Annotated in this window: 190 protein-coding genes (2 of these 190 cut by a window edge); 99 read left to right on the forward strand and 91 right to left on the reverse strand. The window is 73.4% G+C overall.

The genetic code is table 11. The annotated features are described in order from the left end of the window. From MICAU_RS18180 to MICAU_RS18200, 5 genes are all read left to right on the forward strand, one after another. Nucleotides 1-838: the 3' portion of a heme/hemin ABC transporter substrate-binding protein gene (locus MICAU_RS18180; protein ID WP_244879618.1), read on the forward strand. Its footprint begins 197 nt before the window's first position; 838 of the gene's 1035 nt are visible here — the last part of the coding sequence; the start codon falls outside the window, past its left edge; it ends in the stop codon at nucleotides 836-838. Continuing rightward, nucleotides 835-1938, forward strand: a complete 1104-nt coding sequence (locus MICAU_RS18185; protein ID WP_013286806.1) for a FecCD family ABC transporter permease — start codon at nucleotides 835-837, stop codon at nucleotides 1936-1938. Before MICAU_RS18180 ends, MICAU_RS18185 begins: the two co-directional genes overlap by 4 nt. Then, on the forward strand, nucleotides 1935-3473 hold the full coding sequence (locus tag MICAU_RS18190; RefSeq protein WP_013286807.1) for a heme ABC transporter ATP-binding protein: 1539 nt from the start codon (nucleotides 1935-1937) through the stop codon (nucleotides 3471-3473). Before MICAU_RS18185 ends, MICAU_RS18190 begins: the two co-directional genes overlap by 4 nt. After that, nucleotides 3470-3775, forward strand: coding sequence for a DUF2470 domain-containing protein (locus MICAU_RS18195; protein ID WP_013286808.1), 306 nt, complete (start codon nucleotides 3470-3472; stop codon nucleotides 3773-3775). Before MICAU_RS18190 ends, MICAU_RS18195 begins: the two co-directional genes overlap by 4 nt. Nucleotides 3776-3843: 68 nt before the next feature. Next, on the forward strand, nucleotides 3844-5046 hold the full coding sequence (locus tag MICAU_RS18200) for a sugar efflux transporter (RefSeq protein WP_221488058.1): 1203 nt from the start codon (nucleotides 3844-3846) through the stop codon (nucleotides 5044-5046). A 12-nt stretch (nucleotides 5047-5058) separates the two neighbouring features. Here MICAU_RS18200 and MICAU_RS18205 read toward each other — a convergent pair whose 3' ends face one another. Then, nucleotides 5059-5709 (reverse strand): class I SAM-dependent methyltransferase, encoded by a 651-nt coding sequence (locus MICAU_RS18205; protein ID WP_013286810.1) that lies wholly within the window; start codon nucleotides 5707-5709, stop codon nucleotides 5059-5061. 195 nt (nucleotides 5710-5904) lie between these two features. Between MICAU_RS18205 and MICAU_RS18210 the strand changes: the two genes are divergently transcribed. The 6 genes from MICAU_RS18210 (at nucleotide 5905) to MICAU_RS18235 (ending at nucleotide 14626) form a co-directional block, all read left to right on the forward strand. After that, nucleotides 5905-6219 (forward strand): rhodanese-like domain-containing protein, encoded by a 315-nt coding sequence (locus MICAU_RS18210; RefSeq protein ID WP_013286811.1) that lies wholly within the window; start codon nucleotides 5905-5907, stop codon nucleotides 6217-6219. Between the two features lie 50 nt (nucleotides 6220-6269). Continuing rightward, entirely contained in the window at nucleotides 6270-6611 is a 342-nt protein-coding gene (locus MICAU_RS18215; RefSeq protein WP_085985960.1) for a rhodanese-like domain-containing protein, read from the forward strand. Between the two features lie 39 nt (nucleotides 6612-6650). Then, nucleotides 6651-8030 carry an MBL fold metallo-hydrolase gene (locus MICAU_RS18220; RefSeq protein WP_013286813.1) on the forward strand — a complete coding sequence of 460 codons (1380 nt, stop codon included), beginning with the start codon at nucleotides 6651-6653 and terminating at the stop codon, nucleotides 8028-8030. 132 nt (nucleotides 8031-8162) lie between these two features. Beyond that, complete coding sequence (locus tag MICAU_RS18225) at nucleotides 8163-8393, forward strand: DUF2188 domain-containing protein (protein ID WP_013286814.1); 231 nt, start codon at nucleotides 8163-8165, stop codon at nucleotides 8391-8393. Nucleotides 8394-8628: 235 nt separating this feature from the next. Next, complete coding sequence (locus MICAU_RS18230; protein WP_013286815.1) at nucleotides 8629-14094, forward strand: ATP-binding protein; 5466 nt, start codon at nucleotides 8629-8631, stop codon at nucleotides 14092-14094. Between the two features lie 139 nt (nucleotides 14095-14233). Next, the gene (locus tag MICAU_RS18235; protein ID WP_013286816.1) at nucleotides 14234-14626 is read left to right on the forward strand and encodes an SCO5389 family protein; all 393 of its coding nucleotides are present in this window, start codon (nucleotides 14234-14236) and stop codon (nucleotides 14624-14626) included. A gap of 38 nt (nucleotides 14627-14664) precedes the next feature. Here MICAU_RS18235 and MICAU_RS18240 read toward each other — a convergent pair whose 3' ends face one another. Then, nucleotides 14665-15069, reverse strand: a complete 405-nt coding sequence (locus MICAU_RS18240; protein ID WP_013286817.1) for a Fur family transcriptional regulator — start codon at nucleotides 15067-15069, stop codon at nucleotides 14665-14667. 229 nt (nucleotides 15070-15298) lie between these two features. Between MICAU_RS18240 and MICAU_RS18245 the strand changes: the two genes are divergently transcribed. The 3 genes from MICAU_RS18245 to MICAU_RS18255 are packed head-to-tail and all read left to right on the forward strand — an operon-like array spanning nucleotide 15299 to nucleotide 17678. After that, on the forward strand, nucleotides 15299-15856 hold the full coding sequence (locus MICAU_RS18245) for a copper chaperone PCu(A)C (protein WP_013286818.1): 558 nt from the start codon (nucleotides 15299-15301) through the stop codon (nucleotides 15854-15856). Beyond that, a complete protein-coding gene (locus tag MICAU_RS18250; RefSeq protein WP_041799041.1) occupies nucleotides 15853-17070 on the forward strand; it encodes a Dyp-type peroxidase in 1218 nt (405 codons plus the stop codon). Before MICAU_RS18245 ends, MICAU_RS18250 begins: the two co-directional genes overlap by 4 nt. Before the next feature lie 20 nt (nucleotides 17071-17090). Continuing rightward, on the forward strand, nucleotides 17091-17678 hold the full coding sequence (locus MICAU_RS18255; RefSeq protein WP_013286820.1) for a copper resistance CopC family protein: 588 nt from the start codon (nucleotides 17091-17093) through the stop codon (nucleotides 17676-17678). Between the two features lie 51 nt (nucleotides 17679-17729). Here the strand turns inward: MICAU_RS18255 and MICAU_RS18260 are convergent, their stop codons facing one another. The 9 genes from MICAU_RS18260 to araB all read right to left on the reverse strand — a co-directional run bounded on the left by MICAU_RS18260 (nucleotide 17730) and on the right by araB (nucleotide 30003). Continuing rightward, the gene (locus MICAU_RS18260; protein WP_030268480.1) at nucleotides 17730-18719 is read right to left on the reverse strand and encodes a LacI family DNA-binding transcriptional regulator; all 990 of its coding nucleotides are present in this window, start codon (nucleotides 18717-18719) and stop codon (nucleotides 17730-17732) included. Nucleotides 18720-19036: 317 nt separating this feature from the next. Beyond that, complete coding sequence (locus MICAU_RS18265) at nucleotides 19037-21112, reverse strand: RICIN domain-containing protein (RefSeq protein WP_013286822.1); 2076 nt, start codon at nucleotides 21110-21112, stop codon at nucleotides 19037-19039. A gap of 248 nt (nucleotides 21113-21360) precedes the next feature. After that, complete coding sequence (gene araA, locus MICAU_RS18270; protein WP_013286823.1) at nucleotides 21361-22863, reverse strand: L-arabinose isomerase; 1503 nt, start codon at nucleotides 22861-22863, stop codon at nucleotides 21361-21363. Nucleotides 22864-22889: 26 nt separating this feature from the next. Beyond that, a complete protein-coding gene (yjfF, locus tag MICAU_RS18275; RefSeq protein WP_013286824.1) occupies nucleotides 22890-23882 on the reverse strand; it encodes a galactofuranose ABC transporter, permease protein YjfF in 993 nt (330 codons plus the stop codon). Continuing rightward, on the reverse strand, nucleotides 23879-24949 hold the full coding sequence (locus tag MICAU_RS18280) for an ABC transporter permease (protein ID WP_013286825.1): 1071 nt from the start codon (nucleotides 24947-24949) through the stop codon (nucleotides 23879-23881). The genes yjfF and MICAU_RS18280 overlap by 4 nt, the downstream gene beginning before the upstream one ends. Beyond that, nucleotides 24946-26487 (reverse strand): sugar ABC transporter ATP-binding protein, encoded by a 1542-nt coding sequence (locus MICAU_RS18285; protein ID WP_013286826.1) that lies wholly within the window; start codon nucleotides 26485-26487, stop codon nucleotides 24946-24948. Before MICAU_RS18285 ends, MICAU_RS18280 begins: the two co-directional genes overlap by 4 nt. A gap of 72 nt (nucleotides 26488-26559) precedes the next feature. Further along, nucleotides 26560-27555: an ABC transporter substrate-binding protein gene (locus MICAU_RS18290; RefSeq protein ID WP_013286827.1), complete on the reverse strand. Its 996-nt coding sequence runs from the start codon at nucleotides 27553-27555 to the stop codon at nucleotides 26560-26562. Between the two features lie 97 nt (nucleotides 27556-27652). Continuing rightward, nucleotides 27653-28324 (reverse strand): L-ribulose-5-phosphate 4-epimerase, encoded by a 672-nt coding sequence (locus tag MICAU_RS18295; RefSeq protein WP_013286828.1) that lies wholly within the window; start codon nucleotides 28322-28324, stop codon nucleotides 27653-27655. Next, nucleotides 28321-30003: a ribulokinase gene (gene araB, locus MICAU_RS18300; RefSeq protein WP_013286829.1), complete on the reverse strand. Its 1683-nt coding sequence runs from the start codon at nucleotides 30001-30003 to the stop codon at nucleotides 28321-28323. The genes MICAU_RS18295 and araB overlap by 4 nt, the downstream gene beginning before the upstream one ends. A 653-nt stretch (nucleotides 30004-30656) precedes the next feature. On the opposite strand from araB, the gene MICAU_RS18305 reads away from it, so the two are divergent. Next, entirely contained in the window at nucleotides 30657-32312 is a 1656-nt protein-coding gene (locus MICAU_RS18305; RefSeq protein ID WP_013286830.1) for a glycoside hydrolase family 27 protein, read from the forward strand. Between the two features lie 59 nt (nucleotides 32313-32371). Here MICAU_RS18305 and mmsB read toward each other — a convergent pair whose 3' ends face one another. The 7 genes from mmsB to rph form a co-directional block, all read right to left on the reverse strand. Next, nucleotides 32372-33622, reverse strand: a complete 1251-nt coding sequence (gene mmsB, locus MICAU_RS18310) for a multiple monosaccharide ABC transporter permease (RefSeq protein WP_013286831.1) — start codon at nucleotides 33620-33622, stop codon at nucleotides 32372-32374. After that, complete coding sequence (gene mmsA / locus MICAU_RS18315) at nucleotides 33619-35157, reverse strand: multiple monosaccharide ABC transporter ATP-binding protein (protein ID WP_013286832.1); 1539 nt, start codon at nucleotides 35155-35157, stop codon at nucleotides 33619-33621. Before mmsA ends, mmsB begins: the two co-directional genes overlap by 4 nt. Nucleotides 35158-35246: 89 nt before the next feature. Continuing rightward, nucleotides 35247-36386, reverse strand: coding sequence for a multiple monosaccharide ABC transporter substrate-binding protein (gene chvE, locus MICAU_RS18320; RefSeq protein ID WP_013286833.1), 1140 nt, complete (start codon nucleotides 36384-36386; stop codon nucleotides 35247-35249). 201 nt (nucleotides 36387-36587) lie between these two features. Beyond that, a complete protein-coding gene (locus MICAU_RS18325; RefSeq protein ID WP_013286834.1) occupies nucleotides 36588-37940 on the reverse strand; it encodes a glycoside hydrolase family 10 protein in 1353 nt (450 codons plus the stop codon). A 186-nt stretch (nucleotides 37941-38126) separates the two neighbouring features. Then, nucleotides 38127-39221, reverse strand: a complete 1095-nt coding sequence (locus tag MICAU_RS18330) for an oxidoreductase (RefSeq protein WP_013286835.1) — start codon at nucleotides 39219-39221, stop codon at nucleotides 38127-38129. 42 nt (nucleotides 39222-39263) lie between these two features. Then, the gene (locus MICAU_RS18335) at nucleotides 39264-39632 is read right to left on the reverse strand and encodes a MerR family transcriptional regulator (RefSeq protein ID WP_013286836.1); all 369 of its coding nucleotides are present in this window, start codon (nucleotides 39630-39632) and stop codon (nucleotides 39264-39266) included. Nucleotides 39633-39680: 48 nt separating this feature from the next. After that, nucleotides 39681-42272 (reverse strand): rifamycin-inactivating phosphotransferase, encoded by a 2592-nt coding sequence (rph, locus tag MICAU_RS18340; RefSeq protein ID WP_041799042.1) that lies wholly within the window; start codon nucleotides 42270-42272, stop codon nucleotides 39681-39683. Nucleotides 42273-42565: 293 nt separating this feature from the next. On the opposite strand from rph, the gene MICAU_RS18345 reads away from it, so the two are divergent. Then, nucleotides 42566-46714 (forward strand): SpoIIE family protein phosphatase, encoded by a 4149-nt coding sequence (locus tag MICAU_RS18345; protein ID WP_013286838.1) that lies wholly within the window; start codon nucleotides 42566-42568, stop codon nucleotides 46712-46714. After that, entirely contained in the window at nucleotides 46711-47010 is a 300-nt protein-coding gene (locus MICAU_RS18350) for an STAS domain-containing protein (protein ID WP_013286839.1), read from the forward strand. Before MICAU_RS18345 ends, MICAU_RS18350 begins: the two co-directional genes overlap by 4 nt. 48 nt (nucleotides 47011-47058) lie before the next feature. On the opposite strand, the gene MICAU_RS18355 is transcribed toward MICAU_RS18350, so the two are convergent. Continuing rightward, nucleotides 47059-47940, reverse strand: coding sequence for a universal stress protein (locus MICAU_RS18355; RefSeq protein ID WP_013286840.1), 882 nt, complete (start codon nucleotides 47938-47940; stop codon nucleotides 47059-47061). Nucleotides 47941-47973: 33 nt separating this feature from the next. Continuing rightward, nucleotides 47974-50634, reverse strand: a complete 2661-nt coding sequence (locus MICAU_RS18360; protein WP_013286841.1) for a cation-translocating P-type ATPase — start codon at nucleotides 50632-50634, stop codon at nucleotides 47974-47976. Nucleotides 50635-50744: 110 nt separating this feature from the next. On the opposite strand from MICAU_RS18360, the gene MICAU_RS18365 reads away from it, so the two are divergent. From MICAU_RS18365 to MICAU_RS18380, 4 genes are all read left to right on the forward strand, one after another. Continuing rightward, nucleotides 50745-51557, forward strand: coding sequence for a hypothetical protein (locus MICAU_RS18365; RefSeq protein ID WP_244879619.1), 813 nt, complete (start codon nucleotides 50745-50747; stop codon nucleotides 51555-51557). Between the two features lie 41 nt (nucleotides 51558-51598). Further along, nucleotides 51599-51787 carry a hypothetical protein gene (locus MICAU_RS18370; protein ID WP_013286843.1) on the forward strand — a complete coding sequence of 63 codons (189 nt, stop codon included), beginning with the start codon at nucleotides 51599-51601 and terminating at the stop codon, nucleotides 51785-51787. A 33-nt stretch (nucleotides 51788-51820) separates the two neighbouring features. Next, entirely contained in the window at nucleotides 51821-52294 is a 474-nt protein-coding gene (locus tag MICAU_RS18375) for a hypothetical protein (protein ID WP_013286844.1), read from the forward strand. 79 nt (nucleotides 52295-52373) lie between these two features. Beyond that, complete coding sequence (locus tag MICAU_RS18380; RefSeq protein ID WP_013286845.1) at nucleotides 52374-53594, forward strand: MFS transporter; 1221 nt, start codon at nucleotides 52374-52376, stop codon at nucleotides 53592-53594. Here MICAU_RS18380 and MICAU_RS18385 read toward each other — a convergent pair. Together MICAU_RS18385 and MICAU_RS18390 are read right to left on the reverse strand one after the other, a co-directional pair. Further along, nucleotides 53522-54916 (reverse strand): LuxR family transcriptional regulator, encoded by a 1395-nt coding sequence (locus tag MICAU_RS18385; RefSeq protein ID WP_013286846.1) that lies wholly within the window; start codon nucleotides 54914-54916, stop codon nucleotides 53522-53524. The genes MICAU_RS18380 and MICAU_RS18385 overlap by 73 nt on opposite strands. After that, complete coding sequence (locus tag MICAU_RS18390; protein ID WP_013286847.1) at nucleotides 54885-56294, reverse strand: AAA family ATPase; 1410 nt, start codon at nucleotides 56292-56294, stop codon at nucleotides 54885-54887. Before MICAU_RS18390 ends, MICAU_RS18385 begins: the two co-directional genes overlap by 32 nt. 194 nt (nucleotides 56295-56488) lie before the next feature. On the opposite strand from MICAU_RS18390, the gene MICAU_RS18395 reads away from it, so the two are divergent. Next, nucleotides 56489-57010 carry an RICIN domain-containing protein gene (locus MICAU_RS18395; RefSeq protein WP_013286848.1) on the forward strand — a complete coding sequence of 174 codons (522 nt, stop codon included), beginning with the start codon at nucleotides 56489-56491 and terminating at the stop codon, nucleotides 57008-57010. A 53-nt stretch (nucleotides 57011-57063) separates the two neighbouring features. Here the strand turns inward: MICAU_RS18395 and MICAU_RS18400 are convergent, their stop codons facing one another. From MICAU_RS18400 to MICAU_RS18415, 4 genes are all read right to left on the reverse strand, one after another. Next, on the reverse strand, nucleotides 57064-59268 hold the full coding sequence (locus MICAU_RS18400) for a carbohydrate-binding module family 20 domain-containing protein (RefSeq protein WP_013286849.1): 2205 nt from the start codon (nucleotides 59266-59268) through the stop codon (nucleotides 57064-57066). A gap of 368 nt (nucleotides 59269-59636) precedes the next feature. Continuing rightward, nucleotides 59637-61913 (reverse strand): catalase/peroxidase HPI, encoded by a 2277-nt coding sequence (gene katG, locus MICAU_RS18405; RefSeq protein WP_013286850.1) that lies wholly within the window; start codon nucleotides 61911-61913, stop codon nucleotides 59637-59639. A gap of 23 nt (nucleotides 61914-61936) precedes the next feature. Then, nucleotides 61937-62365: a Fur family transcriptional regulator gene (locus MICAU_RS18410; protein WP_013286851.1), complete on the reverse strand. Its 429-nt coding sequence runs from the start codon at nucleotides 62363-62365 to the stop codon at nucleotides 61937-61939. 140 nt (nucleotides 62366-62505) lie between these two features. Beyond that, nucleotides 62506-63507 carry a glycoside hydrolase family 11 protein gene (locus MICAU_RS18415; protein ID WP_013286852.1) on the reverse strand — a complete coding sequence of 334 codons (1002 nt, stop codon included), beginning with the start codon at nucleotides 63505-63507 and terminating at the stop codon, nucleotides 62506-62508. A 525-nt stretch (nucleotides 63508-64032) separates the two neighbouring features. Here MICAU_RS18415 and MICAU_RS18420 point away from each other — a divergent pair. Continuing rightward, entirely contained in the window at nucleotides 64033-65616 is a 1584-nt protein-coding gene (locus MICAU_RS18420) for a ricin-type beta-trefoil lectin domain protein (protein WP_013286853.1), read from the forward strand. Nucleotides 65617-65647: 31 nt separating this feature from the next. On the opposite strand, the gene MICAU_RS18425 is transcribed toward MICAU_RS18420, so the two are convergent. The 5 genes from MICAU_RS18425 to MICAU_RS18445 form a co-directional block, all read right to left on the reverse strand. Next, the gene (locus MICAU_RS18425) at nucleotides 65648-66127 is read right to left on the reverse strand and encodes a hypothetical protein (protein ID WP_013286854.1); all 480 of its coding nucleotides are present in this window, start codon (nucleotides 66125-66127) and stop codon (nucleotides 65648-65650) included. A gap of 44 nt (nucleotides 66128-66171) precedes the next feature. Then, nucleotides 66172-67824, reverse strand: coding sequence for a class I adenylate-forming enzyme family protein (locus MICAU_RS18430; protein WP_013286855.1), 1653 nt, complete (start codon nucleotides 67822-67824; stop codon nucleotides 66172-66174). A gap of 116 nt (nucleotides 67825-67940) precedes the next feature. Continuing rightward, the gene (locus MICAU_RS18435) at nucleotides 67941-68705 is read right to left on the reverse strand and encodes an ABC transporter permease (protein WP_013286856.1); all 765 of its coding nucleotides are present in this window, start codon (nucleotides 68703-68705) and stop codon (nucleotides 67941-67943) included. A 23-nt stretch (nucleotides 68706-68728) separates the two neighbouring features. Continuing rightward, a complete protein-coding gene (locus tag MICAU_RS18440) occupies nucleotides 68729-69706 on the reverse strand; it encodes a daunorubicin resistance protein DrrA family ABC transporter ATP-binding protein (RefSeq protein WP_013286857.1) in 978 nt (325 codons plus the stop codon). An 85-nt stretch (nucleotides 69707-69791) separates the two neighbouring features. Then, entirely contained in the window at nucleotides 69792-70952 is a 1161-nt protein-coding gene (locus MICAU_RS18445; protein ID WP_013286858.1) for a glycosyltransferase, read from the reverse strand. A 71-nt stretch (nucleotides 70953-71023) separates the two neighbouring features. Here MICAU_RS18445 and MICAU_RS18450 point away from each other — a divergent pair, with 71 nt between their 5' ends. Together MICAU_RS18450 and MICAU_RS18455 are read left to right on the forward strand one after the other, a co-directional pair. Next, complete coding sequence (locus tag MICAU_RS18450; RefSeq protein ID WP_013286859.1) at nucleotides 71024-71962, forward strand: 3-oxoacyl-[acyl-carrier-protein] synthase III C-terminal domain-containing protein; 939 nt, start codon at nucleotides 71024-71026, stop codon at nucleotides 71960-71962. A gap of 5 nt (nucleotides 71963-71967) precedes the next feature. Continuing rightward, a complete protein-coding gene (locus MICAU_RS18455) occupies nucleotides 71968-72936 on the forward strand; it encodes a 2-hydroxy-acid oxidase (RefSeq protein WP_244879620.1) in 969 nt (322 codons plus the stop codon). On the opposite strand, the gene MICAU_RS18460 is transcribed toward MICAU_RS18455, so the two are convergent. The 6 genes from MICAU_RS18460 to MICAU_RS18485 all read right to left on the reverse strand — a co-directional run bounded on the left by MICAU_RS18460 (nucleotide 72841) and on the right by MICAU_RS18485 (nucleotide 80161). Beyond that, a complete protein-coding gene (locus MICAU_RS18460) occupies nucleotides 72841-73866 on the reverse strand; it encodes an aminotransferase class I/II-fold pyridoxal phosphate-dependent enzyme (protein ID WP_244879621.1) in 1026 nt (341 codons plus the stop codon). The genes MICAU_RS18455 and MICAU_RS18460 overlap by 96 nt on opposite strands. Continuing rightward, on the reverse strand, nucleotides 73866-75140 hold the full coding sequence (locus tag MICAU_RS18465; protein WP_013286862.1) for an FAD-dependent oxidoreductase: 1275 nt from the start codon (nucleotides 75138-75140) through the stop codon (nucleotides 73866-73868). Before MICAU_RS18465 ends, MICAU_RS18460 begins: the two co-directional genes overlap by 1 nt. Next, nucleotides 75137-76837, reverse strand: coding sequence for a prenyltransferase/squalene oxidase repeat-containing protein (locus MICAU_RS18470; protein ID WP_013286863.1), 1701 nt, complete (start codon nucleotides 76835-76837; stop codon nucleotides 75137-75139). The genes MICAU_RS18465 and MICAU_RS18470 overlap by 4 nt, the downstream gene beginning before the upstream one ends. Then, on the reverse strand, nucleotides 76834-77868 hold the full coding sequence (locus MICAU_RS18475; protein ID WP_013286864.1) for a UbiA family prenyltransferase: 1035 nt from the start codon (nucleotides 77866-77868) through the stop codon (nucleotides 76834-76836). The genes MICAU_RS18470 and MICAU_RS18475 overlap by 4 nt, the downstream gene beginning before the upstream one ends. Then, nucleotides 77865-78884: a polyprenyl synthetase family protein gene (locus tag MICAU_RS18480; protein WP_013286865.1), complete on the reverse strand. Its 1020-nt coding sequence runs from the start codon at nucleotides 78882-78884 to the stop codon at nucleotides 77865-77867. The genes MICAU_RS18475 and MICAU_RS18480 overlap by 4 nt, the downstream gene beginning before the upstream one ends. Nucleotides 78885-79135: 251 nt before the next feature. Then, nucleotides 79136-80161, reverse strand: a complete 1026-nt coding sequence (locus tag MICAU_RS18485) for a methyltransferase (RefSeq protein ID WP_013286866.1) — start codon at nucleotides 80159-80161, stop codon at nucleotides 79136-79138. A 161-nt stretch (nucleotides 80162-80322) separates the two neighbouring features. Here MICAU_RS18485 and MICAU_RS18490 point away from each other — a divergent pair, with 161 nt between their 5' ends. Beyond that, nucleotides 80323-81186 (forward strand): TauD/TfdA dioxygenase family protein, encoded by an 864-nt coding sequence (locus MICAU_RS18490; RefSeq protein WP_013286867.1) that lies wholly within the window; start codon nucleotides 80323-80325, stop codon nucleotides 81184-81186. A 7-nt stretch (nucleotides 81187-81193) separates the two neighbouring features. Here the strand turns inward: MICAU_RS18490 and MICAU_RS18495 are convergent, their stop codons facing one another. Further along, nucleotides 81194-82405, reverse strand: coding sequence for a cytochrome P450 (locus tag MICAU_RS18495; RefSeq protein WP_013286868.1), 1212 nt, complete (start codon nucleotides 82403-82405; stop codon nucleotides 81194-81196). 157 nt (nucleotides 82406-82562) lie between these two features. Here MICAU_RS18495 and MICAU_RS18500 point away from each other — a divergent pair, with 157 nt between their 5' ends. After that, nucleotides 82563-83726 carry a nucleotide disphospho-sugar-binding domain-containing protein gene (locus MICAU_RS18500; protein WP_013286869.1) on the forward strand — a complete coding sequence of 388 codons (1164 nt, stop codon included), beginning with the start codon at nucleotides 82563-82565 and terminating at the stop codon, nucleotides 83724-83726. Nucleotides 83727-83736: 10 nt separating this feature from the next. Further along, entirely contained in the window at nucleotides 83737-84939 is a 1203-nt protein-coding gene (locus tag MICAU_RS18505) for a cytochrome P450 (RefSeq protein WP_013286870.1), read from the forward strand. A 4-nt stretch (nucleotides 84940-84943) separates the two neighbouring features. Here the strand turns inward: MICAU_RS18505 and MICAU_RS18510 are convergent, their stop codons facing one another. Then, nucleotides 84944-86353: a condensation domain-containing protein gene (locus MICAU_RS18510; protein WP_041799043.1), complete on the reverse strand. Its 1410-nt coding sequence runs from the start codon at nucleotides 86351-86353 to the stop codon at nucleotides 84944-84946. 65 nt (nucleotides 86354-86418) lie between these two features. Here MICAU_RS18510 and MICAU_RS18515 point away from each other — a divergent pair, with 65 nt between their 5' ends. The 3 genes from MICAU_RS18515 to MICAU_RS18525 all read left to right on the forward strand — a co-directional run bounded on the left by MICAU_RS18515 (nucleotide 86419) and on the right by MICAU_RS18525 (nucleotide 88793). Then, a complete protein-coding gene (locus MICAU_RS18515; RefSeq protein WP_013286872.1) occupies nucleotides 86419-87099 on the forward strand; it encodes a 4'-phosphopantetheinyl transferase family protein in 681 nt (226 codons plus the stop codon). Between the two features lie 74 nt (nucleotides 87100-87173). After that, the gene (locus MICAU_RS18520; RefSeq protein WP_244879622.1) at nucleotides 87174-87467 is read left to right on the forward strand and encodes a phosphopantetheine-binding protein; all 294 of its coding nucleotides are present in this window, start codon (nucleotides 87174-87176) and stop codon (nucleotides 87465-87467) included. Nucleotides 87468-87479: 12 nt separating this feature from the next. Continuing rightward, nucleotides 87480-88793 carry a glycosyltransferase family 2 protein gene (locus tag MICAU_RS18525; protein ID WP_013286874.1) on the forward strand — a complete coding sequence of 438 codons (1314 nt, stop codon included), beginning with the start codon at nucleotides 87480-87482 and terminating at the stop codon, nucleotides 88791-88793. Between the two features lie 30 nt (nucleotides 88794-88823). On the opposite strand, the gene MICAU_RS18530 is transcribed toward MICAU_RS18525, so the two are convergent. From MICAU_RS18530 to MICAU_RS18545, 4 genes are all read right to left on the reverse strand, one after another. After that, nucleotides 88824-90062, reverse strand: a complete 1239-nt coding sequence (locus tag MICAU_RS18530) for a beta-ketoacyl-[acyl-carrier-protein] synthase family protein (RefSeq protein WP_013286875.1) — start codon at nucleotides 90060-90062, stop codon at nucleotides 88824-88826. A gap of 65 nt (nucleotides 90063-90127) precedes the next feature. Further along, the gene (locus MICAU_RS18535; protein WP_013286876.1) at nucleotides 90128-90388 is read right to left on the reverse strand and encodes an acyl carrier protein; all 261 of its coding nucleotides are present in this window, start codon (nucleotides 90386-90388) and stop codon (nucleotides 90128-90130) included. Nucleotides 90389-90484: 96 nt separating this feature from the next. Then, nucleotides 90485-91738, reverse strand: a complete 1254-nt coding sequence (locus tag MICAU_RS18540; RefSeq protein WP_013286877.1) for a cytochrome P450 — start codon at nucleotides 91736-91738, stop codon at nucleotides 90485-90487. Further along, nucleotides 91729-92691 carry a PaaX family transcriptional regulator gene (locus tag MICAU_RS18545; protein WP_013286878.1) on the reverse strand — a complete coding sequence of 321 codons (963 nt, stop codon included), beginning with the start codon at nucleotides 92689-92691 and terminating at the stop codon, nucleotides 91729-91731. The genes MICAU_RS18540 and MICAU_RS18545 overlap by 10 nt, the downstream gene beginning before the upstream one ends. Before the next feature lie 237 nt (nucleotides 92692-92928). Between MICAU_RS18545 and MICAU_RS18550 the strand changes: the two genes are divergently transcribed. From MICAU_RS18550 to MICAU_RS18670, 25 genes are all read left to right on the forward strand, one after another. Further along, complete coding sequence (locus tag MICAU_RS18550) at nucleotides 92929-94275, forward strand: extracellular catalytic domain type 1 short-chain-length polyhydroxyalkanoate depolymerase (protein WP_013286879.1); 1347 nt, start codon at nucleotides 92929-92931, stop codon at nucleotides 94273-94275. A gap of 144 nt (nucleotides 94276-94419) precedes the next feature. Further along, nucleotides 94420-94800, forward strand: a complete 381-nt coding sequence (locus tag MICAU_RS18555; RefSeq protein ID WP_174361719.1) for an ArsR/SmtB family transcription factor — start codon at nucleotides 94420-94422, stop codon at nucleotides 94798-94800. Next, nucleotides 94754-95221: an SRPBCC family protein gene (locus MICAU_RS18560; protein ID WP_013286881.1), complete on the forward strand. Its 468-nt coding sequence runs from the start codon at nucleotides 94754-94756 to the stop codon at nucleotides 95219-95221. Before MICAU_RS18555 ends, MICAU_RS18560 begins: the two co-directional genes overlap by 47 nt. Then, a complete protein-coding gene (locus MICAU_RS18565) occupies nucleotides 95214-95639 on the forward strand; it encodes a DUF6069 family protein (protein ID WP_013286882.1) in 426 nt (141 codons plus the stop codon). Before MICAU_RS18560 ends, MICAU_RS18565 begins: the two co-directional genes overlap by 8 nt. 144 nt (nucleotides 95640-95783) lie before the next feature. Beyond that, complete coding sequence (locus MICAU_RS18570; RefSeq protein ID WP_013286883.1) at nucleotides 95784-96914, forward strand: ABC transporter permease; 1131 nt, start codon at nucleotides 95784-95786, stop codon at nucleotides 96912-96914. After that, nucleotides 96911-97636 (forward strand): ABC transporter ATP-binding protein, encoded by a 726-nt coding sequence (locus tag MICAU_RS18575; RefSeq protein ID WP_013286884.1) that lies wholly within the window; start codon nucleotides 96911-96913, stop codon nucleotides 97634-97636. Before MICAU_RS18570 ends, MICAU_RS18575 begins: the two co-directional genes overlap by 4 nt. A 62-nt stretch (nucleotides 97637-97698) precedes the next feature. Beyond that, on the forward strand, nucleotides 97699-98283 hold the full coding sequence (locus MICAU_RS18580; RefSeq protein WP_013286885.1) for a TetR/AcrR family transcriptional regulator: 585 nt from the start codon (nucleotides 97699-97701) through the stop codon (nucleotides 98281-98283). Between the two features lie 488 nt (nucleotides 98284-98771). Continuing rightward, entirely contained in the window at nucleotides 98772-100799 is a 2028-nt protein-coding gene (locus MICAU_RS18585) for an oxidoreductase (protein ID WP_013286886.1), read from the forward strand. A gap of 64 nt (nucleotides 100800-100863) precedes the next feature. After that, a complete protein-coding gene (locus MICAU_RS18590) occupies nucleotides 100864-101940 on the forward strand; it encodes a class I SAM-dependent methyltransferase (RefSeq protein WP_013286887.1) in 1077 nt (358 codons plus the stop codon). Beyond that, entirely contained in the window at nucleotides 101940-102251 is a 312-nt protein-coding gene (locus MICAU_RS18595; protein ID WP_013286888.1) for a hypothetical protein, read from the forward strand. The genes MICAU_RS18590 and MICAU_RS18595 overlap by 1 nt, the downstream gene beginning before the upstream one ends. Further along, the gene (locus MICAU_RS18600; protein WP_013286889.1) at nucleotides 102251-102637 is read left to right on the forward strand and encodes a nuclear transport factor 2 family protein; all 387 of its coding nucleotides are present in this window, start codon (nucleotides 102251-102253) and stop codon (nucleotides 102635-102637) included. Before MICAU_RS18595 ends, MICAU_RS18600 begins: the two co-directional genes overlap by 1 nt. A 99-nt stretch (nucleotides 102638-102736) precedes the next feature. Continuing rightward, complete coding sequence (locus MICAU_RS18605) at nucleotides 102737-103849, forward strand: ABC transporter substrate-binding protein (protein ID WP_013286890.1); 1113 nt, start codon at nucleotides 102737-102739, stop codon at nucleotides 103847-103849. 25 nt (nucleotides 103850-103874) lie between these two features. Continuing rightward, nucleotides 103875-104705, forward strand: coding sequence for an ABC transporter ATP-binding protein (locus tag MICAU_RS18610; RefSeq protein ID WP_013286891.1), 831 nt, complete (start codon nucleotides 103875-103877; stop codon nucleotides 104703-104705). Between the two features lie 12 nt (nucleotides 104706-104717). Beyond that, a complete protein-coding gene (locus MICAU_RS18615) occupies nucleotides 104718-105578 on the forward strand; it encodes an ABC transporter permease (protein ID WP_013286892.1) in 861 nt (286 codons plus the stop codon). A 100-nt stretch (nucleotides 105579-105678) separates the two neighbouring features. After that, nucleotides 105679-106425 carry an SDR family NAD(P)-dependent oxidoreductase gene (locus tag MICAU_RS18620; RefSeq protein ID WP_013286893.1) on the forward strand — a complete coding sequence of 249 codons (747 nt, stop codon included), beginning with the start codon at nucleotides 105679-105681 and terminating at the stop codon, nucleotides 106423-106425. Between the two features lie 36 nt (nucleotides 106426-106461). Next, nucleotides 106462-107826, forward strand: a complete 1365-nt coding sequence (locus MICAU_RS18625) for a M20/M25/M40 family metallo-hydrolase (protein ID WP_013286894.1) — start codon at nucleotides 106462-106464, stop codon at nucleotides 107824-107826. Next, nucleotides 107823-108650, forward strand: a complete 828-nt coding sequence (locus MICAU_RS18630) for an alpha/beta fold hydrolase (RefSeq protein ID WP_013286895.1) — start codon at nucleotides 107823-107825, stop codon at nucleotides 108648-108650. The genes MICAU_RS18625 and MICAU_RS18630 overlap by 4 nt, the downstream gene beginning before the upstream one ends. Beyond that, nucleotides 108647-109111, forward strand: a complete 465-nt coding sequence (locus MICAU_RS18635) for an Ohr family peroxiredoxin (RefSeq protein WP_013286896.1) — start codon at nucleotides 108647-108649, stop codon at nucleotides 109109-109111. Before MICAU_RS18630 ends, MICAU_RS18635 begins: the two co-directional genes overlap by 4 nt. After that, on the forward strand, nucleotides 109098-110087 hold the full coding sequence (locus tag MICAU_RS18640; protein WP_013286897.1) for an EamA family transporter: 990 nt from the start codon (nucleotides 109098-109100) through the stop codon (nucleotides 110085-110087). The genes MICAU_RS18635 and MICAU_RS18640 overlap by 14 nt, the downstream gene beginning before the upstream one ends. Nucleotides 110088-110132: 45 nt before the next feature. Beyond that, nucleotides 110133-110990 (forward strand): IclR family transcriptional regulator, encoded by an 858-nt coding sequence (locus MICAU_RS18645; RefSeq protein WP_013286898.1) that lies wholly within the window; start codon nucleotides 110133-110135, stop codon nucleotides 110988-110990. After that, the gene (locus tag MICAU_RS18650; RefSeq protein ID WP_013286899.1) at nucleotides 110983-112182 is read left to right on the forward strand and encodes a CaiB/BaiF CoA transferase family protein; all 1200 of its coding nucleotides are present in this window, start codon (nucleotides 110983-110985) and stop codon (nucleotides 112180-112182) included. The genes MICAU_RS18645 and MICAU_RS18650 overlap by 8 nt, the downstream gene beginning before the upstream one ends. A gap of 31 nt (nucleotides 112183-112213) precedes the next feature. Beyond that, entirely contained in the window at nucleotides 112214-113053 is an 840-nt protein-coding gene (locus MICAU_RS18655; RefSeq protein ID WP_013286900.1) for a cyclase family protein, read from the forward strand. Continuing rightward, on the forward strand, nucleotides 113046-114452 hold the full coding sequence (locus tag MICAU_RS18660; protein ID WP_013286901.1) for an MmgE/PrpD family protein: 1407 nt from the start codon (nucleotides 113046-113048) through the stop codon (nucleotides 114450-114452). The genes MICAU_RS18655 and MICAU_RS18660 overlap by 8 nt, the downstream gene beginning before the upstream one ends. Nucleotides 114453-114474: 22 nt before the next feature. After that, the gene (locus MICAU_RS18665) at nucleotides 114475-115938 is read left to right on the forward strand and encodes a dihydroorotase (protein WP_013286902.1); all 1464 of its coding nucleotides are present in this window, start codon (nucleotides 114475-114477) and stop codon (nucleotides 115936-115938) included. Between the two features lie 12 nt (nucleotides 115939-115950). Beyond that, nucleotides 115951-116811: an HpcH/HpaI aldolase/citrate lyase family protein gene (locus tag MICAU_RS18670; RefSeq protein ID WP_013286903.1), complete on the forward strand. Its 861-nt coding sequence runs from the start codon at nucleotides 115951-115953 to the stop codon at nucleotides 116809-116811. A gap of 58 nt (nucleotides 116812-116869) precedes the next feature. On the opposite strand, the gene MICAU_RS18675 is transcribed toward MICAU_RS18670, so the two are convergent. From MICAU_RS18675 to MICAU_RS18730, 12 genes are all read right to left on the reverse strand, one after another. After that, nucleotides 116870-117505, reverse strand: a complete 636-nt coding sequence (locus MICAU_RS18675; protein ID WP_013286904.1) for a GntR family transcriptional regulator — start codon at nucleotides 117503-117505, stop codon at nucleotides 116870-116872. A 29-nt stretch (nucleotides 117506-117534) separates the two neighbouring features. Further along, entirely contained in the window at nucleotides 117535-118284 is a 750-nt protein-coding gene (locus MICAU_RS18680; RefSeq protein ID WP_013286905.1) for an SDR family NAD(P)-dependent oxidoreductase, read from the reverse strand. Continuing rightward, on the reverse strand, nucleotides 118281-119435 hold the full coding sequence (locus tag MICAU_RS18685; protein ID WP_013286906.1) for a CaiB/BaiF CoA transferase family protein: 1155 nt from the start codon (nucleotides 119433-119435) through the stop codon (nucleotides 118281-118283). The genes MICAU_RS18680 and MICAU_RS18685 overlap by 4 nt, the downstream gene beginning before the upstream one ends. Further along, a complete protein-coding gene (locus MICAU_RS18690; RefSeq protein WP_013286907.1) occupies nucleotides 119432-120316 on the reverse strand; it encodes a hydroxymethylglutaryl-CoA lyase in 885 nt (294 codons plus the stop codon). Before MICAU_RS18690 ends, MICAU_RS18685 begins: the two co-directional genes overlap by 4 nt. After that, nucleotides 120313-120744, reverse strand: a complete 432-nt coding sequence (locus MICAU_RS18695; protein ID WP_013286908.1) for a GlcG/HbpS family heme-binding protein — start codon at nucleotides 120742-120744, stop codon at nucleotides 120313-120315. The genes MICAU_RS18690 and MICAU_RS18695 overlap by 4 nt, the downstream gene beginning before the upstream one ends. 10 nt (nucleotides 120745-120754) lie before the next feature. After that, nucleotides 120755-121963, reverse strand: coding sequence for a CaiB/BaiF CoA transferase family protein (locus MICAU_RS18700; RefSeq protein WP_013286909.1), 1209 nt, complete (start codon nucleotides 121961-121963; stop codon nucleotides 120755-120757). Further along, nucleotides 121960-122259: a NifU family protein gene (locus MICAU_RS18705; RefSeq protein WP_013286910.1), complete on the reverse strand. Its 300-nt coding sequence runs from the start codon at nucleotides 122257-122259 to the stop codon at nucleotides 121960-121962. Before MICAU_RS18705 ends, MICAU_RS18700 begins: the two co-directional genes overlap by 4 nt. After that, entirely contained in the window at nucleotides 122249-123289 is a 1041-nt protein-coding gene (locus tag MICAU_RS18710; RefSeq protein ID WP_013286911.1) for an amidohydrolase family protein, read from the reverse strand. The genes MICAU_RS18705 and MICAU_RS18710 overlap by 11 nt, the downstream gene beginning before the upstream one ends. Beyond that, entirely contained in the window at nucleotides 123286-124383 is a 1098-nt protein-coding gene (locus MICAU_RS18715) for an ABC transporter permease (protein ID WP_013286912.1), read from the reverse strand. The genes MICAU_RS18710 and MICAU_RS18715 overlap by 4 nt, the downstream gene beginning before the upstream one ends. Beyond that, nucleotides 124380-125156, reverse strand: coding sequence for an ATP-binding cassette domain-containing protein (locus MICAU_RS18720; RefSeq protein WP_013286913.1), 777 nt, complete (start codon nucleotides 125154-125156; stop codon nucleotides 124380-124382). The genes MICAU_RS18715 and MICAU_RS18720 overlap by 4 nt, the downstream gene beginning before the upstream one ends. Beyond that, nucleotides 125153-126361 (reverse strand): substrate-binding domain-containing protein, encoded by a 1209-nt coding sequence (locus MICAU_RS18725; protein ID WP_013286914.1) that lies wholly within the window; start codon nucleotides 126359-126361, stop codon nucleotides 125153-125155. Before MICAU_RS18725 ends, MICAU_RS18720 begins: the two co-directional genes overlap by 4 nt. Before the next feature lie 175 nt (nucleotides 126362-126536). Continuing rightward, the gene (locus MICAU_RS18730) at nucleotides 126537-126965 is read right to left on the reverse strand and encodes an amidohydrolase family protein (RefSeq protein ID WP_041799045.1); all 429 of its coding nucleotides are present in this window, start codon (nucleotides 126963-126965) and stop codon (nucleotides 126537-126539) included. A 583-nt stretch (nucleotides 126966-127548) separates the two neighbouring features. Between MICAU_RS18730 and MICAU_RS33490 the strand changes: the two genes are divergently transcribed. The 4 genes from MICAU_RS33490 to MICAU_RS18745 all read left to right on the forward strand — a co-directional run bounded on the left by MICAU_RS33490 (nucleotide 127549) and on the right by MICAU_RS18745 (nucleotide 130197). After that, nucleotides 127549-127671, forward strand: a complete 123-nt coding sequence (locus tag MICAU_RS33490) for a hypothetical protein (RefSeq protein ID WP_013286915.1) — start codon at nucleotides 127549-127551, stop codon at nucleotides 127669-127671. Between the two features lie 456 nt (nucleotides 127672-128127). Continuing rightward, nucleotides 128128-128490 carry a hypothetical protein gene (locus MICAU_RS18735; RefSeq protein ID WP_143025307.1) on the forward strand — a complete coding sequence of 121 codons (363 nt, stop codon included), beginning with the start codon at nucleotides 128128-128130 and terminating at the stop codon, nucleotides 128488-128490. 46 nt (nucleotides 128491-128536) lie between these two features. Continuing rightward, the gene (locus MICAU_RS18740; protein WP_013286916.1) at nucleotides 128537-129742 is read left to right on the forward strand and encodes a CaiB/BaiF CoA transferase family protein; all 1206 of its coding nucleotides are present in this window, start codon (nucleotides 128537-128539) and stop codon (nucleotides 129740-129742) included. Nucleotides 129743-129777: 35 nt separating this feature from the next. Then, entirely contained in the window at nucleotides 129778-130197 is a 420-nt protein-coding gene (locus MICAU_RS18745) for a GlcG/HbpS family heme-binding protein (RefSeq protein ID WP_013286917.1), read from the forward strand. Nucleotides 130198-130316: 119 nt separating this feature from the next. Here MICAU_RS18745 and MICAU_RS31530 read toward each other — a convergent pair whose 3' ends face one another. Next, nucleotides 130317-130946 (reverse strand): enoyl-CoA hydratase-related protein, encoded by a 630-nt coding sequence (locus MICAU_RS31530; protein WP_013286918.1) that lies wholly within the window; start codon nucleotides 130944-130946, stop codon nucleotides 130317-130319. A gap of 9 nt (nucleotides 130947-130955) precedes the next feature. Beyond that, nucleotides 130956-131723 carry an enoyl-CoA hydratase-related protein gene (locus MICAU_RS18755; protein ID WP_013286919.1) on the reverse strand — a complete coding sequence of 256 codons (768 nt, stop codon included), beginning with the start codon at nucleotides 131721-131723 and terminating at the stop codon, nucleotides 130956-130958. Nucleotides 131724-131938: 215 nt separating this feature from the next. Here MICAU_RS18755 and MICAU_RS18760 point away from each other — a divergent pair, with 215 nt between their 5' ends. The 11 genes from MICAU_RS18760 to MICAU_RS18810 are packed head-to-tail and all read left to right on the forward strand — an operon-like array spanning nucleotide 131939 to nucleotide 143655. Continuing rightward, on the forward strand, nucleotides 131939-133093 hold the full coding sequence (locus MICAU_RS18760; protein ID WP_013286920.1) for an acyl-CoA dehydrogenase family protein: 1155 nt from the start codon (nucleotides 131939-131941) through the stop codon (nucleotides 133091-133093). Further along, nucleotides 133090-133923: a cyclase family protein gene (locus MICAU_RS18765; protein WP_013286921.1), complete on the forward strand. Its 834-nt coding sequence runs from the start codon at nucleotides 133090-133092 to the stop codon at nucleotides 133921-133923. The genes MICAU_RS18760 and MICAU_RS18765 overlap by 4 nt, the downstream gene beginning before the upstream one ends. Beyond that, nucleotides 133920-134558, forward strand: a complete 639-nt coding sequence (locus tag MICAU_RS18770) for a TetR/AcrR family transcriptional regulator (RefSeq protein ID WP_013286922.1) — start codon at nucleotides 133920-133922, stop codon at nucleotides 134556-134558. Before MICAU_RS18765 ends, MICAU_RS18770 begins: the two co-directional genes overlap by 4 nt. Further along, nucleotides 134555-135889 carry a phenylacetate--CoA ligase family protein gene (locus tag MICAU_RS18775; RefSeq protein WP_013286923.1) on the forward strand — a complete coding sequence of 445 codons (1335 nt, stop codon included), beginning with the start codon at nucleotides 134555-134557 and terminating at the stop codon, nucleotides 135887-135889. Before MICAU_RS18770 ends, MICAU_RS18775 begins: the two co-directional genes overlap by 4 nt. Next, nucleotides 135889-137055 carry a thiolase family protein gene (locus MICAU_RS18780; protein ID WP_013286924.1) on the forward strand — a complete coding sequence of 389 codons (1167 nt, stop codon included), beginning with the start codon at nucleotides 135889-135891 and terminating at the stop codon, nucleotides 137053-137055. Before MICAU_RS18775 ends, MICAU_RS18780 begins: the two co-directional genes overlap by 1 nt. Next, on the forward strand, nucleotides 137052-138455 hold the full coding sequence (locus MICAU_RS18785; protein ID WP_013286925.1) for a 3-hydroxyacyl-CoA dehydrogenase NAD-binding domain-containing protein: 1404 nt from the start codon (nucleotides 137052-137054) through the stop codon (nucleotides 138453-138455). The genes MICAU_RS18780 and MICAU_RS18785 overlap by 4 nt, the downstream gene beginning before the upstream one ends. Further along, complete coding sequence (locus tag MICAU_RS18790) at nucleotides 138452-139282, forward strand: SDR family NAD(P)-dependent oxidoreductase (RefSeq protein ID WP_013286926.1); 831 nt, start codon at nucleotides 138452-138454, stop codon at nucleotides 139280-139282. The genes MICAU_RS18785 and MICAU_RS18790 overlap by 4 nt, the downstream gene beginning before the upstream one ends. Next, nucleotides 139279-140073 carry a CoA transferase subunit A gene (locus MICAU_RS18795; RefSeq protein WP_013286927.1) on the forward strand — a complete coding sequence of 265 codons (795 nt, stop codon included), beginning with the start codon at nucleotides 139279-139281 and terminating at the stop codon, nucleotides 140071-140073. Before MICAU_RS18790 ends, MICAU_RS18795 begins: the two co-directional genes overlap by 4 nt. Next, nucleotides 140070-140798, forward strand: coding sequence for a co-chaperone HscB (locus MICAU_RS18800; RefSeq protein ID WP_013286928.1), 729 nt, complete (start codon nucleotides 140070-140072; stop codon nucleotides 140796-140798). Before MICAU_RS18795 ends, MICAU_RS18800 begins: the two co-directional genes overlap by 4 nt. Next, nucleotides 140795-142909 carry an acyl-CoA dehydrogenase family protein gene (locus tag MICAU_RS18805; RefSeq protein ID WP_013286929.1) on the forward strand — a complete coding sequence of 705 codons (2115 nt, stop codon included), beginning with the start codon at nucleotides 140795-140797 and terminating at the stop codon, nucleotides 142907-142909. Before MICAU_RS18800 ends, MICAU_RS18805 begins: the two co-directional genes overlap by 4 nt. Continuing rightward, nucleotides 142906-143655, forward strand: a complete 750-nt coding sequence (locus tag MICAU_RS18810) for an enoyl-CoA hydratase (protein WP_013286930.1) — start codon at nucleotides 142906-142908, stop codon at nucleotides 143653-143655. Before MICAU_RS18805 ends, MICAU_RS18810 begins: the two co-directional genes overlap by 4 nt. A 70-nt stretch (nucleotides 143656-143725) precedes the next feature. On the opposite strand, the gene MICAU_RS18815 is transcribed toward MICAU_RS18810, so the two are convergent. From MICAU_RS18815 to MICAU_RS18845, 7 genes are all read right to left on the reverse strand, one after another. Next, nucleotides 143726-144625, reverse strand: a complete 900-nt coding sequence (locus MICAU_RS18815; protein ID WP_013286931.1) for an ROK family protein — start codon at nucleotides 144623-144625, stop codon at nucleotides 143726-143728. 95 nt (nucleotides 144626-144720) lie between these two features. After that, nucleotides 144721-146175 carry an argininosuccinate lyase gene (locus MICAU_RS18820; protein WP_013286932.1) on the reverse strand — a complete coding sequence of 485 codons (1455 nt, stop codon included), beginning with the start codon at nucleotides 146173-146175 and terminating at the stop codon, nucleotides 144721-144723. 41 nt (nucleotides 146176-146216) lie between these two features. Next, the gene (locus MICAU_RS18825; RefSeq protein ID WP_013286933.1) at nucleotides 146217-147038 is read right to left on the reverse strand and encodes a creatininase family protein; all 822 of its coding nucleotides are present in this window, start codon (nucleotides 147036-147038) and stop codon (nucleotides 146217-146219) included. Beyond that, nucleotides 147026-148774: an ABC transporter permease gene (locus MICAU_RS18830; RefSeq protein WP_013286934.1), complete on the reverse strand. Its 1749-nt coding sequence runs from the start codon at nucleotides 148772-148774 to the stop codon at nucleotides 147026-147028. Before MICAU_RS18830 ends, MICAU_RS18825 begins: the two co-directional genes overlap by 13 nt. Beyond that, a complete protein-coding gene (locus MICAU_RS18835) occupies nucleotides 148771-149844 on the reverse strand; it encodes an ABC transporter ATP-binding protein (RefSeq protein WP_013286935.1) in 1074 nt (357 codons plus the stop codon). Before MICAU_RS18835 ends, MICAU_RS18830 begins: the two co-directional genes overlap by 4 nt. 61 nt (nucleotides 149845-149905) lie before the next feature. Next, nucleotides 149906-150958, reverse strand: a complete 1053-nt coding sequence (locus MICAU_RS18840; protein ID WP_013286936.1) for an extracellular solute-binding protein — start codon at nucleotides 150956-150958, stop codon at nucleotides 149906-149908. 251 nt (nucleotides 150959-151209) lie between these two features. Further along, nucleotides 151210-152358, reverse strand: a complete 1149-nt coding sequence (locus MICAU_RS18845) for an ROK family transcriptional regulator (RefSeq protein WP_013286937.1) — start codon at nucleotides 152356-152358, stop codon at nucleotides 151210-151212. A gap of 524 nt (nucleotides 152359-152882) precedes the next feature. Between MICAU_RS18845 and MICAU_RS18850 the strand changes: the two genes are divergently transcribed. After that, on the forward strand, nucleotides 152883-155603 hold the full coding sequence (locus MICAU_RS18850; RefSeq protein WP_013286938.1) for a sugar-binding protein: 2721 nt from the start codon (nucleotides 152883-152885) through the stop codon (nucleotides 155601-155603). 74 nt (nucleotides 155604-155677) lie between these two features. Here MICAU_RS18850 and MICAU_RS18855 read toward each other — a convergent pair whose 3' ends face one another. Continuing rightward, on the reverse strand, nucleotides 155678-156277 hold the full coding sequence (locus tag MICAU_RS18855; protein ID WP_013286939.1) for a VanZ family protein: 600 nt from the start codon (nucleotides 156275-156277) through the stop codon (nucleotides 155678-155680). Between the two features lie 596 nt (nucleotides 156278-156873). Between MICAU_RS18855 and MICAU_RS18860 the strand changes: the two genes are divergently transcribed. The 7 genes from MICAU_RS18860 to MICAU_RS18890 all read left to right on the forward strand — a co-directional run bounded on the left by MICAU_RS18860 (nucleotide 156874) and on the right by MICAU_RS18890 (nucleotide 161488). Next, nucleotides 156874-157170 (forward strand): DUF1540 domain-containing protein, encoded by a 297-nt coding sequence (locus tag MICAU_RS18860; protein ID WP_013286940.1) that lies wholly within the window; start codon nucleotides 156874-156876, stop codon nucleotides 157168-157170. Between the two features lie 153 nt (nucleotides 157171-157323). Then, nucleotides 157324-158115 carry a DUF2470 domain-containing protein gene (locus MICAU_RS18865; protein ID WP_013286941.1) on the forward strand — a complete coding sequence of 264 codons (792 nt, stop codon included), beginning with the start codon at nucleotides 157324-157326 and terminating at the stop codon, nucleotides 158113-158115. A gap of 164 nt (nucleotides 158116-158279) precedes the next feature. Continuing rightward, on the forward strand, nucleotides 158280-158663 hold the full coding sequence (locus MICAU_RS18870; protein ID WP_013286942.1) for an ArsR/SmtB family transcription factor: 384 nt from the start codon (nucleotides 158280-158282) through the stop codon (nucleotides 158661-158663). 93 nt (nucleotides 158664-158756) lie between these two features. Then, nucleotides 158757-159443, forward strand: coding sequence for an arsenate reductase/protein-tyrosine-phosphatase family protein (locus MICAU_RS18875; protein WP_013286943.1), 687 nt, complete (start codon nucleotides 158757-158759; stop codon nucleotides 159441-159443). 70 nt (nucleotides 159444-159513) lie between these two features. Next, nucleotides 159514-160599 (forward strand): ACR3 family arsenite efflux transporter, encoded by a 1086-nt coding sequence (gene arsB / locus MICAU_RS18880; protein ID WP_013286944.1) that lies wholly within the window; start codon nucleotides 159514-159516, stop codon nucleotides 160597-160599. A 58-nt stretch (nucleotides 160600-160657) separates the two neighbouring features. Further along, complete coding sequence (locus MICAU_RS18885) at nucleotides 160658-161065, forward strand: arsenate reductase ArsC (protein WP_013286945.1); 408 nt, start codon at nucleotides 160658-160660, stop codon at nucleotides 161063-161065. Nucleotides 161066-161125: 60 nt separating this feature from the next. Beyond that, nucleotides 161126-161488: an ArsR/SmtB family transcription factor gene (locus MICAU_RS18890; protein ID WP_013286946.1), complete on the forward strand. Its 363-nt coding sequence runs from the start codon at nucleotides 161126-161128 to the stop codon at nucleotides 161486-161488. 61 nt (nucleotides 161489-161549) lie between these two features. Here the strand turns inward: MICAU_RS18890 and MICAU_RS18895 are convergent, their stop codons facing one another. Further along, nucleotides 161550-162857, reverse strand: coding sequence for an FAD-binding oxidoreductase (locus MICAU_RS18895; protein WP_244879623.1), 1308 nt, complete (start codon nucleotides 162855-162857; stop codon nucleotides 161550-161552). Nucleotides 162858-162903: 46 nt separating this feature from the next. On the opposite strand from MICAU_RS18895, the gene pdxR reads away from it, so the two are divergent. After that, complete coding sequence (gene pdxR, locus MICAU_RS18900) at nucleotides 162904-164376, forward strand: MocR-like pyridoxine biosynthesis transcription factor PdxR (RefSeq protein WP_013286948.1); 1473 nt, start codon at nucleotides 162904-162906, stop codon at nucleotides 164374-164376. A gap of 29 nt (nucleotides 164377-164405) precedes the next feature. Continuing rightward, nucleotides 164406-165080 carry a pyridoxamine 5'-phosphate oxidase family protein gene (locus tag MICAU_RS18905; RefSeq protein ID WP_013286949.1) on the forward strand — a complete coding sequence of 225 codons (675 nt, stop codon included), beginning with the start codon at nucleotides 164406-164408 and terminating at the stop codon, nucleotides 165078-165080. 23 nt (nucleotides 165081-165103) lie between these two features. Here the strand turns inward: MICAU_RS18905 and MICAU_RS18910 are convergent, their stop codons facing one another. Beyond that, on the reverse strand, nucleotides 165104-166012 hold the full coding sequence (locus tag MICAU_RS18910) for a helix-turn-helix domain-containing protein (protein ID WP_221488056.1): 909 nt from the start codon (nucleotides 166010-166012) through the stop codon (nucleotides 165104-165106). 315 nt (nucleotides 166013-166327) lie between these two features. Here MICAU_RS18910 and MICAU_RS18915 point away from each other — a divergent pair, with 315 nt between their 5' ends. The 6 genes from MICAU_RS18915 to MICAU_RS18940 are packed head-to-tail and all read left to right on the forward strand — an operon-like array spanning nucleotide 166328 to nucleotide 171437. Next, on the forward strand, nucleotides 166328-166708 hold the full coding sequence (locus tag MICAU_RS18915; RefSeq protein WP_013286951.1) for a cupin domain-containing protein: 381 nt from the start codon (nucleotides 166328-166330) through the stop codon (nucleotides 166706-166708). Further along, on the forward strand, nucleotides 166701-168068 hold the full coding sequence (locus MICAU_RS18920) for a class I tRNA ligase family protein (RefSeq protein ID WP_013286952.1): 1368 nt from the start codon (nucleotides 166701-166703) through the stop codon (nucleotides 168066-168068). Before MICAU_RS18915 ends, MICAU_RS18920 begins: the two co-directional genes overlap by 8 nt. Continuing rightward, nucleotides 168061-169107, forward strand: a complete 1047-nt coding sequence (locus MICAU_RS18925) for an NAD(P)/FAD-dependent oxidoreductase (RefSeq protein WP_013286953.1) — start codon at nucleotides 168061-168063, stop codon at nucleotides 169105-169107. The genes MICAU_RS18920 and MICAU_RS18925 overlap by 8 nt, the downstream gene beginning before the upstream one ends. After that, nucleotides 169104-170363 carry a lysine N(6)-hydroxylase/L-ornithine N(5)-oxygenase family protein gene (locus MICAU_RS18930; RefSeq protein WP_013286954.1) on the forward strand — a complete coding sequence of 420 codons (1260 nt, stop codon included), beginning with the start codon at nucleotides 169104-169106 and terminating at the stop codon, nucleotides 170361-170363. The genes MICAU_RS18925 and MICAU_RS18930 overlap by 4 nt, the downstream gene beginning before the upstream one ends. Then, the gene (locus tag MICAU_RS18935; protein WP_013286955.1) at nucleotides 170354-170743 is read left to right on the forward strand and encodes an avidin-fold protein; all 390 of its coding nucleotides are present in this window, start codon (nucleotides 170354-170356) and stop codon (nucleotides 170741-170743) included. Before MICAU_RS18930 ends, MICAU_RS18935 begins: the two co-directional genes overlap by 10 nt. After that, nucleotides 170736-171437, forward strand: a complete 702-nt coding sequence (locus tag MICAU_RS18940) for a LysE family translocator (protein WP_013286956.1) — start codon at nucleotides 170736-170738, stop codon at nucleotides 171435-171437. The genes MICAU_RS18935 and MICAU_RS18940 overlap by 8 nt, the downstream gene beginning before the upstream one ends. Before the next feature lie 59 nt (nucleotides 171438-171496). On the opposite strand, the gene MICAU_RS18945 is transcribed toward MICAU_RS18940, so the two are convergent. The 3 genes from MICAU_RS18945 to MICAU_RS18955 are packed head-to-tail and all read right to left on the reverse strand — an operon-like array spanning nucleotide 171497 to nucleotide 176569. Continuing rightward, nucleotides 171497-173020 (reverse strand): class I SAM-dependent methyltransferase, encoded by a 1524-nt coding sequence (locus MICAU_RS18945; protein WP_013286957.1) that lies wholly within the window; start codon nucleotides 173018-173020, stop codon nucleotides 171497-171499. A gap of 34 nt (nucleotides 173021-173054) precedes the next feature. Continuing rightward, entirely contained in the window at nucleotides 173055-174851 is a 1797-nt protein-coding gene (locus MICAU_RS18950) for an ABC transporter ATP-binding protein (RefSeq protein ID WP_013286958.1), read from the reverse strand. Then, nucleotides 174848-176569, reverse strand: coding sequence for an ABC transporter transmembrane domain-containing protein (locus tag MICAU_RS18955; protein ID WP_013286959.1), 1722 nt, complete (start codon nucleotides 176567-176569; stop codon nucleotides 174848-174850). The genes MICAU_RS18950 and MICAU_RS18955 overlap by 4 nt, the downstream gene beginning before the upstream one ends. Nucleotides 176570-176736: 167 nt before the next feature. Here MICAU_RS18955 and MICAU_RS18960 point away from each other — a divergent pair, with 167 nt between their 5' ends. The 3 genes from MICAU_RS18960 to MICAU_RS33680 all read left to right on the forward strand — a co-directional run bounded on the left by MICAU_RS18960 (nucleotide 176737) and on the right by MICAU_RS33680 (nucleotide 181290). Further along, nucleotides 176737-178728, forward strand: a complete 1992-nt coding sequence (locus tag MICAU_RS18960) for an acyl-CoA dehydrogenase family protein (protein ID WP_013286960.1) — start codon at nucleotides 176737-176739, stop codon at nucleotides 178726-178728. 219 nt (nucleotides 178729-178947) lie between these two features. After that, on the forward strand, nucleotides 178948-180198 hold the full coding sequence (locus tag MICAU_RS18965) for a cellulose-binding domain-containing protein (RefSeq protein ID WP_013286961.1): 1251 nt from the start codon (nucleotides 178948-178950) through the stop codon (nucleotides 180196-180198). Between the two features lie 12 nt (nucleotides 180199-180210). Further along, the gene (locus tag MICAU_RS33680; RefSeq protein WP_013286962.1) at nucleotides 180211-181290 is read left to right on the forward strand and encodes a cellulose-binding domain-containing protein; all 1080 of its coding nucleotides are present in this window, start codon (nucleotides 180211-180213) and stop codon (nucleotides 181288-181290) included. Here MICAU_RS33680 and MICAU_RS18975 read toward each other — a convergent pair. Beyond that, entirely contained in the window at nucleotides 181232-182332 is a 1101-nt protein-coding gene (locus MICAU_RS18975) for a LacI family DNA-binding transcriptional regulator (protein ID WP_013286963.1), read from the reverse strand. The genes MICAU_RS33680 and MICAU_RS18975 overlap by 59 nt on opposite strands. Nucleotides 182333-182837: 505 nt before the next feature. Between MICAU_RS18975 and MICAU_RS18980 the strand changes: the two genes are divergently transcribed. The 3 genes from MICAU_RS18980 to MICAU_RS18990 are packed head-to-tail and all read left to right on the forward strand — an operon-like array spanning nucleotide 182838 to nucleotide 188819. After that, entirely contained in the window at nucleotides 182838-186182 is a 3345-nt protein-coding gene (locus MICAU_RS18980) for an MGH1-like glycoside hydrolase domain-containing protein (protein WP_013286964.1), read from the forward strand. Between the two features lie 56 nt (nucleotides 186183-186238). Beyond that, nucleotides 186239-187762, forward strand: a complete 1524-nt coding sequence (locus MICAU_RS18985; RefSeq protein ID WP_013286965.1) for a family 43 glycosylhydrolase — start codon at nucleotides 186239-186241, stop codon at nucleotides 187760-187762. Between the two features lie 16 nt (nucleotides 187763-187778). Beyond that, nucleotides 187779-188819 (forward strand): LacI family DNA-binding transcriptional regulator, encoded by a 1041-nt coding sequence (locus MICAU_RS18990; RefSeq protein ID WP_013286966.1) that lies wholly within the window; start codon nucleotides 187779-187781, stop codon nucleotides 188817-188819. Between the two features lies 1 nt (nucleotide 188820). Here the strand turns inward: MICAU_RS18990 and MICAU_RS18995 are convergent, their stop codons facing one another. From MICAU_RS18995 to MICAU_RS19020, 6 genes are all read right to left on the reverse strand, one after another. Next, nucleotides 188821-190743: a glycoside hydrolase family 127 protein gene (locus tag MICAU_RS18995; RefSeq protein WP_244879625.1), complete on the reverse strand. Its 1923-nt coding sequence runs from the start codon at nucleotides 190741-190743 to the stop codon at nucleotides 188821-188823. Next, complete coding sequence (locus tag MICAU_RS19000; protein ID WP_013286968.1) at nucleotides 190740-191657, reverse strand: carbohydrate ABC transporter permease; 918 nt, start codon at nucleotides 191655-191657, stop codon at nucleotides 190740-190742. Before MICAU_RS19000 ends, MICAU_RS18995 begins: the two co-directional genes overlap by 4 nt. A 3-nt stretch (nucleotides 191658-191660) precedes the next feature. Next, on the reverse strand, nucleotides 191661-192578 hold the full coding sequence (locus tag MICAU_RS19005) for a carbohydrate ABC transporter permease (RefSeq protein WP_013286969.1): 918 nt from the start codon (nucleotides 192576-192578) through the stop codon (nucleotides 191661-191663). Between the two features lie 27 nt (nucleotides 192579-192605). Then, entirely contained in the window at nucleotides 192606-193901 is a 1296-nt protein-coding gene (locus MICAU_RS19010; protein WP_013286970.1) for an ABC transporter substrate-binding protein, read from the reverse strand. A gap of 319 nt (nucleotides 193902-194220) precedes the next feature. Beyond that, nucleotides 194221-194862: a DUF1700 domain-containing protein gene (locus MICAU_RS19015; RefSeq protein WP_013286971.1), complete on the reverse strand. Its 642-nt coding sequence runs from the start codon at nucleotides 194860-194862 to the stop codon at nucleotides 194221-194223. A 64-nt stretch (nucleotides 194863-194926) separates the two neighbouring features. Next, nucleotides 194927-195271, reverse strand: a complete 345-nt coding sequence (locus MICAU_RS19020; RefSeq protein ID WP_013286972.1) for a hypothetical protein — start codon at nucleotides 195269-195271, stop codon at nucleotides 194927-194929. Nucleotides 195272-195566: 295 nt separating this feature from the next. Between MICAU_RS19020 and MICAU_RS19025 the strand changes: the two genes are divergently transcribed. From MICAU_RS19025 to MICAU_RS19035, 3 genes are all read left to right on the forward strand, one after another. After that, a complete protein-coding gene (locus MICAU_RS19025) occupies nucleotides 195567-196781 on the forward strand; it encodes a cellulose binding domain-containing protein (RefSeq protein WP_013286973.1) in 1215 nt (404 codons plus the stop codon). Nucleotides 196782-197070: 289 nt separating this feature from the next. Next, a complete protein-coding gene (locus MICAU_RS19030; RefSeq protein WP_013286974.1) occupies nucleotides 197071-199263 on the forward strand; it encodes an ATP-binding protein in 2193 nt (730 codons plus the stop codon). Further along, nucleotides 199260-201311, forward strand: coding sequence for an ATP-binding protein (locus tag MICAU_RS19035; protein WP_013286975.1), 2052 nt, complete (start codon nucleotides 199260-199262; stop codon nucleotides 201309-201311). Before MICAU_RS19030 ends, MICAU_RS19035 begins: the two co-directional genes overlap by 4 nt. 28 nt (nucleotides 201312-201339) lie before the next feature. Here MICAU_RS19035 and MICAU_RS19040 read toward each other — a convergent pair whose 3' ends face one another. The 14 genes from MICAU_RS19040 to MICAU_RS19105 form a co-directional block, all read right to left on the reverse strand. Then, entirely contained in the window at nucleotides 201340-203820 is a 2481-nt protein-coding gene (locus tag MICAU_RS19040) for a hypothetical protein (protein WP_013286976.1), read from the reverse strand. Nucleotide 203821: 1 nt separating this feature from the next. Further along, nucleotides 203822-204457 (reverse strand): helix-turn-helix transcriptional regulator, encoded by a 636-nt coding sequence (locus tag MICAU_RS19045; protein ID WP_174361720.1) that lies wholly within the window; start codon nucleotides 204455-204457, stop codon nucleotides 203822-203824. 119 nt (nucleotides 204458-204576) lie between these two features. Continuing rightward, a complete protein-coding gene (locus MICAU_RS19050) occupies nucleotides 204577-204876 on the reverse strand; it encodes a YbaB/EbfC family nucleoid-associated protein (protein ID WP_369752305.1) in 300 nt (99 codons plus the stop codon). A gap of 50 nt (nucleotides 204877-204926) precedes the next feature. Next, the gene (locus tag MICAU_RS19055; RefSeq protein WP_041799046.1) at nucleotides 204927-208214 is read right to left on the reverse strand and encodes a right-handed parallel beta-helix repeat-containing protein; all 3288 of its coding nucleotides are present in this window, start codon (nucleotides 208212-208214) and stop codon (nucleotides 204927-204929) included. Between the two features lie 4 nt (nucleotides 208215-208218). Continuing rightward, nucleotides 208219-211254, reverse strand: a complete 3036-nt coding sequence (locus tag MICAU_RS19060) for a hypothetical protein (protein WP_013286980.1) — start codon at nucleotides 211252-211254, stop codon at nucleotides 208219-208221. A gap of 7 nt (nucleotides 211255-211261) precedes the next feature. Beyond that, nucleotides 211262-212617, reverse strand: a complete 1356-nt coding sequence (gene eccB, locus MICAU_RS19065) for a type VII secretion protein EccB (protein WP_013286981.1) — start codon at nucleotides 212615-212617, stop codon at nucleotides 211262-211264. 6 nt (nucleotides 212618-212623) lie between these two features. Further along, entirely contained in the window at nucleotides 212624-214033 is a 1410-nt protein-coding gene (gene eccD, locus MICAU_RS19070) for a type VII secretion integral membrane protein EccD (protein ID WP_013286982.1), read from the reverse strand. Between the two features lie 13 nt (nucleotides 214034-214046). After that, nucleotides 214047-218006 carry a type VII secretion protein EccCa gene (eccCa, locus tag MICAU_RS19075; RefSeq protein WP_013286983.1) on the reverse strand — a complete coding sequence of 1320 codons (3960 nt, stop codon included), beginning with the start codon at nucleotides 218004-218006 and terminating at the stop codon, nucleotides 214047-214049. Next, nucleotides 218003-218401 carry a hypothetical protein gene (locus tag MICAU_RS19080; RefSeq protein ID WP_013286984.1) on the reverse strand — a complete coding sequence of 133 codons (399 nt, stop codon included), beginning with the start codon at nucleotides 218399-218401 and terminating at the stop codon, nucleotides 218003-218005. The genes eccCa and MICAU_RS19080 overlap by 4 nt, the downstream gene beginning before the upstream one ends. 2 nt (nucleotides 218402-218403) lie before the next feature. Then, nucleotides 218404-218790, reverse strand: coding sequence for a hypothetical protein (locus MICAU_RS19085; RefSeq protein WP_013286985.1), 387 nt, complete (start codon nucleotides 218788-218790; stop codon nucleotides 218404-218406). Beyond that, on the reverse strand, nucleotides 218777-221671 hold the full coding sequence (locus MICAU_RS19090; RefSeq protein ID WP_013286986.1) for a hypothetical protein: 2895 nt from the start codon (nucleotides 221669-221671) through the stop codon (nucleotides 218777-218779). The genes MICAU_RS19085 and MICAU_RS19090 overlap by 14 nt, the downstream gene beginning before the upstream one ends. Nucleotides 221672-221713: 42 nt before the next feature. Then, entirely contained in the window at nucleotides 221714-222553 is an 840-nt protein-coding gene (locus MICAU_RS19095) for a hypothetical protein (RefSeq protein WP_013286987.1), read from the reverse strand. Nucleotides 222554-222685: 132 nt separating this feature from the next. Next, on the reverse strand, nucleotides 222686-222988 hold the full coding sequence (locus MICAU_RS19100) for a WXG100 family type VII secretion target (protein WP_013286988.1): 303 nt from the start codon (nucleotides 222986-222988) through the stop codon (nucleotides 222686-222688). A gap of 37 nt (nucleotides 222989-223025) precedes the next feature. After that, nucleotides 223026-223346 (reverse strand): WXG100 family type VII secretion target, encoded by a 321-nt coding sequence (locus MICAU_RS19105; RefSeq protein ID WP_013286989.1) that lies wholly within the window; start codon nucleotides 223344-223346, stop codon nucleotides 223026-223028. A 252-nt stretch (nucleotides 223347-223598) separates the two neighbouring features. On the opposite strand from MICAU_RS19105, the gene MICAU_RS19110 reads away from it, so the two are divergent. The 3 genes in view from MICAU_RS19110 to MICAU_RS19120 are tightly spaced (at most 25 nt apart) and all read left to right on the forward strand, a layout consistent with a single transcriptional unit that may run on beyond the window. After that, the gene (locus MICAU_RS19110) at nucleotides 223599-224009 is read left to right on the forward strand and encodes a YbaB/EbfC family nucleoid-associated protein (protein ID WP_013286990.1); all 411 of its coding nucleotides are present in this window, start codon (nucleotides 223599-223601) and stop codon (nucleotides 224007-224009) included. After that, nucleotides 224006-224899: a WXG100 family type VII secretion target gene (locus MICAU_RS19115; RefSeq protein WP_013286991.1), complete on the forward strand. Its 894-nt coding sequence runs from the start codon at nucleotides 224006-224008 to the stop codon at nucleotides 224897-224899. The genes MICAU_RS19110 and MICAU_RS19115 overlap by 4 nt, the downstream gene beginning before the upstream one ends. 25 nt (nucleotides 224900-224924) lie before the next feature. Beyond that, nucleotides 224925-230686: the 5' end (the start) of a DUF6531 domain-containing protein gene (locus MICAU_RS19120; protein WP_013286992.1), read on the forward strand. The gene runs 14245 nt beyond the window's last position; the window shows 5762 of its 20007 coding nt (coding positions 1-5762); the start codon lies at nucleotides 224925-224927; its stop codon lies off the right edge, out of view.

The raw sequence follows: 230686 nt of genomic DNA on the forward strand, positions 1-230686 counted from the left end.
CGTACGCTCCGGCGACGGCACGACGGTGACTGTGGACGACGTCAGCCGCATCCTCCCGGTGAACCTGCACGGCTCGATCGCCGAGATCGTCTTCGGCCTCGGCCTGGGCGGCAACGTCATCGGGCGGGACACCTCGACCACGTTCCCCGCCGCCGCGCACCTGCCGGTGGTCACCCCGGGCGGGCACGACCTCTCCGCCGAGGCGGTGCTCGACCTCGACCCGAGCGTCGTGCTCGTCGACGACGGCGTCGGACCGCCCGAGGTGCTGCGCCAGCTCCGCGCCGCCGGTATCCCGGTCGTCCAGGTACGCGCCGAGCCGACCCTCGAGGGCGTCCCGGCCCACATCCGCGCGGTCGCGGCGGCGCTCGGCGTACCCGGGGCCGGGGAGCGGCTGGTGACCCGCGTGCAGAGCGAGACCGCCGAGGCCCGGCGTACCGCCCCGGCGGGCCGGGCGCCACGGATCGCGTTCCTCTACCTGCGCGGCACCGCCGGGGTGTACCTGATCGGCGGCCGGGGCGCCGGGTCCGACGCGATGATCGAGGCGATCGGCGGCGTCGACGCCGGCAGCGCCGCCGGGCTGTCCAGGTTCCGTCCGCTGACCAGCGAGGGCCTCATCAACGCCGCGCCAGACGTGATCCTGGTGATGAGCGCCGGGCTCGCCTCCGTCGGCGGCGTCGACGGCCTGGTGAAGCTGCCCGGCGTGGCGCAGACGCCGGCCGGGGCAAACCGGCGCGTCGTCGACATGGCCGACGGCACGCTGCTCACCTTCGGCGTCCGCTCCGGCCGGGTCGTCCAGGCGCTGGCCCGCGCCGTCTACTCCTGCGAGGACCCGTCGTGACCACGCTACGGAAGCGGCCCGCGCCCGCCGCCGCCCCGGCGACGGTCACCGGCGCGCCCCGGTCCCCCGGCCGGCGGGGCACCGTGCTGGTGGCCGGGCTCGGCGTCGCCCTCGTGCTCGTCGCCCTGCTGGCCGCCGGGCGCGGCCAGGTGGCGATCTCCCCCGCCGAGGTGCTCGGCTCCGTGCTGCACCGCCTCGGGCTGGACCTCGGTCCGCTGCCGTCGGCGGCGCAGGGCGAGAACGCGCTCTGGATCGTCCGCTTCCCCCGGGTGCTGCTGGCGGCCGTCGTCGGCGCCGCCCTCGGCTGCGCGGGCGCGGTCATGCAGGGCGTCTTCGGCAACCCGCTCGCCGAGCCCGGCGTCATCGGGGTGTCGGCCGGCGCGGCCGTCGGCGCCGCCCTGGCCATCGTCACCGGCGTCACCGTCCTGGGCGGATGGACCGTGCCGCTCGCCGCCTTCGCCGGCGGCCTCGCCACCACCTACCTGGTGTACGTGCTGGCTCGCTCCGGGGGCCGGACCGAGGTGGTGACGCTGGTCCTGACCGGCGTCGCCGTCAACGCGGTCGCCGGCTCGGTGATCGGGCTGCTCATGTTCGTCACCGACCAGTCCGGCGTGCAGGCCATCGCGTTCTGGAACCTCGGCAGCCTCGCCCAGGCCGGCTGGACGGCCGTCGGTCTCGCCGCGCCGTGCCTGCTCGCCGGGCTCGCCGTCGCCTGCGCCGACGCGCGCCGCCTCGACCTGCTCGCCCTCGGCGAACCCGCCGCCCGGCACCTCGGCGTGAACGTCGAACGCCTGCGGCTGCGGCTGATCGTCGTCACCGCGCTTCTCGGCGCCGCCGCTGTCGCGTTCACCGGCATCATCAGCTTCGTCGGACTGGTCGTGCCGCACCTGATCCGGATGGTCGCCGGACCGGGTCACCGGGTGCTGCTGATCGCCAGCGCGCTCGGCGGGGCCGTCGTGGTGATCGGCGCCGACCTCGCGGCGCGTACCCTCGTCGAGCACCAGGAGCTGCCCCTCGGCGTGCTCACCGCGGTCATCGGCGGCCCGGCGTTCTTCTGGCTGCTGCGCCGCACCCGCGACCGGGCCGGAGGCTGGGGATGAGCCTCCCACGTACGCCGCGCCGGTTCGCCGCCGCCCGGCCGCCGCGCCCGGCGCCCGCCGGGCACCTCCGGATCCGGGTGGCCGGGCTGCGCGTCGAGCGCGCCGGCCGGACCGTGCTCGACGGGATCGACCTTCAGGTACGCGCCGGCGAGGTGCACGCCCTGGTCGGGCCGAACGGCGCCGGGAAGTCGACGCTGCTCGGCGCGATCAGCGGTGACGTGCCGGCCGCCGCCGGCCGGATCGAGGTCGACGGGCTGCCCCGCGAGTCGTGGAGCCCGGTGGAGCTGGCCTGGCGCCGCGCCGTGCTCACCCAGCGCAACACGCTGAGCTTCCCGTTCACGGTCGGGGAGGTGGTGCGGATGGGCCGGGCGCCGTGGGCGGGGCGGCCGGAGCGGGAACAGGACGACGCCGTCGTCGCCGACGTGCTCGAACGCTGCGACGTCGCCCGTTTCGCGGCCCGGCCGTACCCCGCGCTGTCCGGCGGCGAGCAGGCCCGCGCCGCGCTGGCCCGGGTCCTGGCGCAGCGGGCCACCACGCTGCTGCTCGACGAGCCGACCGCCGCGCTCGACCTGCGGCACCAGGAACTGGTCATGCGCATCGCCCGGGAGCGGGCCCGCGCCGGGGACGCCGTGGTCGTGGTGCTGCACGACCTGACGCTGACCGGTGCGTACGCGGACACCGTGACCCTGCTCGGCGACGGACGCGTCCGCGCCGCCGGGACACCCCGCGAGGTGCTCACCGCCCCGCTGCTCAGCGAGGTCTACCGGTACGACATCGACGTCGTCCCCCACCCCCGTGACGAGCTGCCGCTGATCGTGCCCCGACGCGGCCGGCCCGCAGGACCATCAGCCGACGAGGAGAGACAGCAGATGGATACACAGACGTTCGCGGCCCGGCTGCGCGCCGAGACACGCGACGCGCACCGGAGCGCCGAGTCCCAGCGGTACGTCTCCGCGCTCACCGCCGGTGAACTCGACGTCGCCGGCTACACCGCGCTCGTCGTCGCGCACCACGGCATCTACGCGGCGCTGGAGGGCGTGGCGGACACGATGCGCGACGACCCGCTGGCCGGCCCGTTCGTCGACGACGCGCTGACCCGGCTGCCCGCGCTCGCCGCCGACCTGCGGTTCCTGCTCGGCCCGCGCTGGCGCGAGGTGATGGAGCCTGTTCCGGCCGCTGTCGCGTACGCCGCGCGGATCACCTCGGCCTGCGCCGGATCGCCCGAGCGGTTCATCGCGCACCACTACATCCGCTATCTCGGCGACCTGTCCGGCGGGCGGCACATCGGGCGCTGCGTGGCCCGGTACTACGGGGTGACCGAGGAGGCCGGGGCGTCGTTCTACACGTTCCCGGGGATCAGCGACCCGAAGTCGTACAAGGACGCCTACCGGGCGAGGCTGGACGCGCTCGCGCTGGACGAGGCCGGCCGGCCCGCGCTGCGCGACGAGGTGCTGGTGGCGTACGAGCACAACATCGCGGTCTTCACCGACCTGGGTCGCCTGGTGGCGGCGAGCGGCCGGCAGGGCGCCGCGTGAGCGCCGGTTTCCCGCCGGAGGTGGTCGCCGCCGTCAGCCGGCACATGAACGACGACCACGCCGGGGACGCGCTGCTGATCTGCCGTACGCTCGGCGGCCGGCCGGACGCCACCGCGGCCCGCACCACCGGCCTGGACGCCGACGGCATCGACTTCGCCGTCACAGTCGGCGGCACGGAGGTCCCGGTGCGCGTCCCGTTCGCCCACCGGCTCACCGAACGGGCGCAGATCCGCCGGGAGGTGGTGCGCATGTACCGGGAGGCCTGCGACCGGGCCGGCGTACCGCCCCGGCCGGCCGGCTGAGCACCGGGACCGTCCGGGCTGCGGAAACCCGGTCGGCTGCCGCACCGCCGCGGCGTACAGTCCGCCGCATGGCTGTGGACACGAGGCCGGCGGTGCGCGCCGGCCGATTCCGGCTGCTCCCGCTGGGCGTGGTCTTCCTGACCGTCGGTCTGTCCACCGCCGTGGTACTGCCGTTCCTGTCGCTGTTCCTCGACCGCGAGGTCCACGCCAGTCCGTTACGGGTGACCGTGTTCCTGGTCGTCGCCCCGCTGTCCGGGGTGGTCGCCTCCGCGCTGATCGGCCGGCTGTCGGACCGCCTGCCGATCCGGCGCGCGCTTCTCGTCGGCGCCGCGCTGGCCGGTGTGGTGGGCGCGGGGACGACCGCGTACGTCCGGGACTACTGGATCCTGCTGGGGCTGACCGCGACAGCCACCGCGCTGGCGAACTCGCTGTTCCCGCAGTCGTTCGCGTACACCCGGGCGCTGTTCGACAGGGACGATCCGGGGCGGGCCGCGTTCGGCGTCAGCCTCATGCGTACCGTGTTCTCGCTGGCCTGGGTGGCCGGGCCGGCGCTGGCCGCGGTGCTGCTCGACGTCGGCGGCTTCCGCCTGGTCTACGGCATGGCCGCCGTCATGTACGCGCTGGCCGCGCTGGTGGCCGCGTTCCGGCTGGAGGAGCTGCCGCTGCCGGCGCGGCCGGTCCCCGGCGATCCGGACGGCGCGGTGCCCGCCCCGCCCGGCGCGTCCCGGCTGCGGCTGGCGCTGACGGCGCTCGCGTTCGTCCTGCTCCAGTGCCCGCTGACGCTCGCCGTGCAGGCGCTGCCGCTGTTCATCGACGCCGAACTGAACGACGACCCCTCCCGCGCCGGGCTGGTGCTGGGCCTGTGCGCGGCGCTGGAGATCCCGCTGATGCTCGGGCTGGGCGCACTGACCGCGCGGGTCCGGCTGCGGCCGCTGATCCTGGTCGGCGGCGCCTGCGGGGTCGCCTACTACGCGACCGCCGCGACGGCGCCGGGCGTGGCGGTCCTGTTGCTCGCGCAGCCGGTGAACGCGCTGTTCATCGCCGCGGTGTCCGGCGTCGGCATCGCCTACGTGCAGGATCTGCTGCCGGGCGAGCCGGGCCGGGCCACCACGCTGTTCACCAACACGTTCCCGATCGGCGCCATGCTCGCCGGGCCGCTGCTCGGGCTCTCCGCGCAGGTCGGCTACCGGTGGGCGTACGGAATGAGCACCGCGCTGTGCGCGGCCGGGCTGCTGGTGCTGCTGCTGACCCGGCCGCACGCGCGGGCCTGACCGGCCCGGCGGTCAGCGGCGCCGCACCAGCACCACGTGGTCGATCAGCTCGCCGGTCCGGCCGTCCGGGCCGGTGGCGGTACGGCGCGCCGCGCCCAGCCGCTCGGTGTCCCAGCCGTCCGGGTCGAGGTTCATCGCGGCCAGGATCTCCTCCGGGCTGGCGAACCGGTGGTGGCCGGTGTCGGGCCCGGCCCAGGGCGGCGGCGCGCCGTGCTCGACGACGAGCAGCCGGCCGCCGGGCGCGACCGCCTCGGCCGCCGGGGGCAGCACCTTCTCCCGGGGCAGGACCAGCGGCGACTGGAAGAACTGCGCGGACACCAGGTCGTACCGGCCGGGCGGGAAGCCCTGGGTCAGGTCGTGCCGGACGGTGGTGATCCGGTCCGCCACCCCGGCCCGCTCGGCCTCGACGGTGAGCCGGTCCAGCGCGACGGACGAGATGTCCACGGCGGCGACCCGCCATCCCTTCGACGCGAGCCACACCGCGTCGCCGCCCTCACCGGAGCCCAGGTCGAGCACGGTGCCGGGCGGCAGCGCGCCGGCGACCTCGGCGAGGACCGGGTTCACCCGGCCGCTCCAGATCCGGTCCCGCTGGCCGTACCGCTCGTCCCAGAACCGGGCCGGGTCGGTGTCCGCCGCCGGCTGCTCGTGGTGGTGCCCCGTCATGTCTGCCTCCTCGCCGCCGGCCGTCTCCCGTCCGGTCACGCCATCGTGCGCCGCCGCCGACCGGACAGCAAGGAACCTTGCCGTTCCGGCAAAACGAGCACACCGGACGAGCGGGGGGTGGCGGGCGGCCGGACGCTGCGCTACCGTCGAGAGCAGATACCCCCGGGGGTATATGGATCCGGAAGGAGAACGCCCATGCACGAGGTCGACGTGACCACGTTCGCCACCGCCCACGCCGACGGGGCGACTGTCATCGACGTCCGGGAGACCGCCGAGTACCTCGGCGGACACGTCCCGGGTGCCCGTTGTGTGCCGCTGGGCCACCTGGCCACCCAGATGGCGCAGGTGCCGCGCACCGGCCCCGTCTACGTGATCTGCGAGGCCGGCGGGCGGAGCCGGGTCGGCGCCGAGCTGCTGGAACGCGCCGGCATCACCGCCCTGTCGGTGGCCGGCGGCACCTCCGCCTGGGTGCGCTCGGGCCGCCCGGTCACCGCTGGCAGCCGGCCATGACCGGCCGGCCGGAGACGGCAGCCGCTCCGCGCACCGGCTTCCTCCGCCGCCTGCTCGGCCCTCGCGTCGCCCGGGTCACCCCGGCGGAGGCGGCGGCGCTGTCCGGCGCGGGCGCGCTGCTGCTCGACGTCCGCGAGCCGGCCGAGTGGCGGGCCGGACACGCCCCCGGCGCCCGGCACATCCCGCTCGGCCAGCTCGCGGGCCGGCTGTCCGAGGTGCCGGCGGACCGGCCCGTGACCGTCTGCCGCTCCGGCGCGCGGTCGCGACGGGCAGCCAAGCTGCTCGCCGCGGCAGGCCACGAGGTGCACGACCTGACCGGCGGCATGCGGGCGTGGACGAACGCCGGGCTGGCGGTACGAGCCAAGGGCGGCAGGCCGGGCCACGTGGCCTGAGCAGACGCCCGTCCATCACCAGGAGAAGGAGCACGGCCGATGTTGTTCACCCAGTACTACCTCGACTGCCTGTCCCAGGCCTCGTACCTGATCGCCGACGACCGCACCGGCCGGGCCGTGCTCGTCGACCCGCGCCGGGACATCGACGAATACCTCACCGACGCCAAGGCGCACGGCCTGACGATCGAGGGGGTCGTCAACACCCACTTCCACGCCGACTTCCTCGCCGGGCACCTGGAGGTGGCCGCCGCGACCGGCGCGTGGATCGGCTACGGGAGCCGGGCCGAGACCGAGTACCCGAGCCGCAAGCTCGCCGACGGCGAACGGATCAGCCTCGGCGACGTGACGCTGGAGATCATGGAGACCCCGGGCCACACGCCCGAGTCGATCAGCATCCTGGTCTACGAGCGCGCCGACGACCCGGTCCCGTACGGCGTGCTGACCGGCGACGCGCTGTTCATCGGCGACGTGGGCCGGCCCGACCTGCTCGCCTCGTTCGGCGTGACCGCCGAGGAACTCGGCCGCATGCTCTACGACAGCGTGCAGCACAAGCTGATGGGCCTGCCCGACGAGGTGCGCGTCTTCCCCGCCCACGGCGCCGGCTCGGCCTGCGGCAAGAACCTGTCCACCGAGCGGCAGTCCACCATCGGCGAGCAGCGCCGCACCAACTACGCCTGCGCGCCGATGAGCGAGGAGCGCTTCCTCGCCCTGGTCACCGGCGGGCAGCCGGCCGCGCCGGGTTACTTCGCCTTCGACGCGGTGCTCAACCGCAAGGCGCGTGAGCTGTTCGACCACGCCCGGCCGGCCCGCCCACTCACCCCGGCCGAGTTCCTGGCCGCCCGGGCCGACGGCGCCGTCGTGGTCGACGCCCGCGACCCGCAGGAGTACGCGACCGGGCACCTGCGCGGCGCGCTCAACGTCCCGGCCGACGGCCGGTTCGCCGAGACCGCCGGCAGTGTCGTGGCGCCCGACCGGCCGGTGCTCGTGGTGGCCCCGCAGGACCGGGAGGAGGAGATCGTCGTCCGCCTCGCCCGGATCGGCTTCGACCGGGTGATCGGCTACCTGCGCGAACCCGAGGGCGCCTTCCTGGAGATGGTCGCCGAGATGACCCGGGCCAGCCGGGTCACCGCCACCGAGCTGCGCGCGGCCCTCGACGGTCCGGACGCGCCGGTGGTGCTGGACGTCCGCAACGCCGGCGAGCGGGAGCAGGGAGCGGTGGACGGCTCCCGGCACATCCCGCTGGCCGAGCTGACCCACCGCCTCGGCGAGGTGCCCACCGACCGCCCCGTCGTCGTGCACTGCGCCGGCGGCTACCGCTCCTCGGTGGCCGCCAGCCTGCTGCGCAACGCCGGTCACGCCGACGTGTCCGACCTGCTCGGCGGCTACGGCGCCTGGCAGGGCCTGCACGCCGCCGCGTGACCCACCGGTCCGGCCCGGGTTGGGGCCCCTCCCCCGCCCGGCCCGGACCGTCCGATCGCGCCGCCAGGATTAGCACTCCCCTCGCATGGGCAGACATTTGTCATCGGACACGCGAACGAGGGAGCTGACGGCATGGCGAAGGGCGACATCGACACCTACCAGCAGGACGGGCAGTGGAAGAACCGCCCGGAGGGCAACGAGCGCGCGACCAGCCGCCACGACACCAAGGCGGAGGCCGAGGCGGCCGGCCGGGAGATGGCGGCCGAGCGCGGCGCCGAGCACGTGATCAAGAAGCAGGACGGCACGATCGGCGAGAAGAACACGTACCCCCGCAGCCGCGACCCCCGGGAGATCCCGGGCTGAGCACGCAGCGCAGGCGATGTACGGCGCCGGACCCGAGCGGGTCCGGCGCCGTATCGCGTACCGGCGGGTAGTGAGTGGCTGGCTAAAAACTTTTGTTCGGTTCCTACAACGGTCCCCGCTCAGGCTTCGGCCGTTACGACATGGCGCCGCCCGCGCATAGGCGGAAAGGTGAGGCGAGCCGGGGGCATCGCCGCGCCCGGCGCGCCACCGTGGGTCAACCGAAGGGGACGGTCACGTGTTCACCCGTGTCGCCATCGTCAACCGTGGTGAGGCCGCGATGCGGCTCATCCACGCGGTCCGGGAACTGGCCGCGGAGACCGGCAGCCGGATCGAGACCGTCGCGCTGTACACCGACGTCGACCGTACCGCCACCTTCGTCCGCGAGGCGGACGTCGCCTACGACCTGGGCCCCGCGTCGGCCCGCCCGTACCTCGACCTCAAGGCCCTGGAGCGCGCGCTGGTCGAGACCGGCGCGGACGCCGCGTGGGTGGGCTGGGGTTTCGTGGCCGAGGACCCGGCGTTCGCCGAACTGTGCGAGAAGATCGGCGTGACGTTCGTCGGACCGAGCCCGGACGCCATGCGCAAGCTCGGCGACAAGATCGGCGCGAAGCTGATCGCCGAGGAGGTCGGCGTGCCGGTCGCGCCGTGGAGCCGCGGCGCGGTGGAGAGCCTGGACGACGCGCTGCGCGCGGCGGCCTCGATCGGCTACCCGCTGATGCTCAAGGCGACCGCCGGTGGCGGCGGGCGCGGCATCCGGGTGATCCGCAGCGACGCCGAGCTGGCCGACGCCTACGAGCGCACCAGCCAGGAGGCGGCTCGCGCGTTCGGCAGCGGCGTGGTGTTCCTGGAGCGCCTGGTCACCGGCGCCCGGCACGTCGAGGTCCAGGTGATCGCCGACGGCCAGGGCACCGCGTGGGCGCTCGGCGTACGGGACTGCTCGGTGCAGCGGCGCAACCAGAAGGTGATCGAGGAGTCCGCGTCGCCGGTGCTGAGCCCGGAGCAGACCGCGGAGCTGAAGGCGTCGGCGGAGCGGCTGGCGGTCGCCGTCGGCTACCGGGGCGCGGCCACAGTCGAGTTCCTCTACCACCCCGGCGACCGGCTGTTCGCGTTCCTGGAGGTCAACACGCGCCTGCAGGTCGAGCACCCGATCACCGAGTCCACCACCGGGTTCGACCTGGTCAAGGCGCAGCTGCACGTGGCCGGCGGCGGCCGGCTCACCGGCGAGCCGCCGGTCGAGCGCGGCCACGCGATCGAGGCCCGGCTCAACGCCGAGGACCCGGACCGCGACTTCGCGCCCTCCCCCGGCCGGATCACCCGGCTCGACCTGCCCGCCGGGCCGGGAATCCGGGTCGACACCGGGGTCAGCGAGGGCGACACCATCCCGGCCGACTTCGACTCCATGATCGCGAAGATCATCGCGTACGGCCGGGACCGGGACGAGGCGCTGGGCCGCCTGCGCCGGGCGATGGCGAACACCATTGTGGTCATCGCCGGCGGCGCGACGAACAAGAGCTTCGTGCTCGACCTGCTCGACCAGCCCGAGGTGATCGACGCCAGCGCGGACACCGGCTGGATCGACCGGGTGCGCGGCGAGGGCCGCCTGGTCGCGCACCGGCACTCCGCCGTCGCGCTGGCGGCAGCCGCGATCGAGGCGTACGAGGAGGACGAGACCGCCGAACGGCAGCGGCTGCTGTCCACCGCGGCCGGTGGACGCCCGCAGGTGCAGCACCGCAGCGGCCGGCCGCTGGACCTGAAGCTGCGCGGCGTGACCTACCGGATGCGGGTGGCCCGGGTCGGCGCGCACCGGTTCCGGGTCGGTGTCGAGGCCGGTGGCGACGTGCGCACCGCCGACGTCGAGCTGGACCGCTTCGACCGGCACACCGGTCAGATCGCCGTCAACGGCGCCCGGTTCCGCCTGCTCACCGACACCCACGGCCCGGTGCACCTGGTCGAGGTGGACGGCGTGACGCACCGGGTCAGCCGCGACGAGGGCGGCGTGCTGCGCTCCCCCATGCCGGCGCTGGTGGTCGCCACGCCGCTTCAGGTCGGCGCGGAGGTCGAGGCCGGCGCGCCGGTGCTGGTGCTGGAGGCGATGAAGATGGAGACGGTGCTGCGGGCGCCGTTCCGGGCCCGCCTCAAGGAGTCGTCGGTCGCGGTGGGCACCCAGGTGGAGGCCGGGGCGCCGCTGCTGCGCCTGGAGCCGGTCGCGGAGGACGACGCCGAGGTGGCCGCCGGGCCGGCCGGACCGGCTGTCGAGCTGGACCTGCCCACCGCGCCCGCCGACGTGCCCGCGCGGTCCCGCGCCGAACGCGGCCAGGAGGACCTCTGCTCGCTGCTGCTCGGCTACGACGTGGACCCGCACGACGAGCGCCGGGTGCTCGACGACTACCTGGACGCGCGGCGGGCGGCCACCGAGGCCGGGCACCGGCCGCTGGCCGAGGAACTGGAACTGGTGAACGTCTTCGCCGACCTGGCCGAGCTGAGCCGTAACCGGCCCGGCGGCGACGACGGGCCGGGCGGGCACGTGCACAGCGCCCGCGAGTACTTCCACACCTACCTGCAGAGCCTCGACGTCGAGCGGGCCGGTTCCCCGGAGTCGTTCCGGGCCCGCCTGGCCAAGGCGCTCGCCCACTACGGCGTCACCGAGCTGGACCGCTCGCCCGAGCTGGAGGCCGCGGTCTTCCGGATCTTCCTGGCCCAGCAGCGGGCCGCCGCGGACGCCGCGGTGATCGCCGCGCTGCTGCGCTCCTGGCTGCGCGAGCCGCCGCCGGACGAGGCGCTGCGCGAGCCGGCCGGTCTCACGCTGGAACGCCTCGTCGCGGCCACCCAGGTCCGCTTCCCGGTGGTCGCCGACCTGGCCCGGGGCGTGGTGTTCGCCTGGTTCGCCCAGCCGCTGCTGCGCCGCAACCGGGCCCGGGTCTACGCCCAGGTCCGCACCCACCTGCGGCACCTCGACGCGCAGCCGGACGCGCCGGACCGCGCCGGGCGGATCGCCGAGATGGTGCGCAGCACCGAGCCGCTGGTCCGGCTGCTCGGTCAGCGCCTGGTCCGCAACGACCTGGACAACGCGGCCATGCTGGAGGTGCTTACCCGCCGGTACTACGGCAACAAGGCGCTCACCGAGGTCCGCACCCGCACCGCCGGTGGCTGCACGTTCGTGGTGGCCGGGCGGGACGGGTCGAGTGTCGTCTCGGCCGCCGTCCGCTTCGACGCGCTCGGCGACGCGCTGCGCGGCCTGGCCGAGGTGGCCCGGGACTGCGAGGCCGTCGACGCGGACGTCTACCTGGCCTGGGAGAACCAGCCCGAGGACCTGGACGCCGCCGCCGCCGCGCTGCTGGACGTGGTGAACGCACACCCGCTGCCGCAGCAGGTACGCCGACTCACCACCACCGTCGCCGGGCGCGGCGGCGCGGTGATGCACCACCACGTCACGTTCCGTCCGGCCGAGGGCGGCGGGATGGCCGAGGAGCGGCTGATCCGCGGCCTGCACCCGTACATCGCGCAGCGGATGCAACTGGAACGGCTGCGCGAGTTCGACCTGACCCGGCTGCCCTCGCTGGACGAGGAGGTCTACCTGTTCCAGGCGGTCGCCCGGCAGAACCCGTCCGACCAGCGGCTGGTCGCGTTCGCGCAGGTACGTGACCTGACCGAGCTGCGGGATCAGGACGGCCGCCTGGTGGCGCTGCCGACCACCGAGGACACGGTGGCGGCCTGCATCGACTCGATCCGCCGGGCGCAGTCGCGGCGGCCGTCGAAGTCGCGGTTCCCGACCAACCGGATCGTCGTCTACGTGTGGCCGCCCAGCGAGCTGACCCGCGAGGAGATGGAGCTGATCGCCGGGCGGGTACGCCCGACCACCGTGGGCGCCGAGCTGGAGGAGATCCTGTTCATCGCCCGTCAGCGCGACCGCCGTACCGGCGAGCTGACGAAGGTCGGCGTGCGGATCACGTTCGACGCCACAGGGCACGCGCAGCTGACGGTGGGCGAGCCGCCGGCCGAGCCGGTCGAGCCGCTTGACGACTACCGGTTGAAGGTGCTGCGGGCGGCCGGCCGCAACACGGTGTACCCGTACGAGCTGACCGGCCTGCTGGGCGACTTCGTCGAGCACGACCTGGACGCCGGCCACGCGCTGGTGCCGGTGGACCGGCCGAAGGGCCGCAACACCGCGGCGATCGTGGCCGGTGTGGTGACCACGCCGACACCGCGGCATCCGCAGGGCGTGACCCGGGTGGTGCTGCTCGGCGACCCGACCAAGTCCCTCGGCGCGCTGTCCGAGCCGGAGTGCCGGCGGGTGATCGCCGCGCTGGACCTCGCGCAGCGGATGGGCGTGCCGCTGGAGTGGTACGCGTTGAGCGCCGGCGCCCGCATCTCGATGACCTCCGGCACCGAGAACATGGACTGGGTGGCCGCGGCGCTCAAGCGCATCGTCGAGTTCACCCAGGACGGCGGTGAGATCAACATCGTGGTGGCGGGCATCAACGTCGGCGCCCAGCCGTACTGGAACGCCGAGGCGACGATGCTCATGCACACCAAGGGCGTGCTGGTCATGACGCCGGACTCGGCGATGGTGCTCACCGGCAAGCAGTCGCTCGACTTCTCCGGCGGTGTCTCGGCCGAGGACAACTTCGGCATCGGCGGCTACGACCGGGTGATGGGCCCGAACGGGCAGGCGCAGTACTGGGCGCCGAGCCTGCCGGCCGCGCGGGACGTGCTGATGGCGCACTACGACCACACGTACGTCGCGCCGGGCGAGGACGCGCCGCGCCGGGCCGTCACGATGGACCCGGTGGACCGGGACATCTGCGGCTACCCGCACGCGGTGGCCGGCAGCGACTTCGCCACGGTGGGCGAGATCTTCTCCGCCACCGCGAACCCGGACCGGAAGAAGCCGTTCGACATCCGTACCGTGATGCGGGCGCTCGCCGACCAGGACCACCCGGTGCTGGAACGGTGGGCCGGCATGGCCGACGCGGAGACGGCTGTGGTGCAGGACGTGCACCTCGGCGGCATCCCGGTGTGCCTGCTCGGCATCGAGTCCCGCTCGGTGCCCCGGCACGGCTTCCCGCCCACCGACGGCCCGGACACGTACACCGCGGGCACGCTGTTCCCGCGCTCGTCGAAGAAGGCCGCGCGGGCGATCAACGCGGCCAGCGGCAACCGGCCGCTGGTCGTGCTCGCCAACCTCTCCGGCTTCGACGGTTCGCCCGAGTCGATGCGCAAGCTGCAACTGGAGTACGGCGCGGAGATCGGCCGGGCGATCGTCAACTTCCGCGGCCCGATCGTGTTCTGCGTGATCTCGCGCTACCACGGCGGCGCGTTCGTGGTGTTCTCCAAGGCACTCAACCCGGACATGACGGTGCTGGCGATCGAGGGGTCGTTCGCCTCGGTGCTCGGTGGCGCGCCCGCCGCCGCCGTGGTGTTCGCCGGCGAGGTCGCCGCCCGTACGGCCGCCGATCCCCGGGTACGCGACCTGGAGGCGAAGGTCACCGCCGCGGCCGGCACCGAGCGGGCGGCGCTCACCGCCGAGCTGGACGAGCTGCGCTCGTCGGTGCGGGCGGAGAAGCTCGGCGAGGTGGCCGCCGAGTTCGACCGGGTGCACAGCATCCAGCGGGCGGTCGAGGTCGGTTCGGTCGACGCGGTGATCCGCGCCGCCGAGCTGCGTCCCCGCGTCATCGAGGAGATCGAGGCGCGCCTGCGCTGACACGTTGCACCGCCGGGCGGCGGGCGGGCCTTCGGGTCCGCCCGCCGTTTCGCGTGCGCCGGTCCTTGACGGGCCTGCCGTCGCATGATGTGCTCAATCGGTAATGGAAACCGTGTTCGTTAGCGATGACGGAGGACCCATGTCGCTCACCGTTCCGCCCGCCCTGCTGCACGCCGCCGAGACCGGTCCCGTGGACGAGGAGGCGTTCGTCGCCTGCGTCCGCGACTCCCTGCCGTACGCCTGGGAGACGGTCAGCCGGGTGGCCGCCGACCTGGCCGCGTCCGACGCCGAGTTCGCCGACAACGTGGTGCCGCCGCCGGGCGACGCCGAGCGCGGGCAACTGCTGCGCGCGATGGCCAGCGACGCGATCCGCGCCGGCCTGGAACGGCACTTCGGGGTGACGCTGGCGTTCCAGAACTGCCACCGGGTGGCGGCGTTCCGCCCCGGCGCGGCCGGCTCCGAGGCGTACCGCCGGTTCACCTCCAGCCGCGGCCAGTTGCTGAACCAGTCACCGGCACTGCGCAACTGCTGACGGCGACGCGCCGCGGGCGGGTCACCGCCCGCGGCGGCTCAGGCGGCGCAGCGGTCGCAGGTGCCGAAGATCTCCAGGGTGTGCCCGACGTCGGTGAAGCCGTGCTGCGCGGCGACCTGGTCGGCCCACCGCTCCACGGCCGGGCCGGCCACCTCCACGGCCCGGCCGCAGCGGCGGCAGACCAGGTGGTGGTGATGGCGGCTCTGGCTGCACCGCCGGTAGAGGTGCTCGCCGCCGGGCAGCCGGGCCGAGTCGATCTCGCCGTTGTCGACGAGCATCTGGAGCGTCCGGTACACCGTGGTGAGGCCGACCTTCGCCTGCCGCTGGACGAGCATCTGGTGCAGCTGCTGCGCGCTGTGGAAGCCGTCCAACTCCCGCAGCAGCGCCAGCACCTCGGCGCGCTGACGGGTGTTGCGGGTCGCCCCGGTCGTCGCCTGGGTCACCGTCGCCTCCCTCGTCCGGGCGCCCGCCCGGCACCCTCGTCCGGCCGCGGCCGCGCCCGGCGCGCCACGTGACACCCGGAACCATTATGCCTTCCGGGCGCACCGCCGATCCCGGGTCCGTGACGGCCCGCCGCCCGGGATGTGACGTGCCCGACCGCCCCGGCCGGAACTATCCGGCGTACCGCGCCGACAAACGGTACGAACACCGGATCTTCGAGGGGACGACGTCATGCCCAGCACCACCAGCCGCCGGTTCCTGCGCGCGGCGGCCCTGATCGGCGCCGCCGTGCTCGCCGCGTCGGTCACCGCCTGCGGATCCTCCGGCACGCCGTCCGCCGCCACGTCGGCGTCCGCCTCGGCGTCGGCGAGCGCGGCGGCGGGCGTGCTCACCGTCCGCGACCCGTGGGTGAAGGCCGCCGACAAGGGCATGACCGCCGCGTTCGCCACGCTCGCCAACGACGGTGACACCGACGTCACGATCACCGGCGTGACCACCGACGTGTCCCGGGCCGAGATCCACGAGATGGCCATGACCGACGGGAAGATGGCGATGCGGCAGAAGCAGGGCGGCGTCGTGGTCGCCGCCCGCTCCCAGGCCGCCCTGGAACCCGGCGGCGACCACCTGATGCTGATGGACCTGACCCGCCCGGTGCGCCCCGGCGACCAGCTCGACATCACGCTCACCTTCGCCGACGGCCGGACCCAGACGTTCACCGCCGTGGCGAAGCCGTTCACCGGCGCCCAGGAGAGCTACGCGCCCGGCCACGGCCCGAGCCCGGCGTCATGACCGGCAGGCGGGTGAGCCGGCGCGGCCTGCTCACCGGAGGCGCGATGGCCGCCGGGGGCGCGCTGGCCGGCGCCGGCGCCCTCACCGCCGTCCGTTCCGGCCCTCCCGGGGTACGCCCCGGCGACGCCGTCCCGGTGGCCCAGGTCGGCAGCGCGGCCGAGCCGTTCCACGGCGCCCGGCAGTCCGGGGTCACCACCGACCCGCAGGCGCACGCGGCGTTCGTCGCGTTCACGCTGCGCCCCGGCACCGACCGGGCGGCGCTCGGGCGGATGCTGCGGCTGCTCTCCGACGACGCGGCCCGGCTCACCCAGGGCCGCCCGGCGCTGGCCGACACCGAGCCGGAACTGAGCGTCCTGCCGGCCCGGCTGACCGTCACGTTCGGCTTCGGTCCCGGGCTCTACGCCGCCGCCGGGCTCGACGGCCGGCGGCCCGCCTCGGTGGCCGACCTGCCCGCGTTCGGCATCGACCGGCTGCAACCCCGCTGGTCCGGCGGGGACCTGCTGCTCCAGATCTGCGCCGACGACCCGCTCACCGTCGCCCACACCCAGCGGGTCCTGGTCAAGGACAGCCGTCCGTTCGCCGTCGTCCGCTGGGTGCAGCAGGGCTTCCGCCGGGCGGCCGGCGCCGAGCCGGGGCGTACCCAGCGCAACCTGTTCGGGCAGCTCGACGGCACCGCCAACCCCAAGCCCGGCACGCCCGCGGACACCGCGGTGTGGGTGACCGACGGACCGGACTGGTTGCGGGACTCGACCACGCTCGTGGTGCGGCGGATCAGCATGAACCTGGAGACCTGGGACCTGCTGGGCCGCGCCGACCGGGAACTCGCCGTGGGGCGGCGCCTCGACACCGGCGCGCCGCTGACCGGCCGGGCCGAACACGACGAGCCGGACTTCGCCGCGCTCGGCCCGGACGGGCTCACCGTGATCCCCGACTTCTCGCACCTGACCCGCGCCCGCGTCACCGACGACCGGCAGAAGATCCTGCGCCGGCCGTACAACTACGACGGCGTGCCGACCCCGGAGGGGACCGCGGACAGCGGACTCGTCTTCGCCTCGTACCAGGCCGACATCGCCCGGCAGTTCCTGCCCATCCAGCGCCGGCTCGCCGAGCGCGACCTGCTCAACGAGTGGACCACCCCGATCGGCTCCGCCGTGTTCGCCGTACCGCCCGGCTGCCCCGAGGGCGGCTGGATCGGCTCGCAACTGCTCGGCTGACCACCACAGGAAGGCGCGTCATGCGTACCCGTTCCGTCACCGCGCTGCTCGCCGCGGCCCTCACCGCGCTGCTGCTGGTCCCGGCCACGCCCGCGGCGGCCCACAACTCGCTCCAGGAGGCCACCCCGGCGCGCGACGCCCGGCTCACCGCCGCGCCCACGCAGGTCACGCTGCGGTTCCTGCAGGGGCTGAACCCCTCCTTCACCACCATCACGGTCAGCGACGCGGCCCAGCGCACGGTGCCCACCTCCGCACCGGCTGTGGACGGCGCCACCGGCACGGTGACGATCGACGAGCCGCTGGGCAACGGCACCTACACCGTCGCGTACCGCGTGGTCTCCCGCGACGGCCACCCGGTCCAGGGTTCGTACCGCTTCACAGTGGCCGACCCGGCGGCGCCCGCACCGTCGGCTCCCACGCCGACGGCGGTTGCCGCGTCGGCCGGCGTGGACGGCGCGGACGAGCCGGATGCCTCGGGCGCGCCGTCCGGCGACGACGGCCCGCCGGTCGCGCTGCTGGCGGGTGGGGCGGTCGCCGGGCTGCTCGTGATCACCGGAATCGTGCTGCTGGTCGCACGCCGGGCGCGCGCTCGCCGAACGGACCACTGACGACCGGGCCGCACGGCGGGGTCAGCCACGGGCAGGCGGGCCGCTACCGCCTCAGCGGGCGGGCGGCGGGCCGACGCTGCGGCGCGGCACCAGCGTCGGCGCGATCGTCTGCCGCAGCGGCCCGACGGTCTGCGACTCGATCTGGGCCAGGAGCAGGTCCAGACTCGCCGCGGCGACAGCGCCGAAGTCCGGCCGGACGGTGGTCAGCGGCGGGATGAAGTACGCCGCCTCGGGCACGTCGTCGAACCCGACCACGCTGATGTCGTCGGGAACCCGGCGGCCGTGCTCGTGCAGCGCCCGCAGCACGCCCAGCGCCAGATGGTCGTTGGCGGTGAAGACGGCGGTGACCTCCGGCATCCGGGCCAGCATCTGCCCACACCGGTAGCCCGCCGCCGCCGACCAGTCGGCCGGGACCAGCGGCGGGATCTCGGCTCCCGCCTGCCGCAGCGCCTCGCGCCACCCCTCGATCCGGCCGGCGCTGTCGAACCAGTCCGACGGGCCGGACACGTGCCACACCGTGCGATGCCCGGCGGCGAGGAGGTGCTCGGTGGCGGCCCGGGCGCCGGCGACCTGGTCGACTGTGACCAGCGGGATCGGTCGCCGCGGGTCGCCGTCGACAGTCACCAGCGGTACGTCCTGGGGCAGCCGTTCCAGCGCCTCCCCGGCGGACTCGACCGGCGCGATCACCACGATGCCGGCGACCCGGTGTGCCAGGTGCCGTTCCACGGCGGCCGAGATGGAGCGGTGGTCGAGGTCGCGGACGCTGCCGACGCTCACCGCGAAGCCGGCCTCGGCGGCGGTCTGCTCCAGCGCCGCGAGCAGCGACGCCGGGCCGTAGAGCGTGGTGTTCTGCGCGACCACGCCGATCACCTGGGACCGGCCGGTCACCAGCGCGCGGGCCGCGCGGTTGGGCCGGTAGCCGAGTTCGGTGATGGCGGCCTGCACCCGTAACCGGGTCTGCTCACGCACGTTGGGATGCCCGTTGAGAACCCGGGAGACCGTCTGGTGCGACACCCCGGCGAGGCGGGCCACGTCCGTCATCGCAGGACCGCGCACGGCCACCTCACTTTCGCCACTGCCCGCGGCCACACCCGGTCGATCTCGACCGGACCGTCCCGGGTGGCGACAGTCTACGCCAGCGGTCCCATCGGTATCGGCACCGTTGATCGCCCGTTCCCGCCGTGGCGCGACGATATCGGGGAATCGACAGGCGGCTCATTCCCTTCCGTTACGCAGTGGCACGAACAGGCAGCTCGGAGCGGGTGGAATTGCGCCCGGGGTGCGGCATTTCCGGCGATTGCCGGAGCCGCACCCCGGGTTGTCGAAGATGTGTCAACGGCCGCGAATGGTGACCGTTGTCACGGTGTCGTCAGGGAGAACTGCCGCACCGTCACCGCGCCGCCGAGGGATTGGGTGGCGTAGTTGAAGAAGCCGAACCGGTAGCCCATGAAGAACTGCCACGCGTTGTTGAGCGTCAGCGCGTTACCGAGCGACACGAAGTTCACCCCGTCGGTGCTGTAGGAGAACCGCGCCTGCCGGCCCGAGCCGGGCCGGATGTCGGCGTTCGCCCGCAGCCAGATCCGCCCGCCGGACACCGCCGCACCGGCGATCTCCGTCCCGGTGCTCGTGGTGTTCCAGTTCGAGCCCATGGTCAGGCCGTTCGTCATCACCACGCGGGTCGCGCCGTTGTCCCGCCGTACGCCGATCCAGGCCGAGCTGTCCCGCAGCATCGCCAGGCCGGCCCGGTCACCGTCGCGCATGGTCGAGTAGTCCAGCTCGATCGTGCCGGTCGAGGTCGGACCCTGGATGCGGTGGGTGAGCGTGTTGCGGGCCCGGTACAGGTCGTTCGTGACGGTGGCGGTCTGCAACCGCAGGCCGTTGTTCACCGACCATCTGCTGTTGTCCGGGTTGTGGTTCCACTCGTACTGCACGCCGAGCGTGGTGCCGGAGAACGTGTCGGTGCCGGTGAGCGGCTTGACCGGGCGGGTCGGCAGCGGGTTCGGGTAGCTCGCGCCCCAGGCGCCGTTGACGGTCTGCACCTGCGGCCAGCCGTCGGAGGTCCAGGTGATCGGCGCCAGCGTCGGCATCCGGCCGCCCGGGTACGCGTCGGTGAACGCCATGTAGTACCAGGCGCCCGTCTGCGTCTGCACCAGCCCGCCCTGGTGCGGCACGCCGCCACCGGAGATCGGGCCGGGCAGGTTGAGCAGCACCTGCCGCTGCTCGTACGGGCCGAACGGGCCGTTCGTGGACTTCAGCACGTACTGGCCGTTGGCCGGCCGGGTCAGCCAGATGTAGTACGCGCCGTTGCGCTTGTAGAAGCGCGCGCCCTCCAGCGTGCCGATGCTCGACGGCGTCTGGTAGACCTGCTGGGCCCGGACCTGGCTGCGCCCGTCGGCGGAGAGCTGGGCCACGCTGATCGTGCCGTTGCCGTACGCGACGTACATGGTGTCGTTGTCGTCGATCAGCATGCCGGCGTCGTAGTAGCAGTTGGGGATGGTGGTCAGGCGGTTCCACGCGCCGTCCACGGCGGTGGCGGTGTAGATGTGGGTCTGCGCGAAGTCGATGCACCCGGCCCAGTAGAACGTGCGGTTGCTCGGCCGGTAGTTCAGCGTCGACGCCCAGATGCCGTCCACGTACGCCTGCTCGCTGGCGCTCAGGTCGTACTTGGTGCCGAACTCCAGCCGTGGCACCGAGTGCCCGGCGAACTCCCAGTTCACCAGGTCCCAGGAACGCAGCACCGGCGCGCCGGGCGAGTAGTGCATGGTGGAGGCGGACATGTAGTAGACGTCGCCCACCCGGATGATGTCGACGTCGGCGAAGTCCTGCCAGACGGCCGGGTTGGTGAAGCTGCCGCCCGGGTTGCCCGGGTTGCCGGGGTTGTCGCCGACGCGGACGAGCTGCCACTGCTGGTTCGCGCCGTTCCAGTCGTCGTACTGGACGATGTTGCCGCCGTCGGCGGTGGAGGCGTTCTGCACCTCCATCACCTTGTTCGAGTTCCGGTTGATCAGCCGGACGTACCCGCTGTCGGAGTCGGCCAGCCGGAACTGCTGGTTGGTGCCGCCGTGGTCCGTCCACTGCACCACCGCCGCGCCGTTGGCTGTGGACGCGCCGGTCACGTCCAGCACCTTGCCGGAGTGCCGGGACCGCAGCCGGTAGTAGCCACCGCCGGAGTCCACGAACTGCCACTGCTGCCAGGCGCCGTCGTTGCGCGTCCACTGGGTGATCCGCGCCCCGTCGTTCGTCGCCTGGTTGTACAGGTCCAGCGCCTTGCCGCTGTTGCGGTTCACCAGCACGTAGTAGGCGCTGGTGTCCACTGTGGCAGCCGATACCGGCGCGGGCACGGCGCCCACCACCACGCCGCCGACAAGCAGTGCCACCACCCCGGCCAGCAACCGGGACAGGCGTCCACGTCCACGGGACAGTCGAGCCGTCACCACGATCCTCCTTCGTCGACCGGAGCCCGGGCACGGCAGTACGCGCCGACGACGGCAGCGTTATCGCTAACAGCGATGCCCACCCAGGCGGGAGTCGGATCCCTGGCAACTGCGGCGCAGATCGCGCCCGGAACGGCCCGCGAGCGGTGCCGGTGACCCTATCCATCGACTGTGAGCGATAACATGCCGTTCGTCAAGGCGTAACACGGACCCCGCCGCACGGGCGGCCCGAGGCGGCCCGAGGCGGCTCAGAAACCCCGGGCGAGCCGGTAGTACGCCTGGTTCCAGCGCAGCTCGTCCGCGAAGCGGTGGGGGCGCGTCTCGGCGTCGATGACCACCAGCTCGGTCCGGGCCATCGCGGCCAGGTCGCGCAGCTCCTCCATGCCGACGGCCTGGGAGAGGACGGTGTGGTGCGGCCCGCCCGCGGTGATCCATGCCTCCGCCGAGCCGGCCAGGTCGGGCTGCGGACGCCACACCGCGCGCGCCACCGGCAGCCGGCGCAGCGGGTGCGGCGGCGGCACCACGTCCACCGCGTTGGCGACCAGCCGGAACCGCTCCCCCATGTCCACCATGCCCAGCACGACCGCCGGGCCGGGCGCGGCGTCGAAGACCAGGCGTACCGGGTCCTCCCGCCCGCCGATGCTCAGCGGGTGCACCTCCGCGCTCGGCACGTCGGCGGCGATGCTCGGGCACACCTCCAGCATGTGCGCGCCCAGGATCAGCTCCTGACCGAACGTCAGGTCGTAGGTGTAGTCCTCCATGAACGAGGTGCCGCCCGGCACGCCGACGGCCATCGCCTTGAGCGTGTGCACCAGCACCGAGGTCTTCCAGTCCCCCTCGCCGCCGAAGCCGTAGCCGTCGGCCATCAGGCGCTGCACCGCGATCCCGGGGAGCTGGCGCAGTCCGCCGAGGTCCTCGAAGTTCGTGGTGAACGCCCGGAAACCGCCGGCGTCGAGGAAAGCACGCAGGCCCAGCTCCTGGCGCGCCGCGTACCGCAGCGAGTCGTGCCGGTCCCCGCCGGGCCGCAGCTCGGACGCGACGCGGAAGGTGTCGTCGTACTCCTTGACCAGGTCGTCGACCTGCGCGTCGGGCACCTGGTCGACGGCGGCGACCAGGTCGTTGACGCCGTAGGTGTTGACCGAGACGCCGAAGCGCAGCTCCGCCTCGACCTTGTCCCCCTCGGTGACCGCGACGTCGCGCATGTTGTCGCCGAAGCGGGCCAGCCGCAGCGTCCGCACCGCCGACCAGCCGATCGCGGCGCGGGCCCAGGCCGCGACCCGCCCGACGACCCGGGGGTCGGTGACGTGCCCGGCGACGGTCTTGCGCGCCACCCCGAGCCGGGTCTGGATGAACCCGAACTCCCGGTCGCCGTGCGCGGCCTGGTTGAGGTTCATGAAGTCCATGTCGATGTCGTCCCACGGCAGCGCCACGTTGGCCTGCGTGTGCAGGTGCAGCAGCGGCGTGCGCAGCGCGTCCAGCCCGGAGATCCACATCTTGGCCGGGGAGAACGTGTGCATCCAGGCGATCACCCCGACCGCGCCCTGCGCGGCCGCGTCCCGGCAGGCGGCGAGGATGTCCGCACTGGAGGTGAGGACCGGCTTCCAGACCACGCGTACGGGGATGTCCGGCGACTCGTCCAGGCGCGCGGCGATCTGCCGGGACTGCTCGGCGACCTGCCGCAGGGTGTCCTCGCCGTAGAGGCCCTGGCTGCCGGTGAGGAACCAGACCTCGGGCTGGGGGTGAGTTGCCATGTTGTTGCCTTCCGCGCTAGGAACCGTCACTTGAACCGGATGCCGATGAGGCGCTGGAGGAGGATGAACGCGAACAGCAGGCCACCGATCACGATCTTGGTCCACCAGGAGTTGAGGCTGCCGTCGAACGTGATCAGCGTCTGGATCACGCCCAGCACCAGCACGCCGAGCACGGTGCCGAAGACGTACCCGGAACCGCCGGTGAGCACGGTGCCGCCGATCACCACGGCGGCGATCACGTCCAGCTCCATCCCGACGGCGATCAGCGGCGCGCCGGACAGCGTGTAGAACGACAGCAGGATGCCGCCGATCGCCGAGCAGAGCCCGCTGATCGTGTAGACGGCGATCCGGGTCCGCGCCACCGGCAGGCCCATCAGCAGCGCCGACTGCGCGTTGCCGCCGACCGCGTACACGTTGCGGCCGAACCGGGTGTACGCCAGCACGTACGCCGCGATCAGCACCACCGCGAACGCGATCAGCACGCTGATCGACACGAAGTTTCCGGCCGGGTCGCCGATGCGCTGCTGCGACATCGAGGTCCAGAAACCGTCGGTGATGGAGATGGAGGCGTCGCTGATGAACGTGCACATGCCCCGGGCGAAGAACATCCCGGCGAGTGTCACGATGAACGGCTGGATCTCGAAGAAGTGGATCGCGCAGCCCATCAGGAAACCGAGCGTCGGGCCGATCAGCAGCGCGATCACCAGCACCAGGGCCGCGGGCAGGCCGTCGCGCAGCAGCGCGGCCGACACCATCGCGGTCATCGCCACCACCGAGCCGACGGACAGGTCGATGCCGCCGGTGAGGATCACGAACGTCATGCCGACCGCGACGACGAGCAGGAAGCCGTTGTCGATGAAGACGTTGAAGACGACCTGGACGTTGGAGAAGGCGCGGTACTGGGACACGCCGATGCCGTACATGACCAGCAGCAGGGCGAGCGTGGCCAGCACCGGGACGTGCCGGCGGGGCAGGCTGGGCCGCCAGGACCGGCCGGTGGTCAACGACGTGCTGCTCATGCCGGCACCTGCTCCTTCTCCCGCTGCGGTGCCGCCGGGCCGGGTTCGGTCCCGCGCCGTCGCCGGCGCAGCCGGGCCCGGAACGCCGGGGCCTGGACGAGGCAGACGGCGATGACGACGACCGCCTTGAACAGCAGCGACGTCTGCGGCGAGATGTTCATGGCGTACACGGTGGTGGTCAGGGTCTGGATGATCAGCGCGCCGAGGACGGTGCCGCCGAGGGAGAACCGGCCGCCGGCCAGTGAGGTGCCGCCGATGACGACCGCCAGGATCGCGTCGAGTTCGATCCACAGGCCGGCGGCGTTGCCGTCGGCGCTGGAGACGTTCGCGGTGACCATGAAACCGGCGAGCGCGGCGCAGACGGCGCTGATCACGTAGACGAGGAAGACGATGCGCCGCGACCGGATGCCGGCGAGCCGGCTGGCCTCGGCGTTGCCGCCGACCGACTCGACGATCAGCCCGAGCGCCGTGCGGCGGGTGAACGCGGCCACGAGCAGCGCGGCGGCGAGCGCGATCAGGATGGCCAGCGGCAGCGTCAGGAAGTGCCCGAGCCCGATCGCCCGGTACGGACCGGAGTTGATCGTGATGATCTGGCCCTCGGTGACCAGCTGGGCGATGCCCCGCCCGGCCACCATGAGGATCAGCGTGGCGATGATCGGCTGGATGCCGATGACCGCCACGAGTATCCCGTTCCAGGCGCCGAGCACGAGCGCGGCGCCGAAGGCCAGGGCCAGCGCGGTGGCCACCGTGGCCGGGCTGTTCTGGTCGGCCGCCCCGCTGATGTGCAGGCAGGCGATCGCGCCGCTGATCGCGCAGAGCGAACCGACCGACAGGTCGATGCCGCCGGTGGCGATGACGAGCGTCATCCCGAGCGCGACCAGGATCAGCGGCGCGCTCAGCCGGAGGATGTCGATCGGCGTGCCGTACAGGTGGCCGTTCTTGACCTCGACGGCGAGGAAGCCGGGACGGTAGACGGTGTTCGCGGCGATCATGACCACGAGCACGAGCGCCGGCCAGAACAGGCGGTGGCCGGTCAGCGGGCGGAGGCGGTCGGCGACGGCGGTCATGGGGTCACCTCCTCCCGGGGCGTTCCACTGGCGATGGTGCGCATGACGCGGTCGGCGTCGAGCGTGTCGTCGTTGTCGAGCTGGGCGACCATCTCCCGGTCGCGCATGACCGCGACCCGGTGGCTCAGGCGCAGCACCTCCTCCAGCTCGGCGGAGATGAACAGCACCGCCATGCCGCCGTCGGAGAGCTGCACCACCAGCTTCTGGATCTCGGCCTTGGCACCGACGTCGATGCCGCGGGTCGGCTCGTCCAGGATCAGCAGGCGCGGCTCGGTGATCAGCCAGCGGGCCAGCAGCACCTTCTGCTGGTTGCCGCCGGACAGGTTGCGAACCGGCAGTTCCGGGTTGGCCGGGCGGATGCTCAGCGCCTCCACGTACCTGCGGACCAGTTCGTCCTGACGGCGGCGCGGGATCGGACGCAGCCAGCCGCGCGCGGCCTGCATCGCCAGGATCATGTTCTCCCGTACCGTCAGCTCCGGGACGATGCCCTCGGCCCGGCGGTTCTCCGAGCAGAACCCGACGCCTTGGCCGATGGCCTGCATCGGGTTGCGCACGGGCGCCCGGCCGCCGTCGAGCCGTACCTGGCCGTGGTCGGCCCGGTCGGCGCCGAAGATCAGCCGCGCCACCTCGGTCCGGCCGGAGCCGAGCAGGCCGGCCAGGCCGACCACCTCACCGGCGTGGATGCGGAGGCTGAACGGGGCGACAGCGCCACGCCGGCCCAGTTCGGCGGCGTCCACGAGCGGGGCCTCGCCACCGGCGTCGACTGTGGCGCGCTTCTGCTGCTCGTCGAGCCGCTCCAGCACGTCCAGCTCCTGGCCGATCATCTTCTCGACCAGGCTGAACTGCGGCAGCTCCTCGGTGCGGTACTCCCCCACGAGCGTGCCGTTGCGCAGCACCGTGATCCGGTCGGCGATGCCGTAGACCTGGTCGAGGAAGTGGGTGACGAACAGGATCGCGATCCCCTCGTCACGCAGCTGCCGCATGATCCGGAACAGCTGCGCCACCTCGCCGGCGTCCAGACTGGAGGTCGGCTCGTCCAGGATCAGCACCCGGGCCTGCACGTCGATCGCGCGGGCGATGGCGACCATCTGCTGCACCGCGAGCGAGTACGAGCCGAGCGGCGCGGAGACGTCGAGGTCGAGATCGAGCCGGGCCAGCAGGTCGCGGGCCCGGCGGCGCATCTCGCCCCAGCGCACCGCGCCGAGCCGGCGGGGCTCCCGGCCGATGAAGACGTTCTCCGCCACCGACAGGTTGGTGCAGAGGTTGACCTCCTGGTAGACGGTGCTGACACCGGCCGCTGCGGCCTGCATCGGACCGGTGAACGAGACCTGCTCGCCGTCGAGCGTGACGACGCCCGCGTCGGTCCCGTAGACGCCGGTCAACACCTTGATCAGGGTGGACTTGCCGGCGCCGTTCTCGCCCATCAGGGCGTGGACCTCGCCCGGGAACAGCCGGAAGTCGACGTCGTGCAGCGCGCGGACCCCGGGGAAGGTCTTGCTGATGCCGGTCATGGTCAGGACCGGACGGTTACCCGTCATCCCATCGGACCTCTTCTTCGACGGTGGTGGTACGGGGGCCGCCGTCGGTTGCGACGGCGACCCCCGGGTGACTCAGTACTTGCGGTTGGGCAGTGCCTCCTTGGCCTGCTCCTGGGTGAACGTGGTCTCCTCGGTCTCGATCCGGGCGGGCACCTCCTCGCCGGCCTTGACCTTCTTGACCAGGTCCATCAGCTGCGGGCCGAGCAGCGGGCTGCACTCGGCGATGAAGTTGAACTTGCCGTCCGCGAGGGCCTGCATGCCGTCCTTCACCGCGTCGACGGTGATGATGGTGATGTCCTTGCCGGGCTCCTTGCCCGCCGCGGTGATCGCCTCGAGCGCGCCCAGGCCCATGTCGTCGTTGTGCGCGAAGAGCACGTCGATCTTCGGGTTGGCCTTGAGGAACTGCTCCATCACCTGCTTGCCGCCGGCGCGGGTGAAGTCACCGGTCTGCGAGGCGACGATCTTCAGGTTCGGGTTGGCGGCGATCGCCTCGGCGAAGCCCTTCTTCCGGTCGTTGGCCGGCGCCGAGCCGGTCGTGCCCTGCAGCTCGACGATGTTGACCGGGCCGGACGCCGCCTTCTTCTGCTCCACCAGCCACTCGCCCGCGAGGCGGCCCTCCTTGACGAAGTCCGAGCCGAGGAACGTCTTGTAGAGCGACTTGTCGGCCGAGTCGACGGCGCGGTCGGTCAGGATCACCGGGATCTTGGCGTCCTTGGCCTCCTTGAGCACGGTGTCCCAGCCGGACTCCACCACCGGCGAGAAGGCGATCACGTCGACCTTCTGCTGGATGAAGTTGCGGATCGCCTTGATCTGGTTCTCCTGCTTCTGCTGGGCGTCGTCGAACTTCAGCTCGATGCCCGCCTCGGCCGCCGCCTCCTTGATCGAGGTGGTGTTGGCGGTGCGCCAGCCACTCTCGGCGCCCACCTGGGAGAAGCCCAGGACGATCTTGTCGTTGCCGTCGCCGGAACCGCCGCCGGTGTCGCTGTTGCCGCACGCGGCCATGCTGGCGGCGAGCAGCACGCCGGCGAACGCCGCGATGACAGTGCGTGCCGTGCTCCTGCTTCTCATCGATTCTCCTCCGGGGGTTGGATGTTCCGGGCGCGCGACCGGCGGAAACCGGAGCGGCCCGGATGTGGTGGTGGGGGGTGCGCGGCGCGGTCCGGGGTCAGTGCGCCGACGGGCGTTGGCCGTACACGTTCTGGTAGCGGTCGTAGAGCGAGTCGATGTCGGCCGGCGCGATCGGCACCGGCCGGCCGAGCGCGCGGGCCAGGTGTGCGGTGCGGGCCACGTCCTCGCACATCACCGCGGCCTTGACCGCCGCCCGGGCGTCGCGGCCGATGGTGAAGACGCCGTGGTTGCGCATGAGCACCGCGGGTGAGCGGTGCCCGGACAGCGTGCTGACGATGCCCTTGCCGATGTCGTCGCCGCCGATCAGCGCGAACGGCCCGATCGGGATCTCCCCGCCGAACTCGTCGGCCTGCGCGGTCAGCCAGCACGGGATCGCCTCGCCGCGGGCCGCCCAGGCGGTGGCGTACCCGCTGTGCGTGTGCACGACGCCGCCGACCTCGGGCATCGCGCGGTAGACGTAGGCGTGCGCGGCGGTGTCGCTGGACGGGGCGCCGTCGCCGTCGACCACGGCGCCGTTGAGGTCGCAGACCACCATGGCCGCCGCGGTCAGGTCGTCGTAGTCGACGCCGCTGGGCTTGATGACCATCAGGTCCTGACCGGGTACGCGGGCCGACACGTTCCCGGCGGTCCAGGCCACCAGGTCGTAGCGGGTCAGTTCGCGGTGCAGGCGCGCCACCGTCTCGCGTAGCGCGTCGACCTGGCTGTTCATCCGACCACCCCCAGGGTCGCGGCGGCGCGGTCCGCGGCGGCGTCGACCGCCGCGTTGCGGATCGCCCGCAGGCGGAGCATGACGTCGTTCGCGCCGCGGCCGAAGTGGTCGTGCAACGCGCGGTACTCGGCGTAGAGGGCGTCGTAGGCCCGCACGTTCTCCGGTACGGGCCGGTAGACGGCCTCGTCGATGCGCCCCATCGCGGCGGACGCCTCGTGGATCGTCGGGTACGCCCCGGCGGCGACAGCCGCGTGGATGGCCGAGCCGAGCGCCGGGCCCTGGGCGGAGCCGATGATGCTCAGTGGCCGGTTCGTGACGTCGGCGTAGATCTGCATGAGCAGCCGGTTGGAGGTGAGACCACCGGCCACCACCAGGTCGTCGACCGGCACCCCGGCCTGCCCGAACGCCTCGACGATCATCCGGGTGCCGTACGCGGTCGCCTCCAGCAGCGCCCGGTAGACGTCCGGCGGCCGGGTGGCCAGCGTCAGCCCGATGATCATCCCGCTGAGGTCGTGGTTGACCAGCAGGGACCGGTTGCCGTTCCACCAGTCCAGCGCCACCAGCCCGTGCGCGCCGACCGGCTGGGCGGCGGCGGCCTCGGTGAGCCGCTCGTGCGAGTCGAACCCCGCCGGGGCGGCGTGGCGGACGAACCAGCCGAAGATGTCCCCCACCCCGCTCTGCCCGGCCTCGAAACCCCAGGCGCCGGGGCTGATCCCGCCGTCGACCACGCCGCACATGCCCGGCACCTCGGCCGGGTGGGTGCCGTTGAGGACGTGGCAGGTGGAGGTGCCCATGATGGCGACCAGCCGGCCGGGCCGCAGCGCCTGGGCCGACGCGGCGGTGACGTGGGCGTCGACGTTGCCCGCCGCGACCGCGATGCCCTCGGGCAGTCCGGTCCAGGCCGCGGCGCGGGCGCTGAGCGTGCCGGCCCGCGCGCCCAGCGGCAGCAGCGGACCGTCCAGCTTGGTCACGAAGTCGGCGAATCCGGGGTCGAGCGCGGCCAGGTAGTCCGGCGACGGGTAGCGGCCGTCCTGCCGGATGCCCTTGTAGCCGGCCGTGCAGACGTTGCGGGTCTCGGCGCCGCACAGCTGCCAGACGATCCAGTCGGCGGCCTCGACGAAGCGCTCGGCGCGCCGGTAGACCTCCGGGTCCTCCTCCAGGATCTGCAGGCCCTTGGCGAACTGCCACTCCGCGGAGATCTTGCCGCCGTAGCGGCCGAGCCACGGTTCGCCGCGTTCTTCCGCCAGCGCGTTGATCCGGTCGGCGTGCGGCTGCGCGGCGTGGTGCTTCCAGAGCTTCACCCAGGCGTGCGGGCGGTCGCGCAGTTGCGGGATCTCGCACAGCGGTGTGCCGTCGGCGAGCGTCGGGAGCACGGTGCAGGCGGTGAAGTCGGTGCCGATGCCCACCACCCGGGACGGGTCCACGCCGGCTTCGGCGAGCGCGGCCGGCACCGCGTGGCGCAGCACGTCGCGGTAGTCGTCCGGATCCTGGAGGGCCCAGTCCGGGGGCAGCGCCGGGCCGCCGTCGGGAAGCGCGGTCTCGATGACCCCGCGCCGGTACTCGTGCACCGCCGTACCGAGTTCGGCGCCGTCCCGGACGCGGACCACGAGCGCCCGCCCGGACAGCGTGCCGAAGTCGACACCGATCACGTACCGGTCGGACGCGTCCACTTCGCTCATTTGCACCTCCGCCGTGTCACGGAGTTAGTGTTAGCGCTCACATATACATCCGTCAAGACACCTCCGGGCAACAGCTACGTAACGAGGAACCGCCCTCGCCGGACCACCGCGGCCGGGCGGCACGGACCGGCGGGGCCGCACCCGGAGGAGATCCACACGGACGCGCTTCCGGTCCGGCCGCCGAGTCCCGGCGAGCGCCTTGTTAGCGACAACAATCAATGCCTTCGTGGATCGTCGAACCGCCGCGATCGGCGCTGCGGGCTCCGGCCCGCGGAGAGGGCCTCTCGAGGTCACAGAGCGCCCCTCAGCGGCACTTTTCCCGGCCCCGACACCCGCGCGAACGGTCGCCGACGTGGGCCGGGCGGACCGTCTCGCTATTTACAGGGTTTGATGTCAGCGATAACATTCTCGCCATCCCTGCTTCGTGGCGCCGCCGTCCGGGAAACCCCGGCGCCGCAGCCGGGCGGCGACGCGGACGGCGACCCCGTCGACCGCCGGACCCACCACCCACGAGCGCCCGCCGGTGACCGGCCGGCCCCTCTCCACTGCCGTGCCGCGTACGTCCCCGCGCACCCCGGGCGACGCCGCGCGATCGGCGGGCCGCTCCCAACCGGACGCCGGCACGGCCGGCGCCCGGCGACCGAGGAGGATCAGTGCGCAGATGGACCCGACGGACGCTCGCCGTCCTGGGCGTCGCGGCGGTGGCGCTCGCCGCGACAGTCACCGACCAGGCCGTGGCCCCGCGTCCCGCCCGGGCGCTGGACAACGGCGTCGCCCGCACCCCGCCGATGGGGTGGAACACCTGGAACACCTTCGGCTGCAACATCAACGAGACCCTCATCCGCCAGACCGCCGACGCGATCGTCAGCAACGGCCTGCGCGACCTCGGGTACAAGTACGTCGTCGTGGACGACTGCTGGTTCGACCCGAACCGGGACTCGCAGGGCAACCTCCAGGCCCACCCGCAGCGGTTCCCCAGCGGGATGAAGTCGCTCGGTGACTACCTGCACGCCCGGGGCCTGCTGTTCGGCATCTACCAGGTGCCGCTGGACAAGACCTGCGCCCAGGTCGGCGGCGCGTTCCCCGGCGCCACCGGCAGCCTCAACCACGAGTACCAGGACGCGCGGCAGTTCGCCGCCTGGGGCGTGGACTACCTGAAGTACGACTGGTGCTCGTCCACCGGCACCATCAACGACCAGGTGGCGCGGTTCGGCATCATGCGCGACGCGCTGGCCTCCACCGGCCGGCCGATCGTCTACAGCATCAACCCCAACAGCTACCACGCCAAGACCGGGCCGCAGCGCAACTGGAGCGACGTGGCGAACCTCTGGCGGACCACCGAGGACATCACCAACGCGTGGAACACCGGCCAGACCAACGGCTACCCGATGGGCATCCAGAACATCGTCGACGTCACGGTGCCCCTGGCCGGGTACGCCGCGCCCGGCGGGTTCAACGACCCGGACATGCTCGAGGTCGGCCGAGGGGGCATGAACGACACCGAGATGCGCAGCCACTTCGCGCTCTGGGCGGTCCTCGCCGCGCCGCTGATGATGGGCAACGACGTACGGTCGGCGAACGCGGCCACGCTGGCGATCCTGCGCAACGCGAACCTGGTCGCGATCAACCAGGACACGCTCGGCCGTCAGGCGGCCCAGGTCTCCTTCGACGGCACCCGGCGGGTGCTGGCCAAGCCGCTGGCCAACGGCGACGTGGCGGTCGCCCTGTTCAACCAGGGCGGCTCGACCACCACCGTCTCCACCACCGCGGCGGCGGTGGGCAAGAGCGGCAACTCCTTCACGCTGCGCGACGCATGGACCGACGCCACCTCCACCAGCACCGGCACGATCTCCGCCAGCGTGCCCGCGCACGGCACCGTCGTCTACCGGGTCAGCGGAGGCGGCACCACCACGCCGCCGCCGGTCCCGACCACGTTCCGGCTGCGCAGCGAGTCGTCCGGCCGGTGCCTCGACGTGGACAACGCCGGCACCGCGAACGGCACCGGGACGCTGATCTGGGACTGCCACAACAACGCCAACCAGCAGTTCACCGCCAACGGCCAGGCGTTGCAGGTGCTCGGCAAGTGCCTGGACGTGCCGACGAACGCGACGGCCGGCACCCGGGTGCAGATCTGGGACTGCAACGGCGGCACCAACCAGCAGTGGACCATCAACGGCAACGGCACGGTGAGCAACGGGCGCTTCCCGTCGCTGTGCCTGGACGTCGACAACGCGGGCACCGCCAACGGCACCCGGGTGATCGTCTGGACCTGCCACGGCAACGCCAACCAACGGTGGAGCCGGGCGTGAGCGGCTACGGCCGGTGAACGGCGGTCGGCCGGACGAAGGGGCGAGCGTCCGGCCGGCCGTCACCGGGCGCCGGCGGCCCGGCGCTTGTTCCAGATGTCGAACGCCACCGCGACGAGCAGCACCAGGCCCTTGACCACCGACTGGACGGACTGGTCGACGCCCATGAGCTGCATCCCGTTGCTCATCACCGCCATGATCAGGCCACCCACCATGGCGCCGACCACCGTGCCGACGCCGCCGGTGACGGCCGCGCCGCCGATGAACGCCGCCGCGATCGCGTCCAGCTCGAACATGTTGCCCGCCGCCGGCTGGGCCCCGTTGGACCGGGACGAGTAGATCACGCCCGCCACGGCGGACAGGAAGCCCATGTTGACGAAGATCCAGAAGTTGACCCGCTTCACCCGTACGCCGGACAGCATCGCCGCGGGCAGGTTGCCGCCGATGGCGTACACCTGGCGGCCGAACACCGTACGGCGGGTGAGCAGGCCGTAGACGAGCACGAGCACGGCGAGCACGATCAGCACGATCGGCAGGCCCCGGGCGTGGGCGAGCTGCCAGGCGAACCACATGACCACGGCGCCGACCACCACGATCCGCAGCACGAACAGCGGGAACGACTCCACCGGCTGCTCGTGGCGCACCCGGGCGACCCGGGTCCGGAACACGCTCACCGCATACCCGACCACGGCGAAGGCGCCGATGAACAGCGTGAAGGCGTCGTAGCCCTGGCCGCCCAGCAGACCGTTGAGGAACCCGGCGGCGACCCGCTGGTACTCCTCCGGGAACGGCGACAGCGAGATGTTGTCCAGCACGCGCAGCGTCAGACCCCGGAACAACAGCATGCCGGCCAGGGTGACGATGAACGCCGGGATGCCGGCGTACGCGACCCAGAGCCCGTGCCACGCACCGACCGCGACGCCCACCGCGAGCGCGGCCAGGACGCCGGCCCACCAGGGCATGCCCTCGCGGATGACGAGCACCGCAGAGACCGCTCCGGTGAGCGCCACCACCGATCCCACGGACAGGTCGATGTGGCCGCCGATGATCACGATGACCATGCCGATCGCGAGCACCAGGATGTAGGAGTACTGGAGGACGATGTTCGTCAGGTTGCCGGGGCTCAGCGAGACGCCGTCGGTGAGGACCGCGAACAGCGCCACGATCACCACCAGGGCGATGTAGATGCCGCTCTGCCGCAGGTTGCCCAGGATCAGCGCGCGCGGATCGCTGGTGCCGGTGTGCAGGGTCGCCGCCGCGCCGGTGTCCGGCGCGGCGATCTTCGTGGCGGGGGGAGGCTTCGTGCTGGTCATCGGACGAGATCCCTGTCCTTGGTCATGAGTTCCATCAGGTTCTCCTGGGTGGCCTCGGCCACCGGCATCTCCCCGGTGATGCGGCCGGCCGCCAGGGTGTAGATGCGGTCGCACATGCCGAGCAGCTCGGGCAGTTCGGAGGAGATGAGCACGACGGCCTTGCCGTCGGCCACCAGCCGGTTGACGATCGTGTAGATCTCGAACTTCGCGCCGACGTCGATGCCCCGGGTCGGTTCGTCGAGGATCAGCACGTCCGGGTCGGTGAACAGCCACTTCGCCAGCACGACCTTCTGCTGGTTGCCGCCGGAGAGCTTGCCCACCACCGACATCACGGTCGGCGCCTTGATGTTCATGTCGCGCCGGCCCCGCTCGGCGACCTGGATCTCGCGGTTGCCGTCGATCCAGCCGTGCCGGGCCAGCTTGTCGAGCGCGGCGGCCGAGACGTTGCCCCGCACGTCGTCGATCAGGTTGAGGCCGTAGTGCTTGCGGTCCTCGGTGGCGTAAGCGATGCCGTTGGCGATGGCCTCGGCGACAGTGCGCGCCCGTACCTCGCGGTCCTTGACGAACAGCCGGCCCCTGATGTCCCGGCCGTACGCCCGGCCGAACACGCTCATCGCCAGCTCGGTGCGCCCGGCGCCCATCAGGCCGGCGATGCCGACGACCTCCCCGGCCCGCACGTGCAGCGAGGCCCGGTCGACGACCAGGCGGTCCTGCGTCGGGTGGCGCACCGACCAGTCCTCGATGCGCAGCACCTCGTCGCCGGGGGTCACGCTGCGGGTCGGGTAGAAGGCGGCCAGGTCGCGGCCGACCATGCCGCGGATGATCCGGTCCTGGGTGACGGCGCCGTCGGACATGTCCAGCGTCTCGACGGTACGGCCGTCGCGGATGACTGTGGTCGAGTCGGCGACGGCGGTGATCTCGCCGAGCTTGTGCGAGATCATGATGCAGGTGATCCCCTGGTCGCGCAGCCGGCGCATCAGGTCCAGCAGGTGCGCGGAGTCGACGTCGTTGAGTGCCGCTGTGGGCTCGTCGAGGATCAGCAGCCGTACCTTCTTGGACAGCGCCTTGGCGATCTCCACGAGCTGCTGCTTGCCGACGCCGAGCTGGATGACCGGGGTGACCGGGTTCTCGTGCAGCCCGACCGACCGCAGCAGCGCCGCGGCCTCCGCGTTGGTCCGGTGCCAGTCGATGAGCCCGCCGCGGCCGCGGCGCTCGTTGCCGAGGAAGATGTTCTCGGCGATCGACAGGTAGGGCACCAGCGCGAGTTCCTGGTGGATGATGACGATGCCGCGGGCCTCGCTGTCCTGGATCCCCCGGAACCCGACCGGCTCGCCGTCGAAGACGATCTGGCCGTCGTAGCTGCCCGCCGGGTAGACGCCGGACAGCACCTTCATCAGGGTCGACTTCCCGGCGCCGTTCTCACCGCAGATCGCGTGGATCTCGCCACGCCGTACGGCGAGCGAGACGTCCTGGAGCGCGGTCACGCCCGGGAAGGTCTTCGTGATGCCACGCATCTCGAGGATGTGATCGCTCATGGATATCCGTCCTGCTCGTGGTCGTGGTGTCCGGAGCGGACGGGCCCGGTGGCGCGGGCGGCCGCGGCCGCCGGGCCCGTCGCCGCGGGTCAGCCGGCCCGGCCCGCGGCGACCTCCTGCTCGGTCAGGTAGCCGGAGTCGATCAGGACGGACTTGATGTCCTCCTTGTAGACGGTCTGCACCGGCAGCAGGAACGCCGGCACGACCTTGACGCCGTTGTCGTACGCCTTGGTCTCGTTGGCCTTCGGCTCCTCCTTGCGCAGGAACGCCTCGGCGGCGATCACCGCCTGCTCGGCCAGCAGCCGGGTGTCCTTGAAGACGGTCGAGCTCTGCACGCCGTCGTTGATCAGCTTGACCGAGGCGACCTCGGCGTCCTGGCCGGTCACCACCGGCATCTTCTTGGCGCCGCCGCGGTAGCCGGCGTTCTGGAGCGCGGTGATGATGCCGCGGGACAGGCCGTCGAACGGCGACAGCACGCCGTCGACCTTGCTGCCGTCGTTGTAGCTGGAGGTGAGCAGGTCCTCCATCCGCTTCTGCGCGGTCTCCTGCTGCCAGCGCAGGATGGCGGCCTGCTCGATCTTGGTCTGCCCGGACTTGACCTTCAGCGTCCCGGCGTCGAAGTACGGCTTCAGCGTGTCCATCGCGCCGTTGAAGAAGAACCCGGCGTTGTTGTCGTCGAGCGAGCCGGCGAACAGCTCCACGTTGAACGGGCCGGTGGCGGTGCCCTTGGCGCCGTCCTTGGTGAGCAGGCCGAGCCCGACCAGGAGCGCGTTGGCCTGCGCCACGCCGACCTTGTAGTTGTCGAAGCTGACGTAGAAGCTGACGTTCGGGCTGTTGCGGATGAGCCGGTCGTAGGAGATGACCGGGATCTTCGCCGCCGCGGCGGCCTGGAGCTGGCCGCTGAGCGCGGTGCCGTCGATCGGGGCGATGACCAGCACGTCCGCGCCCTGCGTGATCATCTGGTCGATCTGCTGCGACTGGGTCGGGATGTCGTCCCCGGCGTACTGGAGGTCGACCTTGTAGCCCTTGGCCTGGAGCTTCTCCTTCACCGAGTTGCCGTCGGCGATCCACCGTTCCGAGGTCTGCGTCGGCATCGAGACGCCGATCGTCAGGTCGCCGGGCTTGGCCGAGCTGGTGTCTCCGCCGCCTCCCGCGCCCTCGCCGCTGCAGGCGGCCAGGCTGATCGCGAGCGCGGCACCGCTGAGTGCGGCCAGAAGTCGTCTGCGCACGAGCGTCCTCCCTGTCGTGGCGGTCCCTGTGACACAGGTAACCCTCACGGGGAGTGTTAACGCTCACAAGTTGCCCCGTCAACCAATCGCGCGAAATGCGCATGTCTCTTTCTCGTAACAGAGACGACAGTCCAGGTCGGACGGGACGACGTAGCGGAACACCGCGGAGGCGACGGCGCGCCGCCCCCGCGGTGGCCCGGCTCAGGTCGCGGAGCAGGTGGGCGTCATGCCCGATCCGCTGCCGTTGCCCTGGAACCCGAACTCGGTGCTCTGACCGGCGCCGAGCTGGCCGTTGTAGCTCACGTTCGCGAACCGCACCGTGCCGCTGCTCCCGCTCGCGGTGGCGCTCCAGGTGTTGGTGATGCTCGCGCCGCCCGGCAACGTCATGGTGACGGTCCATCCCCGGGTGCCCGACGAGCCCGCGGTCACCTTCACCGTCGCCACGAACCCACCGGTCCAGGAGTTCAGCGACACCGAGGCCGAACACCCGCCCTGACCCGGCGGCGGGGTGGTCGGGTTGTTCGGCGGCGGGGTCGTGGTCGGCGGCGGGTTGTTGCCGCCGGCGTTCAGCGCGTCGAGCACCGCGTTGTACGCCGCCTTCTTGTTGCCCGCGCAGTCGAACAGCAGCGCGTTGTCCGAGCCGCGCCACGAGTCGCAGTCCCGCACGCCCCAGACCGTGATGCCGGTGCAGCGCGACACCGCCAGGCAGGCGCGGGTCACGGCGGCGTAGATGTTCGCCTGGTTGCCGCCGGTCATCACGTCCAGCTCGGTGATCTGCACCTCGACGCCCAGGTCGGCGAAGCGCTGGAGGTTGGCCTGGTAGTCGCCGGGGATCGTGGTGCCCAGGTGCGACTGGAAGCCGACGCAGTCGATCGGCACGCCGCGCGACTTGAAGTCGCGGACCATGTTGTAGATGCCCGTCGACTTCGCGTTGATGCCGTCGGTGTTGTAGTCGTTGTAGCAGAGCTTCGCGCCCGGATCCGCGGCGCGGGCCGCCCGGAACGCCGCCTCGATCCAGTCGTTGCCGGTGCGCTGCAGGTTCGAGTCGCGGCGCCCGCCGCTGCCGCCGTCGGCGAACGCCTCGTTCACCACGTCCCAGGCGTAGATCTGCCCCCGGAAGTGGGTGGCCACCTGGGTGACGTGGTTGATCGCGGCGTTGCGCAGCGCGCTGCCGGACAGGCCCTGTGCCCACGACGGCTGCTGGGCGTGCCAGAGCAGCGTGTGCCCGCGTACCGACATGCCGTTCGCGCGGGCGTGGCTGACCAACCGGTCGCCGCCGGTGTAGCTGAACCGCCCCTGCTGCGGCTCGGTGGCGTCCCACTTCATCTCGTTCTCGGCCACCACGGAGTTGAACTCGCGGTTCAGCACCGTGGCGTACGTGTTGTCGGACAGCTTGCCGGTGGCGACGGCGGCGCCGAAGTAGCGGCCCTTCTCGGCCGCCGCCGCGCGCAGCGTGGTGCCGGCGCTCGCGGCCGGCGCCAGGGCCACCGCCATCCCGGCGGCGAGCGCGCCGGCCAGGATGCCGGTGGTCAGCAAGGCTCTCTTTCGTCTCATGCGGATTCCTCTTCCGGGGGGTTGCGCGATGGTGGTGGTGCGACTCCCCGACCCCGCGTCCGGTGGCGGATGGTGTCGAGGTACGACCAGCGCGGCTCGCCCGGTGAGCCTTGCGGCGCTCATGCCCTGCCATCGACTGTGAGCGATAACATCCCCCGGCGTCAACCCCTTCGGCTCATCCCGGTCCTACGGGTACACGTCCTCGTGTGCCTTGCGGTAGTCGACGATCTCGCCCAGCCGTCCGGCGGCGGCGTGCGTCACCCAGGCCGGGTTGCCCAGCAGCGCGCGGCCCAGCGCGACCAGGTCGAACTCCCCGTCCGCCAGCCGCGCGGCCAGGCCCGCCACCGACTCCGGGCCGTCCGGGCGCAGGAAGTCCCGCCGCAGCCCGACCGAGCCGACGGTGATCGACGGCAGGCCGGTGAGACGCTTCGCCCAGCCGGCCAGGTTCAGCGGCGAGCCGGGGAACGCCGGCTGCCAGAAGCGGCGCTGCGAGGCGTGCAGCACGTCCGCGCCGGCCTCGGCGAACGCGCCGAGGATCTGCGCCAGCTCGGCCGGGGTCTCGGCGATCCGCGCGTCGAACGCCCGCTCCTTGAACTGGGAGAACCGCACGATCACCGGGTGACGCGCCGGGACCTGCGCGCGGACCGCGCGCACCACCGCCGCCGGGAACGCCGCCCGCCGCTCCGGCGAGCCGCCGAACGCGTCGGTCCGGCGGTTCGTGTACGGCCACAGGAACTCGTCGAGCAGGTAACCGTGCGCCGCGTGGATCTCGATCGCGTCGAACCCGGCCCGCACCGCGACCCCTGCTGCATTCGCGTACGCCGCGAGCAGGGTGTCCACGTCGGCCGCGGTCATCGCGTACGGCGCGGGACGGCCCGGCTCGCGTACCCCCGAGGGGGTCCACGCCGGACGGCCGTCGACCGGTTCGCGCAGGCTGCCCAGGTGCCACAGCTGCGCGGCGATCCGGCCGCCGGCGGCGTGCACGGCCTCGACCACTCCCCGCCAGCCGGCCTCGGCCGCGCCGGCGGTCATCCGGGGCACGGTGTCCTCGTGCCCCGCGCTGGGATGGTCGACCAGCACACCCTCGGTGACGATCAGGCCGATGCCGGCCGCGGCGCGGCGCCGGTAGTAGTCGGCCATCTCCGGCGTCGGCACGCCGCCCGGCGCGCGGTTACGGGTCATCGGCGCCATCACGAAGCGGGACGGCAACGGCAGCCCGGCGACGGTGACGGGTTCCAGCAGCGGCGTCACCGGCGATCCGGTGTCCAGGGTCGCGTTCATGACCCGACGCTAGGAGTTGACACCGGTGTCAAGGGCAAGCGCTCAGGCGGCCGGATCCCGGGTGTCCTCGGTCACTGTCATGTCGGACACCACGTCGTCGAGCACCGCGACGGCGTGCGCGAGCCGTGCCATCTCGGCTGTCATCCGGGTCCGCTCCTCGCGCAGCCGGTCGGTGAGCCACGAGGTGCGGACCTCCGGATCGGTCACGCAGGGCAGCAGCTCGGCCATCCGGCGGCTGCTCAGCCCGGCGTCGAACAGCCGCTGGATGAGCCGGACCCGGTCCACGGCCGACTCGGCGAAGACCCGCTGCCCGCTCGCGGTGCGCACGGCGGCGAGCAGCCCCTGCTGCTCGTAGTACCGGATGGACCGGGCGCTCACCCCGGTCCGCGCCGACAGCTCCCCGATCCGCATCGCGCCTCCCCGCTCGCCGGACCTCCATCATCGAGCATGCCGCGCCGGTCAGGACAGCAGCTCGACGTACCCGTCGGTGCCGTGCACGCGGATCCGCCCACCGTCCGGGATCAGCCGGGTCGCGTCCGGCACCGCCACCACTGCGGGCAGGCCGTACTCACGGGCGATCACCGCGCCGTGCGTCATCAGCCCGCCGACCTCCGTCACCAGGCCCGCGACGGCCACGAACAGCGGCGTCCAGCTCGGGTCGGTGTGTGCGGTGACGAGGATGTCGCCCGGCTCCAGGTCGGCGCCGGCCAGGTCCGCCACGACCCGCGCCCGCCCCTCGACGACGCCGGCCGAGACCGCCAGCCCGGCCAGGGCGCCCGGTGGCACGTCGTCGCGCCGGTACGAGCCGTTCAGCGCCTCGCCGTCGGAGGTGAGCACCCGGGGCGGGGTGAGCGCCCGGTGCGCCCGGAACTCCTCCCGGCGGCTGCGGATCAGCGCGGCGTCCACAGAGCCGGTGGCCGCGACCTCGCGGAACTCGTCGAAGGTGAGGTAGAAGACGTCCTCCGGACCGGCGAGCACACCGGCGCGCACCAGCCGGCGGGCCTCGCCCATCAGCGCCTGCTTGTAGACGGCGTAACGGCTCACGATGTCGTACTTCGGGTACTCCCGGTAGCCGGCGAACGTCCGTACCCGCTCGATCACGGCCTGCGTCTCGGCGGCCCTGCGCTCGCCGTCGGGGAGCGCGCGCAGGCGGTCCAGCACCTCCCGGGCCTTCGCCTCGGCCCGCTCCCGGCCCTGGGCGAAGCGGCGCGCAGCGGCGCCCGGGGCGAAGGTGCGGACGTTGTCCAGGATCAGCGGGACGAGCGTGGCCGGGTGCTCGCTCCACCGTGGCCGGGTGATGTCGATCTCGCCGACGCAGCGCATGCCGTACCGGTCGAGGTAGCCGGCGATGGCGTCGCGCGCCTCGACGCCGCCGGGCAGCTTCGGCAGCTCGTCCAGGAACCCGTCGCCGGCGGCGTCCCGCAGGAACGCCACCACCTCTGGGTACGCGCGGACCACGTCCGCCACGTCGAGCAGCGCCAGGCCCATCTCGGCGGTGACGTTGCCGGGCGCGGAGAGCGTGAGCGTGTCGGCGGCGTCGCGTTCGCCGAGCCACTCCCCCAGCTTGTCGTTGAGCCACCAGGTGGCCTGCATTCCCGCCATGATCACCTGGGCGCTCACCGGATCGGTGAGCACCCGCTTGTGCTCGGCGAACGCCTCGACCAGGAAGTCGAACAGCTCGGGTCCGGAGCGGCCGCGGACGTCGCGGCGCAGGGCGGCGAGAGACTCCCGGCTGCGTTCGACGAGCGTGGTGACGATCGCCGGGTCGGTGTCGATCGAGGGCGGCGGGCCGCCCACGGGCGGGCCGGCCGGGGCCGGGTCCGGCGCGGCCGGTACGACGTCCCGGGCGAGGACCGTGTCCAGCGCGTCCCGGGTGAGCGGGTCGGCCCGGCCGATCATGCCCAGGAACGCGGTACGACCCGCCGGGGTGGACAGGTGCGGCGTGGCGTCGACGAACAGCCGCCCACCCGCCTCGTGCATCGGCGCCATGGCGGTCAGCCGCCACATCGACAGGCCCAGCGGCTTCATCGCGTCGGTCATCATCTGTTGGTGGCCGACCGACAGGTAGACGTGGAACCGCCCGTCGGCGGCCGCCGGCACCGGGAACAGCGTGGTGATCGGCCGGCTCTGGAGGATGTGGATGTCGTCGCCGGTCAGGGCCCACTCGATGTCCTGCGGGCACCCGAAGCGCGCCTCGATCCGCCGTCCCAGCGCGGCGAGGCGTACCGCCTGCGCGTCGGTCAGCGCGGGCTGGGCCTGCCGCGCCGGGTCGACTGGCGTCTCCCGGGTGCCGCCGCCGGGCACCGCGTGCACCGCCCGCGCCTTCGCGCCGATCGTCCGGCCGGCCACCGCGCCGTCGCGCACCGTGAAGACGTCCGGGTTCACCAGGCCGGAGACCAGGGCCTCACCGAGACCGAAGCCGGCCTCCACCGAGACCACCGTCCGGTTCCCGGTCACCGGGTCGGCGGTGAACATGATCCCGGCCGCGTCCGGGACGACCATCAGCTGCACCACCACGGCCATGTCCACGGCACGGTCGTCGATGCCGTGGCGCCGCCGGTAGGTCACCCCCCGGTCGGTGAACAGCGAGGCCCAGCAGCGGCTCACGTGCCGCAGCACCTCGGCCGTGCCGACCACGTTCAGGTAGGTGTCCTGCTGGCCCGCGAACGAGGCGGTCGGCAGGTCCTCGGCGGTCGCGCTCGACCGCACGGCGTACGCGGCGTCCGCGCCGAGCCCGGCCAGCGCGGCGGTGACCGCCGCCGCGACGTCGCCCGGTAGCGCGGTCCGCTCGACGACGCGACGCACCTCGGCTGCGGCCGTCCGGAGCGCCGCCGGGTCGTCCGCGTCCGCGCGGGCGAGCCGGTCCAGCGGGCCGGCCAGCGACGGCGTCCGCGCCACCAGCCGGAAGGCGTCGGTGGTGACGCAGAAACCCGGGGGTACGCGCACCCCGTCGATCCGCGTCAACGCCCCCAGGTGCGCGCCCTTGCCGCCGACCGCGGCGATCCGCGTCTCGTCGACCTCGTGCAGTTGCCACACGTACCGTCCGGTCATGCCGTGCCCCCGTTTTCGCAGCTCGACCCGCATCGGCCGCTGATTCTGCGGCATCACCGGGGCCTTGCGGCAAGACCCGGGGTGCGATATACGTTGATAGTGGCGAGGAGAGGTGTCTCCTTGCCTTTCGTTTTGCCGCACCACGAACCCCTTCCCTGACCCGCTGCCGTCACGTGAGTCAGATCTCCCCGCCCCGGGTGGAGTGCCGGGGGCGCGACGGGGCAAGAAGCGACCACGAGGCCGCGACGCGGCCCGGACGAGCGGGACCGGACGGGGTGGGGGAGACTCGGGCGATGAGCGGCGCTGACACCGACCCGCGTACGCGTGCCGACGTCTTCGCCGTGGACGCGGAGATCGGGCCGGACCTGGCGCGGATCGACTGGTCGGCGCACCCCCTGGGCCCGCCGGACACCTGGCCGCAGAGCCTGCGGACCGCGGTGCGGATCCTGCTGTCCTCCCGGTTCCCGATGTGGATGGCCTGGGGGCCGCAGCTCAGTTTCTTCTGTAACGCCGCCTACCGGCGGGACACGCTCGGCCGCAAGTACCCGTGGGCGCTGGGGCTGCCGGCGAACGAGGTATGGGCGGAGATCTGGGACGACATCGGCCCTCGTGTCGACACCGTGCTGCGCACCGGCGAGGCGACCTGGGACGAGGGCCTGCTGCTGTTCCTGGAGCGCGCCGGCTACCGGGAGGAGACGTACCACACGTTCTCCTACAGCCCGCTGCGCGCCGACGACGGCAGCCTGGTCGGGATGCTCTGTGTGGTCAGCGAGGACACCGAGCGGGTCATCGGCGAACGGCGGATGGCCACGCTGCGCGACCTCGGCTCGGACCCGAGCGTCATCCGCACCGAACAGGAGACGCTCGCGTTCGTCAGCCGCCAGCTGGCCCGCAACCCGCAGGACCTGCCGTTCACGCTCACCTACCTGTACGACGACGACGGCGGCGCCCGGCTGGTGGAGGCGACCGGGCTGGCGGCGGGCCATCCGGCGGCCCCCGCCACGCTGTCCCCCGGCGACCCGGCCGCGCCGTGGCCGGCCGGCGCCCTCACCGAGGGCGAGTCGGTGCGGGTCGCGCTCGACGGCCCCGCCTTCACGGACCTGCCCGCCGGTGTCTGGCCCGCCGCGCCGGCCGAGGCGCTCCTGGTGCCGCTGCGCCAGCAGGGCGGAGCGCCGTACGGGTTCCTGGTCGCCGGGCTGAACCGCTACCGGGCGCTGGACGACGGGTACCGCGGCTTCGTCGAGCTGACCGCCGGGCATCTGGCCACCGGGATCGCCAGCGCCCGCAGCTACCAGGCGCAGCAGCGGCGCGCCGAGGAACTCGCCGAGCTGGACCGCGCGAAGACCGCGTTCTTCTCCAACATCAGTCACGAGTTCCGCACCCCGCTCACCTTGATCATGGGACCGCTGGACGAGTTGCGCGGCCGGTTGCAGGGCGCCGACGAGCAGGTCCGCACCGAGCTGGACGTCATCCGCCGCAACGGGCTGCGCCTGGGCAAGCTGGTCAACAGCCTGCTCGACTTCTCCCGCATCGAGGCCGGGCGGATGCAGGCCCGCTACGAGCCGGTGGACCTGGCCGCGGTGACCGCCGACCTGGCGAGCGTCTTCCGGTCGGCTATCGAACGGGCCGGTTTGTCCTTCGAGGTCGACTGCCCGCCCCTGCCCGAGCCGGTGCACCTGGACCGCGGCATGTGGGAGAAGGTGGTGCTGAACCTGCTCAGCAACGCGCTGAAGTTCACCTTCGACGGCACGATCCGGGTGGAGCTGCGCGCCGATGGCGACGCGGCGGTGCTGCGGATCTCCGACACCGGCATCGGCGTACCCGCCGACGAGATGCCGCGCCTGTTCGAGCGGTTCCACCGCATCGAGAACGCCCGCTCCCGTTCCGACGAGGGCAGCGGCATCGGCCTGGCCCTGGTCCAGGAGCTGGTCACGCTGCACGGCGGCGACATCGACGCGTCCAGCGCGGTGGGCCGGGGCACCACCTTCACGATCCGGCTGCCGTTCGGCACCGCCCACCTGCCCGCCGACGCGCTCGCCCCGGCGGGCACCGGCCGGGCGCCGGTGTCGGCCGAGCCGTTCGTGCAGGAGGCGCTGCGCTGGCTGCCCGCCGACCCGGGCGCCGCCGTCGGCGAGGGCGACCCGGCCGAGGGGCCGGTCCAGCCGCTGCCCGGTGGGGCGCCGGCCCGGGTCCTGGTGGCCGACGACAACGCCGACATGCGGGAGTACCTCACCCGGCTGCTGCGCTCGGCCGGACACGAGGTGCGGGCCGTCGCCGACGGGCGGGCCGCGCTGGACGCCGCCCGCGCGCACACCCCCGACCTGGTGGTCAGCGACGTGATGATGCCCCGGCTCGACGGCCTGCAACTGGTGGCCGCGCTGCGCGCCGACCAGCGTACGGCCGGCACTCCGGTGCTGCTGCTGTCCGCCCGCGCCGGTCAGGAGGCCTCGATCGAGGGGTTGGAGGCCGGCGCCGACGACTACCTGGTCAAGCCGTTCCCGGCCGCCGAGCTGCTGGCCCGGGTACGCGCGAACGTGGAGCTGGCCCGGCTGCGCAACCACCACGCCCGCTGGCGTACCGCGCTCGTCGACTCGTTGCAGGAGGCGTTCTTCGTCTGCGACGAGGACGGCGCGGTGGTCGAGATCAACGCGGCGTTCACCGGCATCCTCGGGTACGGAACCGAGGACCTGCCCTACCCCGCGGTGCACCCGTGGTGGCCGGACCGGGAGGCCGAGCCCGAGGCGCACCGCCAGGTGGCAGAGGCGTTCTCGAGACTCGTGGGGCAGACCCGTGGCACGTACACCGTGCCGGTGACCCACCGCGACGGGCACCGGATCTGGATCTCGGCCGCGTTCAACCAGGTCGACGACCCGGACAGCGGCCGCCGGATGATCGTCGGCACGTTCCGCGACGTCACCGCCGAGCACTACGCCGTGCAGCGGGAGACCGCCCTGGCCGGGCTCAGCATGCGGCTGTCGCAGGCCGACGACCTCACCGACGCGCTGCACGGGGTGCTGGACGAGCTGCGCAAGCTGTGGCGGGCGGCCGGCGTGCTCACCGCCGTCTTCCGCGACCTGCCCGCCCCCGAGGTGACCGCCACCGATCCGGCGGCCCGGTGGGAGACGTTACCGCAGGAGCGCCGGCAGGCGTTGCTCGCGCTGCGGGACACCCCGCTGCTGACCCCGGTGGCGACGCGTACGCACGGCGCCGGCATCGCCGTCGAGCATCCGCACGGCACCATGGCGCTCTGGATCGACCTGGGCGAGAAGCGGCCCTTCACCGAGCAGGACCAGACGCTGCTGGCGCTGCTGGCCGGCCACATCGGGCAGGGGCTGCACCGGGTGCACCAGATCGACCAGCAGCGGGAGACCGCGCTGGCCCTGCAACGGGCGATCCTCGGCCCGGCGCAGCTCCCCGCCGGTTTCGCGGTGCGGTACTCCCCCGCCGCGATGCCGCTCAAGGTCGGCGGCGACTGGTACGACACCGTCGAGCTGCCGGACGGGCGCATCGGCATCGTGGTCGGCGACTGCGTGGGACACGGCCTTCAGGCCGCGACGGTGATGGGTCAGCTGCGCAGCGCCTGCCGTGCCCTGCTGTTGCAGGACCCGAGCCCGGCCCGGACGCTCGTGGCGCTGGACCGGTTCGCCGCGCTGCTGCCGGGGGCGTCCTGCGCCACCGTCTTCTGTGGCGTCCTCGACCCGGCCACCGGCCTGATGCGCTACTCCAGCGCCGGTCACCCACCGGCCATCGTGGTCCGCGCCGACGGCACTCCCGAACTGCTGCAGCACGGCCGGTCCCGGCCGCTGGCCGTACGCCCCGGGCAGGAACGTCCCGAGGCGGAGGCGACGGTCCCGCCGCGCGCCACCCTGATGCTCTACACCGACGGCCTGGTGGAACGCCGCCGCCAGCCGATCACCGCCGGCATCGCCCGCGCCACCGACGCCATCCAGCAGGGCCACCACGCGCCGGTCGAGGTGCTGGCGACCGAGATCATGGACCGGCTCACCCCGGACGGCGGCTACCACGACGACGTGGCCCTGCTGCTCTACCGTCACCCCGGGCCGCTGGAACTGGAGTTCCCGGCCGAGTCGACGCGCCTGGCCGAGGTCCGCACCGCGCTGCGGGGATGGCTGGACCGCTGCGGGCTGGCCCCGGCCCACGCGTACAACATCCTGGTGGCGGCCGGGGAGGCGTGCGCCAACGCGATCGAGCACGGGCACCGCGACAACCCGGGCGGCCGGATCCGGCTGCGCGCCGCCGCCACCGCCGGCGCCCTGCGCCTGAGCGTCACCGACAGCGGACACTGGCGCGACCGGGACCAGCCTCCCGACCCGCACCGCGGCCGGGGACTCGTGCTCATGCGCGCGCTGATGGACAACATCAGCGTCACTCCGGGGGCCACCGGCACCACCGTCGACATGCAGGCGAGGATCACGCCATGAGCACGTCCCTGACCCTGACCACGAGCGACAGCCCCGACGGCGTCCGCGTGCTGGCCGCCGTCGGTGAGATCGACATGAGCAACGCGTCCGCCTTCGCCGACGCGCTGGCCGAGGCCGTACGCCCCGACGGCGAACCCCTGGTCGTGGACCTCACCAAGGTGGAGTACCTGGACAGCGCCGGGCTGGCCGCGCTGTTCCCGCACGCCGACCGGATCGCGCTGATCGCCGGCCCGCTGCTGGAGCCGTTGCTGACCATCTCCGGGCTGGCCGACCTCACCACGGTCCGCAGCGCCTGACGCCGTCGGGGCGTCAGGCGCTGTCGCGGGTCGGGCGCGGTCGCGGGGTCAGGTTCCGTTGCGCACGATCACCAGCGGCGAGTGGGCGTGGTGCAGCACCGCGTGGCTGACCGAGCCGAGCAGCAGCCCGCCCAGCGCGCCACGTCCGTGCGCGCCGACCACCACGAGCTGGGCGTCCTTCGACTCCTCCACAAGCACCCGGGCCGGGGCGCCGCGCAGCGACCGCTGCCGTACCGGCACGTCGGGGTAACGCTCGGCCCAGCCCGCGATCGACTCGGCGAGGACGCGCCGGGACTCCTCGGCGAGCGCCTCCGGGTCGTACACCAGGGGCAGGATGTCGCCGGGGCCGATCGGGGTGGGGTACAGCCAGGCGTGCACCACGATCAGCGACGCGCCCCGGCGGTCGGCCTCCTCGTACGCGTACCCGACCGCCGCGGTGGACAGCTCGGAGCCGTCCACGCCGACCACGACCGGGCCGTCGGCGCGCGCCTCGCCGCGCGTCACCAGCACCGGGCAGTGCGCGCGGGCCGACACCTGGAGCGTGACCGAGCCGATCAGCAGGCCGGCGAACCCGCCCAGACCGCGGTGGCCGAGCACGATCAGCGCCGCCTCGCGGGACTCGGCGACCAGCACCGCCGCCGGCGCGCCGTCGACCACCACGCCGGTGACAGGCACGTCCGGGGCGACCTTGCCGGCCTCGGCGACCGCCTCGGCGACGACCCGTTCGGCCTGGTTGCGCAGGCCGGCGCCGGCGGGCGCGCCCGGGGCCGGGGTGAGCGGCGCGCGGGTCAGCGGCCAGATGAAGGCGTGCACCACCTGCAGCGGCCGGTTCCGGTCGGCGGCCTCGCGGGCGGCCACCCGGACCGCGTCCAGCGAGGCGGCGGAGCCGTCCACGCCCACCACGACGGGGGCCTGCGAGTGGATCGTCATGTCGTCCTCCTTCACTCGTCCTCAGCCTGCCGGTCAGGCGGCCGGCCCGGCAGGGCCGGCGGGCCCGGCGTGGGGGCCGTTGGTCCCGCGGAAGCGGCGGGTCAGCCGCAGCACCAGCCCGGGCAGCACGCCGATCGCGGCGCAGGCGAGCAGGTCGAGCGCGCTGAGCGGCGAGGTGCCGAGCAGCTCGCGCAGGGGCGGCAGCAGCACGCCCGCCACCTGGAGCACAGCGGAGATCGCTACCGCCACCGGCAGCGCGAGGTTGCGCTCGCGCGAACCCGGGGTACGGATCGCGCGGACCGCCAGCGCCACGCCGAGCTGGGCGAGGCCGAGGACCACGAACACCACCGACTGCCACGGCCGGTCGGCCGCCGCGGCCCACACCCCGGCGCCGAGCGTCGCCGCGGCGATCAGCCCGCCGGTGACCAGCACGTCCCGGCCCAGGCCGGCGCCGAGCACCGACTCCTGCGGCGAGCGGGGCGGCCGGCGCAGCGTGCCCGGCTCGGCCGGTTCCGCGCCGAGCGCCACCCCGGGTACGCCGTGGGTGAGCAGGTTGATCCAGAGGATCTGCGCCGGCAGCAGCGGCACCGGCAGGCCGAACAGCGGGCCGAGCAGCATCACCGCGATCTCGGCGACGCCACCGGCGAGCGCGTAGCGCAGGAACCGGCGGATGTTGTCGTAGATCCGGCGGCCCTCGCCGATGGCGGTCGCCACGGTGGTCAGGTCGTCGTCGACGAGCACCAGGTCGGAGGCCTGCCGGGCCACCTCGGTGCCGCCGCCCATGGCCACGCCGATGTCCGCGCGGCGCAGCGCCGGGGCGTCGTTGACGCCGTCGCCGGTCATCGCCACCACGTGCCCCCGGTTCTGGAGGCCGGCGATGATGTCGAGCTTCTGTTCCGGCTGGGTCCGCGCGTACACCCGGGTCTCGGGGTGGGCGCGGCCCGGGTCGCCGTCGTCGCCGTTGGCGAGCGGGTCGCCGTCGCGCCAGAGCCCGAGCCGTCCGCCGATGGCGGCGGCGGTCGCGGGGTGGTCGCCGGTGATGAGGACAAGCCGGATGCCGGCCTCCTCGAAGCCCGCGGCGATGCCGGGGGCCGCGGCGCGCAGCGGGTCGCCGACCGCGACCAGGCCCAGGGGGCGCAGGCCGGTCGGCCGGGCCGGGTCGGGCAGGGTGTCGACCACCGCGGAGGCCACCGCCAGCACGCGCAGCCCTTCGGTGGCGAGCCGGTGCGCGGCGCCGGTCAGCTCGGCCAGTTCCGCGGCGTCGGCGTCCACCAGCGGTGCGGCCAGCAGATTCTCCGGCGCGCCCTTGCAGACCACCAGGTAGCGCCCGTCGCAGCGGCGGTGCACCGTGGTCATCCGGCGCAGGTCCTGGTCGAACGGGGCCTCCGCCACGCGGGGCCAGGCGTCGCGGGTGGTGTCCGGGTCCAGGCCGCAGCGGGCGCCGAACGTGACGAGCGCCGCCTCCAGCGGGTCACCGATCGCCGTCCACTCGGGCCGCTCGTCGGTCGGCGGCGTCACTGTGGCGTCGTTGCAGAGCAGCCCGGCGCGGGCGAGAGCGCGCAGCTCGTCGGGGGCGCTCACCGGCTCGCCCCGGTGGTGCACCTCGCCGTCGGGCGCGTAGCCGGTGCCGGTGACGGCGTAGCGGTCGCGGCCGGGGACGACCGCGTACTGCACGGCCATCCGGCCCTCGGTGAGCGTGCCGGTCTTGTCGGAGGCGATCACGGTGACCGAGCCGAGGGTCTCCACCGCGTGCAGCCGACGGGGGATGGCGCGGCTGCCGGCCATCCGGCGCGCACCCAGGGCGAGCGCCAGCGTGACGACGGCGGGCAGCGACTCCGGTACGGCCGCCACCACGAGGCTGACGGCGGTGACGGCCATCTGCGTGACCGGCCGCCCGTCGAGCACGCCGATCGCGAAGACCAGCCCGGAGAGCACCACGGCGGTCAGGCCGAGCACCCGGCCGAGCGAGGACAGGCGTCGTTGCAGCGGGGTGGGCGCCGGCCGGGTCGCCGCGACCAGGGCGCTGATCCGGCCCAGCGCGCTCGCCGCGCCGGTGCGCACCACGGTTCCGGTGGCGCGGCCGGTGGTGACCACGGTGCCGGCGCTGGCCTCCTCCCCCGCGACCCGGGCCACCGGCACCGACTCGCCGGTCAGCGCCGACTCGTCCAGGCTGAGGCGTACCGCGTCGGTGAGTTCCAGGTCGGCGGGTACCACGTCGCCGGCCTCCAGCCGGACCAGGTCGCCGCGGACCAGGTCGGCGGCGGGCAGCACGAGGTCACGGCCGTCGCGGACCACACGCGCGGTCGGTGCGGCGAGCCGGTCCAGCGCGGCGACGGCCCGGTCGGCGCGTACCTCCTGCACCACGCCGATCGCGGTGTTGATCAGGACGACCAGCACGATCACCGCGGTGTCCGGGTAGTCGCGCAGCAGCGTGGTCACCACGGCGGCGGCCAGCAGCAGCGCCACCAGCGGGTCGGTGAGCTGGCGGAACACCCGGCCGGCCAGCCCGCGCTTGCGCGGGGCGGCCACGGTGTTCGGGCCGTCGGCGCGCAGCCGGGCGGCCGCCTCGGCCGAGCCGAGCCCGGTCGCGGGGGCCGGAGAGATCTCGGTGGGCGTCGTCGCTGTCGCCGGCCCGCCGTTGATCACCACATCGTCCTCCATGTCGTCGCCGCCCGCGCCGGGCAATCCCAGCATGCGGCGCGAACCTACGTGGCTCGCAGGGCCGAGGGCCTGTCGGACCCGGGACCAACGGCCCCCCGCGTACGGGGCAGCGCGGCCCCCGGCGCGCCGGTAACGTCGGCGCGGTGAGCCGGACACGCAGCGCCACCGAGCCGACACCTCTGTCCCGTCACCGATGGGTCCGGTGGACGCTCGCGGTGCTCCTCCTCGCGTCGGCGGGGTGCGGGAGGGGGTTCGGGGAGGAGAGCGGCGACGCGCTGGCGCGTGACACCGCGGCGGCGGAGGCGAAGCAGCTCAACACGGAGCTGGGTCACCGCAACCGGGCGCGGGACGCCGGGTCGATCGCAGCGGCCGAGATCGTCCAGGAGCCGACGGACGCCGCGTCCGGCGGCGGTGCGACAGTCCGGCGGGAGGCGCTGGCCTGGTCCGGGCGCACCGCCGGGAACGAGCGGGCCACCGTCGACGTGCGGTTCGTGGTGACGGTGCCGGAGCAGCCGCCGGTGTCGATCGGTGGCGCGAGCAACAGCGCCGGTGAGGCCGCGCGCTGCTACCGCTACGAGTTCGAGCTCTACCGCTACACGACGTACCACGAGATCGACTGTCCGAGCGGCCCCGCTCCGTCGCCGCCCACCGCCGCGCCGGTGCCGAGGGTGCCCGAGGACGGGCGGCAGCGGCTCACCGCCGTGCTGCGCACCGCCACCCCGGACACGCTTGCGGGCGCCGTGCGGGCGGCCTTCCCACAGGACTGGATCAGCGTCGACACGACAGTGCACGAGGGCGCGCTCGTCGCCGCCGTCGGCGTACCCGCCGAGCGGGACTGTCTCCTGCTCGTCCGCACGCCGGCCGGGAAGATCGAGAGTCCCGGGTACGACCGGATCTGGCTGGAGCCGGGCGAGACCGGCTGCCGGACCGCCCTCTACGTGGCGCCGCCGCGCTGACGTACCGGTTTGCCGCGGGGCCGCCGGGGCACCTGACGGTCATGACTGATCCGGAGCAGTTCCAGCGGCAGCAGGAGGGCGCGCTCGAGCGCGGGCAGGTGTTCCAGGACGCCGAGGGGCGGCGTACCCGGGATCCGGGCGCCGGGGCGGAGAACGCGGAGAGTGAGGCCGACCGCAACGCCGAGCGCCTGGCGCGCGGCGAGGTGGGCCCGGGCGTCCCGGAGGACTGACGCGCCGGGCCGATGTCAATGTAGCGTTGACGGGTGACCCTGGACCGCCTGTCCGAGATCGCCGCGGCCGGGGTCCGGCTGGACGACCGCGAGCTGGACCTGATCGACCGGGCCCGGCACGACGGCGCCACCTGGGCCGACGTCGCGCGGGCGCTGGGCCTGGGCAGCCGGCAGGCCGCCGAGCAACGCCGGCAACGCCTCGTGGCGGCCCGGCGGACCCGCCTGGCCCGGCTCGACCCGGGCGGCTCCCCCGAACTGCCCGTGCTGCGGGCGGCAGTCACCGACCTGCACCGCTGGATCGAGACGGACCGCGCGTGGGACGGGCGCTTCGCCCGCGCGGCGTTGACGCGCCGCACCTGCGCGCTCGCGCTGGACGCCCCCGCCGGGCCGCTGTACGCGCTGGCCGCGCACCTCGCCGACGACCTGGCCGGGGCGGGGCGGCGGCTGCCCGCTCCGGCACGCGACGCCGCCCGGCGCATCGCCGCCGCGCTGTCAACATCATATTGACGTACGCCCAAGGCATTGCCCCGGGACGGCTCAACTCCGGAGGATGTGAGTCCACCAGACTCAACCTCTCGGGGGATCCATGCGCCGCAACGCCGTCCTGTTCGTGGCCGTCTCGCTGCTGTCCGGCCTCGGCGGCAGCGCCATGGCCCTGGTCTCCGGCATCTGGATCCTCGATCTCACCGGTTCCACCGGGCTCGCCGCGCTGGCCGGGCTCTGCGTCTACGCCCCGACGCTGGCCGGACCGTGGCTCGGCGGCCTGCTCGACCGGGTGCCCCGGCGTCCCCTGGTGATCGGTGTCGACCTCGCGCTCGCCGCCGCGCTGCTGAGCCTGCTGGCGGTGCGAGGGCCCGGCGAGGCGTGGCTGATCTACGCCGTCTCGCTCGCCTACGGCATCGGCTACGTGCTCGTCGACGCCGGCGAGACCGCGTTGCTGCCCGCCGCGCTCCCCCCGGCCCGGCTGGCCGACGTCAACGGCTGGCGGTCGAGCGCACAGGAGGGCATGAAGCTGGTGGCGCCGCTGGCCGGGGCGGGCCTGTACGCGTGGCGGGGCGGGCACGTCGTCGCGGTGCTCGCCGCCGCCGTACCGGTGCTCGCGGCCGCCCTGTACGGCGCGTTGCGCCTGACGCGGACCGCCCCCGCTCCCCCGGCCGCACGCCCGGCGCGGGTGCGGGACGGCCTCGCCGCGCTGCTGGCCCGGCGGGCGGTACGCGTACCCGTGGCGCTCGCGGCGGTGTCCATCGCGATGTCCGGGTTCACCACCGCAGCGCTGTACGACGTGGTGGTGACGGACCTGGCGCTGCCGTCGACGTTCCTCGGTGTGCTGGCGAGCGCGCAGGGCGGCGGGTCACTGCTCGCCGGGCTCGTCGTCGGCCGGCTCGTCCGTCGCCACGGCGAGATCACGGTCGGTGCCGCGGGCGCGGTCCTGTTCGCCGCCGGCTGTCTGGGGCGCTGCCTGCCCTGGTGGCCGGGCACTGTGGCCGCCTCGGTCGTCGTCGGTGTGGGTCTGCCGTGGACGCTCGTCGCGGCGGTCACCGCCGTGCAGACGTACACGCCGCAGGCGATGCTCGGGCGGGTCGCCGGGACCGCGAACACCGCGATGTTCGGCCCGATCACGCTGGCCATCCCGCTCGGGTCGGCGGCGGTCGCGGTCGGCGGCCGGCCGCCGCTGGTGCTCGCCGCGGTGGCGTGCCTGGCCGCGGCACTGGCGGCGGCCGTCCGGCCGCGTCGTCAACCGGCGGCCGGCGGGCCGGACAGGTGGCGGATCAGCTCCGGCCGGGAACGCAGCCGCAGCTTCCGGTAGACGTTGCCGAGGTGGTACTCGACGGTCTTCGGTGACAGGAAGACCCGGGCCGCGATCTCCCGGTTCGTCAGACCCTCCGCCACGTGCAGGGCGATCAGGCGTTCCTGGCCGGTCAGCCGGTCGACGGTCCGGTCGCCGGGCTCGGGCGGCCGCCGGCCGGTGGCGTCGATCTCGGTGCGGCACCGCCGCGCCCAGCCCTGTGCGCCGAGCGCCTCGAACAACCGCAGCGCGGCGTGCAACTGGACCCGCGCGTCCCGGCGACGGCGGGCCCGGCGCAGCCGCTGCCCGTAGCTCAGCAGCGTCCGGGCCCGTTCCAGCGGGACGACGGCGGGATCACACCGGGCCAGCGCCGCCGCGAAGACCTCGTCCAGGTCCGGTTCGCCGGCGAGCAGGCCCTCGACGCGCGCGGAGGCGGCGCGGGCGGCGGCACCACCCGTACCGGCCAGGTCGCGCAACCGCCGTGCCGACCGCTGCGGGTCGGACAGGTGCGCGTACGCCTCGGCCAGCTCGGCCGCGACGGGCAGCCACCCCGGTTCGGCGATGCCGCCGTCGCGCTGGGCCCGGCGGACCCGTTCCAGCTCGGTCACGGCGTCGTGCCAGCGCGCGCCCACCACCGCCGCGATCCCGGTGGCGTAGCGGAGCCGGACCTCGATCTCCCGGAACTCGCCCGGCAGGAGACGACGGGCGTCCTCGACGTGCGCGAGCGCCTCCGGCTCCTCGCCGAGCAGCGCCTCCACCAGGGCCAGCACGGCCAGCGCCTCCGCCCGCAGCACCGGAAGCGCCACCTGCTCGGCGATCCGGACCGCCTCGGCGGCGGCCTGGTACGCCGCGTGCAGCCGGCCGGTGCGCCACTCCAGCCCGGCGAGCCGGGGCAGGGCGTACGCCAGCAGGAACACGTCGTCGGTGGCGCGGGCCCGGTCGATCTCCGGTTCCAGCAGCGCACGCGCGGTGTCGTGTTCCCCGATCCAGCAGAACACCTCGGCCAGCTCCGCCGCCGAGCCGTCGGCGTGGCCGGCGCAGGCGGTGACCAGGGCACGGGCCGACGCGACCCCCTCGGGCAGCCCGGCCAGCACCTGCGCCGCGGCCAGCCGGATCGGCCCCTTCGGCCAGGTCGCGCCCGCGTCCGCGGCGGCCAGCTCGGCCACCCGCGCGCACAGCGGCACCATGCCGGTGACGTCCAGCCGCGCCCAGAACTGGTTGACGCGGGCGCTCATCAGCCGGGCCGCGCCGAGCGGATCCGCTTGCGCGTACGCCTGCGCGTCGGCCAGGTACGCCTCGGCGCCCGCCGTGTCACAGTGCTGCTGCGCCAGGTGGGCGAGCAACGGCTTGACCCGGCAACGCAGGTCGGCGCGCCGGGTCAGCCCGATCGCCTCCTCCCCCAGCGTGATCGCGTGCCGGCTCGCGCCCGCGTTGGCCCAGGCGCGGGACGCGGCGGCGAGCCGGGACGCGCGTACGTCCGGGTCCGGTGTGAGACGGGCGGACCGCTCGTACGCGCGCCTCGGCCACCACGCCGCCCCGGCGTTGCGCCCGCTCGGCGGAGTCGGCCAGCAACGCGGCGACGCCCTCGTCGGGCACTGTGGTGGCGGCCGCGAGATGCCAGGCCCGGCGGTCGGCGGTGTCGTCACCGGTGAGCGCCGCGGCCACCGCCAGGTGGGCGGCCCGCCGCCGGCCGGGGCCGGCGACCGAGTGCACAGCGGCGCGGGTCAGCGGGTGGCGGAACGTCACCTCGCGATCGGTCACCCGGATCAGCCCGGCGTCGACCGCCGGGTCCAGCACGCCCAGGCGCAGCCCGTCCGCCGCCAGGATCCGCTCCAGCAGCGCCGGGGTGGTGGCCTCGGTGACCGCGCAGGCGACGAGCGCGCGCCAGGTGTTGTCGGGGAGCCCACGGGCGTGCGCCAGGACGGTCATCTCGATGCGTTCGACGAGCACGAGAGGCTCCCGCAGCGGCAGCCACCCGTTGCGGTGCTCCTCGGACAGCGTCGCCGGCAGTTCGGTCAGCGCGAGCGGGTTGCCGGCGGTGGCCGCCGCCAGGTCGGCGGCGACCCGTGGGTCCAGGCCGGCGCGCATGGCGAGCCGGATCGCGTCGTTCCGCGGCAGACCGGTCAGCGGCAGCTCCGGCAGGCCGGGCGCGGGGAACGCGGGGGCGTCGCGGGCCGCGAAGACGACGGCGACCCGGTCCGCGAGCAGCCGCCGGGCGGTGAACAGCAGCGCCTCCGCCGAGGCCGGGTCGATCCAGTGCGCGTCGTCGACCAGGCAGAGCACCGGCGTGTCCTCGGCCGCCGTCGTGAGCAGGCTCAGCGTCGCCACGTACGCGGCGAGCCGGTTGACCGGACGGGAGCCGCCGCCGATGGCGAAGACGGTACGCAGCGCGTCGGCCTGCTGCGCGGGCAGATCGCCGAGCCGGTGCAGCAGCGGGCGCGCCAGTTGGTGCAGCGCGGAGAACGGCAGTTCCGCCTCGAACGGGGCGCCGGTGGCGCGCAGCACCCGCATCCCGGTGGACCGGGCGGCGCAGTGCTCCAGCAGCGCCGTCTTGCCGACGCCCGCCGCGCCGCGCACCACCAGGGCGCCGCCGTGACCGTCGACCGCGTCGGCCAGCAGCGCACCGAGCCGCCGGCACTCGTCGGCGCGCCCGAGCAGGGCGTCCCCGCCGGTGTCCGTGGCCGTGCCGACGGCACCGGCCGGCGCCGGACCACTGCCCATGACCGCACGCTAGCCGCCGGCGTCGTCAGGGCGGGCGGGCGCGACGCGAACCCGACAGGGGGCTCGCGCGGCCTCGTCGACTAGGAGGAACCCGGAGCCGGTGGCCGTCGCGGATCCCTAGCGTCGTCCCCAGTCGTCCGGCCGGTGACCACCGGCGCATCCGGGACGGCGACACGACTCCGAGGGGAGACACCATGATCGGGAAGAGAGCCGCCGGGGTGCTGGCGGCGGGACTGCTCGCCACCGGGCTCGGGGTGGCGTCCGGCCCGCCGGCGCAGGCCGCGACCGGCCACTACGCCATCGTCAACTACGGCAGCGGCAAGTGCCTGGAGGTGGACCGGTCCGGCGCCCCGTCGTCGCTCGGCGGCCGGGTCGTGCAGCGCACCTGCGACGGCCAGGCCGTGCAGCGCTGGTCGCCGGTGGGCAGGGACACCTACACGTTCGTCAACCAGTTCAGCGGCATGTGCGTGGACGTCCGCAACGGGGTGAACGCCGACGGCACGCCGTTGCAGCAGTGGGCCTGCACCGGCACGTCGAGCATGAAGTGGACGGTCGACCCGAACTCCTTCGCGGGGGTGCACCAGATCAAGTCGCAGATCGGCGGCCGGTGCATGGACGTGCGGGGCGGATCGGACGCCGACGGCGCGACCGTCCAGATCTACCGCTGCACCGGCTTCGGCAACCCGGCCCAGGTCTGGTCGTTCGCGGCCGTCTGACCGGCGCGGATGCGGCCCGTCCCCAGGGGTGAGGGGGACGGGCCGCACGATCGTCAGCGCCAGGTGTCGCTGACGGCCCGGGTGCCGCCGGCCGGCGTGGTGAACGTCCGGTTCGCGCCGGACTCCCAGATCACCGTGCCGTCCGGGTTCTTCTTGACGTACTTGTACTCGACAGCGGTGTTCGCGGGCAGGTCGACCGTGGCCCGCCAGACCGGATAGGCGGCGGGCGAGAGGGCGACGGCGGCGGACGGGTTCCAGCCGCCGAGCGCCGGGACGTTGCCGACCACGAACACGTTCTGTCCGTAGACGGTGGTCGCGGTGACGGAGAACGTGGTGGCCACAGCCGTGCTGACGGTGTCGCCGCGGAACGTCTCGGTCACCGCGTACGTGCCGGTGGCCGGCGTGGTGAGCGTCCGGTTCGCGCCGGACTCCCAGGTGACCGCACCGGCGGTGGTCAGCTTGACGAACTTGAACTCCACGCCGGTGGACCGGGGCAGGCTGACGGTGGCGCGGTAGGTGCCGCCGCCCTGCGCGGCGAGCTTGACGCCGTTCGCGGGCGTCCACGAGCCCAGCTCGGGGATGCTGCCGACGACGTAGACGTCCTGCCCGGCGGCCAGGTTCGCGGCGACGGTGAACGTGGTGGCGATCCGGTCACCCGGGCTGACCGTGGGGGACGCGGTCGGGGAGGCCGTCGGCGACACGGTCGGGGAGGCGGTCGGGGACGGGCTGGCACCCGGCCGGGCGTTCACGTGGATCGCGACCGCGTCGTTGGCCGGGAGGGTCACCGTGGCCCGGCCGCCGGACACGGTCACCGTGGAGCCGGTGCAGCCGCTGCCGGTGGCGACGCCGGAGATGACGTCGCAGTACCGGCCGTCGGCGAGCCCGGTGACGAAGGTGGCGGTGGTGGCCGAGCCGGAGTCGTTGACGCCGATCCAGGCCCGGTCGCCCCGGTGGAAGCCGATCACGTTGCTGTTCACTGTGGTGAAGTCCGAGACGGTCTTCACCGGCCGGGCGGCGTTGGCCCAGCCGACCATGCCCTTGACGCCGGTGGTGCGGCTCAGGCAGTTCCAGGCGGCGCCGCAGGTCGTGTCGGTGACCCGTCCGGTGCCGTCGTGCGGCGGGGACTGGTTGCGGTTGGACCAGGTGAAGCTGTCGTAGACCGACGGCTTGCCGTGCGGGTAGGCCAGCGCGAAGTAGTTCGCCAGCACGTAGTCGGTGCCGTTCTTGTACGACAGCACCACACCGTCGCGCTCCAGGTCGTGGTTGGTGACCATGGCGAAGACGTTGGCGCTCGGCGCGTCGAGGTTCCAGTTCGGCACGTTCGCCAGCGCCGAGATCGAGCCCTGGAACGCCGAGCGGATGCCCTTGGCGTACGCGAAGTCGAGCACGTCGCCGTTGCCGATGTACGCCCGGGCCTGCAACGCGGGATTACTGGCGCCGTCGAAGATCTCCTGTGCGACGTACGGACGCCGGCCCTCGGCGACGGTGTTGTTCAGCTTGCCCAGGATGGCCGCGAAGTCGTCCTTGCGGATGTGCTTGACCGCGTCGACCCGGAAGCCGTCTACGCCGAGCCCGATCAGGTCGTTGAGGTAGCCCGCGATCTTGTTGCGGACCGCCTCCTTCTCGGTGTAGAGGTCGGACAGCGACAGCAGCTCGCAGCTGGTCACCTGGGCCTCGTTGTTCCAGTCGCTGATCGCGCCGCCGGTCGGGCAGTTGTCGCCGGGGCGGTGGAAGTCGCCGGCGCCGTACGGCACGGCCGGGTAGCTGTAGCCGGAGAACTCGGTGCCGGCGTAGCCGCGCGTGCCGGCCGGGTTGTTGGTGCCGGCCATGTGGTTGACGACCGCGTCGACGTAGACGCGCACACCGGCGTTGTGGCACGCGGTGACCATGGCGGCGAACTGCTGGCGGTTGCCGAACCGGCTGTCCAGCTTGTACGACACCGGCTGGTACACCTCGTACCAGGGGTAGGCGCCGTCGGCGCTGGCGGGCAGCTTCACCGACTCCTGCGGCGGCGCCACCTGCACCGCGCCGTAGCCGGCCGGTCCGAGGTGGTCGGTGCAGGCGGCGGCGACCGAGTTCCAGTTCCATTCCCAGAGGTTGGCGGTCACCTCGCTGTCGTTCAGGACGACGGCGGCGCGGGCGGGGGTGGGGGTGGTGGTGGCAGCGGCGACGGCGACCGTGCCGCCGGCCGCGACGAGCGCGGCGGCGAGCAGCAGGCGACCGGCGCGGCCACGGGGGTGTGGCCTGGCGGATTGCATGGTCGGGGGACCTCTTCCGTGGGTTCGAAAGGGTGAGCGGGGGTGGGGCGGCCGTCCCGGGTAGCGAACACCATGCGCCATCCATGAAAGTCTTTGCAAGAGCTTGCGGCAAAGTTTTCGAAACCAGCAGGCAACACGAGTGGGCTCGGATTCCCGGCCACCAGCGGCGATCCACGCTGGACCGGACGATCGGGCGCCGGAGGCGATTCCCGCTGCTCGGGACGGGACGACCCGCTTCGCGGGACGATCGCAACTTCCGAGCAGATTTTCCAGCGTTTGCGGGCCGGGTGCGCCCGGCACCCGCCGGACACGGACGAGCCCCGGTCCGTCGCGTCGCGACGGACCGGGGCTCGCTCAGATGTGACGGATCAGGCCAGGTCGAAGCGGTCCAGCTCCATGACCTTCGTCCAGGCGGCGACGAAGTCGCGGACGAACTTCTCCCGCGCGTCGTCGCTGGCGTAGACCTCGGCGAGCGCCCGCAGCTGCGAGTTGGAGCCGAAGATGAGGTCGACCGCGGTGGCGGTCCACTTCACCTGGTCGGTCGCCAGGTCGCGGATCTCGTACACGTGCTCCTCGGACTCCGCCGCCTTCCACCGGGTGCCCGGGGAGAGGAGGTTGACGAAGAAGTCGTTGGTGAGCACGCCGGGCCGGTCGGTGAGCACGCCGTGCGCGGCGCCGCCGACGTTGTTGCCGAGCGCGCGCAGGCCGCCGACCAGGACGGTCATCTCCGGCGCGGTCAGGTTCAGCATGTACGCGCGGTCGACGAGCAGCACCTCCGGCTGGGTCTTCTCGCCCGGCCGCAGGTAGTTGCGGAACCCGTCGGCGCGCGGCTCCATCACCCGGAACGACTCGACGTCGGTCTGCTCCTGAGTGGCGTCGGTACGACCCGGGTGGAACGGCACAGTCACCTCGACGCCGGCGTCGCGCGCCGCCTGCTCGACAGCGGCCGAGCCGGCCAGCACGATCAGGTCAGCGAGCGAGATCTGGGCGCCGCCAGCGGCGTTGAACTCCTGCTGGATGCCCTCCAGGGTGGCCAGCACGGTGGCGAGCTGCTCGGGCTGGTTGACCTCCCAGTTGCGCTGCGGCTCCAGCCGGATCCGCGCGCCGTTGGCGCCACCACGCTTGTCGGTGGAGCGGTAGCTCGCGGCCGAGGCCCAGGCGGTGGAGACGAGCTGGGCGGTGGTGAGGCCGGACTCCAGCACCTTCGCCTTGAGCGCGGCGACGTCGGCGTCGTTCACCAGGTCGTGCGCGGCGGCCGGCACCGGGTCCTGCCAGAGCTGGGCCTCGGGCACCCACGGGCCGAGGAAGCGGCTGACCGGGCCCATGTCACGGTGCAGCAGCTTGTACCAGGCCTTGGCGAACGCCAGCGCGAACTCGTCCGGGTTCTCCAGGAAGCGGCGGGAGATCTTCTCGTACGCCGGGTCCACGCGCAGCGACAGGTCGGTCGTGAGCATGGTCGGCTTGTGCTTCTTCGACGGGTCGTGGGCGTCCGGGATGATCGCCTCGGCGTCCTTGGCCACCCACTGCTTGGCGCCACCGGGGCTGGTGGTCAGCTCCCACTCGTAGCCGAAGAGGATCTCGAAGAAGCGGTTGCTCCACTGGGTCGGCTTGTCGGTCCAGGTGACCTCGAGGCCGCTGGTGATCGTGTCGCCGCCCTTGCCCTCGCCGTACGTGCTCAGCCAGCCCAGGCCCTGCGCCTCCAGCGGCGCGGCCTCCGGCTCGGGGCCGACGTGCCGGTCGGCGGGGCCGGCGCCGTGGGTCTTGCCGAACGTGTGGCCGCCGGCGATCAGCGCGACGGTCTCCTCGTCGTTCATCGCCATCCGGCGGAACGTCTCGCGGATGAAGTGCGCCGCGGCGAGCGGGTCGGCGTTGCCGCGCGGGCCCTCCGGGTTGACGTAGATCAGACCCATCTCGGTCGCGCCGACGCCGGCCACCATGTCCTTCTCGGAGGCGTAGCGCTCGTCGCCCAGCCAGGTGTCCTCGGGGCCCCAGAAGATCTCCTCCGGCTCCCAGACGTCCTCACGGCCGAAGCCGAAGCCGAAGGTCTTGAAGCCCATCGACTCCAGGGACACGTTGCCGGCGAGCACCAGCAGGTCGGCCCAGGAGATCTTCTGGCCGTACTTCTGCTTGACCGGCCAGAGCAGCCGGCGGGCCTTGTCCAGGTTGGCGTTGTCCGGCCAGCTGTTCAGCGGGGCGAAGCGCTGCCCGCCGTCGCCGGCGCCACCGCGGCCGTCCTCGATGCGGTAGGTGCCCGCGGCGTGCCAGCTCATCCGGATCATCAGGCCGCCGTAGTGGCCGAAGTCGGCCGGCCACCAGTCCTGCGAGGTGGTGAGGACCTCGGTGATGTCCCGCTTGAGCGCCTCGACGTCGAGCTTGGCGAACTCCTTGGCGTAGCTGAACTCCGGGCCCAGCGGGTTGCCCTTGGACGAGTGGGCGTGCAGCACCGACAGGTCGAGCTGGTTGGGCCACCAGTCGCGGTTGCTGCGCGGACGACCGCCGGTCTTCGGGGTCGGCGAGTCGATCGCCGGGTTCTCGCTCTCGCTGCCGTGCGCGGTCACGGAGTCGTGCGCGACCGGGCAGCCGGCCGCCTCCTTGGCGTCCACGCCCTGCGGGCTGACGGGCCGGTTGTCCTGGGTGTCGCTCATCTGCTTCCTTCCGAACTGGCGGATCACTGGGCGGTGCGGTCGGCCGCGCAGCCGGGGCAGGTGCCCCAGTAGACGACCTCCGCCTCGTCCACCACGAAGCCGTGGTCGTCGGAGGCGGTGAGACAGGGGGCGCGGCCGACGGCGCACTCGACGTCGGCGATGGCGCCGCAGGAACGGCACACGACGTGGTGGTGGTTGTCTCCCACCCGCGACTCGTAGCGGGCCGTGGCGCCGGCCGGCTGGATGCGCCGGATCAGCCCGGCGTCGGTGAGTGCCCGGAGCACATCGTAGACCGCCTGGTGGGACACGGTGGGCTGCTCGGCGCGGACCAGGGCGATCACCGTGTCGGTGTCGACGTGCGGGTGGTCACGCAGCGCGGCCAGCACCGCCACGCGGGGCCGGGTCACCCGCAACGAGACCGCCCGGAGCTGCGTCTCGAAGTCGGCCGTCATGCGACGACCTTAGTCCGGTCTTTTGGAATGAATCAAGTTTTTGCCCAGGTGTGTCGGCCGTCACACCAGCAGGGTCCGGGCGCACGAAAACGGGGGTGCCGCGCGCCTCGCGACGCGGCACCCCCTCCCCGGAGAAGGGCTCAGGCGGCGGAACAGCTCGCCGTCGGTGTGTTGCTGTTGCCGTTCTTGTAGAGCGTGATGCCGAAGTTGTTGCCGTTGCCGTTCGGGCGCGCGGTGAGCGTGCCGCTGGTGCCGCTGATCGAGGCGTTCCAGCTGTTCTGCAGGCTCTGCCCGCCCTGGGTCTGGATGTTGACCACCCAGTTGCTGGTGCCGCTGACCGAGAAGGTCACGTTGAACCGGTCGCCCCACTCCTCGGCCCGGCTCACGCTGACCGTGCAGCCACCGTTGTTCGGCGGCGGGGTGGTCGGGTTGCCACCGCCGGTCCCGCCGATCGTGATGTTGGAGTTGCCGCTGCTCTGGTAGCCCTCGGTGGCCAGGATCTGGTAGTCGTGCGATCCGAGGTTCATGCCGTAGCGCGACCAGGCGTCGAAGTGGTTGCCGGAGGTGATGGTGCCGCCCACGCGCTTCGACTGGCGGACGCTCCAGTACTGGTAGAACGTCCGGGTGCCCTCGATCGAGGGGGCGTTGACCCGCTGGGTGCGGTAGATGTCGTACGTGCCGCCGTCGGAGGACACCGAGCCCATGTAGCCGCTGCCCGGCGGGCGCCAGCTGCCCCAGCTGTCCACGATGTAGTACTCGACGAGCGGGTTGCGCGTCCAGCCGTAGAGCGTCAGGTACGCGTTGCCGGACGGGTTGAAGCTGCCGGAGTAGCTGACCGTGCGGCGGCCGCCCGGGTTCCAGCCCTTGCCGGCGACGAAGTTGTTGATGTTGCTCCACTGGGTGCTGTACTGACCACCGTTGCCCATGGTCATGGAGACGTTGCCACTGTCCTTCCAGAAGGAATAGAAGTAGCCGTTGTTGGTGCCGGTGGAGTTCGACGTGACGGTGGTGTCGGCGTAGGCCGGACCTGACGCGACGGCCGTCGCCCCGGCGGCGATCAGCGCCACGGCGCAGGCGCCGCCGAGGACCATCCTGAGGCGTCCGCGCCTGCGGATGCCCGTACGGACGGGGGCGTCTTTCATGGACGGGTTTCCTCCCTGTGACGGCTGGCGGGCGGCCAGCTTCCGGTGGCGCGAGCCGCGGGTGCTCGCCCGCCCGCGGACGGCGGGACCGGGGCGACAGCCGCGCCACGGGTGGTGGTCGGACATCGACGTCAATCGAGATACGCCGATGGCCACAGTATTGGAGGCCCGGTTCATCCTGTCAACGAGTTCCGGAAATGTTGTGGTAACCGCCGTCCGGCCCTGAACGGCCGTTACGGCTGCCGGAAAGGGCCTCGGATCAGCATCGACATGTCGACTAAGGGCGCCCGACCGCCATTGAAGGCGACTTGATTCCGAAACTTTTCGGCCCTGTTCCGGATCAACACTGCCCCGGCTGCTCGGCGCGCGCGAGCGGTCGGGGCCGGGCCGGACAGTCCACATTTGACGGCTCGTCGGTCGGTCGGTTCAATGACGGCCGGACCGGAGTCGGACCCGATTCCGGCCGGGTGAACCGAGGACGTCGCGCACCCGTCCGGCGTACGTCATCACCGGAAGGACCGCCCTGTGACACCCGATGCCCCCGGCGCGCGCCCGCGGCCGCGCCGGATCCCGCGCGGCGTGGTCGCCGCCGGCGCCGCCGGGCTGGCGGCGCTGAGCCTGGTGGTCGCCGCCCTCAGCGGGAGCGTCGCCGCCGCCCGCGACGACGAGCCGGCCGCCCGGACCGTCTCCGCCGAGCACCTGACCGCGATCCGCACCGCGGCCCGGTCCTGCCCCGCGCTGACCCCGGCGCGGCTGGCCGGGCAGCTGATGGCCGAGTCGGGTCTGGACGCGCGGGCCGAGCGGACCGCGTCCGGCGGCCGGGGCCTGGCCGGGCTGGACGACGAGCGGTGGCGGACCTGGGCGCCGTGGCCGGACGCGCAGCGCACCGACAGCGCCGCCAACATCCTCGCGCTCGCCCACCACATGTGCGACCTGGCCGGGCAGGTTCGCGCGGCTGCCGTCCCCGGCGACCCGTGGCGGCTGTCGCTCGCCGCGTTCCACACCGGGTTCGAGGAGGTACGCGCCTCCGAGGGGGTGCCCTCGACGGCGGTCCCGTACGTCGACGAGGCAAGCCGGTACGCCGCCTACTACGGCCGGCAGGACGGTTTCGCCGAGACCGGCCCGGCGAACCGCGAGAGCGAACGCCGGCAGCCCAAGGCGGTCCCCGCCGCGTACGTCCGCCTCGTGGTGCGGGCCGGCTCGGTGTGCCCGCAGGTGCCGCCGGCCGCTGTCGCCGCGCAGCTGATGGCCTCCTCCGGGTTCGACCCGAACCTGCTCGGCGACGGCGGCCGCAAGGGCATCGCCCAGTTCCGGCCCGAGCTGTGGCGTGCGTACGGCCCGTCCGGCGCCTCGCCGTGGGATCCGCAGGCAGCGGTACCGGCGGCCGGCGCCACGCTCTGCGCGCTGCGGCGCGAACTGGCCGCGCTCGACGGCGACCCGGACCTGCTGGCGCTGGCGGCGCACCGCGACGGGACCGACGCCGTGCGCCACACCGGCGGCGACTTCGACGCCAGGACGCAGGAGTTCCTGCGCACGGTCCGGGAGTTCACCGACTTCTACGCCCTCGACGGCCGGCTGCGGGGCACGCCGGCGACTTCCGGCACGCCGTCGCCCGGCACCCGGACGCCGAAGCCGCCGGCCTCGTCGGCCGCGCGCCCGTCCACGTCGTCGCCGGCAGCGGGCACGTCGAACGAGCCGGAGAAGCCGGCCGCACCGGTCCGCCCGGCCGGCGCGAAGCAACTCGTCGGCAAGGAGACCGGCCTGTGCGCCAGCGGCGGCAGCGGTGACGGCGTACGCGTCGTGCTGCGGGCCTGCCGGGAGGAGCGCTCCCAGTGGTGGACGTTCGCGTCCGACGGCAGCGTCCGGGTCGAGGGCGGCCTCTGCCTGGACGTGGCCTGGGGCGAGAAGCGCGACGGCGTACCGGTGCAGACGGCGTGGTGCAGCGGCAACCCGGCGCAGAAGTGGGAGTGGATCGAGAGCCAGGGCCGGCGGTCGCTGTTCAACCGGGCCACCGACCGCTGCCTGGACGTCGACGGGCACGCCGCGGGCGCACCGCTGAACGCCTGGACCTGCGTGTTCAACGTGAAGCAGACCTGGTCGCTTCGCTAGCCGCGCGACCGGGCCCGCTGGCCGGACCGGATCAGGGATTCGAGCCCACGGCCAGCCCGAGCACCCCGCAGCAGGCCACGCCGACGACGGCCAGCAGGACCAGCATGACGCTGTAGTTGGACCACATGCCGAACCGGGTGACGTCGGTGCCGTAGCCGTCGTACACCCGGTTGCGCCACCCGCCGAAGCGGAACGCGAGGTGGTGCGCGGCCCCCGGCTGCACCGCGAGCGTCGTGGTGACGATCGGGACACCCATGAAGTCGGTGTACCGGATGTCGTGCGCGCCGGCCGGCACCGCGACGTGCCATGTCCCCTCACCGGGGATGGCGACCACCTGGCGGTCGATCTTGAAGCGGCTGGTCGCCGGCACGGGGATCAGGTACGGCCCGCGGTTCACCGAGACGACGAGCACGCCGCAGCCGGGCGGCGGGGTGATCGGGTGCGGGTAGGCGATCAGCGGGCTGACGCCGCCGGGCATCGGCGGGTACGGCTGCGAGGGGAGGTAGGACACGGCTGGATTCTGGCACGGCCGTGCCAACCGTCGATCCCCGCCGGTCAGCCCGCTCCGGGCGCTCCGGCGTCGGCCAGCAGCCGCTGTCGCATCAGGAACTTGCGCACCTTCCCGGTCGGCCCCATGACCACGTCGTCGTCGGGGACCGTCACCACCCGGCGCAACGTCGCGGCCACCGCCGGCCCCAGCGCGGCCCGGACCCGGCCGGTACGGTCGGCTGCCGGATCGGCGTCGGCGGTGAGCAGGAGCAGCACGTCGGTCACAGTCGTGCCGTCCTCCCCCGCCGCCGCGAGGACGGTGCAGTCGCGGACGTCCGGGCAGTGCCGGAGGATGCGCTCCTCGGACAGCGCGGTGTACAGCCAGGTGCCGCCGCCCAGGTCGACCGCGTCGCTGGCCCGGTCGACGTGGTGGTAGTCGCCGGCCGCGTCGCGGTACATCAGGTCACCGGTCAGGTAGTAGCCGCCCAGCCGCGTCCGGTACGTGGTGACCGAGTCGTTCCAGTAGCCGAGCGCCAGCGTCGGCGACTTCAGGCCGACGTGCCCCACCTGCCCCGGCGGGACCTCCTCGCCGGTGTCCACGTCGAGCAGCGCGATCTCGGCGAACGGGTACGGCCTGCCGACGCAGCGGTCGTAGCGGTCGCTGCCCAGCCGGTGGGTGATCCGGAACGCGCCGTGCCCCATCTCGGTGGAGCCGAGCATGTCGACGAACTTGGAGCCGGGGACGTCGACCATGCCGTCGCGGGTGTACGCGGGGTGGCTGCCGACGGCGACCAGCCGGCGGACGTGCGCCTCGTGCGCGCAGTCACCGGTGTTGAACCAGTTGCGCACCGAGCTGAGGTCGCGGGTGGTCAGGTCGACCCGGGCCAGTTCCGACCAGGTCACCGCGAAGCCGAAGACGCCGGTGGGACGCCACCGCTCGATCGCGTCCAGGATCGTCTCCGCGCTGCGCTCGAACGGGCCGCCCTGCGCGGACAGGCACAGCAGCTGGTAGCCGTTGCAGAGCGCCTGGTTGAGCGTGATGATGCCGGCGGCGTGCGCGGCCGGCAGCGCGGACATCTCCCGCACCTCGCCGTACGGCCGGGACTCGGTGAGCCGGACCGCGCGGATCGCGGCGAACAGGCCGTGGTGCGAGTGGACGATCGCCGCAGGTACCCGGGTGGTGCCCGAGGAGTGGGTGATGACCACCGGTTCCTCGGGGTGGTGCCGGTGGTGCGGCGGCGCCTGCGCCGGGTCGCCGGTGCCGGTCTGCGCCGCGTCGCCGAGGATCTCCACGCCGAGGTCGTGCCCGGCCAGCGCGGCGTGGTCGGCGTCGACCACCACGCCGGCCCCGCGCAGCCGCCTGACGAACTCGGCCGCCAGCGGGACCGGCATGTTGCCGTTCATCAGCGCCGGGATCGCGCCGAGCCAGGTCAGCGCCAGGAAGTTGAGGAACACGTCGGGCGCGGAGGTCACGTACACCGCGATCGGGTCGGCCCGGCGAACGCCGCGCGCCCGGAACCAGGCGGCCCGGGCCGCGACCCGGTCGGTGAGCGTGGCCAGCGACAGCGGCGTCCAAGCGGGGATGCCGTCGACGTCGGCGTCGAACGTCACCCGCGGCATGTCCATGTCGGCGCCGTGCTCGGCCAGCCGGAGCAGCACGTTGCCCGCGCCCAGCTCCATGTCGGCCGCCAGCGTCGCCCGGAAGTTGTCGGCACCCAACGAGTGGCCTCCTCAGCTGACACGCGTCACGGCCGCGCCCCGTACCGGCCGCCGAGCGGGGACACGATCAGGCTAGAGCGCCCGCCACGCTGAGACAATGGTCGATGTACGGCCGGTCAGGAGACCTCGCGGTTGAACAGGTGCGACGACCAGAACAGACTGGCGGCGGCCAGCCCGGACATGATCAGCGCGCCCTGCCACACCACGGTCTGGGTGATCTGGCCGGCGAACAGCGCTCGCATGCCGTCGGTGGCCCAGGCGAACGGGTTCCACACCGCGACCCGCTGGATCCAGATCGGCGCCAGCACGAGCGGGATGAGCACGCCGGCGAGCAGCGACACCGGCTGCCCGACGGTGTTCACCAGCACGCCGAGGCTGTTCTCGTTGCGTACCAGCAACGCGATGTCGTACGAGATCGAGGTGCTGAGCAGCACCATCACCGACAGCAGCGCGTACGACACCAGCAGGTTCGCCAGGTGCACCCGCAGGCCGAACGGCAGCGCCACCAGCGTGACCACGACGGCCTGCACCACGTTGAGGCACACGTGCATGAGCGCCCGGCCCAGCAGCAGGCCGGTCCGGCTCACCGGCGTCACCCGGCACCTGTCGATGATGCCCGCGCGCAGCGCGCTGAGCAGCCCGTAACCGGCGAACAGGCCACCGAACAGGCCCATCGCCACGAACAGGCCGGGCACGTAGATCCGGTACGCGTCGGCGTAGGACGCGGCGCCCCGGTCGACCATCACCACCTTGAGGAACGGCGCGAAGAGGATCAGGTAGGTGATCGGCTGGGCCAGGCTGAACGCGACCATCACCGGGTTGCGCACCATCAGGCCGGCCTCCTGCTGGAAGATCAGCCAGGTGTCGCGGACGAGTTTCACGCCGTACTCCTCTCGGCGTCCGGTCACTCGGCGAGCGACCGGCCGGTCTTGGCCAGGAACACGTCGTCGAGGCTGGGCCGGCGGGCCTCGATCGCGCCGGGCTCGATGCCCCTGTCGTAGAGCGCCCGCATGATCTGCGGGATGGCGGTGGCGGCGCTGTCCACGTAGAGCCGCAGCGTGCCGTCGACCGGCTCGGCCGCGTGCACGTACGGCGCCTCGGCCAGCAGCTTCGTCGCTGCCGGCAGGTCGCCGCCGGTCTCGCCCGCGACGTCGGCGGCGGCGAAGTCGATCGCGACCACGTCACCGGAGATCTCGCGTTTGAGCGCCGACGGGGTGCCCTCGGCCACGATCCGCCCGGCGTCGATGATCGAGACCCGGTCGCAGAGGCTGTCGGCCTCGTCCAGGTAGTGCGTGGTGAGGAAGATGGTCATGCCCTCCTCGCGCAGCCGCCGTACCTCCTGCCACATCCGGACCCGGCTGGGCGGGTCGAGCCCGGCGGTGGGCTCGTCCAGGAACATGACCTGCGGCGAGTGGATAACACCCAGTGCCACGTCGAGACGGCGGCGCTGCCCGCCCGAGTACGTCTTGATCTTGCGGTCGGCGAAGTCGTCGAGCTGGAACGCGCGGATCGCCCCGGCTGCCAGTTCCTGCGCCACCGACTTGGACAGGCCGTGCATCCGGGCCTGGAGCACCAGGTCCCGGCGGGCGGTGGAGTCGTCGTAGGTGCCGCTGGCCTGCGCCACGAAGCCGATCCGCCGCCGGACCTGCGCGGGCGCGCGCAGCAGATCGACACCGGCGATGGTGGCCGCTCCCCCGCTGGGCCGGATCAGCGTCGCGAGCATCCGCAGCGTGGTGGACTTACCGGCGCCGTTCGGGCCGAGGAACCCGACGATCTCGCCTCGGCGTACCGCGAAGTCGACGCCGCGTACCGCGTCGACGGTGGTGGCGCCGCGCCCGCGCCCGACCCGGAAGGACTTGCGTAGGCCGGTGGCCTCGATCATCGAGCCTCCTCGTGCGGCACGACGCCTGCGCGGGTGCGTCAGGCCAGGCTAGTTCGGCCCCGACTGTTGGACAACGGTCGATGCGTCAGGCGTCGGGAGCCGTCCGTGCCAACGCGGCGAGGTGCGTCGCCGCCGCGCGGGCGCCGCCGGCCGTTGCGAACGACTCCCCCACCCGGCGCGCGCCCGCCCGGTACGCGGGCTCGTCGAGCACCGCGATCAGGGCGGCGGTCAGCTCCGCCGGGGTCGCCGAGTGAAAGGAGACCTCCAGGCCGGCGCCGGCCCGGCGCACCTGACGCGCCACCGCCGGGTGGTCGTGCCGGATCGGCGCGACCACCACCGGCACGCCGTGTGCCAGCGCCTCGGAGACGGTGCCCAGGCCACCGTGGGACACCAGCGCGTCCAGCCGGGGCATCAGCTCCAGCACCGGCACCCGGGGCGCGACCAGCACGTGCGGCGGCGGGTCGGGCACCAGGCCGGGGGCGGCGGTGAGGATCACCTGGACCCGGTCGGCGAGCGGCGCGGTCGCCGCCGTCATCCGCCGGTAGAAGTCGGCTGCGAGGTGCTCGGCCATCGTCCCGACCGTGACCAGCACGTGCCGGCGGCCGGGATCCCACGCGTCCCAGGCGAACGCGGGCGCGTTCGGCCGCCGTCCCAGCGCCGGCCCGGTGAGCACGCAGCCCGGCGGCAGCGGCGCCGGGCCGGTCAGCGCCGTGGTGGTCAGCCCGATCACGAGGTACGGCGAGAAGCGCAGGTCGATCGTCTCGTCCACCGGTACGTCGGTCATCGCCCACACCCGGCGGACCTGGGCGCGTACCCAGTCAGTGAACTCGGGCATCTCCCCGGTCGGCGGCGTCAGCTCCAGCATGCCGACGCAGAACGTCGCCCACGGCAGCCCGCGCCGGTGCGCGGCGAGCGCGCCGGCCAGCGCGTACTGGTCGGCCACCACCACGTCCGGCCGGTACCGCTCGACCGCCGAGTCGGCGGCGTCGCGGATGAACCGGTTGGCGGGCAGCACGTGCCCCTCCCAGAGGCTGCGCACGGAGTCCGGCCCGGACGCGCCGTCGGGGCGGTAGTAGCGCTTGCCGGTCGGGAACAGTGTGGCGTCCGGGCCGACCAGCGGACGCAGGTCGCTGCGCGGCCCGACCCAGGCCACCTCGTGCCCGGCCGCCTCCAGTTGCTGGGCGATGGCGACCGGGGCGTGCAGATGGGACTCCACCGGCAGCACGACGAAGAGGAAACGAGCCACGTCGATATGATCGCACGCGCGTTGACATCCATCGGCGTCACTGATCTGATCCGTGGCGTGACGGTACGCGTATGACGGCGATCGACGCCGTCTCGGTGTTCCTGCCGCAGCGCCGGGTGCCGGTCGAGAGCCTGGCCGCGCCGCTGGGCCTGACCGACATGCAGGTCCGCCTGTTCCGCCGCTTCCACGGCCTGACCGAGGTCCGTCGCGACCCCGGGCTGTCCCTGACCGACCTGCTGCTGCACGCGGCGGCCGGCCTCACCGCGCTTCCCGCGCTACGGCAGCGCGTGCGGTTCGTGGTGTACGGGCGGGCGTTCCCGGTGGTCACCCCCTATCCGGTCAACCCGCTGCACGAGGTGTGCCGCACGCTCGGGCTGGGCCACGCACTCGCGTTCACGCTCACCCAGCAGTCCTGCGCCAGCGCGCTGGCCGCGATCGACGTGGCCGGGCGGCTGCTCGCGTCCGAACCGGACACGCCCGACGGCCCGCCGCTCGCGCTGGTGCTCACCGGTGAGAAGGCGTTCACCCGCGACGCCCAGTTCATCCCCGAGACGTCGGTGTTCAGCGAGGGCTCCTCGGCCTGCCTGCTCAGCGCCGGAGGCGGCCGGGACCGGCTCCTCGCGTACGCCTGCCACCAGCGGGGCGAGTTCGACGTGGCCGGCGGCGAGTCCCCGGCACGGTTCCAGCGGGCGTACCGGCCGGCGCTGGCCGAGGTGATCGGCCGCGCGCTGGACCGGGCCGGGACGGCGCTGTCCGAGCTGCGGCTGGTGCTGCCGCACAACGTCAACCTGATGACCTGGAAGCGGCTGTGCCGGCTGATCGGGCTGCCGCTGGACCGGGTGCTGCTGGACAACGTGACCGAGGCCGGCCACGTGTTCTGCGCCGACGCGTTCGTGAACTACCGCACCGCCCGGGAGCGCGACCTGCTCCGGCCGGGTGACAGGTACCTGGTCGCGGCGGTGGGCGCCGGGGACGGCGCGACGTTCGCCGCCATGGTGTTCGAGCACTGACCGGCGTGCGGGAGGCCACCTTGGACGACGGGCTGCGCCTGCTGCGGGCCGCGCGGCACACGGTCACCGGCCCCGCCGCGCTGCTCGGCGATCCCGTGCTGCGCGAGCGCACCGCCGGCTACCTGGCGGACCTGACCCGGCCGTACGGGCTGCGCGTGCCGGACGGTCTGTTCGACGCGCCGTCGGGGGCGCTGGGTCAGTCGTACGGGGAGATGGCCGCCGAGCTGATCCGGGCGGTCGTGCCGCCGGACGAGCCGGTGGACCTGCTGGTGCTGGCGTTCGCCGTGCACGACGTGCTGCCCGGGCGGGCCACCGCGGCGTACCTCAGTCACGTGTGCCCGGGCACGCCGATGTCGTTCGCGCTCTGCGACCAGGGTTCGGCGGCGGCTTTCACCGGGCTGCGGATCGCCCGCGAGTACGGGTGCCGCCGCGCCCTGCTGCTCACCGTCGAGCAGGCGGTCCTGCCGTACGACACGGCGGTGCCCGTACCGGCCCGCCACCGGGCGGTGGCCATGCTCTACGGCACCGCCGCCGACGACACCGCCCGGACCGGCGGGGCGCGGGTGACAGGGCTGCGCCAGCACGCCGACGTCGGCCCCGGCGACGTGGCGGCGCTCGCGGCGGCCGAGGTGCACGAGCTGACGGCCGGGCGTACCGATGTCGCGGTCGTGCTCGGCGCCGACCTCGCGGCCGTGTGGCCCGGCCCCGGCGGCGGCGCGGTGACGACCGGTCCACCGAGGCAGCCGTCCACCGGGGTCTGGTGGGCGCTGCTGGACCGTCTCGCCGGGGACGCGGCGCGGCCCCGGCCGGTGGTGGTGGCCGACTACGAGCCCGGCCTGGGCTACCTGAGCGTGGCCGCGCTGGCGCCGGCGGGCCGGTCAGAGCCCGTCGGCGAGCGCGGCGCGGACGAACGCGCACAGCCGTTCGTTCGCCTCCGGGGCGCCGACGGTGATCCGGACCCCGGCGCCTGGTAGCGCCATCACCAGGATGCCCGCCTCCCGGGCCCGCTCGGCGAACGGCACGGCCCGCTCCCCCAGCGGCAGCCACACGAAGTTGGCCTCGCTGGGCGCCACGGTGAGCCCGAGGCCGCGCAGCGCGCCGATCAGGCCGGTACGCGCCGCCACCAGCTCCGTGCACCGCCGGGTCAGTTCGGCACCCACCTCCGGCGTCAGGCTCGCCACCGCCGCCGCCTGGGCGAGCGCGGAGGGGAAGAACACCGCCCCGGTGAGCGCGGCGGCCCGGGTGAGCCGGGGCGGCACCACGGCGTACCCGACGCGCAGCGCGGCGAGCCCGTACGCCTTGGAGAACGTGCGCAGCACGCAGACGTTGTCGTACGCGCGGTACAGGTCCATCCCGTCCGGCGAGCGCGGGTCGGTGACGAACTCGCGGTACGCCTCGTCCACGATCACCGGCACGTTGGCCGGGACGCGGTCGAGGAACGCCTCGACGTCGTCGCGGCGCAGCGCCGTACCGGTCGGGTTGTTGGGGTTGCACAGCAGCACGCACCGGGTCCGGTCGGTGACCGCGTCCGCCATGGCCGGCAGGTCGTGGTCGTACCCGCGCATCGGGACCGGCACGGCGCGGGCGCCGGCGTTGCCGATGATCAGCGGGTAGCCCTCGAACGACAGGGCGGGGTGGACGACGTCCGGGCGTGGTCCGAGGGACTGCACGAGGTGCTGGCACAGTCCGGCCGAGCCGGGGCCGACGAGGATCGCCTCGGGGCCCACGCCGAGCCGCGCCGACAGCGCCGCGACGAGCGCCGACGACGTGCGGTCCGGATAGCGCTGGAGCGTCGCGGCGGCGCCCTCGACCACCCGCCGGATCCCCGGCAGCGGCGGGTAGGGCGTCTCGTTCATGGACAGGTCGGCCGGGGGTTGCGTCCCGACGGCGGTGGCAGGCGTCATCATCGCTCACTTTCCGACGGGACCGGTGGGGACGGGGTGTGCGCGTGCCGGTCGGCCAGCAGCCCCAGTTGGTAGAGCCGGTCGACGGCCGACAGCGGCCGGACGTCGGTGCCGGAGAGGTTGCCGGCGGTGAGCCCGAGCAGCCGGGGGTTGGCGGCGGTACGGCGCATCATCCGCGCGCCGAGCAGCTTCGGCAGCCCGGACACGGCGGTGATCATGCGGGAGGCGTTGTGGCTGACGGTCGCGACGTGGTCGAGCCGGGGCCGCCGGGCCGCCTCGAAGGCCCGCAGCGCCCGGTCCACGGCGGCCGGTTCCGGCGCGCCGCCCTCGGCGGCCAGGCAGGCGGCGAGCGTCTCAGCGTCACCGAGGGAGCTGTTGACGCCCTGCGCCGCCATCGGGTGCACCGCGTGGGCGGCCTCACCGGCGAGCGCGAGCCCCGGTGCGGCCAGGCGCGCGCTGCGCAGCCGGTAGACCGCGAGCAACTGGCGCCGGTGCAGGCTCGCGCGCACGGCCGGTTCCAGCGGGCTGATCGCCGGGACGGCGGCGAGCAGCCGTCCGCACCACGCGTCCAGGTCCACGCGGCCCCGGAACTCGTCCGGTGTGACCTGCACATAGAGGCGGCACCGCCCGCCCGGCAGCGGGTAGACCAGGCAGAGTCCCCGGGCGGTGCGGTAGGCGGACACCTCGTCGGCCACCTCGGCGCTGTCCACGTCGAAGGCGACCAGGCCGTGCGGGTACTCCCGGCGCTCCACGCCGATCCCGGCCGCGCGGCGCAGCGGCGAGGACATGCCGTCGGCCGCGACCACCAGCGACGCCTCGATGTCCCGCTCGGCGCCGTCCGCGACGACCCGGACGCCGTCGATCCGCCCGTCGTGATCGCGCCGGACGCCTGTCACCCGCACACCCCACCGGACCTCCACGCCGGCCGGCAGCCGGTCGGTCAGCACCGCGCGCAGGTCGCCGTAGTCGGCGCAGAGGATCTGCCGGTACGCCCCGGGCAGGCCCGCGTAGTCCAGGCAGAGCAGCGGCTCGCCGTGCGCGTCGCGGATGGCCAGCCGCCCGACCGGGCGCGCGCCGGTGGCCCGCAGGGCGTCCAGCGCGCCCCAGGAGTCGAGGATGCGGACCGTCTCGGGCTGGAGGATCTCGCCCTTGGCGATCGACGCGGGAGCGCGCTGCCGGTCGAGCACGAGCACCCGCAGGCCGAGCGCGCCGAGCGCGTGCGCGCAGGCCAGCCCGGCCGCGCCGGCGCCGGCCACCACCACGTCGGCGGTCATCGGGCCATCGCCCCCGGTGCGGCGCCGGACCGCGTGGCGGCGGCCCGGCGGTACTCGCCGAGCGTCCGCAGCGCGAGCGCCTGGGTGATCACCGCGTTCGGGTACCGCATGTGGTGGCGGATGTAGTTGCACACCCGGGCGGCGGGCCAGGCGCCGTCCGGTCCGGCGGCGGCCACCAGCCAGGCGACGCCCCGGTCCACCGCGTCGGCGGCGTCCGGATCGCCGGTCGCGAGCAGGCCCTGCACCGCCCAGGACGTCTCCTCCACAGTGCCGCCGGTGCCGTCGCCCGGGCCCCACGAGCCGTCGGGCAGCTGGGTGTCGCGCAGCCACCGGGCTGCGCGGCGCACCACCTCGTGCCGGGCGTGCCCGACCCGGGACAGCGCGGCGACCACCACCGCGGTGCCGGAGGTGTGGTCGCGGTACCAGAGGTTCTCGAACGTGCCGTCGGGCGCGGCCCGGGTGAGCAGCCAGGCCGCCGCGCGGGCGATCGCCGGATGGTCGTCCGGATGCCCGGCGTCGTGCAGCGCGAGGATCGCCTGACTGGTGATGGCCGGGCAGGGTCCGTCGTTGGGGAGCCGGGTGTCGCGGACCCACAGGCTCCACGAGCCGCGGCTGTCCTGGCGGCCGACGAGCCACGCCAGTCCCTGGCGCAGCACCGGGTCGGTGCCGGCACCGGGGAGTCCGGCGAGCGCGGAGAGGATCTCGGCCGACTCCAGCGTGACCGGCCAGCCCCGGGCGTTCGAGTAGCTCCACCCGCCCGGCGGCACGTCAAGCACCTCGAACGCCTCCGTCTTGCGGGCGGCGTGGAGGAACTCCCGGGTGGCGTGCAGCCGGGGATCGTCGGCGTAGCCGGCCGCGATCAGCCCGGTCGCCGCGTACCCGGACCGGGTGAGGTCCAGGTTGCTGACCGCGTCCCAGGATCCGTCGGGGCGTACCGCCCGGCGCAGCCAGCCGACGACGGCGCGGGCGATGTCGGGCGCCTCGCCGCTGCGGGCCAGACCGAGCAGGACGAGCGCGGCCGGCCACGGGTCCTCGCTGAGCGCTCCGGTGCGGCCCTCGTGGTCGTGGATGGACCGCAGCAGCCGTACCGCCGCCGGACGGGCGCGGCGCAGCGTGGCCCGGCGCAGCCGGCCCGCGGGCAGCATGTCGGCCTGCATCAGGGCCAGCCCGACGAACGGCGCGGTACGGAACGACAGGCGCTGCCGGCGTACCCGGTCGAACAGGACGATCTCCAGCGGCAGCCGGCGCAGCGGGCCGGCCTCGGCTGTCATCCCGGCCATGGTGAGCAGTTGCCGGCACAGCAGCGAGATCGCCGGATCGGTGATGGTGTCGACGCCGCCGAGCGCGGCCAGCCGGGCGCGGCCCGCCGCAATCGCGTCGGCACTGTCAGCCGGTGCGCTCAGCGCCAGCGCGGCGACCGCCACGGCGGTGGGTACGACGGCGGTGCCGGCGCCCACGACGCCACCCCAGCCGCCGTCGTCGTGCTGCGCGCGGCGCAGCCAGGCGGTTCCGGCGTCGACCAGGTCGGCGCAGCCGGACGGGTCGGCGGCGTGCAGCGCGGCGACAGCGCCAGCGGTGCCGAGCACCGAGGCGGGTGGGTCGTCGCTGAAGGCGCCGTCGGGGCGGCGGCGACGGAACAGCGCCTCGGCACCAGCGGTGAGGGCCTTCCCGACGGCCTCGGCGGTCACAGCGGTCATGGCGCGTCCTCCAGAGGCAGTCGACTGTGGGTGGCGAGGGTCAGGCCCGCGACCGGCGGGCCGAGTTCGTGCCGGACGCGCATGCCGCGCTGCGCCAGCCAGGTCAGCAGCACCATCGGCAGCGCGAGCGCGAGCTGCACGGCGACGCCGAGGCCGAGCCCGACCGCCGCCGAGGCCAGCACCACCCGCTCGACGACCAGGACCGAGTGGGCGCGCAGCGCCACCAGGACGGGCATCCCGTCGCGGCGCGCCACCAGCGGAGCCAGCGCGGCGACGCCGGTGACCAGGACGACGAGCACAGTCGCCAGGTACGCCATCCGTGTGCCCGGCTCGGCCAGCAGCCCGGCGGTCACGGCGGCGCCGATCGTGACGGCGTAGAGCGCCACCACGGTCCGTACGGCCGCCGGCACGCCCCGCCCCACCGGCAGCGTGCGGTAGCCGCCGGCACGATCGCCGTCGATGTCGCGCAGCGCGCCGACCAGGTTGGACATGGCGTCGTGCGACCAGAACGCGACGACGAGCGCGAGCAGCACCGGCACCGCCCAGTCCCGGTCCGGCGCGAGGCCGGCGGCGAGCGCGCCGTAGCCGAGCGCGACCGCGCCGAGCGCGCCGCGGACCAGGTTGCCGGCGATCCCCCGGGCCTTGAACCACCTGCTGTACGCGACGATGCCGCACGCGGCCAGCAGCGCCGCCACTGTGGTGCCCCATCCACCGAGTACGGCCAGGACCCCGAGTGCGGCGAAGCAGGCGCTGCCGCACCACAGTGCCGTGCCCGCGCGCAGCCGGCTGGACGGGATCGGCCGGTGCGGCTTACTGCCGGCGTCGAGGTCGCGGTCGAAGTAGTCGCCGAGATAGTGGCCACCCAGCCAGCCGGCGGTGGGCGCGGCCCAGGCCGACAGCAGCAGCCACGGATCGTGGCCACCGGCCACTGCGGCGCCGGCCAGGCCGACGAGCCCGACGTACCAGAGGGTGTAGGGCCGCCAGGTCTCCACGTGGGCCCGCAGTGCTCGCACGGCGCCGGCCGTGCTCACGCCATCTCGCTCGTCATCCAGGCCGCGATGCCGGTGAGCACGTCCGCGCTCGCGGACGGGGTGAGCGCTGCCAGCTCGGCGCGGGCCCGCTCGGCGTGCTCCACCATCAGCCGCCGGGCGCCGTCGACAGCGCCCACCTCGCGGAGCAGGGCGGTGACCCACTCGACGTCGCCGGGACCGGCGCCACGGCGGTGCAGCACCGCCAGCAGTTCCACCCGTGCGGCGTCGCTGATCGCGTCGTAGGCCAGCAGCAACGGCAGCGTGGGGCGGCCGTTGTTGAGGTCGCTCGTCGCGGGCTTGCCGGTCTGCTCCGGGGTGGACAGGTAGGACAGCAGGTCGTCGCGGATCTGGAACGCGGTGCCGACGTGCTCGCCGTAGCGGGCCAGCCCGGAGGCCACCAGCGGGTCGGCGCCGCCGAGCAACGCGCCGATGTGGCACACGGCGCGGAACAGCGAGCCGGTCTTGAGCCGGATCATCTCCGGGTACCAGCGGGCGCCCGCGTCCAGGTCGCCGACGAGCCGCGCCTCCAGCGCCTGGCCCCGGCACAGGTCCTGGCCGGCCTCGGCGAGCGCGGTGACGGCGGCGACGACCGACGCCGCGGGGACCGCCCGGCCGCTCTCCACCATCGCCTGGAAGGCGTGGAAGATGAGGTGGTCGCCGGCCACGATGGCGCCGGGGATGCCGTACGCGACCGGGACCGCCGGGCGGCCACGGCGCAGCGTGTCGGCGTCGATGATGTCGTCGTGCACGAGCGTCGCGACGTGCAGGTATTCGGTGCCGAGCGCGGCGGCGAGGACGTCCCGTGGTGATCCGCCCACCGCCTCGGCGGCGTGCAGCGTCATCATCGGGCGGAGCATCTTGCCCGCCGGCAGCAGCGCGTAGCGCACGATCGCGTCGAGCTGGTCGGGCGTCTCCGGCCACCGCCGGCCGAGTTCGGCGCGCAGCAGCCGCCCCGATTCGCTGCGGGCCAGGTCGTCGATGAAGGGCGGATATCGCGTGGAGCCAGCAACCGTCATGACGCGTCGACCCTTTCGCCAGGGATCGGCTAGTCGCCACGCGAGACGTTACCGGTAGGTCCTCCCCGGAACAACCATTGATAAACGCGCATGGACATGGGTGGCGCAAATGTCGCGACAGCATTCTTCAGCACATTGACCGATGCGCAGAGAAATCCGCCGTTTGACCCACGGCCGCCATCTCGATGCATATACGTCAATGTTCGGGCGCACGGGACGGCACCGGACAGGTTCGGCTCCCCCGGGCCCGCTCAGGCGCCGGCGGCGAACTCCATGAGCGTCAGCCCGTCGGTGCCGTGGTAGGTGCGCCGGGGCGCCAGGCCCGCGGCGGCGGCGAGCGCGGCGAACTCGGGCAACCCGCGCTCCCGGCCGCCGACGAGGACCAGCATCCGCAGGTCGTACGGGGACAGGTGCGGCACGTGCGGCACCGTCGGCAGCACCTCGATGACGAGCACCCTGCCGGTGGTCCCGGCCGCCTCGGCGCAGCGCCGCAGGATCGCGGTGGCGTGGGCGTCGCTCCAGTCGGTGAGCGCGCGGGAGACCACGTACACGTCGGCGCCGGGCGGCAGCGGGGCGAAGAAGTCCCCCACCACGGTCTCGGCCCGGTCGGCGAGGCCGCAGGCGGCGAACGTCGCGGCGGCGGTGGCCACCGGCTCGTCGCGGTCGACGAGCGTGCCCCGCAGGTGCGGATGGGCGCCCAGCACCTCCCGCAACAGCCCGCCCGCACCCCCGGCCACGTCGACCACGTGCTTCGCCTCGTGCCAGGGGTAGAGCGCCGCGACCTCCGGGGCGGTGAACCGCTGCTGGCTGAGCATCAGCGCGTCGAAGTAGGCCCGGTGGTCCGGGTGGGCGTCGAGGTCGGCCCAGAAGTCGCGCCCGTGCACCTCCCGGTAGCCGGGCCCGCCGGTGCGGATCGCGTGCGGCAGGCCGGTCCAGGCCAGGTCCATCCGCGCGCCGAGCCCGCCGAGGTCCAGGTAGGCGCCGTGGCCGCCGCCGTCGCGGTCGCAGAGCAGCTCGCCGACGTCGGTGAGGCCGAACACGTCCGGCGACACCTCGACGAACACGCCCCGGTGCGCGAGGTAGCGCAGCAGGCGGCCCAGCGCGGCGGCGTCCGCGCCGCAGGCGTCGGCCAGCTCACCCAGACCGGTGACGCCCGCGGCGATCCGGTCCGGCACGCGCAGCGTCACCGCCGTGCGGACCGCGAACGGGGTGGCCAGGTCGGTGAGCCGGTCGAGCCGCTCCCCCGCGTCACCCTCGATCTGGGCATCGATCGACACCGGCGCCTCCTCCCGCGTCGCGGGCCGGCACCGCCGCCCCCGCCGGTGCGCATGCTTCCAGGCGTACGGCGGGTGAGTCAACGACGACGGCTGGTGAGGACATTCATGGACGTGGAACAATTCGCGGACCAGCCGAGGCGCGCAGACCGGAGGGATCATCGATGACCACATCCATCGCGGCCGAGGTCCGGCTCGTCTCCGGCGCGCTGGGCGCCGAGGTCCACGGCATCGACCTGAACACGCTCACCGACGAGGGTTTCGCGCTGATCCACGACCTGCTGCTCAAGCACCAGGTGGTCTTCCTCGCCGGTCAGACCGGGCTGACGCCGCAGGCGCACGTCGCGTTCGGCCGCCGCTTCGGCGAGGTGGAGCTGCACCCGTACCTGCCCCGGCTGGACGGACACCCGGAGATCGTCGTCATCGACTCCGCCGACGGCGGCAAGGTCGACGTCTGGCACACCGACATGACGTTCCACCAGAGCCCGCCGATCGCCTCGATCCTGCACCTGATCCAGTTGCCCGAGGTCGGCGGCGACACCATGTGGACCAACCAGTACCGGGTCTACGAGGCGCTCTCCGCGCCGATGCGGGACCTGCTCGACGGGCTGACCGCCATCCACGTCATCCGGATCGGCACCGAGTTCACCAGCCGCGCCGAACACCCGGTGGTCCGGGTGCACCCGGAGACCGGGCGCCGCTCGCTGTACGTCAACCGGCTGTTCACCTCGCACATCCCGCAGCTGACCCGCAACGAGAGCGACGCGCTGCTGGAGCACCTGTTCACCTTCTCCGAGAGTCCCCAGTTCACCTGCCGCTACCGGTGGCGGACCGGGGACGTCGCGGTGTGGGACAACCGGGTCACCCAGCACTACGCCGTGAACGACTACGACGGGCTGCGGCGCGGGCAGCGGATCACCGTGCTCGGCGACCACCCGACCGGGAACGAGCCCCGGTGGGAGCACTACGTCCCGGCACCCGGCGAGCGCTACTGGCCGGGCCGGGTCAACGCGGTGGAGAGCTACTGACCGCCGGTCACCAGGTGACCGGGAAGGAGGCGATGCCGCCGTTCATCCGGTCGTGCCGCCACGGGATCTCCGCCAGCGGCACGGCCGGAGACAGCGCCGGCATCCGGGTCAGCAGCGCCCCGAGCGACAGCTCCACCTGCATCCGGCCCAGCGCCGTGCCGAGGCAGAAGTGCGGCCCGAAGCCGAAGGTCAGATGCGGCACACCGGGCCGGCGGTCGATGTCGAAGACGTTCGGCTCGGGGAAGAACCGGGGGTCGCGGTTGCCGGCCCACGGGATCGCCATCACGCAGTCGCCGGCCCTCATCCCGACCCCGCCGAGGACCAGGTCCTCGCGGACCACCTGCACCCGGAACATGGCGCTCACCGACGTGTAGCGCAGGATCTCGTCGGTGGCCGCGGCGAGCTTGCCCGGCGCGGCCCGCAGCTTCGCCAGCTGCTCCGGGTGCTGGAACAACGCGCGCAGGCCCGCGCTCGTCGAATTGATCTCCAGCCCGCCGAGCAGCACCCCCATGGCCAGCTCGACCAGTTCGGCGTCGACCAGCTCGTGCGCGCCGCCGCCGCGGACCCAGGCCGAGAGCAGGTCGTCGCCGGGCTCGGCCCGCTTGCGCGCCAGCTGCCCGGCCAGGTAGTCCCGCAGCTCGGCCTGCGCGGTCACGGCGGCGGCCGAGCCGTACGCGGTGACCGAGTTCAGCCCCTCGATCCAGGCGTAGAACCGGGGCCGGTCGGCGGCCGGGACGCCGAGCACGTCGCACACCACGAGCACCGGCAGCGGCGCCACCAGTCCGGCCACCACGTCGGCCGGGCGCGGACCGGCCAGCATGGCGTCGACCAGCTCGTCCACCAGCCGCTGCACCCGGGGCCGGAACGTCCCGATGCGCCGGGCGGTGAACGCGCGGCCGGCCACCCGCCGCACCACGGCGTGCGCCGGACCGTCCATGTTCAACTCACGGGGGCCGCCGCCGTCCGGTGTCGCCGTCGCGCCCAGCGGCAGCCGGGAGAAGCGGGGATCGGCCAGGACGGTGCAGCAGTCCTCGTAGCCGAGCACCAGCCAGGCCGCCCGCCCGTCGGGCAGCCGCACCCGGCTGACCGGCTCGGCGACGACCATCTCCAGCAGCTCGGCGGGAAGGTCTCCGGTGAACGGTTCGAACGGATAGGAACGCAGCCCGGAATTGACTGTCACCGGGCCACCGGGCAGCTGATCGCGGTCCACGTCCGACATCGGCTAAGAGTCCAGCATCGGTTAGTCCGGCGTCAATATCCGTCGCATGCGTCCGCGGCCTTCCGCGTACCGGTGCCGATCCCCTAGCATCGGTTCTCCAGGGCTGCCGTTTCGCCGCGCGGATTGGTGGGATTTGACTGCGCCGCTGCGAATTCTGATGTCGACGTGGGGCTGGCGGTCGCATTTCTACAGCCTGGTCCCGCTCGGCTGGGCGTTGCAGGCCGCCGGTCACGAGGTGCGGGTGGCGAGTCACCCGTCGATGGCCGCCACGATCAGCGCGGCCGGGCTCGCCGCCGTACCGCTGGGCGCGGACGTCGACTTCGCCGAGGCGTTCGCCGGCCGGATCGGCACGGTGGCCCCGCTCGCCGGTTCCGCGTCGGCCGGCGCGGTCGTGCCGGCGATCACCGCCGACGGCGGGGTGGTCCGGTTCGCCGACGCCGTCCTCGACGACCTGGTCTCCTTCGGCCGGTCCTGGCGGCCGGACCTGGTCCTCTGGGAGCCGTTCAACCTGGCCGCGCCGGTGGCCGCCGCCGCGCTGGGCGTGCCGGGCGTGCTGAACCTGTGGGGGCCGGACTCCTCGACCACACTGCGCATGGACCCGGATCAGGTGGTCGGGCCGCTGGCCGCCCGGTTCGGGTTGCGCGCCGCCGACGTGCCGCTGGACGGCGTCCTGACGCTCGATCCGGTGCCGCCACCCATGCAGGTGCCGACGGCGCGCCCCGGCCGTCCGGTGCGGTTCGTGCCGTACAACGGTCCGGCCGTGGTGCCGGACTGGCTGCGCCGCCCGGCGGGCCGGCCCCGGGTGTGCGTCACGGCGGGCACCATGATGGCCGCCGCCGGGTTGCACGACCGGTTCGACCTGGGCGGGGTGATCCGGGCGGTGGCCGAGCTCGACGTGGAGGTCGTCGTGGTGGTCGAACCGCGTCAGCACGAGGGGCTGGGCCCGCTGCCGGCCCGGGTCCGCCTGGTCGACGGGCCGCTGGCCGTACGGCTGGTGCTGCCGACCTGCGCCGCGCTCGTGCAGCAGGGCGGGGCCGGCACCACCATGACCGCGCTCGCCTACGGCGTGCCGCAGCTCGTCCTGCCGCAGGTCAGTGACCAGCACTTCAACGCGGAACGGCTGGCCGCCACCGGCGCCGGCACCTCGCTGACGGGTGAGCAGGCCACCGCCGACGCGGTCCGGGAACTCGTCGGCGAACTGGTCGGTGACGGGCCCCGGCGACGGGCCGCGACGTCGATGCGTGACCGGGTCCACGCCATGCCCGCCCCCGCGGATCTGGTGCCGGCGCTTGCCGCCCTGGCCCGGGGCGGCCCGATCTGAGGAGTCGCAGATGACGCAGGAGCCACCGGCCATCCCGTACCCGCTCGCGCCGGCTCCGACGATCTACCACCCGTCGCCGGACTACACCCGGATGCGGGAGACGTGCCCGGTGGCCCGGGTCGAGCTGCCCGACGGGGCGTGCGCGTACCTGGCCACCCGGCACGCCGACGTGCGCCGGGTCTTCACCGACCAGCGGTTCAGCCGGGCCGCCGCGGCCGGCCCGAACCGCCCGACCCGGGAACTCGGCTCACTCGCCGAGGACTCGCTGATCGGGATGGACCCGCCCCGGCACACCACCATGCGCCGGGCCGTCTCGCACGCGTTCACCGTCCGCCGGGTGGAGGAGCTGCGCCCGCGGGTCGCGGCGCTCGTCGACCGGATGATCGACGAGCTGGAGGCCGCGGGTCCGCCGGCCGACCTGATCACGCACCTCTCCGGTCCCCTGCCGATCTCCGTGATCAGCACGCTGTTCGGCATTCCGGAGCGGGACCGGGAGCGGGTACGCCAGTGGTCGGACGCTCTCGTCGGCGACTGGGACGCCGATCCGGACGCGCCCCGGGCCGCGCTGGAGGCGTTCCGCGAGCTGATCGACGAGCGGCGCCGCGAGCCCGGCGACGACCTGATGAGTGCGCTCATCTCGGTCTGGGACGACCACGACGACCTGACCGAACGGGAGCTGGTGTCGGTCACCGCCGGGATCTTCGTGGGCGGGCACGAGACCACCACCAACCAGCTCAACCTGTTCCTGCTCGTGCTGGCCCGCCATCCGGAGCAGCTGGCCGGGCTGCGCGGCGACGATCCGGTGGCGGTGGCCCGGGCGGTCGAGGAGCTGTCCCGCTTCATCCAGCTCGGCGACAACGGGGTGTTGCTGCCCCGGGTCACGACCGAGGAGGTGGAGCTGGGCGGCGTACGCCTGCCGGCCGGCGCCGCGGTGCTGCCGGCGATCGCGTCGGCCAACCGGGACGCCACTGTGTTCCCGGGCGCGGACACGCTCGACCTGACCCGCGTGCACAATCCGCACCTGGCGTTCGGCGCCGGTCCGCACCACTGCCTGGGCGCGGCGCTGGCGCGGATGGAGTTGCAGGAGGCGCTGGGCGCGCTGCTGCGGCGGCTGCCAGGGCTGCGGCTCGCTGTCGACGAGGCGGAGCTGCGGTTCCGGCCCGGGCTGGTGGTGCGCAGCCTGGAGTCGCTGCCGGTGACCTGGGACCGGTGACCGGTCAGCCGCCCGCCGACCCGGGGACGACCCGGGTCGGCGCGGCGGCGTCGAGCGCCGCCTCCACCGCCACCTCCTCCACGCCGCGCAGCAGCCGTTCCGCCTGCTCCTCGGTGAAGCAGCCGAAGTCGAAGATGACCTGGAGGTGAACCGTCTCCGGCTGGTCCTCGACGGTGATGAAGACCTGCTCGGGCAGGTGGTCCAGCGGGCCGTCCCAGACCAGGAACGTCTCGTCGGCCCGGCGGCGGATCCGCTCGGCAGTCACCGGGTCGTCGTGCAGCCCGCCGTCGGCCGCCTGCCGGGTGGTCACCCGCCGGTCGTTGATCCGGCAGCTGATCCGGGCCGGGTACCCGCGTTCGGCGTCCAGCCGGTCCGAGACCTCGGCGAGCTGCGCCGGGTCGTAGTAGGCGTACTTCCCGGCGGAGACCGCGGCCCGGCGGGCGCGCGCCACCACCTCGTCCACGGTGGTGTCCGCGGTGTCGACGCGCAGCACGCCGTTCTGGCTGAGCGGGGCGATGGCCTCGGCGAAGCCCGGCCGGAACCGGTTGCCGACGATGAGCTTCGCGGTGAGCGGGCTGACGCCGGTGGCCCGGCCGATCGCGACCGCGATGACCGCGAGCAGCACGCGCGAGGTGTCCGTGCGGGTCCGCGCCGCGATGGCCCGCACCGCCAGGTACGCGGCGGGCGAGCTGAACCGGCCGTGCCAGTACCGGTGGCCCCGGCGCCCACCGGCCTTCGGCTCACCGAACGTCAGCGGCGGGACGTCCCGCAGATGCTCGGCCCAGTGGCGCACGGCCCGGTCACTGAGCCGGCGCAGCGGCGGCGTCTCCTCCCGCCGCCCCAGGTCGAGGATCTGCACGGTACGCGGGTCGGCGACCCGGCGGACCGGCCGGCCGGCCAGGCCGAGGTCGGCCAGGATCAGGGACGTGGCGGTGCCGTCCACCACGAGGTGGTCGATCGTCAGCACCCGGTGCACCAGCGCGCCGCGGTGCCGGATCACCGCCATCCTCACCGACCAGTCCCGGTAGAGGTCGTAGTGGCTGAGCAGGCGGGCGTGGCCCAGGTCGTAGGCGAACGCGGCCACGTCGGCCGGGTCCGCGTCGTCGGGCACGTCCACCACGTCCAGGACCGTCTCGCCGCTCGCCGACACGACCTGGCACGGGCCGCCGCCGTCGCCGGCGCCGAGCCGCATCCGCAGCGCCGGGTGCCGGGCCATCAGCGCGGCGAACTCGGCCGCCACCTGCTCGATCGTGACACCCGCGGGCATCGGGTGGGCGCCGCTGACGTTGTGCGTCCAGCCGGTCTCCCGCATGTCCTGCATGATGGCCTTCTGCCCCCAGGTCAGGGGCGCGGTGCCGGCGCCCGGCCCGGCGAACGCCACGGGAACCTGGGCCTGGACCGTCTGCGCGAACACCCGCTCATCAGAGCAACGCGCATCGGTGTGTGTCAACGTGACGGCGCACGGTTACGCTGCCGTCCATGCGGGACGCCGTCCGGGTCTGGATCGTCCCGGTGGCGGTGCCGGCGGACGAGCTGGCCCGGTACCGGGCGGTGCTCGACGCGGACGAGCGGAACCGGGCCGCGCGGCTCGGCGCCGGGGCGCTGCGGGACCGGTTCACAGTGGCGCACGGCGCGCTGCGCGTCCTGGCCGGGCGGGCTGCCGGCGCGCCACCGGCGGCCCTGACCTGGCACCGCGGCCGGTACGGCAAACCGGCGCTGACCGGCCCGTGGAGCGGCCTGCACACGAGCCTGTCGTACTCCGGCGACCTGGTGGCGGTCGCGCTCAGCGAGGGCCGCCCGGTCGGGGTGGACATCCAGCACGTCGCGCCGGGCGGTGACCCGGTGTCGGCGTCCGCGCGCTTCTTCGACCCGCGGGAGGCCCGGCACGTCGCCGCCGGACCGGACCCGGCCGGCCGGGCACTGCGGTTCACCCGGCTGTGGGCGCGCAAGGAGGCGGCGGTCAAGGCGGCCGGGGGCCGGCTGTGGCCCAACCTCGCCGTGCCGGTGCACCGGGCCGACGTGGTCGAGTGCGTCGAGCCGGCCGGCCCGCACCGGCTCGCCGACCTGCCCACACCCGCCGGGTACGCGGTGGCGGTCGCGCTCGCCGGCGACCGGCCGTACGCCGTCGAGTGCCACACCGGCCTCGGTCACGATCGGTGACGATCGCCGTACCCGTTGACACCTGCCGATGTCCCCTGCTCTGATGACTCCATGCCGACGCGCATGATCGACTCGTGGGACGCCCGGTGCTAGAACACGACGCGCCGGCCGACGCGCCGCCCCGTGACCAGGTCGTCGACCGCCTGACCGTCCTGCTGACCCGCATGCTCCGGCCGGACACGCCGGTCACCGAGCAGACCCAGCTGATGGACGACCTCGGCCTCAGCTCCTCGCTCGGCCTGGAGCTGCTGCTGTCGCTGGAGGACGAGCTGGAGATCCAGATCGACGTCGAGGAACTCGACGAGGATCGGATGGCCACGCTCGGCGACCTGGCCGACTACATCACCGCCAACTCCACCCCGCGCTGAGCAGGCCGAGACGTGGACCGGCCCGGCCTGAGCGTGGTGGTGCCCGCGCACGAGAACGGCTCCGCACTCGACGCGACGCTGCGGTCGCTGACCCGGCAGACGCTGCCGCCCGGCGACTTCGAGGTGATCGTCGGCGACGACGGCTCGGCCGTGGCGCTCGGCCCGGTGGTGGACGCCTACCGGGACCGGCTGCGGATCGACTACGTCCGCAGCGAGCGGAACCGCGGCCGCAGCGCCAACCGCAACGCGGCGGCGGCCCGGGCCCGCGCGGACACGCTGATGTTCCTCGACGCCGACACGGTGGCGCATCCCGGGCTGCTGGAGCGGCACCGCGACTTCCACTCCGGTCGCGCCGGCCGGCCCGGGGTGCTGCTCGGGCAGCGGTACGACCTGGACTGGGTCGGCGCGGACGCGCTGCGCCGGGGCGAACCGGTCGCCCCGGTGATGCTCGACGCCGAGCGTGGCGACCCGCGGCTGGAGGACATCGCCCTCCCGCAGCGGACGGACGACTTCCCGAGCGCGCCCTGGGTGCTGGGCCTGACCCACAACGCCTCGGTGGACCACGAGTCGTTCCGGCGGGTCGGCGGCTTCGACGAGGCGATGGTCAAGTGGGGCTTCGAGGACCTCGACTTCTTCTACCGGGTGTTCCACCTGCACGGCGCGCCGCCGGAGCTGTTCCGGCTGGACGTCGACGCGCTCTCCTACCACCTGCCGCACTTCCGCAAGACGTCGAACGGGCTCGCCTCGATGGACAACATGAAGTACCTGCTGCGCAAGCACCTGCGCTACGACGTCGAGGTGCTGTACGGGCTCAACACGTTCGGCCGGCACCTGGGCCGGATCCGGCTCTACGGCCAGGCCATCGAGGCGTATCGGGCCGGTGGGCTGGGCCGGCCGGACGTCCTGCCCGCGTCGCTGCGCGAGGAGCTGACGGCGAGCGCGGCGCTGATCGTCGGCAACGGCGTGTCCACGCTGGACCTGGGCGCCGGGTCGCACACGTTCGATCACGACGCGCCGGTCGGCGAGACGAACTCCCACCTGCTCGGCACCGTGCTCCAGCAGTTCAAGGCCGGCGCGCTGGACCTGATCGTCAACGTCGACATGTGGCGGTGCCTGCTGCCCGAGGACCTGCCCGCGTTCCTCACCCGGGGGCTGCTCAAGGCCGACCGGATCGAACTGGTCGCCACCCGGACCGGCCCGGACCAGCGCGCCCTGCTTCCGGTGCCGCTGGTCGCCGACCTCGACTACGTGGCCGACATGCTGCGCCCGCACTTCACCGTCGCCGTCGCCGCGTACGACACCGCCACGGTGATCACGCTCCGCTGAGGTACCCGGCCGGGCAGGGGGCCGCGCCGCTCAGGCGGGCCGGGCCAGGACGAGGCTGACGTTGTGCCCGCCGAAGCCGAACGAGTTGGACAGCACCGCGTCCACCGCCGTGGCGCGTGCCCGCCCGCGGATGTGGTCGACCTCGCCGTCGCGCTCCGGGTCGTCCAGATTGTGCGTGGGCGGCAGCAGGCCGCGACGCAGCGCCTCGACCGCGACGGCCGCCTCGATCACGCCGGAGACGCCGAGCATGTGCCCGGTCACGCCCTTGGTCGAACTCAGCGGCGGCGGGGCGGCGCCGTACACCTCGGCGAGCGCGGCCAGCTCGGCGGCGTCCCCGGCCCGGGTGCTGGTGCCGTGCGCGTTGACGTACCCGATGTCGCCAGGCACCAGCCCTGAGTCGCGGACGGCCATCCGCATGCACCGGGCCGCGCCCGCGCCGTCGGGGCGCGGCGTGGTCGGGTGGTGGGCGTCGTTCGTGGCACCCCAGCCGAGCACGTCGGCGTGCCGGTGGGCGCCGCGCGCGGCGGCGTGCTCGGCGCGTTCCAGGACGAACACCCCGGCGCCCTCGCCGAGGACGAGCCCGTTGCGGCGGCGGTCGAAGGGGCGGCTCGCGGCGGCCGGGTCGGCCCAGCCGCGGGCCAGCGCGCGGGCGTTGCCGAACGCGTCGGCGAACGTCGGGAACAGCGGCGCCTCGGCGCATCCGGCGAGCACCACGTCCGCCTCGCCGGCGCGCAGGATGCGCAGCGCCTCCCCGATCGACTGCGCCCCGGCCGCACACGCCGTGCCGATCGACGAGGTGTAGCCGTGGATGCCGAACTTGATCGCGATTCGGGCCGCGCCCATGTTCGGCAGCGTCCCGGGCAGCATGTACGGGCTGACCCCGAACCGGCCCCGCCCGGCGCGGGCGAGCACCTGTTCCTCCAGCGTGGACAGACCACCGACGCCGGAGACGACGACCGCCACCCGGTACGGATCGACGTCCTGGCCGATCCGCAGTCCGGCGTCGGCGAGCGCGTCCTCGGCGGCGCGCAGCACCATCACGATCGACCGGTCCACGACGCGTGACTCCGGGCCGGGCAGCACGCTCGCCGGGTCGATCGCCGGGGCGAACGCGGCGACGTCGACGACGCCGCGCAGCGGATGGCCGGCCGGGGGCCGGGTGAGCCCGGACCGGCCGTCGCAGACCGCGTCGAACACCTCGGCGGCGGTCGCGCCGACCGGGCTGACCAGTCCGATCCCGGTGACGGTGACCGGTTCGCGCACGCTCACCGGAACCGCTGCGCCGACGTGGGCGCCGGGACGCCGCGCGGCCGGGTGCCGTGCCCCGACATCGGTCAGTGCGCCGAGGCCGGTGCGATGCGTGCCGCCACCGTCCGGCTGAACTCGCCGACGGTCATCATGGCGAGATCCTCCGCCTCGTCGTCGTCGAAGGCGACCCCGAACCGGTCCTCCACACGTACCGCCAGCTCGGCCAGGCCGAGGGAGTCCACGTCGAGCCCGGCGGGACCGAAGACGGTGTCGTCGTCGACGTCGGAGACGTCGTACTTCATCTCGGTGAGTGCGGCGAGGAGGAACGCGCGGATCTCGTCGGTCATGCCCGGTGTTTCCCTTCCACGGTGTCCTGGCGGCGCACTCGACCTGCTCGACGGAACCTGTGAGGCGCGGAGCGGACACTCCGCGTAGCATCGACCTTACTCGATCGGATTGGTTTGGCAAGATATCCGGTCGGTCAGCCGTACCGGAAGCCGGTCGTACCCGCGCAGCATCAGCGCGCGGCGCGGCCCGGGTTCGGCGGCCAGCGCCGGGAAGCGGTCCAGCAGGCGGGGCAGGACCAGCCGTCCCTCGGTCCGGGCCAGCGTCGCCCCGAAGCAGTAGTGCGGCCCGGCGCTGAACGCCAGGTGCCGGTTGTCCGTGCGGGACGGGTCGAACCGGTCCGGGTCGGGGAAGCGGCGCGGATCCCGGTTCGCGGCACCGGTCAGCACCACCACCGTCCGGCCCGCCGCCACCGGCAGGCCGGCGACCTCGGTGTCCTCGGCGGCGTACCGGACCGCGAAGTGCACAGGCGGCTCGTACCGCAGGATCTCCTCGACGTACGACGCGGCCAGCGACGGATCGGCGCGCAGCGCGTCCCGCGCGTCCGGCCGCTCGGTGAGCAGCACCAGCCCGTTGCCGAGCAGGTTCGCGGTGGTCCGGAACCCGGCGTTGTACATGATGATGAGGTTGGCCAGCAGCTCGTCGGCGCTCAGCCGGCCGGGCTCGTCGTCCAGGCCGCGCAGCAGCGCCGAGACGAAGTCGTCGCGCGGCGCCGCCCGGCGTGCGGCGACCAGGTCGGTGAAGTACGCGGTCAGCTCCGCCGCCGCCACGTTGGCTGCCCGGACCTCGCGCATGGACCGGCGGCCGATCTCCAGCACCGCGTCGAACGCGCGGACCCGGGACGGGAACCACTCCCGGTCCGCCTCCGGCACGCCCAGCAGCTCGCCGATGACGTCACTGGGCAGCCGGAGCGCGAAGCGGGCCATGAAGTCGACCGGCCGGCCGTCCGCGCCCTCGGCGGCGAGCCCGTCGAGCAGGCCGTCGGCGATGCGCCCGATGGCCGGTTCCAGCGCGGCGACCCGGCGCGGGGTGAGGGCCTGGGAGAACAGGTGTCGGACCCGCAGGTGGTCGCCCTCGGCGGCGTTGAGCATCGACGACTGGAGGATCCGGATGACCTGGTGCTCGCGCCAGCGCACCCCGGCCCGGTCCAGGTAGTCGGCGCCGAGTACCCGGAAGACGGGGTCGCGCAGCACCCGGTTGACCGCGTCGTACCCGTGCACGACGAGCGCGTGCGGGTCGGCGGGCCGCAGCGCGACCGCCTCTCCCGCCTCGTGCAGCCGGGCGTAGAACGGGTACGGGTCGCGCCGTACCTCGTCGCCGAGCAGCTCGTCGAGGGAGATGGTCACGCGCATGGCCGCTCCTCGCCGACGCCCGCGAGCATGTCGGCGGTGGTGTGCGCCCGGATGCCGGGCGGCACCGGGTCGGCGAACCGGGCGACGACCGCCCGGACGTGGGCTTCGGCGGCCCCGGCCAGGCCGTCGTAGACGGCCGCGAACAGGTCCCGGGCCGCCCGGCGCGGCCATCCGGCGGGCAGCAGTTCCAGTGGCAGCCGCGGGTCGAGCGTGGGAAACCGCCGGTACGTGTCCATCACCTCGGTACGCGCCCGCACGGCGGCGGCGCCGTCGACGGAGCCGAGCCGCGACACCAGCGGCGTCCACCGCCGCAGGAACGCCTCATAGTGCCCGCTGATCGCGTCGACGTCCCAGGCGTCCACGGGGGCGCGCTGGCCGATCGCGTCCAGCGCGTCCTGCCGTCCCCGGAACACCGTGACCGCACCGAGGGCGAGCTGGGCCAGCCGGGCGCACGCGGGTCCGGCCAGCTCGTACGGCGAGATCCACAGCCCGTCGTAGAGCGGCGCGAAGCCGAGCCAGCGCAGCTGGCCGCGCAGGGCCCGGCGCTGCGTGCCGTGGTCCTGCGGCAGCGAGAAGGCGACGATCGTCCAGCATCCGTCCCACGCCTGCGTCTCGGCGGTGGAGGCGGTGATCCAGTTCCCGCCGGCGGACAGGTCGGCGGCGGCGGCGCGGCTGAGCCGGTAGAAGCTGTTGCGGCCCTGCCGGCTGCCCTCCAGCACACCGCGGCGGGCCAGCCGGCTGATCGCGGTACGCGCGCCGGCGCTGGTCACGCCGGCCTCGCCGAGCAGCGCGACGATCGCCGCGGACGGCAGCGCGGCGCGGGTACGCAGCGTGTAGTCGGTCAGGAGCGTCACCGCGACGCTCTGCGGCGAGGTGCCGGCCTGCCGCCGGGGCAGCCGCGGCGCCGGTCCCTCGTCCGGGTAGATCTCCTCGATGTCGAACGGGCTTGCCACACGCGCTCCGGGCTCGGCTCAGGGACGGTGCACCGACTGTAGACGAACGCCGCCGCAGCTCATCGGAGCATGTCGATTGACACTTCGCCGTCCGGCCGGAACACTATGTGCCACACGACGGAGCCGGGCCGGGCGAGCCACGTCAGTGGGTGAGGCGCGACACCGCGGCGGCCCGGGTCGCCGGCGCGGGGCGCATCCGCCCGACCCCGCCCGCACAGGGCGATCGAAGGAGTCTCCGTGAGAATCAGAGCCAAGATGGTGGTGGCCCTGGCCGCGTCGCTGGCGACGGCCGGCCTGGTGATCCCCGCCGTCCAACCCGCGTACGCGGCGTCGCTGACCGAGGTGACCAGCTTCGGCGACAACCCCGGCCGGATGCGCATGCACGTCTACGTCCCGGACGCCCGCCCGGCCCGTCCGGCCACTGTGGTGGCCATGCACGGCTGCGGCGGTTCCGGCCCCGGCTTCTACTCCGGCAGCGAGTTCGCCGGCCTGGCCGACCGGTACGGCTTCATCGTCATCTACCCCAGCGCGACCCAGCAGGCCGGCTTCGGCAACTGCTTCGACACCTGGTCCGACGCGGCCAAGCGGCGCGGCGGCGGCAGCGACCCGGTGTCGCTCATCTCGATGGTCCGCTACGTCCAGCAGCAGTACGGCGCAGACCCGGACCGGGTCTACGCCACCGGCAGCTCGTCCGGCGGCATGATGACCAACCACATGCTGGCGCTCTACCCGGACGTCTTCAAGGCCGGCGCGGCGTTCATGGGCGTGCCGTTCAACTGCTTCGCCGGCGCCGCCGACTATCCGCCCGGATCCAGCCAGTGCACCGGCGGGAACATGAACCGCACCCCGCAGCAGTGGGGTGACGCGGTCCGCCAGGCATACCCCGGCTACACCGGTCCCCGTCCCCGGGTGCAGTTGTGGCACGGCACCAACGACACGCTGGTGCCGTACTCGCTGCTCCAGGAGACGATCGAGCAGTGGACGAACGTGTTCGGCCTCAGCCAGACGCCCACGTCCACCGACACGCCGCAGTCCGGCTGGAACCGGCGGCGCTACGCCGACGGCACCGGCACCGTGCAGGTCGAGGCGTACAGCATCCAGGGCGCCGGGCACAGCCTGCCCTCGGCCGGCATGGCCGCGGCCGCGGTGGCGTTCTTCGGCCTGACCACCACGCCGGGCCCGACCACGCCCCCGCCGGGCCCGACCACGCCTCCGCCCGGCCCGACCACACCTCCGCCCGGCCCGACCACGCCCCCGCCCGGCACCGGCGCCTGCTCGGTGAGCATCGAGCTGAACGCCTGGAACAACGGGCTGACCGAGAACATCACCATCAGCAACACCGGTTCGGCCGCGGTGAACGGCTGGTCGCTGACGTTCACGCTGCCCGGCGGCCAGACCATCACCTCGGGCTGGAACGCCTCCTACTCCCCCGCCTCGGGTCAGGTGACCGCGCGCAACCTCGCGTACAACGCGGTCATCCCGGCTCGCGGCTCGACCACCATCGGCTTCCAGGCCACGCACACCGGCAACACCGCCCGGCCCGGCTCGTTCAGCCTCAACGGCGCACCCTGCACACTCGCCTGACCGGCACCGCACACTCCGGCGTTCTTCCCACGGCGCCGGGGACGGCCCCGCGACCCGAGAGGTCGCGGGGCCGTTTCACGCGTACGCCACGCCCACCTCGGCATAACGTTGAACCGAATGGTTCAGTGTCGTACGGTGAACCTCGTGGTTCAGCAAGAGACGCTCGACCGGGTTTTCGCCAGCCTGGCCGACCCCACCCGACGCGACATCCTGATCCGGCTCGGCGCGGGCCCGGCCACCATCAGCGAGCTCACCGAGCCCACCGGGATGAGCCTCACCGGCATGCGCAAGCACGTCCGGGCGCTGGAGGACGCGGGCCTCGTGGTGACGCGCAAGGTCGGCCGGTCCCGGCAGTGCCGGCTCAGCGAGGCGCCGCTGGACTCGGCCATGGCCTGGATCGCCTTCTACCGACGTCTCTGGGCCCGTCGCCTCGACGGCCTCGACGCCTACCTCACACTCACCACGGAGGACCGCGACCATGACGCTCCACATGCGAGTGACACGACACCTTCCGGGCACCCCTGACGAGGCGTTCGACGCCTACACTGACGCCGGCAAACAGAAGATCTGGTTCGGCATCCTCGACGAGCAGCCCGGCATCGTGGAGATCGACGTCGACCTGCGGGTCGGCGGGAAGCAGACCGCCGTCTGGGGCCCCTCCCCCGACATGCTGTTCCGCGAGACGCAGACGTTCCTGGAGATCGACCGCCCGCACCGGCTGGTCACCGAGTCGACTGGTACCGGCCCGGACGGCACGACCATGACCACGCGCATCGAGGTCACCTTCGAGGCGAAGGACGGCGGCACGCTGATGACCGTGGTGCAGAGCGGCTTCCCGACCCCGCAGCTGCGCGACTTCTTCGTCGGCGAGGTCTGGACCGGGGCGTTCGCCCGCATCGAGGCGTACCTGATCCGAGAGCACGCAGAGGAGACCTCCCGTGGCTGACCTGTCCCGCACCGCCGTCGTCGCGCTCGCCACCGCCGTCGCGGTGGTCGTCAACCTGATCGTGTACGCGATCGGCCGGGCGGCCGGCGGCAGCTTCCTGTTCACCGCCGACGGCCGGCGGGTCGAGGTCGACGCGGTGACCGTCGCGGGCTTCAGCGCGCTGCCGCTGGCGCTCGGGCTCACCGCCGTCGCCCTGCTGGCGTCCCGGTTCGCCTGGGTGGTCCGGGCGGCGCTGATCATCGGCCCGGCGCTCGCGGTGCTCACGATCGCCACCATGACGCTGCCCGCGGACCTGGACACCACCAGCAAGATCACGCTCGCGGTGTGCCACCTCACGCTCGCCCCGATCATCGTCGTCGCGGTGACCGCCCTCGGCCGGCGCGCGCGCCGCGCCACCGCGGGCCCGGTCGCCGCCTGACGCCGGGCACGGGGCGCCGCCCGCGGGACCGGCCCGCGCCGTCACGGAGTGTGGTCGGGTAGACAGCCGCCGCCGGCCCTTTTTGCCGACACCGTGTTGTTAACATGACGACATGGTGTCGACAAGTTTGAGAGGTGGCGGCTGATGTTCCTGGCCATTCGTGAGCTGGGGTTCGCGCGGCTGCGATTCGCCCTGATGGGGGCCGTGATCGCGCTGATCTCGGTGCTGATGGTGATGCTGTCCGGCCTGTCCGTCGGGCTGGTCCGTGACGGTGTCTCCGGCCTGCAGAACCTGCCGGTCACCTCGTTCGCCTTCGCCCACGGCGTGCAGCACGACTCGGCGTTCTCGCGCAGCGTGGTGGACGCCTCGGCGGTGGACACCTGGCGCGACCAGCCGGGCGTGGCCGAGGCGACCCCGTTCGGCAACACGCTCGTCAACGGGCGGACCGACGGTGGCACCGAGGTCGACCTCGCGCTGTTCGGCGTCGAGACCGGCTCGTTCCTGTCACCCGCCGTCAGCGAGGGCGACCGGCTCGGCCCGGCGGACGGGATCGTGGTGAGCCCCACCGCCATCGACGCGGGCCTGCGCGTCGGCGACACCGTGACTGTGGACCGGCTGGGCACGCGGCTGCGCGTCGTCGGCGTCACCGAGCAGCAGGACACGTTCGGCCACGTCGACGTGGCGTACGTGCCGCTGGCGACGTGGCAGGCGGTCAAGTCCGGCACCCCGGCCGGCGCGCAGGTGCCGGCGCAGGCGACCCAGGAGATCACCGCCGTCGCGGTCCGCGCGGCCGGCGGCGGCTCGGTGGACCTGGCCGCGGGCGACAAGGCCGCGGGCACGGAGAGCCTGACGCTCGACGAGTCGTACGGCGCCTCGCCCGGCTACACCGCCGAGACGACCACGCTCCAGTTGATCCAGGGCTTCCTCTACGCCATCTCGGCGCTCGTGGCCGGCGCGTTCTTCGCGGTCTGGGCGATCCAGCGCAAGCAGGAGGTCGCCGTGCTGCGGGCGCTGGGCGCCTCGACCGGCTGGGTGCTGCGCGACGCGCTCACCCAGGCACTGATCCTGCTGGCCCTCGCCATCGCCGTCGGCATGGGGATCGGCCTCGGCCTCGGCGCGCTGATCTCCGGCGGCAACGTTCCGTTCGCGCTGCACCCGCAGAGCATCGCCGCCGCCGCGGCCGGCCTGCTCGTGCTCGGCCTGGTCGGCGCGGCAGCCGCCGTCGTCCGCCTCACCTCCATCGACCCGGCGACCGCCCTGGGAGGCAACCGATGAGCAGCCGGACCACACCGTCCCTCTCGACGCCGGGCACCGCTGGAGCCGGCCTCGGCCTGGTCATGCGCGGCGTCCACCTGCGGCACGGCGACGGCGCGGAGACCGTGCACGCGCTGGACGACGTCGACCTGACCGTCGCGCCCGGTGAGCTGGCCGCGATCGTCGGACCGTCCGGCGCGGGCAAGTCCAGCCTGCTCGCCGTGGCCGGCGGGCTGGCCCGCCCCGATCAGGGCACCGTCACGGTGGCCGGGCACGACATGACCGTGTCCAGCCGCCGGGCGCGCACCGAGCTGCGCCGCCGGCACGTGGGGTTCGTGTTCCAGTCGGGCAACCTGCTGCCCGCGCTGACCGCCGCCGACCAGCTGCGCCTGCCGCTGCGGCTGGGCGGGCGACGGGAACGGTCCGGACGCGACCCGCTGGAGATGCTCGCGCACGTCGGCCTGGCCGGTAAGGCCGACCGCCGGCCGCACCAGCTCTCCGGCGGCGAGCGCCAGCGCGTCGGCATCGCCCGGGCGCTGATGACCGAGCCGTCGGTGCTGCTGGTGGACGAGCCGACGGCGGCGCTGGACCGGGCCCGCAGCCACGACATCGTCCAGCTGCTCGCCCAGGAGGCGCGGGAGCGCTCGGTGGCCGTCGTGATGGTCACTCACGATCACGACGTGCTGCAATACTGTGACACCATCTACGAGATGATCGACGGCAAGCTCGCCACGAGCAGCTGACCGCGACGAGCAGGGAGCGACGCGGACCGGACACGGGCGGCGGGAGACACGGGGAGGTCGCTGTGCCGAAGATCCAAGCCTCTACCGTCGCGGAACATCGGGCCGCGCAGCGGGCGGCGTTGCTCGACGCCGCCCGCGCCCTGCTCTCCGAGCACCCGGAGCAGATCCCGAGCCTGGCCGACGTGGCCCGGCACGCCGGGCTGGCCCGCTCCAGCGCGTACTCGTACTTCAAGTCCCGCACCGACATGTTCGACGTGCTGGTCGCCGACACGTTCCCCCGGTGGTCGGCCTTCGTCGAGAAGCAGATGGCCGAGGCCCGCACGCCGGGGGCGAGGATCCTGGCGTACGTCGAGGCCAACCTGCAACTGGTTGCCCGGGGCGACCACGCGCTGGCCCGGGCACTGGCGTCGGCGGGCAACAGCGAGGTGCTGGCGACCTCCAGCCGGCTGCTGCACGACAGCCTCGAGGCGCCGTTGCGCGCCGCGCTCACCGAACACGGGGCGAGCGACCCGGACCGGATGGCGGAGCTCGTCCAGTCGGTCGTCTACGCCCTGAGCCGCATGATCGAGAACGGTCTCGGCCTTCCGGCGGCCAGGGGCCTCGCCCGCGAGCTGCTCACGCCGTACCTGCGCCCGGACGCCGGCTGACCACCCGCCCCTGAGATCCGGCTCGGCGCGACGGCGTCCGGGCACCACCACACCTGCTGAACAACGTCGGCCCGGGTCGTCGCCGGCAGCCGCACCACGCGTGCGCGCACGGGCGACGACCCGGGCCGACGCATGTCCGGACCCGGCACTCGGGGACGCGCCGGCGCTGCCGGCGGGCGTCCGCCGACGCGGGCCGGAGCGGCCGTCCAAACGATCGGCACGGGCCTCCGACCGGCGATGGGCGGCCGGCACTGTCGTCCGAGCAGGGGGAACCGAACGATCGACCGCCGCATCGACGGTCGTCATCGGTCAGCGTTCCGCCTAGTGGAACAGCAGCTCAGAGGCGGTACGGGGAACTAAGTTACTGATCAGTAGCCCGTTGACGGCATGTAAACCCGGCCCTACCGTTCCACTCAATCGAACGGCGTACGGTTCATCCGAACGCTCTCGGCCTCGCCGAGTGCGGCCCGAAACAGGAAGTCCGAGGCATGCCTGACGACAAGCTTCTCGCTCTTCTCTCCCCCACCCGGCTCGGGCGTCTCACACTGCGGAACCGGGTCTTCGTCCCCGGCCACACCACCAACTTCGGACTGAACAATGTGCCCACCCGCCGCCACGTCGCGTACCACGCGGAGCGGGCGCGCGGCGGCGCCGGCCTGATCATCACCGAGGCGATCCGTGTGCACCCCACGAGCGCGGGCCGCAGCATCAGCCTCGGCAGCTTCGACGACTCGTCGATCCCGGCGTACGCGGCGGTGACCGAGGCCGTGCACGAGCACGGGGCCCGCATGTTCGCCCAGATCATGCACGCCGGACGGCAGGCCAACGGCGACGCGACGCGTACCGCCGCCTGGTCCTCGTCGCCGGTGCCGTGGGCGGCCGGCTCGCACGTGCCGCACGCGATGGGACGCCGGGACATCGCGGTCGTCGTCGAGGCGTTCGCCGCCGCCGCGCGACGGATGCGCGAGGCCGGCTTCGACGGCCTGGAGGTGCACGCCGGCCACGGCCACCTGCTCCAGCAGTTCCTCTCGCCGCACACGAACACCCGCGACGACGCGTACGGCGGCAGCCTCGACAACCGGATGCGCCTGACCCGCGAGGTGCTGACCGCGGTTCTCGCCGCCGCACCCGAACTGCCCGTCGGGCTGCGCGTCAGCGCCGACGAGTTCCTGCCCGGCGGCCTCGACCCGGCCGCGGTGCTGGAGATCGTCGGGAAGCTGCGCGCCGAGTTCCCCCTCGCCTACGTGCACGTGAGCCACTCCGCCTACCACGGCAGCTGGTCGCTCGCGACGCAGATGGCGGACATGAGCTTCGGTCACGCCCCGTTCCGGCACCACGCGGCGCTGTTCAAGCAGGAGTTCCCGGACCTGCCGGTGCTCGCGGTGTGCCGGCTGGACAGCCTGCCGGAGGCGGCCGAACTCGTCGCCGCCGGCGAGGCCGACCTGGTCGGCCTGGCCCGCCCGCACATCGCCGACCCGCACCTGGTCCGCAAGGCCGAGCAGGGCCGCCAGCACGAGGTACGCGCCTGCCTGGCCTGCAACCAGGGCTGCATCGGCCGGCTGGAGACCAGCCTGCCCATCTCCTGCGTGGTGAACCCGGAGGTCGGCGCCGAGCGGGAGTGGGCCGACGCCTGGCCGGAGCTGCCCGGACCGTCCGGCGCGCGGGACGTCCTGGTCGTCGGCGGCGGTCCGGCCGGCCTGGAGGCGGCGCTCTCCGCGCACCGGGCCGGGCACCGGGTGACAGTTGTCGAGGCACGCGACCGGCTCGGCGGGCAGGTCGAGGTGGCCGCGCGCGTACCCGGCCGGGAGCGGCTCGGGCTGCTCACCCGCGACCTGGCCCGCGACGTGGCTGCCGCCGGCATCCCGGTCCGGCTCGGCCACCGCGCCGGCGTCGAGGACGTGCTGTCCGGCGGCTACCAGGACGTCGTCCTCGCCACCGGCTCCCGGCCCGCCCGCCGCGACCTGCCCGGCGGCCCGCCGGTGGTCGACATCTGGCAGGCCGTCGACCACCTGGCCGACCCCGGCTACCGGCCGGACGGCGCCGTCGTCGTGCTCGACGACGAGGGCACCTGGTCGGCGGCGTCGGTGGCGGAGGCGTTCGCCCGGCGGGGCGCCCGCGTCCACCTCGTCTCCCCCACCGCCACGGTGAGCGCCAAGATCACCACGTACTCCCGGCTGGCGCTGCTCAAGCGCTTCGCGGACCTGGGGATCGCGGTCCACCCGATGCGGACCGCCCGTGCGGCGGGCGCCGGCGCGGTGGCGCTCGGCGGCCCGCTCGCCGGCGGCGAGACGATCGTCGAAGGCGTCACCACAGTCGTCGACGGCGGCTCGGCGCAGGCCGCGGACGAGTTGTACCGGCAGCTCGACGCGCTGCCCGACGGCCCCCGCGTCCACGTCGTCGGCGACGCGAACGCTCCCCGCAGCGCCTTCGAGGCCGTCTACGAGGGACGCATGGCCGGCGCGTTCCTCGGCGCCTTCGACACCGCGGCCGCCGAACGCGTGCGGTACGCCCACTGACCCGTCCACCCCGGTCGCGGTGCACCGCGGGCCGGACCTCCCCCACCTGTAGAGGAGACAAGGCATGTTCGATGTCGAGGAGCGCCTCACCCTGGATGAGCGTTCCGCCGTGGACTTCGTCCTCGGCCTGCGCAAGCGCTGGGCGGACACCGTCTACCCGGCGCTGCGCGAGGAGTACGGCGCCACCGGGGCGTCGGCCACCACCGTCGCCGACGCCGGTCAGGTGCTGCGCGGTCTCCCGCTCTACCCGTGGTTCAGCCACCTGGAGCGGGTGCAGCAGAAGATGCTGTGGAAGGTCGCCGGCGACGCGGTGCTCAGCCGCCGCGAGGAGCTGACCGGCCAGCTCACCTCGCTGCCCGAGCAGCCGAAGGGCTCGCTGGAGCTGAACCCCGACCTGGAACTGCCCGACTGGTACACCGACTACGACATCCACATCCAGCCCGGCAGCTTCTTCTCCGACGACATGTCGGCCTACGTGTACGAGTTCGGCGCGCGCATCGTCATGCTGCGCGACAACGACGGCTACAAGTTCCACACGCTGTTCGCCCAGACCGCGCTGCCCGAGCTGCCCGCGGCGACCCGGATCGTCGACATCGGGTGCGGTTTCGGCAAGAGCACCCGCCCACTGCCCGCCAAGTACCCGACCGCGCAGGTGATCGGCGTGGACCTGGCCGCGCCCGGTCTGCGCCTGGCCCACGCCGAGGCCGAGGCGACCGGAGTCGCGATCGACTACCGGCAGGCCGACGGCCGGGCCACCGGCATCGAGGCGGACAGCTGCGACGTGGTCACCGGCACGATGGTGCTGCACGAGATGCCCGCCACCGCGATCCGGGAGACGATCGTGGAGGCCGCGCGCCTGCTCAAGCCGGGCGGCTCGCTGCGCTTCCTGGAGTTCATGCTCACCGGCGACCCGCTGCGCGACGCCACCGTCTACGAGCACGCCGAGCGCAACAACGAGCCGTTCTTCCACGACCTGTTCGGCTCCGACCTGATCGAGGTCTGCACCGAGGCCGGTCTGACCGACGTGTCGTGGACCCCGTTCGACGAGCGCCGCAACGGCGTCCAGCCGCAGGGCTGGGGCGACCGTCCCGAGTGGCACTTCCCCTGGGCCGTACTGGCCGCGACCAAGCCGGAGGCGTGATGAGCACCGAGTTCGACTACTTCGGGGACCCCAAGGTCGGCAAGCTGCTCGACCTGGTGCTGCAGCTCTCCACCGAGCTGCACGTGACCCGCCAGCGGGTACGCGTCGTCGAGGCGCTGCTGACCCGCTCCGGCGCGCTCACCGCGGGCGCCGTCGACGGGTTCGTCTCCACCGAGGAGGAGCAGAAGGTCCTCGACCGCGAGCGGGACGAGCTGCTGGCCCGCCTCATGCGCATCCTCACCGAGCACGGCCCCGCGGAGCACCCGCTGCGGGACCAGTGGGAGGCGGCGCTGAGCGAGAAGACCGGCTGATGAGCACACCGGACGCGCCCGGCCTGATCGACAGCTACCTGCAGCTGTGCGAGGACCGCGAACTCGACGAAGCGGGGCGCTTTCTCGCGGAGCGGGCGCGGTTGGTCTTCCCGGGCGGCCGGGAGTACTCGTCGCTGCGGGAGATGGCGGCCGCGTCGACCGGAACCTACCGGTGGGTGCGCAAGCACCGGGACCGCTACCTGGTGGGTGAGGCCGACGGGCGGGTCACCGTGACCTCGCTCGGGCGGCTGTACGGGGAATGGCTCGACGGCACTCCGTTCGAGGACATCCGTTACGCGGACGTCTTCGTGCTCGACGGCGGACTGATCGTCGAGCAGCACGTCTACAACGATCTGGCACTGGTCGCGCAGCAGCGCGACGCCTGACGGACAACGGTCGCGCAGCAGCGCGACGCCTGATTCCCCCACCTCCGCCGCTCCGGCGGCGGAGGTGGTCTCCCCCGACTCATGACGAGGTGTGTGCATATGAAACGAAAGTGGGCTCTGCTCCCGGCGGCGCTGGCCGCCGCGCTGGTCCTGTCCGCGTGCGGCGGCGGCTCCGACGACGACGGCGCCGGCGGCGAGGGCAAGGAGGCGAAGCTGACCATGGCCATCGCCTCGGCCGTGATCGGCCCGAAGGAGGAGGTGGCCGTCTACGCGGTCGCCAAGGAACTCGGCTACTTCGCCGAGGAGAAGCTGACCGTCGAGACGATCAACGCCGACGGCTCGGTCGCCGCCCTCCAGGCGGTCGCGTCCGGCAGCGGCGACATCACCCCCGCCGACGCCGGCTCGGCGCTCGGCGCGGCGGAGAAGAACGTGCCGATCAAGGCGATCGGCGGCCTGGTGCAGAACTGGCCGTGGGTGATGGCTGTGAAGCCGGACTCCCCGCTCACCGGTGGCGCTGACCTGCGCGGCAAGAAGATCGGCGTGATCAGCCTGGCCTCCGGCTCGGCCCCGTACGCCCGCGCCTACGTCAAGGCCGCCGGCCTGGACCCGACCAAGGACGTCGAGCTTCTGCCGGTGGGCGTGGGCGCGCAGGCCGCCGCCGCGCTCAACGACGGCAAGGTCGACATGCTGGCGCTCTACACCCAGGCGTACGCGGTCATCGAGAACGCCGGCACCGAGCTGAAGTACCTGACCAACCCGGACGTGTTCTCCGGCATCCGGTCGCTGACCTTCAGCGTCGGCGCCCGTGACTTCGACGCCAAGAAGGACTCGTACGAGCGGTTCCTGCGCGCGGCGTACAAGGCGATGCTCTTCTCGGCGAAGAACCCCGAGGCCGCCATGAAGATCGGCTACAAGGTCTTCCCGCAGATCCTCGCCGGCAAGTCCGCCGACGAGCGCCTGAAGGCGGACACCGAGAGCCTGACCGCCTGGCTGAAGACGGCCACCCCGGCCAGCGGCGACCCGGAGCAGTTCGGCGACTGGGGCGCGATCAGCGACGAGGAGTGGGCGAAGACCCAGGCGTACACCAAGGAGGCCGGGCAGATCACCGGCGAGGTCGACCTCAAGAAGCTGTGGGATCCGAGCCTGCTCTCCGGCGCCAACAACTTCGACAAGGCCGCGGTGCTGAGCAAGGCCGCGAACTACACCGCCTAGGCAGCGGACAGCGGAAGGGATTTCGATGGCCATCAAGGCGACGGCCCGCCGGGCGCAGACGCAGGCTCCGGCATCGGTGTCGGAAGACTCCTGGATCGAGATCGACGGGCTGGACAAGGAGTACCGGCCCCGGAAGTCGGCACCGACCCAGGCGTTGAGCGACATCAACCTGACGGTACGTCGCGGCGAGTTCATCTCGGTCGTGGGACCGTCCGGGTGCGGCAAGACCACTTTGCTGAAGATCCTCGCCGGGCTCAGCCCGAAGACCGGCGGCGCGGTACGGATCGCCGGGCGGGACGTGACGAAGCCCCTTCCCGAGGTCGGGATGGTGTTCCAGGCACCGACGCTGCTGCCGTGGCGCACCATCTTCGACAACGTGATGGTGCCGGCGGAGATCCAGCGACTGGATCCCCGCCGGCACCGGGAACGCGCCCAGCAGTTGCTCGAGATGGTCGGTCTCAACGGCTTCGAGCAGAAGTATCCGCACGAGCTCAGCGGCGGCATGCAGCAGCGGGCCGGCATCTGCCGGGCGCTGGTGCACGACCCGGCGGTACTGCTGATGGACGAGCCGTTCGGCGCGCTCGACGCGATGACCCGCGAGTACATGAACGTGGAGCTGCTGCGCATCTGGCAGGAGAGCAACCAGACGATCGTGCTGGTCACGCACTCCATCCCGGAGGCGGTCTTCCTCTCCGACCGGGTGGTCGTGCTCAGCCCCCGGCCGGGCCGGATCGCGGAGGTCATGGACATCGACCTGGAGCGGCCGCGTGACCTCGGCGTCATGTCGTCCGACCGGGCCGGGGTCTACGTGGAGCGGATCCGCCGACACTTCAACGCCGCCGGCGTTATCGACTGACGAGGGACAGCCATGGCAACAAGCAACCTGGTCCGCGAGCCGGCCCAGCCACCGGCGCCGTCCGCCCGGCCCGCCAAGCCCGCCCGGCGCAAGTTCGACCTCCGCGAGAAGCCCCAGCTCTGGCTGGTCCCGACGGTCTTCGTCGTGGTCGTCCTGGCCTGGGAGTACGGCGTCCAGCTCATCGGCGTTGACGAGTACGTCCTGCCGCTGCCGTCGAGCGTGGTCGAGTCGCTGTGGCAGCAGCTCGGCGACGACCAGTTCTGGGGTCACTTCTGGGTGACCACCCAGGAGGCGCTGCTCGGGTTCGTGATCGGTGTCGGGGCCGCGCTGGTCCTCGGCACGTTCATCTCCCAGATCAAGATCGTCGAAGCCACCCTGATGCCGTACATCGTGGCCTTCCAGACCGTCCCGAAGGTCGCCCTGGCCCCGCTGTTCGTGGTCTGGTTCGGTTTCGGCCTGACCAGCAAGGTGGTCATGGCCGCGGTGATCTCGTTCTTCCCGATGCTCGTCAACGTCATCGAGGGCCTGCGGGCGGCCGACGCCGACAAGATCCAGATGCTGACGGTGTTCGGCGCGAGCAAGACCCAGATCTTCCGGATGGTCCGGCTGCCCAGCGCGCTGCCGTTCATCTTCGCCGGCCTGGACATCGGCATCGTCTTCGCCATCCTCGGCGCGGTCGTGGGCGAGTTCATCGGCGCCAAGGAGGGCCTGGGCTACCTGCTGCTGCAGACCAACTACAACTTCGACATCGCCGGCATGTTCGCCGTCCTGGTGGTGCTGTCGGTGATGGGTCTGGTGGCGCACTTCGTGATCCGGCTGCTGCAGAAGCGGCTGGCCTTCTGGGCCGAGGACACGAAGGTGATCGGCGCGTGACGACAGCTGACGGGACCGTCGTCACGCGTGCGGAGCACCGGCCGGGCGTGGTTCACGCCCGCCCGGCCGGTGGCCGGACCGGAAAGGCAGGACACGAGACATGAACACCGACCCGAACCGGTTCGACGGACGGGTGGCAGTGGTGACCGGGGCGGCCCGCGGCATCGGCGCCCGGATCGCCACGACGCTGGCACAGCGCGGCGCGACGGTGGCGCAGGCCGACCTGCTCGACGACTGGGCGGAGGCCGAGCTGACCGGCGGCGCGCACACCCGGCACCGGGTGGACGTCCGGTCGGCCGCCTCCTGCACGCAGCTGGTGGCCGAGGTCCTGGACGCCCACGGCCGCCTGGACCTGCTCGTCAACAACGCCGGGATCGTCCGGCGCGGACCGGCGGCCACGATGTCCGAGGAGGACTTCACCACCGTCCTGGACGTCAACCTGACCGGCACGTTCCGGATGAGCCAGGCCGCGTACCCGGCGCTGCGGCGCAGCGGCGGCGCGGTGGTGAACATCGGCTCCACGAACGGGCACGTCGCGGTGCTGAACACGCTCGGGTACTGCGTCAGCAAGGCCGGCGTGATGCACATGGCACGCGTGCTGGCGCTGGAGTGGGCGCCGGACCGGATCCGGGTCAACGCCGTCGGACCCACCATCGTGCCCACCGACATGACCTCCGACGTCCGCGGCGACGAGGCGTACCTGGCCGACAAGATGGCGTCGATCCCGCTGGGCCGGATGGCGCAGCCGCAGGACGTCGCCAACGCGGTCGCCTACCTGCTCAGTGACGCCGCCGCCATGACCACCGGGCAGACGATCTTCGTCGACGGCGGCGTCACCATCCACTGACTTCCCCCCTCCCCGACCCCTTCTGTGAGGACCACCATGCCCAAACCGGATACCGCGGCCGCGCTTGCGGCCGTCGACGCGCACTTCGACGAGTTCGTCGAGGAGCTCCAGCAGCTGTGCCGCATCCGCAGCCGCCGCCAGGAGCCGGAGCAGATGGAGGCCACCGCCGAGTTCATCGCCGGGTCGGTCCGCCGCTGGGGCGGCGAAGCCGAGATCATCCCGTGGGAGCAGTCGTACCCGTACGTGCTGGCCGAGGTGCCGGGCGAGGGTGACAAGGCGCTGCTGCACTTCACCCACTACGACGTGGAGGTCGAGCCGGCCGGTGACGACGCCGTCTGGATCAGCCCGCCGTACGCGGCGGAGATCCACGACGGCCGGCTGTACGCCCGGGGCGTGGCCGACGACAAGGGCGTCGTCATGTCCCGCATCCACGCGGCGGCGGCCTGGAAGCTGGCCGGGCTGACCCCGCCGGTGACCAACCGGATCATCTTCGAGGGCAAGAAGTGGCTGCACAGCCCGGGTCTGGGCTCGTTCGTCGAGGCGCACGCCGACCGGCTCGCCAGCGACGCGGCGCTGTGGGAGAACTCCTGGCTCGACGGCGAGGACCGGCTGCTGCTCAAGCTCGCCGAGAAGGGCGTGCTCTACCTGCGCCTCACCGCGCAGACCCTGCCGCGCGACCTCACCAGCCAGAACACCGCGCTGCTGCCGGCTGCCACGGCCCGGCTGGCCGCCGCCCTGGCGCAGTTGCAGCGGCCCGACGGCACCGTGACGATCCCCGGTTTCGCCGACGACGCCCGGCCGCCGACCGACGAGGAGCGGGCGCTGCTGGAGAAGGTGGCGTTCGACGGGGACTTCCTGCGCAAGCGGGCCCAGGTCGACCGGTTCACCGGTGACCTGGACGACCAGGGCGCCGCGGTCGCCATCCGTACCGTGCCGACGCTCACCGTCGCCGGTTTCGCCGGCGGCGACATGCGCGACGACGTGACGCTCGGCATCCCGTCGACCGCCTCGGCGAAGCTGGAGATCCGGCTGGTGCCGGGCCAGGACCCGGACCGGGTGCTCGGCTGCATCCGCGACCACCTGGCCGCGACCGGCTTCGGTGACCTGCGCATCGAGGTGATGGCGACCAGCCGGCCCAACCTCACCGACCACCGCGACCCGTTCGTCGCGCTGGTCGCCGACGCGGCCCGCCGGGTGTACGGGACCGAGCCGGTGATCGAGCCGTACACGCAGTGGATCGGCAACCAGGGCGTGATCGCCGACCGGCCGATCGTCGGCGTCGGCGTGTCCCGCGCCGACTCCGGTGTGGACGGCCCGAACGAGAACATCCGGCTGGACGACTACAAGGCCGGCATCAAGCACGTCATCGAGGTCATGGCGGCGCTGGCGGTGGCCGAGTGACCCGGGCCCGCGGCGTGGCCCGCCGCGCCTACGTCGACGTGCCGTGGGGTCAGGTGCACTACCGGCACGGCGGCGACGCCGACGCCCCGGTGCTGCTGATCCTGCACCAGTCCCCGCTCTCCTCGGCCACCTACGACGCGGTGATCGAGCCGCTGGCCCGCCGCGGCCTGCGGGTGATCGCCCCGGACACGCCGGGCTTCGGCATGTCCGACGCGCCGCCGCGCCCGTGGTCCATCCCGGAGTACGCGGCCGGGGTGTGGCAGTTCGCCGACGCCCTCGGGCTGTCCCGGGTACACCTGCTCGGGCAGCACACCGGCGCGATCGTCGGCGCGGAGGCGCTGATGTCGGCGCCGGAGCGGGTGCACCGGCTGATTCTCCAGGGCATCCCGCTCTACGACGAGCAGGAGCGGGCGGAGAAGAAGCGGTCGTACGCGCCCGGCTACGTGCCGGCGCGCGACGGCGGGCACCTGAAGGTGATCTGGGACCGGGTGTACGGCCTGTACCCGCGCCTGACCCCGGAGGAGGCGGACCGGCAGGTCACCGAGTACCTGCTGACCGGACCGGACTACGCGACCGCGTACCGGGCGGTGTTCGACCACCACGTCGACACCGCCGCCCTGGACGCGCTGCCCATCGTGCTGCTGCACGGCGCCGACGACCTGCTGGACCGGATGACGCCGCAGGTGCGGGCCGCGCTGCCCGGCGCCGAGCTGGTCACCATCCCCGGCGGCACCGACTTCGTGGCCGACGAGCAGCCGGAGGCGTTCGCCGACGCGGTCGCCGCGCGGGTGCACGCCGACCTCGGGCGGGAGGTGGCGGCATGAGCGCCGGCACCCCGGTGACCGAGGCGAAGGTCGTACCGGCGAACACTGTCTACACCGCCACAGTCGAGGTCTCCGGCGGTCGCGGCGGCAGCGCCCGGTCGCTGACCGGGTCGCTGCGGGTCGACCTGACCCGCCCCGCGCAGCGGGGTCCGGACGCGCCCGGCACCGACCCGGAGGAGCTGTTCGCGGCCGGCTACGCGGCCTGCTTCGACAGCGCGCTCGCGGTCGCCGCCCGGCAGGCCGGCGTGCGGCCCGGTCCGACGACCGTCACCGCCTCGGTCTCCCTCGGGCAGACCGACGACGGCCGGTACGCGATCGCCGTGGTGCTGGACGTGTCCGCGCCGCAGTGCCCGCAGGCCGACCTGGAGCGCGCAGTGGAGCTGGCCGACCGGATGTGTCCCTACTCGAACGCCCTGCGGGGCAACACCGCGGTGGCGATCCGGGTCGATGGCCACCGCTGACCTGACCCGGCCCGCAGCGGTCCGCCACCCGGCGGATCCGCAGCGGCCCGCCGGCCCGATGGCCCTGGCCGTCGGGCTCGGCGCGGTCTACCTGATCTGGGGCTCGACCTACCTGGGCAACCGGGTGGCCCTGGACAGCATCCCGCCGCTGGTCGCCACCTCGGCCCGGTTCCTGGCCGCCGCGCTGCTGCTGTTCGCGGTGGCGGCGCTGCGCCGGGGACCGGCCGGGCTGCTGCTGCCCCGGCGGCAGTGGGGCGGGGTGGGCGCCAGCGGGCTGCTGATGGTCGGTGCGGGCAGCGCGCTGCTCGCCCTGGGCCAGCAGTACGTGCCGACCGGGCTGACGTCGCTGGTGGTGGCCGGCATGCCGCTGTGGGTGCTGGTGTTGCGGCTGGCGGTCGGTCCGCGGCCGTCGGCGCTGGCGGCGGTGGGCGTACTGGGCGGGGTGGCCGGGCTGGCGCTGCTGTTCTCGGTGCCGACGAAGGGATGGCACCTCGGCGGGATGCTGCTGCTGGTGGTCTCCACGATGGTCTGGGCGCTGGGCTCGACGCTGTCGCAGCGGCTGCACATGCCGGCCGACCACCTGGTCGGCACCGGCTGGCAGATGCTCGTCGGCGGCGTCGCGGTGGCGGTGGCGAGCGTGGTCAGCGGTGAGCTGGGACGGTTCGACCCGGCCGGCGTGACCGGCCGGTCCTGGCTGGCGTGGACCTACCTGATGCTGGTGTGCACAGTGGTCGGCTTCAGCGTCTACACGTGGTTGCTGCGCAACGCGCCGATCCAGCTCGCGTCCACCTACGCGTACGTCAACCCGGTGGTGGCGGTCCTGCTCGGCATGATGGTGCTGGATGAATCGTTGTCCGGACGACAGGTGCTCGCCGGTGCCGTGGTGCTCGCCTCGGTGGCGCTCGTCATCGCGCGGGAGCGACCCCGGCAGGCCGACGGCCTCCCGCCCGGGAAGACCCCCGTCGCACCCGCCTGACGCCCGGCGACCCCACGCACGTACGTCGACAGTGGAGGAACAGAGATGATCACGACAGCGGTCGTCGAGAGCACCGCCGGCCGGACCCGTTCCGGTCTGGGCCGCGCCCTCGACATCGTCAACATCATCGCCGAACGGGCACCGGAGACCCTCGGCGTGTCGACGATCGCGCGGGAACTGGGTCTGCCGAAGGCGGTCGCGCACCGCATCCTCAAGGAGCTGGTGGCCGACAACTTCCTCACCTTCAACGAGGAGACCAAGCGGTACCGGCTCGGCACCGGCGCTCTCGCGGTGGGCCTGGCCGCGCTGCGCGCGCTGGACGTGCCGGACATCGCGCGCCGCTACCTGGTCCGGCTGGTGCGCGACACCGGCGAGACCGCCACGCTGTCGGTGCGGCAGGGCTGGTCACGCGTCTACATCGACCAGGTGCTGTCGCCGCACGAGGTCCGGATGTCGGTGTCCCTGGGCACCAGCCACGCGCTGCACTCCGGGTCGTCGTCGAAGGCGATCCTGGCGGCGCTGCCGGACGCGGAGGTCGACGACTACCTCGGCCACCACCCGCTGGACGCGGTCACCCCGGCCACCATCACCTCCACCGCCAAGCTGCGGGCCGACCTGGCCCGGATCCGGCGTCAGGGGTACGCGGTGAGCATGGGCGAGCGGCAGAACGGCGCGGGAAGTGTGGCCGCGGCGGTGCGCTACGCGACCGGGCAGGTGTTCGGCTCGATCTCGCTGTGCGGGCCGCAGAACCGGTTCACCCCGGAGGTGTGCGCCGCGCACGGGGCGCTGGTCGCCGCGGCGGCGGCGGAGATCTCCGCCGAACTGGGTTTCCGGCCGCCGGCGCAGCGTGTCGCCGGGCGGACGGGTCAGGAACAGAACTGGGGAGGTGGAACAGGTGAGTGACGGACCGCTGACGGGCCTGCGGGTGCTTGACGTCTCGACGATCCTCGCCGGGCCGCTGTGCTGTCAGATCCTCGGCGACTACGGCGCCGACGTGATCAAGATCGAGCACCCGACCATGGGTGACAGCATGCGCGGCCACGGCAAGGCCAAGGACGGCCATCCCCTGTGGTGGAAGGAGATCTCCCGCAACAAGCGGCTGGTCGGGCTGAACCTGTCCGCGCCGGAGGGCGCGGCGCTGCTGCTGCGGCTGGCCGAGCGGGCCGACGTGCTGGTGGAGAACTTCCGGCCGGGCACGCTGGAGCGCTGGGGTGTCGGCCCGGAGGAGCTGCACCGGGTCAACCCCGGTCTGGTGATCGCCCGGATCACCGGCTTCGGGCAGACCGGCCCGTACGCCTCCCGCGCCGGGTTCGGCACGCTGGCCGAGGCGATGAGCGGGTTCGCCCACCTGACCGGCACCGCCGACGGCCCGCCCACGCTGCCCGCGTTCGGGCTGGCCGACAGCATCTGCGGCATCGCCACCTCGTCGGCGGTGATGATGGCGCTGTGGCACCGGGAGCGCTCCGGCGGCCGGGGCCAGGTCGTCGACATGAGCCTGCTGGAGCCGATCATGACCGCTGTCGGTCCCGGCCCCACCGTCTACGACCAGCTCGGCGTGGTGGAGCAGCGGCAGGGCAACCGCTCGACGAACAACGCGCCGCGCAACACGTACCAGACCAAGGACGGGTCATGGGTGGCCATCTCCACCAGCGCCCAGGCCATCGCCGAGCGGGTGCTGCGGCTGGTGGGCCACCCCGAGGTGATCGACGAGCCGTGGTTCCGTACCGGCGTCGGGCGGGTGGCGCACGCGGACCTGCTCGACGAGTACGTGGGGTCGTGGATCGCCGAGCGGACCCGCGACGAGGTGGCCGCGGCGTTCGCCGAGGCCGGTGCCGCTGTCGCCCCGGTCTACAGCGCCAAGGACATCGTCGAGGACCCGCACGTCCGGGCCACCGAGATGATCACCACGGTCGACGATCCCGACCTCGGCCCGATGCGGATGCACAACGTCATGTGGCGGATGTCGGAGACGCCGGGCCGGATCCGGTTCACCGGACGCTCCCCCGGCGCCGACACCGACGCCCTGCTCGTCGAGGAACTCGGCTGCGACCCGGCCGAGATCGCCGACCTGAAAGCCCGTGGCGTCGTCGCCTGACGACGCCGACAGCCGAAACGCGAGGAACCCCGTGGGCACCACAGCCAGAACCGCCGACCGCCTGCTCGACGCCGTGCAGGCCGGTGTCACGATCTACGACCTGGGCCGGCGGCTGACCGTCGGCATGCCGCAGTCACCGAACCACCCGGCGTTCGGGCTCACCCTGCCGCGCCGCCACGGCGACATGGTGCGCGCCGACGGCGGCTCCGCCGCCAACGACCTGCTGGTGATGGGCACGCACGTCGGCACGCACGTCGACGCGCTCGCGCACGTCTCCCAGGACGGCCGGCTGCACGGCGGCGCCGACGCCGCCGACGCGCAGGTCGGCGGCCGGTTCGACGAACTGGGCGTGCACACCGTCGCGCCGATGGTCCGCCGGGGCGTGCTGCTGGACGTGCCCGCCGCGCTGGGCGTGGAGGCCTGCGAGCCCGGCTACGAGATCACCCCCGCCGACCTGGACGCCACGGTGTCCCGGCAGGGCACGCCGGTGGGCCCGGGCGACGTCGTGCTCATCCGCAGCGGGTGGGGCCGGCTGTTCGACCACGAGGACCGCGGCGTGTACGTCGGCAAGGACTCCGGCGTGCCGGGGGTCGGCGCGGACGGCGCGACGTGGCTGGCGCAGCGGCAGGTGCACGCCGCCGGCGCGGACACCATCGCCTTCGAGTGCCTGCCGCCGGGCAAGGGCCACAGCTCGCTGCCGGCCCACCGGATCCTGCTGGTCGAGCACGGCGTCTACCTGATCGAGACGATGGCGCTGGAGGAGCTGGCCCGCGACGAGGTGCACGAGTTCACATTCGTCATGGCGCCGCTGCCGCTGTACGGCGCCACCGGCTCCCCGGTGCGCCCGCTGGCGGTGATCAGCCGTGGCTGAGCCGACCCTGGGCCGCCACCTGGCCACCTTCGCCGCCGACACCGCCGCCGAGACGCTGCCCGACGAGGTCGTCGCGAGCGTCCGGGCCCGTGTCCTGGACGTGCTCGGCCTCTGCGTGGCGGCCCGGCCGCTGCCGACCAGCCAGGCGGCCCTCGCCTACGTCGAGGAGCAGGGCGGCCGCGGCCAGGCCACTGTCGTCGGCCTGGACGAGAAGGCGCCGGCCGCGCTGGCCGCGTTCGCCAACGGCGTGCTGGCGCACTCGCTCGACTACGACGACACGCACCTGCCGTCGGTGCTGCACCCGAGCGCGTCGGTGGTGCCGGCCGCGCTGGCCGCCGCCGAGGCGTCCGGGGCGTCCGGGCGGGAGACGGTCGCGGCCATCGCCGTGGGCCTGGAGGTGTGCGTCCGGCTCGGCATGGCCGGTTACGACCCGGCCACCGGCAACTCCGTCTTCTTCGAGCACGGGCAGCACGCCACCTCGATCTGCGGCACGCTCGGCGGTGCGGTGGCGGCGGCCCGGCTGCTGAAGCTGGACGCCGACGGCGCGCTCGACGCGCTCGGCGTGTCCGCCTCGATGGCCGCCGGTCTGATCGAGTCCAACCGCAACGGCGGCACCGTCAAGCGGATCCACTGCGGCTGGGCGGCGCACGCGGCGGTGAGCGCCGCGCAGCTGGCCCGGCACGGCGTGACCGGCCCGCCGACGGTGCTGGAGGGACGCTTCGGCTTCTTCCAGGCGTTCCTGCGCGGCGAGTTCGACGGCGACGAGATCGTCCGCGGGCTCGGCACCGACTGGGCGGTGCCGGGCATCTTCTTCAAGCCGTATCCGGCGAACCACTTCACCCACGCCGCCATCGACGCGGCGATCGCGCTGCGCGAGCGCGGGTTGCCGCTGGACGAGATCGAGTCGATCACGCTCGGCGTGCCGACGCCGACGGTGCGCACCATCGGCCAGCCCATCGAGCGCAAGCGGGCGCCGCAGACCGGCTACGAGGCGCAGTTCAGCGGCCCGTACGCGGTGGTCGCCGGCCTGATCGGCGGCGGCGGTCTCGGCGTGGACCTCGCCGACTTCACCGACGCCCTGGCGCACGACCCGCAGCGGCGGGCGCTGATGGCGCTGGTCGACGTGGTGGGCGACGAGCGGTGCGACGCGATCTTCCCGCACCAGTTCCCGGCCGTGCTGCGGGTGGTCACCCGCGACGGGCGGGAGTGGATGCAGGAGGTGCTCGCCAACCGGGGCGGGCCGCAGCGTCCGCTCAGCGACGCCGAACTGGCGGTCAAGTTCCGCACCAACGCCGCCGCCCTGCCGGAGGCGACCGCCGACCGCATCACCGAGGAGGTCCACCGGCTGGACCGGGCCCCCGACGTCCACGGCCTGATGGGCCTGATCAACCGCCGCTGAACCGAGCACGAGGAGCAACACCATGAGCACCTACGACCTGCTGCTGACGAACGTCCGCGTGGTCCGGCACGACCGGCCCGAACCCGAGCTGATGGACATCGGCGTCACCGACGGACGGATCAGCCGCGTCGCCCCGCAGATCGACCGGGCGGAGGCCGCCCAGGTCGTCGACGGCGGCGGCCGGCTCGCCTTCCCCGGCGTGGTGGACGCGCACCAGCACTGGGGCATCTACAACCCGCTGAGCGAGGACGCCGTCTCGGAGAGCCGCGCCTCGGTGCAGGGCGGCGTCACCACGGCGCTGAACTACATGCGCACCGGGCAGTACTACCTCAACCGGGGCGGCCGGTACGCCGACTTCTTCCCCGAGGTGCTGTCCGCGACCGAGGGCCGCTCCTACATCGACTACGGCTTCCACCTGGCGCCGATGTCGCGGGAGCACATCGGCGAGGTGCCGTCCCTGGTCGAGGAGCACGGCGTCACCTCGTTCAAGATCTTCATGTTCTACGGCAGCCACGGCCTGCACGGCCGGTCCGCCGACCAGAACTCGTTCCTGATGATCCCGGAGGGCGAGCGGTACGACTACGCCCACTTCGAGTTCGTGATGCGGGGCGTCCAGGCGGCCCGGGAGCGTTTCCCCGAGCTGGCCGACGAGATCTCGCTGTCGCTGCACTGCGAGACCGCCGAGATCATGAGCGCGTACACCAAGCAGGTCGAGCAGGACGGCACGCTGCGCGGGCTGGAGGCGTACCACGCCTCGCGGCCGCCGCACTCCGAGGGACTGGCCGTGTCGATCGCGTCGTACCTGGCGCACGAGACCGGCCTGCCGAAGATCAACCTGCTGCACCTGACCTCGGAGAAGGCTGTCGACGCGGCGCTGCGGATGGCGCGGGCGTTCCCGCACATCGACTTCCGCCGCGAGGTGACCATCGGCCACCTGGTCGCCGACATCGACACCGCGCACGGCCTGGGCGGCAAGGTCAACCCGCCGCTGCGCCCGCGCGCCGACGTCGAGGCGCTCTGGGGGTACGTCCTGGACGGCAAGATCGACTGGGTGGTCAGCGACCACGCCTGCTGCAAGGACGAGGTCAAGTTCGGTGAGCCGCGCGACGACATCTTCGTCGCCAAGTCCGGCTTCGGCGGCGCCGAGTACCTGCTGCCCGGCCTGGTCACCGAGGGCAACCGGCGCGGCCTGTCGTACCAGCGGGTGGCGGAGCTGACCTCGTGGAACCCGGCCCAGCGCTTCGGCCTGCGCAACAAGGGCGCGCTGCTGCAGGGGTACGACGCCGACATCTGCCTCGTCGACCCGGACTCGACCTGGACGGTGCACGCCGAGGACTCCGAGTCGACGCAGGAGTACACGCCGTTCGAGGGCTTCGAGCTGACCGCACGGGTCACCGACACCTTCGTCCGCGGGCAGCACGTGCTCGTCGACGGCAAGGTGACCGGCGAGCCGGCCGGCCGCTACCTCGCCCGCCCGCAGCGGTAAGGGGAACGACTGATGGCGGCGGTGGCGCGCAGTTACCTGTACGTGCCGGGCGACCGGGCGGACCTGCTGGACAAGGCGGCCGGGCGCGGCGCGGACGCGCTCGTGCTCGACCTGGAGGACGCGGTCACGCCGGCCCGCAAGGCGCAGGCCCGGGAGACGGTCGCCGGGTACCTGGGCGCCGCCGCGCCGGCCGGCCCCGAGCTGTGGGTGCGGATCAACAGCGACCAGGTCGAGGCGGACGTCGAGGTGCTCTCCCCCGCCGCGGCCGGGGTCTGGGTACCGAAGGCCGAGCCGGACCTGCTCGCCGAGGTCGACGCGGCGCTGACCCGGGTGCAGCGGCGGCTCGGCCCGGACGCCCCGGCGTTCCGGGTGGTGGCGCTGATCGAGACCGCCCGGGGCGTGCTCACCGCGCCGCAGGTGGCCGCCGCAGCGCGGGTGCTGCGGCTCGGCCTCGGCGAGGCGGACCTCGCCGGTGAGCTGGGGTTGCAGCCCGGGCCGGAGCGGGCGGAGTTCGCGCCGATCCGCTCCCAGGTCGTGGTCGCGTCGGCGGCGGCCGGCATCACCCCGCCGGTGGGACCGGTGGAGACGACGCTGCGCGACCCGGAGCGGCTGGAGCAGACCACCCGGGCGCTGCTGCGGCAGGGCTTCCGGGCGCGCAGCGCCATCCACCCCGGGCAGATCGCGACGGTCAACGAGGTGTTCACCCCCACCGAGGCCGAGGTGGCCTCGGCGCGGGCCGTGCTGGAGGCGCTGGAGCGGGCCGAACGCGGCGGCTCCGGGGTGGCCACCGACGCCGGCGGGCGGCTGCTGGACCGGGCGGTGGTACGGGCCGCCGCCGAGGTGGTACGCCGCGCCGAGGCGTCCGCCGGGTGACACGTGACGCCGGGCCGGGGACCGTCGACGGGTACGACGTGTCCCGGCCCGGCGTGGGTCAGGGCGTGCCGAGCGTGGCGCGGGCGGCCAGGATGTGCGCCCGCATCACCGAGCCGGCCCAGGCCCGGTCGCGCGCCTCGAACGCGTCGATCAGCTCCCGGTGGTGCGACATGCTGCGCGCCATCGCCGCCTCGTCGTACCGGCGGAACGTGCGGTTCACCAGCGGCGTCTGCACCACCGCCCCGAGCAGCGCGCTCAACCGGCGGTTCCGCCCGGCGCCCAGGATGATCTCGTGGAACTGCGCGTTGCAGACCGCGATCCGGTCCGCCCGGTCCCGCCGCTGACCGGCCGCGTAGCCCTCCATCTCGGCGCACAGCTCGCGCAGCCGGGCGATCTCCTCCGGCGTGATCCGGGTCGCGGCCAGCTCGGCGCCGTACCCCTCCAGCAGGGCGCGCAGCTCGAAGATCTCCTCCAGGTCCTGCTCGCGCCAGGCCGGGACGGTGGCGCCCCGGTTGGCCTCCCAGTCCACCAGGCCCTCGGCGTGCAGCCGGCGCAGCGCCTCCCGTACCGGGGTGCGGCTCACCCCCACCGCGGCGGCGAGATCCTCCTCGGAGAGCTTCTTCCCCGGCTCGTACGCCCCACCGAGGATGCGCGTCTTGATCGACTCGTACGCCGACTGCGTGGCCCGGCCCATGCGTCCCCCTCTGTTCACCGATGGTGAACCTACATCGACGCGGTGGAACCGCCGTTGACGGCGTACTCCGAGCCGGTCACCTGCCGGGACCGGTCCCCGGCCAGGAAGAGCACCACCTCGGCGACGTCCTCCGGCTCGTTCATCCGGCCCAGCGGCAGCCGGCGCAGCTCGTGCACGACGTGGTCGGCGGCGGCGGAGACGTCGATGCCGAGCCGGAGCGCGACCGACTCCAGGTAGGCGTCCATGGTCGCGGTCCGGGTCGGGCCGGGCGCGACGGTGTTCACCCGTACGCCCCGGGAGCCGTACTCCAGGGCCAGGCCCTTGGCGAGGCTGAGCAGCGCGGCCTTGCTGACCGCGTAGTCGAGCATGTGCGGCTTGGGGTGCCGCGCCGCCTCGGAGCCGATGGTGACCACGCTGCCGCCGCCCCGCTCGACCATGAGCGGCACGAGCGCGCGGCACAGGCGCACGCAGGACATCACGTTCACGTCCCAGGTGCGCTGCCAGGCGGCGTCGTCGATGTCGGTGAACGCGTCCCGGTACGGCGCGAGCGCCACGTTGTTGACGAGCACGTCCGCGCCGCCGTACCGGCTGGTCACCTCCCGCACGACGGCGGCGACGCCGGCCGGGGTGCCCAGGTCGGCGGTCACCGGGACGCCCACGCACGCGGAGACGTCCAGATCGGCGGAGACCACCTCGGCGCCCTCGTCGGCCAGCCGGCGGGCCACGGCGAGCCCGATCCCCGATCCGGCGCCGGTGACGACGGCGACCCTGCCCCTCATCCGCTTCTCCCCTCGGTACCGCCGGCGAGCACCTCGTCGGTGTGCTCGCCGAGCGTCGGTGCGAGCCGGCCGGCCGGCAACGGCGAGCCCGACATGACGATCGGCGAGGCGACGCTGCGCAGCCGCCCGGCCACCGGATGCTCGACGATCGACACCAGGCCGGACCCGGCCTCTTCCTCCTCGCGGAGGATCTCCTCGTAGCCGGCCAGCGGCGCGCACGGCACGTCGATCGCGGACAGCTCCGCCAGCCACTCGGCCGTGGTACGCCCGCGCAGCACCTCGGCCACCACCCGGTAAAGCCCGTCGGCGTTGGCGATCCGCTTGCCGACGGTGTCGTAGTCGGGGTGGCGCAGCAGGTCGGCGCGCCCGACCAGGGTGAGGAACCGCTCCCACTGCCGGCCGGTGTAGATCAGCACGCACAGGTGCCCGTCGGCGGTGGCGTACGGGCGGCGGTTCGGCGCGGCGGTACGCGGGTAGAGCGGCGGCCCGGTGGGCGGGTCGAACGTCCAGCCGTCGAGCTGTTCGAGCAGGCCGAAGGCGACCATCGTGTCGTACATCGGCACCTCGACGCGCTGCCCCTCGCCGGTGGCGTCGCGGTGCCGCAGCGCGGCGAGCACGGCGGTGGACGCGGTGAGCCCGGTGATCTTGTCGGCGAGCGGTGTGACGACGTACCCGGGCTGGTCCTGGTTGACGCTCTGGAGCCGGGCGATGCCGGAGGCGCCCTGGATCACGTCGTCGTAGGCAGGCCGGTCGGCGTGCCGGCCGGTGCCCCGGAAGCCCGGGATCGCGCAGTAGACGATCGCCGGGTGCAGCGCGCGTACGTCGTCGTAGGTGAGCGCGAGCCGGGCCGCGGCGGCCGGGCGCATGTTGTGCACCAGCACGTCCACCGTCGGCACCAGCCGGTCGAAGGCGGCCCGGTCGGCGGGCGCCTTGAGGTCCAGCAGGACGCTCTTCTTGCCCCGGTTCATGTTGAGGAACACCGCCGCCATGCCGGGGGTGCGGGCGGCGCCGAGCTGGCGGGCGATGTCACCGCCCGGCGGCTCCACCTTGATCACCTCGGCGCCCAGGTCGGCCAGCATCAGCGTGCAGTACGGACCGGAGAACGTGCTGGTCAGGTCCAGCACCCGCAGTCCGGTCAGCGGCCCGGTCACGGGAACCCACCGGCCCGGCTCAGCATGCCCGGCAGCTCGGCGCCGAACACCTCGCCCAGCCACCTGGCGTTGCCGATCGCCGCCTCCTGCGACACCCCGGTCCGGGTGCCGGAGCGTTCCAGCGCGTAGACCACGTCCTCGGTGGCCACGTTGCCGGTGGCGGCCGGCGCGAACGGGCAGCCGCCGATGCCGCCGACGCTGGCGTCGATCGCCCGCGCCCCGGCCCCGACGGCGGCCAGCACGTTCGCCAGGCCCAGGTTGCGGGTGTTGTGGAAGTGCCCGCGCAGGCTCGCCCCGGTGCGCTCGCGTACGGCCGTGAACAGGCGCTCCACCTGGGACGGCACGGCCACGCCGATGGTGTCGGCGAGCGCCACCTCGTCCGGCGCCACCGGCGCCAGGTCGTCGACGACGCGCAGCACGCGCTCCGGCGGCGTCTCCCCCTCGAACGGGCAGCCGAACGCGGCACCGACCGTGACCGACGCGCGCAGCCCCTGCTCGCGGGCGCGGGGCAGCAGCCGCCGCACCTGCGCCACCGCCTCGGCGGTGGTCGTGCCCTGGTTGCGCCGGCAGAACGTGTCGGTGGCGACGACCACGAAGTTGACCTCGGTGACACCGGCGGCGACCGCCCGGTCCAGGCCGCGGCCGTTCATCACCAGGCCGATCGAGGCCAGGCCCGGCTCGTCGCGGACCAGTGCCACCAGCGCGTCGGCGTCGGCGAGCTTCGGCACCTTCGCCGGGTTGACGAAGCTCGTCACCTCGACCCGCCGGCTGCCCGCCGCGACCGCCCGGCGTACCAGTTCGGCCTTCTGCCCGGTGGTCAGCTCCGCCGGGTGGTTCTGGAGGCCGTCCCGAGGGCCGACCTCGACGATCTCGACGTTCAAGACAGCGCCTTCAGTCCGGCCTGCGCGACCTCCATGTCCTGCGTGTAGTGGCCGCCGCTGACCCCGATGCCGCCGACCAGCACGTCGTCGACCTTCACCGGATAGCCGCCGCCGAAGGTCACCAGCCGGTCGATCGCGGGCGGGGCGCCCATCGCCAGCGGCCCGTCGTCCTTGATGAAGTCGTACCAGCCGTCGCTGCTGAGCCCGAAACCGACTGCCGTGTACGCCTTGTCCTGCGCCAGCTGGACGCTCACCAGCGGCGCGCCGTCCATCCGCTCGTACGCCTTCAGCACGCCGCTCTCGTCGCACACCGCGACGGTGACCGCGAAGCCCATCTCCTCGGCGCGGGCGACGGCGGCGGCCACCATCGCCCGCGCGGCCGGCGCGGAGATCGAGCGCTTCTTCACCACGTACGGGTTCTTCGCCATGACTGCCTCCTCAGATCGCGCCGGCGGCGCGCAGTTCGGTGATCCGGTCGTCGGCCAGGCGCAGCACCTGGCGCAGGACCTCGTCGGTGTGCTCGCCCAGCCGGGGGCCCACCGAACGCAGCCGGCCCGGGGTGCGGGACAGCCGGGGCGCGACGTTCTGCATCGGGAACGCGCCCATCTCCGGGTGGTCGAGTTCGACGATCGCCTCGCGCGCGGCGAAGTGCTCGTCGGTCAGCATCTCCCGGGCGGTGTAGACCGACCCGGCCGGTACGCCGCCCAGATGCAGCAGCCGCAGCAGCGCGGCCGGTTCGAACGTGACGGTCCACGCCGCGATCAGGTCGTCCAGTTCGGCCTGGTGCGCGCCGCGGGCGGCGTGGGTGGCGTACCGGGGGTCGTCGGCCAGGTCCGGGCGGCCCATCACCGCCGCCAGGCGGCGGAACACCGTGTCCTGGTTCGCGGCGATCAGCACTGTGGCGCCGTCGCGCGTCGGGTACGCGTTGCTCGGCGCCACGTTGGGCAGGATCGAGCCGGTCCGCTCCCTGATGTAGCCGGTGAGCGCGTACTCCGGCACCAGCGACTCCATCAGGGCCAGCACCGACTCGTAGATGGCGCTGTCCACCACCTGGCCCTGGCCGGTGCTGGTCGCCACCCGCAACGCCATCATGGCGCCGAGCGCGGCGAACGTGCCGGCCAGCGAGTCGCCGAGGCTCACGCCGATGCGGCTCGGCGGCGTGGACGGGTCGCCGGTGACGTGCCGGATCCCGCCCATCGCCTCGCCGATCGAGCCGTAGCCGGCCCGGGACGCGTACGGGCCGTCCTGCCCGAACGCGGTGACCCGCACGACGACGAGCCGCGGGTTGATCCGGTGCAGTTCCTCCGGCGCGAGTCCCCAGCGTTCCAGCGTGCCCGGGCGGAAGTTCTCCACGAACACGTCGGCGCCGGCGAGCAGGTCGCGCATGAGCTGCTGTCCCTCGGGCATCCGCAGGTTGCAGGTGACCGACTTCTTGTTGCGGGCCACCACCGGGAACCACAGCGACTTGCCGTGCGGCTTCTCCCGCCCCCACTGCCGCATCGGGTCGCCGCCGTCCGGCTGCTCGACCTTGATCACCTCGGCGCCGAAGTCGCCGAGCAGTTGCGCGCAGAACGGCCCGGCCAGCAGCACGCCGGCCTCCACCACGCGTACCCCGGTCAGCGGCCCGTCGGGAAAGCCGTCGGTCATCCGGCCGGCTCCGACAGTCCGAACATCTTCTCGATGCGGGCCTCGGCGAACCGGGAGACCGCGCCCGCCCGGGTCACCGACCGGACGCCCTCGATCTTCAGCAGCGCCGGGCGGACCAGGGAGCCCATGGTGACCGGCGCCGACGGGCAGGCGGCGCAGCGGCCGTGGAACGTCACCCGGGCGTCGCCGTCGGCGTCCACGTCGACTGTGACGCCGCCGCCGTGCGCCTCGACGAGCTGGCGTACCTTGCCGTCGAGCGCGCGGTCGGCGGCCTTCGCCCTCTTGTCAGCGCCCATCCTTACGGCCCTTCTTCGCGGACTTCTTGCCGCTCTTGCCGTACAGCTCCTTCTTCTTGGCCTTCACGTCGATGCCGAGCACCCGGGCGAAGTTCAGGCCGAAGATCTTCTCCTTGATCTCGTCGGTCAGCTCCGGGTAGCCGTAGCCGTCCTGGAGGTCCTCCGGCATGCGCATCTCGGCGAACAGGTCGATGTACGCCTGCACCTTCGGCCAGACGAACGCCTCGGAGCCCCAGAGCAGCCGGTCCGGGCCGACGTGCAGCAGGCACTTGCCGATGGCGTGCAGCGCGGCGCGCGGCGCGACCGGGTACTGGTTGATCCAGGCGGTCAGCGCGAGGTGGATGTTCTCGTACCGGGCCGCGATGTTGATCGTCTCGTTGATGAACGGCTCGCCGAGGTGGTGCACGATGAACGTCATCTCGGGGAAGTCCTGCGCCGCGCGCTCCAGGTCGTACGGGGCCAGGTCGGCGATGTGCTGTGTGTTGAACGCCAGGCCCTTGTGGAACTGCACGTTCGTCACGCCGTGTTCGAGGGCGGTCTCCCACAGCGGGTACGCGACCTGCCGGTCGTCGATCTTCCAGGACAGGCCGCCGGAGTGCGCCTGGTAGAACTTGAAGCTGGTGGCGCCCCACTCCTCGATCTGGCGGATCATCTCGGTCACCGCGCCGTAGCGGCCGTGCGTGATCGGGTCGACGCCGCCGCAGAACAGCACCCGATCCGGGTACGCCTCCTTGAGCTTGTAGTTGTTCTCCGCCGGCGAGAACCCCAGCTTCCAGCCGCCGTGGCTGGGCACCGTCTGGGCCATCGCCATGTCGGTGTCGGACTCCTCGAACATCAGCCGGTACGCGTCCTCGACCGACAGTTCGCGGCCGGAGATGTCGTCGTACGGGTAGCCCGGCGCGGAGTACTTGCGGGCGTACTCCACGAGCGCGTTCGTCGACTTCTTCCCGCCGTGGTTGAAGTCGATGTTCTCGTCGGTGAGCTTGTACATGTGGATGGCGTTGTCGAGGACGAAGAAGCCGTTCTTCATGGGGTGGGACGTCCCTTCGGGGTGGTGTCGTTCTCCAGGCGTTCGACGTGCCGGACCGCGAGCTGGCGGCGGCGGCGCACCGACCACGCGGCGACCGATACGCCGGTGATCACGGCGAGGCCGTTGAAGACGCGCTCGATCCAGGTCGCGGCGCCGAGGTGTTGCAGACCGGCGATGGTGAAGGTGATGAAGTACGCGGCGATCACGGTGCCGAGGATGTTGACCCGGCCTGGTCGCAGCGCGGCGGCGCCGAGGAAGGCCGCGGCGAAGGCCGGCAGCAGGAACTGTTCGCCGACCGTCGGCTGGGCCGAGCCGATCCGCGAGGCCAGCAGCACGCCGGCCAGCGAGGCGAGCACCGCCGCGCCGACGAACGCCCGGACGGTGTAGCTGCGGACGTCGATGCCGGCCCGGGCGGCGCCGCGCAGGTTGCCGTCCATCGCGTAGAGCCGCTGCCCGAAGGGCGTCCAGACGACGATGAACTCCAGCGCCAGCACCAGCACCACGAGGTAGATCAGCGGCAGCGGGACGCCGCCCAGGTCGCCGCGGGCGATCTCGGTGAACGCCGGCGGCACGTTCTGGTACAGCACCCGGCCGCCGGTGACCATGTAGAGCAGACCCATCAGCAGGCTGCCCACGGCGAGCGTGGCGATGATCGAACTCATGCCGAACTTCAGCACCAGCAGGCTGTTGAGCAGGCCGACCGCGACGCCGACGGCGAGCACCGCGAGCAGGGCCAGCCAGATCGGCACGCCCTGCACCGCGATCAGCCAGATGCTCACGCCCTGCGCCAGGCCCAGCATCGGGCCGACCGACGCGTCCAGATAGTGCGCCAGCAACGGCAGCGTGGCGGCCATCGCCACGATCACCGTCACTGTCTGGTTGACCAGGATCAGCCGGAAGTTGGTGGTGGTGAAGTACGTGTCCGGGGTGAGCGCGGAGAAGACCGCGATCACCAGGACGAGCATGCCGAGCAGCCCGAACCGGCTCACCCCCTCGACCGCCCGCTCCCCGGCCCCGGCGCGGGACCGGTCGGCGCTCTGCTTGACGACGGTGCGGCCGCCGCCCGGGGGCGTCTTCGTCGTGGCGGCGGTCATCGGACCGCCTCCCCCGCCGTGGCGAGCGTGCCCGCGACGATCAGCTGCACGCACCGTTCGACGTCGAGCCCCTCGGTGGGGCCGTGGTAGACGTTGCGGCCGCCCTTCATCACCAGCAGCCGGTCGGCCATCGACAGGATCTCCGGGATCCGGTGGCTGATCACGATGACCGCGTAGCCGCGGTCGCGCAGCCGGCGGATCAGCGCGTTGACGCCGTCGGACTCGGTGGTGCCGAGCGCCGCGGTCGGCTCGTCCATCACCATCACGCGCGGCTCGTTCTCGGTGACCAGCGCGCGGGCGATGGCGACCATCTGCCGCTGCCCGCCGGAGAGCCCCTCGACCAGCACGTTCATGTCGTGCAGGTCGATGCCCAGCTCCTCCAGCACCGTCCGGGTACGCTCGCGCATCGCCCGCTTGCGCAGCACGGGCAGGCCGCGTACACCGCCGGTCCACTCGCGGCCGAGGAAGACGTTCTCGACGATGCTCAGGTTGTCGGAGAGCCCGAGATCCTGGTAGATCATCTCGATCCCGGCGGACCGGGCCGCGCCGATGGTGTGCGGCGTCAGGTCCCGGCCGGCCACCCGCAGGCGGCCGGTGTCCGGCGCCAGCGCGCCGCTGACCATGCTCATCAGCGTGGACTTGCCGGCGCCGTTGTCCCCGACGACGCCCAGGATCTCGCCCGGGCGTACGTCGAAGGAGACGTCGGTGACGGCGCGTACCCGGCCGTAGGACTTGCTGACGCCCACCGCCTCCAGCACCGGGGCGGCACTCATCGGGCCTCGCTCCACATCTTCTCGTAGCGCTCGGCGTAGTTCACGTAGCTGTTCCAGTCGACCGCGCCGTCCTTGGGGGCGTTCGACTTGTCGAAGACTGTGGCCGGGATGCCCTGCTCGGCGTCGGGCAGCGCGGGCTGACCGGCGGCCAGCCGGCCCACCTGGTCGATGGCGGCGTAGGCGTTCCAGCCGCGGATGGCGCCGAAGTCGGCGAGCTGGTCACCGGCTGCGACGCTGCCCAGCCGCTCCGGCTCGGCGTTCTTCGACAGCACCTTGATGTCGTTGCGGCCGGCGGCCCGGATGGCGGCGATGACGGACTCCACGCCGTTGCCGTACGGGGTGAGGATGTACTGCAGCTTGTCGCCGTGCTTCTGGATCAGCGAGGTGGTGATGTTCTGCATCTCGATCGGGTCGACCGCCTGCGCCAGCGTGCGCTCGCGGACCTCCAGCAACTCGCAGCCGGTGCAGCCGGCGAGCACGCGCTTGCTGGCGTTGAGCGCCTCGACCAGGTGCGGGTAGCCGACGTCCCAGAGGAAGACGACCTTGGCCTTGCCGTTGGAGTCGGCGACGGCCTTGGCGGTGGCCAGCACCGCCTGGAACGTCTCCCGGCTGGACACGTGCGCGTCGTAGCCGACCGCGCCGCCCTCGGCGACGGCGGAGACGCCCACGACCGGGATCTTCGCCTTCTGCAGCTCGGCGATGCCGTCGGCGACCTGGTTCTCCGGGATGGCGACGGTGATGACGGCGGTGGGCTTGTTGGCGGCGGCGGTGGCCAGCGCCTTCTGGTAGCCCTCCGGGGTGCCCTGCCCGTCCAGGATCTCGGCGCTCCAGCCGAGCTTCTCGGCGATGGCGGTGGCCCGCTTGCCGACCTCCTCACAGGAGGTGCCGATCTTGCAGACGATGATGTTGAGCTTGCCGTTCGCCGGCGGCTTCACCGACGTCGTCGGACCGGACCACTCCTCGTAGACCTTGATCTTGTCGAGGGTGATGTCGGCTTCCTTGCCCTCGAAGTAGAGCATCCCGCCGGTGCCGGCGGCGATCAGCTTGCGGGCCGTCTCGGTGTACTCGTCGTTCACCGCGGCGGGCGTGTCGGAGGCGGTGCTCTCCGCACCCGATCCGCAGGCGGCGGTGGTGAGCAGAAGGGCGGCCGCCCCGAATGCGGCGGCGGCGGCGCGGAGCCGGCGGGCTCCGAAAGTGTGTGTCACGGTGCTACTCCCTCGGTGGGTGGCAGTCGTCGAAAAGAAGCGAATCGATGAGTCGGCGCAGGGAGGGGCGAAAACAAACCCGGCGCGTGACGGGCGCTTCGGGTTGCATGCAATCGCAGTCCAACACGATCAACATCGACAGTCAATAGTTCGCAATGCCGAAACATAAGCCCTGTTAGAGAGCGTTTCTCCAGCCCGCGAGGGAGGCGCGTTCGCCCCGACCGGGCGGAGAAATTGTATTTTTCCGACGTGAGGCTCGCGGGGTACGCGTCAGCGGACGGACGCCGCGGAACGCCCGATGCGCAGGACCGCCCGGCCGTGCTCGGTCAGCATCCGCGCGCACCTTCTCCCCGCCCAGGCCGTGCAGGCGCAACGCGTTGCCGCCCATCAGCTTGGCGAACACGTCCGGGGTGAACTCCGGGAAGCCCCACCCGTCCACCAGATCCCGGGGCATCTCGAAATCCGTCAAGGCGTCGATGATCGGCTGCGGGTGCGCGGACGGCACGCCGGTGGCGAACATGATGCGATCCGTGCCGCCGTGCATCATGAGCATGCCGACGATCTCGGCGAACCGGCGCGGCTTGCGCACGATCATGTTCGACACCGACTCGATCGTCGCCCAGATGTTCGGGTGGGGTGTGGCCGATGCGGTACAGCGCGTTCACCATGCCGTCGTACGCGGCCTGGGAGCAGTGCGGCGCCCGGTTCCCGGGCCGGAAGTCGTACCCGTGGACGACACCGTCCACCACGACCATCCCATTGATCATGTCAACTCCGTTCTCCTGTCGACGGGAGCGCGACGAGGTGGTGGACGGGCGCGGCCGCTCGTCGGGGCGTTGCGCGGTATGTGATCGCGGCCACCAGCAGCCCGAGAATGTACACAACATAGGTGCGCAGCCCGGAGCGGTCAAGACTGTCTCGTGGTCAGTGAGATCGGCCGGCGCATGCCGCCAGCAGCGTCTTCACCTGGTTGTTTTCCCGACTTTCTCGACACGCCGGGTCGAATGAGACCCGGCGGCGAGCACCGTAGCCACCGCCTCGCGGAGAATCCTTGACAGTGATTGCATACATTGCTTGACTCTCTCGCCATGACAGAGCAGGCAGTGACAGTCCCTCGTCCGGGGGACGTCGAGCGCCGCCGGCCTCGGCGGCTCGACCCCGTTCTGGTACGAGGGCTACACCTGACCATGTCCGTGTCTGCCCCGCAGGCGGCCGTCCGGCGGAGCACGGTTCTCCCCGTGCTCCGCGGCCACGGCGCCACCCTCGCCCTGGCCGCGCTCTGGGTCGCGCTGGTGCTGGCCACGCCGTGAAGTCGCCGGCCTTCCTGTCCCACCAGACCGTCATCGCGGTGGCCTTCAACATGGCGTTCATCGGCGTCCTGGTCGTCGGCGTCAGCCTGGTGATGCTCAGCGGTGCCGAGTTCGACCTGTCCGTCGGCGTGACCGCTGTGGCCGCCGCGCTGATCGCCGCCCAGCTGCTGACCGACGGCGCGCCGTTCGCCGTGGTGCTGGTGGCGGTGCTGGTGTTCGGCACGCTCATCGGCATCGTGAACGCGGCGCTGATCGTGCGCGGCCTGCGGCCGGACCGGATCCAGGCCGGCGCGCTGGTGTCCTGCGGGCTGGTCGCCGGCCTCGCCGGGCTGGTCCTCGCGTCCCAGGGCGACATCGTCCGGTCCACGCTGACCCCGGGTACCGAGTTCCGGGTGATCTCGATCCTGCTGCTCGGCGGGATGGCGCTCACCGGCCGCCGGGGCAGTGGCGCTGTTCGTGCTGACCAGCACCGCCGCGGCGGTCGCCGGGTGCGTCCAGGTGATGCGCACCGGCGCCTCGGCCGTCACCCTCGGCGAGGGCACCGAACTGTACGTCTACGGCGCGCTGCTGATCGCCGGGTTCCGGCTCGCCGGCGGCGGGCACGGGAGCCCGATGACCGCGTTCCTCAGCCTGCTCTCGCTGAGCATCGTGCTGAACATCTTCCGGCTGCGCGGCATGCCGCTGCCGCTGGGCGACATCCTGCTCGGCGTCACGCTGCTCGGCGCGGTGTCGCTCGGCTGGATCCGCCAGCGCACCCAGCGGCACTCCCCCGAGCCGGAACCCGAACCGGAGGCCCGCCCGCACGCCGTGCCGGCCTGACCTCCGCCCGCACCAACGAGACGACCGACGAGAGAACAGGGACGACATGAACGACTATGCCCGCGGCCCGTTGTCCGGCTTGCGCGTGATCGAAGCCGGGGTCCTGCTGGCCGGGCCGTTCTGCGGCCAGATCCTCGGCGACCTGGGCGCCGACGTGATCAAAGTGGAGGAGCCGGGGCGGGGCGACCCGATGCGCGAATGGGGACGCGAGCGGCCGTACGGCAAGTCGCTGTGGTTCCCGGTGCTCGGCCGCAACAAGCGCTCGGTCACCCTCAACCTGCGCGTTCCGGAGGGGCAGGAGGTGCTGCGCCGGCTCGCCGCCGAGGCCGACGTCCTGGTGGAGAACTTCCGGCCCGGCACGCTGGAGCGCTGGGGCGTCGGCCCGGACGTGCTGTGGGACATCAACCCGCGGCTGGTGATCGTGCGGGTGTCCGCGTACGGGCAGTCCGGGCCGTACGCCGAACGCGCCGGGTACGGCTCGATCGGCGAGGCGATGGGCGGCATCCGCTACACCACAGGCGATCCCGATTCGCTGCCCAGCCGGGTCGGCATCAGCATCGGCGACTCGCTGGCCGGCACGTTCGCCGCTGTGGGCGCGATGGGCGCGCTGCGGGTGGCCGAGGCGACCGGCCGGGGCCAGATCGTCGACAGCGCCATCTACGAGTCGGTGCTCGCGCTGATGGAGTCGCTGGTGCCGGAGTATGCGATCGGCGGCTACATCAGGGAACGCACCGGCTCGATCCTGCCGAACATCGCGCCGAGCAACGTCTACGTCGCCTCCGACGGCGGCATGGTGGTTATCGCGGCGAACCAGGACACCGTGTTCCGCCGGCTGGCCGAGGCGATGGCGCAGCCGGAACTGGCCGCCGACCCGCGGTTCGCCGGGCACACCGACCGCGGCCGGCACCAGCACGAGCTGGACGAGCTGATCGCCAAGTGGTGCGCCGGGTACGCCGGGGACGAGCTGCTGGAGCTGCTGCACCGCCACGGTGTGCCGGCCGGGCGGATCTACACCGCCAAGGAGATGCTCACCGACCCGCACTTCGCCGCCCGGGAGGCGATCGTCCGGCTGGAGCATCCGGACCTCGGCGAGTTCCCGATGCAGAACGTCGTGCCGAAGCTGACCGCGACGCCCGGCGGCATCCGCCGCGTCGGGCCCGAGCTGGGCGAGCACACCGACGAGGTGCTCCGCGACGTCGCCGGACTCGACGGCGACGAGATCTCCCGCCTGCGCGCCGCGGGCGTCGTCTGAGCCCACCCCACCCACCACCACGGAAGGAACCCCTCATGGACAACTTCACCAAGACGTCGGTCACGATCGGCGCCGCGCAGCGGATCCTCGCCGCCGCGATCGCCAAGGCCGAGCAGATCGCGCTGCCGTGCGTCATCGCCGTCGTCGACGAGAGCGGCGTGTTGAAGGCGTTCGCCCGGATGGACGGCGCGGCGCTGCTGTCGGTGCAGGTCGCGCAGGACAAGGCGTACACGGCGGCGGGCTTCGGCATGCCCACCGACGGCTGGTACGACTTCATCAAGGACGACGCGCCGCTGGCCACCGGCGCGACCACGGGCATCGACCGGCTGGTGGTGTTCGGCGGCGGCTACCCGATCACCGCCGACGGCGCGGTGATCGGCGGCATCGGGGTCAGCGGCGGGCACTACACGCAGGACATGGAGGTCGCGCGCGCCGGGCTGGACGCCGTCGCGTGACCCGGCCGCCGGCACGGGGCCCGGGCTCCCCGGCCATCGGTCCCGTGCCGGCGCCCGCCCGGCCCGCCCCGGCTGGTCCCGCCGGGGCGGAACGGCCGGGGCGCGCCGGCGCGACCGGCTCACGCGACGCCGGCCAGCCAGGACTCGTAGTCGAGCGCGGCGGTCAGCTCCGGCCGGTCCCGGCCGCGCAGCGCGCGTGCCAGCGCCGACGCCGGGCCCGCGCCGATCGTGGCGACCCGTGCGGCGAGCGCGGCCCCGGCGTCCGGGTCGGCCGACACCGACCCGATCAGGCCGTGCCGCAACGCCTCGTCGGCGTCGAGCGTGGCGCCGGTCCAGGCCAGGTGTGCCAGCACGCCGGTGCCGGCGACACCGGCGAGCAGCCGTCCGGCGCCGCCGGCCAGGAACGCCGCCGGCGAGCCGGTGCCGAACGTCGCGGTGGGCGCGGCGACGCGCAGGTCCGCGGCGAGGGCCAAGCCGAGCCCGAGGCCGCGTACCGCGCCGTCGACGTGGACGATCACCGGGCCGGGTGCGGCGTGCACCCGCAGCACGAGTTCGTGCAACTGCCCGCTGACCACCGGCTGGGTGAGGTCGTCGGGCTCGTGCCGCCAGGCGTCGCCCTCGACGCGGATCAGCAGCGGCTCCCCCGGCGTACGGGCGTGGCGCTTGAGCGCGTCGAGCAGGGCGGCCCGGGCGGCCGGGCCGAGCCGTTCGCCCGCGCCCGGGTCGGCGGCCTCGTGTACCTGCGTCACGTGTCTCTCCTATCGGCCGGTGAAGCGGGCCGGACGCTTCTCCAGGAACGCGTCGATGCCCTCGATGTGGTCGTCGGTGGACAGCAGCGTCAGCAGCAGCGAACGCTCGTGGGCGAGGCCGGCGGTCAGGCCGACCTCCTCGGCGGTACGCAGCGCCTGCTTGCCGAGGCGGACCGCGACCGGGCTGCGGGCGGCGATCGAGGCGGCCAGCGCGATCCCGGCCTCGACCACCCGTTCGGCGGGCACCACCTGGCTGACCAGGCCCATCCGCTGCGCGGTCCAGGCGTCCACCAGCCGGCCGCCCAGCACCAGCTCGGCGGCCCGGAACCGGCCGGCGACGCGGGCCCAGCGCTGGGTGCCGCCGGCGCCGGGGATGATGCCGAGGTTGATCTCCGGCTGGCCGAACACGGCGGAGTCGGCCGCGACCACCGCGTCGCACGTCATGGCCAGTTCGCACCCGCCGCCCAGGACGTATCCGGCGACGGCTGCGACGGCCGGCTTGCCGAAGCGGGCGAACCGGTTCCAGCACTCCAGCCGCTCGGAGAGCAGGTAGTCGGCGGGCGACGTGCGGCGCAGTTCGCGGATGTCCGCGCCGGAGGCGAACAGCCGCGGGCCGCCGGTCAGCACCAGCACCCGTACCGCCGGGTCGGCCTCGGCCCGGTCCATCGCCGCGGCGAGCGCGCGCAGGACGTCGGCGCTGAGCGCGTTGCGTGTCTGCGGCCGGTCGATGGTGGCGACCGCCACCGCGTCGTGTACCGCGTAACCGACGGGTTCCACGGATCACCTCCCTGTCGTCCGCACCAGGCGAACATACTCTTCGGTATGTCGTCAAGATCTTCGCGGACGGCTTGGCAAGCGTACGACACAAGGGAAAACAGCATCCGGGAAGCGCTTGACACACTTCCAGCGCACCGCCTAGACATCTCGACATACGCAACGGTATGGCGTGCGGCGCAACGACCGGCCCGCGCCGGAGAACCGGGAGGCACCACGTGTCCGTGATCTGGGAGCCACGCCTGGACGACGAGGGCCGCCACTGGCGCGACCTCGCCCGGGACGTGGCGGCGCGCCACTTCGCGCCGCTGGCCGAGGAACTCGACAGGGAGCAGCGCTACCCGTGGGAGAGCGTGCGGGTGCTCGTCGAGGAAGGGCTGGCCGGGCTGCTCGTGGAACGCGAGCACGGCGGGCGGGGCGCGTCGTTCGTGACCGCCTGCGCGGTCATCGAGGAGGTCTCCCGCGCCTGCCCGTCGACCGGCGCGATCCTCACCGCGTACGCGCTCGGCGCCACCCCGCTGGTGCTGGCCGGCACCCCCGAGCAGCGCGAGCGCTACCTGGGTGGCCTGGCCCGGGGCGAGGCGATCAGCTTCGCGCTGACCGAGGAGGGCGCCGGCAGCGACGCCGCCCGGATCCGCACCACAGCCGAGCGCGAGGGCGCGGGCTGGCGGCTGCGCGGCGAGAAGATCTACATCGGAAACGGCGGCGCGTCGCGCTACTACGTGGTCTTCGCGCTCACCGACCCGCAGGCCGGCACCCGCGGCATCACCGCGTTCCTGGTGGACAAGGACGCCGACGGCGTGGTCATCGACCGGTACGAGGACAAGATGGGCATCCGCGGGACGCTCACCAGCAACCTCAAGCTGGACACCTGGGTGCCCGACGGCGACGTGCTCGGCGACCTCAACCGGGGCATGCGGCTGGCCATGCAGACGCTGTCCGCCGGGCGGATCAGCGTCGCCGCCCAGTCGCTCGGCGTCGCCCTGGCCGGCTTCGACGTCGCGTCGCGGGAGGCGGCCCGGCGGGAGACGTTCGGCCGGCCGATCATCGACAACCAGGGCATCTCGTTCCCGCTGGCGGACGTCGCCACCGGCATCACCGCCGCCCGGATGATCACCTTCGAGGCCGCCCGCACCCATCAGGAGGGCGGCGACGTCGGCATCCTCGGCGCGATGGCCAAGCTGTACGCCAGCGAGGTCGCGCACCGGGCGGTCGACACGGCCGTGCAGGTGTTCGGCGGCGACGGCTTCTGCAAGCCCTGCCCCGCCGAGCGGCTCTACCGGGACCAGCGGATCCTGGAGATCTACGAGGGCACCTCGGAGATCCAGCGGCTGGTGCTGGGCCGGGCGATCAAGGCGTCGGTGGCGGCATGAGCGCGTCCTGGCGGCTGAACGTCGACTGGCCCGCGTCCGGCCCGACCCGGGTGTTCGACCTGGCGCAGCAGATGTACACCGGCATCCCGCACCACCCGAACCACCCGCCGTACAGCTTCACGCTGACCAAGCGGCACGGCGAGATCATGTACCCGGACGGCGTCTCCGCCGCCGCCGAGATGATCACCACGGGCGGGCACGTGGGCACCCACGTCGACGGGCTCGCCCACGTCTCCCGGCTCGGCAAGGTGTACGGCGGGGTGGACGTCACCGCGAGCCAGTCGTACGCCGGCGGGGTGCCGGACGTGTCGGTGCACGAGCTGCCGCCGATGCTGGCGCCCGGTCATCTGGTGGACGCGACAGTCGCGCTCGGCCGGCCGCTGACACCCGCCGACGGCGTCGGCGCGGAGCTGTTCGAGCGCTGGTTCGCCGACCGCCCCCGCCCCCGCCCCGGCGCCGTGGTGCTGGTGCGTACCGGCTGGGACGAGAAGTGGACGGACAACGCCGCGTACCTCGGTGTCGCCACCGGCGCACCCGGCGTGGACGTCAGCGGCGCGCGCTGGCTCACCGACCACGGCGTGGTGGCTGCCGGCGCGGACACCATCGCGTTCGAGCACATGCCCAGCCCCGCGCTGGCGGTGCACTGCCACCTGCTCGTCGACCACGGCGTACCGATCATGGAGGCGATGAACCTCGCGCCGCTGGCCGCCGAGGAGGTCTGGGACTTCTTCTTCATCGCCGCCCCGCTGTCCATCCGCGGCGGCACCGGGTCACCGATCCGGCCGCTCGCCGTCGTACCCGACACCACCGCACCGGAGACCACCGCATGACCGCCGACGACGAGACCGCCGCGCGCCCGGCCGCCCCCGGCCGGCGGGACATCCTGGAGGCCGCCGCCACCGCGTTCACCCGCAACGGGTACGCGGCCACCACCATCGACGACATCGCCCGCGAGATGGGCGCCACGAAGGGCCGGGTCTACCACTACTACCGGGCCAAGGCGGACGTCTTCCTGGACATCGTCACCACCGGCATGCAGGAGCTGATCGACGGGATCGAGCCGATCGCCGGCAACGGCGGCCTCGACCCGGCCACCCGGCTCTGGCGGATGGCGCACCACCACGCCGGGCTGATGATGACCCGCAACTCGTTCCAGCGGGTGGCGATGCGCGCGGTCGAGATGCGCCGCCTCGGCGAGGCCCCGGCGCAGCAGCAGGCCCTGGAGACCGTGATCGCCATGCGCGACCGGTACGAGCAGATCTTCGCCGACGTCATCGACGAGGGCCGGAAGGCCGGGGTGTTCCGCGAGGTGGACAGCCGGCTGGCCACCAAGCCGCTGCTCGGCGCGCTGAACTGGATCAGCCTCTGGTACGACCCGCAGCGCGGCGACTACAACACCCGCCAGCGGCTCGCCGACGAGTACGCCGACTTCATCGTCGGCGGGCTGCGCCGGAGCCCGCGATGACCGGGCCGTTCTCCGAGCGCCACTGGCACGAGGCCGAGACGTGGCCGCGCGAGCGGCTGGCCGCGTACCAGCTCACCCGCCTGAAGGCGCAACTGTCCTACGTGTACGCCGCCAGCGACTTCTACCGCACCCGGTGGGACGCGCTCGGCTTCCACCCGGGCGACGTCCGGGAACTGGCCGACCTGCGCCGCCTGCCGCTGGTCGGCAAGGCCGACTACGTGGCCGACCTGGCCGCCCACCCGCCGTGGGGCAGCGCCGTCGCGGCGCCGGTGGCCGACCGCCGCCGGGTGCACTTCTCCTCCGGCACCACCTCGAACCCGACTCCGGTGCTGTGGACCGCGCACGACCTGGACCGCTGGGCCGACCTGTACGCGCGGGCCGCGTACAGCCAGGGCGTGCGGGACACCGACGTGTACCAGTGCCTGTTCAGCTACGCCTGGTTCGTCGGCGGGCTCGGCGCGACAGCCGGCTACCAGCGCATCGGCGTGACGCTGCTGCCCGCCGGGTCCGGCGACACCCAGCGACAGATCGACACGATCTTCCGGTACGGCACCACAGCCGTCGGCGGCACGCCGTCGTTCATGCTGCACCTGGCCGAGACCGCGGAACGCGCCGGCACACCGCTGCGCGACTCACCGGTGCGGCGGATCCAGGTCGGCGGCGAACCCGGCGCCGGGGTGCCGGCCACCCGCGCGCACATCGAGCAACGCTGGGGCGCCAAGTGCTTCGACGGGTACGGCAGCCTGGAGTTCCAGCCGATCGCCTGGGAGTGCGAGGAACAGGCCGGCGGCCACCTGGCCGAGGACTTCGCGTACGCCGAGGTGCTCGACCCGTACACCCACGAGCCGGTGCCCGACGGCGCACCCGGCCTGCTGGTGCTCACCCACCTGGACAAGCGGGCGAGCCCGCTGGTGCGGTGGGCCACCGGCGACGTGGTGGTCCGCGACAGCACCGCCTGCCCGTGCGGGCGCACGCTCGCCCGGCTCCCGGGCGGCGTCGTCGGCCGGGCCGACGACATGCTCGTGGTACGCGGGGTGAACCTGTTCCCGTCCGCGGTCGAGCAGGTGGTCCGCGCCACCCCCGGCGCCTGCGGCGAATACCTCATCGTCCTCGACGACGACGTCACCGACCCGGCGACCGGCTACCTCACCGGCATCAAGCTGCGCGTCGAGGCGACCGGCGACGGCCAGCGGGTGGCCCGCGAGCTGGCGCACGCCGTGCGCGCCGAGCTGACGGTGCGCGCGGTGGTGGAGACCGTCCCCGAGGGCACGCTGCCGCGCAGCACCCACAAGAGCAAGCGCGTCGTACGCGCCGACCGGAAGGTTCCGTGATGGACAGGCAAGCGTTCCTGGTCGGCGCCGTGCGTACCCCGCACGGCCGGTACGGCGGCGCGCTGCGCGACGTGCGGGTGGTGCGCCTGGGCGGGCTGGCCGGTGCCGCCGCGCTGGAGCGGGCCGGGGTGCCCGTCGAGGCGGTGGACGAGACGGTGGTGGCCAACTGCCGCCAGGCGGGCAACGGCCCGAACCCGGGACGGCAGATCTCGCTCGCGGCGGGCGTGCCGGTGCCGACGCCCGCGCAGACCATCAACATGGCCTGCGCCTCCGGCCTCAAGGCGGTTCAGCTCGCGCACCGGTCGGTGCGGTCCGGCGAGGCCGACGTGGCACTGGCGGTGGCCGCGGAGAGCATGAGCACGATGCCGTACCTGGCGCCGTACACGCTGCGCTGGGACGGCGTGCGCCGCGGCGACGTCCTGCTCCAGGACGGCTGGCGCGACGGCGGCACCGACCCGATCTGCGGCCTGAGCATGGGCGAGACCGCGGAGAAGGTGGCCCGCGAGTTCGGCGTGTCCCGCGCCGACCAGGACGCCTGGTCGGCGCGCAGCCACCAGCGGCTGGCCCGGGCCTGGGAGTCCGGCGCGATGGCGCAGGAGGTCCTGCCGCTGGACGAGCTGGACCGCGACGAGACGGTACGCCCCGACACCACACCGGAACGGCTCGCCCGGCTGCGCCCGTCGTTCACCGACGGCGGCACGGTCACCGCGGGCAACGCCAGCCAGATGGCCGACGGCGCCGCCGCGGTCGTGGTGGCCGGCGGCGAGGCGGTACGGCGGTACGGGCTGACCCCGCTGGGCCGGATCGTCGGGTTCGCGGCCGTCGGCGTGGACCCGACGATGATGGGCGTCGGACCGGCCGAGGCCATTCCGCTGGCCCTGCGCCGGGCCGGGCTGACCGCCGCCGACGTGGACCTGTTCGAGATCAACGAGGCGTTCGGCGCGCAGATCGTGCAGAACGTGCGCGCGCTGGGCCTGGACGAGGAGCGGGTGAACGTCAACGGCGGCGGGATCGCCCTCGGCCACCCGACCGGACAGAGCGGCGCCCGGCTGATCGTCTCGCTGCTGCACGAACTGGCCCGCCGCGACGGCCGGTACGGCGTGGCGAGCCTGTGCGTCGGCGGCGGACAGGGCATCGCCGCCGTGATCGAGCGGGTGACCCGGTGATCGCCGTCGTGGTCGGCCTCGGGCCGATGGGCCGGGGCATCGCGCAGGTCCTCGCCGGGGCGGGGCACACCGTCCGGGTCGTCGACGCCACCGCCGAACTGGGCCGCGCCGGCCTGGAGCGGATCCGCGCCGACGGTGCCACCGGCGACCTCGGCGCCGCCGCCGACGTCGAGACCGCGCTCGCCGGCGCGGACGTGCTGATCGAGGCGATCGTGGAGGACATGGCCGCCAAGCGCGACCTGCTCGCCCGGGTCGCCGCCGCGGGCGGGCCGGACCTGCTCGTCGCCTCCAACACCTCGTCGCTGAGCGTCAACGAGATGGGCCGCGCGTTCGGCGCCCCGGAACGCCTGCTCGGGCTGCACTTCTTCAACCCGCCCACCCGGATGCGCCTGGTGGAGGTGATCGTCGGCGCGGCCACCGGCGAGGCGACGGTGCGGCGGGCGCTGGCGCTCGTGGAGTCGCTCGGCAAGACCGCTGTGGTGTGCCGCGACTCGCCGAACTTCATCGTCAACCGGGTCTGCCGCCCGCTGTACTACGAGGCGCAGCTCCTCCTCGCGCAGGGCGTCGAGGCGGCGGTGGTGGACGCGGTCGCCCGCGGCGCGCTCGGGCACCCGATGGGTCCGCTGCAACTGCTCGACTTCACCGGGCTGCACACCCACCTGGCCTCCTCGGAGACCGCGCTGCGCGAGTTCGGCGACCCCCGCTACCGGCCCATCCCCCAGGTGCGTGGCCTGGTCCGGGCCGGCCTGACCGGCAAGGCCGCCGGCCGCGGCTTCTACGACTACGCCACCGAGGCGCCGCGCGACGCCAACGCCCGGGTGGTCCGGCGGCCCGGGCCGCCGAACGGTCCGGCGGCCCGCGTGGTGAGCCTCGGCGCGCCGACCCCGCAGCGGGTGGCGGAGCTGGCACGGCTGGCGGCCCGGCAGAACGTGGTGCTGGACAGCTCCGACGCCGGCTGGGCCGAGGTGCTGCCCGCCGACGTCGGCTGGATCCGGCTGCACCGGCGCGCCGACGACGCCGTGTTCGCCGAGGTGGTCGAGGACCCGGTCGCGGGCGTCGCCGTCCCCGGCTTCGTCGACCGGCTGCTGGATCACCTCGGCGCGTCGTCGGTGCGGGTGCCGGCGCTGCCCGGCCTGGTCGGCGACCGGCTCGCCCACTGCCTGGTGAACGAGGCGGCCACTGTGGTCGAGGAGGGCACCGCCACCGCCGACGACGTGGACGTGGCGTTGCGCCTGGCGATGAACCATCCGCGCGGCCCGTTCGAGACGCTGCGGGCCGCCGGGGCGGGGACCGTGTACGAGGCCCTGCGGTCGATGGCCGACGCGTTCGGCGACCCCCGCTACCGGCCGGCGCAACTGCTGCGGCGGCAGGCGATCGGTGAGGCGAGGGCCGCCCGGTGACGCGGGGGGACGACACCGGCGTGGCCGTGCTGCGCGCGGGTGTGCTCACCGGGCGGCGCGCGGTGGTCACCGGCGCCGGCAGCGGCATCGGCCGGGCGGTCGCGATACGCCTGGCCGAGCTGGGCGCCCACGTCACCGGGCTGGGCCGGCACGCCGACACGCTCGCCGCCACCGGCGAGGCGATCACCGGCGAGGCGGCCACCGGGGGCGGCCGCTACACGTACGCGGTCTGCGACGTCCGCGACCACGACCGCGCCGCCGCCACCCTCGCCGAGGCAGGCGACGCCCACGGCATCGACCTGCTGGTGAACAACGCCGGCGGGCAGTTCTTCGCCCCGGCCACGCGGATCTCGGCGGGCGGCTGGGCCGCAGTCGTCGACCTGAACCTCACCAGCGTCTTCCACCTCACCACCGCCGCGTACCCGTACCTGCGGCGCACCCGCGGCGCGGTGGTGAACATGTCGCTGTCAGGGGTGGAACGCGGCGGGCAGGGCATGGCGCACGCCGTCGCGGCCCGCGCCGGCGTGCTCGGGCTGACCCGGACGCTGGCCCTGGAGTGGGCCGCCGACGGTATCCGGCTCAACTGCCTCGGACCGGGCACGGTGCTCACCGCCGCGCTCGACGCCGAGGCCGACCGGCACGTCCGGGACAACCTGGTGGACCGGGCCACGCCGCTGCGCCGCCCGACCCGCGCCGAGGAGGTCGCCGAGCTGGTGGCGTTCCTGGCCGGCCCGGCCGCCGCCATGATGACCGGCCAGCTCATCCAGCTCGACGGCGGCGCACACCTGGGACCGGGGCTGCACATGCTGGCGGAGGCGTACCGGTGAGCCGCGCCCTCGCCGACGTCGTGGCCGAGCACGTACGCCCCGGCCGGCGGGTCTACCTGGGCAACTTCGGCGCGCAACTGTTCGCCGTGGGCCACGAGATGATCCGGCAGCGGATCCGGGACGTGGACGTGGTGATCGCCTCCGGCGGGCTGCTGATGGACCAGTTGCTCGGCGCCGGGGTGCTGCGCTCGGCCACGTACGGCCACTGCTGGAGCCCGGTCGGCCCGGCGCCCGCCTGGAACTTCCGGCGCGCCGCTCAGGACGGCGACACCCGGGTCGCGCTGCACGAGCTGAGCCTCGGGCTGCTCACCGCAGCGCTCACCGCGGGCGCCTGGCGGGTGCCGTTCATGCCGGTGCCGGACCTGCCCGGCACCGGCTACCTGGACGAGGACTGGAGCCGGGGGCGGCTGTCCCGGGTCGACTCGGCGTTCGGGCCGGCCCGGGTGGTCCGCGCCGAGCGGCCCGACGTGGCGTTCGTCCACGTGGACCTGGCCGACGCCGACGGCAACGGGGTGATCCGCGGCCCGCTCGGTGAGGTGCTCGTGGCCGCCCAGGCGGCCCGGCGCACCGTGCTCGTCGCCGAGCAGGTCTCCGACGCCGAGACGGTACGCGCCGCCGGGATCAGCATCCCCGGGCTGCTCGTCGACGCGGTGGTCGAGTCCCCCGGCGCGGTGCACCCCGACGGCGCGGTCGGCCGGTACCCGCGTGACGTCGAGGCGTACCAGCGGTATGCCCGCCGCTCGGCCACCGCCGACGGCTTCCGGCGGTGGCTGGCCGAGGAGGTGCTGTGACCACAGCGGACTTCCTGGTCCGGGCGGCGCGGGAGTTCCGGCGCGGCGGCTGGGTGTTCACCGGCTTCCACTGGCCGGTGCTCGCCGGCCAGTGCGCGTACGCGCTGCCCGGCGAACCGTTCAGCCAGGTCTTCGAGGCCGGCGCCAGCGCGCACCGGCCCGGCGCCGACGTGCCGACCAGCACCACCGACTACCCGGCGTACGCCGGCGGGTTCGGCTGGCTGGGCGGCACCGCCGACGTGCTCCTGGCGATGGGCCACCGGTTCGACCGGGTGGTGCTCGACGCCGGCAACGTCGACCTGCGCGGCCGGATCAACTCGTCGTACCTGGGCCCCCGGGAGCGGCCCACGGTGCGGCTGCCCGGCGGCGGGGGCGCCGCCGACATCGCGGCGGCGGCACGGGAACTGGTGCTGCTGCACGGCGCACGGGATCCACGCCGGATCGTGCGCGCGGTCGAGCACGTGACCGCCGCGCCCGCCCCGGACGCGCTGGTGCGGCTGCACACCCGGTGGGGCGTGGTGCGGCTCAGCGCGGATCCGCGGCTGGAGGAGGTCACCGCGGACGGCGAGGTGCTGCGTGCCCACCTGACCGCGCTCGGCGTACCCGTCGACGGCGCGGCGCCCCGGCCGCCGGTCACCACGGCCGAACGCGCCGCGGCCGTGGGCGTGCTGCGGCGGGCCGCCGTACGGGGCTACTCAGTGGCGAAGGGAACGGACAGAGGATGACTGACGACGATCTCGATGAGCTGCGCCGGCAGGTACGGAAGCTGGTCGGTGAGTGGCGCGACGGCGACCGGTTCCGGCCGGTGTGCGACGCGTGGCTGCGCTCGTACGACACGGAGTTCAGCCGCGCGCTGGCGGACCGGGGCTGGATCGGCCTGACCTGGCCGCGCGAGTACGGCGGGCAGGCCCGCTCGAACCGGGCCCGGCTGGTGGTCACCGAGGAACTGTTGCGCGCCGGGGCGCCGGTGGCCGCGCACTGGATCGCTGACCGGCAGATCGGCCCGGCCGTCCTGCGGTACGGCTCCCCCGCGCTGCGCGAGCGGTACCTGCCGGCGATCGCCGCCGGGGAGGTGACGTTCTGCCTCGGCATGAGCGAGACCGAGTCCGGCAGCGACCTCGCCTCGGTGCGCACCACCGCCCGCCCGGACGGCGACGGCTGGCGGCTCACCGGCGGCAAGATCTGGACCAGTCACGCCCACCGGTCCACGCACGCGTACGTGCTGTGCCGCACCGGCACCGGCGGCGACCGGCACGAGGGCCTGACCGAGCTGATCGTGGACATGTCCGCGCCCGGCGTGACCGTCCGGCCGATCGTCGACCTGCGCGGCGAGCACCACTTCAACGAGGTCGTCTTCGACGACGTGCGGGTGTCCGGCGACCACGTTCTGGGCACCGCCGGCAACGGCTGGACGCAGGTCACCGAGCAGTTGTCCTTCGAGCGCGGCGGGATGGAGCGGGTGCTCAGCACGTACCCGCTGCTGGCCGCCACCGTCGACGCGTGCGCCGCGCGGCGGGACGCGGACGCCGCGCTGGGCGAGGCGCTGGCCCGGCTGGCCGGGCTGCGCGGCCTGGCCTGGCGCATCGCCGGTGAGCTGGACGCCGGGCAGGCCCCGGTGCACGCCGCGGCGGTGCTGAAGGACCTGGGCACCGAGTTCGAGGCCGACGTCAACGAGATCGCGCGTACCGTGCTCGACGTCGAGCCTGACCCCGACGGCGACGGACCGGCCGGGCTGCTCGCCCAGGGGCTACTGGCCGCGCCAGGTTTCTCGATCCGCGGCGGCACCACCGAGGTGCTGCGCACCATCATCGCCAAGGGCGCCGCCCACGCGCCCCGGCGCGGCGGCGACGAGCTGCGGGAGCTGACCGACGACGTGCTCGGCGGTCACGGCGGCGACCCGGACGGCCTGCCCACGCTCTGGTCCACAGTGCACGGGCTGGGCTGGACCGGGGTGTCGGTGCCGGAGGACGCGGGCGGCTCGGGCGGCACGCTCGCCGACCTGGCCGCGCTCGTGCGCGGGCTGGGTCGCCACGGTGTCTCCCTGCCGCTGGCCGGGACCGTGCTGGCCGCCCGGCAGCTCGCCGCCGCCGGTCGCGGCCTGCCCGAGGGCGTCGCCACCGTGGTCGCCGGCGACGGGCTCGCGGTGGCCGGCGGGCGGCTGCGCGGCACGGCTGCCCGCGTGCCGTGGGCCGCCGCCGCGCGGACACTGCTGGTGTACGCGGGCGACGAGGCGTTCGTGGTGCCCGCCGACCACCCCGGCGTGCGGGTCACGCCCGGCCGCAACCTGGCCGCCGAGCCGCGCGACGACGTCGTGTTCGACGTGCCGGTCACCGGCGACATGCGGCTCACCGGCGTCGCGCCCGCCGGGGCGGTACGCGCCGAGGCGGCGTTGCTGACCGCCGCCGCGCTCACCGGCGCGCTGGAGACGGCTGTGGAGCACACCCGGCAGCACGTGACGACGCGGGAGCAGTTCGGCCGGCCGCTGCTGGCGTTCCAGGCGGTCGGGCAGACCCTGGCCCGGATGACCGCGCACACGCTGCTCGCCGGCACCGCGCTCGACGCCGCGCTGGCCGGGCCGGACCCGCTGCGGGTCGCCGCCGCGCGGGTGCTCACCGGCCGGGCCGCGACGATCGTGGCGCGCGGCGCGCACCAGCTGCACGGGGCGATGGGCGTCACCCGTGAGCACCCGCTGCACCTGTCCACCCGCAGGCTCTGGTCCTGGCGGGACGAGAACGGCACCCAGCAGTTCTGGGCCGCCACGCTCGGCGCGGCGCTGGTGCCGCGCGGCAGCGCGGGCGTCTGGTCCTGGCTGACCGATCAGGAGGCTGAGTCATGAGCAAAGTGGAACTGCACAACGCGGACGGGCGCTGGACGCTCACGCTGAACGACCCGGACCGGCGCAACGCCATCGACGCGGAGATGCGCGACGCGCTCGGCGACGCGATCGCCGAGGTGGCCGCCGACCGGCACGCCCGCACGCTCGTGGTCACCGGCGCGGGCACGGCGTTCTGCGCCGGCGCCGACCTGCCCGCCATGTTCGGCGAACCAGGCCGCGGCGTCGCGGAGATCCGCGCCGACCTGCACCGCGTCTACGACAGCTTCCTGCGGGTACGGGCGCTGCCGATCCCGACGATCGCCGCGGTGCAGGGACCGGCGGTGGGCGCCGGGCTGAACCTGGCGCTCGCGTGCGACACCCGGATCGTCGGGCCGAAGGCGAAGCTGATCGCCTCGTTCACGAAGCTCGGCCTGCACCCCGGCGGGGGCTGCACCTGGTTCCTCACCCGGGCGCTCGGCCCGGAACGCGCCCTGCAACTGCTGCTCGACGGCGGGAGCGTGGACGGCCCCGAGGCGGTACGCGTCGGGCTCGCCGCGACGCTCGCCGACGACCCGCTGGCGGCCGCGCACGAGCGCGCCGAACGGTGGGCGGCGCTGGACCCGGCGCTGGCCCGGGACATCAAGACGTCGGTGCGCACCGCGGAGACGGCCGGTTTCGCCGCCGCGCTGGAGTTCGAGTCGTGGGCCCAGGCGTCCTCGGCGACCGGGCCGGCGATCCAGGAGGCGGTGGCCGCGTTCCGCAGGTGACCCGTCCGCCGCGGGACCGGGCGGGGCGCCGCTGTGCGCCCCGCCCGGCGGCATCACGCCGCCGCTCCGGTCAGACCACGGCGGGCTGTGCCTCGGTGGCCATGACGAGCGCGCCGAGCAGCGCGGCGTCCTGCGCGAAGTCCGACAGCACGATCTCCGGCGGGTACGGCAGCGTGTGGGTGAGCCGCTCGGTCAGCAGCTCCCGCACCAGGTCGTTGCCGGCGACGCTGCCGACCAGCACGATCCGCTGCGGGTCGAGCAGCAGGCAGCACGTGACCAGCTGGCGGGCCAGTTCGTCGACGCGCAGGCGGAGCTGCTCCCGTACCGGGCCGGGCTGCTCCGCCGCCGCGCACAGGCCGGCGGCCCGGCCGTCCACGCCGAGGCGCTGCGCCAGCTCGTCCAGGGCCCGGCCGGAGAACGTCGCCTCCAGCATCGGTTCCAGGCGGGGCGGCCAGCTGAGGTCGGTCAGTCCGTAGGCGATCTCGCCGGCCGCGCCGTGGCGGCCCGGCAGCACCTCGCCGTTGACCGTCACCGCGGCGGCCACCCCGGTCCCGAGCCCGACGACGAGCCCCGGATCGGCGTCGCGCAGGGCCCCGAGCCGCAGCTCGGCGTAGGCGGCCGCCTTCAGGTCGTTCGTCACCCGCACGTGCGCCAGGTTGAGGTGGGCGCGGACCGCCTCGCCCAGCCGCAACTGCTCCCAGCCGGGCACGTTCGGCGCCAGTTCGATGCCGTCGTCGTGGACGACGCCGGGCGAGGCGATGCCGGCCGCGACGATCGTGCCGCCGGTCTGCTCGGCGAGTTCGCACGCCCGGTCCAGCGCCCGGGTGAGGGCCTGCTGCGCGCCCCGCTCGGCGATCGTGGGCAGGCGCTCGGAGACGAGCAGCCGGCCGTCGGTGTCGCCCACGCCGATCGCCATCTTGGTGCCGCCGAAGTCGATGCCGAGCAGGCGCGGATTTGCCGGTCGTTCCATGGTGATGTCAGATCGCCCTTCGGGCCGTCGGTCCAGATCACGTGGTCGCCGCGACACGACGTCCGCGACCACGGCCAGCTGCGGCTGCCGCCCCGTCACAGGCCTACCCTCGCCGCGACCGCCTCGGCGAGAGCCGCGTCGGCACGGGTCAGCCGCTCGCGCAACGCCTGCGCCCGCTCCTGCACCGCGTCGAGCATTGTAGACAGTCGTCCGACCTGGTCCCGGACGGCCGCCTCGCCGGGACCGTCGGCCTGGGCGCGGCGCAGCACGAGTTCCGGGCGGACCGCGGCGGCCAGCAGGTCCCGTACCGCGGCGTCGTCGAGCGCCAGACCGAGGTCGGCGGCGGTGGACCGGACCAGATCCTCGGTCCAGGTCGCCGGGGCGCCGCCGCGGACCAGCCGGCCGAGCAGCGAGTGGGCGCCGCGGAACGGCACGCCGTGGCGGGCCAGCGCGTCGGCTGCCGCGGTGGTGGTGGCGCCGGAGGCGACGATCTCCTCGCCGGACGGCGGGCGCTGCGGGTCCAGCTTGTCGATCAGGCCACCGAGCAGCGAGAAGAACCGGTACGCCCGGTCGTCGCCGTCCCAGAGCCGGGACTGCACGTCGGTGGTGGCGTTGTTCGAGTCCTCCCACCAGGCGGCGCCGACGTTGTTGAGCACGCTCGCCGCGTCGGCAGCGGCGGCGCCGGCCATCGAGACGAGGTGTTCCAGCACCACCGGGTTGCGCTTCTGCGGCATGATGCTGCTGCCCTGGGTGAACTCGCCGGGCGTGACCACCCAGCCCCAGCTCAGCCAGTCCATCAGGGTGCGGGCCAGCCGGGCGCCGGTGGCGAGCGCCTGCGCGTTGAGCGTGGCGACCCGGACCAGGTGGTCGGCGCCGGCCACCGCCTCGTACGAGTTGACGATGAGCTGGTCGAAGCCGAGCAGGTCGGCCAGCCGGCGGGGCGAGATGTCCAGGTCGGTGCCGGCGAAGGCGCAGGAGCCCAGCGGCGAGCGGTTCATCTCGTCCAGCAGGCCGGCGTACGCGGCGGCCTCGCCGGCGAGCGCCTCGGCGTAGCCGGCGAAGACGTGCCCGATGCTGGTCGGCTGGGCCGGGCGGCGGTGCGTGTAGCCGGTGATCACCACGTCGGCGTGCCGGTCCGCGCGGTCCAGCACGGTACGGCCGGTCGCCAGCAGCGCGTCGAGCACCTGGAGCAGCTGGTCGCGCAGCACCATCCGGAAGACGCCGGCGTCGAGGTCGTTGCGGCTGCGCGCGAGCTGCACGCTCAGCTGCGACACCTCGATGCCGGCCGCGGCGGCGAGGCGCTTCTCCAGCGTGTAGTAGACGTCCTCGACGCTGCCGTCGTACTCCAGTTCCTCCGGCCGGTCCGCGGCGAGGGCGACCAGGCCGCGCAGCATCGTCGCGGCGGCGTCGTCGGAGATCAGCCCCTGCTCGGCGAGCATGACGACGTGGGCCTTGCTGGCCGTGACCATCGCCGGGTAGAGGTGGGCGACGTGGTGGTCGAACACGACGCGGAGGTGGTGCTGTTGGTAGACGGTCAGTGACGGGCTCATGGAGGCCTCCCGAGGTGGTGCGTGGTCCTGGGGCGTAACTGTCATCCGGCCGGCTGGTCCGGCCGGTCGGCGCCGGGCGGTCCCGGCAGCGGCGCGGCGAGCCACGCCCCGACCAGCTCGCGCAGGCGGGTGCCGGCGGTGGCGCGGATCCGGCCGCCGGCCTCCTCGCCTGCCAGCGAGACGTGGCCCGACCAGCCCTGCCAGGGGTCGGGGCGCGACTCCACCAGCACGTACGGGTACGGGGTGGGCAGCTTCGGCTTGGGCGGCAGGTCCGGTGCCGCGTCCAGGCGTACCGCGGCCGGGTCGAAGCCGAGCACGGCGGAACTCTCGTACGCGCCGCCGTGCCCCCGGGCGGGCAGGTCGCCGAACATCTCGGCCGTCTCGTCCGGGCCGACCAGCTGGAACCAGTTCACCAGCATCATGCTGGCCCGGTGCCGGCCGGACACCCACTCCATCGCCGCGCGGACGGTGGACATGTTGGCGTCGTGCCCGTTGACCACGAGCACCCGGGTGAAGCCCGCCTCGACGATGCCGGCGAGCACGTCGGCGAGGTAGCCGACGGCGATCTCCGGCCGCAGCGCCACAGTGCCCGGCCACGGCCGGGTCTGGCCCGGGCAGGCGGCGTACGGCGTGGCCGGGAACAGCACCGCCCGGGCGGACCCGGTGGCCAGTTCCCCGGCGAAGCCCTCGGCCAGGATCAGGTCGGTACCGATCGGCAGGTGCGGACCGTGCCACTCGACCGCGCCGACCGGCAGCACCGCCAGGTCGGCCGCCTCGGTCACGGCGGCGAACGCGTGCCCGGGTACCCGGGTGACCGGAAGCAGCCCTCCCCCGGTCCGCCACCGCTCGATCAGTTCGTCCACTGCTCGGCCCTCCGGGTCGCGGTGCGGCTGCTCTCCAGCCGTCCGGAGAACCACATCACCACGAAGATGAGCAGCACCTGGAGCATGCCGTAGGCGGCCGCGGTGCCCAGCTCGAAGCTGTACATGCGGTTGTTGATGGCGACCGAGATCGGGACCGTCGACGAGGTGTAGATGAGCACCGAGGCGACGAACTCGCCGACGCCGTGCACGAACGCCAGCAGCGCGCCGGCCAGCACACCGGGCAGCATCAGCCGCACGGTGATCGTGTAGAACGCGCGCAGCCAGGAGGCGCCCAGGTTACGCGCGGCGTCCTCCAGCGACGGGTCGATCAGGGCCAGCGTCGCGGAGCTGGACCGGAACACGATCGGCAGGAACCGCACGAAGTAGGCCAGCGGCAGGATCCAGAACGTGCCGACCAGCACCTGCCCGAAGCTGAACGCGTTGCCGGTGCTGAACGCCGAGATCAGGTTGATCGCCACGACCGTGCCGGGCAGTGCCCAGGCGATCATCACGGCCACGTCGAGCAGGCCGCGCCCGACGAACTTCAGCCGCCGCACCGCGTACGCGATCAGCACGCCGATCACCACGCAGCCCACGACCGCGATGAGGCTCATCTGCACCGAGTTGAGGATCGGCTGGAACGCCTTGGGGTCGGTGAAGATGGTGACGAAGTTCTCGAACGTGTACGTCGGCGGCAGCACCTCGGTGGTCCAGGACCGGTCCTCGGAGAACGCGACGAGCGCGATCGCGCCGACCGGGGCGAGCAGGACCAGCGTGGCCAGCACCGAGGCGAGCGGCGCGAGCCAGCGGCCGATCGGGTTGGTGATCTCCCGCCGGACCGCCGAGACGCCCTTGGACTGCGACTGGTAGTTGCGCCGCCCCTCGTACCAGCGCATGCCGAGCAGGAAGATGATCGAGACGATGCCGAGCACTGAGGCGTACGCCGAGGCCATCGGCAGGTCGCCGTTGGTGCGGTTGATGTAGATCTGCATCGTCATGGTCTGACTGACGTTGAACAGCAGTGGCGCGGTGTAGGACGCCAGCGACGTCATGAAGACCAGCAGCGACGCCGAGATCAGCGCCGGGGTGAGCATCGGCAGCAGGACGGTGCGCCACACGCGTACCCGGCCCGCGCCGAGGTTGTACGCCGCCTCCTCGACCGACGGGTCCATCCCGGCCAGCGCCGCGGAGGCGGCCAGGAAGAAGAACGGGTACATGGTGAACGTGTGCACCACCAGCACACCGGCGATCCCGTCGAAGGCCAGGACCGGCTTCTCGGTGCCGAGCAGCGCCTGAAGGCCGCGCGGCACGATGCCGATGTTGCTGTAGAGCAGCTGGAAGGACACGGCGCCGATCAGCGGCGGCAGGGCCGCCGGCACCAGGATGAACGCCTCGATGAGCCGCCGGCCGCGGAAGTGGAACCGCTTGAGCAGGAACGCCATCGCCACGCCGACGACGCCGCAGAGCAGCACGCTCGCGGCCGAGATGAACAGCGAGGTGAACAGCGACTCGCGGGCCACTCCGGAGGAGGAGAGGAACTGGAGGTAGTTGTCGGTGCCGTTGGCGCTGACGCTCTCCCGGAAGGTGGCGAACATCGGCTGGACGACGAAGCCCCACAGCACCAGGACCAGCGGCAGCACCAGCAGATAGGGGAACCATCGGGAGTTCGCCCCGCCGGCCAGGCGCCGGCCGAGGGCCGCCGCCCAGCCGGGGGCGGTCGGGGTCGCAGCGGTCACGGCTTGACCACCCAGAGCCGCTCGGGTGCGAGCCGCAGGCCCACGACGTCGCCGAGCTGGATGCCGGCGGGCGCGTCGACCAGGGCGGCCATCACCTCGTCACCGTCGACGTCGACTGTGACGTGGGTGGCCATGCCGGTGAACTCGACGTGGCTGACCCGGCCGCGCATGGCCGCGGTGTCGTCGTCGCCGCCGAGCGCGATGTGCTCGGGGCGGGCGGAGACCAGTGCGGTGTCGCCCGCGGCGAGCCCGTGTCCGGCGGGAGCGCCTACCTCGATCGTGGCGCCGCCGGGCAGGCGTACCTGGACGCGCTGCTCCGCCGCGCCGGTCACCGGCAGGCTCAGCACGTTGCTGCGTCCGATGAACCGGGCCACGAACGCGTTCGCGGGCTGGTAGTAGACCTCGTGCGGGGTGCCGACCTGCTGGACCCGGCCGGACTCCATGACGGCGATCCGGTCCGACATCGCCATCGCCTCGGCCTGGTCGTGCGTGACGTAGATCGAGGTGGTGCCGCTCTCCCGCTGGATGCGCCGGATCTCGGCACGGGTCTCCTCGCGCAGCTTCGCGTCGAGGTTCGACAGCGGTTCGTCGAGCAGCATGGTGCGGGGACGGATCACCAGTGCCCGCGCCAGCGCGACGCGCTGCTGCTGGCCGCCGGAGAGCGCGTCGATGCGCCGGTCGCCGTAGCCGGCGAGGTGCACCTGTTCGAGCGCCTCGGTGACCCGGCGGGCCTGCTCGGCGCGGGAGACCCGGCGGACCTTGAGCCCGTAGGCGACGTTCTGCGCCACCGTCATGTGCGGGAACAGCGCGTAGTTCTGGAACACCATGCCGGTGTCCCGCTTGTTCGGCGTCCAGTGGGTGACGTCGTCGTCGCCGAAGTGGATGTGACCGGACGTCGGGAAGTAGAAGCCGGCCACCATGCGCAGCGTCGTCGTCTTGCCGCAGCCGCTCGGCCCGAGCAGCGTGAAGAACTCGCCGGCTCCGATGGTGACGGTGACGTCATCGACCGCCGCGGAGTCGCTCGACTTGGCGAAGCGCTTACTGACCGCCGTCAGTCGGACATCGATCATTTCGTGGCTCCTTCCAGGACGAAGCCGGGCCGTGCCGGAGCACGGCCCGGTTCCGAGCGTCTTAGCCCTTGCCCTTGATCTGGGCGTTCCAGTGGGTGATCCAGGCGGTCTCGTTCTTGCCGATCACGTTCCAGTCGACGTTCATCGGCTTGAGGTCGAGCTTGGTCAGCCACTCGGGCTTCTCGGCGATGTCGACAGCGGGGATCTGGAAGTAGTCCTTGGCCAGGCTGGCCCGCAGCGAGTCGTCGAACAGGAACTCGAGGAACTTCTTCGCGCCCTCGCTGTTGCCGCCCTTGACCGCGGCCACGCCGTCGACGAGCACCGGCGCGCCGGAGGCCGGCATGACGTAGCCGAACGGCATCTTCTCGTTGGCCTGGAGCAGGATGTCCTGGAGGTTCCAGGCGCTCACCACGCCCTGCTCACGCGACATCTTCAGGTAGAGGTCGCTGGGGTTGGCCGCGTACTCGACGGTGTTGGCGTCGAGCTTGCGCAGCCAGTCGTAGCCGGGCTGCGGGTTGGACCCGTCGGCCGTGAAGCGCTGGATCATCGAGGCGTAGATCGAGCGCATGGTGCCGGAGGCGGCCACGTCCCGGATGATGATCTTGTCTTTCCACTTCGGGTCGACCAGGTCGTCCCAGTCCTTCGGCGCGGTCTCCGGGGTCAGCGCCTTGTTGTTGTACATGATGACCTCGGGCAGCAGGATCTCGCCGAACCAGCGGCCCTCGGCGTCCTTGTACCGCGCGTCGATCTTCGAGGCGAACGACGGCTGCCAGGACTCCAGCAGGCCCTCGGACGCGCCGGCGGCGAGGCCCTGCTGGGTGCCGCCCCACCAGACCGACGCCTGCGGGTTGGCCTTCTCGGCGCGGACCCGCTCCAGCACCTCCTGGGCGCCCATGTTGAGCACCTCGACCTTGCCCTTGTACTCGGGGTTCTTGGTCGTGAACTGCTCGACGACGTAGTCGGTGACCGACTTGTCGCGGGCACTGTAGATGACGACCTTCTCGGCCGACGCGGAGCCGGAGGAGCCGGTGTCCTTGTCGTCGTCGCTGCTGCCGCACGCGCTGACGGCCAGCAGCGCGCTGAACGCGACGGCCAGGGCCAAACGACGTTTCATTGGTACCTCCATTTTGCGGGGGAACTATCGGGAGCGGGGAAAGACGGTGTGCGATCCCGACCCGGGGCGCCGGCGGGTTCGCCGGTTCCCCGGGACGGGGTCGAAGGTCCGCGGATCGCGCCCGGACCGGGGCGCGCCGCATCGCGCCGCGACCGGTCGTCCGGGATACGGACGCGGTCGCCGCGACGGTGACGGTGACGGTGGGGTGGGTGTCGGGGTCGGGGTCGTCGGGGGCCGGGGTCAGGTGGTGGTCAGGGAAGCGAGGGTCGGGGCACCGCGGCCGAGAGCGCGTAGCTGATGGCTCCGTGCAGCACGGCCTGGTCGCCGAGGGTGGCCCGGCGTACCTCGGTGGGAGCCGGGGTCCGGGCGGAGACGAGGGTCTGTAGCTGGTCGAGGGCCGCGTCGTCGAGTTCCGCCGCGGCGCCGCTGAGCAGCACCAGCCCCGGATCGACGACGCAGGCGCAGGAGAGGATGAGCCCGGCCCAGGCGCCGAGGACCTCGTCGAGGTACTCGCGGGCGGGCGCCGAGGTCGCGGCGAGCCCGCTCAGCTCCCGTACCGGTGACTCGGGCCGGCGGCCCGGGTTGAGCGCGACGACCCGCTCCGCGATGGCGTTGACCGACCACCGGGCCTCGAACTCGCCGACGCCGCTGTAGCGGCGCTCGGTCGCGCCGCCCAGCGGCAGGAAGCCGACCTCGCCGGCGGCTCCGCTGGCGCCGCGGCGGACCTTGCCGTCGAGCACGAGGCCGGCGCCGATGCCGTCGGCCACGTGGATCAGCAGCAGGTTCGCCACGTCCGCGCCGGCGCCGGCCACGCACTCGCCGGCGGCCATGAGGTTGACGTCGTTGTCGACGACCACGGGTACGCCGAGCCGCCGTTGCACGGATTCGCCGATCGGCCACGCCTCGACCAGTCCGACCGACGGCGCGAGGCGTACCGCGCCGTTGCTGGACACGCCGGGCACCGCGATGGCGACGCCGCGGAGCGAGGGCAGGTTGTCGCCGACCAGGTCGAGGACGAACTCGCAGACGGTCTCCACCACGTTCGCGCCGAGCCGTGCGACGCGGTGCGCGATGACCGCGCCCTCACTGTCGGCGATCTCGCAGCTGATCCGGGGCGGCTCCAGCGACACCGCCGCGACGAGCTCGGCGCGGGGGTTGAACTCGAGCATCTCCCGGGGCCGGCCGGTGGTGGGCGCGCCGGGACCGCGTTCGATGAGGTAACCCTCGGCGACGAGTTCCCGCACGAGCGCGGTCACAGTCGCCGCCGAGAGGCCGGTCATCTCGGCCAGGTCCACGCGGGACAGCCGCCGGGCCTGCCGGGCGGCCAAGATCACCGAGAGACGCTTGATCTCACGGGACCGCTCACGGCTGACCGGACTGGTCGGGGCTTTGTCAGACACACTTTCTTCCTAGTGAGAAAAAATTCTGGCGTCAAGTAACGAGATGATCTCGGTCCGCCGACCAGGGAAAATTCTTCGGCCGACAAGCCGGTCGCGCCGGGGCCAGCCCGACATGTCGCGCAAAACCGAGCCCTGTGGTCCACATTGGGGTGCCAAACCTGGACAAAGACTGCCCGCACGTCACGGCCGGCCTCCGGATGATCGCCCTGAGCAGGGGCGATCGTTTATTCGGATAAGGAAGAAAGTCGTCCGGAGCTATTGACGACGCCTTCGCAAGATCCCTAGGTTACGGCCCGAAGGCCTTCCGGTGGACCGACGTCGCCACCGTGCGTACCGCTCACGCCGTGACGGTGCGCGAGCACCACCATCCCGTTGTCGAGCACCACGACCCCCGAGGACCTCACGGTCCTCTGTGGACAGCTGTCTGCAACACGGCCCGGCACGAGCCACCGTGTCAGCCGGCCCGTGCCGGGCCGACCGTCCCCAGCCGCAGCACTCTCGCTTCGAGACGAAGAGGTATGCCCATGAGATGGCGCACCAGCGCGGCGATCGCCATGTGCGGTCTGCTGTCGTTGGGCCTGGCCACTCCGGCCCAGGCCAACCCCCAGCAAGCATCACCGAAGCCCCAGGCCAAGAAGTCCGACAAGCCGGTCGACCTGGACATCATGTTCATCGGCGCCCACCCGGACGACGAGGCCGGCCAGCTCGGCATGCTCGGATACTGGAACGAGTATCACGGCATGAAGGCCGGCGTCATCACCACCACCCGCGGCGAGGGCGGCGGCAACGCCACCGGTCTCGAGGAGGGCCCGGAGCTCGGCATCCTGCGGGAGGCCGAGGAGCGCAAGGCCGTCGGCTGGGCCGGCGTCGAGCACATCTACAACCTGGACGCGCTGGACTTCTGGTACACCGCCAGCGCTCCCCTGACCGAGGAGGTCTGGGGCCACCAGGAGACGCTGTCCCGGATCGTGCGGGTCCTGCGGACCACCAAGCCCGAGGTCATCCTCACGATGAACCCCTCGGCCACGCAGGGCAACCACGGCAACCACCAGAAGGCGGCCATGCTGGCCGTGGAGGCCTTCTACGCGGCTGCCGACCCGAAGGCGTTCCCGGAGCAGATCAAGAAGGAGGGCCTCCAGCCCTGGCGGGCCTCCCGCATCTTCCAGACCGGCGGCAGCGGCACCACCGGCACCAACGGCCCCGCCTGCGAGACCACCTTCACGCCGGCCGAGGCCAGCAACGTCGTCTTCGGCACCTGGCAGGGCTACGAGTCGGCGCGCCACGACGGCAACCGGTGGAACACGGTCCAGACCTGGGCCCGCCGGGAGTACGTGTCGCAGGGCTGGGGCAACAGCTCCTTCCCGACGACCGACCCCGACGCCATCGGCTGCAACCGGCTGACGCTGATCGACACCCGCACCCCGTACCCGGACCCGAACGTGGGCGCCGGCACCGGTGCGCTCCAGGGCGCCACCCTGCGCGCCCAGGGCGGCCTGCCGCTGGGCACCGAGGTCCACGTGCGTCCGCGCACCTGGGAGGCCGTCGCGGGCCAGCCCATCAAGGTGGACACCGTCCTGTACGCCGAGAAGGCCGTCCCGGGGGCCAAGGTCACCCTGAACGTGCCGGCCGGCTGGACGGTCACCGGCAACGGCAACGTGGGCACGCTGACCCCGCGTAAGGAGGTCGTGAAGACCTTCACGGTCACCCCGCCCGCGCAGGTCGAGGTGGGCACCCGCTTCAAGATCGACGCCACGCTGACCAGCAAGAAGGACGGCAGCGGCACCAGCAGCGCCCGGGTTCAGGGCACCGCGCCGGTGCGCGGCACCCTGGAGCCGCTGGAGGAGATCGCCGACTTCCGCGCGTGGACCGTGCGGAACAAGACCCAGCAGCTCGACGCGCTCATCGAGTCCCTGCTGAACATCCCCAGCGGCGGCACCCGCAGCGTCAAGGTCAACCTGACCAACCACGGCACCCGGGTCGAGTCCGGCGCGGTCAAGCTGAACGTCCCCGCCGGTTTCTCGGTGGCCGAGCAGCAGGTGCCGTACAGCGGGCTCCGGCCGGGCGCCAGCACCTCGGTGACGTTCACAGTCACCAACACCGACACGTCGCTGCCGACGGCCAACCGGGCGCCGGACAACGGCGCCTACCGGGTGCAGATCGAGACCAGCTACACCGGCGGCAGCGCGAACGAGCCCGGTGCGTTCAACCTGGTCCCGGTCACCACGATCCCGAAGGCCGCCAGCGCGCCGACCGTCGACGGACACGCCCACGACAACGAGTACACCGGCGAGGTCATCGACATCTCCACCCGCTGGGAGGGCACCGCCGCCCCGGCGTCGGACATCTCCGGCACCGCCCAGCTGACCCACACCGACGACGCCCTGTACGCCGTCTTCACCATCACCGACGACGTGCTCGGCACCGTCCTGCCGCCGGAGGACTGCAAGCGTCCGCGGCGTAACGACAACATCGAGTTCGGCATCGACCCGCGCGGCAACTCGGCGAACACCTCCACGGTGTTCAACATGGCGCTCTTCCCGGCCACGAAGGACCCGGCCAACGGGAACCCGCCGTGCTTCGCCCGGGAGCGGGACAACCACCAGGGCGGCCCGGAGACCGCGCCGGGCGTGGAGATCGCCTCCGTGGTGACAAGCAGCCCCTACACGGGTTACCGGATCGAGGTCAAGATCCCGTTCAGCGTGCTGCCGGACGCCGTCGACCCGAACCGCATGGGCCTGAACATCCTGGTCAACGACTCGGACACGCAGGACCTGTCCGCGCAGACCCGGGTCGGCTGGTCGACCTGGAGCGGCGTACGGGCCGACCCGTGGCGCTGGGGCAACGCGACGCTGCCGGCCCTGGCGGCGAAGCCGTCGGCGCCGAAGGCTCCGATCATGCCGGACACCGCGGCGCAGAGCGTGGACTCGCCGCAGACCCTCCTGCAGTCCGTCTCGGACGGGGTGGCGCCGGGCGGTTACGCCAAGCTGCCGGACGGCACCGTGAAGATCAAGAAGGTCACCCGCACCGCGAGCAAGGTGTCCGTGCAGCTCCAGGTGAAGAAGGCGGGCACCGCCCGCGCCTTCCTCTGGGACGGCACCCGGGTCGTGGCGGAGACCACCGCCGCTCTGCGCAAGGACGGCACGCTCGTCCTGCCGCTGAGCGGGTCGCTCCCGGCCGGCACCTCGCTGCTCGTCTCGTACGAGCACGGCGGCGCCACCACCGCTCTGGCGAAGAAGATCTGCTGAGCGGACGTTGATCGCGTCGACCTGACGCACACGATGGGCCGGGCCGGCAGGCCCGGCCCATCGTGCCGTCCGCGTCACCCGGGTCGTGCCCCGCTCAGCGGGCCGGTGCCGGGACCGGTGGTGGCGGGTGACACCTCAGCCGGCCGGCGCCACCAGCGGCGCGACGCCAGCGCGGCCAGCCCGGCGCCGGCGGTGTTGAGCAGGACGTCGTCCACGGAGGAGACGCGGTCCAGCCGCAGGACGTACTGCGCGACCTCGACCAGGACCGAGCAGCCGGCCGCGAGCGCCAGGATCCGCGGCACCGACGCCAGCGCGGCGAACCGCAGCGGGCCGAGGAACCCGAGCGCCGCGAACACCAGCAGGTTGCCGACGATCTGGACCGTCACCGTCAGCGGCCCGCTCGCGAGGACGGTGAGCAGGTCCCGAAGCGGCACCAGGCTCACCCGGCCGGGAACCACGCCGGCCCCGTCCCCCGGCAGCATGATCATCCAGACCCACGGCACGGTCCCGTAGACGATGCCCACCTCGGCCAGCGACCTCCGCCACGCCGGCCCCGCCCCGCCGCGCCGTCGGGCCAGGACCCACACCGCGAGCGCAGCCGCCGGCAACGCGGCCACGGTGAGGAGCACGACCCCGTTGATCGTGCCGAACCAGCCGTGCCATCCCTCGATCACGCCGCCTCCACCCGTCCCGCCCCGGATCCGCCGCACCCGCACCGGGCCCGTGCGGTCCGCTCAGGGTGCCACGCCCGCGCCGACAGGTGACCCCGGCCCGGACATCGCGTATGCGGAGCCCGCGCTTCCTGCCACCGGATTCGCATTCCGCCGCCCGGCCGGTCCCGAATCCCTGCCGATCCGCTGATTTACCGGCCGGCATTTCGGCGCGACCCGAAGGGCGCGCCGTTCCGTCCTCACCGGCGTTCCGCGCTCGCCCATTCCACCACCGAGGCGCAGCCTCCGTCCGGGGCGACAGTGGCGTTCCCGCAGATGAACCCTGGTCGGACGGGCGGAAATTGCGCATCGGCATTCGCTGTACCGGTGGGTGAAGAAAGACTCGCCTAACCAAGGTTAGCCTTATCTTCGTCGTTCGGTATTCGGCGTGGAAACGGCTCCTTCCGGCCGCCAACCCCGCATTCCGTTGTTAAGGTGAGCATGATCCTCACTGACGGCCGACGGGTTTGAGGACCGGCCGCACGGCAAATACCAGATGGCATTCGAGCACCACGAGGCCGGCCGTTCGCTTCCGCCGGCCCGCATGACTTGGAGGCACCATGAAGACCCTGTTGCAGTCTCCGCCGGTACGTGAATGCGCCGCCACCGCGTGCAGCTTCAACGACAACGGCTGCCACGCTCCCGCGATCACCGTGGCGGCGTCCGCCGACGCGGCCTCCTGCGCGACGTTCGTCGAGTCGTCGCTCAGCGGCGGGATCGCGGAGGTCACCGGCGCGGTGGGCGCGTGCGCGCGGGCCGAGTGCGTGTTCAACACCAACCTGGCCTGCACCGCCGAGTCGATCACCGTCGGTCCGGGCGCCACTGTCAGCGACTGCCTCACCTACCAGCCCGCCTGACAGAACCGGACACCACGCTCGTACGGGTCACGACGGTCACCGTCGTGACCCGTACGGCATGCGCGGCACCCGACCCGCCGTTGCAGAGGTAAGCCTTACCTACTACCGTCTGACCTGGGCCGACTTCACCCCTTCCCGGCCGAGGAGACAGACATGGCGTTGCACCCCGCCGGGCGTCCGGCCCCGCCGGCCGGCGTCGTCCCGGTCGCAGGGTCGTCGGCGGGCGGTACGGGCACCTCCTCCACGCCCCGCGACGCCGTCGCCGCCCGGTGCGTGCTGACCGCTGCCTCCTCGCTGCGGCTCACGCTCGGCGACACCACCGCCGACCTCCTCTCCGCCCACGCCGTCCTCCCCGACGGCACGATCGTCCTGGCGGTCGACGCGATGAGCCGCACCGGCGGCATGCTGGTCGCCGCGCGCGGCCACAGCGGCGCGGTACGCCTCGACGTGACCCACCTAGCCCCGGTCGCCGTGCGCTCCCGGGTGCGGTCCCGGCTGCGGATCCTCGGCACGGCCCGCCGGTTCGACCCGGCCGTCCTCGACGCCTGCGACCCGGCCACCGTGATGTCGCTGCTCGACCTGCCCCCGCTGGCGCTGTGGGCCGTCGAGCCGGACGAGGTCGTCCTCGACCGGGCCGCCGATCCCGTCGCGGTGGACCTCGGCGCGTACCGCGCGGCCCGGCCGGATCCGATCGCCGTCGACGAGGCCGCCCACCTCGCGCACCTGACGCGCTGCCACCGCGACGTCCTCGACCGGCTCGGCACGCTCGTCGACCCCACAGTCACAGCCGGTTCGGCGCGCGTCGTCCCGGTCGCGCTCGACGCCGAGGGCATCGTGCTGCGGGCGGAGCGGCCGGACGGTCACGCCGACACCCGGTTGTCCTTCGCCCGCCCGGTCACCGCCGGTTCCGGCCTGGCCGAGGCGCTGCGCACGCTGCTCGCCTAGCCTGCCGCGCCGATCATGGAAGCCGGACGACAGCGGCGGCGACGAGGCGGCCCACCGGTGGAGGGATGCGTGTCCGGCGAGCCTCACTTCCTCCGGACACCCTGGCATGGCAACTGCCTGCTCGGCGACTTGCACGCTGATTAGACAGATGTCAACCTAGGGACATGTCGAAGCAGCAGGCGCCGATCCCACTCGTCGACCTCAGCGCCGACGCGCCGTGCTGCCCCCCGCTGGCGCAGCGCCGGGTTCCCGCCGAGACGGCCGCGGTGCTCGCGCCCGCGTTCAAGGCCCTCGGCGATCCGGTACGGCTGCAGCTGATGTCGATGATCGCCTCCGCCGAAGGCGGCGAGGTGTGCGTGTGCGACCTGACGCCGGCGTTCGACCTGACCGGGCCGACGATCTCCCACCATCTCAAGACGTTACGCGAGGCGGGCCTGGTGGACGCCGAGCGGCGGGGCACCTGGGTCTACTACCGCGCGCGGCCGCAGATCCTGCGCCGGCTCGCCGGCCTGCTGTCGATCGAGCCGACCGCCGCGACGCAGCGGTAGGCCGCCGTACCGCACGGCGCCCTGTGCTTCCGCCCAGCGATCCGGCCGATGCCGGCTTGACGGCTCCGAGGTTACTCAGCAACAATTGAGTCAATGGAAACTGAGCTTACTTCTCTGGCCGAGCGCGCGCGGATCCACGCCGCGCTGGGCGATCCGGCCCGCCTGGCCATCGTGGACGCGCTCACCCTGGGCGACGCCTCCCCCGGGGAGATCGCCCACGCCCTCGACATGCCGACGAACCTGGTCGCCCACCACGTCAAGGTCCTCACCGACGCGGGCCTCGTCGTCCGGGGCCGGTCGGAGGGCGATCGGCGGCGCACCTACCTGCGACTCCAGCCGGCCGCCCTCTCCGCTCTCGCGCCGCCACCGCTGGCGGGTGTGCATCGGGTCGTCTTCGTATGCACCCACAACTCCGCCCGCTCGCAGCTGGCCGCGGCGCTGTGGAGGCGACGCACCGACGGCGACGCCGCGTCCGCCGGCACCAGACCGGCGCCGCGGGTCCATCCCCGCGCGGTCGCAGTGGCCCACCGCCACGCACTCGACCTCGACCCGACCGGCACCGCACACGTCGACGACGTCGTCCGAGACGACGACCTGATCGTCGCCGTCTGCGACAACGCCCACGAGGAGCTCACCGGGCCGATCCGCCCCCGCCTGCACTGGTCCGTGCCGGACCCGGTCCGCGTCGACACCGACGAGGCGTTCGAGGCGGCCTACGCCGACCTCGCCGACCGCGTCGACCGCCTCGCCCCCGCCGCCACGTCGGGAGACACCCGATGACCGGCACCAGCGCCCGCATCCACCAGGAGATCGGGGTACGCGCCGGCACCGACAACCCACGGGAGTGCGCATGAGCACCGCCACCAGAGCCGACCACGCCCCACCGGTGGTGGCACGCCTGTCGCGCCTCGACCGGTTCCTGCCGGTCTGGATCGGCCTGGCCATGGTCGCCGGTCTGCTGCTCGGCCGGATCGTTCCCGGCCTGGACGACGCTCTCGGCGCCGTCGAGGTCGGTGGCATCTCCCTGCCCATCGCTCTCGGCCTGCTGATCATGATGTATCCGGTACTGGCCAAGGTCCGCTACGACCGCCTCGACACCGTCACCGGTGACCGGCGTCTCCTGGTCTCGTCGCTGGTCCTCAACTGGATCGTCGGTCCCGCCGTCATGTTCGCCCTGGCCTGGGTGTTCCTGGCCGACCAGCCGGAGTACCGCACCGGTCTGATCATCGTCGGCCTGGCCCGCTGCATCGCGATGGTCATCATCTGGAACGACCTGGCCTGCGGCGACCGGGAGGCGGCGGCGGTCCTCGTCGCCGTCAACTCGGTGTTCCAGGTCCTCGCCTTCGGCCTGCTCGGCTGGTTCTACCTGTCGGTGCTGCCGGGCTGGCTGGGCCTGGACGGCGCCGCGCTGGAGGTCTCCGGCTGGGACATCGCCGGCAACGTGCTCGTCTTCCTCGGCATCCCACTGCTCGCCGGCTACCTCTCCCGCCGCGTCGGCGAACGCGCCAAGGGTCGCGACTGGTACGAGCAGCGGTTCCTGCCCAGGGTCGGACCCGTCGCCCTGTACGGACTGCTGTTCACCATCGTCGTGCTGTTCGCCCTGCAGGGCGAGGCCATCACCGGCCGGCCGGCCGACGTGGCCCGCATCGCTCTGCCGCTGCTGGCCTACTTCGCCCTCATGTGGGCCGGCTCCTACCTGCTCGGCCGGGCCATCGGCCTGAACTACGAACGCACCACCACCCTGGCGTTCACCGCGGCGGGCAACAACTTCGAACTGGCCATCGCGGTCGCGATCGGCACCTTCGGGATCGCCTCCGGCCAGGCCCTGGCCGGCGTCGTCGGCCCGCTGATCGAGGTCCCGGTCCTCGTCGGCCTGGTCTACGTGTCGCTGTGGGCCCGCGCCCGCCTGTTCCCCACGCCGGGAGCCCGGCCATGAGATGCCTCGACTGCGCCGCGGCACGCCGCGCGGCGACCACCGGAATCATGGAGACCCGATGAGCGACAAGCCCAGCGTCCTGTTCGTCTGCGTGCACAACGCCGGCCGTTCCCAGATGGCCGCCGGCTGGCTGCGCCACCTCGCCGGCGACACCGTCGAGGTCCGCTCCGCCGGCAGCGCACCCGCCGAGACCGTCAACCCCGCCGCCGTACAGGCCATGGCCGAGGTCGGCATCGACATCACCGACCAGACCCCCAGGCTCCTCCGGTACGAGACGGCGGAGTCCTCGGACGTCATCGTCACCATGGGCTGCGGTGACGCCTGCCCCGTCTTCCCCGGCAAGCGGTACGAGGACTGGAAGCTCGAAGACCCCGCGGGCAAGGGCCTCGACGCGGTACGCCCCATCCGGGACGAGATCCGCACCCGGGTGGAACGACTGCTCGCCGAACTGCACCCCACCGCCTGACCGGATGATCCGGTCCTGGTTGCCCGGGCAGGTGGCCGCCATTGGTGCAACGATGCAAGCGTGGGAACTGCGAAAACTGCCACCCCTGCCATCTCGCCACTTGCCGGCGAGCCGATCAAGCGTGCCGATGCCGAGCGGCTCGCGGGAGTCCTGAAGGCGTTCGCCGACCCGGCCCGGCTGCGCCTGCTCAGCCTGATCCAGTCCGCTCCGGAGGGCGAGGCGTCAGTCAGCGACCTCACCGCGCCGCTCGGTCTCTCCCAGCCGACCGTCAGCCATCACCTCCGGATCCTCACCGAGGCCGGCCTGCTCGAGCGGGAGAAGCGGGGTGTGTGGGCGTACTACCGCCTGGTGCCGTCCGCGATCTCGGCGATCGCCGAGTCGTTGACCCCGCCTCGTAAACGGCCGACGAAGAAGGTCCGCTGAGCAGAGGACTGCCGGGCTGCCGCGCGCACCCCCCGGCCTGACCGGGTCGCGCCCCGGGGCGTCAGCCGGCCACCGGGAAGTTGGACCGGACGAGGCCGTCCGGGTCGTGGCGGCGCTTGACCGCCCGGAGCCGGGTCAGGACGGCGGGGGTGAACGCGTCGGCCACCGTCTCGTCCGGGTTGAGGAAGGTCACCGGCTTGCGCCCGCTGACCGGCAGGGCGGCGGCCAGGGCCCGCTGCCGCGCCGTGACCGCCGCCGGGTCGGTGGCGACGCCGAACAGGTAGAGCGCGTACGGCTCGGTGAGCGGGCCGTGCGGGCTGTCGGAGTACCGGGCGAGGGCGCCGCCCAGGTGCCGGAGCTGGACGCTCAGCAGCGGGGCGATCGGGTCGGCCAGCAGCGCCCCGGCCGCGTCGTCGTCGAGGCGGGTCAGCAGTTCGGCGCGGGAGATGCCGGGGCTGGGGGCGGTGGGTTCAGCCGTGATGCCGCCGAGTTCGGTGACCGGCATGATCCGCCTGCTGTCGGAGATCGGCGCGGGCAACCGGTCCAGCGGTGCGAGCAGGTCCCGCGCCCCGGTCCCGTCGCCGAGATGGGTGACGTCGAGGGCCACCATCGGGTCGGCGCCGGGGAGGTGCAGCAGGTCCATCCAGACGGTCAGCTCCTCGGGCGCGGTGGCGGTGATCCGCCGGAACGCCCGCAGCACGTCCGGCGCGTGCGCCGCCGCCCACATCATGCGTCCGCCGTACAGCTCCGGCGCGGGGTGCAGCGCGATTTCGAGCGCGGTGACGATCGCGAAGTCTCCGCCACCGCCGCGCAGCGCCCAGAACAGGTCGGGGTCGGTCTCGGCGGTGACGCGCCGGTGCCGCGCCTCGGCGTCCACGACGTCGAACGCGGTGACCGCGTCGGACACCCAGCCGTACGCGCGGCCGAACCAGCTCAGCCCGCCGCCGAGCGCCACCCCGGTCACGCTGACCACGGGGGAGCTGCCGGGCAGCCCGGTGAGCCCGTACGGCGCGGCGGCGGCCTGGAGCCGGCCGGACGGCACACCCGCGCCGACCCGGGCCCGGCGGGCGGCCGGGTCGATCTCCACGGTGTCCAGGCGGCCGGTCCGCAGCAGGATCGCGCCGTCGGCGCGGCCGGTGGCACCGTGCCCGTTGGGCTGCACGGCGATGCTCAGTCCGGCCGGGCGGGCGTACCGGACGAGCGCGGCGACGTCGTCCGCGTCGGCGGCCTCGACCACCGCCGCCGGTGACTGCGCGACGGTCAGGTTCCAGGCCCGGCCGGCCACCTCGAACCCTTCGTCCCCCGGCAGCAGGACCCGGCCCCGGACGGTGGAGCGCAGCGGGTGCGGGGCGTTCATGATCGTGTCCATGAGCCCACACTAGGGTCGGAAAAGACCCGGACTAGGGTGCATTCGCATGACGGATTCGTGGGCCAATCCGGCGCGACGGCTCGGCAGCGACCTGCATCTGGAACTGTCCGGCGCCGGCGGCCGCCGGTCCGCGCTCATCCGCGCGCTGCGCGACGCCGTCCGGGACGGGAGACTGGCCGCCGGCACCCTCCTGCCGCCGTACCGGTCCCTCGCCGCCGACCTCGGCCTGGCCCGCAACACCGTCGCCGCCGCGTACGCCGAGCTGGTGGCCGAGGGATGGCTGGTCGCCCGGCAGGGCTCCGGGACGCGGGTGGCGCCGCGCGCCGAGCCCGCCCGGGTCGCCCGCGTCCCGAGGCAGACGCCCGCGCGTCCGGCCCCGGCCGTGCACCACCTGCGGCAGGGGCAGCCGGATGCCGCCTCCTTCCCGCGCGCCGCGTGGCTGGCGTCCACGCGCCGCGCCCTGACCGCCGCGCCGAACGAGGCGTTCGGGCCGGGCGACCCGCGGGGCCGCCCGGAGCTGCGCCGGGCACTGGCCGGGTACCTGGCGCGGGCGCGGGGTGTCCGCACCACCCCGGACCGGATCGTGGTGTGTTCGGGTGTCGCGCACGCGCTGCGCCTGCTCTTCGGTGGCCGGGTTCTGCGCGGACCGCTGGCGGTGGAGTCCTACGGCCTCGCGTTCCACCGCGCGGTCCTGGCGGCGGCAGGCGTCCGCACCGTCCCGCTCACGCTCGACGCGGACGGCGCCCGCACCGGGGAGCTGACCGACCTCGCCGGGGTACGGGCGGCGCTGCTCACGCCCGCGCACCAGTTCCCCACCGGCGGGCCGCTGCATCCCCGGCGGCGCCTCGCCGCGCTGGGGTGGGCGGAGGGCCGGGACGGACTGGTGCTGGAGGACGACTACGACGGCGAGTTCCGGTACGACCGGGATCCGGTCGGCGCGGTGCAGGGCCTGGCCCCGGAGCGCGTGGTCTACCTGGGCTCGGTGAGCAAGAGCCTCTCCCCCGCGCTGCGTCTGGGCTGGATGGTGCTGCCCGAACGGCTCGTCGGCCCGGTGCTGGACGCCAAGGGTGAGCGGGAGGCGTGGGCGGGCGTGACGGACCAGCTCACCCTCGCCGACTTCCTCGACTCCGGCCGGTACGACCGGCACGTGCGCCGGATGCGGCAGCGGTACCGCGCCCGCCGCGACCGTCTCGTCGCCGCGCTCGCCGCCCGCGCCCCGCACGTCACGCCGACCGGCGTCGCCGCCGGGCTGCACGCCGTGCTGCGCCTGCCCGCGGGCACCGAGCGCCAGGTGGTCGAGGCCGCCGCCGCTCAGTCGATCGCGCTCGACGGGCTGGCCGGTTTCCGCCACCCGGACGCCACCATGCCCGCCCTCGACGGCCTCGTGGTCGGCTACGCCACGCCGCCCGAGCACGCGTACGCCGCCGCGCTGGAGGCGCTGTGCCGGATCCTTCCCCCGGACCCGCTCCCCCACCGGCCCGGCGGGCCGGCCCTTGAGGACCGCGGCCCGACCCGGTAGAAACGGCGGGACCGACAGGAGAATCAGCCATGACCGATACCGACGGACGGTTGTCCGCGACGCCGCGTACGACGCTGCGCCGGATGAAGGAGAAGGGGCACCGCGACCGCGCCGCCCTGTTCGACGTGCTCCGGGCCGCCTTCGTCTGCCATCTGGGCGTGCTGGTCGACGGCGGCCCGATGGTGGTGCCGACCGTCTACGGCTTCGACGACCGGCACCTCTACCTGCACGGCTCGGTGGCCAGCCGGAGCCTCACCACCGACGCCGAGGTCTGCGTCACGGTCACAGTGGTCGACGGCCTGGTCCTGGCGCGCTCGGTGTTCGAGCACGGGATCAACTACCGCAGCGCGATGGTCTACGGCCGGCCCCGGTGGGTGACCGACGCCGAGGAGAAGCTGTACGGCCTGCGGCTGCTGACCGAGCACGTGGCCCCCGGCCAGTGGGACCACGCCCGCCGCCCGAACCGGCGGGAGCTGGCGGCCACCGCGCTGCTGGCGCTTCCGCTGGCCGAGGCGTCGGTCAAGACGCGCAGCGGCCCGCCGGACGACGGCGACGGCCCGGACGCCGCCCTCGGGCTCTGGGCCGGCGAGCTTCCGCTGGTCGCGCGCTGGCAGCAGCCGGTGACCGACCCGGCGCTGCCGCCGGCGACGCCGGTGCCGGCGCACGTCGCCGCGCGCGACGGCACCCGCGCCGACCAGGGCTGACCGGCCGGGCGGGCCCGGTCCGTCTACCGGAGCTGGCGGGCCACCTCCGCCAGCGGCAGCCGGGGCTGGACGGCCGCGCGGGCGGCCACCACAGCCAGCGCCCGGGGTACGCCGGCGCAGTGCGCGATGATCTCCCGCACCGCCGCGCGCTCGGCGGTGAGGCGACGCTCGCCGAGGCGGGCGGCCAGCAGGTCCCACGCCTCGCCGGCGGCCAGCTCGTCGACCACGACCGGGCACGCGGCCTCGCCGACGACCAGGCCGGTGAGGCGGTCCCGGCTGGTCACGACCACCATGCAGCCGGGTACGCCGGGCAGCAGCGGCCGTACCTGGTCGGCGTCGCGGGCGTCGTCGAGCACGATGAGCATCCGGCGTCCGGCGAGCGCGCTGCGGTAGAGCCCGGTGCGCGCCGCCGGCCCGCACGGGACGCCGCCGGGTACGTCGAGCGCCTCGATCAGACCGCCGAGCGCCTCGGCCGGCGCCACCGCCGCCCTTCCCGGGTCGCTGCCGCCGAGCTGGACGTGCAGCACCCCGTCGGCGAACCGGGCGGCCGACCGGTGCGCCCAGCGCAGCGCCAGCGCCGTCTTGCCGATGCCGGACCGGCCGGACAGGACGCACACGACGACGCTCGACATCCGCCGCGGTCCCCCGTCGAGCAGCCGGTCGAGTTGCCGCAGTTGTGCGGAACGGCCGGTGAAGCCGGGAATCTCCAGCGGTAGTTGCATGGGGCGGATCCGGGCCGCGGACGCCGGGTGGGCGGGCAGGCCGAGGACCTCACGGAGCAGCCGGACGGTCGCGGGCCGCGGACGGGTCACCCGCGACGACTCCAGGTTGCGGATGCTCCGGACGCTCAGTCCGGTGCGGGCGGCCAACTCCTCCTGTGTCAGGTTGGCCAGTCGCCGCGCGGTAGCGATTTCATGACCCAACGTATCCATGTAGCCGATCACAGCGTCGTCTCCGTACCGGTTCTGGTGGATTCATGCCGGTGGACCACCGAAGCCGAGGCCGCTGAGCGGGCAGTCAGCAGCGACATTGCCGGTGATCTGCCGGTGAAGCTCCTGTTGGCCAGACGAGGTTAAGTCCACAGTGGGTCCGACGCTATCGACCGGAGTCGAATCGACGGTCGACGAGACGGGCCCTTCCCGGCATCGGTGCAGCGTCGCAGAAGCAGCACTTCCGGTCACTCTCCGCAAACCTCAGACCCGTCCGGCGCGGGCCCGGCGGGCAGCGCGCCGACCAGGAGGACGAACATGCGAAGGTACGTCAGCGACACCGCCGAACTCACCGACGAGTACGGCATCCGGATCGGCCGCTGGACGCAGTACCGCGATCTCGGCCCGTTGCCGTTCGACGCCATGTGGTGCGTGATCCCGCCCGGTGGCAGCAGCAGCGAGGACGTCCACCCCGAGGTCGAGTTCGCCGTGGTGACCCGCGGCACGGCCATCTACGAGGCGGGCGGCGAGAAGGTCGAGGTGCCGACCGGTGGCGTGATCCTGCTCGAACCCGAGCAGAGCCACGTCATCCACAACCCCTCGCCGGAGCAGCCGCTCACCATCCTCAGCATCTACTGGATGCCCCGGCCCGACGACGCGGCGCAGGCCGGCGCGGACGACGGAGCCGGCCGTGACTGACGGGGCGGCCACGTCCTCCGGCGTGGTGCTGGTGGTGACGCCGCCACCGACGCCGAACGGGCCGCTGCACCTCGGGCACCTCAGCGGCCCGTACGTCGCCGGGGACGTCGCGGCCCGCGCGCTGCGTGCCGCCGGCCGGCGGGTGGTGACCCAGTGCGGGCTGGACGCGCACCAGAACTACGTGCCCGCCCGGGCGGAGGCGCTGGGCGAGACCCCGGCGGACACCGTCGCCCGGTACGGGTCGTCGATCCACGCCGCGCTGCGCGCCGCGCGCATCCGGTACGACGTCATGGCCGACCCGCTGGCCGACGAGGGCTACCGCCGGGCGGTCGCGAGCCTGCTCACCGAACTGGTGGAGGCGAAGGTGGTGGAGGTCGCCCCGGTGTCGCTGCGCGCGTGCGCGGCCTGCGGGCGGACCCTGCACCACGTCCGGGTCGCCGGGCGCTGCCCGGCCTGCGGCGCCGGCGCGAACGGCGGCACCTGCGAGGGCTGTGGCGGGTTCTGCACCGCCGCGAACCTGGCCGGCGCGCGGTCGACCTGCTGCGACGCCGCACCCGAACCGGTCACCCGCACGGTCCCGGTGCTGCGGCTCGACGAGCACCGGGAGCGGCTCGCCGAGTTCTGGTCCCGTGCGGTGCTGCCGCCCCGGCTGCGGCGCCTCGTCGCGTCGTACCTGGACGGCGGGCTGCCGGAGGTGCCGCTGGCGTACCCGACGGACTGGGGCATCGAGTGGGACGACGGCCTGCGCATCGACGTCTGGGCGGAGATGGCCCTGGCCAACCTGGTGCTGCCCGCCCGCCACCTGCGGCCGGACGCGGACACGCTGGCCGGGTACCTGGACGCGTGGCGGGACGTGGACGAGCAGTGGATCTTCCTCGGGGTCGACAACGCGTTCTACTACGCGCTGCTCATCCCGGCCCTGCACCTGGCCGCCGGGCTGCCCGACCGGCCGACCGGGCTGGTCGTCAACGAGTTCTACCGGCTCACCGGCGCCAAGTTCTCCACCAGCCGCGAGCACGCGATCTGGGCGCACGAGTTCCTGGCCACCGAGGACCCGGCTGTGGTACGGGCGTTCCTGAGCTGGGACCGGCCGGACAGCTACGAGTCGGACTTCCGCCCGGAGGCGTACGAGGCGTTCGCCGCCCGGTACGCCGCGACCCTGGCCGGCACCACCGCCGGCCTGGACGGCGTGCTGGCCGACACCGAACTGACGCGCGGCGAGCAGGCGCTGCGGCTGGAGCACTTCGACCCCGCCACCGCGGTCCGGGCGGCGCTGGCCGCGTACCCCGGTGCGCCGGAGCGGGCGGCCCGGCTGCTCGGCGTCGTCGGCGGCGCGGAACCGGCGGGTTCGGATGGGTGAGCCGCGCGTGCTCGTCGTCGGCGCGGGCATCAGTGGCGTCCTGCTCGCCCGGCGGCTGCGGGACGCGGGCGCCGACGCGGTCCTGATCGGCCCGCACGGCGGCGGCGCGGCCGGGCGGCCCGCCGACGCGACGGCCGCGTCCGGCGGACTGATGCGTGCCTTCGAGCCCGACCCGGCCGCCCGGTCCCTCGCCGCCGCGAGCCTCGCCGAACTGATGGCCGATCCGTCCCTCGCGACAGCGGCCGGGTGGCGGCGGACCGGCTCGCTCTACCTGCTCGACGCCCGGGCGGCGGCCGGCGTGGACGGCGCCGAGGTGCTGACCCGGGCCGAGGTCGCCGACCGGTTCGGCTTCGCCGGGCTCCCGGACGGCACGGTGGGGATCTGGGAGGACCGGGCCGGCTACCTGGACCCGGACCGGCTGCGCCGGACCGTCCTGCGTGGCCTCGGCCGGACCGAGACGGCACCGGTGGGCCGCCTCGACGACCGCGTGGTCGAGCTGCGCGACGGCCGCCGGCTCACCGGCGACCTCGTCGTCGTGGCCGCCGGGGCCTGGACCCCGCGTCTGCTGCGCGCCGCCGGGCTGCCGACCTCGCTGCGCACCAAGCACATCCAGTACGCCCACCACGTCACCGGCGTCGCCGAGCTGCCGTGCTTCGTGGACGAGACCAGCGGCCTCTACGGCCGGCCGGCCGGTCCGAGGCGGGTGCTGCTCGGGCTGCCCAGCGACAGGTGGGACGTCGACCCGCCGTCCCCCGAGCCGGACGCCGCACTGGCGGCACGGGTCCTGACCGTGGCGGCACGGCGGCTGCCCGGCCTGGACCCGCGACCGGCCGGCCCGCCGGTGAGCGCCACCGACTGCTACAGCGAACCCGCCGGGCTGGCCCTGCGCCACGTGTCCGGTGCGGTGCACACCTTCACCGGCGGCAGCGGCGGCGCCGCCAAGACCGTCCTGGCCGCCAGCCGGCTCGCCGCCACCGCCCTGCTGAACACCCGAACCGCGATCCCTGTCCCCCACGGCCAGACAGAGGCAGACTCATGACGCAGACCTTTCACACAGTGGGAATCGGCGCCGGGCCGGCGAACCTGAGCCTCGCGGCGATGTACGACACCCTCGCGCCGCACGACATCGCGCTGTTCGAGGCCCGCGACCAGCCGGGCTGGCACGACGGGATGCTGCACAGCGGCGTCCGCATGCAGACCGGCTGGGTCAAGGACCTGGTCTCGCTCTACGACCCGACCCACCCGCTGTCGTTCCTCAACTACCTGGTCACCACCGGCCGGGTGTACGCCCTGCTGGGCGCCGGGTTCGACACCATCCCCCGGATCGAGTACCAGCAGTACCTGGTGTGGGCGGCGGGCCGGCTGCCGCGCATCACGTACGGCACCCGCGTCGACCGGGTCGAGTTCGACGGCGCGCTGGTCAGCCGCAGCGGCGGTGCGGAGGTCGCCCGCTCCCGGCACCTGGTGCTCGGCAGCGGGACCGTCCCCTTCGTACCGGAGTTCCTGGACGCCCTCGACCCGCGGCACCTGTTCGTCGCCGACGAGCTGCACCAGCGCCTCGCCACGGTGCCGGACGAGCCGGACCTGCCGTGGATCGTGATCGGCAGCGGCCAGACCAGCGCCGAGTGCGTCGCGGCGCTGCTCGCCCGCGGGTGCCGCGACATCAGGTGGATCGGGCGGCGGTCGTGGTTCGCCCCGCTGGAGGACTCCCCGTCGGCGAACGACCTGTACCGGCCCGCCTACCAGGAGGCGTTCCTCACCCTGTCCCGGGACGTGCGGGAACGGCTCGTCTCCGGTCAGATCCTGACCAGCGACGGCATCTCCCCGGGCACGTTGCGCGGCGTCTACCAGCACAACTACGAGGAGCGGCTGCGCACCGGCCGGTTCCCGGTGACGATCATGCCGAGCCGTACCGTGACCGGCGCCCGGCAGCTCGACGGGGAGGTCGAGCTGGAGTGCCTGACGGCCGGCAGCGGCGAGGAACGGCACCGGGCGGTGAACCTCGTCGTCGCGGCGGGACGCCGGCAGGCGCCGCTGCCCTTCGACCCGGAGCTGACCGCGCTAATCGACCTGGACGAGCGCGGTGAGCCGGTCATCGAGTCGGACTACTCGATCCGGTGGAAGCACGCCGACGACCACAAGATCTTCGTGCTGAACCGGGGGCGGTACGTCCAGGGGCTCGTCGACTCCAACCTGAGCATCCTGCCGATCCGCAGCGCGATGATCCTCAACTCGATCGCCGGCCGCACGGTCTGCCGGTTCCGCGACGACTACCTGAGCACCCGATGGGCGTGAGCGCGATGACATCGTTCGACTACGACGACCGGATCTTCGTCTCCGTCGACCACGCCGGTGACGCCGATCAGCTGCGGGGGCACTACCACCAGCGCGGCGACCTGGTCTGGGCGGAGATCTCCGGCGGCCCGGTACGGCACGGACGGCTCGCCGGCACCTGCGACGCGCAGGGCGTGGTGCGTTTCGCGTACGTGGAGGTGCTCACCGACGGCAGCATCGTGGTCGGCGAGTGCGAGTCGCGGCCCGAGCGGCTGCCGGACGGCCGGATCCGGCTGCGCGAGCAGTGGCGCCGGCACGGGCCGCGCCGCGACAGCGGCGTCTCCGTCATCGAGGAGGCCGCCCCGGCCCGCGCCGAGGCGAGGGAGGAGCAGCGTGTCTGACATCCAGATCGTCAGCTTCGTCGCGGCGAGCCTGCTCATCATCATCGTGCCGGGCGTCGACTTCGCCCTGGTCACCCGGCAGACCGTGCGGTACGGGCGGCGGGCCGGGTTCGTGGTGCTGGCCGGGCTGTTCGCCGCCGCCCTGGTGCACGCCTCGCTCGCCACCGCCGGCCTGTCCGCCCTGCTGGTGTCCTCGCCGGCGCTCTACACGGTGCTGCGGGTGGCCGGCGCGCTGTACCTGCTCTACCTGGGCGGCACCATCCTCTGGGCCACCCGGCCACGACGCGCGACCGCCCCGGCCGCGCAGCCGGTCACCGTGGGCGCGGGCGGCCCCGGGCCGGACGCGGACACCGGCCCGGTCGCCGCGCCGGAGACGGTGGCCGCCGACGAGCCGCACGTGGCCCGGCGCTCGTTCGTCATGGGCGTCACCAGCCAGCTGCTGAACGTCAAGGTGGTCGTCTTCTACGTCTCGTTCGTGCCGCAGTTCGTCAAGCCCGGCGACGGCGCGGCGGCCCGTACGGCGGTGCTGGCCGCCACGTTCATCGGCCTCGCCGTGCTCTGGTGGGCCTGCTACATCCTGCTCATCGACCGGTTGCAGCCCTGGCTGACCCGGCCGTCGGTGCTGCTGGTGATCGAACGGCTGACCGGGCTGATCCTGATCGTCCTGGCGGTACGGATCGCGCTGAGCCACTGACCTGCATCACGGCGCCCGCCGGCCCGGCCGTCCAGCCGGTCCGGCGGGCGCTCGTGATGTCAGGCGTTGCGCGGGCGGTGGGCGACGGTGAGGACGTGGGTGGTCGGCCAGTCCAGCGGCCGGCCGTCCAGGTCGGTCAGGGACGCGACGGGCGCGATCCGGTTGTCGATCACCCAGTCGTTGCGGACCGGCGCCGAGGCGGGGCCGATCTCGAAACCGGCCTCGGTGAGCAGCTCCGTCCAGTCGGCGAAGCTCAGGCCGCAGAACTGCTCCCTGGTCTCCGACAGCCAGTTGTCGGTGTAGTCCTTGCGGGTCAGGTAGTCCATCGCCGCGCCCAGGCCGAGACGTACCGCGCCGTCGGCCAGCGGCTCGTACGCGAAGCCGAACGCGAAGTCCACGGCGAACTGGTCCAGCCGGGCCCGCGTCGACAGTCCGGAGACGTACCGCCGGACCTCGGCCGAGGTCAGGTCGGCGAGATCCCGGCGCGGCGAGGCGGGGTTGTCCCCGTCGTCGGTGGTCAGCCGCAGGATCACCGGCCGGTCCGGCTCGTCCGGCCCGCACACGTCGCTGTTGAGCCAGACACCGCCGGGCACCGTGTGGTCGTGGATGCGGCGGGCGAACTGGAGTAGCGACTCCCGCTGCCGCCCGTACGACCAGATCTCGTGGGTCAGCGCGAAGGTGAGCGTGGTGTCCACCGACCGGTCCTTGAACACCGCGCCGCCGAGGACGTTGCGGTGGAAGAAGTACACGTTGGCGTTGCGGAACACGCCCTGCGCCTTCTTGTGCAGGCACTCCTGGTAGAGGTGGCGGGCCACCTCCACACCGATCAGGTCGCTCTCGCGCAGCGCGGCCTCCCGGTCGGCCAGCTCCAGGACCGCGCCCGCGCCGCAGCCGATGTCCACGATGCGTCCGGGCTGCACGTACCGGCGCACCGAGTCCCACTTGCGTTGGGCGGCCGAGGCGAACGCCTCCACGTAGGTGCGGTAGTCGCGGGTCACGGTGAGGCCGCCCTCGTCGCCGACGAGCGGGTCGTTCACCACCGACCGGATCGCCTCGACCAGGCGGTAGCGCTCGAACACGTCGATCGTCGCCGGGTGGGTGAGCGTCCGCCAGCTCTCGTCGCCGGCGGCCAGGCGCAGCAGCACGTCCCACGGCCGTTCCGGCGTCCCGGGCAGGTCCGGATCGGCCTCGACCAGCGCGATCCCGAAGCCGAGGCGCTCGTACAGCTTGGCGACCTCCGGGGTGGAGCAGGCCACCACCGTGTCGGCGGGCGTGAGTTCGAGCCCGGTGGCCACCGCGATGCTCTTGAGCGTGACCTCGGCGAACGCGTCGGTGTACGCGGTGTCGAAGATCGGCACGGCCAGCGAGCGCAGCCCGCTGAGCACGCTGAACCGCTCGATCGCGGCCTCCCGCCTGTGGTACGCGACGGGGTTGCGCCTGGTGTTCTCGTGGTTGGCTGACGTCACCGCCCAGACCACTGTGGCCTCGTCGCCGGCGAGCCGGCGCAGGTAGTCGGCCTGGAACCGGGTCAGCAGGTGGTGCCGCCCCGGGAACAGCACGAAGCGGGTCGGCAGGTCGGTCATGGTCACCTCGCCTGGGCGGTGCAGCGGTCGGTGATCATACCGGGACGCGCCAGGAACGCCAGAGATGGCCGTACCGGCCGTCGGCGGCCAGCAGCTCCTCGTGCGTGCCCTGCTCCACGATCCGGCCGTGGTCGAGCACGACGATCCGGTCCGCGCTCACCGCCTGGCTGAGCCGGTGCGCCACGATCAGCGTGGTCCGCCCCTGCGTGGCCGCGAGGGCCGCCCGGTCCAGGTCGCGGGCCCCGGCGCTGCCGGCCTCGGCTGTCGCCTCGTCCAGCACGGCGACGGCCGGCGCGGTGAGCACCAGCCGGGCCAGGGCCACCTGCTGGGCCTGCGCGGCGGTGAGCCGGTGGCCGCCCTCGCCCACCGGCGTCGCCAGCCCGTCCGGCAGGGCACGCAGCCAGGTGGTGGCGCCGACCCGTTCCAGCGCGTCGAGCAGCTCGGCGTCGGTCGCGTCCGGTGCGGCCAGGCGCAGGTCCTCGGCGAGCGGCCCGGCGAAGACGTGCACCTCCTGGCTGACCAGTGCCACGTCGCGCCGGGACGTGGCCTCGCCCGTCCCGGTCAGCGGCGCGCCGTCGAGGCGTACCGATCCGTCGGTGGGCGCGATGATCCCGGCGGCGATGCCGGCGAGCGTGCTCTTGCCCGCGCCGCTGGCGCCGACCAGCGCGACCCGCTCCCCCGGCGCCAGGCGCAGTTCGACGTCGGCGAGCACCAGCGGCCCGTCGTCGTAGTGGTGCCGGCGCACCGTGACGTCCAGCGCGGCCGGGCCGCGCGGGCTGGCGGGCGGGGCGGCCGGGCCGGAGGCGGTGGCCGGGCCGGTGTCGGGCAGGTCTGCCACGCCGACCAGCCGGGCGAGGCTCGCGCCGGCCTGCAGCACCGAGTCGGACTCCAGCAGCAGCAGGCCGATCGGGTTGAACAGGCGGTGGAAGTAGAGCGCGGCGGTGGTCGCCGCGCCGACGGTTACCAGGTCGTCGCGGACCAGGAAGAACCCGGCCACGAGCACGGCGGCCAGGCCGAGGAACTCCGACCTGTTGATCCGCAGCCCGAAGCGGGTGTGCAGGTTGAAGATCTCCAGCGACAGGTCGCGCGCCACGCCGGACCGCTCGGCGATGGCTGCCACGTGCGCGTCCTCGGTCCGGTACGCGCGCACCGTCGCCGCGCCGCGCAGCGCGCCGGCCATCGCCTGCGTCCGCTCGCCGGTGGCGACCCGCTCGCGGGCGTAGTAGGGCGCGGAGCGCCGCAGGTACCAGCGCAGCGCCAGCGCGTACGCGGGCGCTGCTAGCAGCCCGGCGAGGCCGAGCCGCCAGTCCAGCGCGACCAGCCCGAACACGGTGAGCACCACCGACAGCAGCGCGCCGACGAACGCCGGGCCGCTCACCGCGATCACGTTCGTCACCACCGCCACGTCGTCGCCGACGCGGGCCAGCAGGTCGCCGGTGCCGGCCCGCTCCAGCGTCGCGGACGGCAGGTGCAACGCGCGGTCGAGGACGCGCTCGCGCAGCCGGGCCAGCACCGTCTCGCCGAGCCGGGACGCGAGCGCGGCGCCGAGCGCCGTGAGCAGGCCGGTGAACACGGCGGCGCCGGCGATCACCGCCACCCGGCCGGCGATCCGGGAGACCGGGGCGTCGGCGATGACGTCGTCGACCAGGCGGCCGAGCACCCAGGGCGCGACCAGGCCACCCGCGGCGGCGACGACGAGCACGGTCGCCGCGGCGGCGCTGAGGCCGGGCCGGGCGCGGAACTGGGCGCCGAGCGTCGTCCAGGTCTGCCGGGCGGACGCGACAGGCAGCAACGTCCGGCCGGGTTCGGCGGTACGCGGGTCAGCGGTCACCGCAGTGTCTCCTCGCGGTAGCGGGCGTCGGAGGCCAGCAGGTGCTCGTGCGGTCCCTCGGCGGCCACCCGGCCGTCGGCGATCACCACCACCCGGTCGGTGATCCGCAGCAGGGCCGGGCTGCTGGTGATCAGCAGGGTGCCCCGGGGCCCCACCCGGCGCGTTTCGGCCAGTCCGTCGGCGAGCTGCGCCTCGGTGGCGGCGTCGACAGCGGTGGTGGGATCGTGCAGCACCAGCACGGGCGGGTCGGCGTGCAGCGCCCGGGCCAGCCCGAGCCGCTGGCGCTGGCCGCCGGAGAGGTTCGCGCCCCGCTCGACGAGCCGGTGGTCGAGGCCGCCGGGGTGTGCGTCCACGACGTCCTGGGCCGCGGCCGCCCGGACGGCGGCGTGCAGCCGCGCCTGGTCGGCCGGGGCGCCGGCGGCGAGGTTGGCCGCCACCGTGCCCTCGAAGAGCGTCACGTCGTGCGGCTCGACGAGCACGGTGCCGCGCAGCGCGTCGACGTGCAGGTCGTCGGCGGGCACGCCGTCGACACGCACGGTGCCCCGGCACGCGTCCGGCGACACCCGCCCGGACAGCAGCGCCACCAGCGCTTCGGCGTCGGCCGGGTCGTACGCGAGCACGCCCACCACCTCGCCGGGGCCGACGCGCAGGTTCACCCCGTCCAGTCCGGCGTGCCCGACGTCGTCGAGGGCCAGCCGTGGCCCGTCCGGGTGGGCCGGCGCCGACGCGTCGCCGGGCCGGGTCAGCGGCTCGGCGCCGAGCACGCGCACCACCCGGGCGGCGGAGGCGCGGGCCATCGCGAACAGTTGCACGCACCAGCCCATGGTCTGCACCGGCTCGGCCACGAACTGCGCGAGTCCGACCACTGTGACCAGCTCGCCGATGGTGAGCCGGCCGCGCAGGGCGAGCCAGCCGGCCACCCCGGCGACCGCCGCGAGGAACAGGCCGTTGGCGGCGGTGGTGAGCCCGAGATGCAGTCCCTTGGTGTTGGCGGCGCGCAGCGTCACCGCGAGCGCGTTGCGGCTGGCGGCGGCGTACCGGCCGGCGGCGTGGTGCTGGGCGCCGATGCCGCGCAGCACGCGCAGGCCGGAGACGAGGTCCACGGCGAGCGCCGTGGTCTCCGCGAGGGCCTCCTGCTGGGAGGTGCTGCGCCGGGACAGCAGCGGCGCCATCCGTTGCAGTACGAGGACCAGCACCGGTACGCCGACGAGCACGCCGAGCCCGAGGGGGATGTCGATGACCAGCAGCGCGGTCGCCGCGACGGTCAGCGCGGTCACCGCGGCGACACCGAATCCGGCGACCCGCACCACGAGCGCGGAGAGTTCGGCGTCGGAGGCGGCGACCGAGAGCAGTTCGCCGTCGCGCAGGCCGGAACGGTGTCCGCGCGGGTCGAGCGCGCGCTCGGCGATCTCCACCCGCAGCAGGTGCGCCTCCCGCTCCACCGCCGCGAACGCCTGGCGGGCGCCGTTGCGGTAGGCGAACGCGAGCACGGCGAACAGGGCCGCGAGGCCGGCGACCGAGTACGCCAGCGCCCACGGGTCACCGGTCACCACGGCGCGGTCGATGATGACGCCGATCGCCACCGGCACGAGCGCCTCGGCGACCTGGTGCAGGCCGAGCAGCGTGACGCCGATCAGCACCGGCCGTCGCTGGCGGCGCAATGCCTGACGCAGCACGTACCGGGCCGTGACGGCGCCGCCGGCGGGGAGCGGGGACACGAGGGGATGCCTCCAGTGATCGAAGTGAGGACAGCCTAACCTCAGCCTCGGTGGCCGAGTCGGGTGGCACGGCTCACCACGCTCTCCGCCAGCGGGGCACGGTGACCGCCGGTAATGTTGATCAGGCCGAGAGTGCACCCATATGTCCGCTGCCCCGAGGAGCGACCATGCTCGATCACGCGTCCCGCCGCATCGACATCGCCCGCCTTCAGGAGACGCTCGACGGACCGTGGGCCGAGGTCCGTCAGGCTCACCGCAAACACCTCGACGAGCGGTTCCTCCCTGTGTACGGGGAGACCGGTGACCAGGCGCGCGAGCGGATCACCCGGCTGCTCGGCGAACTGCCGGTCGAGCTGGGCATCGCCGCGGGCTTCCCGCCCGAGTACGGCGGCCGGTCCGACATCGGCGCCTCGATCGTCGCCACCGAGATGCTCGCGCAGGTCGACCTGTCACTCATGGTGAAGGCCGGCGTGCAGTGGGGCCTGTTCGGCGGCGCGGTCGCCGCCCTCGGCACGAAGCGGCACCACGACGCCTATCTCCGGGACATCGTCGAGGGACGGATCTTCGGCTGCTTCGCGATGACCGAGACCGGCCACGGCTCCGACGTGCAGCAACTGCGCACCACCTGTGTGTACGACCCGCAGACGCGGACCTTCGACCTGCACACGCCGCACGAGGCGGCACGCAAGGACTACATCGGCAACGCGGCCCGGGACGGGCGGATGGCTGTGGTCTTCGCCCAGCTGATCAGCGGTGGGCGCCGGCACGGGGTGCACGCGTGGCTGGTGCCGATCCGCGACGAGCACGGCAACCCGATGCCCGGCGTGACCATCGGCGACGCCGGACCCAAGGCCGGCCTGCTCGGCGTCGACAACGGGCGGCTCAGCTTCGACCACGTACGGGTGCCGCGGGACATGCTGCTGGACCGGTACGCGCAGGTGGCCGAGGACGGGACGTACTCCAGCGCGATCGAGAACGACTCCCGCCGGTTCTTCACCATGCTCGGCACGCTGGTGCGGGGCCGGGTCAGCGTGGGCGGCGCCGCGTCGGCGGCCACCAAGGCGGCGCTGGCCATCGCGGTGCGCTACGGCGACATCCGCCGTCAGTTCAGTGACGCCGAGGGTGACCGCGAGGTGCTCCTCAACGACTACCTGGCCCACCAGCGCAAGCTGCTGCCCGCGCTGGCCACCACGTACGCGCTGCACTTCGCCCAGACCGAGCTGGTCGCCGCGCTCGACGAGATCCAGGGCGGCGACGGGCCGGTCGACGAGCACCGGCAGCGGGAGCTGGAGTCCCGTGCCGCCGGGCTCAAGGCGGCGCAGACCTGGCACGCCACACGCACCATCCAGGCGTGCCGGGAGGCGTGCGGCGGCGCCGGCTACCTGTCCGAGAACCGGCTGCCCAGCCTCAAGGCCGACACCGACGTGTTCACCACGTTCGAGGGCGACAACACGGTCCTGCTCCAGCTGGTCGCCAAGGGGCTGCTGACCGGCTACCGGGACGAGTTCGGCTCGTTGGACGGCTGGGGGCGCGCCTCGTTCGTCGCCGAGCAGGTACGCGAGATGGTGCTGGAACGCACCGCCGCGCGGGCGCTCATCGCGCGGCTGGTCGGTGCCGTGCCGGGCCGGGACGACGAGGTCGCCGTCACCGACCGGGGCTGGCAGCTCAAGGTGTTCGAGGACCGCGAGGAGCACCTGCTCGACAGCGCGGTCCGCCGCCTGCGCGGTGGCGCCTCCACCAAGAAGGACCGTCCGTTCGACATCTTCAACGACGTGCAGGACCACGTCCTCGCCGTCGCCGCCGCGCACGTCGACCGGGTGACCCTGGAGGCGTTCGTCGCCGGTATCGACGCGACAGCCGACCCGGCGGTCAAGGAGCTGCTGTCCCGGGTCTGCGACCTGTACGCGCTGAGCGTCATCGAGGCGAACAAGGGCTGGCTGATGGAGCACGGCCGGCTCACCCCGGCCCGGTCCAAGGCGATCACCGGCGTGGTGAACGGGCTGCTCAAGGAGCTGCGCCCGTACATGCGCACGCTGGTGGACGGTTTCGCCATCCCGGACGCGTGGCTGCACGCCGCGATCCTGCGGGAGGAGCCGGCACGGCAGGAGACGATGGCCGCCCACGACGCCGCCACCGACCCGCGGTCCGCGCCGGTCTGACCGCCCCGCGGCGCTGATCCGCCGTACCGCCGGATGTGCCCCTGCCGGGGCCGTCCGGCGGTTGCGCGCTGTCCGCCTGCCACGTGGGCCGGTCCTTGACGAAAACCTTTTCGGGCTCCATGGTGGTCGAGAAAGCAATAGGTGCTAATCGATTTCACCTAGGACGGCGCGACGGCTGTTCCCGGGCCGCCGCCCCGACCGAGAGGAGAGGAGAGGTCCGTGACATCAGCGAGAGGTGGCGCGCGGCTGGCGGTCGTCCTGGCCGCCACCCTGACCACTGTGGCCGGCGCGGCGCTCGTGGTCACCGGGGCGCAGGCGGCGGCGCCCGGATGCCGGGTCGACTACCGGGTGACCAGCCAGTGGCCGGGCGGATTCGGCGCCGACGTGACGATCGCCAACCTCGGCGACCCGGTCACCGGCTGGACGCTGGCCTGGTCGTACGCGGCCGGACAGACGGTGACGCAGGCGTGGAACGCGAGCGTCAGCCAGAGCGGCACCCGGGTCACCGCGACGAACGCCTCCTACAACGGCTCCCTGGGCACCGGCGCCGCGGCCTCGTTCGGCTTCAACGGCGCCTTCACCGGCACCAACCCGGCGCCCACGTCGTTCACCCTGAACGGAACGGCCTGCACCGGGGCGCCGACCACGCCCGCTCCCACGACGCCCGCGCCGACCACACCGGCGCCCACCCCCACCTCCGGCCCCACCACGCCAACCCCCGGCTCCGGCTGGAACCCGCCGTCGAACCTGGCCGGACCGCTCAACCAGGTCTGGCAGCACGTGGAGCAGACCTACAACAACGGCAACCTGTACGGCTTCCGCAACTACGGCTGGGACCAGCTGTTCGCGAACCGGGGCTACATCAACTACTGCGTCCGGTGGGACTCGTCGGCCACCGTGACGGCGGCGCAACGTGACCAGATCCAGGCCGCGCTGGCCCGCCAGTACAAGAAGTGGATGAACGTCCTGGCCGGCCACAACGGCTTCCCCTACACCGACGTACCGGTGAAGGTGGTCGGCTGGGCGGTGCGGGACCGCAACCAGTTGCAGTGGTCCGACAACTCGGTCGACATCTACGTCAACGACATCCGGGAGAACGCGCCGCAGTGCAGCGAGCCGTGCGGCCGGTTCTTCAACCAGAACGGCCAGTACCCGAACTGCCCGGGTGGCGCCGGCCGCCACTACGACCACTCGCTCTGGCTGACCGACGGGTTCGGCGGCGGCGCGGGCGGCGACTGGGGGCAACGGATCGGCCGGGAGTACTTCATGTCCAACCTCGGCAGCGACAACATCCACATCCTGCTGCACGAGATCGGGCACACCTACGGCCTCGACGACTTCTACGACTGGGACCCGCTGCCGGGCCAGGGCTTCGTCATGAAGGCCGGCAGCGCCGCCTCGATCACCGATTTCGACGCCTGGATGCTGCGCGACTGGTGGCGGCACCTCAAGAGCCGCTACGGCTACTGACGGGGGTGCCCGATGCGTGCAAACCCGTTCCGTCTCGCGGCGGCGACGCTCGCCGTGATCCTGGCCGGCGCCGTCGTGGCGACCGGCGGCGCCGGCCACGCGGCCGCCGCGGGCTGCCGGATCGCGTACGCGGTCAGCTCCCAGTGGCCGGGCGGCTTCGGCGCGAACGTGCAGGTCACCAACCTGGGCGACCCGATCAGCGGCTGGACGCTGCGCTGGTCGTTCACGGCCGGGCAGACAGTCACCCAGGCATGGAACGCGACGGTGGCGCAGAGCGGCGCCGCTGTCACCGCGACGAACGTCAGCTACAACGGCGGCCTCGGCACCGGGGCGTCCGCGTCGTTCGGCTTCAACGGGTCCTGGAACGGCTCCGCCAACCCGGCCCCGAGCGCGTTCACCCTCAACGGCGTCGCCTGCACCGGCGGTACGCCGCCGACGTCGGTACCGCCGGCCCCGACCGCCACGCCGGCACCGACCGGGACCGCGCCGCCGCCCGGCGGCACACCGCCGCCGGGCACCGTGCGCGTCTACTGGCTCAAGCCCTCCGACGTCGCGTACGACCAGCGGTGGCCGGACGGCATCGCCGCCGTGATGCGCGAGGCCCAGCGGTACTACCGGCAGGAGCTGGGCCGGACGTTCACACTGAACAACCCGGTGGTGGAGGTGGTCGACGGCGACCACGTCAAGTCCTGGTACGAGAACACCCCGAACGGCTCCGACCGGTACTGGTGGTCGGTGTTCAACATGCAGCAGGAGCTGATGCGCAAGCTGAGCCTGCGCGCACCGGACAACCGCTGGATCAACGTGGGTGAGATCAGCGCCGAGGGTCCGGGCGCCGGGGGTGGCGGCGGTGGCGGCTGGGTGATCCTCTGCCAGCACGACGCCGACGGCGCGGCGGGCGTGAACGGCCCGATGAACCGCTGGTACGGCGGCATGGTGCACGAACTCGGCCACGCGCTCGGGTTGCCGGACTCGACGTCGACGGACGGCACCCCGATGTCGGCCTCGTTCTACGACTATCCGAACACGCACTTCAGCCAGGCACAGAAGAACCAGATCCTCGCCGGCCCGTACGGCGCCTTCCTGTCCTGACGCCCTCCGCCGGCCCGTCCCCGAGCGGGGGCGGGCCGGTGGAGTCCCGGACCACCAGGCGGCCGGGGTGCCGGATGACGCCGCGCGACGGGTTCCCGTCCAGCGCCGCGAAGAGGTACTTGACCGCCGTGGCGCCGAGTTGTTCCAGGTTCAGGTCCACTGTGGTCAGCGGCGGACGGCAGTCGGTGGCGAAGACCTCCCAGTTGTCGTACCCGACCACCGCCACGTCCTGCGGCGTACGGCGGCCGAGGTCGCGCAGCGCCTCGACCACCCCGGTGGCGATCTGGTCGTTGCCGCAGAAGACGGCGTCCGTGTCCGGCGAGGCGTTGATCACCATGGCCGCCGCCTGCCGGCCCCAGCGCTGCGACCAGTCGCCGTAGCGGGGACCGCCGCCGACCAGCGGCAGACCCGCCTCGCGCAGCACCGCCTCCAGGCCGACCACCCGGTCGCGGGCGGCCCGGTAGGTCTGCGGGCCGGTGATGTGGGCGATGCGGCGGCGGCCCAGCGACACCAGGTGCTCGGCCGCGAGCCGACCGCCGCCCTCGTCGTCGGCGAGGACGGACAGGTCGTCCGGGTCGTCCGACTCGCCGTAGACGTAGACCGCCGGGACGGGCAGGTCGCGGCTCAGCGACGGCCGGACGTCGTTGGAGTCGCCGAGGATGACGAAACCGTCGACCTGACGTGACAGCAGCGTCCGGATGTGGTGCTGGCGGCGGATGACGTCGCCGCGGGCGTCGCACAGCAGCACGCACATCCGCTCGTTGCCCAGGGCGTTCTCCACTCCCCTGAGGACGGGGAAGGCGAACCGCTCGCCGAGCGTCTCGGTCAGCAGCCCGATGGTGTGGGAGCGTCCGGAGATGAGCCCCCGGGCCAGCCCGTTCGGCTGGAAGGAGAGCTGCTCGGCGGCCTGCTGCACCCGCCGGCGGGTGGCCGGTGCCACCTCCTCACGGGCGTTGAGCGCCTTGGACGCGGTGGCCACCGACACGCCGGCCAGCTTCGCCACATCCATCAGAGTCACCGACTGCGAACGTCGTCTACGCACCGAGATCCCCTTCGGGCCGGGGCTGGATCACCGAGGCAGCCACCGAGGCGTACCGACTATACCCGACCCCGCGGCCGATTTCTGAAAAGGATTTCGAGCAGCGCGCCTGCGCCGGCCACCACCGGCGCGTACCGCCGGCCCGCCCGCCGACACCTCTCGCCCGAAAGCTTTTCGGACGATCGGCGCACGGCCGGCACCCCCGTCGGCCGCACACCGAACGGCTCCCGGGCTGCGCAGAGGATTGACAGCCTCCGATGCGGTGGTATGTTGCTGAAAAGGTTTTCGGCTCAGGTCGGCGGGGCAGCCGGCCGGCCGGGCGAGGCAGTCGCCGACGACCGGGCGTCGACGACCGGGGGCCGTTCCACCCGCCGCGCACGCGGGTCACGACGGCCGCCCGAAACCGGTACGAGGTGTCACCCCGACCGCCGCCCCGCCGCGGTACCGGCGGTCCGGCCTGTCGCGATGCAGTTCTCATCCCGACAACGAAAGGTCTCGGTGAGCACCCATGAACACATGGGATCCTCCCGGAAGTCCACACCTCGATCGGGCCGGGCCGGAGGTGCGCACGTCGCCACCCCCGGCCGTCCGCCGGTTCCGGCGGGTCACCGGAGCGGCGCTCGCCCTGGTGGTCGTCGGCGCGCTCACCCCGGTGGCCGCGAGCCCCGCACAGGCCGCTCAGACCATCGGCTATCCCACCTTCGGCGGCCCGGCGGTCCCGCAGCCGCCGGTCGGGTACACCACCGGCAACATGATGCAGTCGATCTACGACGCGGAGAAGGCGGGCACCGACTTCTGGATCGACCGGCTGCTGTCGCGCTCCGGCGGCGGCGATCCGTCCGACGCCGACGGCGGGATCCTGATGACCCGCGGGCGGGCCCTGTTCATGAAACAGCACAACCCGGCGGTGATCGGCTTCGGCGGCCGGGTGGCGTACTGGGAGAGCATCAGCGAGGCCGCCGCGTACTCGATCGCGCTGGGCCCGGGGACGTTCACCGAGCAGAGCAGCCAGCGCTGGCAGGCGCCCAGCCACTGGAGGAGCGTGTACGCCGGGGGCCCGGTGCAGGCCACAGTCACCAAGTTCATCACCGACAACAACGTCGCGGTCACCAACCTGTCGATCAGGAACAGCGGCGGCGCTCCTGTCACACTCACCCTGCGGGCCACCTCGCCGTACGCGTCGTCCGGCAGCGGCAACGAGCTGACCGGGTCGACCGGTGTGAAGAACGGCCTCACCACGCTCGCCACGAGGCTGGCCGGTGACGGCTTCACCGCGTCCGGCGGCGCGCTGACCCGGACGGTCACCGTCGCCGCCGGCGCCACGGTGCAGACCAAGGTGGTCATGGGGTTCACCGCCCGGGAGATCCCGCAGTCGTCGACCGACTACCTGAGCTACCGCGACGCCACCCCGGACGCCGCCTTCGCCACCCACGTCCGCGCCTACCACAGGTGGTGGGCCGAGAACGTCCCCTACATCGACGTGCCGGAACCGGCGATCAAGAAGAACATCTACTACCGCTGGTGGCTGATGCGCTTCAACCACCTCGACGCCGACATCCCCGGGCAGACCTTCCAGTTCCCGACGTCGGTGGAGGGCGCGCTGGGCTACAACAACGCCATCGCGTTGACCCAGCCGATGCACATCGACGACCTGAAGTACCTGCGCGACCCGAAGTACGCCTACGGCGACTGGCTCTCGGTCGGTCAGGTGTCCAAGGGCGGACGCTTCCTGGACAACCCCGGCGACCCGGAGAACTGGTCCAACAGCTACACCCAGTACATCGCCGAGGCGGCCTGGCGCAGCTACCAGCTCCACGGCGGCCAGCCCGGCATCGCGGCCAGCCTCGCCCGCTACGCCGAAGGCGACGTCAAGGGCCAGCTCGCCCACTACGACCGCGACGGCAGCGGCATCATCGAGTACGACTGGGGCGCGCTGACCGGCAACGACGCCGACGCCGTCTCGTTCCACTGGCGCCCCGGCAACCTGGACCGGGCCGAGGGCGCGTACCAGTACAGCGGCGCGCTGGCCGCCGCGCAGGCGTACGAGGCGGTCGGCAACTCGGCCAAGGCCGCCGAGATGCGGGCCCTGGCCGCCCGGATCCGCAACGCGATCGTCACGGTGCTCTGGAACCCGGCCGACAACCTGCTGGAACACCGGCACGTGGCGACGAACGCCCACGTGCCGTGGAAGGAGATCAACAACTACTACCCGTACGCGGTCGGCCTGATGCCCGCCACCGATCAGTACAAGCAGGCGCTGCGCCTCCTCGCCGACCCGGCGGAGTACCCGATCTTCCCGTTCTACACCGCCAACCAGCGGGACAAGGCCGCCGCGGCGGCCGCCGGCTCGCCCGGCAGCAACAACTTCTCCACCATCAACTCCACAGTGCAGTTCCGGCTGCTCTCCTCGGTCCTGCGCACCTACCCCAACCAGTGGGTCGGCCCGGAGGACTACAAGAAGCTGCTCTACTGGAACGTCTGGGCCCAGTACGTCAACGGCGACACCCGCTGGCCCGACGCCAACGAGTTCTGGGCCGACTGGAACCCGGGCGGCAAGCGCATCGACTACCGCTCCTGGATCCACCACAACATCCTCGGCAGCAGCAACTGGACGGTCGTCGAGGACGTGGCCGGTCTGCGGCCGCGCAACGACAACCGGGTCGAGTTGTCGCCGATCGCCATCGGCTGGCCGAACTTCACAGTCAACAACATCCGCTACCGCACCAGCGACCTGACGATCGTCTGGGACGACCCGGGCGACGGGGTGACCCGGTACCCGGGCGTCCCCGAGGGGTACTCGATCTACGTCAACGGGAACCGGGCCGTCACCGTCGACAAGCTCGTGCCGCTGGTCTTCGACCCGTCCAGCGGATCGGTCAGCTTCCCCGGCGCCACCGCCGGTGTCACCTTCAGCACGCCGGTGCCCGGCATGCGGGCCCCCAACCAGGTGGTCCACAGTGACGCCGGCACGGTGGACCTGCTCGCCAAGGCGGGGGTGGATCTGAGCGCGAACCTGCCCGACCTCGCCGACGGCGCGAGAGTGACGGCCTCGACCACCGCGAGCGGCACCAGCGCCGGCGCCGCGATCGACGGCTACCCGACGAACGAGCCGTTCTGGGGCGCCGGCGGGTCCGCCGCCCAGGACTGGTACGAGATCGACTTCGGTTCGCCGAAGACCGTCGACGAGCTGCGCCTGTACGTCAAGGACAGCCGCCCGGCCGGCGCCACCTACCGGCCGCCGGCGTCGTACCAGGTCCAGTACCACGACGGCAGCGCCTGGGTGAACGTCGGCGCACAGGTCGGCACGCCGGCGGCACCCCAGGGCAACTACAACAACGTCCGCTTCGCCGCGGTGGCCGCCCAGCGGATCCGGGTGGTGCTGACGCACGCCGGCGGCGCGCGGTCCGGCCTGACCGAGGTGCAGGCCTACCACCGCGGCGGGTCCACGCCACCGGCCTCCACCTCGTACGAGGCGGAGGCGAGCGGCAACACCCTGACCGGGCAGGCCGCGGTGCGCTCCTCGGCCGGCGCCTCCGGCGGCGCGCTCGTCGGCTACGTCGGCAACGGCACCGCGAACACGCTGCGGTTCACGAACGTCACGGCGAACGCCGCCGGACCGCGCACGGTCACCGTCTCCTACGCCTCGGCCGAGGCCAGGTCGACACAGATCAGCGTCAACGGAGGCGCCCCGGTCACTGTCGCCACCCGGGCACCGGCGGCTGGGACACCGTCGGCACGGTCAGCGTCACGCTCCCGCTCGACGCGGGCACGAACACCCTCACCTTCGGCAACACCGCGGGCTGGGCGCCGGACCTCGACCGCATCCAGGTCAGCTGAGCCGCGGCGGTGGTAGGCCCCGCCACCCACCGCCGCGCGTCCGCCCCGTCACCACACCGAAAGGACCTCCCCATGGACCTGTCCCGGCACCCCCGCCGGCGCACCGGTGGGGCCGCCGTCGCGATCCTGCTGCTGGCCGCGCTCCTGCCCCTGCTCCCCGGCAGCCCCGCCCAGGCCGTCAGCGCCTTCGGCACCACAGTCGTCAACCAGGCGAACGGGAACTGTGTCGAGGTGCCCGGCGGCGCCGCCACGAACGCGCTGCAGCTCGTCCAGGCCGGCTGCGGCGCGGGCGCCCGGCAGACCTTCACCGTCACGCCGGTGGCCGGCACGACCGACCGCTACACGATCACCACACTCACCCCCGGCAGCTGTCTCGACATCTACGGCGCGTCCACCGCCGACAACGCCGCCGTCATCCAGTACACCTGCCACGGCGGCACCAACCAGCAGTTCCGCCTGGTGGCCAACGGCGCCGCCGGCACCGTGAACCTGACCGCCGTCTCCAGCGGGAAGTGCGTCGCTCCGGTCAACGACGGCGGCGCGGCCGGCACCGCGCTGGTCCAGTTGCCCTGCACCAGCGCCGCCAGCCGGACGTGGCGGCTCACCGGCTACCCGGGCGGCGGGCCGAACCCCGGCCCCAACACGTACGCCAACCCGATCAAGGTGAACGGACCCGACCCGTGGTTGAAGTACCACGACGGCTACTACTACCTGGCGACCACGACCTGGAACAACACCGTCACGATGCGGCGGTCCCGGACGCTGGACGGGCTGGCCGGCGCGGCCGACACCGTGCTGTTCACCCTCACCCGCCCCAACGGCGCGGGCACCATGTGGGCCCCCGAGTTCCACCTGCTCGACGGCCCGAACGGCAGGCGCTGGTACCTGTACTACGTCGCCGGCCGCCAGCCGTTCGACCTGGGCAGCCAGCGCATCCACGTGCTGGAGAGCGCCGGCACCGACCCGACGGGGCCGTACACGTTCAAGGCCGACCTGCTGGATCCCACCGCCGACAACACCTGGGAGCTGGACCCCAGCATCATGCAGCTCAACGGCAAGCTGTACCTGCTGGGCACGTACTACAACGGCGCACAGCCCAACTTCATCCGCGAGCTGAGCAACCCGTGGACCGCCGCCGGCACGCGGCGCCTGCTGTCCACCCCCACCTACGGCTGGGAGACGTCCGGGGGCGCCGTGAACGAGGGCGCCGAGGTCCTGCAACGCAACGGCCGGACGTTCATCATCTTCTCGGCCAGCCACTGCAGCACACCGGACTACAAGCTCGGGATGCTGACCTGGAACGGCGGCGATCCGCTCAACTCCTCGTCGTGGGTCAAGTCCCCGCAGCCGGTCTTCCAGCGCAGCGACGCCAACCGCGTCTTCGGCCCCGGCCACAACGGCTTCTTCACGTCGCCGGACGGCACCGAGGACTGGATCGTCTACCACGCGAACAGCTCGGCATCCGGCGGCTGCGACATGAACCGCAGCACCCGGGCGCAGAAGTTCACCTGGAACGCCGACGGCACACCGAACTTCGGCACTCCGGTAGCCACCGGGGTGCGGCTCCCCGCCCCCTCCGGCGAGCCGGCCGGCTGACACCTCGCCCGAGTCGATGAGGACGCCGGAGGACACACCCGTGCCGAGGCACTCGATCATGCGCGACGTCGCGCGGCTGGCGGGGGTGTCGAACCAGACGGTCTCCCGGGTGCTCAACGCGCACCCGCACGTCCGGGACGACACCCGCCGCCGGGTGCTGGCGGCGGTGCGGGCGCTGGACTACCGCCGCAACCCGGCGGCCCGCGCGCTGGTCACCCGCCGCTCCGGGACGCTCGGCATCATCGCGTACGAGAGCGCCCTGTACGGCCCGACCTCCATGCTGTACGCGATCGAGGGCGCGGCCCGGTCCGCCGGCTACTTCCTGAGCGTGGCGGGACTGCGCGACCTGGACCGCCGGTCGGTGCTGGACGCGGTGGACTGGCTGCGCGCGCAGTCGGTCGAGGGCATCATCGCGATCGCCCCGAAGCCGGTCGTGGCCGCCGCGCTGGCCCAGGTGTCCGACGGCCTGGCGGTCGTCGGCGTGGGCGGCGGGCACGACGAGGCGGTGCCCAACGTCCAGATCGACAACGCCGCGGGCGCCCGGCTGGCCACCCGGCACCTGCTCGACCTCGGGCATGCCACGGTGCATCACGTGGCCGGCCCGGCCGACTGGCCGGAGGCGACCGAGCGGACCGACGGGTGGCGAGCCGGCCTGCACGCCACCGGCCGGCCGTCGCCGTACGCCGTGCCGGGTGCCTGGACCGCCCGGGCCGGCTACACGCAGGGCCGACGACTGGCCCGGGATCCGTCGGTGACGGCGGTCTTCTGCGCCAGCGACCAGATCGCCCTGGGGGTGCTCCGCGCTCTGCACGAGGCGGGCCGGCGGGTGCCGGACGAGGTCAGCGTGGTGGGCTTCGACGACATGCCCGACGCGGGCTACTTCCTGCCCCCGCTGACCACCGTGCGGCAGGACTTCGCCGAACTCGGCCGGCGCAGCCTTGACCTGCTGCTGGCCCAGCTCGACGCGGGCGGGGACCGATCGGCGCCCGGACGCGTGCTCCTGACGCCCGAACTCGTCGTGCGGGACAGCACGGCGGCGCCCCCGGCGGCGCGCTGAGTCAGCCGGCCGGCAGCCAGACCCGCATGGTGGACGGCCCCCGGTTGGCCCAGGAGTGGTACGCCACGAGCGGGACCTCGACCGGTTCCGTCACCGACTCGGCCGGCGGCGCGGCCGTACCACGGTAGGGCCAGTCGTGGTCGGGCCAGTCGAGCCGCCGGCAGCGCACCGACACCCGGTCGCCGGCGCTCCGGGGCGGCCGGGTCGTGTCGACGTGCAGCCCTTGCAGGTCCGCGCCCGGCGGCACGTCCACCGACTCGACCGCGAGCACCAGCGGCCCGCGTTCCACCGCCACGCATCCACGGACCGCGTCGATGCGGGGGTCCGGGTACGTGAACCGGGGCTGCACCGGCAGGCTCAGCACGACCTCGTCCCCGCTCCGCCACGTCCGGCGCTCGGTGACGTAGCCCGGATGCGCGGTGCGGGTCCGGCCGCCGACGGTCAGCGTCGCACCCCGCCCCGCCCAGTCCGGCACCCGCAACGACAGGGTCCAGGGCCGCTCGTCGTCGCTGTCGATCCGTACCCGGACCATGCCGTCGTCCGGATAGCCGGTGGTGACCGTCAGGTGCCGCCCGCCCCCGTCCGGGGTGCGGTGGGCGACGGTCGCCGGCACGTACTGGTGGATCTGGAGGCCCTCGTCGTCGGTGGTCGCCACGTACGCGCCGAGGCCGGCCAGGGTGCGCGCGACGTTCGTCGGGCAGCACGACACCTCGAACCAGGGCGCCCGCTGGGCCGCCTCGGCGCGGATGCTCGGCCGGTCGTCGTCAGGACGGGCGCCGAGTTCCCGGCGGTGCAGCGTGTTGGTGTAGAAGAACGCCCGGCCGTCGGCCGCCGGGGACGCCGCGACCACGTTGAACAGGGTCCGCTCGATGAGATCGGCACAGCCGGGGTCGCCGGAGGCGAGCAGCAGCCGCCAGGCCAGCATCACCGAGCCCACCGCCGCGCACGTCTCGGAGTAGGCGCGGTCGGGCGGCAGCACCCAGTCGGCGCCGAACGCCTCGTCCTGGTGCCGGGAACCCTGCCCGCCGGTGAGGTAGGTCCGCCGGGCCACAGCGGTACGCCACTGGTGGCGTACCGCCTTCATCAGCCCCGGGTCGTCCCGCTCGACGGCGACGTCGACCGCCCCGCAGGCCAGGTAGTTCGCGCGGACCGCGTGTCCCCGCAGCACCGTCGCCTCGCGTACCGGCGTCTCGTCCTGGAAGTACTCGCGTCCCCACTCCACGTCCCCCAGCCGGCCGTGGCCGCGCCGGTCGAGGAAGAGCGCCGCCTGGGCCAGGTAGCGGTCGTCGCCGGTCGTGCGGGCGAACTCGACGAGCGCGGTCTCGATCTCCGGGTGCCCGCACAGCCCGTCGAGCCCGTCCGGCCCGAACGTGTCGCAGATGTTGTCGGCGACCCGCCGGGCGACCGCCACCAGTCCGTCGTCGGCGTGCGGACGGGTCCGGGCCCGGGCGACGGCCGCCTGGAGCAGGTGGCTGGCGCAGTAGAGCTCGTGCCCGTGCCCGAGGTCGGACCAGCGCGGTGGTTGCCCCCGGTGCCCGAACCGCGTGTTGAGGTAGCCGTCGCCGTCCTGCGCCCGCGCCACCCGGCCGACGACGCGGCCGAAGACCGACTCCAGCCGCGGGTCGCCGCTGCGGCCGATCTCCCACGCCATCGCCTCGAGGTACTTGTAGACCTCCGAGTCGGAGAACTCGCGCCCCCGGCGCCCGCCGGCCGGCCCGCCGGAGGCGACCAGGTCGAAGTTGCGGATCCAGCCCTCCCGCTCCAGCCAGTGCCCGATGTGCCCCAGGCTCGCGTCCGCGTTGACGGACTGCCGGTCCGCCCAGAATCCGCCGGTGATGCGTACCTCACCGAGCCCGAGCGGCCGGAACCGGCCGCGCGTCGGCAGGACGGGTGCGGCGGCGGGCACGCTACGAGCCATGGTCATCCCTTCACCGCGCCGGACATGAAGCCGCGCACGTAGTGTCGTTGGAGCAGCAGGAACAGCACGACGCACGGCAGGGCGAGCACGACGACACCCGCTTCGGTCGCGCCGTAGTCGACGACGCCCTGGGTCTGGCCGCGAAGGTTGGCCACCGCGAGTGGCAGGGTCATCCGCTCGGAGTCGTTGATGAGGATCAGCGGCGCCATGAAGTCGTTCCACGAGGCGAGGAACGCGAACAGTCCGACGGTGATCAGGCCGGGCTTGACGGCCGGGAGGAGCACCCGGCGCAGCGCGCCGAACGACGAGCACCCGTCGACCATCGCCGCCTCGTCGAGTTCACGCGGCACCGCCTCGAAGGAGATACGCATCAGGAACGTGGAGAACGGGAGCTGGAACATGGTGAGCACCAGGGCGACGCCGACGAGCGAGTTCTGCAACCCGACCCGGTTGAGCAGGACGTAGAGCGGGATGAGCAGGGTCGCGTACGGCACCATCAGGATGGCGAGGGTGAGCAGGAACAGCGCGTTGCGCCCGGGGAAGCGGAACCGTGCGAACGCGTAGCCGCCCAGGAGGGAGACGGACAGGGTGAGCACGACCGTCAGGAGCGACACCAGCGCCGAGTTGGCGAGATAGCGCCCCACGCCCGCCTGGTATCCGGCCAGGGTCGCGTAGTTGCCGAACCCCCAGCCCTGCGTCTGGCCGGTCCCGGCTTGCGGGGACACCGACGCGACAGCCGTCCAGACCAGCGGGAAGAGGAAGATCAGCGCCATCCCTCCGGTGAACACCCAGTACGGCGTGCGCAGCGCCACGCCGGCGACGGTGAGACCGTCCGGCCTGCGCGCGGCGGCCGGCGCCGGGGCAGGACGCCGGGGCGTTCCGTCCACAGGGGTCCGGGCGGAACGGGAGTCGACGGCCATGGTTCAGCGCTCCTCGGGCCGGAAGGCGCGCAGTTGCAGCGCGTTGAGCAGGACCAGGGCCACCAGGACGACGACCGACAGCGCGGCGGCGACGCCGAGGTCGTTCTGGCCCTGGAACGCGATCATGTAGATCAGCTGCACGACGGTGACGGTGCTGTTGTCCGGGCCGCCCTTCGTGAGGATGTAGAACTGTTCGAACGCGAGCAGGGAACCGGTCACGCAGAGCACCGTCGTCAGCGCCAGCGTCGGGCGCAGCAGCGGCAGGGTCACCCGCCGGAACGTCTGCCAACGGCTCGCGCCGTCCGCGCGCGCGGCCTCGAAGACGTCCGCCGGGATGCTCTGGAGGCCGACGAGCATGAGCACCATGTAGAAGCCGGCGTAGCGCCAGACGACGAGGAAGACGGTCGACAGGAGCGCCGCGTTCGGTGAGCCGAGGAACGTGACGTCCAGCCGGCGCATCACCGGCGCGAACGGGCTGGCGTACGGCGAGTAGATCACGTAGAACAGCAGGGACGCCGAGGCCAGCCCGAGGGCGCCGGGGACGAGGAACGACGCGCGCAGCAGGTTGTTCCACCGGCTCGACTCCTGTACGAGCAGTGCCAGCCCCAGCCCGAGCGCGATCAGCAGCACCGTCGCGAGCAGTGTGTACTTGACGGTGAAGACGACCGAGTCGCTGAAGAAGCGGTGGCTCACCGCCCGGGTGACGTTGTCGGGCGCGTTCAGTCCCTGGTCGCCGGCCAGCAACGGCCACCTCGACGCCGCCATCTTGAGCACCAGCAGCAGGGGAACGGCGAACAGCGCTGCGACGAAGGCCGCTGTGGGTGCGGCGAACAGCCAGCCGAGCAGCGCCTGCCGGCGTCCGGAACGGAAGCGGCGGCGGGTCGTCGCGCGGCGCGGATCCGGTGGTGCGGTGACCTCCATGGCAGTTCCTCGCTCCCCCGCCGCGGCCTACTGCTTCAGGACGGCGGTGATCTGGTCGTTCTGCTTCTGGATGTCGCCGCCGCCCTGGAGGACCTGGCCGCGGACCAGGGCGAGCCAGGGGCTGCCCGGGGCGTTGAAGGCCTGCTGGAAGTTCAGGGCGACCGGGGTGTCGCCCTTGCCGGCCACCTCGTTGACGGTGACCAGGCGGGGATCCCGCGCGGCGTACCTGTTGTCCGCCAGGTCGGAGCGCGACACCACGTCCTTGTTCTTCGCCAGCACCTCCACCTGGGCCTGCTCCGACATCAACCAGTTGAGGAAGTTCCAGGCCTGCCCGGACTTCCGGGAGTCCTTCGACACGCCGATGCCGTCGCCTCCGACGAATGTCGACGCACCGCCGTCGGGGCCGGGGATGCCGGCCACCCCGACGTCGAACGGCGTCGAGGAGAGCAGCGTCGCCGGATAGAACATCAGGCCCACCTTGCCCTCGGTGAAGGCCGCGGTCCAGGTCGGACCGGTCTCCCCCGCCGAGGACGGCAGGACCGCGCCGGAGCGCCACAGGTCCGCCCAGGTGCGGTAGACCTTCTCCGCGGTGTCTCCGGCGAGTTCGGAGGTGGTGCCGTCCGGGCCGAGCACCTCGCCGCCCGCCGCCCAGATCGACGGGAACCAGGTGAAGGCCAGGCAGCCGCCGCAGTTGAGGCCGGTGGCGGTGCCGTAGACACCGTCCCTCCCGATGGCCTGGACGGCCTTGGCGGCCGTGGCGTACTCGGCGAGGGTCGCCGGCGCCCGGTCCGGGTCGAGCCCGGCCTCCCGGAACAGCTTCTTGTTCCAGAACAGCATCGACAGGTCGAGCACGAACGGCAGCACGTGCTTCCGGCCGTCACGCGTACCGGCGGCGAGGTGGCCCTTGTTGACCGAGTCCTTGAAGTCGAGGCCGTCGATGTTGGCGCCGAGGTCCTGGAACAGTCCCTGGCTCACCCAGTTCGGCACGTACACGATGTCCGCGGCGAACAGGTCCGGCAGGCTGCCGGAGCCGGCCGCCGCGCCCACCTTCGCGACGTAGTCGTCGTTGGGGACGACGGCCAGCGCGACCTTGTTCCGGTGGCTGGCGTTGTACGCCTCGACCAGCAGCTTCGCCTGCTTCTCGAGCGGCGCCCGGGTCCACAGCGTCAGCTTGCTGCCGTCGTCGAGCCCGTTCGGGCCGGCCTGGGCCAGTGCCCCGTCGTCGCCGCCGTCGTCGTCGCACGCCGCCGCGCCGAGAACCAGCACGGCCGCCGTGAGCCCGGCCAGCCACCGCCGTCCGCGTCGGCTCGGTGTGATCGTCATGTCGGCCTCCCGTTCTCTGAGGGAGCCGGAGCCGGCTCCACGGCTGAAGCGGTAAGCGGTTGCCGATGCCGGCCCTCGGGCTCAGCCCGGCGAGGTGGGCCGAGAATTCTCCGAAAACCTTTTCGGAGAATTCTCGGCGTCCACTTAGGCAGGTGTCAATACCTCGATCCGGAGGGTGGCGTGTGGCGCCCCGCCGCACCGGCACCCCCGGCCGGCCACCGGGTCAGCTCACCGCGCCCGGCGCCGCCGGCGTCACGGCCCCGGTCAGGCTCCGGGGGCCGGCGCGGGTCGCGGCGACGGGCCGGGCGTTGCGGCCGGGTCACCGTGGGCGGCGAGCGACGCGGCCTACGCCGGCCAGGGCGGTCACCGCGTACCACGCACGGATCCCGTACGCGCACAGCGCGCCGACCACGAGGGGTCCGGCGATCCACAGCGCCGCACCCGCCCAGCCGATGCCGACCGAGCCACCGACGGTCGCAACGGTCACGAGCACGCCGGGCATCGCCACGAAGCCGCCGGTCAGGTAGCGCCACCACCGTGCACCGGCGCCTCGCCGCATCGCCCACGGCACGAGCGCCGCCGCGCCGGCGAACCGTGCCGTGCTGCGGGACCGGCCCCGCAGCACGAGCGGCGCGGCCACGAGGAGCGCCGGCAGCAGCGTGAGCAACGCGATGCCGGGGCCGAACCGCCGGACGACGCCCTGTTCGCCGGAGTCCGCGCCGAGCGGGTCCACCGGCACCGCGGACGGCAGCAGGAAGCTCACGCACACGGCGATCAGCACACCGGCGGCCACCGCGACCACTGACAGCGTCCGGGCGGCCCGCTCCGCGCCGTCCCGGACCGGCAGGCCCAGTTCCTCCCGCGCCTGGCCCGCCACCGCGCTCGGTGCGCCGAGACCGGCGAGGATCTCGGCGGTGTCGCGTCCGCTGTCCAGCGCGTCGGCGATGTGCGCGCAAGACATGTGGCGCGAGGGGTCCGCGGCACGCCGCGCTCGGCGTACCGCGGACCGGCGTCGCGGGGGTCGGTCAGAGCGTCTTGTACGAGCCGAAGGTGCCGCGCGTCGTCCAGCCCCGGAACAGGCCGAGCCCGTACCCGTGCCCGCTGCAGTCGGCGGACTGGTAGCCGATGACGTTCTGGAAGCCGCCGCTCCAGCCGAGCAGCCAGTCGGCGTCGGCCGGGAACGGGCGGCACAGGTCGTCCGGCGCGGCCTGCCGGGCGACCACGGCGAGCGGATCGCTGGAGTAGAAGACCAGGCCCGTGTCGGGGTTCGGGATCGTGGCCGGCTCGGCGGCGGCGGGCGCGGCGAACAGCGGGACGGTCAGGGCCGCGGCGGCGAGACCGGCGGCGATTCGCATGGTGGACGTGCGCATTCTGTCCTCCAGGGACGGTGGGCGGCCAAGAGGGGGCGGCGGTTTCCCACCCCGTCAGGAGCGATGCGCATCGATGCCAACGGTGCCGCAGGAAGGTTGAGTTGTCAACCAAATCGGTGTCAGGCATCGACCAACGTGTATTGACACATTTTGTTACGGCGGTGATAGTAACTGCAAAAGCTCCCGCCGGTCCCTCCGCGGGGACGCATCGCGGCGGCGCCACACCGACGTGGCCGACCCACCGCCACCACCACCATCCAGGGAGCGCCGTCACGACGTGTCCCCTGGAGGGCGCATGAGAAGACGATCGAAGATCTACGCGGGGCTGGCGGCCGCCCTCGTCCCGCTCGCCTCCGTGGTCGTGGCGCTCGGCGCGACACCCGCGGGTGCCGCGATCGGCGGCTCGGGGCCCTACCCCGCCGACTACGAGACCTCGTCGAGCCTGCCCAACCACACCATCTTCCGGCCCCAGACGCTCCCGTCCGAGCGCCTTCCCGTCCTGGTCTGGGGCAACGGCGGCTGCTCGGCCAACGGCCTGTCGCAGGGCAACTTCCTGCGCGAGATCGCCTCCCACGGCTTCCTCGCCATCGCCAACGGCGCACCGAACGGCTCCGGCTCCACGAACGCCCAGATGCTCACCCAGTCCATCGACTGGGCCGTGGCGGAGAATTCCCGGCCGGGCAGCAGGTACTACAACCGGATCGACACCACGAAGATCGCCGTGGCCGGGTTCTCCTGCGGTGGCCTGGAGGCGTACGCGGTCTCGAACGACCCGCGCGTCACCACCACCGGCATCTTCAGCAGCGGCCTGCTCAACGACGCCGACGACTACCAGCTGCGGCGACTGACCAAGCCGATCGCGTACTTCGTCGGCGGGCCGAGCGACATCGCGTACCCGAACGCGATGGACGACTGGGGCAAGCTGCCGGCCGGGCTGCCCGCCTTCATGGGCAACCTGAACGTCGGGCACGGCGGCACGTACGACCAGCCCAACGGCGGCGAGTTCGGCCGGGTCGCGGTGCTCTACCTCAAGTGGCGCCTGAAGGGCGACGTCGGCGCCGGCGCGAACTTCGTCGGCCCGGACTGCGGTCTGTGCCGCAGCCAGTGGAGCGTCCAGCAGAAGAACCTGACGCTGGACGGCCCGCCGCCCACCACTCCCCCGCCCACGACCCCGCCACCCACCACGCCCCCGCCCACCACGCCCCCGCCGGGTGGGGCCTCCTGCACCGCCGTCTACGCCGTCCAGGACCAGTGGAACGGTGGCTTCGTCGCCAACGTGACCGTGACCGCCGGGAGCAACGCGCTGACCGGCTGGCGCGTGACGCTCACCCTGCCGGGCGGCGCCGCGATCAGCTCGTTGTGGAACGGCGTGCCCAGCGGCACCAGCGGCACCGTCACCGTGGCCAACCAGAGCTACAACGGACGGCTGGGCGCGGGCCAGAGCACCACCTTCGGATTCCAGGGCACCGGGACCGGCGGCGGCGCCACCGCCACCTGCGCCGGTAGCTGAACCACCTCGGCGGGGCCGGCGCCGGACCCCGGCCCCGCCCGAGGTGAGTATCGTCTCGCCGGGACGCCCGGCCGCCCGCCGGTCCGTCGTGGACGGTTCGGGCCCGCCCTCGGGAAGACTGCCTGCTAGCGCTACCGGCGGCAGCCGGAGATGAACGCGACGTACACCGGAAAGCCCTGCGCCGTAAGCCTTTCCGCCATCCACACGAAGTTGACATGGTAGATGGTTGGGCTAGGGTTCCGCCGAACGGTTGTCACCGAGGCAGGTATCCGGTCACCACGAGGACGGCATGACGGCACAGTGCAGTGGCTTCGACATCCGCTTGCTGGGCAATCTCCGGATCACGTACGCCGGGCGGGAACTGCCACTGCGCTCGGCTCAGCGCCGGGCCGTCTTCAGCGCGCTGGCGCTCACCCCGGAGCGGGGCCTGTCCCGGGACGAGCTGATCACCGCCGTCTGGGGTGACCACCCGCCGGCCAGCGCGACCGGCAACCTCTACACGTACGTCTCCGCCCTGCGCCGGATGCTCGAACCGGACCGTGACAGGTGGTCCTCCGGCCGGGTGCTCACCTCCGAGGGCGGCAGCTACCGGCTGCACCTCGACGCCGACGCCGTCGACGTGCACCGCTTCGAGCGGTTGCGCGAACGCAGCCGCGCGCCCCGCGCCACCGGGGACACCGCCGGCGAACTGGCCGCCCTGGACGCCGCGCTCGCGCAGTGGCGGGGCGACGAGGCGCTCGTCGGCGTACCGGGACCACGGGCCGCCGGCCACCGGATCCGGCTGGGCGAGCTGTACCTGACGACAGTGGAACGGCAGGCCGAGCTGATGCTGGGCCTCGGACGCGGCGCCGAGGTCGTCGACCGCCTGCTCGCGCTCGTCGACCGCCACCCGGCCCGGGAGAGCCTGTACGCGGTGGCGATGCGCGCGCTCGCCGCGCAGGGCCGTACCGCCGAGGCGCTCGCGCTCTACGCCACGCTGCGGGACCGGCTGGTCGAGGAGTCGGGCACCGAACCCGCCGCCGCCGTCCGGCAGATCCACGAACAACTGTCGGCCGGCACCGCGACCCCGGCACGCGGCCCCGGCCCGGTCCCGCGGCGGCACCCCGGCTTCCGGGGCCGTTCCGCCGCGCTGGCCCGGCTGCGGTCGGCGGTCACCGGCCTGGCCGGCGGACGCGGCGGCAGCGTCTGGATCAGCGGCGAGGCGGGCATCGGCAAGTCGGCGCTGCTGGCCGAGGGACTGAGCGGCGCGGCCCCGCTCGGCGTCCAGGTCGGCTGGGCCGTCGGCGACGAGCTGGCGTACCGGATGCCGTTGAGCATCGTGCTGGAGTGCCTCTCCCTGGGCAACGACGCGGACGGCCTGCCCGCCTCGCTGCACGCCTGCACGGCCGGGGCACCGCCGACCATGACCGTGATCGACACGGTGCAGCGGTTCGTGGTGGCGCGGTGCGCCGAACGGCCGCTGCTGCTGGTCCTGGACGACCTCCAGTGGGCCGACGACATGTCGCTGCTGGTCTGGCACGCGCTGCACAAGCTCACCACGCGGCTGCCGCTGCTGCTCGTCTCGGCCGCCCGCCCGGTTCCGGCCGGATACGAGGTGCGGCTCCTGCGCCGGGTGCTGCCCCGCGACGGCACCACGCTCGTCGAACTCGGTCCGCTCGACGACGACACCGCGACCGCGCTCGTACGCGACTGGTCCCGTCCGCCCGGCCCGGAACCCGGCACCACCCGCTCGTTCGTCGCGGCGGCCGCCGGGAACCCGTACTACCTTCGTCATCTCGTCCTCGCCGACCGCGACGGCCGGACCGCCGACACGCCCGGACCCGAGCTGACCGACGCGGTCTCCCGGCACCTGCAACCGCTCGCCGACGACACCCGCCAGTTGCTGCGGGCGATCGCGTTCCTCGGCAACAACTACCTGGTCTCCGACCTGGCCGCGGTCACCGGCAAGTCGGCGCCGGAACTCGTGCCCGCGGTGGAGGAGGCGCTGGCCGCCGGGGTCCTCGTCGAGGACGGGCGTCGCCTGCGGTTCCGGCATCCGGTCCTGCGCCGGGTCCTGCGCGGCGCGATCCCGACCGCGCTGCGGGTGCTGATGCACAGGCAGTTCGCCCAGCGGCTCGCCGAAGCAGGTGGCGACCTCGGCCGGGTCGCGGGCCAGTTGCTGGCCGGACCGGTGCCGGTCGACGCCTGGGTGCAGGACTGGCTGACCACGCACGCCGCGCAACTGGGCGCCGTCGCCCCCGCGCCCGCGATCGCGGTGCTGCGGCACGCCGTCGCCTCGCCCGGCCTCTCCGCGCCGTCCCGCGAGCTACTCACCGCGGAACTGGCCCGGGTGCTGCACCGCTGCGGGCTGCCCGCGGGCGCCGAGGCGAGCTGGGTGTCGGCGCACACCGGGGACGCCGCGACGCGCGCCGAGATGAGCCGGATCGCCGGCCCGGGCGGGCCGTCCCCGAGCGTCGGACCGGCGGTCGTCGGGCACCGGTGAGGAGACTGCGCGTCACCGTTCTGGGGCCGGTACGCGCCTGGAACGGCGAGGTCGAGATCGACCTCGGACCGGCCCGGCGGCGGGCCCTGTTCGCGATGCTGGCCGCGAACGCCAACCGCCCGGTCACCCGCGCCGAGCTGATCCGGGCGCTGTGGGGCGAGTCGGCGCCGAGCGCCGCGGCGGGCAACATCTACACCTACGTCTCCGGCCTGCGGCGCAGCCTGGGCCCGGCCGGGGGGATGCTGCGCTCCGGCCGCGCCGGGTACACGTTGCGCCTCGACCCGGGCGCGCTGGACGCCGACCGGTTCGAGGCGCTGTGCGAGGCCGCAGTGGCACCGGCCGCGGCCGGGCGGCCCGCACCGGCCGTCGCACTGCTCGACGAGGCGCTCGCGCTGTGGCAGGGCGAGCCGTACGCGAACGTCACCGGACTCTTCGCCGACCTCGACCGGCACCGCCTGACCGAGATGCGGATCGCCGCGGCGGAGCGGCGGGCCCGGCTGGTCCTGACCGGCGGCGGCGACGACGCGCTCATCGCCGACCTGACCGCCCTGGTCCGCGACCACCCGCTGCACGAGCCGTTCCACGAGCTGCTGATGTGTGCGCTGCACCGGGCCGGCCGGGGCACCGAGGCGCTCGACGTCTTCCACGCGGCGCGCCGGGTGCTGGTGGACGAACTCGGGGTCGAGCCCGGCCCGGCGCTGCGCGAGTTGCAGAGCCGGATCCTCGCCGAGCCGGCGGCGGCCCCTCCGGCCGTACCGGTGACGCCGGTAGCGGAGGTGCCGGCAGCGGTGGCCGCGCCGCCCGTACCGCAGCGGGGCCGGCTGGTCGGACGCGACGCCGAACTGGCGCTGCTGCGCGACCTGCTGGACGCGGTGGGCGAGGGCCGCAGCGCGATCGTGTGGATCGAGGGTGAGCCGGGCATCGGCAAGTCCGCGCTGCTCGACGCGGCGCTGCACGAGGCGCGTGCGCGGGGCCACCGGGTCGCGCGCGGCAGCGCCGAGGAACTCAGCAGCCGCATCCCCCTGCACGTGATGCGCCGGGCGCTGCGCCTGGAGGACGCGCCGCACGACGACCCGGCGACGGCTGTCGACCGGGTGCTCGACCACGTCCGCCGGCTGACCGCCGAGGGCCCGCTGGTCCTGGCCGTCGACCATCTCCAGTGGGCCGACGAGGTGAGCCTGCTCGCCTGGGAGCGGCTGGCCGCGCTGACCCGGTGGCTGCCGCTGCTGCTCGTCGCGACCGCCCGGCCCGAGCCCGGCCGCCGCGACCTGGCCCGGCTGCGGCGCGGCGTGAGCACCCGCGCCGGGCACCTGATCCGGCTCACTCCCCTGCCCCCGTCGGACATCGAGCAGATCTTCAGCCGGACCGTTGGCGTGCCGCCCGGCGCCACGCTGCGGTCGCTGGCGCCGCTGGCCGCCGGCAACCCGCTGTACGCCCGGGAACTGGTCACCGGCCTCGTGGCGGAGGACGGCGTACGGGTGGTCGACGGGCTCGCCGAGGTCGACGCGCGGGCCGACGACATGCCGCGCTCGCTTCTGGACACCGTGCGGGCCAGCCTCGACCACCTCTCCCCCGGCGCCCGGGAGGCGCTGCGCTACGCCGCCCTGCTCGGCGACGAGTTCGCCGTCACGGAGGTCGCGGCGGTCACCGGGCGGACCCCGTTCGACCTGATGGCCGACCTGGAGGAGGCGGTCGCCGCCGACGTCCTCGTGGACGCGGGCAGCGAGCTGGCGTTCCGGCAACCGGTGCTGCGGCGGGCCCTCGCCGGCAGCATCCCCGCCGCGCTACGGCCGACGCTGCACCGGCACGCGGCGCAGGCGCTCGCGGACAACGGCGGCCCCGTCGCCCGGGTCGCCGACCACCTGCTCGCCGGGCCGCCCGAGGTGGACGAGTGGCTGGTGGGCTGGCTGGTCGCGCACGGCGCCGAGCTGTCCCGGCAGGCCCCGGAGGCAGCCCGCGAGCTGGTACGCCGCGCCCTGGCGAGCCACCGGCTGCCGCCTGCGCAACGGGCGACGCTCGCCGCCCTCCTCGACGGTCTCGACCGGTAGCGCCTCGGCGCTCGGCCGGTACAGCGCCTCAGCGCAGCCCGGGAACGCCCGTGAACCGGCGTGCGGCGGCCGCCGGGACCGGCGTACCCGGGCCGGTGCGGCGCACGAGGTGCTGGCGCAGGGCGGCCAGGGCGAGGGCGTCGAAGCGTACCCGCCCGTCCACGGGCGGCTCCTCCACCGCCAGTTCCCGCAACAGCAGCCGGGCGGGTGCACCGGCCTCGGGCTCCTGCACCTGGAGCACCGTGAACGCCGTACCGGGGAGGAACAGCACCCGGGCGGGCACGCCGTCGCCGGTCTCGAACGCCGCCGTGCGCCGCGCGGTCGCCGACCAGATCAGCACCTCGACCGTGCCCGGCAGGTCGGCGGGCGGCTCGGCGAGGGCGTTGGTGAACCCCCAGTCGGTGAGCACCCGCCGCTGCGCGATCCGGCGCAGGTCCGCCGTGGTCAGCCCGGCGCCTGCGTACGCGACGCCGCGGTGCACGGGCAGCCGGCGTACGCCCGCTGACACGCACCTGGCGAACGGCACGTGTCCGCCCGGCTCGGCGGACCGCAGCGCCTGGTCGAGGCCGTCGCCCGCGGCCGAGAGGTAGAGGCGGACGGCTGTCGCGTACTCCACCGCGTCGGCGCCGCCGGCGAGCGCCGGATGCGCGGCGAGCACGTCCGCCACGTCGGCGGAGACCGCGGCGATCTCGCGGCGGAACGCGCGCCGGAACCAGGCCCGCTCCTCGTCCAGGTCGGGGCCGGGGCGTACGCCCCGCGCGTCGTCGCCGGGGGTGCGCTGGAAGCGGACGGGCGCCGGCGCGGGGCGGTGCACCGGCAGCGTCATCGTCGGGCTGGTCGCCCAGCCCGCGCCGCCGTCGAGCACCGGCCCGGCCACGTCCCGCGCCGCCGCATCCGGCGGGTTCGCGTCCGGCCCGATGCCGTCGAGCCCGGCCGCGTGAGGCCCAGCCGCGTGAGGCCCAGCCACCTCCGACCCGACAACGCTCAGCCCGGCCCCGGGAAGCCCGGCCGCGTCCGGCCCGGCACCGTGAGGCCTGGTCGCTTCTGCCCCTGGGCCGGGAAGCCCGGTGCCGCCCGGCAGGGGCGTGTCCGGCGGGGCGGCGGGACCGGCGACTGCGGGAACGGTCGCGGCCACCTCGCCGGTTGACGGGGCGGGCGGGCCGGCCACGGCGACGGGCACCGGCTCCGGGACGGGCGCCGGCACCGACGGCGCGGGGAGCAGTCCGGCGGCGTGACCCGTCGTGTGCCGGTACGTCCCGGCCTCGATCCCGCGCGCCGAGAGCCCCGGGCGTCCCGGCGCCACGAGCGAGGACGGCTGCACCGCCGCGCGCCTGCGGGTCGCCGGGTCCAGCCGCGCGGCCAGGTCACCGGCCAGTTCCCGGTGGCGGTCGGCAGCGGCCGGCGCCGGGTCGTCCACGACCAGCCGGACGCGGTTCGGGTCCATCGGGACCGCGCGGATCCGGTCGGCGTGGCGGGGCGGCTCCGGGGCGCGCAGCCAGAGGCCGGACGGGATCACCTCGACCACCGCGTCGTGGGCGTACTGGTAGACGCGCGGACCGACCGGCTCGCCGAGTTCCGGCGGCGCGCGGTGACGCAGGATGCGCGGCGTCACCGCCTTCGCCCCCAGCGTCTCCCGGGGCCGGTAGGCCAGCTCCTCGGCGAAGACCTGCCAGCCGGGCCGCCCGTCGGCGTCGACAGTGAACATGGCCGGGCCGTCGGGCCGGCCGCTGGGCACGCCGGTGAAGACGCGCACCGGGCTGCGCAGCAGGTCGGCCAGCGCCTGCCCGAACTGCTCGCCGTCGGGCAGCGCGACCGGGCCGTACTGGACGAAGCGGGCGTGCTCGCGGCCCTCGGGCGCCAGGCCGCGCCAGAACCGGGCGATGTCGTCCAGGCGCAGCGGCGCCGTGCCGGGGCAGCCCACCAGGACCGGCATGGCGTCCGGCAGGCACGGCATCGTCGAGGTGAGGTGGCTTCCGTGTACGGCGACTGCGGCCTCGTCGCGGCTCTCCCGGAGCCAGACACCGCCGGGCAGCGGCTCGGCGGCACAGGTCGAGCTGATCGTCAGGTGGTCGACGGCGGCGCCGTCCCAGGCCGGTACGGGATAGCGCTTCGACTGCCAGACCGGCGTGTGGCCGCGCCGGTAGCAGACCCAGCCGCCGAGATCGGCGGCGTGCACGAACAGCAGTCCCGCCGCACCCGGGATCATCCGTCCGAACGGGGCGATCACCGGCCGGCCCAGCCGGTCGGAGAGCCACTGGCCGGCGAGCGCCCCGGTCTCCGGGCGGGCGCCGCAGACGACCAGCCGGATGCCCCGGCGCAGGCGTTGCCGGCGCAGCTCGGTCGCGACCGTGTCCCAGATGTCGAACGGCAGTTCGTGTTGCAGGTCCAGGATCACGATGTCGTTGTCGGGATCCCGGTCCACCGACAGCGCGACCGTACGGGCCTCCGTGCTGATCCGCTCGCTGGCGTGCAGCACCAGGGCGTTGCCGACGGTGTGGCGCGTGATCACCTCAGATCATGCCGGAGCGCAGGGCGTAGGCCACCGCGTGCGAGCGGTTGCGCAGCTTCAGCCGGTGGTTGAGGCCGTAGATGACGTTCTTCACAGTGCGTTCGGAGTAGCGCAGCTCGTCGGCGATCTCGTTGGTGTCGAAGCCCTCGGCCATCAGCCGCAGCACGTCGATCTCGCGCGCGGTCAGGCCGGAGGCGTTGAGCCCGTTGGGGTTGAGCACGTCGCGCTGGAGCCGTTCGATGTGCTTGAGCAGCTCGCCCACCAGGTTCGGGGGCAGCACGCCGCCGCCGGAGGCGGCCGCCCGGACACTGTGCACGAGGCGTTCGGCGGTGACCGCCACGCGCGGCAGGACCGCCACCACCCGGCACTCCACAGCGGTCAGCAGCTCCTGCTCGCTGACCTCGGTCGTGATCAGGACGACCGGGGCGCCGATCTCGGTCGCCGCGAGGCGCAGCATGGCGATCACGTCGGTGGTGAGCCGCTCCGCGGCGACGACGAGCACCTGCGCCCGCGTCCGGTCCGCGCTCTCCAGCAGCGTGATGTCGGAGCGCGACCGGAGGTGGGCGGTCAGGCCGGTGTGGGTCAGCGGGTCGGGCGCGTGCACAAAGACGGCAACTTGCTCCACAGCCATCTCCATCACTGTCAGTAGGGGCTGACAGTCTCATGGAGAGTCCTTCAAGAAATCTCCACACTCTCTTTCCTGATGGCGTCGAGCCATGAAGATCTGCCCATAACCTCTGGTCAGACTTTTTTCAGTCAGTGAAGATTGATTTCGACGGGGCCCATCTTCTCCGTCGCGAGCTTCCCGGCGTTAGCGGCGGCGGCCTGGATCGCCTCCATGATCGCCGTCTGCAACGACGCTGCGTCACGCTGCTCGTACACCCGTGGGTCGACCCGGACGGCCTGGACCTTGCCCAGGCCGCTGGCCATGACCACCACAGTGGCGTCCTGGGAGCGGCCGGTGACGATCGCCCGCTCCAGCTCCGACTGCGCGTTGCGCATCTGGTCCTCCAGGCGCTGCGCGTTCTCCATGAACTCCTGGAACGAGGGTGGGATCGGCGTGGACTCGGGCTGCATGCCGGGCCTTTCTGTGTGTGGGCGGGTGGTCAGCCGACGGCGGCCAGGCCGCCGAGCCGCTCGCCGGCCGCCGGGCCGGGCGCGGCCAGGTCGGCGAGCGCGAGGGTACGGGAGCCGGTGCGCCGGGTCAGCGCGAGCGAGAACTGGTGGGCGGCGTGGACTGTGCGCTCGGGCAGCCGGCCGGCCATCTGCGTCAGCGCGGCCCGGACGTCGTCGGGCACCTCATGGCCCCGCCGCACCAGGTGCCGCAGCACGACGGTGGCCAGCTCGTCGGTGCTGAACTCGGGCACCGACCACTGCTGGCCGAACACCTCGTTCACCGCCGGCACCGCGGTCCGCAGGCTCGCCAAGGCCGCCTCCTCGCCGGTCAGCACCACCACCGGATCGCCGAGCCGGGAACGCATCCGGCTCACGAGCGCCTCGGCGATCTCCGGCGCGACGCCCGAGGAGTCGTCGACGTAGTCGAGCTGGAGCACGCCCCCGGCCGCGTCGTCGAGGACCGCGTCCACCAGGCTCCCGGCCTGGCCGGGCCACTGCGGCGCCAGCTCCCGGCTCGTGCTCACCCGCACCAGCTGGCCGACCGGCACCAGGCCCAGCTCCGACAGGCATGCCGCGTACAGCCGGGCGTACTCGCTGCGGCCGCTCCCGGCCCGGCCGCCGAGCAGCACGTTGCCGGTGCGGCCGGGGCCGCGCCGGCGGTTGCGTCCCTCGCAGAGCTGCAACAGCGTCTGCCCGGCCGCCTCCTTGACGCGCTGCCCGCCGACCAGGCCGCAGATACGCTTCCAGCTGCGGGCCGCGTTGATCGCGCCGGTCGGGTCGGTCGCCGCGTCGGGCTGCTCGCCCTGCTCGACCGGCAGGTCCTCCAGCAGCGCCAGCTCGGGTTCGACGTCGGCGGCGGTGAGCCGGTTGAGTTCGCTGTCCTTCGTGGGCGGCGTGGTCGCCAGGCGCGACGCCTGGTTGTTGATCAGCGCCTCGAACAGCTTGCGGGCCACCCGGCCGTTGCCGAACGTCGCGTTCTTCGGCACCCGGGTGAAGTACGCGGTGAGCGCGTCCACCGCGTCGTCGGTCAGCTCGTAGTAGTGCTTGCTGACCAGGTTCGAGGTGATGGTGACCAGTTCCTCGACGGAGTAGTTCGGGAACTCGACGGTGCGGGTGAAGCGGGACGCCATACCGGGGTTGGAGGCGAGGAACTGCTCCATCAGCTCGGAGTAGCCCGCGACGATCACCACCAGCTCGTCGCGGTGGTCCTCCATCATCTTCATCAGCGCGTCGATGGCCTCCTGGCCGAAGTCCGGCCCGGAGCCGCCCGAGCCGCTGGACAGCGTGTACGCCTCGTCGATGAAGAGCACGCCGCCGAGCGCCTTGGTGACCAGCTCGGTCGTCTTGATCGCCGTGGAGCCGATGTACTGGCCCACCAGGTCGGCCCGCGCCGCCTCGACCATGTGGCCCTTGGACAGGATGCCCAGCTCCTTGAGCACCGAGCCGTACAGGCGGGCCACTGTGGTCTTACCGGTGCCGGGCGGCCCGGCGAAGACCAGGTGCCGGCTCATCGGCGGCATCGGCAGGCCCATCTGGAGCCGGACCTGCGACATCTTGATCAGGTTGATCAGCGCGGTGACCTCCTGCTTCACCCCGCGCAGACCGATCAGCCCGTTCAACTCGCGAAGCGGCTCGCTCAGCTCGTCCGCGCCGCTCTCCGCCGCCGTACCCTCGTCGCCGGCCACCGGGACCGGCGCGGCGGCCGGCGGGCCGGCGGGCGCCGGGGTGGCCTGCGGGCGGCCCACGGTCAGCGCCTCGGTCGTCACCGTGGCGCCGGGCCCGCGGCGGACGTCCTCGCCGCCGCTGTCGCGCACCACGCACCGGGTCAGCGCCACCGGCTCCACGGTGTCCACGCCGATGCCGGCCCCGCCGCTGCCCAGCACCTCCCCGTCGCTCACCGACCCGCGGGAGCCCGCCTCGAAGACGATCCCGTCGGCCCGGGCGTCGCGCACCCGGGTCTGCGTGACGGTCGCCGACCCGGTGACCCGCAGGCCGTCGCGGGCCGCGCCGACGATCTCGCTGTCGCCGAGCTGGAGCGTCCCCTCGGCCAGCACGCCCGCACCCCGCAGCAGGGACGCGCGCAGCGTCAGGTCGGCGCCGGCGCCCACCCGGACGCAGGCCACGCCGGTTCCGGTGAGGCGGGCCTCGTGCACGACGCCCCGCGCGGGGCCGGTCAGCGCGAGCGCTGTCGCCTCGCCCGCGTCCATCACCAGGTCGGTGCCCTCCAGTGAGGCGCCGTCCTGGACCAGCACCCCGCTGCCCGTGGTGATCTCGGCGCGCAGCCGCTGGAGCACGACAGCCGACTCACCGGTGAGCACGGCGACGTTGTCGCGCGTGCCCCGCACGGTCAGCCCGAGGAAGCGGGGCGAGCCGCCGGTGACGGCGACCCCGACCGGCGCGTCCTGGACCGTGCAGTCGGTGAAGGTCGGGCGGCCGCCGCCGAGCACCTGCACGGCGGTGTGCCCGGCACCGCCGAACGTGCAGTTGCGGAACGACGGCGACGCGCCCTCGGCGATGTGCGCCGACTGCACCGCGGCGCCGGTGAACGTCGAGTCGCTGATCTGCACGTCGCCTTCGCCGCGTACGAAGACGTCCACGTTGCCGCTGCCGGTGACGGCCAGGCCGCGGATGCGCGCCCAGGCGCGCTGCTCGACCACCAGGGCGGGCTTGCCGGCCCCGGTGATCTCGCACTGCTCGATCGTGAGCCGGGCGTCGCCGCCGGCACACACGCTGTTCGCGCCGGCCGTGCGCAGGCGGCAACGGCGCAGCGTCAGGGCGCTCTGCTCCCCCACCACGACGCTGCTCGTGGCGACGTCGTGGACGTCGGTGTCCTCGATCGTGCTCGACCCGGCCGACATCACCACCACACCCGCGCCCGCCGAGCTGGTCACGTCGCAGCCACGCAGCGCGACGGTGCCCTGCATCCGGGCCAGCAGCGTCACCCAGGAGGCGCCGCTGACCCGGCAGTCGTCGAGCGCCACCTCGCCCGCGTACACGTCTACCGCCGCCAGCGTCGTGTCGGCGCTGCTGAGCGTGATGCCGCGCAGCTGGGCGCCCTCACCGCGTACGACGAGGACGCTGCCCTCCTCCACCTGCACCTCGACGGTGCCGGGCCGGGCCGCGCTGATCGTCACCCGGTCACCGACCACGAGCTTCTCGACGTACCGGCCGGGGTGGACGTCGATAGTGGCGCCGGGCTCGGCCCGGGACAGCGCGGAGCCGATCGTCGGGTACGAGCCCGGCTTCCGGTCGCCCACCACAAGAACCTGCCGACTCACCGCGTCATCCCTTCCGGTCCAGCCCGGGCAGCACCCGCAGGCGCCCGCGGGCCGCCGCGCCGATGCGTACCCGGGGCTCGGCCGTGGCCCAGCGGTCCACGCTGCGCCGCAGCGACGTGATCGCCAGCTCGTCGAGCGACACCCGGTTGGAGTCGACCCGGCCGGTGTCGTCGATCTCGTTGGCGCCGATCTCCCGCAGCAGGACCGCGCCGCGCTCACCCTCGGCGGGCCGGCGCAGGTCCAGCACCTTGAAGTTCGTACCGGGCAGGAACAGCACCCGGTCCTCGACGTGCTCGTCCCCCTCCGGCTCCAGCAGGCTGGTCCGGCGGGCGGTCATCGACCAGATCAGCACGTCGGTGTCGCCGTCCTCGGACGCGCACGGCTGGGTCAGCGCGTTGACGAAGCTCCAGTCGGTCACCAGCCGCCGGTCCTGGTAGAGCGCCCACTCCCTGGCGGTCGGCGACAGCCGGTAGACGGTGGTGCCCCGGAACGACGGCATCCGGGAGACGCCGGCCACCACGCAACGCGCGAACGGCACGTGCGGCCCCTTGCGGCCGGAGCGCAGACCCGCGTCGACACCCGGTCCGCGACCGGTCAGATAGAGCCGCAGCGCTACCGAGTCGGCGAGCACGTCCTCGGTGGACACGCCCGAGCCCTGCATGCCCGGGTGCTCGGACATGATCCGGGACACCGAGCTGGCCATCACGTCGAACTCGCGGCTGAGCGTGCGGCGCAGCCATGCGCGCTCGTCGGCGAGCCCCTTCTTCTCCGACAGCAGCGCGCCCGCGCCGGCCGACGGCACCGGCTGCACCCGCGCCTCGGCGGCCACCTCCGACGGTTCGGCGTTCTCCGACGGCGTGGCGGCGTTCGACGGCTCGCTCTGTCCGTCGGGCTCGGCGGTCCGCGCGGGCGCGGCCACGTGCGACGGACCGGCTCCGGCGGGCGGGGCGGGCGGCAGGTCGACCGCGACGGCAGGCAGCGACGGCAGGGCCGCGACCGGCGCCGCCGGCCCGGCCGCCACCGGCGGCGTCGCGAGCGCCTGGCCGAAACCGGCGGGCATGGTCGGCGGCGCCGGCTCGCCGAAGCCCGCCGGCATGGTGGGCGGCGCGGGGTACGTGTCGTGTCCGGCGTCCTCGACGGGTGCCGCCGAGGGCCCGCTCCCGGAGTCGGCGGCGACCACCGGTCCGTCGGCGGCGCCAGGCCCGGCAGGTGCGGCGGGCGTGACCGGCTCACCGGCGGCGATCGGCGGCGTGGGTGCAGACACCACCACGGGCACCACCGGCGGTGCCGTCGGCAGTGGCACAGCAGGTGGAGGCGGCAGCTCGGACACGACCGGCGGCGCAGGCGGTGCGGGCAGCTCGGAAACGAGCGGCACGGCGGGCGGTTCCGGCAGCTCCGCCACGACCGACGGCGCAGGCGGCTCGGAGACGACCGGAGGCGCTGCCGGGAGCGGCACCGCGGGCGGAGCCGGGAGCGCGGACACGAGCGGCACCACGGGCGGAGCCGGCAACTCGGACGCGAGCGGCGCGACCGGGGGCGGCGGCAGTGCGGGCGCGACCGGAAGCGGCACCGCGGGCGGTGCGGCCGGCTGTTCCCGGCCGGCGGGGAGGGGCGGGACCGGCGCGGGAACGGCGACCACCACACTGTCCGCCGCGGGCGGTGCGACAGGCGCGGGCGGGGCGACCTCCACGTACGCGGGCACCGGCACGGTCGCGCCCACCGCCCGCATCTCGGTCTCCAGGTCGATGACCACCTCGGCCCGGCTGGCCGGTTTCGCGCCGGGCACCAGCACCGACGCGGGCATCAGCGCGCGGCTCGTACCGGCCATGCCGTCGACGCGTGCGGCCAGGTCGAGCGCCAGCTCCCGCATCCGGTGGGCGGTGGAGTGGACGGTGTCGTCGAAGACGAGCGTGCCGCTGCCCGCGTCGAGCATCGCGGACCGGACCTGCTCGGCGTTCTTCGGCTCGGCGGTGGAGCGTACCCAGAGGCCGGTCTGCACCACCTCGACCACCGCGCCGGGGGCGAACCAGTAGACCCGGGGCGCGACCTCCTCGGCGCCGGCCAGCGGCGGACGGTGGCTGAGCACAGTGGGGCGGCGGGCCCGCGAGTTGGGGTGCGCCCGGGGCGTGTAGGACAGTTCGAGCGCGTACGGCGCCCAGCCGAACGCCCCGTCCGGCAGCACGGTACGGATCTCGTACCGGTGCGGGCTGCCGATCGGCACGCCGGTGTAGCAGGTGACGTCGGTGTTCAGCAGGTCGGCGAGCGCCTGGCCGAACGCCTCGCCCTCGGGGATCCGGACCTCGCCGAACTGCACGAAGCGCACCCGCTGGCGGTTCTCCTCGTCGAGTCCGCGCCAGAAGCGCACCACGTCGTCGAGCGACAGCGGCAGCGTGCCGGGGCAGCCCAGCAACACGGTCATCGTCTCCGCCTGGCAGGGCACGTACGCGGTGAGCCGCTGCCGTTGCGGGTCGACCACCTGCGGGTCGCGGTTGCTGTGGATCCAGACCCCGGCCGGGATCGGCTCGATCTCGGCGGTGGCGCTGGACGGCCGGGTGTCGATCGCGGCCCGGTCCCATCGCGGCGTCGGGTAGCGCTTGGCGTCCCAGGCGGGCGGACGGCCGGGCCGGAACCGCACCCAGCCGCTGCCCGGTGCGGAGTGGACGAACAGCGTTCCGGCGGAGCCGCGTACCAGGTCGCCGTCCGGGGCGATGACGGTGCGGTTGAGGCGTTCGGAGAGCCACTGACCGGCCATCGCCGCGGAGTTGCCGTGCCGGCCGCAGGCGATGAGCCGGATGCCGCGGCGGCGGCGCGGCAGCACCCCGGCCATCGCCTCCCACGCGCTGATCGGCATGCCGTCGCCGAGGTCGAGCACGACGACGTCGTTCTCCGCGTCCTCGATCACGGACAGCGCCAGCGACTGGGCCTCGGGACTGATGGCGTCCTCGGCGTGCACCACGAGGGCGTTGCCGACGGTGTGCTGGACGACGCCCTCGGGACGGTCCTTGCCGCCGCCGAACAGGTCCCGGATCCGGGTTGCCATGATCGACCTACCCCACTTCTGCGGCCGCGAGGGCCCTCATGCCCAGCGCCGGGCCCTGGGGCACCAGCGCGAGCAGCTCCCTCGGGAAGGGAACGTTCACGACCCGGTCGAGCTTCAGCGCCCGTACCGCGTCCTGGTCGCCGATCGGGTACGCCTTTCCGTCGTCCGCGATGTACGTGGGCAGGGGTTGCGCCGCACCGGGGCCGACCGGCGCCGGGAGCACCGCCATGCCGCTGCCGGGCGCCAGGAGCACCGTCGTGCGGCCGTCGGGGCGGACGCCGGAGCGGGCCAGCGGGACGAGGACCGCGGTGCTGTCGAACCGCGTCCCGTCCACCGCGCTCTGGCGCAGGCACAGCGCGTACGGGCCGGGTTCCTGCGGGGTGAGGCCGGTCAGGTCGGGCAGCCGGGTGAGCAGCGACCGGTCGGCCGACATCCGGGCCGCGGCGAGGTCGGCGGCGCTCAGCTCCACCGGCTCCTCCCCGGAGGTGACGGTGGCGAGCAGGAACTCGGTCCGGCTCAGCGGCGCGAGGCCGTCGCGGCGCAGCACCAGCAGTTGCTCCGCGCCGGTGTCGGGCCGCTGCCGGAACAACGTGCCGATCGGGTACGAGCGGTCGCCGACCCGCCCGGAGCGGCCCTCGCCGGGGATCTCGGCCGGCGCCAGGTCCGGTCCGTCGGGCAGGAAGTCGAGCCAGTCCTGCGGGGCGGGCACCTTGCGGGTGGTGGTGGCGCCGAGCGCGGCGAGCACCGCCGGGTCGGCCACCCGGTGCCTGCGGCCGGCGGTCACCAGGTAGGTGGGTCCGTCGGCGGCGCGGACGACGGCGAAGCGGTCGGCCGGCAGCGGGACGGCCTCGGCGCGCGGGTCGAGGTTGAGGCCGAGGCGGTCGCCGGGTTCGTCGGCGACGGAGCCCGGCAGGCAGGCCAGCCACGGGCCGGCGACCATCGACCCGGTGGCGACCGACTGCGGGGCGCCGTCGATGCCGATCGACGGTCCGCGCGGAACGTCCTTGATCGACTCCTTGGAGATCAGCTTCACGGTTGCGCCGCTGCCCTGGATCAGCATGGCCGAGGTCAGGTTCGGCGTCGGGCGCAGCACGCCGTCGAGGTAGACGTACCGGTTGCCGCTCTCCTTCTCCACCAGGATCACACCGCTCTTGGTGTACGCCTTGCTGCCGCCCGGGACGATCCAGCCGTAGACGGCGAACCCGGCCACGACCAGGACGCTGATGAGCACGCCGAAGGCCAGGCCGGTGACGGCGCGCTGCCCGGGAATCTCCGCCGTGGACGGGTCGCCCTGCACCAGGGCGGAACTCAACCGGCCCATCATGAACTGGTGGGCGTGGACGTGGTCGCGCTGGGTCTGCACCGCCGGCTACCCGAAGAGTCCGCGGGCCCAGGCGTAGAGCCCCAGCACCTGGGCGAGCACCGGCAGCACGACCAGGCCGGTCGCGACGTCCAGCCCGCCGGCGGTGTACTCCCAGAACGGCAGCATGCGCCGCGGCCACGGCCGCAGCGCGGCCGTCACCAGCGGCACCAGAAGGGCGACGAGCCCGCCGAGCAGGACGTACCGGCCGGTCGGGGCGAGCTTGTCGGAGAACATCAGGGCCACCATGAGGTAGCCGACGGTACCGGCCGCCACCAGGGCGACCCGCTGCCAGAACCCGAAGAAGGTACGCGAGCGCAACAGGATTGCACTCGATGTCACGAGCACGAGCGTCCACCCGGACCAGCCCGGCACCCGCATGGTGTGGTGCATCAGCACCGGCAGGACCAGGGCGGACGCGGTCATGCAGGCGGTCAGGTAGGTGTCCGCCTCGTCCGCGCGCGACTTGACCAGGTCGGAGTCCTCCGGCTCGATGTCGTACGACATGTCGGCGCCGGTCTTGGGCAGCTGCGGTCCGCGCAGCCGGGCCAGCTTCACCGCCGCCCGGGGCGCGATCACGATCAGCACCAGGATCACCGACACGGCCACCGCGGAGACCTGCGGCGCGGTGAGCGCGAAGCCGTCACCGGCCAGCAGCACGAGCACCACCATCGCGGCGGTCAGCGCGACGATCAGCAGCGGGGCGAACGGCATGACCGGCGTGACCGTACGCTGCGCGATCAGCAGGAACGCGGTCACCGCGACGACCGCGACGGCGGCGGCCAGCCCGGCGGCGGCGGTCCAGGCCACGCCGTCCGGGTCGCCGTCGACGGCGCTGGACGCGGCGACGGCCGCGAAGAACGCCGCGCCGCCGCCGAACAGCAGCGGGAACGCGCCGTCGGTCTGCTGGCGGGCGCTGACGATCGCCGCGGTGAACAGGCCGGCCGCGAGCACCGCGCCGGCGATCACCTGGGGCAGCACCGGGCCCCGGTCCACGAGTACGGCGGCGATCAGGCCCATCGCCACCAGGGAGAGGACGAGGAACAGCACCCGGCGGTACTCCGGCTGCCACCTGTCGGCCCGCCGGTTGACCACAGTGGCGACGCCCTCGGCCAGGTCGTCGAAGTCGAGTTCGGGCAGCGGGTCCTGTGCCGGGCGCAGGTGCAGTTCCTCGCCCTCCAGCCAGTCCAGGCTCTCCGGCGTGCCGGACAGCTCGAACGGCGGCTGGCCGAGGCGTTGCAGCACCCACGACTCGTCGGGCACCTCGCCGTCGGGCACCCGGGCCACGTCGGTGGTGTGCCGCACCAGCAGCGGCATCAGGTTCGCCACCGGCATCCGGGCCGGCACGGCCAGATCGGCCCGGCGGGCCGGCCCGATCACCGTGATCCGGCACAGTTGGTCGTTCAGCGCTGCGGTCACCAGCGAGCCTCTCTCATCGGGCCGTGTCCGACACGAAACCGGTCTGCATCAGGCGTACGCCGCGCCGGGTGACGAGCTGGGCGCGCCCGGGCGGCAGTTGACGGGGCTTCGCCTCGCCGAGGAACTTGCCCTCCTCCTTGGGGTAGGAGAAGAGCGTCGCGGGCGTGCCCAGCTCCCACATCCGCCGGATCACCGGGTCCATCATGGCCCGCATCGCGCCGGAGGTGCTCCGCGCGACGATCACGTGCAGGCCGATGTAGGCGCCCTGGGCCAGCAGCGGCAGGAGCGGGTCGAGCGTCGAGCCCATCCCGGTGCTCTTGGTCATCAGGTCGTAGTCGTCGACGATGACGAACAGCTCCGGCCCCTCCCACCAGTCGCGCTTGCGCATCCGCTCGGACGAGACGTCCGCCCCGGGCATCCGCCGGTTCATCGAGACCGACGCCTGGCCGGCCAGCTCGTGCATCTTGTCGCCGGTGAACGCGAAGCCCACCTGGTACGCGGCGCCGATCGCGGTGTCCAGGTCTCGGCGCGAGTCGCCGAGCACGACCTTCGCCCGCTCCGGCGGGTAGTGCTGCTGGATGGACCGCAGCACGAGCCGCAGCAGGTTGGTCTTGCCGGTCTCGCTGTCACCGAGGACCAGCATGTGCGGGGTGGTCATGAAGTCGTGCCAGACCGGGGCGAGACGCTGCTCGTCCTGGCCGATGACGAACTTGAAGTCGGACTCGGGCGGCGGCAGCGTCTCGACCATCAGGTGCGCCGGAAGCATCCGTACCGGCGGGGCGGCCGGGCCGGGCCAGAACGTGCCGACCTCCTCGACCACCGACTTGGTGGCCTCGGCCAGGTCGCCCACCTCGGAGCTGCCGTCCATCCGGGGCAGCGCGGCCAGGAAGTGCAGCGCCCCCGCGGTGAGGCCGCGGCCGACCTGGTTGGGCACGGTGGCCGCCTTGCGGGAGCCGTGCTCGGACTCCATCGCGTCGCCGAGCCGCAGCTCCAGCTTCGTGCCGAGCAGGTCCCGCATCCAGGTACGCAGCTCCGACCAGCGGGTCGCGGTGACGATCACGTGCACGCCGAAGGACAGGCCCCGCGAGGCGAGTTCCTGGAACTTCTGCTCCAGTTCCTGGAAGTCCTGCTTCATCGTGTACCAGCCGTCGATGACCAGGAAGACGTGCCCGAAGCCGTCCTCGATCACCCCGTCGGCGACCCTGGCCAGGTAGCTGGTCATGGAGTCGAGGCCGTGCCGCGCGAACTCGGCCTCGCGCCTCTCCATGACCTGGAGGACCTCCTCGACCGTCCGGACGACGCGGTCGCGTTCCATCCGGGTCGCGATCGAGCCGACGTGCGGCAGGCCGGCGATCGAGGCGAGACCACCGCCGCCGAAGTCGAGGCCGTAGAACTGCACCTCGCGCGGCGTGTTCGCCAGCGACAGCGCCAGGATCAGGCTGCGCAGCAGCGTCGACTTGCCGCTCTGCGGGGCACCCGCGATGCCGACGTGGCCGTCCGCGCCGTTCAGGTCGACCACCAGCAGCTCGCGCAGCTGCTCGGCGGGCCGGTCCACCACGCCCACCGGCACCCGCAGGCCGCCCTGGACGGCCGGGTCGTCGATGGTCATGCCGCGTACCGGGTCGGGCAGCACACTCGGCATGAGCGAGTCCAGGCTGGGCGCGCTGGACAGCGGCGGCAGCCAGACCTGGCGGGCCGGTGGGCCCGAGCCGGCGAGCCGGTCCAGCAGCACCTCGACCAGGCTCGGCCCGTTCGCGTCGGCGGCGGGCTCCTCGACCTGCTCGGCCGGGCGCTCCGGCCCGGGGTCGTGGCGCACCGCGACCTGCCGGGTGGTGAACGGCACCACGTCCGCGGTGGGCTCGTCCCCGGCGTCCGCGACGCCGCCGCGGCGTCCACTTCCGGTGTACGCGCCGGAGACGTACGCCGCCTTGAAGCGCACCAGGTTCGTGGTGTCCACCTTCAGGTAGCCGTTGCCGGGCTCGGGCGGCAGCTCGTACGCCGCGCCCACGCCGATCACCGACCGCGACTCCATCGAGGAGAACGTGCGCAGTGCCAGCCGGTACGACAGGTGTCCCTCGACCCGGTTGATCCGCCCCTCGTCCAGGCGCTGGGAGGCGAGCAGCAGGTGCACGCCGAGCGACCGGCCGAGCCGGCCGATGGACACGAACAGGTCCATGAACTCGCTCTTGCTGGACAGCAGCTCGCTGAACTCGTCCACGATGATCAGCAGCACCGGGAAGGGCACGAGCTGGGCGCCGTTGCCGCGCGCCTTCTCGTAGTCGAACAGCGAGGCGTAACCGCTCGCGCGCAGCATCTCCTGCCGCCGGGTCATCTCGCCGTTCAGCGCGTCCTGCATCCGGTCGACCAGCGGCAGCTCGTCGGCCAGGTTGGTGATCACCGCCGAGGTGTGCGGCAGCTTGTCCATGCCGAGGAAGGTGGCGCCGCCCTTGAAGTCGACCAGCACCAGGTTCAGGATCTCCGAGCTGTGCGTCGCGGCCAGGCCGCAGACGAGGGTACGCAGCAGCTCCGACTTGCCCGAGCCGGTGGCGCCGATGAGCAGGCCGTGCGGCCCCATGCCGCCCTGCGCGGACTCCTTCAGGTCCAGCTCGATGACCTCGCCCTCCTCGGTGACGCCGATCGGCACCATGAGGCGGTTGCGCTGCGGTGTGCGGGTACGCCACAGGGCCTGCACGTCGAAGGTCATGGCGTCGCGGATGCCGAGCAGCGTGGTCAGTTCGAAGCTGGTGTCCAGCGGCTCGTCGGAGACCTCCAGCGTGCCGCTGGTCCGCTTCGGCGCGATGATGCGGGCGAGCGCCTCGCACTGGGTCTGGTCCAGGCCGTCCCGCTTGGCCGAGCCGGTCGTGGCGCCGGCCGGGAACTCCACGACGTCGTCGGTGACTGTCAGCCGCAGCACCTTGGGGCCGCCGGGCATCGCGCCGGTCAGGTCGAGCAGGACCACGTTGCGGATGCCCGCGCCGAGCAGGCGGGAGCTGTCCGGCAGGTCCACCAGATGCGCGACGATGACCAGGAACGGCTCGCTGGTGGTCGGCCTGACGGCCCGGTCGTGGTCGCCCCGGTCGGTGATCTCCGGGCCGAGCATGTCCATCAGCGCGTCGTGGCTGCCGGCGAACATCCGGACCGGACCCGCCGCGTCGTACGCGGTGGGGTGCGCGTTGTGCGGCAGCCACTTGACCCACTCCCACGGGCCCCGGTGCACCTCGGCGGCGAGCACCGCGATCCGCAGCTCGTCCGGGGCGTGGAACGTGGCGAGCTGCGCCACCATGGCGCGGGCCAGGTCGATCGCCGGGTCGATCGCGCCCTCGAACTCGACGCTGGTGAAGCTCGGCAGGCCGACGGAGGTGGGGATGCCGGACACCGTCCGGTACGCCTCGGAGAACCGCCGCAGCGAGATCGACGACAGCGGTTCGAGGTCCTCGATCGGCTTGGTGGACGGCGGGTTGAACTTCAGCATCGCGGTCTGCCGGCCGAGACCGATCCGGACCCGGCCGAAGTCGTCGTGGCTGGGCCGGCGCTCCCACAGCCGGCTGCCCATCGCGATCGACCACAGCCAGCCCGGCTGCGGGTTGTTCCACAGCACGTGGCGGCGCTGCTGGTCGGCCGCCTCGCGGGCCTGCTTGCGCAACTGCCCGATGTAGCGGAGGAAGTCGCGCCGCTCGCCGCGCATCTTGCGCTTGCGCTCGGCGGCCGCCCGGCCGATCTGCATGACGCCCATGAGCAGCATGCCGCCGGCCATCGCGCCGCCCATCACGTACATCACGGGGGTGCGGTTGTAGAGGCCGAACATGGCAAGCATCGCGCCCATGCCGAGGCCCATCGGCACGACCATCGCGAACGAGCGGAAGTCGAGCGGGGCCTCCTCCGCCATCAGCGGCGGCTCCTGGAGCTCGATCGAGCCTTCCGGCGCCTCCGGGCCGGGCGCGCGGGGCGGGCGCTTGACGGTGACCGTACTCATCCGATCGTCCCCGCGTCGGCGCCGTCGCCGCCCCAGACGGTGCGCTCCTGGCGCAGCAGCTTCACCGCGTAGCGGTCGTTGCGGTAGCGCTCGGCCACCTTGACGTCGTCGTCCTCCTCGGCCTGGCGCTTCTTCTCCTTCTCCGCCCGCTCCTCCTCGTCCCTGCGGCGTCGCTCCTGCTCGGCCCAGAACGCCTCGGCGCGGGCGGCCGCCGCCTTCTCCTCCTCGGCCAGCGACGTCGTGAACTCGGCGTCGCTGACGCCGGGCTCGCCGCACCGGCGCATCTTCTCCAGGTCGGCGCTGAAGAAGTCGAACGTGCCGCCGGCCGGCCGGGGCGCCTTCGCGGGCGTGACCCGCCGCCACACGGCGCGCGGGGGCTGCGGTGTCTCCGACATGGTCACCCTTCCCTGCCGTCGTCCGCTGACGTACCGGTCAGCCAGTCCGCGTCGCTGAGGTCGTCCCAGTCGGTCGTGTCGTCCGGGTCGTCGTCCGGCCGGACCAGCGGAACGTGGTCGTCGGCGGCCGGCCGGGCGCGGTCACCGCCCCAGACGGCGTCGTCCTCGCGCAGGCCGGCGGCGGGCTCCCGGTCGACGCCGGGCTCGCGGTCGTCGTCGCGATCGGAGCGACCCCGGACCGTACCGGCGCGGGCCGGCTCGTCGGGGTCCGCGCCGGGCGTCGCGCGACCGGAGGGCTGCGGGCCGGAACCGGCGAGTCCGGCCACGGCGGCGGCGCCGGCCAGGCCGAGCGCGCCGGGGACGGCGACGGCAACCTCACCGTCGGCCACGGCAGCGGCGACGCCGGCCTTCCGGTGCGTCCCCTCCGGACTGCCGCCTCCCGGCGAGACCGACGGGTTCGACTGCGCGGGCGGGTTCGGCTGCCCGGGCGGGTTCGGCGTGGCCGTCTGGGCGGGTGGGTTCGGCACCGGGCCGGGCTGGGCGGGCAGGCTCGGCTGCCCTGGCTGGCCCGGGTGGCCGACGATCACCGGAGCCGCCACGACACCGCCGACCGCCGGCGGCGCGACGGCCGGAGGCGGCGCGACGGCCGGAGGCGGCGCGACGGCCGGAGGCGGCGCGACGGCCGCGGGCGGCTCGGCCTGCGGCTGCGGTTCCGCCGCCGGGGACAGGTCGACCACAGTCGGCACCTCCACCGCCGTCGGCGGTGCGATCACCTCGGGTACGGGTGCACCCGGCGACGTACCGCCGGTGCCGGACACGGGCGCTGCCGGAACGTCCGGCGCGGCCGGTTCCTCGACGGCGGCCTCCGGCACACCCGGATCCGGACCGGCCGGCGGACCGTCCGGGCCCGCTTGCGCGCCCGGCACACCGGTGACCGGCACGGAACCGTCGAGGTCCGCCGTGCCGCCCCCCCGGCCCCGGCTGCGGGCCGGACACGTCGGGCGCGGTCCGGGGCGTGGTCCCGGCGGGTGCGTTGCCGCCCGGCGGGCCGGCCACCGGCGGCACCACACCCGCGATCGGCGTCGCACCGGCGATCAGCGGCGCGGAGGGAGGCGGCTCCACCAGCCCGGTGCCGCCCGCACCTGCGCCCGCGGGCGCCTGCGGTCCTGCGGCGTCGGGGGTCGACGGGCGCCAGTCGTCGATGTCCGCCTCGATCAGCCCGGAGGCGTCGGGTGCGTCCGGCACGCCCCCGCCGGGCGTGCCCGCACCGGCGCCCGGCGCGCCCGGCGCGCCGGGCATCATCGGCATGGCGGCTCCGGGCGGCGCCGCCGCGACCGGAGAGTCGACGCCGACGCCCGGGGCCACGGGCGGGCCGGCGGGGATCTGCGGACCGTCGACGCCGAGCCCGTCGCCACCGGCCGGCGCACCGGCCGACCCGTCCGGCACGCCCGCGTCCACGCCCACCGGTCCCCAGGTCTCGGGGTCGCCGCTGACGAGTCCCCGGGCGTCGGGCGACTCGGCCCCAGCGGGGTTGTTGGCTCCGCCCGCGGGCCCCGGCATGCCGGGCACGGCCGGCATCGGGGCACCCAGCCCGGCACCGCCGGACGAGGCGCCGGCCGGTGCGCCGGGAACCTGCACACCGTCGAACCCGGGTGACCGCCAGTCCGCCTCGTCGCCCTCCACCAGGCCCTTGGCGTCCGGCGCCTCGGGGACACCGGAGCCGCCACCGGCACCGGCACCGGGCGCGCCCGCGCCGGGCATGCCCGGCATCATCGGCGACTGGAAGCCACCGCCACCGGGCACGGCGCCACCGGGGGCGGCCGGGATGTCCACACCGCCGACGGTGCCGGGGGCGAAGTCGTCGCTGTTGCCGAGCAGCCCGTTCGCGTCCGGCTTCTCCGGCAGTCCGGGGCTGCCGCCCGCGCCGGGGCCGGCGCCGCCGGGCGGGCCGAATCCCGGGATGCTCGGCGCGGTGAACCCGCCGCCTGGCTTGCCGATGACCGTGCCCGTGCCCGCCCCGGGCTTCGGGCCGCCCACCTCACCCGGCCCGGAGAACGACGGCGGCTTGACCGAGCCGGCGCCGCCCGCCCCGCCACCGAGGTTGGCCGAGCCGGGCGGCTTGACGCCCGGCGGTACGACACCGGAACCGAGCCCGCCAGGCAGGCCGCCCCCACCCGGTACGCCGACGCCCGGGAAGCCGACGCCCCCCGGGCCGTTGATGCCCGGCGCGTCGAATCCGGGCAGCCCGCTGCCGCCGCCGGGGGTGGGACCGCCGATCTCGCCGGGGCCTGAGAACGACGGCGGGGTGACGCCGCCCGGCCCCTGGCCGGAGCCCGGACCACCGATGCCGGCCAGGTTCGGGGGCGTGATGGTGGGCACTGTGATGTTCGGCGGCGTGGTGAACCCCGGCGTGGTGATGCCGCCGACGGGTGGCGGGGTGAACCCCGGCGGGGTCAGTGTCGGCGGGGGTGTGAGGTTCGGCGTCGTGAGGTTCGGCGTCGTGAAGTTCGGCATCGTCGGCGTGGTGATGCTGGGCGTCGGCATGGTGATGCCGGACGTCCCCGCCTTGTCGGTGGTCATCTTGTACTGCTCGGCGACCGTGTGGACGACATCGGCCATCTGCTGGGCCATCGGCTTCTCGTACTCGGTGCCGCTGATCGGCACCGGACCGCTGCCGCTGCCGACGCCGTTCTGGGAGGCGATCGTCGCCCAGGCGCCGTCCAGGTAGGAGATCGTCTGCTGGGCCCAGGAGAGGTGGTTGGCGGCGTCGTAGAGCTGCGACGGCAGCGACGTGACGTTGGTCGAGGAGTTGATGCTGTTGGCCGCCGTGGTGGAGTCCGGAACCGCGCCGCCGGCGAGGTGCTCGGCCTGCTTGCCGAGCAGGTCGGCGTAGAAGTTCATCTTGTCCCGGAACCCGTTGGCCGCCGGACCCTTCCACGCCTTGTCGTCGCCGACCATCGAGGCGACGGCGGTGCGGATGGTCTGTTCGAGCCAGATCAGCAGGTCCTGCGTCGCCTGGAAGGCCCGGGCGGCCTCGACCACCGACCCCACGTTGACGCGGCCGGCCGCGTACTTCAGGCCCTCCTCGCTGAACACCGCGGCGCCGCCGTTGACCGAGGCCATGAGCTTGCGCCAGCCCCGGGTCTCGGTCGCCCAGGTCCGGTAGTCGTACAGGTCGCCGACGGGGATCACCTTCGGGGGGAAGGTTCCTTCCGGCTCCGCCGGGTCGTTCCACCCGTCGAGCTTGGTGTCGCCGAGACCGTTTCCCATGCCCCGTCCCTCTTCGCGAGCTGCCGGACCTGTCCGCCCGCGTCAGTTGCCGTCGGTCTTGATGATCTTCTGGCCGTAGGTGCTCAGGTTGTCCAGGCCCTTGAAGGAGTCACCCATGATCTCGCCGAGCTTGTCGGTGGTCAGCGCGTTGAGTTCTTCGAGGTTCCGGTAGTCCGCGGCCATCTTCAGCAGGGCGGTCTGCACCGCGAGGAGGGCGGTGTTCATGTTGACGAGCATGTCCTTCATGTCGCCCTTGACGCCGCCGTCCTGGGCCGTCGCCCCGACGACCGCCTGCCGCAGCACCTCGGCCCGGGCGAAGGCACCGGGACGCGGGTCGATCGCGCCCACCTGGTCAGCCGTGGTGAGCAGGATGTTCCCGGCACCGGTGATCTTGCCCAGGATCTCCTTGGCGAACCACTCCAGCGCGGCGGTGTTCACCGCGACCCCGCTGGTCGAGGCGGTGTCACCCTTGAACGTCGGGTTGATTCCCGGCGGGGTGAAGCCCGAGTTCGTCGGGGTCTTGTCCTCGTCGATCCAGTCGGACTTGTCGGTGAACGCGGGCGGCGTCACGTTCGACGGGTCGGTGATCTTGTCCTTGTACGTCTTGACGAGGTTCCGCCAGCCGTCGGTGTCGAGGATGTTCTTGTCGTACCACTCGCGGGCCTCGATCCACTCCGGATGCTCGGCGCGGACCTCGTCCTTCCACCGCTCGTAGTTCACCCCGGTGCGGTTGTTCTGGTGCTTGTTGTAGAAGGCCATCCAGGAGTCGTACGCCGCCTGGGTGGTGCCCTCCGGCTTTCCGATGGCGGCGTCGCCCATGCCGTAGGCGTTCATCGCGCTGATGGCTTTGTCGTTGGGGTATCCCCAGTCAATGCGGGCCAAGGAGCTCACTCCACTCGGGTGTCGACGGCGGAACGCTGGCACAGACCCCAGCGGCCCGGGTCGTCTAGCTCACCGGGCCGGGGACGGACGACGCCGGCCGCCACGCCGCGTCCGCGGCGGCCGTCCGGCGGTTCAGCCGCCGCGGACGTCGTTCCAGATCATGGCGTGACGCTGCTCGGTGGTGCCGTAGTTGTCCGAGATCTGCAGCAGCGTCATGCGGGCCTGCTCCAGGTAGCCGACCATCGAGTCGGCCGCCTGGTTCCAGGCCAGCTTCGAGACCTTGTACTGCTCCTGGGCGGCACCGGTCCACTGGGCGAGGCTGGCCTCGACAGTGCGCTCCATCTCCTCCAGCGACGACTGGATCTGGCCGTTGATGCGGTTCATGTCGGTCAGCACGGCGTCTGCCTGCACGAAGTCGAAGGTGTAGTTGGACACGTCAGTCCTCTCGGGAGATCGGGGGTCGGGGTACGGCTCAGATGCCCGGCAGGGCGGCGCCGAAGGAGTTGGCCACGCTCGACGCCTCGTCCTCGGCCGTCTGGTAGCCCTTGGTGGTCACGCCCATGACCTCGAGCATGTTCAGCAGCTCGTTGATCACCCGCTGGAACGCGTTCTCCCAGTTGTCCATCGCCTGGTTGAAGCCCTGCGACGCCTGGCCGGTCCAGGAGGAGATCAGGATGGCCATCTGCCCGTTCACGGCCCGCAGCTGGCCGGTGAAGGCGGTGGCCTTGTCGGAGAACTCCTGGGCAGCCCGCTGCATACCCTCTTCGGTGGTACTGACGGTCGGCATCGTCACGGCCGGACTCCTCATGTCAGGGAAAGGTGGCAGGGAAGAGTGTTGATCCGCGGCCGCGCCCCGCGGCAACCCGGTCGCGCCACCATGTCCGAACGTCACCCAACATTGCACGGCAGCGCCCCCGCAACCGCCGCCACCGGCCGACAGCCCGGGAAGAGTGGTTGCACTTTCATGCACTGATCCCCGGCCGGAGTTCCGGCGCGACGGTCGTGGCGTCTTCACTGGACCGCGACGTCGAGGGAGTGGTCCGTCGTGAACTACAGCGAGCGCATCGAAGGCCTGTTCCAGGAGTACGAACGGCAGCGCACCAGCCTCGCCGAGATGCAGGCCCGGATGAGCGCGCTCTCGGCCACCGCGACGTCACCGCGCCGCGAGGTGAGCGTCACCGTCGGCCAGAACGGCGTGCTGACCGACATCCAGTTCCCCTCCGGCGCCCACAAGCGGCTCACCACCGCCGATCTGACGCGGCTCATCATGGACACCTACGCCGACGCCAAGGAACAGGTGATGAACCAGGCGGCCGACGTGCTCGCGCCGATGCTGCCGGACGGCCTCGACGCCCACAAACTGGTCCGGGGCCAGGCCGGGGCCGACGCGTTCCTGCCCAAGGAACCCCGCATGGTGACGAGCGTGCGGGAACTCCTGACCCGGGGGCCCGAATGATCAGCAACAATCCCGGCGGGCGGCTGTGGGTCGACCCGGACGGCGTGGAGGGGCTCGGCAAGGCGTACGAGTCGCACGTGCAGCTCTACGAGTCCTACCTCTCCCAGCTGACCGCCCTGCGCGCCCGGTACGCCGACGCCTGGGGCGACGACGACATGGGCGAGCAGTTCTCGACCAAGTTCCTCCAGGGCCTGGACAACCTCGAAGCGATCATCGGCGGCGTCAAGGGCACCCTGCACTACACCGCCCAGGGCCTCAAGGAGAGCGGCCGGGCGTACCGGGAGGCGGACGAGGCCGCCCTGGACGTCAGCCGGAAGATGGCCAAGGACTTCGACGGCCTGGACGGACCCCCGTACGCGAGGCGGGCGGTGGCGGGCCCGATGCTGGAGCCCACGGCGGAGGGTGAGCCGCGCCGGCCCCATCTGCTGTCCCGCCGCCTGGCGGTCGGCGAGCCGGCCGGCGAGCCGGTCGCCGAGCGGGCCAGGCTCCTCCCGCAGCAGCAGGGCACGCCGCTGCTGCCGCTGGAGCCCGCCGAGGCGCTGACCCCGCTCACCGCCGCCACTCCGGCCATCTCGTCCTACTTCGTGCGGCCGGAGTACGCGACCGCGCACGTCGGCGGCCGGCCGCTGCCCGAGGGGTACCGGCTGATCGCGCTCAACCCGTTCGAGGACGGCAGCACCCGGGTGGACGCGAACCTCTACGACTCGATCACTCCGCTGACCGGCACACCCGTCACCACGCCGGACGGCAGGGCGATCGATCCCGGACAGGGCCGGTTCTTCGTCGTCAAGGAGAACCCGGCCGTGGACCCGGCTGTGCCCGGCTACCAGCCGCTGTACCTGAGCTACGCGCCCGACGGCACGCCCACCCCGATCATCCCCGGCGCCTGAGCCACCCACCCGCGCCCGGTAGGACATGCCCGACTTCCACATCCCCAACGACCCGCAGTGGCAGTGGGCGTACGACCTGATCCTCGTCGCCGTCGGCGAGGAGTACCCGAAGGCCGACCCCGCCGCCCTGCGGGCCATGGGCGACGAACTGTACGCGCTCAGCAGCACCATCCTCAACGGGATGGGCGCGACCGCCAACCTCGGCTACGGGCTGGCCGGGAGCCTGTCCGGCCCGGCGATGGACGCGTTCCAGCAGTACCAGGTCGGTATCACCAAGAACGTGCCGGCCGGCGGCAACATCGCGCTGGCACTGGGCGGCTCGGCCTACAACTTCGCGCTGGACTCGGAGAACACCCAGTACAACATCGTCATCGCGGCCTTCACCCAGGTCGTGGAGATCGCCATCGCGCTGGCCTCCGGCTTCGGCGCCGCGGCGGTGCCCGCCCTGATCAGGATCGGTCAGGAGATCGTCGGGGCGCTGATCAGCCTGTTCCGCCAGCGCCTGCGCAACATGCTGATGCGGCTGGCCTGGGAGGCGTTCCAGGAGGGCCTGGAGGAACTCTGGCAGAGCGCCGCCGCCCAGGTCACGCAGATCATCGAGGGCAACCGCAAGTCCCTGGACTACAAGGACCTGGCGATGGCGTTCGCCGGAGGCGCGTTCATCGGCGCGGGCGTCAGCGGCGTGCAGATGATCGGCGGCAAGTTCTTCCCGAAGATCAACAACAGTGTCCTGTCGCGGGAAGGGCTGTCGGCACTCGCCGAGACGCTGTTCGAGGGCCTGTTCACCATGATGGTCGGTGGCGGCGGCTTCAACCCGTGGGCCACCATGACGTCGTCGATGATCGGCGGAATGGCCCACCACTACGCCACTGTGGTGGGCCAGAGCTACGGCCCGGGCGCCGGTGCCGGCGCGCCACCGCCGACGATCGAGACGAAGAACCTCACGACCACCGCGCCCACGCCTCCGCCCACCGCCGTGGACGGACCGCCCGTGCCCCCACCCGCCGGCTCCTCCGCCGGTCCAGGCAGTCAGGGTGGCGGCCCGGGTCCGCAGCCCTCGGGCGGCCCGGTCGCCGGAGGCGGTGCCGGTCAGGGGTCCGGCCCGGGCGACACCGGGGGTCAGGGGCCGGCGCATCAGGGCTCCGGCGACCAGGGCCCGGGCAACCAGGGCACCGGTCAGGGCAGCGCCGGAAGCACCGCTCCGGGCAGCCAGCCTCCTGGGGGCCAGACCGCGGGCGGCCAAACTGCGGGCGGCCAAACTGCGGGTGCTCAGACCCCGGGCGGTCAGACCTCCGGGGGCCAAAGCGCTGGCGGTCAGACCGCGGGCGGCCAAACTGCGGGCGGTCAGACCCCGGACACTCAGACTCCGGGCGGCCAAACCGCGGGAGGTCAGACTCCGGGCGGCCAAACCGCGGGAGGTCAGACCGCGGGCGGTCCAACCGCGGATGGTCAGGCCGCCGGTGGTCAGGTCCGCGACGGGTCGCAAGCGGGCGTATCGAACGGCAGCACGAGCCCCGACGGCGTCGGAGGTCAGACCCCGAGCGGGCCCGGCACGGCTGGTCCGGGCGCCGGCGCCGACCCGCGTGGGGTCGGCGGGGTCGCCACGGGGCCGGGCCCGGCCGCAGGCGGCGAGGCCACGGCACCGCGCGCCGACTCGACGGGTACGCCGGGCGGCAACCCGGCGAGCACCGGCACCGGTACGCCCACGACCGGCACCCCGGCAGCGGGCGCCGACGTCGCCGCGCCCTATGGCGGCGGACTTCCCGGTTTCGACACTCCGACGTCGAGCGGCGGAACAGCCGGTGCCGACACCCCGGCACCCGTGACCTCGCCCGCCACCACTGCCGGCCCGGTGGCCGTCCCGGCCGACCCCGCACCGTCCACCGCCACACCGAGCGCAGGCACACCGGCAACCACCACGCCAGGCACAGCCACGCCGGGCACCGCCGCACCGACGACCACCGTCACCGCGAGCACCACCGCACCGCCCACTGCCGTCACGCCGAGCACAGCCGCACCGAGTACCGGCACCGGCACCCCGTCTGCGAGCACGCCGTCGACCAGCCCACCGACCAGCGCGCCGAGCACCGGCACGTCGACCACGAGCACCCCGGCCACCGGTACGCCGTCGTCGAGTTCGACCACCAGCGGCCAGCCGACCGCTCCCCCACGCGGCGTCGCCGGGGCCGCGCCCCCGCCACCGATGGCGCCCGTCGACGGCATCTCGGTCGACGGCCCGGCCGTGGTCGCCTCCCCGGCCACCGATCCGGGTGTCGGCACGCCGTCCACAGGGGAGCAGGCGGTCGCGGTACCAGGCCCGACCACCGACGCCGCATCGAGCGACGTCCACTCGGACGCCTCGGTGGACGCCACCGCCGACACGGTGGCGGAACACGCCACGGACACGAGCGCCGTCGGCACCGCACCGACGCCGGACGGACCGACGGCAGGACAGGGCGACACCGCCGAACCGACGCCGGACGGGTCGCGAAGCGTGCAAGCGCCGCCGCTCGCCGTCGCGGACCCTGCCACGCCCAGCCGGGCCGAGCGGAGCCCGCAGTTCCGGCAGGCCAAGGCGAGCGCGGAACCGAAGCGGCTGCGCACCGAGCGGTACGTGCCCTGGAAGGACACCGTCGTCCCCGGCACGCACCTGCTGCGCGGCGAGATCACGACTATCGACTTCACCACCCGGGAGTTCACCGCCGACGGCAGGGACTACCGGTCGTTCGACGTACACCTGGATCTGGTCTCGAAGAACGACCAGATGTCCCCCCGGGAGTTGCGGGACTTCGCGGAGACGGTGCAGCGCACAGTCGACGACATGGTCAACGGCCGGTACACGCTGCCCGACGGCCGGCTGCTGCACATCGACCTGGTCGTCGACACGCCTCCGTGGCGCGACGGTATGACCCGCGACTGGCAGGCGGATCCGCGCCGCAACCCGCCGGTCGAGGTGACCTCGGAGACCGGGGTGAGCACCGACCAGCACCTGTGGAACACCGGGGACCGTCTCTCGGTGATGGTGCACGAGGTGATGCACTACCTCGGGGCCAAGGAGGGTCACCAGGCCCCCGAGCACCTGTTCACCACAGTCGACCGTCCCGGGGTGATGGGCGTCGACGTCGGCGCCCTGCCGACGTCGTCGGAGCAGGCCGCGACCTCGACCGGGCCGGTCGACTATCTCACCGCGCAGGATCTGGCGACGATCCACGACGCCGCGCTGACCGCCGGCCCGGTGCGCGACCTGCCGGTGCCGCAGACGGCGCACGACCAGACGCCGGACCCGCGTCCGAATCCGCAGATCCCGTCCCGCGCCCCGGCCCCGCCACCGCCGCCGCCACCACCGCCCGGCGTGACGGGCATGCCGCCACCACCGCCACCGCCACCGCCACCCGGTATGCCGGGCATGCTCCCGCCGCCACCGCCGCCGGGCATGCCGCCACCACCCGGCATGCCGCCACCGCCGTCGGCCGGTCCCACGACTCAGGCCGTCGACCTGACCCCGACGGACCTCTCACCCGCCACGCTGCGGCACCGTGACCCGAGGCCCTCGCCCACCCCCGTCGGCCAGAGGCTGAACGAGAAGTACGGCGTCGTGCACGTCGTGGACCAGGGGTCACCCGGCGTGGGACACCAGGCCGCGACGGTCGCGATGCTCGACGGGCTGGCCGCCACCGGCTACCGGGGCACTGTCGTGCTGACCTATCCCGGCAACAAGACGCCCTTCTACGCCGAGCAGCTCGGCCGACAGGAGGAGTTCGAGACACCGGCGGGCTCGTACGACCTGTTCCACCGGGAGTGGACCGGCCACCGCGGTGGGATGGACGTCGTCATGCGACCGCAGGGGCCGCCCGGCACCAATGAGAAAGCCTGGAAGACGACGGACTGGCCCGGCGCGCCACGGGCCAAGGCGTGGCAGGTGGACCGGCAGAAGGGTTTCCGGGAGCAGAAGATCCGCGAGCAGGGCAACACCCAGAGCCTGCGCATGGACGAGCTCGCCACCCGCCTGCTCCCTGAGGGCGACGTGCTGACGGTGCTGCCGGCTGTCGACGTACCGAAGAACGACGACGGCTCGGAGTGGACCGCGGAGCAGAAGCGGGAGTGGTTCCAGCAGGCGTGGGCCGGTCCGCTGCGCGACGCCGCCCGTGGCAGGGACCACGACGTCGTCACGCTCCAGCCGTTCCTGTGGGACCAGTTCCCCCGGCAGGTCCGCAGCACCACCGGGACGGTCGAGGCGGAACTCGACGAGACCTCGACCGGGGTGCCGTCCTACCGTCGCCCGCCGCCCTCCACCCGGCCGGCCGCCCGGGACGTCATCACCGCCACCGGGATCCCCGGGGCCGACGACCTCGCGACGGTGGTCGACGACGACGCCACCGACGTGGTGCTCGTCTACTACGGCGACACGCCTGACACTCCTCCGCACCAGGAGGTCGTCGACCGGCTGGCCGCCGCCGCCCGGCCCGGCCGGAAGACCGTCGTCCTGGTCCTCGGCAACGACGAGCGGGTCCTCACCACGAGCAACGCCGACGTCCACGTCGCCGCGCTGCCCCGTGTCACACCGGAGCAGATGGCCGGTCTCCGCGACCGCGCCACGCTCGTGGTCACCGAGGGCGCGAACACATGGCAGGAGGCGCTCGCGGAGGGCAGGCCCACGCTCTCCGTGACCGGCTCCGAGGGTGACACCAGGCCGTGGCGCAACGAGCCGGCGTCGGTCCGGAACGACGACGCCGCCCGGGGCGGCCATGACCGGCTCGTGGTGGCGTCGGAGTACCTGCGGCACGGCGGCGACCCCGCCACGGTGCGGGACTTCGTCCAGGACGACGACGGCGGTGTCCGCACGTACTTCGACGGATGGCGGGACGCGCTCGGCCAGACCGGCTCCGACCAGGTCGACCAGGCCCTCGCCACGGTCACCGGCCTGCCGCTGGACCCGGACGCCCGCCCGCGCACCGACGCCGCGCCCGGCGCTCCCCCGGCCGACAGCACCCTGCGCGTCCCGGGAGTCCTGCCGGACCGGTTCCCCACGCCCAAGACCCGCGACGAGATCGCCCGGGCACGCGCCGAGCAGCACGACACGGCGCCACGGCGGATCGCGAACACCAGCGCGTACGACGTCATCGACCGTGGGCTCCATCCCGACACCCGCGTGCCCGACGTGGTCGCCCGCTCGTACGAGCAGGCCGGCCTGACCGTTCCGGCGGGCGACCGGCCCCGCCTGCGCCTCGACGCGGTGGACAACCGCATCGCGTACGACCATCGGGTGCTGGACCTCGGCGACCGCAACGTGCAGGACTTCACGGTCAAGGTCTTCCTGGACCCCCGGGACGACGCGGCGGCGGATGCCCGGCCGGACGTGGAGACCCGGGTACGCGACGCGGTCGACGCGATCTACAACCAGGGCTTCCGGATCGGCGCCGATCAGCTCAACGTCACAGTGGAGTTCGTGACCCGGCCGAGCGAGGCACACGCCGTCGTGGCGCTGCACGGCTCTCCGTCACCGACCACCCAGACCACCTGGTCGACGCACTCCTCCGATTTCGACCTCGCGCACGAGATCGGGCACTTCCTCGGTCTGCGCGACGAGTACTCGGTGGCGGACCGCGCCCTGGACGGCACCTTCGTCCAGGGCGACAACTCGCTGATGGCGACCACCACGCGGCAGCCCGGCAACGATCCGCGGTTGCTGGCGCGCAACGTCCACCGGATCGCCGGTCAGCAGCGCGACGTGCTCTCACCCGACCGTGGCGGGTTGCCGCCCCGGACGGCGCCGGTCCGGTTCGAGCC

Source organism: Micromonospora aurantiaca ATCC 27029 (assembly GCF_000145235.1).
Taxonomy (GTDB): domain Bacteria; phylum Actinomycetota; class Actinomycetes; order Mycobacteriales; family Micromonosporaceae; genus Micromonospora; species Micromonospora aurantiaca.

Excerpts from the sequence above, each read along its gene's own strand:
- MICAU_RS18930 (WP_013286954.1), top strand. The coding sequence starts at position 169,104 with ATGACGCAGACCTTTCACACAGTGGGAATCGGCGCCGGGCCGGCGAAC.
- araA (WP_013286823.1), bottom strand. The coding sequence starts at position 22,863 with ATGGCAACTCACCCCCAGCCCGAGGTCTGGTTCCTCACCGGCAGCCAG.
- MICAU_RS18540 (WP_013286877.1), bottom strand. The coding sequence starts at position 91,738 with ATGCGCGTGACCATCTCCCTCGACGAGCTGCTCGGCGACGAGGTACGG.
- yjfF (WP_013286824.1), bottom strand. The coding sequence starts at position 23,882 with ATGAGCAGCACGTCGTTGACCACCGGCCGGTCCTGGCGGCCCAGCCTG.
- MICAU_RS19045 (WP_174361720.1), bottom strand. The coding sequence starts at position 204,457 with ATGGAGATGGCTGTGGAGCAAGTTGCCGTCTTTGTGCACGCGCCCGAC.
- MICAU_RS18575 (WP_013286884.1), top strand. The coding sequence starts at position 96,911 with ATGAGCAGCCGGACCACACCGTCCCTCTCGACGCCGGGCACCGCTGGA.
- MICAU_RS18770 (WP_013286922.1), top strand. The coding sequence starts at position 133,920 with ATGACCGCCGACGACGAGACCGCCGCGCGCCCGGCCGCCCCCGGCCGG.
- MICAU_RS18640 (WP_013286897.1), top strand. The coding sequence starts at position 109,098 with ATGGCCACCGCTGACCTGACCCGGCCCGCAGCGGTCCGCCACCCGGCG.
- rph (WP_041799042.1), bottom strand. The coding sequence starts at position 42,272 with ATGACCGGACGGTACGTGTGGCAACTGCACGAGGTCGACGAGACGCGG.
- MICAU_RS18895 (WP_244879623.1), bottom strand. The coding sequence starts at position 162,857 with ATGGACACGATCATGAACGCCCCGCACCCGCTGCGCTCCACCGTCCGG.
- MICAU_RS18840 (WP_013286936.1), bottom strand. The coding sequence starts at position 150,958 with ATGAAACGTCGTTTGGCCCTGGCCGTCGCGTTCAGCGCGCTGCTGGCC.
- MICAU_RS18345 (WP_013286838.1), top strand. The coding sequence starts at position 42,566 with ATGAGCGGCGCTGACACCGACCCGCGTACGCGTGCCGACGTCTTCGCC.
- MICAU_RS18355 (WP_013286840.1), bottom strand. The coding sequence starts at position 47,940 with ATGACGATCCACTCGCAGGCCCCCGTCGTGGTGGGCGTGGACGGCTCC.
- eccCa (WP_013286983.1), bottom strand. The coding sequence starts at position 218,006 with ATGAGTACGGTCACCGTCAAGCGCCCGCCCCGCGCGCCCGGCCCGGAG.
- MICAU_RS18515 (WP_013286872.1), top strand. The coding sequence starts at position 86,419 with ATGCGGGACGCCGTCCGGGTCTGGATCGTCCCGGTGGCGGTGCCGGCG.
- MICAU_RS19000 (WP_013286968.1), bottom strand. The coding sequence starts at position 191,657 with ATGGCCGTCGACTCCCGTTCCGCCCGGACCCCTGTGGACGGAACGCCC.
- MICAU_RS18250 (WP_041799041.1), top strand. The coding sequence starts at position 15,853 with ATGACCGGCAGGCGGGTGAGCCGGCGCGGCCTGCTCACCGGAGGCGCG.
- MICAU_RS19090 (WP_013286986.1), bottom strand. The coding sequence starts at position 221,671 with ATGGGAAACGGTCTCGGCGACACCAAGCTCGACGGGTGGAACGACCCG.
- MICAU_RS18350 (WP_013286839.1), top strand. The coding sequence starts at position 46,711 with ATGAGCACGTCCCTGACCCTGACCACGAGCGACAGCCCCGACGGCGTC.
- MICAU_RS18500 (WP_013286869.1), top strand. The coding sequence starts at position 82,563 with ATGTCGACGTGGGGCTGGCGGTCGCATTTCTACAGCCTGGTCCCGCTC.
- MICAU_RS18600 (WP_013286889.1), top strand. The coding sequence starts at position 102,251 with ATGAGCACACCGGACGCGCCCGGCCTGATCGACAGCTACCTGCAGCTG.
- MICAU_RS18535 (WP_013286876.1), bottom strand. The coding sequence starts at position 90,388 with ATGACCGACGAGATCCGCGCGTTCCTCCTCGCCGCACTCACCGAGATG.
- MICAU_RS19005 (WP_013286969.1), bottom strand. The coding sequence starts at position 192,578 with ATGGAGGTCACCGCACCACCGGATCCGCGCCGCGCGACGACCCGCCGC.
- MICAU_RS18810 (WP_013286930.1), top strand. The coding sequence starts at position 142,906 with ATGAGCAAAGTGGAACTGCACAACGCGGACGGGCGCTGGACGCTCACG.
- MICAU_RS18715 (WP_013286912.1), bottom strand. The coding sequence starts at position 124,383 with ATGACCGCCGCCACGACGAAGACGCCCCCGGGCGGCGGCCGCACCGTC.
- MICAU_RS18885 (WP_013286945.1), top strand. The coding sequence starts at position 160,658 with ATGAGCGACAAGCCCAGCGTCCTGTTCGTCTGCGTGCACAACGCCGGC.
- MICAU_RS18910 (WP_221488056.1), bottom strand. The coding sequence starts at position 166,012 with ATGGATACGTTGGGTCATGAAATCGCTACCGCGCGGCGACTGGCCAAC.
- MICAU_RS18390 (WP_013286847.1), bottom strand. The coding sequence starts at position 56,294 with ATGGGCAGTGGTCCGGCGCCGGCCGGTGCCGTCGGCACGGCCACGGAC.
- MICAU_RS18380 (WP_013286845.1), top strand. The coding sequence starts at position 52,374 with ATGCGCCGCAACGCCGTCCTGTTCGTGGCCGTCTCGCTGCTGTCCGGC.
- MICAU_RS18295 (WP_013286828.1), bottom strand. The coding sequence starts at position 28,324 with ATGAACAGCCAGGTCGACGCGCTACGCGAGACGGTGGCGCGCCTGCAC.
- MICAU_RS18745 (WP_013286917.1), top strand. The coding sequence starts at position 129,778 with ATGGACAACTTCACCAAGACGTCGGTCACGATCGGCGCCGCGCAGCGG.
- MICAU_RS18605 (WP_013286890.1), top strand. The coding sequence starts at position 102,737 with ATGAAACGAAAGTGGGCTCTGCTCCCGGCGGCGCTGGCCGCCGCGCTG.
- MICAU_RS18190 (WP_013286807.1), top strand. The coding sequence starts at position 1,935 with ATGAGCCTCCCACGTACGCCGCGCCGGTTCGCCGCCGCCCGGCCGCCG.
- MICAU_RS18805 (WP_013286929.1), top strand. The coding sequence starts at position 140,795 with ATGACTGACGACGATCTCGATGAGCTGCGCCGGCAGGTACGGAAGCTG.
- MICAU_RS18290 (WP_013286827.1), bottom strand. The coding sequence starts at position 27,555 with ATGAGAAGCAGGAGCACGGCACGCACTGTCATCGCGGCGTTCGCCGGC.
- MICAU_RS18490 (WP_013286867.1), top strand. The coding sequence starts at position 80,323 with ATGACCACATCCATCGCGGCCGAGGTCCGGCTCGTCTCCGGCGCGCTG.
- MICAU_RS18255 (WP_013286820.1), top strand. The coding sequence starts at position 17,091 with ATGCGTACCCGTTCCGTCACCGCGCTGCTCGCCGCGGCCCTCACCGCG.
- MICAU_RS18645 (WP_013286898.1), top strand. The coding sequence starts at position 110,133 with ATGATCACGACAGCGGTCGTCGAGAGCACCGCCGGCCGGACCCGTTCC.
- MICAU_RS18460 (WP_244879621.1), bottom strand. The coding sequence starts at position 73,866 with ATGACGCCTGCCACCGCCGTCGGGACGCAACCCCCGGCCGACCTGTCC.
- MICAU_RS18495 (WP_013286868.1), bottom strand. The coding sequence starts at position 82,405 with ATGTCGGACGTGGACCGCGATCAGCTGCCCGGTGGCCCGGTGACAGTC.
- MICAU_RS18815 (WP_013286931.1), bottom strand. The coding sequence starts at position 144,625 with ATGGAACGACCGGCAAATCCGCGCCTGCTCGGCATCGACTTCGGCGGC.
- MICAU_RS18720 (WP_013286913.1), bottom strand. The coding sequence starts at position 125,156 with ATGAGTGCCGCCCCGGTGCTGGAGGCGGTGGGCGTCAGCAAGTCCTAC.
- MICAU_RS18935 (WP_013286955.1), top strand. The coding sequence starts at position 170,354 with ATGGGCGTGAGCGCGATGACATCGTTCGACTACGACGACCGGATCTTC.
- MICAU_RS18700 (WP_013286909.1), bottom strand. The coding sequence starts at position 121,963 with ATGACCGACGGCTTTCCCGACGGGCCGCTGACCGGGGTACGCGTGGTG.
- MICAU_RS18570 (WP_013286883.1), top strand. The coding sequence starts at position 95,784 with ATGTTCCTGGCCATTCGTGAGCTGGGGTTCGCGCGGCTGCGATTCGCC.
- MICAU_RS18335 (WP_013286836.1), bottom strand. The coding sequence starts at position 39,632 with ATGCGGATCGGGGAGCTGTCGGCGCGGACCGGGGTGAGCGCCCGGTCC.
- MICAU_RS18585 (WP_013286886.1), top strand. The coding sequence starts at position 98,772 with ATGCCTGACGACAAGCTTCTCGCTCTTCTCTCCCCCACCCGGCTCGGG.
- MICAU_RS18325 (WP_013286834.1), bottom strand. The coding sequence starts at position 37,940 with ATGAGACGAAAGAGAGCCTTGCTGACCACCGGCATCCTGGCCGGCGCG.
- MICAU_RS18590 (WP_013286887.1), top strand. The coding sequence starts at position 100,864 with ATGTTCGATGTCGAGGAGCGCCTCACCCTGGATGAGCGTTCCGCCGTG.
- MICAU_RS19060 (WP_013286980.1), bottom strand. The coding sequence starts at position 211,254 with ATGGCAACCCGGATCCGGGACCTGTTCGGCGGCGGCAAGGACCGTCCC.
- MICAU_RS18595 (WP_013286888.1), top strand. The coding sequence starts at position 101,940 with ATGAGCACCGAGTTCGACTACTTCGGGGACCCCAAGGTCGGCAAGCTG.
- MICAU_RS18220 (WP_013286813.1), top strand. The coding sequence starts at position 6,651 with ATGTTGTTCACCCAGTACTACCTCGACTGCCTGTCCCAGGCCTCGTAC.
- MICAU_RS18775 (WP_013286923.1), top strand. The coding sequence starts at position 134,555 with ATGACCGGGCCGTTCTCCGAGCGCCACTGGCACGAGGCCGAGACGTGG.
- MICAU_RS18395 (WP_013286848.1), top strand. The coding sequence starts at position 56,489 with ATGATCGGGAAGAGAGCCGCCGGGGTGCTGGCGGCGGGACTGCTCGCC.
- MICAU_RS18505 (WP_013286870.1), top strand. The coding sequence starts at position 83,737 with ATGACGCAGGAGCCACCGGCCATCCCGTACCCGCTCGCGCCGGCTCCG.
- MICAU_RS18360 (WP_013286841.1), bottom strand. The coding sequence starts at position 50,634 with ATGCTGGGATTGCCCGGCGCGGGCGGCGACGACATGGAGGACGATGTG.
- MICAU_RS18710 (WP_013286911.1), bottom strand. The coding sequence starts at position 123,289 with ATGAAGAACGGCTTCTTCGTCCTCGACAACGCCATCCACATGTACAAG.
- MICAU_RS18330 (WP_013286835.1), bottom strand. The coding sequence starts at position 39,221 with ATGAACGCGACCCTGGACACCGGATCGCCGGTGACGCCGCTGCTGGAA.
- MICAU_RS18285 (WP_013286826.1), bottom strand. The coding sequence starts at position 26,487 with ATGACGGGTAACCGTCCGGTCCTGACCATGACCGGCATCAGCAAGACC.
- MICAU_RS18985 (WP_013286965.1), top strand. The coding sequence starts at position 186,239 with ATGGACCTGTCCCGGCACCCCCGCCGGCGCACCGGTGGGGCCGCCGTC.
- MICAU_RS18990 (WP_013286966.1), top strand. The coding sequence starts at position 187,779 with ATGAGGACGCCGGAGGACACACCCGTGCCGAGGCACTCGATCATGCGC.
- MICAU_RS18995 (WP_244879625.1), bottom strand. The coding sequence starts at position 190,743 with ATGACCATGGCTCGTAGCGTGCCCGCCGCCGCACCCGTCCTGCCGACG.
- MICAU_RS18465 (WP_013286862.1), bottom strand. The coding sequence starts at position 75,140 with ATGACCGCCGACGTGGTGGTGGCCGGCGCCGGCGCGGCCGGGCTGGCC.
- arsB (WP_013286944.1), top strand. The coding sequence starts at position 159,514 with ATGAGCACCGCCACCAGAGCCGACCACGCCCCACCGGTGGTGGCACGC.
- MICAU_RS33680 (WP_013286962.1), top strand. The coding sequence starts at position 180,211 with ATGCGTGCAAACCCGTTCCGTCTCGCGGCGGCGACGCTCGCCGTGATC.
- MICAU_RS18560 (WP_013286881.1), top strand. The coding sequence starts at position 94,754 with ATGACGCTCCACATGCGAGTGACACGACACCTTCCGGGCACCCCTGAC.
- MICAU_RS18675 (WP_013286904.1), bottom strand. The coding sequence starts at position 117,505 with ATGGGCCGGGCCACGCAGTCGGCGTACGAGTCGATCAAGACGCGCATC.
- MICAU_RS18470 (WP_013286863.1), bottom strand. The coding sequence starts at position 76,837 with ATGACCGCTGTGACCGCCGAGGCCGTCGGGAAGGCCCTCACCGCTGGT.
- MICAU_RS18410 (WP_013286851.1), bottom strand. The coding sequence starts at position 62,365 with ATGACGGCCGACTTCGAGACGCAGCTCCGGGCGGTCTCGTTGCGGGTG.
- MICAU_RS18960 (WP_013286960.1), top strand. The coding sequence starts at position 176,737 with ATGCTCGATCACGCGTCCCGCCGCATCGACATCGCCCGCCTTCAGGAG.
- mmsA (WP_013286832.1), bottom strand. The coding sequence starts at position 35,157 with ATGAGCGATCACATCCTCGAGATGCGTGGCATCACGAAGACCTTCCCG.
- MICAU_RS19030 (WP_013286974.1), top strand. The coding sequence starts at position 197,071 with ATGACGGCACAGTGCAGTGGCTTCGACATCCGCTTGCTGGGCAATCTC.
- MICAU_RS18870 (WP_013286942.1), top strand. The coding sequence starts at position 158,280 with ATGTCGAAGCAGCAGGCGCCGATCCCACTCGTCGACCTCAGCGCCGAC.
- MICAU_RS18480 (WP_013286865.1), bottom strand. The coding sequence starts at position 78,884 with ATGACGGTTGCTGGCTCCACGCGATATCCGCCCTTCATCGACGACCTG.
- MICAU_RS18925 (WP_013286953.1), top strand. The coding sequence starts at position 168,061 with ATGGGTGAGCCGCGCGTGCTCGTCGTCGGCGCGGGCATCAGTGGCGTC.
- MICAU_RS18835 (WP_013286935.1), bottom strand. The coding sequence starts at position 149,844 with ATGATCGATGTCCGACTGACGGCGGTCAGTAAGCGCTTCGCCAAGTCG.
- MICAU_RS18820 (WP_013286932.1), bottom strand. The coding sequence starts at position 146,175 with ATGAGCCCGTCACTGACCGTCTACCAACAGCACCACCTCCGCGTCGTG.
- MICAU_RS18765 (WP_013286921.1), top strand. The coding sequence starts at position 133,090 with ATGAGCGCGTCCTGGCGGCTGAACGTCGACTGGCCCGCGTCCGGCCCG.
- MICAU_RS18205 (WP_013286810.1), bottom strand. The coding sequence starts at position 5,709 with ATGACGGGGCACCACCACGAGCAGCCGGCGGCGGACACCGACCCGGCC.
- MICAU_RS18210 (WP_013286811.1), top strand. The coding sequence starts at position 5,905 with ATGCACGAGGTCGACGTGACCACGTTCGCCACCGCCCACGCCGACGGG.
- MICAU_RS18615 (WP_013286892.1), top strand. The coding sequence starts at position 104,718 with ATGGCAACAAGCAACCTGGTCCGCGAGCCGGCCCAGCCACCGGCGCCG.
- MICAU_RS18620 (WP_013286893.1), top strand. The coding sequence starts at position 105,679 with ATGAACACCGACCCGAACCGGTTCGACGGACGGGTGGCAGTGGTGACC.
- katG (WP_013286850.1), bottom strand. The coding sequence starts at position 61,913 with ATGAGCGACACCCAGGACAACCGGCCCGTCAGCCCGCAGGGCGTGGAC.
- araB (WP_013286829.1), bottom strand. The coding sequence starts at position 30,003 with ATGAGCGAAGTGGACGCGTCCGACCGGTACGTGATCGGTGTCGACTTC.
- MICAU_RS18665 (WP_013286902.1), top strand. The coding sequence starts at position 114,475 with ATGAGCACCTACGACCTGCTGCTGACGAACGTCCGCGTGGTCCGGCAC.
- MICAU_RS18865 (WP_013286941.1), top strand. The coding sequence starts at position 157,324 with ATGGCGTTGCACCCCGCCGGGCGTCCGGCCCCGCCGGCCGGCGTCGTC.
- MICAU_RS18200 (WP_221488058.1), top strand. The coding sequence starts at position 3,844 with ATGGCTGTGGACACGAGGCCGGCGGTGCGCGCCGGCCGATTCCGGCTG.
- MICAU_RS18280 (WP_013286825.1), bottom strand. The coding sequence starts at position 24,949 with ATGACCGCCGTCGCCGACCGCCTCCGCCCGCTGACCGGCCACCGCCTG.
- MICAU_RS18875 (WP_013286943.1), top strand. The coding sequence starts at position 158,757 with ATGGAAACTGAGCTTACTTCTCTGGCCGAGCGCGCGCGGATCCACGCC.
- MICAU_RS18370 (WP_013286843.1), top strand. The coding sequence starts at position 51,599 with ATGACTGATCCGGAGCAGTTCCAGCGGCAGCAGGAGGGCGCGCTCGAG.
- MICAU_RS33490 (WP_013286915.1), top strand. The coding sequence starts at position 127,549 with ATGTCCGTGTCTGCCCCGCAGGCGGCCGTCCGGCGGAGCACGGTTCTC.
- MICAU_RS19115 (WP_013286991.1), top strand. The coding sequence starts at position 224,006 with ATGATCAGCAACAATCCCGGCGGGCGGCTGTGGGTCGACCCGGACGGC.
- MICAU_RS19025 (WP_013286973.1), top strand. The coding sequence starts at position 195,567 with ATGAGAAGACGATCGAAGATCTACGCGGGGCTGGCGGCCGCCCTCGTC.
- MICAU_RS18905 (WP_013286949.1), top strand. The coding sequence starts at position 164,406 with ATGACCGATACCGACGGACGGTTGTCCGCGACGCCGCGTACGACGCTG.
- MICAU_RS18680 (WP_013286905.1), bottom strand. The coding sequence starts at position 118,284 with ATGAGGGGCAGGGTCGCCGTCGTCACCGGCGCCGGATCGGGGATCGGG.
- MICAU_RS18235 (WP_013286816.1), top strand. The coding sequence starts at position 14,234 with ATGTCGCTCACCGTTCCGCCCGCCCTGCTGCACGCCGCCGAGACCGGT.
- MICAU_RS19080 (WP_013286984.1), bottom strand. The coding sequence starts at position 218,401 with ATGTCGGAGACACCGCAGCCCCCGCGCGCCGTGTGGCGGCGGGTCACG.
- MICAU_RS18625 (WP_013286894.1), top strand. The coding sequence starts at position 106,462 with ATGCCCAAACCGGATACCGCGGCCGCGCTTGCGGCCGTCGACGCGCAC.
- MICAU_RS18440 (WP_013286857.1), bottom strand. The coding sequence starts at position 69,706 with ATGATCGAGGCCACCGGCCTACGCAAGTCCTTCCGGGTCGGGCGCGGG.
- MICAU_RS18860 (WP_013286940.1), top strand. The coding sequence starts at position 156,874 with ATGAAGACCCTGTTGCAGTCTCCGCCGGTACGTGAATGCGCCGCCACC.
- MICAU_RS18945 (WP_013286957.1), bottom strand. The coding sequence starts at position 173,020 with ATGACCGACCTGCCGACCCGCTTCGTGCTGTTCCCGGGGCGGCACCAC.
- MICAU_RS18610 (WP_013286891.1), top strand. The coding sequence starts at position 103,875 with ATGGCCATCAAGGCGACGGCCCGCCGGGCGCAGACGCAGGCTCCGGCA.
- pdxR (WP_013286948.1), top strand. The coding sequence starts at position 162,904 with ATGACGGATTCGTGGGCCAATCCGGCGCGACGGCTCGGCAGCGACCTG.
- MICAU_RS18415 (WP_013286852.1), bottom strand. The coding sequence starts at position 63,507 with ATGAAAGACGCCCCCGTCCGTACGGGCATCCGCAGGCGCGGACGCCTC.
- MICAU_RS19015 (WP_013286971.1), bottom strand. The coding sequence starts at position 194,862 with ATGTCTTGCGCGCACATCGCCGACGCGCTGGACAGCGGACGCGACACC.
- MICAU_RS18245 (WP_013286818.1), top strand. The coding sequence starts at position 15,299 with ATGCCCAGCACCACCAGCCGCCGGTTCCTGCGCGCGGCGGCCCTGATC.
- MICAU_RS18450 (WP_013286859.1), top strand. The coding sequence starts at position 71,024 with ATGACGGCGATCGACGCCGTCTCGGTGTTCCTGCCGCAGCGCCGGGTG.
- MICAU_RS18980 (WP_013286964.1), top strand. The coding sequence starts at position 182,838 with ATGAACACATGGGATCCTCCCGGAAGTCCACACCTCGATCGGGCCGGG.
- MICAU_RS18705 (WP_013286910.1), bottom strand. The coding sequence starts at position 122,259 with ATGGGCGCTGACAAGAGGGCGAAGGCCGCCGACCGCGCGCTCGACGGC.
- MICAU_RS19010 (WP_013286970.1), bottom strand. The coding sequence starts at position 193,901 with ATGACGATCACACCGAGCCGACGCGGACGGCGGTGGCTGGCCGGGCTC.
- MICAU_RS18850 (WP_013286938.1), top strand. The coding sequence starts at position 152,883 with ATGAGATGGCGCACCAGCGCGGCGATCGCCATGTGCGGTCTGCTGTCG.
- MICAU_RS18670 (WP_013286903.1), top strand. The coding sequence starts at position 115,951 with ATGGCGGCGGTGGCGCGCAGTTACCTGTACGTGCCGGGCGACCGGGCG.
- MICAU_RS18635 (WP_013286896.1), top strand. The coding sequence starts at position 108,647 with ATGAGCGCCGGCACCCCGGTGACCGAGGCGAAGGTCGTACCGGCGAAC.
- MICAU_RS19020 (WP_013286972.1), bottom strand. The coding sequence starts at position 195,271 with ATGCGCACGTCCACCATGCGAATCGCCGCCGGTCTCGCCGCCGCGGCC.
- MICAU_RS18400 (WP_013286849.1), bottom strand. The coding sequence starts at position 59,268 with ATGCAATCCGCCAGGCCACACCCCCGTGGCCGCGCCGGTCGCCTGCTG.
- MICAU_RS18780 (WP_013286924.1), top strand. The coding sequence starts at position 135,889 with ATGGACAGGCAAGCGTTCCTGGTCGGCGCCGTGCGTACCCCGCACGGC.
- MICAU_RS18740 (WP_013286916.1), top strand. The coding sequence starts at position 128,537 with ATGAACGACTATGCCCGCGGCCCGTTGTCCGGCTTGCGCGTGATCGAA.
- MICAU_RS18260 (WP_030268480.1), bottom strand. The coding sequence starts at position 18,719 with ATGACGGACGTGGCCCGCCTCGCCGGGGTGTCGCACCAGACGGTCTCC.
- MICAU_RS18915 (WP_013286951.1), top strand. The coding sequence starts at position 166,328 with ATGCGAAGGTACGTCAGCGACACCGCCGAACTCACCGACGAGTACGGC.
- MICAU_RS18225 (WP_013286814.1), top strand. The coding sequence starts at position 8,163 with ATGGCGAAGGGCGACATCGACACCTACCAGCAGGACGGGCAGTGGAAG.
- mmsB (WP_013286831.1), bottom strand. The coding sequence starts at position 33,622 with ATGACCAGCACGAAGCCTCCCCCCGCCACGAAGATCGCCGCGCCGGAC.
- MICAU_RS18695 (WP_013286908.1), bottom strand. The coding sequence starts at position 120,744 with ATGGCGAAGAACCCGTACGTGGTGAAGAAGCGCTCGATCTCCGCGCCG.